Here is a 230,686-nt window from a genome sequence, read left to right as displayed (position 1 = left end):
CTTATCAGCACAAACAGTAGTATCCAGATATAGCTATCAATTTTCTGATAAAGACATAGTACCTAGTCGAGTCAAACGTAAACCCATCGATCGTCAAGCCTTTGAAGAAATTGCTACTTTAGCAAAAAAACATAGAGTTAGTATCAACCAAGTAATGCAGGCCGCAATTTATGTGTGTTTATTGAACAGTTATGACGCCAAAGAGCTTGTAGTGGGTCAAGTGTTTCACAACCGTAGAACCCCTATAGCAAAAAAAACTGTTGGTATGTTCACCAAATCATTGCCTGCACGATACAACTTTGGTACATCACTAACTTTTGCTCAGTTACTGCAAAATATTAAAGAAGTGAACTTAGCCGATAGACCGCACACGGAAATCCCTCTCGATCAGATAGCTCAGGACATTGATATCTATGGTCAGGGGCGGACAGTGATGTTTGACCTACTTTTTAATCATATTCTAATGAGTTTTGACAACCATCCACAGGGTACTAAAACTCTTACAAACTACATTACACTTGGTTATGATCATAATCCATTGAATATATCTTTAATTGAGTTTGGAAAGCAGCAGGATCTTGAAGTCTCGGTTGAACATAATCTGGAATATTATAACGACGAAGAAGCAATTATGCTGATTGAACGTCTTACAGATCTTGTGCTATCACTACCGAAGCATATTGATACCTTAGTGAAAGATATTGACATCCTCAGCGAGTCTGATAGGAAATTTATTCAACACTATAACGATACTTTTAAAGCATATAAAGATAACCCTTGTATGCATGAACTGTTTATACAGCAAGCTCAGCTCACACCAGAACATATTGCCCTTTATGACGGTCAAGGTAAGTTAAGCTATCAGCAATTATTAGGTGAGATAGTTGGGGCCTCTCATTTACTGCCTAATTTAAGCTCTTCAGAAAGAAAACCAATTGGTATTTATATGCCTAAGGATCGCACGCAGCTGATTTCTGCTATGGCAATTATGTGTAATGGTCACTTTTATATTCCGTTGGAAACCCATTGGCCATCTGATCGGGTTAATAAAGTGATTGAAAAAGCAAGAATAGATACTGTTGTTAGCTTGGAGCAATGGTCTACAAATTTTCCTGATTCTATTAATTGTATTCTTGCTGAGGACTTTATTAAAAAAGAGCCTTCAAGCGTATGGTTAGAACAAGTTGCAACATGCAGTTCAGCGGATGCTCTCGCCTACGTTATTTTTACATCTGGCTCTACTGGTGAACCTAAAGGTGTAGCTATTGCCCATAAAGGTGCGGTAAATACAGTTCGAGATATTAATCAGCGTTTTAGTGTGTCAACTGATGACAGGATACTTGCGGTATCTGATTTAAGCTTTGATCTTAATGTTTATGACTTCTTCGGTATTTTAGCGACTGGCGGTGCGGTCGTCTTCCCGACTGCTAGTAAAGAGCGTGAGCCTGGTCACTGGGCTGAATTGATTGAGAAACATAATGTTTCCATATGGAATACGGTTCCGGCTTCGGCTGAGTTATTGGTAAGTTATTTCGAACTAAATAACAAAGTATCTAATGCTCCCATCAGACATATGATGCTAAGTGGTGATTGGCTACCCCCCAAATTACCTCATAGGCTTGAGCAATGTTTTCAGGCTTCGGGCCGGTCAACTAAAGTACATAGCTTTGGTGGCGCCACCGAGGCATCAATTTGGTCTATCACTTATCCTATTGAGCATGACTGCTCAAACTGGAAGAGCGTTCCTTATGGTAGGCCAATGCTAAATCAATCGTTTTATGTGCTTAACAAAAATCAAAAATTACTTCCTGTTGGCTATGAAGGTGAATTGTACATAGGTGGTATAGGAGTTGCGGAATGTTATTTCAACGATATCGATAAAACTAATCACAGCTATATTCAGCATCCACAGCTAAATCAGCGCTTGTACCGAACTGGTGATCTTGGCCGACTTATGACAAATGGAAATATTGAATTTATCGGCCGAGTTGATCACCAAGTAAAAATCAACGGTTTTAGGATCGAGCTAGGTGAAATTGAAAGTTACTTAAATAGTTTGTTAGAAATCAAAGACGCAATATGCCAGGTTATGGAAAACCAGCAAGGTACGAAAGTTATTAATGCGTACATTGTCGCCATCAACAGTGATGCCGAACTTTCCATTATTGAATCCCTTTGCCGAGCTCATCTGCAGAAAAAAGTTCCGCGTTATATGCTGCCAGTAAATTATTTTCTGTTAGAAAATATTCCACTTACTTCAAATGGCAAAGTGGATCGCAAAGCCTTACCCACCAAGGAGAATGACCTGGAAGAGCTACAACAGGCTTCCACTGAGATTGAAATATTTTTAGCAGACATCTGGTGCCAGGAGATTGGCATTGAAAGTTTAGGCACTCAACAAAGTCTTTATGAGTTGGGGGGGGCGTCACTTAATGCTATTAGAATTATTATGCAAATTAACAATATTTATCCTCAACTTGAGCTGCAATTGAGAGATATGATGCAGTATTACACAGTTGCATCGCTAGCCACATTTATAGAACAAAAACTAATGTACGAAACGACAGGCAAGCAAGAAAGTGTAGAAGAGTTGGAGTGGTAACAATGAAAGCAGCTGTATTTTTAAAGCATTTGAATGATAAAGGTATTAAGCTTTTTCTCAGTAAAGATGGAAAGTTAAAGAGTCAGGCGGCAGCAGGAGCTATCAATGAGCAGATAGCTTCTGAGATTCGTGAAAAGAAAAATGACATAGTGAATTTTCTATCCGCTGAACAAGCCATTCCTCATATATCAGCAGAACATTACCAGCTTTCTTTCAGCCAACAACGCTTATGGTTTTTAGACAAATTAGAAGGTCAAACATCTACCTATAATATTTCTATCGCTTATGAACTTGTCGGTGAACTTAAGGTTAAGGCTTTTGAGTCTGCTTTGAATGCTCTACTCAATGCAAATCCTACACTATTAGCTGAGTTTTTTGAGGAAGATGGGCAAGCGTATCAGAAGTTTCAGACAGGAGTTAAATTAGAGTTGCAGTTAGTTGATGTTGAGGACTCCAGTGAGGAGCAGCTTAGTCACTTACTAACAAAAGAAGCTCAAGGTACATTTAAACTAGGAACCACACCGTTAGTTAGAGTGTTGGTGTACCTTAAATCAGAACTTGCTTCAACGGTACAATTGACCTTCCATCATATTGCAGTGGATGGATGGTCAATTGAGTTGTTGTTTGAGCAGTTAGCTGCACTTTACCAGGCTAGACTGAGTGGCTCGCAGCTTGATGTTGTTGCTGAAGAGTCAAATGTTGGATTTAACTATGGGGACTTTTCACGTTGGGAGCAGAGTTATTTTGAGGCTGGAGGATTTGAGGCGTCACTTAAATATTGGACTAATAGGTTGGCTAATATTCCTGTTCTGCACGACTTGCCAGCGGATAAAAATAGGCCAAGAAAACTTGGTACAAGCGGAGATACTCAAATCCATACCATTGATGCTGATGTATGGAAAGCCGTTACTGCTCTGGCTAAATCATGTCAGGTAACGCCTTATGTATTTTTGCTTACTGCTTGGGGGACATTTTTACAGAAGCTTAGTAATCAGCAAGAAATAGTCATTGCCACTCCAGTATTAGGGCGTACGAGAAAAGGTCTAGGTGACCTTGTCGGTATGTTTGTAAACACCCTACCGATACGTATTACAACTGATTTTAGTTTGAACTTTAAAAAGGCGCTAAGTGAAGTAAAGCACTTTGTGATGGAAGACTTTCAGCATGATGAAGTACCGTTTGATTTAATCGTCGAACAGTTGGGTCTATCTCGTAGTTTAAGTTTTTCTCCACTTACTCAAATATTGTTTAGCTATCAAGAAGCTTACCCAAAAGCTTTGACATTAGCAGGGCTGGAGTCGTCATCTAGACTAATTAATACAGGTACTGCAAAGTTCGAGTTGAGTCTTGAAGTCACTCAAACTCAGGAAAGTGCTAACTTTTTATGGGAGTTTAATACAGATCTGTTTTCATCCTCGCAGATCAGTCAATGGTCTGAAGCCTTCTTTTATTACCTTAATCAATTAACTTTACATGTAGATCAGGCAATAGCAGACATTAAGGTGATATCTCCCAGCGAATATGATTATTTAACGCGTCAACTAAATCAGGTTCGAGAAGATTATGTTAACGATAGATGTTTGCACCAAATCTTTGAATATCACGCTCAAAATACACCTGATGCGATAGCCGTTGTATTTGAAGGCCAGAGACTGAGTTATATGGAACTTAATGCGCAAGCCAACCAGCTAGCCCGTTATTTACGCGAGTATAGAAAGGTTAAAACCAATGGCTTGGTTGGTTTATGTCTCGAGCGATCAATTGAAGTCGTTGTTGGTATTTTAGCGATACTGAAAGCTGGGGGAGCATATGTACCGCTAGATCCGGATTATCCCGATGCGCGTTTGCAATATCTTTTGGAAGATGCAGCACTCGACATTGTAATTACTCATAGTGATTTAGTTTCACGTACCCCTATTATTGATTCACAAGCTGTGTGTTTAAATGAGCAAGGGTTAAAACAGCAGTTATCACATCATTCTTCTCAAAACTTATCAGATTTAGACATTAAACCCAGTGATTTGGCTTATGTAATATATACCTCTGGCACCACAGGTAAGCCAAAAGGTGTATTACAAACCCACGAAAATGCGGCGAGATTACTATTTACCGTAGAGATGGATTTTAATTTTAGTGGCTCAGATGTTTGGGTATTGTTCCATTCCATCTCATTTGATTTTAGCGTCTGGGAGCTTTGGGGAGGTTTACTGTATGGAGGCAAGCTTGTTATTCCAAATTATGTCTGTACCAGAGATCCTCAACTTTTTGCAGAACTTTGTCGCAAGCAAAGGGTAACCGTTTTAAATCAAACGCCCAGTGCATTTAGTTCGCTATCAGAATTAATTCTTAAAAAGAACATTGCGTTAAACGATATTAGGATCATTGCGTTTGGCGGTGAGCCTTTATCGGTTGAGAGCCTAATGCCTTGGTGGGATAAATTTGGTGAGCAACATGCCTTGTTTAACTTATACGGCATTACCGAGACTGCGGTTATTTCAACCTACAAACGGTTAAGTAAAACAAATTTAACCCCTATTTCTATTGGTCATAAGTTAAATGACCAAACTATTTACTTATTAGATAAGTATAAAAATCTAGTACCAAAAGGCTCTGTAGGAGAGATTTATGTAGGAGGAGCTGGCCTTGCGAAAGGTTATTTAAATAAAGCTGAGCTCACTCTAGAAAGTTTTATTCCAGACCCCTTTAGTTCTCTAAAGGGAGCTAGATTATATAAATCAGGTGACTTAGCCAGATACTTAGATAATGGCGAGCTTGAATTTATAGGCCGCGCTGATGATCAAGTTAAGGTTCGTGGCTTTAGAATTGAGCTTGGCGAAATTGAGCATCAGTTGTCAGAGTGTGATGAGGTTGATTCTTGTTTAGTGTTAGTCAAAGGTGATTGTGCCGATGAAAAATTTATTGTCGCATATGTGAAACCCACAGTTTATTGTGACAAACAAGAATATAAGCTGGAAACAGTTAAGAAAATAAAGAGCACCATTGGTCTAGCATTACCAGATTATATGCAGCCGTCTTCTATTATTCTGATAAAAGAATGGCCACGTACTACAAATGGCAAAGTGGATAAGCGCGCTTTACCCGAACCACAAGATTTAGTGCTACTGCCCACATCACATCATGAATACCGAGCACCAGAAACCGACAATGAAAACCTGCTAATCAGTGCATGTGCTCAGGTGCTTAAAGTGCAGCCTGAGCAGATCAGCATATTAGCTAATTTCTTTGAACTGGGGGGGCACTCATTATTGGTGGTTAAGCTAGTTTCAATCATACAAAAGCAAGATAAAGAACTGAGCGTTCAATCAGTATTTAGTGCCGCAAATATGATTGAACTGGCCGAAAGTATCAATAACAGTAATGAGTCCCATAGCTACCAGGTTCCAGCTAATGGTATCCCCGAAAATACACAGTTAATTACGCCAGAGATGCTAACGCTATGTAATATGTCGCAAGTCGAAATTGATTATGTTGCAAATCAGTTACCTGGTGGTGTGGTTAGCATTAAAGATATATACCCGCTTACTCCGCTCCAAGAGGGAATGCTGTACCATCATATGCTATCCCCCGAAAACGATACTTATATTGTTACCACTTACTTTAGGTTGGAAAATCATGTTGCGGTGGAAAAGTTAATTGCTGGTTTGAATTTTATTATTCAAAGACATGATGTTCTAAGAACTGCCTTTTTTTGGGAGCAGTTAGAAAATCCAGTACAAGTGGTGCTGAAAAGTGCCGAAATACCTGTGGAATGGATTGAGGTATCTAAAGGGCAAGATGCGTTAGAGATACTGAAGCAAGGTAAACTTTTTTGTATGGATCTGGCGAGGGCGCCATTATTCCATATGGGTGTTGCAAACACCCATATGGAAGAGTTTATCGTCAGATTAAGCTGGCATCATCTAGTTAATGATCATACAAGCCTACATATCATATTAGATGAATTATTGGCATGGTTTAAAACTGATGTAAAAGGGTTATCTACGCCTGTTCCTTATCGAGAAGCTGTAGGGCAAATACAGCATTATCAACAAAATACAGATGTGAACAGTTATTTCACTTCAGTATTAAAGGATATTTCTGAACCTACCGCACCGTTTAATCTGGCTAATATCAGTCAGAAAATTGAAACTGCAGAATTAACCGCTGAACTTTCATCCGAGTTATCGGCGCAAATACGTCAATGGGCGAGCGAAAACCAATGCTCTCCAAGTGCATTTTTTCATACGGTTTGGGCATTAGTTGTAGCTGCCTGCTGCAGTAAAGAGCAAGTGGTATTCGGCACGGTAATGTCTGGCAGGTTACAAGGTGCAAATTGGTCTGAAAAAACCATGGGCTTATTGATAAATACTCTACCTATTAAGGCAAGTGTAAATAATCAAAGTTTACTGTCATTAGTTAAAAATATAAGCACATCAATACAAGAACTTATCGCGTATGAATATACACCGCTAAATCTGGCGCAAAACTGCAGTAATATTGAAGGGGATGCCCCTCTTTTTACTTCTATCATTAACTGTCGCAATGGTTTTGAAAGTCACCCGGCATTAGGTTCTGGGAATGCATTTACATTTTTAGAAGCACAAGAGCGAACCAATTACCCTCTTGGTGTATCGATAGATGATTTCGAAAAAGTCTTTCACTTTACTTTAAATGTGGATAGTAGCGTGAATGCCGAGCGTGTCATGAGTTACGTTGTAACGGCGTCAGAAAGGCTAATGACCGCACTTTTACAATCCCCTCAACAATCAGCTAATAGTTTGTCTGTGATCCCTGATGCTGAATTTCAGCAAATAATTCAGCAATTCAATAATACTAACAGGTCTTACCCTGAAAACACCTCGATTCATGAGTTGTTTGAGCTACAAGTTGAAAAAACACCAGATGAAATAGCCATAGTTTTTGGTGATCAAAAACTGTCTTATAGGGAATTAAATAGAAGGGCGAATCAATTGGCAAATGCAATTCGTAAATTGTATCAAGATATTCACGCAATTTCGTTCACTGTGGATACATTTGTAGCCTTATATATAGAACGAAATGCAGAGTTTGTGATTAGCCTATTGGCAGTGTTAAAAGCCGGCGGTGCGTATCTACCAATTTCACCCAGTGACCCACAAAAACGAGTTCAACATATACTTACGGATACCCAAGCCCCTATTGTATTGAGCCAATCAAACCTTGAAGGGCAATTAAATACTATTGTTGAGATGGTACAAACTCCATGCTTCATATTGCCAGTTGATGATGTTGATGCATTCAAAGGCTTTGATGACGAAAATTTACCTGCTTTTGTGCTTCCCAATGATCTGGCATATGTCATTTACACCTCAGGTACTACAGGGGTGCCTAAAGGTACGTTGGTTGAGCATAAAGGTTTAGTTAATATTATTTTGCATGATATTAAAGCTTTTGGTTTCGAGCATGGTGAACGCATTATGCATGTACTACCTATGCAATTTGATGCAGGGGGAGAATGTTTATTTCACGGTATATGCGCGGGAGCACAGGTTCATTTTACTGATCCTAAGTCTGATTTAACCGCTTTCATGTTGGCTCATGAAATTAATTATTGTGCTATGACCCCCATGTTACTAGGCGCACAAGTTGTTCGAGAAATTCCTTCCCTCAAAATTGTTATGGTGGGAGGGGATAATTGTTCTCAAGACCTCGTCAATACTTGGACTAATCAATGCAGGATGTTTAATCTCTATGGTCCAACAGAATGCTCTGTTGTCAGTACCATGAAGGAGCTAAAACACAATCAAACACCAACAATTGGTGGCCCAGTTTCCAATATTCATGCTTATGTTTTAGATCACCAACTCAAGCCCGTGCCTATGGGGGTAACTGGGGAGTTATACCTAGCAGGGGTGGGACTGGCAAGGGGTTACCACAATAGACCTGAACTAACTAGTAACAAGTTCATTGCTAATCCTATCGCAGGTGTGGGTGGTCGTATGTATCATTCAGGCGACAGAGCTCGGTGGTTGGAAAATGGAGAACTGGCATTTGCTGGTCGCGAAGACCATCAAGTGAAAGTTCGTGGGTTCCGTATCGAAGTTCAAGAGATAGAACATCAAATATCTGCATTAGAAAAAATTTCAGAAGCTTACGTTAAAGTTAAAGGGGGCAATAAACAGCTAGTTGCTTATATAACGCTAGCTACCCCGCAACGTTCTGAACACTCAGAAAATGATTTAGCGACTGAAATTAATGATCATTTGGATGACTATTTACCCAGTCACATGTTGCCATCAAAGTATATTGTGATGGATTCAATGCCATTGACTCCTAATGGTAAGTTAGATGAGAGTGCTTTACCTGAACCAGACTTTGGTCAAATAAATGCTGATTTATTAGTACCATCAACGGAACTTGAATTAGCATTATGTGAGATTTGGCAGCAAGTATTAGGGAGAGATAAGGTTGGATTAACAGATAACTTCTTTAATCTTGGTGGTGATTCTATCTCTTCAATACAGCTGGTTACGCGAGCAAATAACCAAGGAATTGACTTTTCGGTGAAAACCTTATTTGACAACCCAACAGTTGCCGAGCTTGTAAAGGTTGTAAAGGTTAAAACTGCGGATACCAGAGAACAAAAAGTGGTGGCAGGAAGTATTTCGCTTCTACCTATTCAAAGATTCTATTTCAAGCAAAATTCTGAAGGGGCTGAGCACTTTAATCATTCTTTGCTTCTCAATATACCTACTACCTTTGCAGAGCAACACTTAAGAGTAATTCTAGAAGCACTTTATCAACGGCATGATGCCCTAAGGCTCGTGTTTGAACAAAATCATGAAGGGCTATGGCAAGCTCAGCATATCGATATTGATGAAGCATTTTTGCATCAAGCTAGTATCACTCAGGTTAAACCTGAGGAGAAAGATTGGGAAACTTGGGTTGAGGAATTATGCGACTTTTGGCAAAAGAGTTTTGATCTGCAAAAAGGGCCATTATTTAAGGCCATAATGTTGCAAGAAGATAATTCTCAGCAAAGTAAAAAGCGCCTGTTTTTATTATTTCACCATTTAGTCATCGATGGGGTTTCATGGCGAATTTTATTAGATGACTTGCATTTAGCTTATCAGCAACTTATGGACGATTCTCACAAGAAAATCTCTTTGCCAAATAAAACAGATTCTTATCAATCTTTTGCGGCAGCTTTATCGGATTTTGCCGAAAGCGCAGAGTGTCAGGCTGAGTTGAGTTACTGGCAGCAACAATGTCAAGAATTTAAGCTGCCTGAAGAGCATCAGACTAACGAACGGCCAACCATTGCTTCAACAAAACGCATCACATTTAAGATTAGTATTGAGCAAACTGAACAGCTGTTACAGCAATCAAATTTGACCTACCGTACCCACATTAACGAGTTATTGCTATCTGCTATGTACCAGGGGCTTTGCCAGTGGTCAGGCTTAAATGGAGTTAAATTCACTTTTGAAAGTCATGGCAGAGAAGTACCTTTCTGTGATTTAGATATGAGTCAAACCTTAGGTTGGTTTACCAGTTTTTACCCCATTTATTTCACCAAGCAGAAGGGGCAAGATCTTAAACAAGCTATTCTTAATGTTAAAGAAATCATACGAGCAGTTCCTAATAAAGGGCTGGGCTATGGTCTGCTAACCCTTAAGCAAGAAAATGAAAAAAACCTTAAGCATGATTATCAGTCGGTGGCGTTTAACTATTTAGGCGTGTTTGATGCTAATAAACAACTAGCATCCCTAGGAAATAATAGCTTTACTGAAGCAACAGAAGAGGTAGGAGAGCATCAATGTTCTAGCCACCCTCGCTGGCACAAATTAGGCTTAAATGGCTGGGTCAAACAGGGGCAGCTAAGTTTCACTTTGGATTACAGCACTCTTGAATACAGTGACCAAAACATGCAGAGCCTAGTCGTTGAACTAAAAAATAGTTTGCTTGCAGTGATTGATCATTGCCAACACGCAGAGCCCTGTCTAACGCCATCAGATTACCCCTTAGCTAAGGTAAAACCAGTAGAATTTACGCGCTGGCAAGAGCAATTTTCTGAAATGGTAGATTTGTATCCTGCTACTCCGATGCAACAGGGGATGATTTTTGAAACATTAAAAGAACCTAGAGCTTATATGTTGCATCAGGATATTATATTTAGCGCTAATACAGATTTTAATATTATGCATGAAGCTTGGTCTGAGGTAATGGACCACCATTGTATTATGAAAACAAGGTTTGTTGGCATTGAAAGCGCAAATATACATCAGTTAGTGCTGCCAAAGGGGCAGTTTGAATGGCATCAATATGATTGGTCTTCTCTCTCTGGCGAAGACCAAGAGTTGAAGTGGCAAGCTATCATAGATCAAAACTATGACAGGCCGTTTGATTTCACTCTTGACCCTCTGACACGTCTATATTTGGCCAAATTGTCGAGAAACCGTTGGCGCTTGCTCTTTAGTCAGCATCACTGTTTGTCTGATGGCTGGAGCTTGCCAATTATTTTAGGTGAAGTATTTAGCCTTGCAGAGCATAAGTCTGGGTATATCAATTATACATTACCACCGACTGCAGATTATAAACACTACATTGAGTGGTTCTATAGGCAAAGTAAGGAGCAGGGATTGTCATTTTGGCAAAGTGCGCTACAAGATATTAGCAAACCTTGTCTTTTGATGCCTACAGAACAAGAAAAAGTAAACAGACAATACTGCGAAAAAATAGTCACTTTCAACGCTGAACTGAGCCAAAAATTAAATGGTTATTGCAGAGATAACAGCACTACTTTGAATACGGTCATGCAATTGGCTTGGTCGTATCTACTTAGTCAATATACCCAGTCTGACAATGTGGTGTTTGGCAGTATAGTGTCAGGAAGAGACTGTGATGTAGATGGGATTCAATCTATGGTGGGATTATTTATTAATACCGTACCTATGGTTGTTCATATTGATCCTAAACAGTCTATTGCAGACATATTACAGAGCCTACAAAAACAACAATTAGAAACCAGTCAGTATAAGTTTGTCCCTTTGAATGATGCATGTATGCAAGCCAAGAATACGGGTATTAAATCAGGGGAGCAATTATTTGATACCTTATTAGTGACCGAGAATTACCCTACGGAAGGTGTCCTAAATTCATCTAACACCTTAACCCAAACAACCATCGAACAAGCCACAGCTGCCGAGCATATTGATTTCGGCTTATCGATAGCCGTAGTGCCTGCCGATGAATATTGGGTGCGCTTTAGCTACAAAAGTGGTGAATACAATTTAAGCTTTGTTGAGCAAATATCACAACACTTTGTGACAGTAATCAAAAGTATTATTAGCAAGATAAGCACGAGTGAAGGAGTTGGTTCACTGGATATGGCAACTCAAGAGGTCGATAACTCATCTTCATTAGATACCTTAGTTAATGAATTAAATGGGCTCAGTGAGGCTGAATTAGCTGAGTTATTGATGGCAGAAGAAAACGTATAAGAAGTCTAAAAATGAAGAATAATAATCAAGAAATACTAAGCAAGTTGAATCAATTATCGCCTGAACAGCGACTAGCCATACTCAATAAAGTGAAGCGCCAGAAAGCAATGAGTGGGGGAACTGGTAGACCGTTATTGTCATCGGTATCTTCTATTACTGAAATATTCGAAAACATTGCCAAGCTCCATCCTGATAATATCGCTGTAATTATGGATGAGCAACAAATTAGCTATGGCGAGCTAAATAAAAGAGCCAACCGTTTAGCTCATTATTTGAATCAAAAGTTATTGCGGTCAGAAGGTTTGGTCGGGTTAATGTGTGACCGTTCGATAGAGCTAATTGTAGCCATATTGGCGATACTTAAATCAGGAGCTGCCTACGTACCTCTTGATCCTAATAATCCCAGAGATCGCCTTACATATATAATCAAGGATAGTCAGCTTTCATTGGTATTAACTCAGCAAAGCGTGGCTAATTTATTCACCTCAGATTTTGATGAAACTCAGCTTATTAGTGTCGATCACTCTGATATTCGACAGGAGTTAGCCGGAGTCTCGGAGGAGAATTTGCCACCAAGTGCCAATACTGAATCCTTGGCATACATCATTTACACCTCAGGATCCACAGGACTGCCAAAAGGTGTGATGGTTGAACATAATAATGTTATGCGTTTGTTTGATAGCTGCGGTGAACATTATCAATTTAATAGCGAAGATGTTTGGGTGTTATTTCACTCTTATGCCTTTGATTTTTCAGTTTGGGAGATTTTTGGCGCCTTACTGCACGGTGGAACCTTAGTTATTCCTTCGCAAGATATTTGCCGCTCACCAGGGTTAATAGCAAAACTTTTGCTAAAACATGGTGTTACTGTTTTAAATCAAACGCCAACGGCATTTTATAACCTGATGCCCCACTATATTGCTCAGCTTTCAGAAAGCCAGTTGCGATACATTATTTTTGGTGGTGAAGCCTTAGAACCCAGTAAGCTTAAACCTGTATTTAATGGCTTTAAAAATAATTCTGAGGTTCAGGTTCCACAAATTGTAAATATGTACGGTATTACTGAGACCACAGTGCATGCAAGCTATTACAAGGTGACGGCCGAAGATTGTGCTAAAAGCGCCAGTCCTATTGGGCGGTTGTTAAACGATCTTGAAGGGTTTGTTTTTAGTGAAACATTACAACCTATCCCAGATCAAGTGGTAGGGGAGTTATATATCTCAGGAGCGGGTGTCACTCGGGGGTATTTGCATAGAAAAGAACTGACGGCAGAACGTTTTATTAATCATCCCACTATAAATAATCTGCGCTTGTATCGTACCGGAGATTTGGTAAAGCGCATGTTGAATGGTGAGTTCCATTACGTAGGACGGGCTGATCAGCAAGTTAAGATTAGAGGGTTCAGAATTGAATTGGGTGAAATCGAGTCCAGTTTGACGCAAATTCCAGGTATTTCAGCTGCAGTTGTTAATCCTTTTGAAAGCTTAGAAGGCGATAAAAATCTGGCGGCCTATCTAGTTTTGAAACCCGGAGTTGAGCAACTTAATATTGATGAAATTGTTCAGCAATTACATAAGCAATTGCCTCAATATATGATCCCTGTGACATTTCAATATTTGGAGACATTACCGCTCAATCAAAATGGCAAAATTGAACGCAGTGCTTTGTTACCGTCTCAGCAAACACAAGTTGCGAAAAAATCTTATAAAGCGCCAAGCTCCGCTGTGGAGAAAGTGATAGTAGATGCTTGGCAGTCAGCACTTGATATCGAAAAAATCGGTGTGCAAGACCACTTCTTTAATTTAGGTGGAGATTCGATCAAGTCTCTGGCGGTAGTAAGTAAAATACGCGCAGCTGGTTATGGAATTAAAATCGCAGACTTATTTTCATATCCTATACTGGAAGTCTTAGCTGCTAATATCCAACCTCAAGCTAGCCAAAATCTAGTTGAAGTGGTTAAGCCTTTTGCTTTATGCCCTGAAAAAGATAAAGTAAAGCTTCCATCTGGAGTCACTAACGCTTATCCGGTATCTAAACTGCAAGAAGGGATGATATTCCATTATGCCAGTAAAAATAACTCGGATACAGAAAAGGCCACCAGTCTTTATCACAATGTTTCGCGTTTTAGCTTGGATACATTAATCGACATTTCTGCCTTTAAATCGGCTTTATCCCAGCTTATATCACGTCATGATATTTTGCGTACCAGCTTTCATATGCAAGGTTTCAGTATCCCATTACAGTTGGTTCATGAAAGTGCTAAGTTACCACTGGAATACACGGATTTAAGTGCGCTTAGTCTTCAAGCTCAGGAGAAAAGCTTGGATCAAGCTTATAAGCAGGCACTAACCAAGCGATTAGTCGTGGAAAATGCGCCACTCTTTAACGTTCATATTCATAATTTAGCTGACGATAGAGCTGAAATGACTTGGATTGAGCATCATGCCTTGCTTGATGGTTGGAGTGTAGAGATTCTATTTAAAGAATTGTCTGAATTGTATCAGGCAGAGCTCGAACAAAGAGAAGCAAAGCTGCTGAATTCTCCTCAGTATGTAAACTTTATTGCTGCAGAGCAGCAAGCGATTGCTAACCAAGAGAACACCGAATTTTGGAAAAATTACCTTCAGGGTGTTGAATTTGCTAGTATACCAACACCCAATAAGATCTGCAGCAGTGAAAAAAGTAGTTTTATTCATTCATTGGATTTCGACCTTACTGCTAAGTTGGATAGTTTGGCTAAGCAATTAAAGGTATCACTAAAGTCTATTGCGCTTGCCGCTCATTTGCATGTTCTTAAAACCTTTAGCGGTGAACAAGACCTCATTACAGGTTTGAGTCTACATGGACGTCCTGAGTTAGAAGGAAGTAGTCAGAGTTTGGGGCTATTTGTCACCGTGCTGCCTTTTAGATTAAAGGTTAATCAAAGTAGCTGGCAACAACTTATTTTTGCCGCGAGCGAAGGCGAGCGAAGTATTTGGCAACAAAGGCACTTCCCGCTCAGTTGTATTTTGGATGTGACAGAACATTCAGAGTTGTTTAAGTACTCCTTTAACTTCTTAGACTTCACTGCTGTTAGCCAAGACAGCAGCCAACAGTTAAACAAAGTCAAAAGTATAAAGGCCAACACAGCAAATGAGTTTAAGTTATCGGTTAACTTTAATCGTATGAAGGATAAGCGACTGCAGGTTGGATTAACTTGGGACCAGCAAGCTTTCTCATATGAGCAGATTCAGCGCATCGTAAACTATTATGAAACCACATTAAGGACGATGGTTGCCGGACCTGATGCATCAATTTATGCCATAAGTCCACAAGACCAACAAGAATTAATCGCGTTTAATCGCACATCTGTGTTTGATGTGTCTGAGTTGTCCATCTCAAGTGTATTTCACCAACAGGCACAAGCTGCACCTGAAAAAATAGCAGTACGATTTGCTCATCATCAGCTTAGCTACAGAGAATTAAATGAAAAAAGTAATCAGTTTGCTCGATATTTGACCGATCAAGGTGTCGCTGTTGGGCAAAGGGTCGCAATCATTACCTCACGTTCATTGAATATGTTGGTGGCAATGCTTGGTATTATCAAACTAGGAGCGAGCTATGTTCCGATTGATGTGAGATACCCCATCCCTCGGATTAAGCAAATGTTAAAAACCAGCGCAGCTAACTATGTGGTCTATGAAGATGGTGCTGCAAACCAATTGTTACTTGATTCAACAAGTAGTAGTGATATTGATCAGGCGATTAAAGTTAGTGGCTCTTTATCTAAAGAGTATGTTGCTAAAGATACGTCATCTAGCTTACTGAACATTATATTTACCTCGGGTTCTACTGGTGAGCCAAAAGGAGTAGAAGTTTGTCAACGAGGGATACTGCGTCTGTTTAAAAACCAAGCTGTTCGTCAGTTGCTTGGTAAAGATATGGTGATGTTGCACTTGTCTGCATTGGCCTTTGATGCTGCAACCGAGGAAATATGGTTGCCTTTGCTCAGCGGCGGAGAGTTGATCCTATACCCTGAACCACAGATCGATCTAAATCGACTAAATCAGGTAATAAAAACCTATCAAGTTAACACTGCATTTTTAACTGCCGCCTTATTTGAACGCTGGGTCGAGCAATTACCCTATGGAAAAACTGGGCTAAGGTATCTAACTGTTGGTGGAGATGTACTTAATCCAGTATCAGCTAGACGCTTATATCAAAAAGATTCAACGGTTAAATTATGTAATGGTTATGGCCCAACTGAAAATACTGTTTTTAGTACTTTTTACCAAGTACCTCAGACACTAGATAGCCGCTTTGCTATTCCTTTAGGAACTCCTTTAGATAATACCTATGCCTATGTATTGGATGAACACCATCATTTAGCACCTATAGGTTCACCTGGAGAGTTGTTCTTAGGAGGTGATGGATTAGCCAAAGGCTACTTCAATAGTCCTGAGCTGACGAAGCATAAATTTGTAGAGGTTAAACTTCCCCATGAAGGTTGTAGTCGCAGGCTTTATAAAACAGGCGATCAAGTTTATTGGGAGCCTGATGGCACTCTAATTATGCTTGGGCGTATGGATAACCAAATTAAATTGAGGGGCTTTAGAATTGAACCAGCAGAAATAGAACGGGGACTGGAGAGTCATCCAAGTGTTAATCATGCGGCTGTAATAGTGCATGAGCATGACTCAGGTAAAAAATTAGTTGCTTATATTTCTGGCAGTTTGCCGGATGAAATTGGTGAAGTTAATCGCGTAATGAAAAAGTTTCTCAAGGTGCGATTGCCTAATTATTTAGTACCTTTTTTGATTATATCAATTGATGACATTCCGCTCACAGTGAATGGCAAAGTAGATCGAAAGGCATTGAGTGAACTTTCAATTGATCAGGCATTAAGCCAGGTATCCATCGTAGACAAGGTTAAACCTTCAACTGAGACAGAAGAAAAACTATTGTCTATTTGGGTGAAGGAAATTAGCAATCCATCAATTGGTGTTGAGTCTAATTTCTTCGATCTTGGAGGTGACTCACTCAGCGCCACACGCTTAGTTAGTGTGATCAATCAAAAATTTAATATCAGCCTGGCTCTTAATCAAGTCTTTGAAAATCAAACTATTAAGGAATTGGCTGAATACATAGATGCGAATCTCAGAGATGTAACTAAAACTGATTCAATGGAATCTCTCGTTTTTTAAAAATACAAGGATTAGTACCACTAGCCGCTTACAACACAAATAAATAGCGCTAGTGGCACAATATTCAAAGGATAATACAATGATAATAAAAGGGTTAAAGCAACATTGGAAACTGGTGCCATTATTTGTGATCGGCAGCGTAACCAGTGCTATGTGTTCTTTATGGCTTATATCAGCCATACAAAATGAAGTTAGGCTCGCTGGCGATAATACAGACTATCTTCACCGTTTAACGTTGTACATACTTGCTGCTGTTGCCGTTATGGTTGGTGGTTTTATTGCGCAACAAAGTGTCACGATCTTCAGTACTTCTATGGTTAGAGGTTTGCGCAAAACATTATCGTCTAATTTATTGGCAATGCAGTTTAGTGATTTGGAAAAGTTGGGACCGCATAAGTTGCAAGCCACACTTTCTAGTGATGTAAATCGACTTTCAACTGCCATGTTGGTTTTTCCAGCTCTATGTTTTAACAGTTTTATGGTTTTGTTGTGTTTTGGTTATCTCGCTTATCTTTCTTGGCAGTCATTTTTGATTCTAATTGGCGTCATAGGGTTAGGGGTTTTAGTTACCAATCTAATTATGTCCCGTGCTTCTGTGTTTTTTAATCATATTCGTGAAGAAGAAGATGGCTTATATAAGAGCTATAGAGGATTGACCGAGGGAGCGAAAGAGTTGAACTTAAACCCTTCTGGAAAGCGCTATTTTCTTGAAAATGAAATTAATCCTAGTATTGAAAAAATTCGCTCTTTAGAAATTAAAGGGCAGACACTGTTTAACATCAGTAATAACTGGACAAATATAATTATATTCTTTGCGCTGGGAGCGGTGGTGTATTCTTCTGCCATCATGAATCATTTAGCTTTAGATGTAATGGTGGCGTATATGTTTGTGACTATCTATTTGATTGGCCCATTAGGCATGATGATTCGCTATATTGAAGAGTGCATGAAAGGAGCGGTAGCGTATAAGAAAATTCTTTCCTTAGGGCTCGATCTTACTTCTGATGAAACACCTGATTTGAGGGGGAATGGAAAAGAAATATCTTCACAAAATTGGACTCAAATAATTATAAAGGATTGTACTTTTTACTACGACAAAGATGAGAAGGAGGATGAAGCGCAGTTTGTGGTTGGCCCGCTGAACTTAAGTATTAATCGTGGTGAAGTTTTATTTGTTATCGGTGGGAATGGTAGCGGTAAGTCAACATTTGCTAAGTTGATTACTCAGCTATATCGCCCGCAGGAAGGTAGGTTGGAGTTGGTGTCAAACTCTGGTATTGCTAACGGCCATACAGATCTTCGTATTGCCGCGATTTTTGCAGATTTCTTTTTGTTTGATTGGTTTGTGGATCACTATGGGCAACCTGCTGATAAGCAAAAAGTAGATAAGTATTTAAAACGTTTATCTTTGGATCAAAAAGTTACTTACAAAGATGGGCACGTATCCACAACAGAACTATCATCAGGGCAGCGAAAACGCTTAGCGCTCATTCAAGCTTTGATACTAGACCCAGATGTATTTTTATTTGATGAATGGGCTGCTGATCAAGATAACCATTATCGACAATTTTTCTACCGTGAACTATTACCAGAGCTCAAAAAAGCAGGCAAGACAGTGATAGCTATAAGCCATGATAACCAGTTCTTTGATGCTGCTGATCGTATCGTTACCTTTGACCAAGGACATATACAAGAAATTCAAACCAATTCTTCGAATTCGGAAAAACAGTTTATTGAACCATTGATTCCAAGGGAAGCATAATGAGAATCGTTAAATTAAATGCATTAGATCAATCTCCTATTTTTAACGGTCAAACTGCGGTTAATTCCATCCATCGCTCTATTGAAATAGCGAAACAAGTTGAAGAGATGGGCTTTCACCGTTATTGGGTTGCTGAACATCATAATCAACAAGCTTTTTCGAGTGCGTGTCCAGAACTTATGGTGGCTAAAATTGGAGCCGAAACGTCTAAAATTCGTGTAGGTACTGCGGGTATTCTGGTTGGTCACTATTCGCCATTGAAAGTGGCAGAGACGGCACGCATGTTATCTACCTTGTGTGACGGTAGATTTGATCTCGGAATAGGTCGTTCGCCTGGTGCGGTTCATGGTGCGATTCAATCTTTAGGGAGTCATGAATTTAGCCCTGCAATTATTAACGCCAAACAGGACAGTGTTTATGCTTATCTTAGGGACGAGAAAACGGTTCATGCTTTACCTCAAGGGGTAATTCATCCTGAATGTTGGGTGTTAGGTGCAGGTTTAGGTTCAGCAATGTTTGCAGCAGAAAGGGGGCTAAGCTTTGCTTATGCGGCATTTGCAAATCACAGTTTTGCTAAACAATCTATTGATGTTTATAGAGAAAACTTTAAACCATCCACCATATTAGAGCAGCCAGTAGTCAATTTAGCTGTAGCAGCCTATTGTGCCGATTCTGAAGATAAAGCCAAGCGTATGAGCCAAAGCACAATTGCTTGGACTATGTTAGCTGATAAAGCAGGGCACAATGTGCCATTTCCTACTATGGATGAAAGTGAAAAGCTCCTAGCGGTATCAAGTCATGCTGAAAATGAAGCACAAATGAAAGATACCTTGATAGTTGGAAATCAACAACAAGTGCAGGACAAGTTGATTCAGCTAATAGATGATTTGCAATTAGATGAGCTGACATTGCTTACCGTTACCGAGTCTAGTGAAGACTTACTTAGGAATTATCAGTTAATTGCTGAAAGCTTGAGAAATAACTAAGTGAAATTCGCACTTTTAGCATCGATTTTAATATGGACCTAATATGAACTTTCAAGCATTAGTTGATTTTTTTAACAAAAACAAAGTGACACTTGATGTAACTGGTGAACAGTTAAAAGTGCAAGCATCAAAAGGTGTGATTACACTTGAGGTGGCCAAAGCTATAAATGAGCACAAACCTCATTTGATTCAGTATGTTAAATCAGTTATCGGTCAAGGTGGCATAGAAAGAGTCACCCCAGAACAAAAGTCTCAAGGTGTCCCACTTTCATTTGCGCAACAGAGGCTGTGGTTTATCGATAAACTAACTGGCCAGAATGCAAGCTATCATGTTCAAGGTGGTTTTAAGTTGGTGGGGAGTTTAAACATTGAGGCGCTTACTCAAGCATTTAAATCCGTGGTTGAACGCCATGAGAGTCTAAGAACCACCTATATTGAACGAGACGGCGAGCCTTTGCAGGTTGTGAATGAGGCTTGTGACTTTGATATCAATATATTGGAGGGCGAGGGTGGTGAAGCCAATATCTGTCAAGTTTTGCTAGACGAAGCTAATAGGCCCTTCAATCTTCAACAAGATTTAATGTTACGCGTAATGTTGATTAGACAATCTAATACAGAGCACTATTTACTATTTACTATGCATCATATCGCAACTGATGGTTGGTCAGTGGGTGTAATGCTGCAAGAGTTAAATAGTCTATATCAGGCTTATAATAATAATCAAAACAACCCCTTACCAGCGCTTGATTTTCAATATGTAGATTTTGCTAATTGGCAGCGCAAATCCACTGATGAAGAAACGTTAACTAAACAACAAGAGTATTGGCAACATACTTTGGCTGGAGCCCCTGAGGTTCACAGTTTACCGTTAGACTACCCGCGACCACCACATGTATCTCAAGATGGTGCTGTATATCGCCATAGCCTAGATGAAAAGCTTAGTCTAGCCATTAAAGATTTGTGTCAGGCACAACAATGTACCTTGTTTATGGTGTTACAGGGAAGTTATGCGCTGTTGTTGAATCGTTGGAGTAATGAAAAAGATATTGTGATGGGGACTCCTATTGCAAACCGTACTCAAGCAGAGTTTTTCCCGCTTATCGGCTTTTTTGTTAATACTCTTGTACTACGCTCTAAAATTGAAGGGGAACAGAGTTTTATTGAATATATTCAAAAAGTTAAAAGTAACACTCTTGATGCTTATGAAAACCAGAACATACCTTTTGATACGTTAGTTGAGAACCTCAATCCACAGCGCAGTGACAGCTACTCACCTATTTTTCAGTTGATGTTTTCTCTGCAAAATAATCAGGTACCAGAATTTGATTTTGATGGGGTAACCTTTTCTCCTATTACAGGTGATGAACGCATTGCAAAATTTGATATTACTTTAAATATTGAAGATAAAAATGGTCAGCTAGCATGTGATTGGGAATATAACCCCAAACTGTTTAGTCAAGACACTATAAAAGCCCTCGCGAGTGCCTATGAGACCTTATTGGGCCATATAACAACTTCACCAGATAGCCCAGTATTGTCATTGCCTTTGGTATCAATTGAGGAACGTCAGAAGTTACAAAATGAAGCACAATTAAATCGAGTTACAGATATCAGCCCCGAGCTCAGTATTTGCAGTGCCTTTGAGTCTATAGTGGCGACTACTCCAGAGGCCATTGCAATTGAAGCAGAGCAGATATCGTTAACCTATAAGCAACTAAATAGTAAAGCAAATCAGCTTGCCAATTACCTAACTCAGCAAGGAGTAGAACCGGGTAACTTAGTGGGGGTATGCTTAACTCGATGCCCAGATTTAATAGTGTCTATCCTAGCGATTCTTAAGGCGGGTGGAGCTTATTTGCCGTTGGATCCTAACTACCCTAAAGATCGTTTGACTCATATGCTGAATGACTCTGGGGTTAAATTCGTCCTTTCACAACAAATGCTTAAGAACAAATTACCTCTCAATGAAGACATTCATCGATGTATATGTGTGGATGATATTCAGATAATAATGACGCTTCTGATGGAGCCAGACAGCGATCTTGAATTGGCAGGCATTAATGGGCAGAGTATGGCCTATATAAGCTATACATCAGGCTCAACAGGCAAACCTAAAGGCGTTGTGGTTAATCAGTTAGGTGTATTGCGTTTAGTTCTAAATGCTGACTATGTTGAATTGAACAAGGATGCGAAGGTGATGTTACATTCCTCGATTAGCTTTGATGCGACAGCTTTCGAGCTTTGGGGAGCTTTACTAAATGGAGGGAGATCGGTGCTATATCCTTCTGATTATGTTGACCTTCAGGTTATTAATAAATTAATAGCGCAAGGCAAAGTAAATGTTTTTTGGCTAACTGCAGCATTGTTTGAGCAATGGGCGACCACATTAGATGCTTTGTCTGTCTCACATCAACAAGATTGGTCAAAGTTACAAGTTTTGTTTGGGGGAGATGTAGCTTCACAAGTTATGGTCAAAAAGGTGATTGATAGCTTGCCTGGTATTCGCGCAATTAATGGTTATGGCCCAACAGAAAACACCACTTTCACCACCTGTTATTCAGTATTACCTAACTTTAACCCAGAGCAAGCTTTGCCCATAGGGAAGCCTATTAAAGGTACGGAGCTTTGGGTGTTGTCACCCGAGTTACAAATTATGCCAGACGGTGCTATTGGTGAATTGTGCATCGGAGGAGTAGGTTTAGCTGACGGCTATTTAAATGATACTAATGGAATGAATGAGCAAAAGTTTATTCATCACCCATTTTCAGTTGAAGACAATGCTAGGTTATATCGCTCAGGAGACTTGGTTAGAAAACTTGCCGATGGCCAATACATGTTTGTATCTCGCCTCGATAATCAAGTCAAACTCAGAGGATTCCGCATTGAGCTTGGTGAGGTTGAATCGTGTTTATATGCTTATCCAGAAATTGATGAAGTCGTTGTACTTATTCGAGAAGATGTGCCAGGCGATAAGCGTTTAGTTGCCTACGTAAAGGTAAGCCAAGGGAGTGTTAATAAAAAGTTAGAGTCTGCTTTAAAACAATATGTAGGTAAAAAGCTTCCTGATTTTATGCAGCCGGCCGCTTTTGTTTTGGTAGACAATTTTGTGCTTAGCAACAATGGAAAAGTTGATCGTAGTCATTTGCCAGTACCTTCATACATAAGTCAAGAATCAGAGTATGTAGCGCCCCAGACTAAAATTGAGAAAAAATTAGCTCTATTGTGGCAGGACGTATTGCAGTTGGATACAGATGTTAGCGCTATTAGTAACTTTTTTAATTTAGGTGGTCATTCTTTATTGGCGACTAAGTTGTTAGCAATGATCACCCAAGAGTTTGAGATCGAATTACCAGTATCTACTTTGTTTAATAGTAAAACACTACGTCAGTTTGCTTCTGAGATTGATAGTGCTAAGGCTCTTCACGAAAGTAATGGTTGCAACCCTGAGATAATTTTAGGGACGCAGCATACATCGGTTGGCGATCGAGAGGAGTTCGAGTTATGAGTTTGTTATCTTTTTTGGTTGAGACCATAAATTTAGATATTCAGTTATTTCTGCAAGATGGCAAATTAAAAGTAGATGCCGCTAAAGGTGCGTTAACTGAAGAAATTAAATTGAAACTTCAGGAAAGCAAGAGTGACATTATCACCCTGTTTGAGAAATTAAATATCTTCAGCAATAAGGATATTTCTCTCCCATCGTTTGCTCAACAGAGGTTGTGGGTTATTGATCAAATGGTCGGGGAGAGTTTGCAATACCACATCCCAATGACAATGGCTTTTAATGGCGGCTTAAATATTGCTGCCTTAGAGCATGCCTTTAACCAAATAGTGAAGCGTCATGAAAGCTTACGCACTGTATTTGTAAACGATGGAACGAGTGTTTTTCAGGTAGTACGCCGTTATCAGCCATTAAACCTTCCTTTAATTGATATACAAAATGTAGCAGATAAGGAGGCTGAGCTAGATAGGTTGATTTCTGAGGAGATGCAAAATCCTTTTGATTTAAGCCAGGATTTAATGGTGCGATTATTTGTTGTACAAGATCAAAGTGAAAGGTTCGTATTGTTGGGTAGCATGCACCACATTAATATGGATGGCTGGTCAATGAATATCGTCATTCAAGAACTAGAAACCTATTATTCGGCCTATATCAATAATCAAGAAGACTTACTTCCTACTCTTGAGCTGCAATATGCAGATTATGCTCGTTGGCAGCGTAATCATTTAAAAGGTGATGTGTTAGATAGTTATCTGAACTACTGGAAATGTAAGTTAGAGGCGGTGCCAAAACTCCATGCTCTACCTTTAGATCATGTGCGACCACAACAATTATCCAATAAAGGCAAGACCCTAAGACAAAGACTTGAGCTTGATATCAGACATGGTTTAGAGGCATTGGCACAAGCTCATAATGCCACTTTGTTTATGGTACTGCATGCTGCGTTCAGTTATTTTTTATCCAGATACAGTGGTGAGAATGATATTGTTATAGGCACGCCAATAGCTAATCGAGAAAAAGCTCAGCTTGCTTCTATCATTGGTTTTTTTGTGAATACCTTACCACTTCGTTCAACCTTTGTAGGGGAACAGAGTTTTGGCGACTTAATTGAAGCGAGTAAGCAAACTATTTTAGGCGCCTATGCACACCAACAATTACCCTTTGAAAAAATCATCGATGAACTGCAAATAGAGCGCAGCGTAAGCTTTGCACCACTTTGCCAAATTATGCTGTCTTTTCAAGATTGGGGAAGGGGAAACCGCGACGATGCTGAGATTAATTTTCCTGATGTTAAATTAGAACATATAGAGCATCATTCTGAATTTTCTCAATTTGAACTCACCTTAACAGCAATGCCAGTTGAAAGTGGTTTTGTGATGGAGTGGGAATTCTCTACAGATCTCTTTGAAGCTGACACTATATCTAACATGATGGCCAGTTTTGAAACCTTACTTCGGAGTTTAATTGCGGACTCTGCATCCCCTGTAAATAGCTTACCCATGTTGTCACCGTCACAAATGGACTCCTTTATCAAGCAAGTCTTGGGATTGACACAAGAACAGCAAAATGCAGATTTTGACAATGACTTATGTATTCATGAGGCCTTTGAACTTCAGGCGGATAAATACGCAAATAAAACAGCCTTAGTATTTGAACAACAAAGGCTGACCTATGATGAATTAAATCAGCAAGCCAATGTGTTAGCCCACTTTCTCGTTAAGCAAGGAGTTGGACCTGAATCTCTTGTGGGAGTTTACTTAGATCGTTCTCATTTTATGGTGTTGACTATCCTCGGTATTCTGAAATCGGGTGCTGCATATGTACCGTTAGATATCAGTTTCCCTATGGATCGCATTGAAATGCTTTTAGATGAAACACAAATTAACCAAATTGTGACACAAGGCACTCTAGCTCATAGCATTACTGGCTATCAGAATAGCATTAATACTATAAATATTGATGAATTGCTTCAAGCTAATACTGAGCTCTTTAGCAATATCAAACGAGAACAAAATAGTGTATCGGCGGAGAATCTAGCGTACATAGTGTTCACCTCAGGTTCCACTGGAAAGCCTAAAGGGGTGATGGTGGATCACAGGTCGATGATGGTAAGATTGGAGGGGTGGGATAAAGCCTTCTCACTTTATGAAAATCCACCATGTGTTATACAGATGGCAGGTATTACTGTGGATATCTGTTTAGGTGATATTGTTAAGTCTTTATTAACAGGCGGCAAGTTAGTGGTTGCAAGCAAAGAAACCTTGCTGACACCAGAAGAGTTTGTGGCCTTGATGGATAAAGAGCTGATTAACTTTGGTGACTTTGTACCTGCGGTATTAAGAATGATGGTAGAGTATTTGTTAAGCCATTGTAAGACTTTGGAAGCTTTACGCTATATTCTCGTTGGTTCCGAAAGTTGGTATGGCAAAGACTTAATTAATTTGAAAAGAGTTATTTCTAGCGACGCTAAGTGCATGAATATATATGGGCAAACTGAGTCGATAATTGATGTAAGTTATGCTGATGTAACCCATAAAGATATTGAAGCCGATGCTGTAGTTCCCATCGGTAGCGCACTTGCCCACACAGGGTTATATATTCTTAACAACGAAAATCAGTTTCAACCAGCTGGTGTTGCGGGAGAGTTACATATTGGCGGTGAAGGGTTAGCTCGTGGTTATTTGAACCAACCTGAACTCACGGCTGAGAAGTTTATCTGTAATCCATTTACAAAAGGTAGAATGTATAAAACTGGCGATCAGGCACGTTGGTTGAGTGATGGTACACTTGAATTTTTGGGAAGAGTTGATCATCAGGTTAAAATTCGTGGATTTCGTATTGAACTACCCGAAGTGGAAGCAGAAATCAGTAAACTGGCTAATGTTAAACAGGTGTTAGTTGTTGCCAAGGAGGTGAGCCTAGGTGATAAAAGGCTGGTGGCCTATATACAAAAGCTTGATGAATCTAAAGTGACAGATCATGACTTTATCAAGGCAGCTCGAAATGAGTTAAAGACTAAGTTACCTCAATATATGCAGCCCTATGCTTTTGTTGTAATTACTGAATTTCCAATCACTGTAACAGGTAAAGTGGACAGGTATGCGTTACCAGAGGCTGAATATAGTGTTGAGCAAGATTATGTTGCTCCTACTAATGAATTAGAAATGCAGTTGTGCCAAATTTGGCAAGACATACTTAATGCTTTTTCAGTGGGCATTACAGACAATTTTTTTAGCTTAGGTGGTGACTCAATACTTGCAGTGCGCCTGGTGGCTCAAGCGAAACATAAAGGAGTTCCTTTTAGTGTTAAAGACTTACTTACACATCAAACTGTGTCAGAGCTGGCTATAGCTATTTGCAGTAGTGATGTGGAAAGTCAAAGTATTGAAGAGAAGCCAAAGCCATTTGCTTTAGTTGAAGCTATCAGTAAGAGCAAATTACAAGAGTTAGGCTATCAAGATGCTTACCCTCTTTCTTATTTGCAAAGGCAAATGATCGAAGACAGCTGGCTGCATGGTAGCTACCATGACGTGATGTCAGAAGCCATGAGTATACCTTGGGATGAGAAAGCGTTTCGCAATGCCTGGCAGGATATGCTGGATCAATACCCAATTTTAAGGTCTGTGTTCGACTTTTCTAATACGCCTGCTTTACAATGTGTGTTGGCAGATTATCAAGGGCCTATTGAGATTATTAATTGGCAGGGTAAGTCATTTAGCCAGTTAGAGACTGATATGTCTTCTTGGTTTATTGAAGAGACAAAACGGCAATATGACTTCAATATACCATTATGGAGGATGACGGTTCATATTTATGGCAATAACGAGTTTATATTTATTTTTGCTAATCACCACGCCATCTTAGATGGATGGAGCGCAGCCTTGTTGATTCCTGAATTTGTGCAACGCTATCAAGATTATTACCAGAATAAAGCTTCTCAATTAAAACCTGAGTTATTGAGTTTCAGTGCTTATATTGCCGCTGAGATTAATGCAATACAGAGTAAAGAATCTGAAGCTTTCTGGCAGCAACACCTGAAGGGCTCTGAATTGCCATATTGGACAGGAAAAGAAGCGCATGATATTTATCGCATCAGCGATGACTATTCTGATTTAAGTGCTCAGCTAGAAGGTACGGCGAGAACTTTATCAGTTTCACCACGCAGTATCTTGTTAGCGATACATATGTGGGTTTTGGCGCAGGTTAACGGTAGCAATAATATTACTTGCTCGGTAAATCGACATGGTCGGCTAGAGGTTGCTGGTGGAGATACTGCAATTGGCCTTTTTTTGAATCCTTTACCTCTCTCGGTGAATACCGAGCAGCCAAGTTGGCGTAATCTAGTGATAGAAGTTGATCAGCTTCAAATATCGAGTTGGACCCACCGGCATTATCCTGTGGCGTTACTAGAGCAAAAGCTTAATTTAGATTTATCTGCTTGTTTATTCAACTATGTGGACTTTCAGGTTAATCACAGTAAAGAAAACGATGGCTCTGCAGACGGAAATAATACTTCAAGCTACATATGGGAGTGTGTGTTTATTCATAGAAGAGAGCTCGGTGAGTTGTCGCTTAGGTTAAGTTTCGAAGATAGTACATTTAATGAGCATACCCGCAATGATATACTATATTATTACGGGCATGCATTGAAATCAATTGTCTACGACCCACTTCAGAAGGCTGATAACCCTTTTATTGAATCATCTGTGACGGGGTAATTATGTAACCGATATTCATCATGATTTGAATTGGATGGTAATGAAATAAAATAATCGTTACGTGATTCAAACTTATCGTTGCAAGAGCTTACCAACTTATAAAGTAGGGCTTTTACTCAGGGCAAGAATACTAACTTCACCTTGACTTAAGTTTTTGATTTTATAATTTTTTAAAGTCGTATGTTTGTATCTGATACCCAACTATTTAATTATTTAACTATTTTCAATCAATTGATGACCCCAGGGCGGGATCGCACTTTAAATAAAAATATGATCTAAAGTGCGTCCCGCCCTGATGGACATAGGTATTGTCGATACAGAGGGCTGAATAAAGTGTAAGCGTCTAGCAAAATGCACCTGCCTGTCACTCGTCAAAATGATTAAGCTATTTCCGAATTTCAATGAGGAGATAGCCATGAGAAAAACACGCAGCCTTGAACAATGGCGCAGTATTATCGAAGAACAACAAGCCAGCGGTTTAACTATTACTGAGTTTTGCCAACAACATGCCTTATCAAAAACAAGCTTTTATGCGGCACGAAGTAAGCTTACTGCTGCATCTGGTAGTTTTGTTCGCGCAAAAGTCACTAAACACGTTGCTCCCACTGAACAGCAACAGCCGATCATTCTTGCTATCGGTAACGTGAAAGTCAGCTTGCCATCCACAATGCCTGCCACTTATCTGAGTCAACTGTTACGCGAGCTTGCCTAATGAAAATGTTCGTTGAACCTGCACATATTTACCTCTATCGCGATGCCGTGGATTTTCGAAAATCCATTGATGGTCTGGTCGCACTGGTTGAAGGCGAGCTTGAACGTGATGCTTACACTGGTGCATTATTTTTGTTCTGCAATAAAGCGAAAGACAAACTCAAGCTGGTTTACTGCATATTCTCTCCAGCTTTGATCACCCAATGGCATTAACTTTGATCACTTATTCTCATTAAGCTTTGATCACGAAAATCACTCGATAATGATCACTTTTGTGTTCTTAATGATTTTGCCGATCAAAGCTTAATGCCACTCCTCACCGAGTTCACGTTTTATCATTTTTGTAGGTATGTTAAACCGTTATCTAAATCATTTGATGAGGATAACAATAATGTCAACAAGACCTATATCTATGAGTAAATTACATGCTATTTTACGGCTGAAATATTCAGCAAAATTATCCCATCGAGAGATTGCCAGAAGCTTAACTATCTCCCCTGGCACTGTGGCTAATTACGTTAAAAAGGCCAATGAGTTAGGCTTAAACCAATGGCCGTTACCTGAAGATAAACAACACGGTACTTTTCTTAATACAAAAATCAGGGACTTCTCAACCCGTCAAAAAAGATACCCAACACCTGACTGGCTCACCATCAATAAGGATTTGAAGCAGCACAAACATTTGACGTTGCAGTTAGTATTTGATGAATTGCGTGAGAAAGTCGGTGAGCCTTATTACAGTTATAGCCACTTTTGCCGAGCCTATCGGGAATGGGTGGGCAAACAACGATTGTCGATGCGTCAGCATCATAAAGGCGGTGAAAAGCTGTTTGTGGATTATTGTGGCCCCACGCTGACCATCACGTGCCCTACAACACAGGAAACACGACCTGCTCAAGTGTTTGTTGCCGTGCTCGGCGCATCAAATTATACCTATGCTGAGGCAACGTATAGTCAACAACTTGAAGATTGGGTGATGAGTCATGCCCGTTGCTTTGCGTTTTTAGGCGGTGTTCCTGAACTTGTTATTCCCGACAACTTAAAAAGCGCCGTTAGTAAACCCTGTCGCTACGAGCCTGATTTAAACCCCACGTATCATCAATTAGCCGAGTATTTTAATGTCGCGGTCATACCCGCTAGACCTTATAAACCCAAAGATAAATCGAAGGCTGAAGTCGGTGTACAAATTGTTGAGCGTTGGATCATGGCACGTCTACGCAAGCAAACCTTCTACAGCTTAGCGCACCTAAATCGAGAAATAGCAAAACTACTTGATGCTATGAACAATAAGGTCATGAAGCAATATCAACAGTCACGTAAACAGCTATTTGATAGGGTGGATAAAAGCGCATTAAAGCCATTGCCTGAAAAGCCTTATCACTATACACAAATCAAAACGGTGCGAGTGCACATTGATTATCATGTTGAAATAGAAAAACATTACTACAGTGTGCCGTATCAGTGGGTTAAGAAACAATTACGCGCACACATAACCAATCAGCTAGTACAGCTTTATCATGACGATACCTTAATCGCACAACATCCTCGCTCACATCGTTTAGGTGGGCATACAACACAGTCTCATCATATGCCTCTGGCGCATCAAAAACAGCATGAGCAGTCACCGATAAATTTACGCTCATGGGCATTAAGTATTGGGGAGTATACCCACCAAGTTATTGAGTTACAGCTCAGTGGACGGCGTCACCCCGAGCACGCTTATCGCGCCTGTTTAGGGGTGTTAAGTTTAGCTAAAATCTATTCAAAAGAGCGGCTTGAGCAAGCGTGCTATCGCGCAATCATAATGAATACGACCACACTCAAATCAATAAAGCAGATGCTGAAGAAAGGGTTGGATCAACAACCGTTACCCACACAGCAAACAGAGCCAGAAAAGCCAATTAAGCATGGCAACATACGCGGCACACAGTATTACCATTAAGGAAATGAATCATGATAGACACCATTAATCAACAACTTCAGCTACTCAAGCTATCAGGCATAAAACACGCATTAAAACAGCAGCTTGAGCAGCCTAACTTATACCAAGAGCAAAGCTTTATAGAGCGTATCAGTTTATTGCTAACACATGAAATTGACACGCGTGAGCAAAGAAAAATCGACCGGCTCGTGCGACACGCTAAATTCCGCTTACCGGCTCAGTTAAATCAACTGATTTACTCGCCGACACGCAATATAGAAAAAGCACAGATACGTAACTTAAGCCAAAATAGCTGGCTGAACTTACATCAAAATATCTTAATCACCGGGGCAACAGGCTGTGGAAAAACATACCTTGCGTGTGCCTTAGGACATGAGCACTGCCTACAAGGAAAAAGTGTTTACTATATTCGATTAAAAGAACTACTCGAAAGCCTGTTTCTAGCACAAGCAGATGGTAGTTACCGAAAATTACTAGCGAAGCTAATAAAGTATGATCTACTGATCTTAGACGACTGGGGGCTTGAACCACTGAGTGCGCAGCAACGAGGTGACTTACTCGAATTAATCGATGCGCGGTATGGGTATAAATCACACATAATTATAAGCCAGCTCCCGCAGGAAAACTGGCATGAGATGATCGGAGAATCAACCCATGCTGACGCCATTTTAGATAGGCTAATTCATGGTTCGATTAAGTTGAACTTAAAAGGAGAATCGATACGAAAACAGTTAAATAAATTGACTGATGATGATCAGTTAAGCTAATTTAAAAACGGCTCTACAAAATGATAAATCAGGTGATCAAAGCTGATGAGAATCGGTGATCAAAGTCATGAGAATACGCAGTTTACTGGGATAAAACGGGCTTTGCTTTGTGGTACAAGCGGTTAGGTGCGACAAGAAGTCGCTTTGTTTACTGTTGAACTTTGATTCAACCCTTCGTATTGCCGAAGGTTTCCTATTTCGATATGCGTCACTAGCAATGGTGGGGTGTGAAGCTCGAAAGACAATGTAGCCTTAAGTTCAATAGTGATGTTGAACAAACTGCAAGCATCATGCGGTTGGGCCCTAGGAATTAATGGTATGTGTAATTAACTGAACAGTTGTAACTGTCGTCATTGTAAACAAGCTAAAGATGCTGACAAGCTTGAACCAAAAGGTGTGGTGGACAAGTTAACATGCTCTAGTCTCATGTTACGCAATTTAATGTGCCCCCGGCGGATTGACTGACACTAACCCATTATGTGAATAAAGCGGAACTTGGTAAGCCCGTATGCTCCCTCGTTGAGGTAGTTTCTTCGTAAGAATGAATGACGGGCATGCGGGTAAAGGACGATGGAGAAAGCGAATGCCTTGCTGTAATGGCAAAGATAGATGTATTGAACGTGACATCATGCGAAAGCATAGCCCACTTCCATCGAGTGGTTAATCACAAGAAATTTGTAATAAGATTTTAGCTTAGGAATGCAAATGAATTGCTCTTATGAACAATGTGCACCTATAAACGAAGCGCAATGCTGGTCTAACATCGATTGGAAGGCTGCAAAGCGCTACGTAGGATCATTGCAAGCGCGTATTGTGAAAGCAGTAAAGCAAGGGAGAAAAGGGAAAGTTAAAAGCCTGCAATGGTTATTGACTCATTCCTTTTATGCGAAAGCCCTTGCGGTTAAACAAGTAACGGAGAACAAAGGGCGTAAAACGTCTGGTGTTGATGGCGAAACATGGCAAAGTGCTACTAAAAAATGGCGAGCAATCTCATCGCTCAAACGCTCTGGATACAAGGCAAGTCCATTAAGGCGAGTCTTTATTCCAAAGTCGAATGGGCAGAAAAGACCTCTCGGTATCCCCACAATGCTGGATCGTGGGATGCAAGCACTATATTTGCTAGCCGTTGAGCCAGAAGTGGAGACAAACAGTGACGGCAATTCTTTTGGTTTTCGAAAACAAAGGTCTTGTGCTGATGCGATCGAACAATGCTTCAAAGTATTGTGTCGCAAACGTGCGGGAGAATGGGTGCTTGATGCGGACATTAAAGGTTGCTTCGATAATATCAGCCATGAGTGGATGCTAAAGCACTTAAACATCGACAAACCAATCCTTTCACAGTGGCTGAATGCTGGCTTTATGGAGTCTGGTAAGGTATATCCAACACTTGCAGGAACACCGCAAGGAGGAATAATCTCGCCGACGTTAATGAATATGGTATTGAATCAACTGCAAGGAACAATTGAAGAAGCTTCTGGTGTTAAAAGAGGTAAGCACCGTGAAATTCGTTCTAATGTTAAGAGAGTCTCTGTAATCAGATATGCCGATGATTTTGTTGTAACGGCTCATTCTCAAGCGTTTTTGGTAGATACAATATTGCCTTGTATTAATGAATTTATGTCCCAACGTGGTTTGGCATTATCGCCAGAAAAAACGCACGTTAGGCATATATCAGAGGGTTTTGATTTTCTTGGTCAAAATCTCAGAAAGTATAATGGCAAATTATTGGTCAAACCCAGTAGCAAAAGCGTTCTACATCTGATGAATAAGTTGAGACTTACGATCACCAAATATCGCTCTAGTCGACAAGACAGGCTAATCTTTCAGCTTAATCCAATATTAAGAGGTTGGTGCAATTATCACCGACACAGTGTCGCAAAGGAAGTATTTTGCAAGATTGACTCTGATATATGGTTGCTACTCTGGAAATGGGCATGTCGTAGACATCCTAGAAAAGGAAAATACTGGATTAGGGCTAGATACTTCCACTCTATTGGGGCGCGTAATTGGACATTCTGCACCGGTGATAAACAAATAGGCTTATTTCGGTTAGCAGCAATGCCGATTGTGCGACATCCAAAGATCAATTCCGATGCAAACCCTTACGATCCGACACATGAAACTTACTTTGAATCTCGGCTTGATGTGTTAGTAAATTCTCGCAACAAAGAACGTCTGCATAGATTATTATCACGTCAAAATGGTGAGTGTTTGTATTGCAAAGAAAAAATAACGGCTAAAACTGGTTGGAATATTCACCGCCTAGTACCTTTATATTTAGGTGGTGATAATAAAGCGAGTAATACCGTGGTTGTTCATCCTTATTGCCATAACAGCATTCATAGGAGTCAAAATACTGCTGCGCCATCCTACATGGCGTTATAACGACTTGAGCGGTATGCGGGGAAACTCGCACGTACCGTTCTTAGAGGGCTGGGCTCGAGTAATCGGGTCTGGCTACTCGACAAAAGCAAAAGTTCAAATGGCCAAACAAAGCCAGTCTGCAAGAATTTGAGCTCAGTCCAGAGCAACTGGATTGGTTGTTGTCGGGATATGATGTGCTTGGTCATGAAGAGTTGCGGTATCAATCGATGATCTAATCGATCATATTGGCAGTAAATGATCGTTGCCACACAGTCTGTTTTATCTTTGCGTCAAGCAAGAAAACACCGTCAAATTCTGTTAAATTGCGAACATGAAAATTGATGCACACTCACTTCCTGACGACCCAGAACAGCTCAAGCGCATGTTGCTTGAGTTGCAACAGCATATGGATGAAAAGTTGGCTGAAAAAGACGCGCAAATTCACGAATTGCTACAAGCTTATAACGCGAAACTAGCCAAAGAGTACGCCAAGAAATCTGAAAAGATGCCGGGTGCAGGCGAAGTATTCAATGAAGCTGAAGATATTCTCGATGAACATGATAAAGCGCTATTGGCCACATCAGCCTCAGTAAAGAAAGAAAAAGCCAAACCGAAACGCCGCCCACTGCCAGCGCAGTTGCCGCGAATTGAGGTGGTTGTTGACCTCGAAGAGGATGAAAAAATGTGTGATTGCTGTCAAAGCCCCCTTCACAAAATGGGTGAAAGCAGCAGTGAAGCACTCGAGTTTGTGCCAGCGCATATCAAAGTCATCAAAACCATTCGCCCAAAATATACGTGCCGTCACTGTGAGCGTGAAGGCATTGAAAGTGTGGTAAAAACCGCCCTTATGCCCGCAACAGCCATTCCAAAAAGCATCGCAACGCCCAGCTTGCTGAGCCAAATAATCATGTGTAAATACCAGTTTGGCTTACCACTTTATCGCCAAGAAACCATGTTAGGCGATATTGGTATTGAGTTGAGTAGACAAACCATGTCGAGCTGGATGTTGCGCTGCGCAGACCTGTTGTCCCCTCTGTATCAACGCTTAAAAGACGTGTTGCTATCTCAACCGGTTATTCACGGCGATGAAACCCCGTTAAACGTCATTAATGCAGATAAAGCAACCAGCTATATGTGGCTGTATTGTTGCGGCGATGATAAACCAGGTAAAGGCACTAATATTGTCCTCTTTGATTACCATAACAGTCGCGCAGGCCAATGTGCGGTTGATTTCCTTGATGGTTACGAAGGCTACATGCACGTTGACGGCTACAAGGCTTACGAGCAAACGAATGCAACACTGGTTGCGTGCTTAGCCCATATGCGCCGTAAATTCATCGAGGCTAAAGGCAATAATAAAAAAACCGTCAAAGCAGATGTAGCACTAAACCTTATTCGCAAGCTCTACGGTATTGAGCAAGCCATCAAAGATAAATCGCACGATGAAAAATTCAAGATTAGGCAGAGAAAAGCCAAACCAATCGTTGATGAATTGTATCAATGGTTACTCAAGCACAAAGATAAAATCCCTCCCCAAATGGCGCTAGGTAAAGCAATTACCTATGCGATAAATCAGTTTGAGAAATTCAGGCGTTACCTCGATGATGGCAGGCTCAGTATTGATAATAACCGTGCAGAGCGAGCCATAAAACCGTTCGTAATAGGACGAAAAACTGGTTGTTCTCAAATACCTGCAATGGTGCACATGCCAGCGCTATACTTTATAGTCTTATTGATACCGCAAAGGCAAATAACCTTGTGGTGCATGACTATATCTCTACTTGCTTACAGCGCTTTGCTGAGCAGCCAGATAACCTTGAGCCACTGCTACCTTGGAATATTATTAAGCAAAGCTAGGTGTCGTTAGCTATACGCTTACGTTCAATTTAGTAAAAGTAGATAAGTATCGGTGTGCTAATTAGATCACATAATTTGGCAGATTGGTATTATAATTTAGAAAGGCTTCATACAGCTAATAGTGAGTCGTCAGTAGAGGTATGAAAACTCTTTAGGAAAAGTGTCCTGCTGTTGTAGTTGACCAGTTGATTATCAGGTATTGGCTTTTTTATTTAATATGCGCTTTGTTTCATCACTAATATTAGGGGGCTGTTGATCTTTGTAGTACATATATTAATCAGCCCACATTGGTAGCCACATCATCGTAAATGCTAAAGCGAGCATTGAATGATAATTTCGTTCAAGCTTTTCATACCGTGTGGCTATCCCTCTATATTGCTTAATACGGCCAAATGTATTCTCAACCAAGTGCCGATATTTGTACATACACCAGTCAATATCTTCATTACCTACTAAACTGTTGTCCTTACGTGGAATAACGGGTGTAGCGTTATTATCACGAACAAACTCTCTCAGTTTTTCACTGTCGTAGCCTTTGTCTGCGACAACCACATTACTTGTTGGGCAATTGGCGACGAGTGACTCTGCATGGACGATATCATGCGTATTTCCACAGGATAATTCATAATAAACAGGCAATCCTCCGCTATCTACTGCAAGGTGAATTTTCGTAGAATTTCCACCTCGACTCTTCCCAATTGATTCATTGTCAGCGGTTCTTGCACCGCAACTATGTTGGTGAGCCCTGACAATACTGCCATCAATGAAGACCCAATCCATGTCCACATCACGAGATAATGCGCGAAACAATTCATTCAAAATCCCTTTTTTGGACCATAAATTAAACCGTCTGTAGATAGCACTCCAACTGCCAAAATAAGAAGGTAAATCTCGCCATGGAATACCTGTGCGCATCTTATACAGTATGCCTTCGAGCGTTTTTCTATGGTCGGGCTTATTATAAATTCGACCACTTAAGTACATTATTTTTGATAAGACATTCCATGTCCCGTCTGTTAACATTAATCTTGGCATGAGGGTTCGGTGTAAAGTTTTCTGGCGAATTCAATTATACCTTATCTTCATGTTGTTTATTTTTCATACCGCAAAGAACAACACGTCCTAGTGTAGTGAAAGTTAAAGCATTATTGAAGTGAAAGCAGCCCGCTTGGCTATTACTAGCCAAGCGGGTGAATTGTTTATTGGCGAGTGATCACAGGCGAGTTACTGTAAAACCTTGCTCGTTAAATTGTTTTAATAAACCGTGTTGCTCTGGTAAGTGCAGGGCGCCGACGGCGATAAATAGTTTTTCTTTACCGATGCGTGGCGTGAGTTCTTTTACCCAGTTATTGTTACGTTCAATCAGCATTACTTGTTCGCTGATCTCGCCATAGTTGCTGTCGTCAAAACTTTCATTGTAGTACTTAGTTAAGGTGGCCATATCGCCGCTTTTCCAAGCATTCACTAAGGTTATAAAGTAGGTTTCAACATCGGCAAGCTGCTCGAACGTTTCTTCAATCATTTCGTTACTTAACAACGAGAGGTGATTAAACATTTCCATTTGATACTCGAGGGTTTCTAATTCGCCAACGGCTATATTTTTGTCTTTAGCATACGCGAGTACTTGTTTATCAATACCGTTTTGATCTGAAAAGCCCACATTTTGGAATTCCATTTGCAGCATAGTAACCATAACTGCCCATGGGGCTAGGTTATTAAACATCGCGATATCAATCGACTTTTTGCTAAAGTATTGTTGTAGTTTTTTATAGTTTTGCTCGGACAGCTCTGTTTGTAGCGTTTTGCCATTTTTTAGCATCATAAATGGCATAGAGCGGCGCTGCATTTCCATCGGGCTAATCGCACTAATATCAACTTCGACAATCACTTTATCACTGGCAGCAATGGCTTTGGTGACTTTCTCTGGCAGGCCTTTCATGGTGGCATCGCCCACATGCACGGTGCCAAATAAATAGCTGTTAACCCCGTTTTTCTCGATTTTCCAAAGACCCGGTTCGCTATGGCTGGCAAAACTAATACACAGTAAAAGCGATAAAATAAAGTAACTGCTAATACGTTGAGTGAGGTTCATAATTTTCCTTATACGTAAGTGATATAACTATACTAAACCAATTATCTTAATTGGGTAATGTTAAAATTAACGCTAAGCGCGGATCCGATTTATTTTTGCCCTGATGATAAAGTTGAAAACTTAATAATTGCTTAAACCGACCCTGTGTTTTTTCGAGTACAGTAATAAAAAGAATAATTTATCGCGATTTCGTCAAAAATTAATCAAACCGCTATTTGGTTATAACTAGGTATGAAATATCAATTGTTTTGCATATAAGAAAAATTAATCTATTTATGTGCTTATGTTGGATTTTTATGCCCTTAAAGGCAGGTGTTTATATAAATATTGGATTGATTTTAAGGTTGACTTAACCCCCTCATCGCGGTACTAATAGAAAAAGACAGCGGGGGAGTAAATAACCCTCTTGCGAATAAACAAATTTTTGGTATTGATTACATGCTTACAAATGCACTAAACCTAGTCCTAATTAACGTCGTGGTGATTATTATTACCGCGGGGGCTTGTTAGTGCTTTAAAAAAGAGAAGCATTGAAAAAGCCCCCCGCACTTAACAGTTCGGGGGGCTTTTTAGTTTCAGGGTTTAGAATGGGTTATTGAGTTTAGAAATGTCACTGAGGAATGAGGATTTATTAATGACAGGCGCAGAGTTAACAATTGATTTATTAGCCAAACACGGCGTAAATGAAGTTTTTGGTTACCCAGGTGGGGCCATCATGCCAATTTACGATGCGCTGTATGGCGCGCCAGTTAAGCATTACCTCACTCGTCACGAGCAAGGTGCTGGTTTTGCGGCGGTTGGTTTTGCGCGTAGCACAGGCAAATTAGGGGTATGTTTTGCGACTTCAGGGCCTGGTGCGACTAACTTAATCACCGCACTTGCTGATGCGATGATGGACTCAGTACCGTTACTGGCGATCACAGGCCAAGTACCTACCGCAGCAATCGGTTCTGATGCGTTTCAAGAAATCGATGTACTAGGTATGTCATTGTCGTGTACTAAACACAGTTATATGGTTGAGCGTCCTGAAGATTTAGCTGAAATTTTGCAAGAAGCTATGCACTTAGCACAAAGCGGTCGGCCAGGCCCAGTACTGGTAGATATCCCCAAAGACATTCAAATGGCGCAAGTGCCTTTTCACCCTTGGCTTGCTGCTGACGATTACTTACCGGTGTTAGATTTAAATCAAGTCGCTATTGCTAATCAGCTATTAAGTGAAGCGAAACGCCCTGTCGCTTACGTTGGTGGTGGTGTACAAGCGGCGGGTGCGCAAAAACAGTTAATGCAGTTTTTAGATAAAACGCAAATGCCAGCAGTATCAACATTAAAAGCGTTAGGCAGTGTATTACCTGATTACGAATACAATTTAGGCATGCTGGGCATGCACGGCGGTCAAGCTGCGAATTTAGCGGTACAAGAGTGTGATGTACTAGTATGTATAGGTGCGCGCTTTGACGACCGCGTAACCGGTAATTTAAGTAAATTTGCAGCGAAAGCAAAAGTAATTCATTTAGACATCGATGCAGCAGAGGTAGGTAAACGTAAACCGGCTAAAGCTTCGTTGATTGCCGACTTAAAAAGTTCATTACCTCAGCTTGAGTGTTTTGTTACTGAGCAAGCTTGGTTAGCGCACACCAAGGCGATGATGACTGAACATGCATGGCGCTATGACTACCCAGGTGAAAAAGTATATGCGCCATATTTACTAAATCAACTTAGTCAACGTATGCCGCAAAATGGCGTGGTTTGCTGTGATGTGGGCCAACATCAAATGTGGGTAGCACAACATATGAAGTTTAGTCATCCAAGCAACCATTTAAGTAGTGGTGGGGCGGGCACTATGGGCTTTGGTTTACCTGCGGCGATTGGGGCACAAGTAGCGCGACCGAATGATTTTGTGATCACGGTATCGGGTGATGGTTCAATCATGATGAATATTCAAGAATTAGCCACTATTCGTCGTAACAATTTACCGGTAAAAATATTGATTTTGGATAACCAGCGTTTAGGCATGGTTCGCCAATGGCAAGAGTTGTTTTTTGAAGGGCGTTATTCTGAAACTGATTTATCAGATAACCCTGATTTTGTGCAATTAGCTGCTGTGTTTGGTATCCCAGGGCAAATGATTAACCATGCAAACCAAGTTGATGATGCGATCACTGCATTAGTCAACAGTACCGGCCCTTATATAGTGCATGCATGTATAGATGATAAAGAAAACGTATGGCCGTTAGTACCACCAGGTGCAGCCAATGATGAAATGATGACGGAGAGTGGAAAATGAAACACAGCTTAACAGTTGCTTTAAAAAACCAAAGTGTTGCCGTGGAGCGCTTTTTACGCGTGGTTCGTCATCGCGGTTTTGATTTAACCCATTTTCAACTGAATATGGATGATGGTCATTACCATGTATTGATGACAGTCGACAGTGATAAGCCGATTCATTTACTAACCACCCAGCTTGATAAGCTGGTGGACGTTAAACAAGTAACATTACAAAATTTACAACAGCAAGCAATGTAATTTGCTGTGAAAAACTAAATCAACAGGGCTATTGGGGGTTTTCCCTTTAGCGATAAAAATTTAAGAATGAGGATGTCAGCGGTTTATTAATCGTTGCAAAATACTGAGGTAACTATGGCTAAATTAAGAAGTGCAACAACAACTGAAGGTCGAAAGCGCGCAGGTGCTCGTGCATTATGGCGTGCAACAGGAATGACAGACAGTGATTTTGGCAAACCGATTATTGCGGTTGTAAACTCGTTCACCCAATTTGTGCCGGGTCATGTTCATCTTAACCAACTCAGTGAACTTATGGCCGAAACCATCACTCAAGCCGGTGGTGTACCAAAAGAATTTAATACCATCGCCATCGATGATGGCATCGCCATGGGCCACGGCGGTATGTTGTACTCGTTACCCTCGCGCGATTTAATCGCTGACTCGGTAGAATACATGGTCAATGGTCACTGCGCCGATGCGATGATCTGTATTTCTAACTGCGACAAAATTACCCCAGGGATGATGCTGGCGGCACTGCGGTTAGATATTCCAGTCATTTTTGTATCTGGTGGCCCAATGGAAGCGGGTAAAACTAAGCTTGCCAATATCGATATCAAACTCGATTTAGTTGATGCCATGGTCAAAGGCGCTGATGAATCGGTCAGTGATGCTGACTCAGAGCAAGTAGAGCGCTCAGCATGCCCAACCTGTGGTTCATGTTCGGGTATGTTCACCGCCAACTCAATGAACTGTTTATTAGAAGCGATTGGCCTAGCACTACCGGGCAATGGTACAACGCTTGCAACCCATAAAGACCGCAAACAATTGTATGTTGAAGCCGGTGCACGGATTGTTGATTTATGTCGTGAGTATTATCAAAAAGATAATAAAGACGTACTACCACGCGCTATTGCTAATAAAACGGCCTTTATGAATGCCATGGTGGTTGATATTGCCATGGGCGGTTCGTCAAATACGGTATTGCATCTACTTGCCGCTGCGCAAGAAGCCGGTGTGGATTTTGATATGTCGCATATTGATGCGTTGTCTCGTAAAACCCCGTTCTTATGTAAAGTAGCGCCTGCAACCGCGCAATACCATATTGAAGATGTGCATCGTGCGGGTGGCATGATGGCGATTATTCGCGAGCTTGGCAAAGCGGGCTTAGTTGATCTGTCGGTAAACCATGTTGCCGGCATGACCATGGCAGAGCTGGTTAAAAAATGGGATGCCACTGATCCAACTAATGAAGCCGCGCAAAAGTTTTATCGTGCCGGTCCTGCGGGCATTCGTACTACTAAAGCAATGAGCCAAGAATGTCGTTGGGATGAAGGCGATAACGACCGTGAACATGGCTGTATTCGTAGTGTTGAGCATGCGTTTCGTCAAGATGGTGGTTTAGCCGTATTATCGGGTAACCTAGCTGTTGATGGCTGTATTGTGAAAAGTGCTGGTGTGGTTGATGAAATGCTGCATTTTGAAGGCACCGCTGTGGTGTATGAGTCGCAAGATGATTCGGTCGAAGGCATTTTAAATGACGAAGTAAAAGCCGGTGATGTGGTGGTTATTCGCTACGAAGGCCCTAAAGGCGGCCCCGGCATGCAAGAAATGCTTTACCCAACCAGCTACTTAAAATCAAAAGGTCTGGCAGAAAAATGCGCCTTGATCACCGATGGTCGTTTTTCTGGCGGTACATCAGGTTTATCAATTGGCCACGTTTCACCAGAAGCGGCCAGTGGTGGTGCCATTGCTTACGTTGAAAACGGCGATAAAATTATTATCGATATCGCTACCCGCGAAATCACGTTAGCGTTAACAGATGAAGAGCTTGCAGCACGTAAGCAAAAACAGTTAGCCCGCGGCAAGCAAGCGTATAAACCGCTTAACCGTGAGCGTTATGTATCATCTGCGCTAAAAGCGTATGCGCTACTTGCAACCAGTGCCGATAAAGGCGCGGTTCGTGATCTAGCCAAACTGGAGGAGCTTAGCTAATTATGGTTTCTCAAGAGCTCGATTATTTTCGCGCTATTATCCAGGCCAATATGGAACCACTGGCAAAAGTGACTGAGGTTAGCGAAATGGCTGAACTCAGTGCACGCCTTGGTAATCAAGTGTGGTTAAAGCGTGAAGATCAGCAACCCGTTTATTCGTTTAAACTGCGTGGCGCATACAATAAGCTGGCTAAATTACCAAAGGGCTCGGTGGTGATCACCGCGTCAGCTGGTAACCATGCCCAAGGTGTGGCGCTCAGTGCTGCGCATTTAGGTCATCAAGCGACCATTGTTATGCCAGTCACGACCCCTGAAATAAAAGTGAGTGCAGTCCGTGCGTTAGGTGGTGAAGTGGTATTACATGGTCATCACTTTGATGCCGCGAAAGCGCATGCCTTAGAGCTTACCGAACAGCGTAATGGTGTATTTGTGCCGCCATTTGATGATCCAGATGTGATTGTTGGGCAAGGCACGGTGGCGCGTGAGTTAATGCAGCAACTTAGCCAGCTTGATGCGGTGTTTATTCCGGTTGGCGGCGGCGGTTTACTCGCTGGTATGGCGGTGTATATCAAATCATTGCGCCCCGATATTAAAGTCATTGGTGTGGAGGCTGACGAAAGTGCCTGTTTACAAGCTGCGCTTAAAGCTGGCAAACCTGTTGAGCTGGAACGGGTTGGTAGTTTTGCCGATGGTGTGGCGGTAAAAATTATCGGTAAAGAGACTTTTCGCTTAGCGCAAAAATTTTGTGATGAAGTGGTCACCGTAACGGGCGATGAAATTTGCGCTGCGATGCAAGATATTTTTGTCTCAACTCGCGCTATTGCAGAGCCTTCTGGTGCGCTGGCAACGGCGGGGCTGAAAAAATGGTGTCAGCAAACTGGCCAAAAAGGGTTGCATCTAGCGGCTATTTTATCCGGCGCTAATTTAAATTTTGATCGCCTGCGTTATGTTGCCGAGCGTACTGCACTGGGTGAGAAAAACGAAGCGTTATTTGCGGTGACCATTAATGAACAGAAAGGCAGCTTTAAACAGTTTTGTGCTTCATTAGGCGGGCGGGCAATCACTGAATTTAATTACCGCTTTGCAGGACCCGGTGAAGCGCAAATATTTGTCGGCATCGCCTTGCGCCAAGGTCAGCAAGAATTAGATGAACTCAAAGCTGCGTTGACCACTAATGGCTACCAATTTTGTGATTTATCGGATAATGAGCTCGCTAAACTGCACGTGCGCTATATGGTCGGTGGCAAAGCGCCAGAGCAGCTCCATGAGCGGTTATTACGCTTTGAGTTCCCTGAATACCCAGGCGCACTGGCGCGCTTTTTAGATACCTTAGGTAGTAATTGGAATATTACTTTATTTCATTATCGCAACCATGGTGGTTCGATGGGTAATGTATTAGCTGGGTTTGCCATTGAGCCAGATCAGTATGAGGTATTTAACGAGCACTTAAATCGCTTAGGGTATAGCGTACAAGATGAAACGCTGAATCCGTGTTTTACACAATTCTTAACCACGCAAGGGCCTGTAGATAGGGATAAAGCCGCTAATCAATAAGTTAAAAACTTTAAATAGCGCTTTATCTTTATTATGAAGCGCTATTTTTCTTGTTATAAATACCCCTAAAAGCGCCGAGCACTGCACCGTAAGAACTGCTATACTGCGATTTATTTTCTGCCCTTAAGTTGTTATGACACTTGCTGAGCAATTTGCAGCCCTCGACACATTATTATTTTCTACTCGTCACTATTGGCAATGCACCGCATTCGATTTTGATCAGCTACCTTGGCCTGAATTAGAGCAAGTATTAACGGCTTTGAGCGACCAACAAGTTGCTGAGCTCGATAGCGAACAGCATACACTGTATCAATTTTTTAGCCCGTATATTGCGGCAGTCACTGATTTAGCCGCTCTGTGCGAGTTACCTCACGCTACAGCCACTCGAGCCGAGTATCCATTTTGGCTAAGTAATGGTATTAAGGGTCGCAAGTTTACGCAACTGCAAGACTTTGTCTCTGCGCTTGGTGAAGGCTCACGCTTGCCGGTATTAGAATGGTGTGCAGGTAAAGGGCACCTAGGGCGCATGTTGGCATTTAATAGTGCGCCTAGTGTACATAGTATCGAGTTGCAACAACATCTCTGTGAGCAAGGCCAGCAAAGCGCCCAGCAACAAGGGCTAGCTATGCACTTTAGCCAAGCCGATGTGCTTAAAGACGATGTAGCCAAGTATTTTCAACACGCACAACATGCGGTCGCACTGCATGCTTGCGGTGCACTACATCAAACCTTTATGAGTCGTGCGGTAAGCGCGCAAACACAAAAAATTAGCTTATCACCGTGTTGTTATCATTTATTTACTGATAACGACTATCAAGCCATGAGCGATGTTGCGCAGCACAGCAAGTTAAAATTAACCCACCGTGATTTAAAGCTCGCGTTACAGGAAACCGTTACGGCACCAACTCGGGTTGGTAAAGTGCGGAGAACCGAAGTGCAATGGCGATTGGGCTTTGATGCTCTTAGAAAAACACTGACTGGCGAGCAGTGTTATGTCAGCGTGCCTTCTGTGAACAAGGCCATTTTTTCAGATTCATTTAAAGCTTTTTGTGCATGGGCTGCAGATAAAAAGGCCTTGGATTTACCGCAAGATATTGATTATGATTACTTTTTTGCTAAAGGGGAAATGCGCAAAAAAGTAACTGAGCGTATTGAACTGGTCCGTCATGTGTTTAGAAGGGCAATTGAGGTTTGGCTTGTGCTCGATCGTGCTTTATATTTGCAACAACAAGGTTATCAAGTCAATGTGCTGACGTTTTGCGAAAAACAATTAACACCGCGCAATATTTTGATCCAAGCTAATTTTTTAAATACCGTATAAGAGGCGCAATGAGAAAGTTAAAGAATTTATTTGAAAATAATAAACGTTGGGCGGCACGCACAAGCGAGAATGATCCTGAGTTTTTTAAAATTCTATCAATGCAGCAAAATCCTGAATATTTATGGATCGGTTGTTCTGACTCGCGTGTTCCGGCTAACGAAATTGTTGATTTAATGCCAGGTGAGCTATTTGTACACCGCAATGTTGCTAATGTAGTCGTGCATACTGACCACAACTGTTTATCGGTCATGCAATACGCGGTTGAAGTGTTAAAAGTGAAACACATCATGGTCGTTGGTCATTATGGCTGTGGTGGCGTGCAAGCGGTACTTAATGACGCTAAGTTTGGCCTGATTGACAACTGGTTACGCCATGTTGGCGATGTCAAAGAAAAGCATTTAGCTCGCCTCAACGCACTGCCCGAGAAAGATCGCTTAAATAGCCTAGTTGAATTAAACGTGATAGAGCAAGTACGCAATGTTTGCCGTACCAATATTGTGCAAGAAGCTTGGCAACGCAATCAGGAATTGAGTATTCATGGTTGGGTATACGGGTTAGCAAATGGTCACTTACACGATTTAGAATCAGTGGTTACCTGCACAGAAGAAATGACCGACAGCTATAAAACCGCAACAAACCGAGTATTCGAGCGATTAGCTGAAAAAAGTTAGTCGTTTTAGTTAAGGTGAACTTAGGTTCACCTTTGTTGTTTATAAAACCGCAAAATAGTTTTGACTTCATAAACATAAATAAACCTATATTTAGCAATAGTAAAAGCTTAATGACATTTGTTTTCATTTGTATTTGTGTGTATCATCTAGTCAGCTCTGCTAGGTAGCCACTTTTTACAGATACCTAGTAAAAATAGAGTGAGTGCTATTACGCTATTGGTCATGAAAACTCAACAATCCCAACTGCGCAACGCAACGTTCGTGTTATTTCTTTGTCATAATTAGGATATGTTATAAAAAATGAATAAGTCATTTCGATTGCTGCCTCTTGCTGCCGCTGTTTCTTTAGCAACAACTGTTGCACCAGCATTTGCTGAGCAAAATAAAAAAGTGCTAGATGAAAATCTTGAAAAAATTACCGTTACCGGCTCTTATACCGTTAATGAGGTTGTTGATACCGCAACCGGGCTTGGTTTAACACTCAGAGAAACCCCTCAGTCTGTGACCATCATCACTAAGCAACGTATTCAAGATCAAGCCCTTGATACAATTATTGATACCGTCAACAATGCCGTGGGGGTGTCATCACAAGAACTTGATAACGTAAGAAACACCCTGAACTCTCGTGGCTTTGAAATTAGTAATTATCAAATAGATGGTGTGCCTATTTCATGGAGTTTAGCGGCGGATTCAGGCGAGACTATCAGTGACGTAGCAATTTATGAACGGGTTGAACTTGTTCGTGGTGCAACCGGTTTGCTCACTGGTGCAGGTGATCCATCAGCATCAATTAACTTAGTACGAAAGCATGCCGATAGCACTGACTTTACGGGTAATGTCAGTGCGGCGATCGGCAGTTGGAATAACAAAGAATTGACCGCAGATTTAGCGAGCGGCTTAAACGATGCCGGCACTGTACGTGGTCGGGTTGTTGCAAAATACGAAGAAGGTGAGTCGTATGTTGATTTATACGAAAATGAAAGCAAGGTGTTATACGGGGTATTAGAAACCGATTTAACAGAGCAAACATTGCTGCGTATTGGCGGCAATTATCAAAAAAACACACCGACTTCGCCTATTTGGGGATCACTCGCTAGTTTCTATAGTGATGGTACGCAAACTGATTGGGATCGTTCAAAAACTACCGCTGCTGATTGGACGCAATGGGATACTGAAAACACCAATTTATTTGTTAACTTACATCACTCATTCGATAATGGTTGGCAATTTGTTGCCAACTACAACAGCATTAATTATAAACAGCAAACCCGTTTATTGTACTTGTTTGGTACGGTTGATAAACAAACCGGTGAAGGCTTAGGCAGTTCAACCTATAAAAGTGATGGCGAGAGCGATCAAGATAGTTTCGATATCCAGCTAAAAGGTGATTATTCACTGTTTTCTCAGCAACATGAATTTGTACTCGGTGCGTTGTACAGTAAGCAATCTTCACTGGTAAATGCCTATGACGCGCTATCAGCTGCGCCAGCAGTGGGGAACTTTTTTGAATGGGATGGCAGCTTTGCTGAACCAACGTGGTCAGACCAAGCGAGTGTTGCCCAAGACATGGATACCGAGCAAACCGGTTACTATGGTGCCACTCGTTTATCGTTAACAGATAACTTTAAAGTGATTGCTGGTGGCCGTTTAGCGAGCTGGGAGCGAGAAGGCGAAAGTTATGGCACTGTCACAGACTTTGGTGATGATAATGTGTTTATTCCTTACGCTGGGGCTTTATATGATGTTAGCGAGCAGCACCGTGTTTATGCCAGCTACACCGAAATATTTAAGCCACAAAATGCGCAAGACCGTTACGGTGACTTTTTAGATCCCGTCGAAGGTAAAAGCTACGAAGTCGGGTTAAAAAGTACCTTCTTAGATGATATGTTTCATACCACTTTTGCGCTATTTCGTATTGATCAAGACAACTTAGCACAAATTGACCCAGGTTATATTGTTCCAGGCTCTGTTAATAGCGAAGCACAACGCGCCGCGCAAGGCACGGTTAGTGAAGGTTTTGAATTTGAAGTGGTGGGTCAACCCGTTGATGGCTGGAACATTAACGCAGGTTACTCGCAATTTAAAGCTGAAGATGCTCAAGGTGCAAAAGTTAATACTGAACAACCGCGTAAGCAGTTTAAACTATTCACTACTTATCAATTAATTGATCTACTACCCGCATTGACAATTGGTGGCGGTATCAATTGGCAAGATAGTACTTATGGTTTAGGTGTTGATGCAAACATTGAGCAAGCAGCGTACTCATTGGTGAACCTGATGGCACGTTACGAAATTAATAAAAACACCCAAGTGCAACTTAATATTGATAATCTGCTAGATGAAAAATACTACAGTCAGATTGCATTTTTTAACCAGTATAAATACGGCAACCCGCGTAATTATAACCTCAGCATTAACTACACGTTTTAGTTTACTAGCTAATTTAGCAAAAGCAGAAATGTTTCCAGCCATGCAATGACTACTATAAACGTTCTCATTGCATGACTGGAAATTATGAAGCTGCTGATAGTAAATTAAATTACCCGACTTTATTGTTCCCAGCGGCGAAACAGCAAACTGGCATTTACGCCGCCAAACCCAAAGCCATTTGATAAAGCATGCTGGATTGGCATTTTCCGCGCTGTTAAAGCGGCTATATCAAGACCGTCAGCGGCTTCGTCCGGATTGATGAGATTAAGCGTGGCAGGAACGATTTGATCACGTAGCGCTAAAATCGTAAAAATTGCTTCAATTCCGCCTGCAGCGCCAAGTAAATGACCGGTGCTGGACTTGGTTGATGTGATCACAGGTTGTGATTTTGCGCCAAACGTAGCGCGAATCGCAGCGAGCTCTCCTTTATCGCCAACCTGAGTTGAGGTTGCATGGGCATTAATATGTTGCACTTCACTCGCAGTAATCCCGCCCTGTTGCAGCGCCAATTGCATAGCACGCTTTGCACCGTTGCCATCCTCAGGCCCTGCTGTTAGGTGATAGGCATCGGCACTGGTGCCATAACCAACTAGTTCGGCCAATGGTTGTGCACCTCGTGCCAGCGCGTGGTCTAGCGACTCAATAACCAGTAGGCCAGCGCCCTCGGCCATTACAAAACCGTCTCTATCCCGATCAAACGGGCGCGATGCATGCGCAGGGTGTTCGTTAAATGCTGTAGATAAAGCTCGCGCTGCCGCAAAGCTGCCGAGTGTAACGCGATGAATTGCCGCTTCGGTGCCACCGCATACGGCAATGTCTGCTTCGCCGCTGCGGATCAGCCGCGCAGCATCACCGATTGCCTGAGCCCCGGCTGCGCAGGCGGTTATTGGTGCACCAATCGGCCCTTTAAAGCCATGTGCGATAGAGACCTGCCCAGCCGCCATATTGGCGAGAAAGGCTGGCGCAGTAAACGGTGAAAGCCGGCGCGGCCCGCGTGTGTCTGTAGTGCGTACCGCCTCAGCGATGGCACCAAAGCCACCGATGCCGGAGGCGATAATAGTTGCCGTTCGTTGTTGCTGTGCTGCTTCACTTGGGCTCCAGCGCGCTTGAGTAAGCGCCTCTTGCGCAGCAACAAGGGCAAACTCAATAAAACGATCCATTTTTTTGCGCTCTTTGGCGGCGATAAAGTGTTCAGGGTTGTAGCCTGCCTGTGGATCTTCTAGCAAACTGGGAACCTGCCCACCGACAGTAATACCTGTACCGGTTGAAAATTCAGCAGGTAAAGTACGAATGCCGGATTGTCCTGCTAGTAGGCGGGACCAAACCGCCTCAGTGCCACAGCCTAGTGGTCCGACAGTGCCGGTCCCCGTTACTACGATGCGAACAGTGTGTTCTCTATTTATCTTCATATTTCACTCCTAATGCTGATGAATTGGGGGGTCAACAGCGTGTCAGCTATTAAGGCCGAAGGTTTTGCGCAAACTGGCATCAACGGGACCCGCTGGCATAAAACGGCGCAGCTTACTTAACAATGATGCTTCTCCGGCCGGTGTGCGGCGCATCCGCCACTTACCCAGCGCCGCATCAACAATAGTGTTTGCCACAGTCTCAGGAGCAGGCGCTTGGTTGACGCTGTTAACCAGAGCCTCTGATGCCAGACTACGCTCGCCAGCATAGTCGTCGATAACTGCAGCGGTTTGTGGTGCATTGCGGTCGAGGTTAGTCTTGGTGAAAGACGGCTCTACCAAAGTGACACGGATGCCAAATTGGCGCACCTCATGATCCAGGGTTTCCGATAGCCCCTCTACCGCATGTTTGGAAGCGGAATAAAGCCCCATATAAGGTGCCGGCAGAAAACCCAGCACCGAGCTGACATTAATAATTCTGCCCCTGCGCTGTGCACGCATATGCGGTAGTACCGCCTGTACCGTACGCAGAATACTGAATACATTGGTATCGAACAGTGCAGCCGCTTCTGTGGTGCTGGTTTCTTCTACCGCGCCTGTCAGCGTAGTTCCTGCATTATTCACCAGCACGTCGAGGCGTTTGGCTGCGGTAATGACGGCTTGCATGCCGAGCTGCACAGAAGCCTCATCACGCACGTCCATCTCAATCAGTTGTACGCCGGTTAATGGGCTCGCCGTGGCGAGGTTACGTACGGTACCGAATACCCGACATCCTTGTTGAACAAACTTTTCGGCGGTGGCACGGCCGATGCCGGAAGAGACACCGGTAACTAAAACAACAGTTGATTGCGACATTTAGGTTTTTCTCCACATTGGATTAGGGTTAATTGCGACTCAGTGATCATTAGTCGGCCTTATTTTGAACCAGATGGCATACATGGCTGGCAGGAATACCAGCGTTAATATTGTTCCGGCGAAAGTGCCGCCGATTAGGGTGTAAGCGAGTGTGCCCCAGAACACCGATTGGGTTAGCGGGATAAAAGCCAGAATAGCGGCCAGCGCGGTTAAAATTACCGGCCGTGCCCGCTGTACGGTGGCCTCGACCACAGCATGAAAGGGAGTCAACCCTGCCTGTTGATTGTGGTCGATTTGGCCAATCAGGATCAGCGTATTGCGCATCAAGATACCGGACAGGGCAATTAAGCCCACCAATGCATTAATGCCAAATGGCTGCTGGAACAGCAGCAGTATTGGCACCACACCAATCAAGCCCAAAGGACTGGTCAGAAATACCATGATCATTGCCGAGATAGAGCGCACCTGCAAAATGATGATCAGCAAGGTGGTGGCCAGCATTATAGGGAAGATAGGTAGCATGGCGGTCATCGCCTTACCGGATTCTTCAATAGAGCCTGCTTCTGCAATGTGATAACCCTTGGGCAGTTTCTGTATGATCGACTGCAGCTGCGCAGTAATAGCAGTAGATACATCCGGTGGCTGTAAGTCTTCGGCAATGTCGCCGCGCACTGTGATGGTCGGCATCCGATCACGGCGGCGCATTATCGGTTCTTCCATCCGCACCTCAACGTCTCCCACTTGCGACAGAGGAATGCGCTGGCCTGCGACCCCGGTGAGAGTGAAATCGCCAATTTTAGCTGGATCAAGCCGAGTATCACCGGCTGAGCGTGCGACTACTTGGACGGTGCGAATATCTTCACGTACAGTCGTAACTGGGATACCACTTAACAAGAATTGCAGCTGCTGTGCTACTGCGCTGGAGCTGAGGCCGACGGCTTGTAACCTATCCTGATCCAAAGTGAAATGCAGTGTTGGTGTGCGGCTACCCCAGTCGGTATTAACTGTACGCATCATTGGGCTGGCCGTCATGAGCTGCTCCACGTCCGCGGCAATGTTGCGTAATGTATCTGGATCTGGACCAGTCACTCGATAAGCCACTGGAAACGGAGAATAAGGGCCAAATACCAGTTGGGTGACCCGTACTTGAGCCTCAGAGGCGAGCCCATTAGCAATTGCTTGCCGTAGCCGGTGTTTCAGTTCTTCACGTTGATCTTGATTATCAGTGCGTATCACTATTTTCGCAAAGGAGGGATCGGGTAGTTCAGGGCCGACAGCGAAAAAGAACCGGGGCGCCCCCTGGCCAACGTAGGCGGTAACAATTTTGGCTTCTGTTTGCTGTACCAGCCAGGCTTCCACTTTCTCGGTGGCGGCACTGGTTTGAGTAATAGCTGTGCCGTAGGGCATTTGCACCTCAACCAGCACTTCCGGACGGTCGGATATCGGGAAAAATTGCTTCTTAACCACCGCCATGCCCATCACAGACAGCACAAATAAGCTGATCACTGAAGTGGCGACCAGCCATTTGCGCGAGATGACAAGTCCCAGCAGTGTGCGAAAGCGATTATAGTGCGGTGTGTCATAGATTGCTTCATGACCGCCGGCAATTTTTTTGAAGTCGGGCAGCATTTTTACACCCAGATAAGGGGTAAATACCACGGCCACCAACCAGGATGCCATCAGCGCGATACCCACTATCCAAAACATATTGCTGGTGTATTCACCAGCGGTAGAGCGGGCGAAGCCGTTGGGCATAAAACCGACGGCCGTGACCAGGGTACCCGATAACATTGGCGCTGCGGTGTGGCTCCAGGCATAGGCCGAGGCGGCAATACGGCTGTATCCCTCTTCCATTTTTACCACCATCATTTCAATGGCGATGATGGCATCGTCTACCAGTAAACCCAGCGCTAGGATTAACGATCCCAGAGTTATGCGGTCGAAGTTTTTGCCGCTCGCTAACATCACCACAAACACCATCGCGAGAGTAAGTGGCACAGCGGCGGCAACCACTACGCCAACGCGCCAGCCCATGCTAACGAAACACACTAGCATCACGACTAACAAAGCAACAAAGAATTTGACCATAAACTCATCGACCGCTGAACTGATATTGACCGCCTGATCGGTAACCTTGCTCAGGCTCATACCCAGCGGCAGTTCGTTGTTAATTGCCGTCACCTCGCTGTCCAACGCTTTACCCAAATCAAGCCCGTTCCAACCGTCACGCATAATGATGCCCAGCAGCAGGGCCGGCTCGCCGCCGTTACGAACAATAAAGGTTGCTGGGTCTTCGTAGCCGCGCGTGACAGTGGCAATGTCTGACAGTTTTAGGCTGCGGCCTTGTGCCATTACCGGCGTGTCGCGAATATGCTGTAATTCGTCAAAGGCGCCATCTAAACGAATAAACACGTGTGGCCCATCGGTCTCAATGGAGCCCGCGGGTGTTAGGGCATTTTGGTTATTTAGCGCGGCGAATACCTGCTGCGGGCTAACACCCAGCGTAGCTAGGCGTTCATGGGAGAACTCAATATAGATACGCTCAGCCTGTTCACCAACAATATTGACTTTTTTAACGCCGGGTACGTGTAGCAAGCGCTGGCGTAGTGTTTCGGCTTCGCGTACTAGCAAACGCTGCGGTTCACCTTTGGCTTTAAGGGCAAACAGGGCAAAGGTCACATCGGCATATTCGTCGTTGACCATAGGGCCAATCACCCCTGAGGGCAGGTTGCCGGCCTCATCACTGATTTTTTTGCGGGCCTGATAAAATTGCTCCGCTACTTCTGCTGGTGGTGTTGTGTCGAGTAAGGTCAAGGTTGTGAAAGCTAAGCCAGGTCGGGTGTAAGTCTCGGTGCGGTCATACCAGCGTAGTTCCTGCAGCCGTTTTTCGAGCTTTTCAGCCACCTGATCTTGCATCTCTTGCGCTGTGGCTCCAGGCCAAGCAGTGATAATAGTCATGACTTTAATCGTAAAGGCTGGATCTTCGGCTCGGCCTAATTTAGAAAAGGCAATAATGCCTGCGAATGAGATCAGGAAAATTAGAAATAAAGTAATAGAGCGCTCACGTACCGCGATGGCAGAGAGATTAAAACGACTCTCACTCATGACGAGCTCCTTTGACCGCTGCTGCCGCCAGCTGGCTTGCTATGCGGACTTGCTCACCTTCGTGTAGTAAGTGGGCGCCAAGCGCGACGATAAGGTCGCCAGATTCTAGCTGCCCAGCAATGCGTGCGCTGTCGTCAGTCAGATAGTGTATCGTCACTGGTCGCCATGAGACGCTTGCTGGTTTGCCATTAATAGTCCATACGCCGGTACCTTTACCGTTATCAAACAGCGCACTGATTGGCACTTGAAAGCTATTGGCGGGGAAGTTATGGGTATCTGCAAGGCGAATATTGACCGTGGTACCCAGTGGAATATCAGCCGGTGCGTCGTGTAGCACATATCGTGCCTCGAAGGTGCGGGTTAACGGATCTGCAACGTCTGAGAGTTGTCGTAGGGTAGCCGCAATGCGGTGGTCACCATTAGCGTATAGTGTCGCTTGAGCGCCAGAATTTGGTGCTGGTCTCAGGGTTTCTGGTAACTGAATGACGGCTTCGCGAGCGCCTGCATGGGCTAGGCGTACCACAATCTGACCGGCATTAACAACCTGACCGGGCTCAGCCAGAGTTGCCATCACCACGCCATCGGCATCAGCGACTAATTCAGTATAGGCTGTGGCGTTAAGCGCTACTTTAGCCTGAGCTTCGGCGGCACTGAGTTGTGCCTGAGCCGCATCGGACGCAGCTTTAGCCTGATCGTAAGATGAATCGGATATCGCACCGGTGCCACGTAGTTCACGGTAGCGAGCTTCATCTGCCGCTGCTTGTTGTGCTTGCGCCCGTGCGGCAGCAACCGCTTGCTGTTGCGCCAGTGCAGCGAGTGTTAGATCTATAGGATCAATACGCAGCAGTGGCTGACCACGCTTAACGGTTTGTCCAGTATCGACCAGTCGCTCTAGTACTTTGCCGGAGACGCGAAAACCAAGGTCACTTTGCACCCGAGCAGCGATAATGCCACTGAATGTTCGCGACCTAGCAATTGCCTGTGTAACCGTAGTAGTGCGTACTAGTGGCGGTTCAGTACGAGGATCAGCTGGTGAGTTTTCAGCGCAGCCGGTCAACATTAGTGGCAATACGGATAAAACAGTGAGTGCAGTAAGGTAACGCCGAAACATATAAAAATCCCCTTAACGAATAGTTTAGGGGAGCTATTTTTATTCAAGTGACCAAATTAGTCAATAGTCACCGCAGGGTTTTATGGAGAAAGACTACGCAATACCAAATTAGACAAATGAATAGCGGCATCACTGGCATGATCAAAACTATGTTGCAACAGTAGCGGGTTGAGGTAAGGGCGTAGTACTAAATAGATGGCTGTGACCGTTTCATCAAGGGGAGTTTTACGCTCAAAATCTCCGCTTAAACGGCCTTGTTGCAATACTTCTTGTAGCAACTTTTGCATCCGTTTTTCGTAGGCAAGTGCAGCCTGCCAACGTTCAGAGGCTGCACTTGCAGCGATCTCATATAATTTTTGATCGCGAAAGAATAAGCGAATACTGGCTGCCACGCTGGCTTTAAAAATTTGTCGCAGTTTTTCAGGTGCCATGTCAGCGTTATCAACGGCTGCGCGTACCTCGTTTTCTATCTCGCGTAGGCAATTTGCACAAATAGCTTCGCCGATGGCTTGTTTAGAAGGAAAAAATTTATAGATGTAGGCTTTTGAAAAACCAATAGCTTTAGCTAGATCAGAGACTGTGGTTTTAGCATAGCCATACTGGCTGAAATGCTCTGTGGCTGCAAGTAGGATTTGATCTCGTACATCGTGCTCAACAGGCCCTCGGTTTGAGACAGGATAAGTATCTTTGGTGTTCATTGATTTATCTACTCGTACTTATATCGATTGATGGCAGATAGTTTAACTCTTGCATAAAAGATTGACAACGAGTGACCTTTTTATAATGTGGTCACTAAATGTTATTTTATCGCGGAACGAAGCTATGCAATTTAAAAATTTATTTGCCATGTTTAGTGTTGTCAGTATTACCACAGGCTGCGCTGTTGGTCCTGATTATACTAAGCCTGTTGTGCCTATGATGGAAAGCTACTCTGAACAAATCAAAGTAACTGAACATCATGCTATCAGCAGTGTTGATCTTCACAAATGGTGGAAAGAATTTAATGACCCGCAGCTTACGCGATTTATAACCTTAGCATTAGCTAATAACCTTGACCTTGCACAAGCATTTGCTCGCGTTGAACAAGTACGTGCCAGCCTTGGCGCGGCAAATGCTGCGCTATTGCCTTCTGGCAACATCAGTGGCCAAGCGACCAGAGCTTATCAGTCTCTTGACACTCCGTTGGCGCAAGTGCTCAATTCGACGACTAATTTCGATCGTTACGGCAATAGTTACGAAGTCAATCTCAATGCGGGCTGGGAGCTTGACTTGTTTGCTGGGCTGCGCCGTGGGCGGGAAGCCGCTTTGGCTGACTATCAGGCTTCAGAGGCTGGAGTGGCGGCAACACGGTTGGCAGTAGCTGCGCAAACTGCCGATATTTACATTACTATTCGTGGCTTGCAAAGCCGTCTTGATGTTGCGCAGCGACAGGTGCAGACACAGCAGGAACTGCTTGCAATTATTAAGTTGCTGTATAACAAAGGCTTGGCAGCTGAGCTTGAGGTGAGACAAGTTGAAGGTGCGCTGGCCATGGTGCAGGCCTCTGTGCCAGTGCTTGAGACAGGCTTAGATGCAGCAATGAACGCGCTGGATGTGATGCTCGGGGCACCGCCTGGTACATATAGAGCAGAATTAACTGACATGGGTGTAATTCCAATTGCACCCATGCTGGTTGATATGGGCACTCCACGAGATTTACTTAGACGTCGCCCCGATCTGATCATGGCTGAACGACAGCTTGCTGCAGCAAATGCGCGTATTGGTGTAGCGATGGCAGAATATTACCCTAAGCTCTCCCTTAACGGATTGCTGGGTAGTGCAACATCCTTGTCCGGAGGTAACTTATTTAGCCACAGTGCTAATCAGGCTACAGGCTTGCTGGGGCTGCGCTGGCGTTTATTTGATTTTGGTCGTATTGACGCACAAATTGGTCAAGCCAAAGGTCAAGAAGCTGAAACCTTAGCGGCCTATCGGCTAGCCGTACTGCGGGCAAGTGAAGATGTAGAAAACGCTTTATCAATGTTGGTTAATCGAGAGCTGCAAACAAATATACTCACTCAGGGTGTCGATTCGCTTAGCCGCGCACGAAAAGCGTCTTTTAGCGCATACCAGCAAGGCGTGGTCAGTTTAATCGAAGTGTTACAAGCCGACGAAAATCTGCTACGTGCCGAGGATTTATACACCCAGTCGAAAATTAGTTCTGCGCAAGCTGCGGTTGCTACTTTTAAGGCACTTGGAGGTGGTTGGCAACCCGATACGGAGCATAAATGATGGCAGAGACAGCATTAACACAGTCTCATCAGCCAGCGCCGAAAGCAAGCGCAGCAATATTGGCGGGGCCAATAGTTCCTGTCATGCTGCGATTAGCCTTGCCGACGGTTGCAGTATTGGTGATTCAAACCTTAGTTGGCGTGATAGAGACTTACTTTGTCAGCTCACTTGGTGCCAATGTTCTGGCCGGAGTCTCGGTTGTTTTTCCGGTACTGATGCTAATGCAAATGATGGCTAATGGTGGTATCGGCAGTGGGTTGGCAGCAGCCATAGCGCAGGCGTATGGTGCTGGTCGATGGCAAGATATGCAGGCACTGGTTTGGCATGGTGTTGTTATTGCCGTTGTTGCAGGTTTGGCATGTGCCATAGCTATTATTATTGGCGGTTATACGCTGTATCAAATGATGGGTATATCAGGGCCTGCACTGTCTGCGGCTCTGGCTTATTCACATATCGTTTTTGCAAGTTCACCACTTATCTGGTTAGTTGCAATGTTATCGGCTGCACTGCGTGGAGCGGGCGATACTCGCACACCGGCGCAGATAACATTAGTTGGTGCTGTGATTCTTTTGCCGTTGTCACCGGTGCTGATTTTTGGCTGGGGACCTATTCCATCGTTTGGCGTTGCCGGAGCGGGGATGGCAATTGTGGTTTATTACCTCGTGGCGGCGTTATTTTTAGTCATCCACATGCGCTCAGTAAAAAGTGTGATTAAGTTATCAATTACTCCTCTTTGTGCTCGGTCATTCAGAGATATTCTTGGTGTTGGTTTATTAGCCTCTATTGGTACCGTTCAGCTCAATTTAACCGTTGTTATTGTCACGGCTGCGATAGGATGTTTTGGCGCTGATGCCGTTGCAGGCTATGGTATAGCGTCAAGGTTGGAATATATCCAGATCCCACTGCTATTTGGCCTAGGCACGGCAATTATGACTATGGTTGGAGTTAACGTTGGAGCAGGGCAAATGCAACGTGCGCAGCGTATTACATGGTTTGGTGCGGCAATCGCTTTTGCTGTTACTACACTGATTGGCTTTATCGTTGCGGCATTTCCGCATATCTGGCTTAATATTTTTAGTGAAGAACAACAAATAGTTAAGATTGGGACCAACTATCTGCAGCATATTGCACCGTTTTATGGATTCATCGCTGCTGGCATGGCACTTTATTTTGCGGCGATAGGTATGAAACGTGTATTTTGGCCTGTACTAGCAGGAACCGTGCGGATGATTGTCGCAGCTTTCATCGGATGGATAGCCGTTACATATTTTACTGTTAGTATCGAGATGCTGTTTAATATTTTAGTAGCAGGGATCTTGATATATTGCGCTATAACAATAGCAGCAACGTTTGTAATAGGGCGGAAATCTAGCTAATACTTAAGGTTAGTTGAATATTCAGTATATGGAGCTAACCACGCTCCCCAAAATGTTTAATTACTTGCGGATAAATGCCTGATCTTATCTGTAATAGGGCTGTCACTGGTTAACTCAATGCCGTAACTTTACAACATCATTAATCAGCTAACCAAGGCCGCACTGGCTGCCTTGGTTAATGTACTGATGGTAAGCAGTTTATTCGGCTTTATCGTTTGTATCGCTGGTTAGCTGTTGTTCTAGTAAGGCAACTTTAGCTTCTAATTCAACTAGCTTTTCACGGGTGCGGATAAGCACTTGGCTTTGCACATCAAACTCTTCGCGGCTGACAAAGTCCATTTCAGCCAGCTTGTTTTGAATGGCCTGTTTGGTTTTTGCTTCAAACGTATCAGCAAGGTTTTTAACGCCTTGTGGCATATTACTGGAAATCTGTTTGGCTATTTCTTCAAGTTTTGCTGGGTTAATCATGTTCGTCCCTTGGTGTCGCCTAAAAAAACAATCTTACCTTATTAACTAGGCGTATTGTAGTGATTACGTTAAAATTGCCCGTCTTTATGCAATCCCTTTGGTCGATATGAAACTCAATCCTAAACAAGATGAAGCGGTAAAATACATTAGTGGCCCATGCCTAGTATTAGCAGGAGCAGGATCGGGGAAAACACGTGTAATTACTAATAAAATCGCTTATTTGGTACAGAAGTGTGAGTATCAAGCTCGTAATATTGCGGCGGTTACCTTTACCAATAAAGCCGCAAAAGAGATGCGCGAGCGGGTTTTTCAAACTCTGGGGAAAAAAGAATCCAAGGGCTTGTGGGTCTCGACCTTTCATACTTTAGGGCTGGAGATCATTAAAAAAGAACTAACAACGCTGGGTTTTAAACCGGGTTTTTCGTTATTCGATGATCAAGATACCAATCAATTATTGGGCGATCTAACTGAAGATGAGCTAAAAAAAGACAAAGATTTACTCAACCTCTTAAAAATGCAAATAGGCAGCTGGAAGAACGAATTGATCTTACCAGAGCAAGCCATTCGCGAAGCGCGTGAGCCACAAAAAGCGTTATTTGCGCAGTTATATGCGCGTTATCAAACCCAGTTACGTGCTTATAATGCTTTGGATTTTGATGATCTGATTATGATCCCGACTATTTTGTTAACCAGCAATGCAACGTCTCGGGAGCGTTGGCAGCAACGGTTTCGTTATTTGCTGGTGGATGAATATCAAGATACCAATACCAGCCAATATCAGTTGGTTAAGTTACTAGTGGGAGAGCGGGCGCGTTTTACTGTGGTTGGCGATGACGACCAATCAATCTATTCTTGGCGTGGTGCGCGGCCGCAAAACTTAGTGTTGCTGAGTAAGGATTTTCCGGGTCTGCGATTAATTAAGCTGGAACAAAATTACCGTAGCGCTGGGCGAATTCTAAAAGCTGCAAATATTTTGATTGCTAATAACCCCCATGAGTTTGAGAAAAAATTATTCAGTGAGCTTGGTTATGGTGAGCCGATCAAAGTGATTGGCTGTCGTGATGAAGAGCACGAAGCAGAGCGAGTGGTGGCAGAGATCATCTCGCATAAGTTTATGAAGCGCACAAGCTATAAAGACTACGCTATTTTGTATCGTGGTAATCATCAAGCTCGTGGTTTTGAAAAGTCACTGATGAGTAACCGTATTCCTTATAAAATTAGTGGTGGTACCTCGTTTTTTTCGCGCTCTGAAATTAAAGATATCATGGCGTATTTACGCCTGTTAGTGAATCAAGATGACGATAACGCCTTCTTACGTATCGTGAATACACCGCGGCGTGAGATTGGCACCGTGACCCTTGAAAAGTTGGGCACTTTAGCCAATGAAAAACATGCCAGTTTATTTGCCACTTGTTTTGATACTGACTTAGGTTATCGCTTAAAAGGACGTGGTTTAAACTCGCTGGCAGGCTTTGCCCGCTGGGTGCTTGAGCTTTCAGATAATGCGGTACGTGGCGATACCCTTGAAGCGGTAAAAGACTTAGTAAGGCAAATCAATTATGAGGCCTATTTATACGAGTCATCGCCCAGTGCTAAAGCGGCAGAAATGCGTATGAAGAACGTGTCTGAGTTGTATCGCTGGATCACCGATATGCTTACTGGCGACGCTGATAACCCACCGCTAACGCTCGCCGAAGTCGTAAGCAAGCTTACGTTGCGTGACATGCTGGAGCGCAACGAAGAAGAAGATGAAGCTGATGCAGTGCAATTACTGACTTTACATGCCTCTAAAGGCTTGGAATACCCTTACGTGTTTATGGTCGGTATGGAAGAGGGCTTATTACCGCATCAAGTGAGTATTGATGAAGAAAACGTTGATGAAGAACGCCGCTTAGCGTATGTAGGAATTACCCGCGCGCAACAAGAGTTGACTATGACCTATGCGAAAATTCGCCGTCAATTTGGTGAAACCTCGCAAACGGAGCTGAGCCGGTTTGTGCAAGAGCTACCACAAGATGATCTGGCTTTTGAAAATAAAAAAGCGCCAAACACGCAGGCTGAACGAATGGAAAAAGGCCAAGCGAGAGTCGCTAATTTACGCGCCATGTTGAAAAAGCCAGAGTAGTAACGAGCCTACGCTTAGTTTAATAGTTGCTCGACTGTGGGAGCTGCTGGTATTGCAGTGCTGCTATTAATTGCATGTTGCTTACCAATGAATAGCAATAAACCATGGCTGTCGAGCAAGGCTCTATAATTGAGGATTGAAGGGCCTTTTGCTATTACTTTAACTTGCTTTATTTTAGTAATTGCGAGTACGCCTTGCAGTTGTAAATCAAAGCTTTTTTGTTGTAACACCCGTTTACTAAAGGTAGAGCTAAGCAGTAAATAATCGAAATGAAGATCGCACAGTAAATTAAGTTCGCAACGGTCTTTGGCAAAATCATTTAAGCCAATCGAATAACCCAGCTCATTGAGCATTTTTAAATTACTCATTTGCACAGCCGAAGCGTAACGGATCTCTTGTTCATTAAATAATAAACAAATTTGTTTTTTGACGTTGTGGTTTTGCATTGTTTGGCATAACGCTTGAAACTCAATTTTTTCGAGTAATAAGCCAGAGCAAGGAAACAATACCTTAGCCAATTGTGCTGCTTGGATCTGTTGACAGGCTGTAGTTAATAATTGCAATTCAACTTCGAGCTGTTGCGCTTTATCTGCGGCAAATTTCTTTAATATTTCAAAACTGGTGCTACCAAGTACCGGGTGTTCACCAAATGCTTCAAGTAATGACTCTGATTGATGCTGTTCATCGAGTGTGATGATTTCAGAGCAGCGAAAGTGCATTGGTAAAGAATCTAAGTGATGGCTGGTCTCTAATTCATAAGGACTCGTACCGGCACTGAGTAACGGATGATAAAACTCAAAGCGGCTGCGGCCTGCATTTTTGGCATAATACATCGCAGCATCTGCATCACGGATAATTTCATCGGTATGCTTATAGCTTGTTTTAGAGTAGGTGATCCCGACACTGGCACCGCTTTGTACACAAATACCTTTCATGCAAAATGGTTTTTTCATTAGTTCAATTAAGCGCTTAGCCACATCTTCGGCTTGCTGGCGTTCGGTTAAGTGGGTTAATAAAATAACAAACTCATCGCCACCTAAACGAGCAAGTAAATCATGCTCACGAATGCACTGTGAAAACGATTCGCTAACCCCAATTAAAAACTGATCGCCCGCTTGGTGCCCTAGCTGATCGTTAATATCCTTAAACTTATCTAAATCAATAAACAGTACCGCAAACTGCTGCTCAGGGTAGCGTTGATAATGCTGTAAGGTCTTTTCTAACTGAGTTAAAAATAGACTGCGATTAGGTAATCCCGTGAGCGGATCATGATGGGCATCGTGATATAGCTGTTGCTCTATTTTTTTTCGCTCTTCAATTTGCATTTGTAAGTGCATATTGGTTTGACGAATTTCTTTGGTTTTTTCAGCAACTCGATATTCTAACTGCTGGTGACTGTGTTTTAATGCCTGAGCCGCTAAATGAGCCTGTAAAACGGTGGCAATCTGATGTGAAACAAAGGTGATAAGTTCAAAATCGTCTTGATCAAAAACATGTTTATTATTATAGGCTTGGCAGGTTATCAGGCCAATAACACCTTGTGCTGTTTTAAGTGGCGCACCTAACCAACTGGTTGCTGCGTGTAAATCAGCGTATGACTCTGGACGTTCTACTTCGCCAGATTTTCGCAGCTTCTCTGCGCGGGTAGAGTCAATCAGCTGGGTTTGTTCGGTACGTAAAACTAATTCACTATAACCTTTGGCAAAAGGACGCGGTTGAGTATTCTCTCTATATTCATCCACACAGTACGGAAAGTTTAACCAGCCGGTTTCTCGATCGTACAAGGCAATGTATAAATTCTCAGCGTAAGTTATTGACTTTATTATTTCATGTACCTGTAGATAGACTTCATCAATATGCTTCGTTTGCGTCGCTAATTCTGAAATTTTAAACAGAATATGTTGGCGTGCGAGGGTTTTTTTATGTTGCTCTACTTCGAGATTAAGTGCTTCATTACTTTGTGTTAAGGCGCGAGTCCTTATTTTTACTTCAGACTCTAGTAGTTCGCGCTTTTTTACCCGCTCGATAGCCGTCGATAAATACAGCGACATCACTTCTAGGAGTTCAATTTGTTGCTCAGAATAACATTGTTCCTTGTCGTAACTTTGCGCAACTAATACACCAATAATACTTTGCTCTCTGTATACCGGCACACCGACCCAATGCTCCGCAGGTGTACCAAGTACCTTAAATAATCCTTTATCCGCAGCGGCCTGCATCTCTTCACCTTGGAAGTAGGTGGTTTTGCCTTGTTTAAACACATACCCAGTAACGCCTTGGAGAAAGTTATGATCTTGATTAAGGGGCACCGAAATACCATCTTTTTCATCGGCAAAGTAAGATAATTCAAGGGTGTTACTAAATTGATTTAATAGCACCACGTAAAAGCTTTTACTGGGTACATAATCTTGCAAAATATTGTGGATAGCAGGGTAAAGTAGCGTTAATTCGGCAACAGAACTGGCTTGCTCTGATAATTGGATCAGGGCATTTTGTAAGTGGTGTGATTGCTTATACTTTTGGACTAAAGCTTTTAAACGACTATTCTTATGCTCTAGCTTATGTAATAAGGCCGTTATATCTTCCAATGACAGTAACCGATTTTTATTATTGTATATTTATTGGGCTTATATTTTCACTTTTTCGGTTAATCGTCAAGCGGACAATAGTATTAGAAAAGCATAATAATAAATAATGATAAAGGTAGGGGTAAACTTATTATGGTAATAAAAAAGGCTGATTAAAATCAGCCTTTATAAAAACATATTACAGTATTAAGTATTAATTTTTGGTCATGAAATCGATGGCTGCTTGTAGCTCATCATCTGAACAATCCATACATGTGCCTTTTGGTGGCATCGCATTAAAACCGTTAATTGCATGATTTAAAAGAGTATCTGCGCCTTTAGCTAAGCGTGGAGCCCAATCATCAGCTGATTTTGGTGCGCCGAGTGCGCCAGTACCATGACATGCAAAACAGGCAGCTTGGTAAACTTGTTCACCAGTGCGAGGACCCGTCGGCACTTCAGCAACGGCTGCTTTATCGCCTTCAAAGTAAACTGCACCAACCGGTGCGATACGTTTTTTGATCGCATCTTCAGTCATAGAATTATCATATGGCTGTGCGTATGCGGTGGTTGCTAGCAATAATAATGCAGCTGATAGTTTTTTCATTTTGCCTTGCTCACTTCGATTTGAACGTGATCAATCACGATAGATGACGGAATTTAGCACGATTATAACGCTTAGCCACAATTTATAAAACGCTGTGAGCTGTTTTTATTTTGAAAAAACGACATTTTTTGTGTTAGCGCAATAAAATGTCGTTATAAAACTCAGTAATTGTTCGCTAATGGTTTAACACATTTTAATGACAGCTTTGACCAGTTTTTCAATACCGGCATCGGCATCCAAAATTGATTGTGCCAGCATATAAGCCGGTGTGCTAACTAGTTTGTGTTGCTCATCAATAACAACGTCGTTGACCGCACAAGCAATGTGCTGGGCACCTAATTTTTGTAATGCATCGGCAGTATCAGCGTCATTACCTATGGTCGCTTTAACACCATTACCATAGATCAAGGGGATCATTGCAGGTGCTATACACATATAACCTGCTGCTTTGTTGGCATCAGCAAATGCTTTACCGACACGAAGCATGTCAGCGTGTAATTGTGCTTGTGTGCCTTTAACAGCAAAATCGCAGAGGTTTTTCGCGGCGCCAAAGCCACCAGGGACAATTAACCCATCAAAATCATTAACGTCTAATTGAGATAGCGCTTTAATCTCACCTCTTGCAATGCGGGCAGCTTCTACTAGTACGTTACGATTTGGCTGCATTTCCTCGCCAGTGAGATGATTGATGGTATGCAACTGCTCGATGTCAGGAGCAAAACATTGGTAGCTTGCGCCAGCTTTAGCAATATGTAATAAGGTTAATACAGCTTCGTTGATCTCCGCACCGTCATAAACTCCACAACCCGCTAAAATTACAGCTATTTTTTTCATATATTTGACTCTTATTTATGTTTCATAAAATTAGTTTAGCACGGCTTTTTAGTGGCCGTCGTGACCTTTGTAAGATCATTTTATGATCTTACTTTCGTTCATTTAAAGATTATTTTTATTTGATAATTCTCTTGAGGGTAAGTAAAAGCGCGCTATATGCTTTTTTAAAAGATCGCTAAGAGGAAAAAATTATAAAGGATCACTATGATCTTTGATCCATTGTGATAGAATGCTCGTCCGGTTATTTATAAGGGATTAATTAACCGTTATTCGTTGTACCAAAAAAGCAGAATGAAGGGAAGCGTTGAAATGCTTTTCCACATTGCTATAAAAAATAATAAAAAAAGAACCTCGCATTATCTTTTTTAAACAAAACATACACTTAACATTTTTCTAAGTAATTTTAATTTACTTTGGAGGAATAGCTTGTGGCTGTTATCTACATAGTTATCCACAGCTTGCTCTTGTTTGGTCGATTAAACAAAGCTTAATTGGCAGTCGTTTTATCTGTGTCCTTATGGCATGCTTACAATTATTTCGTTTTCTCTCATTTAGGATCCAATTACACCATGGCTCAGATCCCTGAAAATCCACTTATTTTAGTTGATGGCTCTTCCTACTTATTCCGTGCATATCATTCACCACCGCATTTAACTAACTCCAAAGGTGAAGCAACCGGCGCTATTTATGGCGTTGTAAATATGATGAAAAGCCTGATCAAACAATATGATCCAAGTCATATGGTGGTGGTTTTTGATGCTAAAGGTAAAACTTTCCGTAATGATATGTACAGTGAGTACAAGGCTAATCGCCCACCGATGCCAGATGACTTACGTACCCAAATAGCGCCGTTGCATAGTATTATTAAAGCGATGGGCTTTCCGCTTATTAGCATTGAAGGTGTCGAAGCCGATGACGTGATTGGTACTTTTGCACGAATCGCCTCAGAGCAACAGCGCCATGTATTGATTTCAACCGGCGATAAAGATATGGCACAGCTCGTTAATGAGCATGTCACCCTGATCAATACCATGACTGACAGTATTTCTGATCCCGAGACGGTTGTTGAAAAGTTTGGCGTTGGTCCTGAGCTAATTATCGACTACCTAGCCTTAATGGGTGACAAGGTTGATAACATCCCTGGTGTAGATGGCTGCGGTCCTAAAACGGCGGTTAAGTGGTTACAAAAATACGGATCGTTACAAGGTGTGCTTGATCATGCCGATGAGATCAAAGGTAAGATCGGCGAAAAACTTGCCGCAGCCGTTGCGCATTTACCGCTAAGTTATGAACTGGCGACCATTAAATGTGATGTTGAGGTTGAATCAGACCTAGATACTTTCAAACTACAAGAACCTAACCGAGACGAATTAATTGCTTTATACGGTGAATGCGAATTCCGCCGTTGGTTGGCTGAACTACTTGATAACCCGAAAGATACCGATACTCACTTAGCAGTGCCAAGTGAAGCGAATGAATTACCGCAAGTGGCTGATGCTCACTATGAAACAATCCTGACCACAGAGCAATTAGATACTTTAGTCGAGCAATTAAATGCCGCTGAACTATTTGCCTTTGATACAGAAACGACCAGCCTTGATTATATGCAAGCGCAGCTTGTGGGTATGAGCTTTGCTGTAAAAGCGGGTGAAGCCGTGTACTTGCCGATTGCCCATGATTACCCAGGCGCGCCTGAGCAATTAAGCTTAGAGACGGTAATGGCTAAGATTGGGCCAATTTTAGCAGATAAAAGCAAAGCAAAAGTAGGGCAAAACCTTAAATACGATAAGAGCGTATTAGCCAATGCCGGTTTTGAACTTAAAGGGATTAAGTTCGATACTATGCTTGAATCTTATGTGTTCAACAGTGTTGGCACGCGCCATGATATGGATTCGTTAGCACTAAAATACCTAGGTCATAAAAATATCAGCTTTGAAGATATTGCCGGTAAAGGTAAAAAGCAGCTGACGTTTAATCAAATTGAACTGGAAAAAGCCGCGCCGTATGCAGCTGAAGATGCCGATATTACGCTGCGCTTGCATGAAGTGTTATGGCCTAAAATAGCTGCCGATGAAAAACTTAAAGCGGTATTTGAAGAAATAGAATTACCGCTGCTTAGTGTAATTTCAGATATTGAGCGCACTGGTGTAGCAATCGATAGCAAAATGCTTGCCGCGCACAGCCAGCGTTTGGGTGAGCGTTTAATTGAGCTGGAAAAAGAAGCCCATGAGATTGCTGGTGAACCATTTAACTTAAGCTCACCAAAGCAACTACAAGTACTGTTGTTTGAAAAACTCAAACTACCCGTTATTAAAAAAACGCCAAAAGGCGCGCCATCGACTGCGGAAGAAGTGCTGCAAGAGTTAGCTCACGATTATCCACTGCCAAAAGTGATCATCGAGCACCGCGGTTTATCTAAGCTTAAATCGACTTACACCGACAAGCTGCCATTAATGGTGAATGAGCAAACTAACCGTGTGCATACGTCTTACCATCAAGCGGTAACGGCGACAGGGCGTTTAAGTTCGACCGATCCTAATTTACAGAATATTCCCATTCGTTCAGAAGAAGGGCGTCGTATTCGAGAAGCCTTTATCGCTGCCGATGGTTATAAAATTGTCGCTGCCGATTACAGCCAAATTGAGCTCCGTATTATGGCGCATTTATCGCAAGACAAAGGTTTACTCAGTGCGTTTGCCAATGGTCTTGATGTGCACAGTGCAACCGCTGCAGAAGTATTTGGCGTTGCTTTAGAAGATGTCACTACCGATATGCGTCGTAAAGCCAAAGCGGTTAACTTTGGTTTAATTTATGGCATGTCGGCATTTGGTTTAGCGCGTCAACTTGATGTGCCACGTCATGAAGCACAACACTATATTGATAAATACTTTGAGCGCTTCCCTGGGGTGCTTGAGTATATGGAGTCAACTCGAGGCAAAGCGGCTGAAAACGGTTACGTTGAAACCATCTTTGGTCGTCGTCTGCATTTACCTGAGATCAATGCCCGTAATGGCGCTCGTCGTAAAGGGGCGGAGCGTGCCGCGATCAATGCGCCAATGCAAGGCACTGCCGCTGATATCATCAAAAAAGCGATGCTAACGGTCAATAAATGGGTGTATGAACAAGCACCGGGTACCGTTAAGTTACTAATGCAAGTGCACGATGAATTGGTCTTTGAAATTAAAACTGAGTGTGTTGAACAATACACTACAGAAATTTGCCAGTTAATGTCTGATGCTGCGAAATTAGATGTGCCATTAGTGGTTGAAGCTGACAGCGGAGATAATTGGCAACAAGCCCATTAACACTGAGCTTTTTGAATCATGTAAGCGTGGCTGTACTGTGTACAGCCACGTTTTTTTAGCTCTGGGGAAACAGTGCTAAAAACCGTCTTTTTTGATTTTCGGTAAGATGTTGATTGAGTAATTGCGCGATCTTTTGCTCGGCTTGCTGTGGATCATGATGTTGTTTTAGCTGCACAATTTGTTGCTGCAATTGCTCGCTAAGCGTTTGCCACTGTAGGCGTTGCTGTTGTAATGCAATTAACCGTGTTGCTGCGGCATCGCCGAATTCCGCTGCGAGTTGATTGTAATCTTGCTGCTGCAATGCCTCTTTATAGCTGTTGTTTAATTGCTGTAACTGTTGCGTTGCTTGCAATGATTGAGTGATCTCATCGGGTTGCTCAGCGTCAAGGTTAGCTAACAGCTGTTGCTTCAGCTCTTTAGTTAAACTGCTATCGGCATTGATGGCTAATTTGGCTATTGTATAACGTTGCCACTGATTATCATCAGCAAAGAGCAAAGCAATTTCAGCCTCGCTAAAATAGCGCTGCTGAAAAGCAATCATTTCAGCTAATTGTTCACTTAGCGGTACATGAGCGAGTTGTTGTTGCAGCTCTGCTAGCGCGACTTTAAAGCTGAGGTAGCGATTAAATAGCTCACTGTTTTTCCTGCAAGCAGCCAATTTATCGCAATGCTGTTGCGCTTGCAAAGCGGTAAATTCAGCGGACTCTTGGGAGGCTAAAATAACGTGTTCAAAAACGTTATCAATCGCCACCGGGGTATCCACCTGCGGTGGTGGTGTAGCTACTCGCTGCGCTGGGTTGGATAAGTAAATTAACATGCTGCTAGCGACAGCAATCGCTAGCACTAGGCTGAATAACCATTTCATTATTTACAGACCTAAGTTTTTCAAGCGATTGGCATGTTGGCGATAGACAGTCAGCGGATCCGTGGCAAACAAATGATGGAAGCCAATCATCTGGTTTACTTGATCAAGGTGGTTCATCCGATAATTATCTTTTAAAACATAGCCTAAATGACTGCTACAGCGTGACACTAAACCGTCGTCGTCCCCTGGGATCAGCAACGAGGTCAGTGCTAATGCAGCATCTGATGGGTCAAAAGCATTGGTTAAAGTGCGAGTGCCACTCCAAGAGAAATAATACACCCCGTTACTTGCACGCATAGGACCTTGTTGGCATGGTGATGCTGGTAAACCTTCTGGGTATTGCTGATTAAATGCCAGCGCGCCCTCAGTGGTTAAACTCTGCAAAGCACCCATTGCATCTTGTGGTAACTGGCTATTGCCAGAAAGTAAGGCAATGAGTCCACCAAAAGCATCAAAAGCGGCTTTTGCTACCCCCTCAAGCGTTGAACCTGGTGTTAGTCCTTCACGGACGACATCAGCCACTGGACTACCAAAATTCACTCCGCCAACACTGGTTGCAGAAGCAACTAAGTCGGGGCGTAGTGAGGCCACATAGCGAATACTCTGCGCTCCTTGACTGTGGCCAATTAGGTTTACTTTGGCAATGCCTGTGAGTGCAATAATTTGTTCAACTTGTTGCAGTAATTGTTCGCCGCGTTGTTCAGAACTATGCAGCGAGGATACGGCTGTAACGTAAACCTGTGCACCGTCACGACTGAGACTCGTGGGCACCCGATAAAAGTAATCAACCCCTAACACATCGTCAAAGCCCATTAAGCCATGGGCTAATACAATGGGGTATTTGGTTTGGGTGTAGCCGGCCTGCGCGGTATTACAGAAGATAAATAGCAAACTGCATAGGTATAGCATGGTTATTTTTTTCATGATCTGTGCTCTTTTATTGTGTGTGTTGTTGGTAGCTTTTGAGCTGCTTAACCAGTTCAAAAGACGTGGAGTTTTTATTCTAATAAGTTAATAGAACAAATTTTGAGCACACAATCAATGTTAATATTAAGTTAAATTAATCTGTAATTTGTAGATTTCGTTATATGTTTATCAATTCTGCAGGTGAGTACCTGTATTTAGTTTATTTATCATTATTAGTTTGCTAAAGTCCGCGCGTCCTCATCCTGTAGGACATCCTGTTGATGATGCACTCGAAAGGGTGCAACGTATTGATAGCTTCTCCCCAGTTTGCTATACCGACCCAGTATTCATTTACTGGGTTGTTTTTTACCCCTCTTATTTAATTAAACTGCTATTGATTGCACTTCATAGAACAAGTGATACCATTGAATCTCATTTTCATTTTGAAAGGAATGCGTGATGGTTAAGTCAATTGCGATATTGGGTCTTTCGTTATCAAGCTTATTAGTCTCTGGTGTTGCCAGTGCTGATTGGCAGGTTAATAATGATCAAAGTAAAGTAAGTTTTGTGTCTATTAAGTCAAATAGTATTGCTGAAGTGCACCACTTCAAAAATGTGTCAGGTAGTTTAGCTGAAAATGGTTCTTTCTCGGTCGATATTGATCTGAGCTCAGTTGAAACTATGATCCCTATTCGTAATGAACGCATGACTCAGTTGTTATTTGAAACCGCGAAGTTTCCAACAGCAACTATAACAGCAAATTTAAGTAAGCAATTAAAAGTGCTTAAGCCTGGCCAACATGTGTTTGAAGGTGTCAGTGCTGAACTTGATTTTCATGGCACTAAGCAAGAGATTAAACTGGATGTTATGGCCAACCTGTCTTCGCAAGGGGATATTAGCGTTTCGTCAATGAGCCCGATTATCATTAATGGCGCAGACTTTGCCGTCATAGATGGCATTACACAACTGCAAAAGTTAGCCGGTTTGCCATCAATAGCAACGGCAGTGCCTGTTAGTTTCTCATTAACGATGAGCAAGCTTAAATAATGTACTCTTTGAATGAGCTTGCCACAGCACTTGAACAGCCAAGCAAGCCATTTTCACAGTGGCAGCCGCAGCATTGTGGCGAGCTGCCTATTATCATTAACCAGCAAGGTGAGTGGTTATATGGAGGCAGTAAAATTAATCGTATCGCTATGGTTAAGCTGTTTGCCTCAGTTTTGTGTAAAGAGCAGGATACGTTTTATTTAAAAACGCCAATCGAAAAAATAGCCATTACAGTCCACGATGCTCCTTTTATAATCGTTAATTGGCGCTTTGCAATGACAGAGCAAGGGCAAGTGTTATGTTGTGTGGATAATTTACAGCGAACGTGGCTAGTAACGTGCGAGCAGCCTTTAATAGTACAAGGTTATCAGGGTGCTGATGTACCGTATTTACAGTTACCTTATGGCTGTAGTGCGCGGGTCTCTAGAAGTGTGTTTTATCAGTGGGCTGAAATAGCCGATGCTGATCAGCAAGGCTATTTCATTCAATCTGCGGGTCAGCGCTTTTACTTAAACGTGTGATTAAGCATCTGATTCAGGCGTTTGTTCAACATCAGTAGGCGGTATCGCAACTATTGGTCCTAGGAACCATTCATCTAATTTCTTCGCAACTTCAGGTAATCCAGTGCCTTTTAAAGATGAAAATGCATGAACGGTAATATCACCCTCTAAAGTGCTTAATTCGCGACGAACTTGCAAAACTTGTGCTTTACGAGCGCCTTGCTTTAGTTTGTCTGCTTTAGTTAACAATGCCAATACTGGAATTTCACTGCCAATTGCCCAGTTAATTAAATCACGGTCTAGATCTTTAAGAGGATGACGAATATCCATTAGTACAACGATACCCTTTAAACTTTGACGTTTTTGCAGGTATTCGCCTAATGACTTCTGCCACTTCTTTTTCATTTCGATCGGTACCTTAGCAAAACCATAACCAGGTAAATCGATTAGACGCATATCATCAACATCGGCTAATTCAAATGTGTTGATCAGCTGCGTGCGACCAGGGGTTTTACTGGTACGCGCCAGTTTTTGGTCTGTTAAAGCATTAAGAGCACTAGACTTACCGGCGTTGGAGCGGCCTGCAAAGGCAACTTCAATACCCGTATCAGTAGGTAATTTAGTGATATCTGGAGCGCTGGTTACGAACGACGCAGTGTTATATTTGATACGAGATTTGAGCACAGGCTCTCCTAGAAACTTAATTAAGTATTACAGCGAGTAAACTTTACTTAATTAAAGTTCACTTAAGGGGCGCATTTTATACTATTACGACACTATTAAAAAGCTGATTTGGACGAAGATCGCAGCCTAAAATAAACTAAAACGGTAGCTCTAAAGCTTAATCTAGGTCAAAACCCTATAATTTATAAGTTTAATATGAGTAGAAAACGTGCCAGAGAATTTATTATCGTGTAGAATATATAAATCACAACATCCATATTGTAGATGATACAGGGTCGGAAACAGAGAATTCACCATGAAAAAAATAGCACTATCTTTAACTATATTGCTTGGTGCGTTGTCAGCAAGCAACGCAACAGCATTTGATGGCGATGTAAACGCAGGTAAAGAAAAATCAGCAACGTGTGCGGCTTGTCACGGCCCAGACGGTAATGCGCCGGTTAATATCTACCCAAAAATTGCAGGCCAGCACGCAGATTACATTTATAAGCAACTTGTCGATTTGAAATCAGGTATGACTTCAGGTGGCAAAAAAGGTCGTATGGACCCTGTCATGAGCGCAATGGCAATGCCATTAAACGATCAAGACATGAAAGATGTAGCGGCTTACTTTGCATCACTTAACATGTCAGAAGGTGCGACACCTAAAGATGTAGTTGAAGTTGGCGCAATGCTTTATAAAGCTGGTGACGCAGAACGTGGTATCCCAGCATGTGCTGCATGTCATGGTCCACGAGGGAATGGCTCATCATTAGCTATGTTTCCAAAAATCTCTTTTCAACATCCTGAATACATCAAGGCACAACTTGAAAAATTCCGTGATGGCACACGCCACAATGATTTAAATGGCATGATGCAAGATATTGCGAAGAAACTAACGGATAAAGATATCGAAGTACTGTCTAAGTACCTAGGTGGACTACACTAAAGTAGTATAGATTAATTGCATTATTAATACTAAACTCCATATTAGTTACAAAAAGCAGCGTAGGCTGCTTTTTTTGTATTTGTAATTTGTCGATATTGCCATTTCATTTGTGAGACATTGACCATGTCTGGCTGTAAGCTAAATCTTATTTTTATTTTTGTTTTTATCATAACCTACTGTAATTTAATGTTTTCACAATGTTGCAATTTATGTTGTGTAAGAAAAGTTATATAAATTAGTTGTAACAAAATTATTAATGCGTAAATTAACCCCTGTCGCTGCAACAATAAGAACAAAATGGATTAAACTACACGGAAAGTAGTGTGACGTGATTATCGGGGATAAGACATCGGTTGATGTCTGCAAGGGAATATTAAAAAAGAGTCAATGAAGACCGAGAATAATAAAATCTCATGGAAGTTTAAAATAACAACAAAATGGAATGTTACACGGAAGGTAAAAATAATAACAACATGGAACAACAAAAATAATAACAATAATAAAGACTAAAAAGTCGAAGGGAGAAGTGTCCAGTTAAATGGCGCTCAGATTAGCAGGCGGTAGAGATGTTTTCTCTACCGCCTTTTTATTTGTCCTGTTACAATAGTCACTGTATATAAATAGAGTGCGCTAGTAGTCGAGTTACCCAACCTCATTCCGCACAAACCGAATTCTTCTGGCAAGGCCAGCATCGCAACGCCACAGTGCGCGTTGCTCAAAACCTCTTAAGTGAGATGATCAAGATATGAGTAGAACTAAAAAGTCACGTAAAATCCCGTCTAACGGTCCTGTTCGTTTAAGCCAAGATAAGCTTAAAGAAATGCGTGCGTTAAAAGAGCAACGTGTTAAAAAAACCAAAGGTGCTAAACCAGGTTCACGTAATTCGATTGATGCTTTACAGCCAGAGAGCAAAGGCAATCAGCAACACAAAGACAAGCGTGTTGGTAGTAAAAAACCAATCCCTTTAATTGCTGTTGCAGCAGAGCCTGTTATTGAGCTTAAACGTAACTTGAAGCCACAAGTTGAACTGAAAAAAGTAGTTCAGCCTGAGCTTTCACCAGAGCAAGAACTAGAAGCGCTAGAAAATGACGAGCGTCTATTAAAGCTGGTTGAATTGCATGAAAGTGGCCAGTTATTAACAGGTAAAGATGCTAAATACTTCAATAGTCGTATTGCTCGCCATCAAGTGTTATGCGAATTACTGGGTATTGAAGACGAAGACGCCGCTGATGATTTTGATGATGAAGAATTTAGCGAACAAGGTAATAGTGATTTTGATCATTACTTGTCGAACGATTTAGCCAATGAATGGTTAGATGACGAGGACGATAAATAATGAACATGATGATCTTAGCTCTGTGTGTTGGTGCTGTGATCATTGCGGGGCTGGCATTTTATGCCGGCCAGTTACTGTATAAACTCAGTGCGCAAAAAAAGCAGATAGTGAAAGAGCAGGCAAAGCAACAAGCAAAGCTTGCCCAGTCGCGTTTAGAGCGTAATGCCAAACTCGCCGATAGTATTCATTTAATCGCTCGTGCTATGCATCAAGAGCAGTGTGAGTTCTCAGAAGGGAGTTTACGTATCTGGGTGCTAATGTCGCAATACAGCTTTACGGATGACGAAGACCTTCCAGGGCGTTATCCAGGTATATTTGCTATGTATGAAGTAGTAAAAGAAATGCCAACGCATGACGCCCGCAAAAAATATTCGAAAAAAGAAATTTTTCAGCAAGATAGCGTTCGCTGGCGTGCTGAAGAAACTCATGCAAAGCAAATTAAAGCTGACTGTGAGAAAATCATTGAAGAGTTTAAAGCAGCCCCTGGTAGCGAAAACGTGGTGTTTAACTAATTTTACAGTATCTATAAAAAAAAGCAGACCTAGGTCTGCTTTTTTTATGCTTGTGTGTTCAGGTTAAATTACCCGTGAGAATCGAGTCGCGTTAATCTGGTTTTGTAAATGGGCGTCAAAGCACATGCAGATGATGCGAATAAATAAGTTACCCCGTTCGGTCACAGTAATCATGTTTTCATTGATAGTTACCATACCATCCGCTACGAGTGGATCGAGTGCTTTGAGTGCATCAGCAAAGTAGCTGGCAAAGTTGAGCTGGAATTTATCAGCGATAGCGTGGATATCAAGTTGAAAATGGCAAATCAACTGCTTGATAACTTCTGCCCGAATTACATCGTCGTGGCTTAATTGCATGCCCTTACAAATAGCGCTACCTAATTGCTTTTCAATGGCGTGGTAATACGCTTTTAACTGTTTTTGATTTTGTAAAATAGCAGTGCCAATTTGTGAAATTGATGATACCCCCAAACCTAATAAATCACAGTCACCATGAGTGGTGTAACCTTGGAAGTTACGATGTAATTGCCCACTATTTTGTGCAATAGCTAACTCATTACTGGTTTTTGCAAAGTGATCCATACCAATAAACTGATAACCTGCGTGACTCATTTGTTCTAAGGTATTCTTAAACATAGTGAGCTTATCGTGGGCATTGGGTAAATCGGCATCTTTAATTTTTCGCTGAGCGGCAAAGCGATCCGGTAAATGCGCGTAATTAAATACCGATACACGATCAGGGCTAAGGGCAATTAATTGCTCAATAGTCTCTTTAAAGCTCTCGGGAGTTTGTAGTGGCAAGCCATAAATCATATCTGCATTAATTGATTTGAAGCCGAGTTCACGGGCTTCACCAATCAAACTTTTTACAGCCTCCGCACTTTGTGGGCGGTTAACGGCAAGCTGTACTGCATCATTAAAATCTTGAATACCATATGAAACCCGATTAAAACCAAGGTTGCGCAAATGCTTTAACATGCCATCAGCTAATGAGCGTGGGTCAATTTCAATACCGCGTTCAGCCTCTGGAGCAAACTTAAAGTGCTGCTCAAGTAGCGCGATTAAACGGCTCATTTGTGTGCTGCTTAAAAAGGTTGGCGTCCCTCCGCCTAAATGCAATTGCTCTACTTGGTAGCCAGCAAATAGCGGTGCTTGGGCAATGATCTCTTGCTCTAAATAATCAAGATAAAGGTCTGCTTTTGACTGGTGACGAGTGATCACTTTATTACAGCCGCAGTAGTAACAAAGCTGACTGCAAAATGGGATATGGATATATAAAGAGAGACTATTGCTCGACGATGAATTGATTGCGTTAATCAAATCGTGCTGTTGGTAGCCATCATTAAACGACAATGCGGTTGGGTAAGAGGTGTATCTTGGCCCCGAAATATTGTACTTGTTTATTAAACTTTGATCCCATTTTGGTAAATTAATCATCACGCGCGCCTTTAATAAAGTTTGCATAATTATAAAAAAAACAGTGTGGGTGGGTATTGATCTATAACAAAAAAGAGTGCCATCACAGCACTCTTTATACTAGGGGCTTTAAAGTTTAAACTGATTGACGGTTTTATTGAGTGATGCTGCCAAGTCATTGAGTTCACGCGCTTCGTCAGCAAGTTCTAGGGCGTGATCGGCGGTGTTATTCACTAAATTATTAATCGCCGCTAAGCTGTTATTGATATCTTCAGCTACTACAGTTTGCTGCTCGGTTGAAGTGGCAATGTGATGACTTTGATCTTGTACTTTAGTCACTGCATCGGCAATGTTTTGTAGTGCATCCAGCACTTCTTGCGTTTGTGTGACTGAGCTTTGCGCACGCTGTTGCCCTTGCTGCATCATAGTAGAGGCTTGTTGAGCAATTTGTTGCAAGCGGGAGATCATGTTACGAATGTCATCGGTTGATTCTTGAGTGCGGCTTGCTAAGGAGCGAACTTCATCGGCAACAACCGCAAAGCCACGGCCTTGCTCGCCAGCACGGGCGGCTTCTATAGCAGCGTTCAGTGCCAGTAAGTTAGTTTGTTCAGCAATTGAATTGATCACATCAACAACGGCGCCAATATTGCCACTTTCTTGTTCTAAACCAGCGACTACTTTGGATGCTTCGCCGATGTGATCGGCCAATGCGGTCATTACGCTTTGCGCATTTTGCGAGCGTTTTGCACCATCAACAGAGATGTGCTGTACTTCTTCAGCTGCATTGTTGGTGTGTTGCGCGTTCCGAGAAATCTCCATCACTGTGGTGGCCATTTCAGTAACCGCGGCGCTAACGCTATCGACTTGCTGCTTCTCTTGTTGGATTTCATCATTGGTCTTTTGTGAGACTAAATTCAGCTGAGCCGCAGCGTTGGTTAATTGCTTTGCTTGTTTTGCGGTATCTAGCATCATAGCGCGTAGTTTATCGATAAAGGTATTCATATGATGAGCCAGTTGGCCCACTTCATCTTTGCTATCGATAGTAATTTTTTGGGTTAAATCACCATCACCGGAAGCGATGTCTCGCATAATATGGGTTAAGCTGATAATCGGTTGTGAGATCATCTGTGTGGCCCATAAAATCATCGCCATAATAATCAGTAGTATAATAACCACAGAGGTGGTGGTGGTCATTACCGCATCATTTACTGGCTCATCAATCATGCTACGTGGCACTAAAATACCCACATACCAATTTAAGTAAGGATGCTCTAATTGCAGGCGGTTATACACTACAAAATATTCTTGGCCCTGAAAGGTAACACTGGCATCCCCTGCGATGTTGTTTTTCATCTGTAGGTTAAGCTCACTAAATCCTTGGGTATTGCTAAATTGTTTTTCTAGTTGTTCAAGGCCTTCTTTACCATTTACTCCTTCATCAGTGATAGATAGCTTATGCTTAGTACGATTGGATAAGTGTACGACCTTTTGCTTGTCATCCAATAAAAACCCGTAACCCTGGCCGTTAAAGCGAATATCTTCGACCATTTTATTGATTTTATTAAGCTGTAAATCAACACCGCCAAACCCAACCAGCTCATTTTCCTGGTTGTAGACTGGCTGCTGTACCACGGCAGAGGCGTTTCGTGTGGTTAAATCAACGGAAATTGGCCCAACATATAATCGGTTCAGTTTTAACGCATCGATCCACCAACCGCGTTTATACGCATAATATGGTTCATTGTTGTAGTGAGTGGTTCGCTCATTTTCTTTAAAGTATTCACCGGTTTTTGCAGAGGCAAAAAAGGCCGATAAAATATTTTCATCTTGACTACTAATACGCACAAAATCTTGGTTTATTTCATCATAGCCAGGAGCGCCTTGTAGAGTTTGATCACGTTTATCCCAATTATCAAACCAGTTTACTAAATGCGGATTATTGACAAAAGTTGCGACCAGTTTGCCGTATTGAGCAAAGTAACTTTGCATGGATAGTTGTTCACTTTGCAGATAACTGTGCGCTTCGCGTTCGATACTTTGGCGAGACAAAGCGGCAATATGGTTAACAAAGTACGCTGAGGCAATCAGTAATAAGACACTTATCGTGCCGCCGATCAGGAGTAGTATTTTTTTTCTTAGGGATAAATTTTTAAGCATAAGTGCACACATTCTTGTTATTTAGTAGAGTAAGCACTCTTATCTAAGCATATCTTGGTACGCAGTGCTATGGTATGCGATAAGACAAATTAACGATATTTTATAAAATTGTAAGGGTGATGTTACTTAATGGGTACAAATAAAGACCAGTTAGTTGTTCTTGGCGCCGGTTGGCTGGGTCAGCCATTGTGTTTACAGCAGCAAGCAAAAGGGTGGCATGTACAAGGTACGCACCGCAGTAATGTGCACCAACATGCTTTTCAACGTCAGTTAGTATTTGCAGATAATAAGCTAACTCATCAACTTGATTTACATAATGCCTGGTGGGTATGCGCTATACCACCACGTAGTCGCCACGCTGACAGCCACTATTTAGCAACTCTGACACTGGCAATTGAACTTGCCAACTCAATGCAGGCAAAGGGCTTTTTATTATGCTCATCGACGGCTGTGTATGACCAAGATAACGCCACTTATACTGAACAAAGTGCAATACAGGCAACCACAGCAAGGCAACAGCCGCTAATTGCAGCTGAGCAGCATGTACTCGATGCTGGTGGTAAAGTACTTAGATTGGGTGGCTTAATTGGTCCTAACCGCGAACCAGGGCGGTTTGTGGCAGGTAAAGAGTTACGTGGTTCAAGTATGCAAACGGTTAATATGGTGCAGCAGCAAGATGTAATTAATGCGGTGCTTACCGTGCTGGAAAATTGGCAAACAGCTGCGCCAATTTATAATGTGGTTAATCCGGCGCATCCAACCAAAGCAGATTATTATCAGCAGAAGTGCCAGCAATATGGTACGCAAGCGCCCACGTTTAGTAGTCATTCAAGTGCCGAGCGCATCATTGATGGCTCGGCTATTGAAGAGCTAGGCTTTAGCTATCAATTTGATATTTAACCAGTGTTCAGGTTATTTAAAACGAAGGTAATATGCCAGCAGGCAACAAGCTACGTAGTTTGCCTTGCTGTAATAAGGTGTTTGCGGCTTCGATATCAGGGCCAAAATAACGGTCTTTATCGTAGTAGCTGACCTTTTCACGCAAGATAGCTTTAGCTTGCTCAACTTTTGCAGAGGCTGCCAGTGGTTTTCTAAACTCCAGCCCTTGTACCGATGCCAGCCATTCAATGGCCAATACACCTTGCGTGTTATTGGCCATCTCACCGAGACGGCGTGCCGCAAAGGTAGCCATAGAAACATGGTCTTCTTGGTTTGCTGACGTTGGTAGGCTATCAACAGAAGCAGGGTGCGCCAGCGATTTGTTTTCCGATGCCAGTGCCGCCGCCGTTACTTGTGCAATCATAAAGCCCGAATTTACGCCGCCATTTTCAACTAGAAATGGCGGCAGTTTTGATAGGTTTGAATCAATCAGTAAGGCAATACGGCGTTCAGCAAGAGCACCGATTTCGGCAATCGCTAATGCTAAGTTATCGGCTGCCATTGCGACGGGCTCAGCATGAAAATTGCCGCCAGAGATAATATCACCCACATCAGCAAATACTAATGGGTTATCAGTAACGCCATTTGATTCACACAATAACACTTCAGCTGCTTGGCGAATTTGCGTTAAACATGCGCCAAGTACTTGTGGCTGGCAACGTAAGCAGTAAGGGTCTTGTACTTTTTCACAATCAACATGGGCTTCGCTGATCTGCGACTGTTCACTGAGCATATCGCGAAAGATAGCAGCGGTATCAATCTGGCCGCGTTGGCCACGTATATCATGAATACGTGCATCAAATGGTGAACGACTGCCCATTGCCGCTTCAATGCTGATTGAGCCAATCGCACAGCTTTGTGCATACAAATCTTCGGCGCGGAATAACCCTTGTAGTGCAAAAGCCGTTGAAGCTTGGGTGCCGTTAAGCAACGCTAGACCTTCTTTAGCGGCTAAGGTCAGTGGCTCAAGCTTGGCAATTTTTAGCCCTTCTGCGGCGCTAATCAATTTACCTTGATGACGCATTTCACCTTCAGCAAGTAGCGGTAAGCACATATGTGATAGTGGCGCTAAATCACCGGATGCACCAACAGAGCCTTTTTTTGGTACGCAAGGATAAACTTCGGCTTCAAGCAACTGCATAAAAAACTCAATCACTTTTAAGCGAATGCCTGAAAAACCACGGGATAAAGAATTAATTTTTAGCACCATCATTAAACGTACCGTGCTGTCGTCCATGTATTCACCGATACCCGCCGCATGAGAAAGCACAATAGAACGCTGTAATAGCTCAAGTTCATGCTCGGCAATTTTAGTGTTAGCCAGTAAGCCAAAACCGGTGTTGATACCGTATACAGTGCGCTGTTGATCAATCACATCTTGCACGGTTTGTGCGCTTGCTGCGATGTTAATTTCGCTGTCTTTAGCAAGAGTCAGTTTGACCGCGGAAAGATTAATTTTACGCAGTGTTGCCAAGTCGAGCTGGCCGGGTGTGAGAGTATATTCAAACATGGTTATTCCTTATTCAACATAGGTAAGTCGAGACCTTGCTCGTTCGCGCAATTAATTGCAATATCGTAACCTGCATCAGCATGGCGCATTACGCCAGTGGCAGGGTCATTCCATAGCACGCGGCCAACCCGAGCTGCGGCTTCATCTGTACCATCGGCAACAATAACGACCCCTGAGTGTTGGCTAAAGCCCATGCCTACGCCACCACCATGATGCAGCGATACCCAAGTTGCACCTCCTGCGGTATTCAGTAGTGCGTTCAATAATGGCCAATCAGAGACCGCATCTGAACCGTCTTTCATCGCTTCGGTTTCACGGTTAGGGCTGGCTACTGAGCCAGAATCTAAGTGATCGCGGCCAATCACGACGGGTGCTTTTAATTCGCCATTTTTAACCATTTCATTAAACGCCAGTGCTAAACGGGCACGGTCTTTTAAGCCAACCCAACAAATCCGCGCTGGCAAGCCTTGGAATTGAATGCGTTCACGGGCCATATCAAGCCAGTTGTGCAAATGTTTATCATCAGGGATCAGCTCTTTAACTTTAGCATCGGTTTTATAAATATCCTCAGGAGCGCCAGACAGCGCTACCCAACGGAATGGACCAATACCTTCACAAAATAACGGGCGAATATAAGCTGGCACAAAACCTGGGAAATCAAAGGCATTGCTAACACCTTCTTCAAACGCCATTTGCCGAATATTATTGCCGTAGTCGGTGGTAGCGGCGCCTGCTTGTTGCAGCGCTAGCATTGCAGTTACTTGTACAGCCATCGATTGTTTAGCCGCTTTAACCACAGCTTGTGGGTCTTGCTCTCGCATCTTAGCGGCGTGCGCCATGCTCCAATTTTGTGGTAAATAACCATTCAGTGGATCGTGAGCCGAGGTTTGGTCTGTGACAACATCTGGGGTAATTTTGCGTTTAACTAGTTCGCTAAATACATCGGCAGCATTACCAAGTAAACCGACTGACAGCGCTTCACCTTTAGCGCATGCGCTGTTGATAAGCTCTAGTGCATGCTCTAAATCGGTGGCTTTGACGTCTACATAGCGGGTTTTAATACGAAAATCGATACGCGTTTCATCACATTCAACCACTAAGGCACTAAAACCTGCCATGGTTGCAGCAAGTGGTTGCGCGCCACCCATGCCACCTAAACCACCGGTTAGCACCCATTTACCAGCAGCATCACCGTTAAAGTGTTGTTTTGCCATAGCGACAAAGGTTTCGTAGGTACCTTGCACTATGCCTTGCGAGCCAATATAGATCCAAGAGCCCGCAGTCATTTGCCCGTACATCATCAAACCAAGTTTATCGAGCTCATTAAAATGCTCCCAATTAGCCCAGTGCGGTACTAAGTTTGAGTTGGCAATTAATACTCGCGGTGCATTGCTGTGAGTTTTAAATACCCCAACAGGCTTACCCGATTGCACCAGTAGGGTTTCGTCGTCTTCAAGTCTATCTAAGGTTTCGATAATTTTATCAAAACAAGGCCAATCACGCGCTGCACGACCAATGCCACCATATACAACCAGTGCATGCGGGTGCTCTGCAACCTCTGGATCGAGGTTATTCATTAACATGCGCTTAGCCGCTTCGGTGAGCCAGCTTTTAGCGCTGATCTTATCGCCATGTGGCGCGCGGATCACACGTGATTCGTCAAGTCTATTGTTCATGGTATGCTCCTGTTGTATATACAACTAATTTAACTTCAAAAAAATACGCAACTAAGCGCATCATTTTGATCTGAATAATCTTTTTAATGTTGCTTTTTAAATGTTAAATGGCCACCTAAGCGGTATTTACTACCTGGGGACACTAAACGGGCAAAGCTTACAATGCCTGCGGATGACCAAGTTCGGCGGATCACCTGCAAACATGGCTCTTCGTGGTATAAATTCAGCCACTGACACATTTCACTATTTGGCATGATTGCTTCAACAGTGTGGCGCGCTTCGGTCAGCGGTGCCACACTCGATAAATATTCGTGCGGTGTCAAAGTGGTAAAATCTTGCTGTAAGTAACTTTGCGCAAGTGCTGGATTGACAAAACGCTCTTCCACTTGTAGCGGGTGTTCGTTTTCGTTATGCACAAGCACACTACGAAACACAATACTGTCTACTTCAACACCTAACGCAATCGCAATCGGTGCCACGGCGCTGATTGATTCAAGCACTAAAACTGTACAGCTGTAATTGCCATTACGTGCTTTAACTTCATCTGCTATATTTTTAATTTCTAGTAATGATGACTGTGATTTAAAGCTGGCAACAAAAGTGCCTAGACCTTGGCTGCGAGTAAGAATACCCGCTTCGGTTAATTCGCTTAATGCACGGCGTGCAGTCATGCGGCTAACACTAAATTGTTCGGCTAATTCGTTTTCAGATGGCACACGTTGGTTTTCAAGCCAAGCGGATGATCGAATGTTATCAACAATAAATTGCTTTATTTGCGCGAACTTAGGTGTCGTCATGTGCTGATCTACAGTTTTCATTTAATTAAATACTGACTATAAGATGGCACATTTATCTTGTATATACAAGATAGCTTGTTAGACTGATTAAAACATTTTTTAAGGGCTGCTATGACTAACGTAACTGCAAACAACCACTGCAACGAATGGGATTTACTGATCACCGATGCCAATATTGCCACTATGGATAGCAATATTGATGCACCTTATGGGGCAATTGAACATGCTGCACTGGCGATTAAAGATGGCCATATAGCATGGCTTGGCAAGCAAACTGAATTACCCTCGTTTGATGCACTCGCAACGCCGATCATTTCCGCAAAAGGGCAGTGGCTAACGCCAGGCTTAATTGACTGTCATACCCACTTAGTATTTGCAGGATCGCGAGCCGAAGAGTTTGAGCAGCGTTTGCAAGGTGTTAGCTATGAGCAAATAGCGGCGCAGGGCGGCGGTATTGCCAGTACAGTACGAGCCACTCGTGCGGCCGATCATGAAGCCTTATTTGTATTAGCAAAAGATCGTTTAAACGCACTTTATAGTGAAGGCGTGACGACGGTTGAAATTAAATCGGGTTACGGTTTAGATTGCGAAAATGAACTTAAAATCCTCGAGGTAGCGCGATTACTTGGTGAAAATCACCCTGTTGATGTAAAAACCACCTTTTTGGGAGCACATGCGTTACCACCTGAATACCAAGGCCGCAGTGATGAATACATTGAGTTGGTGTGTAATGACATGCTAACGCAAGTGGTTGCGGGTAATTTGGCTGATGCTGTGGATGTATTTTGTGAAAATGTGGGATTTAGTCATGCGCAAACTCGCCGTGTATTTGCAGCGGCCACTAAACATGGTTTGCCTGTGAAATGCCACGCCGAACAATTATCAAATCAACATGGCGCCGAGCTTGTTGCCGAGTTTAAGGGCTTGTCGGCGGATCATATCGAGCATTTAGATGAGCAGGGCGTAAAAGCGATGGCTGCTGCTGGAACCGTCGCGGTGTTATTACCCGGTGCATTTTACTTTTTACGTGAAACTAAACAGCCGCCAATAGCATTATTAAAGCAATATAATGTGCCTATGGCTATCTCCACAGACTTTAACCCAGGTACATCACCCTTGTGTTCTTTGCAATTAATGATGAATATGGGCTGCACCTTATTTAGGTTAACACCAGAAGAAACCTTGGCTGGCGTCACCAAAAACGCAGCTAAAGCCCTTGGTTTAAGTGATCGTGGCGTACTAAAAGTGGGTATGCGCGCCGATATAGCACATTGGCAGATATCCCATCCCGCGCAATTAAGTTACCAGTTAGGCGTAAATAAACTGTTAAATTTGTGGGTTTTGGGTAGACTAAACTAATCTGGTTTAACGTTGTACTGAAAAGATGTTTTTAATTGCGCTATTAACAAACACAGGACTTGAATATACCGCAGGGAGCGCATTACTAAATCACCCACAATTACCTGTTTTTTTAGCCGGTGCGGTTTTAATGGCGATGATCTGCGCGTTATGCGTGGTGCAAAAGCCATTATTACGCCTTAGTTATTTAATCAATAGCGTGCTAGCGCTGGCCATATTAAGCAACGAGCTAAACTTTTTAGAGCTATTATTTGCAGTCAGTATTGGCCTGCATTTATGGTTGGCCTTCTCGCAAAATAAATGGGCTATGCTTACCCTGAGTTGCTGCTCTGCATTAGTATTTACAGTGCTGTTATCCGCTCATTTATTATTGGATTTACCGCTGTATTTAATTGCTCTGGCGAGCATTGTATTGGCGATGTCAGGCTATTTTACTGATGAAGAATTAGCAATTGCTACAGATGATGTGACGCAGCTTAATAATGCCAATTATATGGAACCTGCGCCGTTATTAAACTTACCTAACATTAAATTGCTGCGCCAAGGTTATTACGATTGGCGTAAAGATAACCAACAGCGGGCAGCCTTAGTGGTGTTTCGTTTAGAAGGATTTGCGCAAGTTAACCAGCATATTGGTCGTGATTTTGGTGACTTATTACTCGCACAGTCGGCAAATCGCATTAAACAGCTGCTACTTATTGAAGAAGTTATTAGTTTAGATGGGGAGCAAAAGTTAGCACACTTAGGTGGCCTTAACTTTGCTTTTATCTGCAACTTAGCACAGCAAAAACATTTACATGAACAGTTAATCAATCAAATATTAGGAGCAACTGTAAAACCTTTCAATGTGGCTAATTGCACTATCAAAGTAAGCGCGCGGGCGAGTTTTGTTGACTGTGATGAGCAAGAAAATAGTTTTGATAATTTAGTTTCATTTGCTTTCCTCGCATTAGATAGTCATCCTAAACAGCAAGTGGTGGCCTACCATCAGCAAATGAAAATAGAGCAGCTAGAGCAACAAGCCCGCTTGCACGAATTAGCCAATATAGATTTTTCCAGCGAACTTGAATTGTATTTCCAGCCTATTATTTGCAATCACAATGACAACATTGAGTTTTTAGAGTTATTGTTACGTTGGCAGCATCCACGACAAGGAATTTTATCAGCTAACCGCTTTATAGATGATATACGTGTTGCAGGGCTTGCCTATCCATTGGCGACCTTTGTGATTGAGCGCGCAGCGGAGCTTGCAATGGCACTGCGTATGGAAGGTATCAGTATGCCTTTAAGTATTAATCTATTCGGCTCTGAAATGCTAAATGAAGAGTTTATTGAGTTTATCGACCGCATCTTTGTTGAACATCAGCTGCAAGCTGGAGATTTAATTGTTGAGTGCCCACTTAACCTATTTATGAGTTTAGACGATCAAGGTAAAGCCATGGTGGCGCGCATTAATAGTATAGGTATTAAAGTGTGTGTGGATGGCCTTGGCGATAGCCCAATCTGGTTGGCTAAATTGCCGAATCTAGCCGTTGAATATGTAAAAATAGCCCCTGCATTAACGGCTGATTTTAGTCATCAAAGCCATGTTCGTAGTTTGATCAGCGGTATGGTCGATATGCACAATCAGCAAAATGCCAAAGTGATCTGCGAAGGGGTTGAAACCCGTGAACAGCTAAACTTTGTAAAAAGCTTAAATACTTATGCGGCGCAAGGGTATTACTTTAGTCACCCATTAAGTAGCGTGGGTATGATCTCTTGGCTCAAGCAATGGCAAATTGAGCATCAATAGCTAATAGCTGCTAGGCGTGCTCTCTAGCTTGTAGATAAGCATTCACTAGCGCGGTGATTATTTGCCCTGCATCGCTTATTCCTGCTTGCATACCACTGGGATGTTGATTTGGGGCAGCTTCACATAAATGTAAGTAATGGCTGTTTAGTTGACTGGCAGCCAAATGTACAAAATGTTCGGCGTCACTGACACTAAAACCACAGTTGGTATAGGCACTTACGGGCATTAATGAAATACTATCTAAATCGACTTCGACACCCAAAGGGGCATGAGTTAGGGTTGCAAGTGCTTGCTGACATGCTTGGGTGAGGGTTTTCTCGCGTCTTACTTGCAGTGCTTGGTAACTGTCGTAATTAAATTGCGCAGCCGCTAAAGCATCAATAATCGCTTGGTTATTCTTTAGCTCATGCATACCAATCACATGGTAATGATCAAGGTGTTGCTCATTGTAAGCATAGCGAAAGCCATTACCACTGTGGCGACCTTCACAATCACGAAAGTCAGCATGAGGATCAAAGTTAATTGCATTGATCGCTATTTGTTTGTGTTTACTGAGCGCGCGAATAATTCCTAAGCAATTATTATGACCGCCGCCAATGATGATCGGCTCAAGGCCTGCGGCAAAAATTAAACTCAGCACTTGCTCAACCCGTTGATCAAGCTGGGCGCATAACTCACGCAATTGCGTGAGTTGCTGAGGATTTTGGTTCGATAAATCGCGCGCCGCGAGGGTTAAATCGCTGACCGCAACTTCGCCTAATAACAACACTTTTTCGTTCGCTAAAAATTGGTTATCAGGTTGATTTAAAAAGCGTTTCAGGAATGCTTGCCAACCATCTGCGGCACCACCGTTACCTAAGTTAGCGCGTGGGCCAATATCTTCGCAAATACCCAACAAAACATACTTAATGCCAAATTGTGCGGCATCTTGCATGGCTTGCAGGGGATCAACATGAGTGTCGAGTAGGGCGATAGATTGCCATGCTTTTTTTTCATTGGCGCGACTGCTACACCAAGGTTTTACAGTCGCTTCGTCATAAATATGGAGGTGGTTTGCCACTGATTATTCTTCTATAATTTCCAGTTCAAGCTCTTCTGCTGATAATACAATGCCGGTACTGTCGGCGTAGATAAAATCATCATCAAAAAATGATACACCAGCAAAGTTTACGCCAATGCCGTCTTCGCCAGCACCGGTGCTATCTGCTGCAACGGGAATAGAAGCGATGGCCTGAATACCTAAATCAAGTTCTTCAAGTTCATCAACATGGCGTACTGCACCGTAAACTACAATACCTTGCCAGTTATTTTCAATGGCCAATTCAGCAAGCTCAATATCAATGAGCGCGCGACGTGTTGAGCCACCACCATCGATTAGTAACACGCACTCTTCGCCATCTTGAGAGAGTATGTCGCGGATCAGTTCATTATTTTCAAAACATTTAACGGTTTTAATACGGCCACTAAAGTTGTGACGACCGCCAAAGTTAATGAACATAGGTTCGAGCACATCGACCACATCGGCAAAGTGATCGCATAAATCTGAAGTGCTGTAATCCATTTTTCTATCCTTATCTAAAGATACGTGAGCTGAACTTTAGTATACCTTGCTTAATTGCAATAACAACGACTTAATCGCAGTAAATTGCGCTCTTTTTAAACAATTATTGCGCTAAAACAGCAAAAGCAATATTAGTGTCTTAAAAGCGTCACTCAATTGTTATTTTCACCGCCTAAGCTGAAATTGTGTACAGAGTTTACACAGTAAAGGAGCAAGTGATGAATGAGAACAACATGCTAAAAAAAGTGGCTCAGCTGGATCAAAGTTTATTTTTGATGATGTTTAATGGCAATGCCCCAACATGGTTAAAAAATTCTGCATTAGGTTTCTCTAAAACAGGCAACGGGGGACTTTATGTGTTAATCGCGGTTGGTTTTGGCTGGCTTAGTAACGAACCGGAATTACGGCTAATGGCAATCACCTTATTACTTGGCTTTTTAATCGAGCGGCCGATTTATTATCTCGCAAAAAACAGTTTTGCCAGAATTCGCCCATGCGATTGTTTAATCAAAGGCGCTTACATTGTCCCGAGTGATAAGTTTAGCCTACCGTCTGGGCACAGTGCTGGGGCATTTTTAGTCGCGGTTGTATTAGCTCAGTATTTTCCAGAGCTCATTAGCCTGTGGTTTTTATGGGCTGCGTGTGTTGCGGCATCTCGGGTGTTACTTGGCGTGCATTTTCCAGTTGATGTGGTACTTGGCGCATTAATGGGCAGCAGTTGTGGTTTATTAGCAATCTTAATAGTGGCGACTTTATGAAAATACTGTATGGCATCCAAGGGACTGGCAATGGTCACGTTACTCGTGCGCGGGTGATGGCGAATGCATTCAAGCAAATGGGGGTTGAGGTTGATTATGTGTTTTCCGGACGTGCCCAGCAAAATTACTTCGATATGGATGAGTTTGCAAATTATCGTAGTTTTCGCGGGTTATCTTTCACCACTAAAAATGGCCAAGTAAATAGTTATCACACAGTAAGAAATACTCGGCTATGTAAATTGCTACGGGATATAAAACAGTTAGATGTATCAGGTTATGATTTTGTCTTTAACGACTTTGAACCTATCACCGCATGGGCGGCAAAACGCCAAGGCGTGCCTGTTATAGGTATGAGCCATCAAGCGGCGTTTTTATCGCCTAAAGTCCCTATGTTCGGCCACAGTTTGCTGCGTCGCTCATTTATTAAATACTATGCTCCTGCGGATATTTACTTGGGGGTGCACTGGCAACCTTTTGCGCAAAATATCATTCCGCCATTTATTGCTCACCATCAACACAATAATCCAGTTAATGTTGATAATAAAGTGCTGGTGTACCTTCCTTTTGAAGATCTCAGTAGTGTGATTGATTACTTGCGAGACTTTCCTGAACAAGAGTTTTACTGCTATCACCCGCAAGCAAATAACACTTCAACGGGACACATTCACTTGCGAATGCCAGCCCGTGACGGGTTTTTAAATGACTTAGCAAATGCCGGTGGCGTGATTGCCAATGCGGGGTTTGAGCTTTCTAGTGAGGCATTAAAGCTCGGTAAAAAACTGCTCTTGAAACCATTGTCTGGGCAGTTTGAGCAAGATGCCAATGCACAAACATTACTGGCAATGAAAGCGGCACATGTTATGAACTACTTAAACCCCAATGCGTTGGATGATTGGCTCAATAGTGCTGCCCAAAAACAAATTAATTTTCCGAGCGATCCACAGCCATTAGTTGATTGGCTAGCCGCAAAGCAGTGGCATAACACCAAGGATCTACATCAAAACTTGTGGTCTGCGGTGAGCTAAAGCCAAATTTAACTGAGTTTTTTAGAACATCTCGTAAATAGAGCAATAATGTAAGCTAACTATTCGTTATTTAACTATACTATTTACAGTGAATTATTTAAAAGGCTGTTGTTAATGGGTTTACTCCAAAATTTGACTATTAAACGTCGTTTGCAAGTCAATGCACTCGTTGTTGGTCTCGCGATGGTGGTTATGTTGTGCGTTATTATTTATGAAGCACGCATCATGCTAAAACTAAACGAAACCATTCAGTACGCGGAGGAGCTTGATATACATGAACTCTCTATGCGTAAGTATGAAAAAGACTTTTTGTTTTATAAACAGAAAAATAGTTTAGAGTTGTTTGCACAAGAATATGAGCAACTAAAATATAAAATTAGCATGTTAACTGAGCTCTCACGTGAGCTTGATATCGCTACTGCGCAAGTGGAGCAATTTGCTATTCTTGCTAAGCAGTATAATGATGATTTTCAGCATGTTGTAAAATTACAAAAGAAAATAGGTTTACACCCTAAAGATGCGCTTTATGGTGAATTGCGAGGCGCCGTTCATCAAATGGAAACGATGCTGAATAAGCAAAGTAACTATCAGTTACTTAGCTTAATGTTGCAGCTTAGACGCTCTGAAAAAGATTTTATGCTGCGCTTTGATCTGAAATACTTAGCTAGTTTTGAAGGCGGTGTAGTGCAGTTAGAGCGTCAAATTCGCAACGAAAACTTGGCTTCAAGTGACCAGTCAGAGCTATTACGTTTACTTGCAGTTTATAACAGTAAGTTTAAATCGTTAGTTGATGCGCAAGTTGCATTAGGTCTGGATTTGAATTCTGGTGCGCTTGGTAGAATGAGAGACAGCGTCAAACAAAGTGATGATTTAGTCACTTTAATTACGACAGCAACGAAGCAACAAGTTGAATCTACCGCTGCACAAGCGCAAATGATCGCCATCATCATTTTTATTGTTGCCAGTTTGCTGGTGATGATTTTAGTCTACTTGACGAGTCGTTCGATCATTGTTCCTATTGAACGGGTATACCATACGATTAATGAAATTCGCCGCAATAACGATTTACGCCTTACTATAGAGCACAGCGGTAAAGACGAAGTCACCACCATGACGATTGATTTTAATAGTCTTATAAATGATTTCAAAAAACTGATCTACGAAGTGAATACCGCTTTAACCACGCTAAATATAGCGACCGATCACTTATCGGAAACCACCGCCGCAACCAGCTCCGGTATGCAAGAGCAATTACATGAAGCGGATATGGTAGCAACCGCTGCAACTGAAATGCAGGCGACTATTCAGGATATTTCGCATAATACCGAAGCTGCGGCTAAAAAAGCAGAATCAACTAACCAAAGTGCGCAACAAGGGCGTAAAGAAGTTGAGGCCACGGTTAAACAAATCAATCAATTGTCTGATTCATTAGGCAATGCCTCAACGGTCGTATCACAACTTGAAAAAGACGGTGAAACCATTGGTTCAGTATTAGATGTTATCCGCGGTATTGCCGAGCAAACTAACTTGCTAGCACTTAATGCAGCCATTGAAGCGGCGCGTGCTGGTGAACAGGGTCGCGGCTTCGCAGTGGTCGCCGATGAAGTTCGCTCGCTTGCTCAGCGCACTCAAGAATCAACCAAAGAGATTGAAAGTATTATCTCCATTTTGCAAGGACGAACCCAAGAAGTGGTTAGTATAATGCAACGCTGCCGTACGCAAGGTGGCGAAAGTGCAGCACAAGCAACTAAAGCCGGTGAACTGTTAGGTTCAATTACCGAAGATGTACAAACGATTATGGAAATGAGCACCCACATTGCTGCTGCTATTGAAGAGCAAAGTCAAGTTGCCTCAGAGGTGAATAAAAACGTCGTACGGATTCGCGATATTGCCGAAGACGCCTCAGCCCATTCAGCAACAAATGCGCAAACCAGCGAAGAAGTGTCAGAGCAAGCAAGGGTACTTTATAAAGCGATAGATAAGTTTAAGGTTTAAAAGCAGAAGCTAGGTTCTAGGGTTTAGGCTCTAGGAGTTAGCTGAGCTTTAAGTGCTAAGCCATAAGTTTTAAGCAGCCCTGAGTTGTTTGAAAGTTATGGCTTTTTTGTTTTCACACTTTTTTATTTTTAGGTTAAAGGTTACTCTCAGTTTTATTTCTCGACGATAAACCAGTTAATTGGAGCCTCTTTGCTAAAGTGTAATCAGTGTGCGGCTAAAAAAGATTTCAAAATACATTTTTGGATGTCAAAAATAGACATGGTTGGGTTTATCTTTCTCAGCCTTTGTTTATCTATACCCATTGGGATTTTGGCTTTCTTAGCTGAGGAGTCGCAAAGTTTTGCTCGCTTTATTGCTTTTGCCGTTCTAATTTTTGCCGCAATTAAAAAACACGAAAAAGTGGTTGCACTTTTAATCGTTGAGCTTGTTATTGACTGGGCTCTTGATAAGGCTGGAATGTATGAGTTTAACTTAATGGTTGCAACAGCATTTATCCTCACATTCATAAAAATTGGCAGTAAGGTTTATGGATTCTTTTTTCAATGTGTGAATTATAAGTTTGATTTAGACATCTTTTGTCCAAAGTGTAATAAAACATATAAAAAAGTTAAGCTACCAGAGAGCAAGTAATAGTTAACTTAAAGTAAATAGACAAAGGTGATATTAATCTTTTTACTCTAAAGTGCAGTGCCTTAAATAATTGAAAAGTTATGATTATTTATAGTAGCTAATATCTTACAGTTTCGATAAATAGATTTGCACTTCATCTAACTGGCGGCTATGAGCGGACATTGAAATTGACTAAATATAATATAAAATTTAATGATAGCAATGCCTTAGGTGATTTTTTAAAACTATATCAAGTAGAAGTGAGCGTGGGGCGAGCAGGCGTATGCGCGCACTATAAATTGTTTTAGCACAGTATCAGCCTCTTGCTAACAGCGATTAGTTGAACTATTATTTGTACGTTATTTTGTACTAATTGGAGTTCAATATGAGTCGCATTCATTTCGATCAAGATATTCAACCGTTATCTGAATTTCGTGCCGGTGTCGCATCTTACATCAAACAAATCAATGAGACTCGTCGTCCATTGGTAATCACACAACATGGTAAAGGCGTAGCCGTTGTTCTCGATGTTGCAGAGTATGAAGCAATGCAAGAAAAGATCGAACTACTTGAAGAAATGCGTACCGCAGAAGCTCAATTGGCTTCAGGGCTCGGTGTTGCAAATGAAGATGCGCGCTCACAAGTGCTAGGTCGCATTAAGTAATGAAAGTAGTTTGGTCCCCATTAGCACTTCAAAAACTGGGTGATGCAGCAGAGTTCATTTCTTTAGATAACCGAGCAGCTGCTGAAAAATGGGTGAATGACGTTTTTGATAAAACAGACTTACTTGGCAATATGCCAGAAATGGGACGCTTCGTTCCTGAAATGCCTAACACAAATTACCGTGAAATTATTTTTGGTTACTATCGTATTATCTACAGTTTAAGCCACGAAATTCGAATATTAACCGTTCGTAATTGCCGGCAAATTTTGACTGAAGACGATGTTTAAAACTGTGTTTAACACCTTTAAGCTTTAACTCGGCCAATAGGCAGTAGTGTTGTTTTTGACCGTTTTTATACAGTGACGGTCAACGCTAAATCAATAAACAAATTCGGTTAGTTATATTCCTCTAAAGCGCCGCGCCTCTGAGCCTCTTTGTAAATATTTCAGTTAAAGATCTTTTGCACAAAGAGCAGGGAATGAGAAGTAAATGAGGGAAGATCAACAGACTCATTGAGCTGAATCTATTGGCCACAAAGTCTAACTATTCATCCTGTAGGTCGTTATTTATGACGAGAATCAATTAACTATTGGAATTGACGCGCTAAAGCACGACCTACGCCAACCTCAGGCTTTAGTTACCTAACCTCTAAAGCGCAGCGCCTTTTAACCTCTTTGTGAATAATTCAGTTAAAGATCTTTTGCACAAAGAGAAGAGAATGAGCAGTAAATGAGGGAAACTTAGCGCTTAGTATTTTAGCTGTTTTAATTATTTGTTTACAAAAGTAATTATTGGTGGAATTATCAGAGTATGTAATATACGCCGTTTTGTTTTGATATAAATCACTCAAATGGTGTTCTATAAGCTGTTACTGAAATTGTAAAAATAACGAATCAAAAAATAATCATGGAAGTACATTATGATAAGTAGTAATTCAGGTGTAGAAGGTGGCTCTGGCTATTCGTTTCAGCGTTGCTGTGTTGTTTTTCTATTATTTGAAGGCTATGAAGAATTAAACATAGAGAACTACTTTATTTGCTTAGAGCACCATGAAGATTTTCTATTCGCATTTTTAGATGAAAATCGGCATTTAAAAAAAATTGATACATACCAAGCAAAAAAATCAAGAGATGATTGGAAAACAGATAATGATCTTTGCGAAATAATTGGAAAAATGACAATGGTTGGTAAAGAGCTAATCAATGATCCTCACGACAAATCTAATGATTACCAGCATACGCTAAACTTTCTTACAAATCGGAATATATTGTTAACAAGTAAAAAAGAAAAAGATGTCAAACAAGATAAAATCAAAGTTCAAGTTTCGAATCGACGTAAAAAATACTCTGATTTAACAAACAAAATTAAAGAAAATATTGAACCAAGAATTTGCCAGTCAATACTTGAAAGAACTCAATTAAAGAATGTTCATTTTCACTATATTGATTTTGCTCAAAGTTACCAAAGCTGGCAAAGAGCGCTAAAAGGTTTATCTATAGAGCACTTTGGTCAGGAGGTGAATGACCATGAGGCTGTTATTTCATCATTAATGCGATTATTAGAGGATGCAGAGCAAACATACAATGATGACAATAAAGTGCTTTTGTCTGACCTAACCAAAAGAGTAACGAAAGACAAGATAAATGAAACTTTCAATATGTTCACTGAAAGTAAAAAGTCTTTTGATTTTTGGAGGAAGTATTCGGAACAAATCTCAACTGAGTTGAAATTAAAACTTCCAATACGACGAAGAGCAAAAGAACTGCTGGAAAATTGTTTTGATTATTTTAAAGATATTCAACAAGTTGAGTACCGTAAGATTTACAAGTTTGTTGAAACTAGAACAGATATTGATGAGAAGCACATCAGTGAAGCTGATTGTATTGTGGACTTATATCACAGTTATCAGGAAGAATTCCAACCTAGATTAGAAAACTACATGGTGTCATTCGCTGTAATTGCAGCATATGTAGAGACAAGAGGGATGTATGTCTAAATTAATTTTAAAAAGTTTACTGGTTTATTCTCCCAATGGCGAGAAAGGTTTTCATACTGAATTTAGTGAATCAGTAAATATTATTCACGGGCGAAATACATCTGGGAAAAGTACACTTATTCAATCAGTTATTTATTCCATGGGTATAAATGACTCAAAAGAGAATTTGAATGATATTAACAGTGATGATGTGTTTTTTAGACTTGATTGTGTTCTAGAAAAAGCTGAGGAAACTTGTAAGCTGGTATTTGTACGGTCTGATGATACGTTAGTTTTACAAAAAGGGAGTGAACCTCCTATTAGATTTGATGGTATTAATAGTAACAATTCTTTTGAGTACGGAAGATATAAAGAACTTTTATCAAAATTAATTGGATTTGATTTAGTCCTACAAAAGCAATCTGAGTTAATTGGTGCGCCGTTAGAAGCAGCGCTATTGCCTTATTATATATCTCAATCTGTAGGGTGGGTTTATATACGTGAGTCAATTGGAGATTATAGGTTTTATAAGGATTTCAAATTTGATTATTTAGATTACTATTGTGGTATTGAGAGTGGTCACGAAAGAATCAATAAATATAACCTTGAAAAAGAGAAAAAAGAATTAAGCTTTGAGTTGAAGCAACTTGATTCTTATGAAGCTAAAAATGAAGAGTTGAAAGTATCAAAGTTACTTGATCAGCGATTTAAAGGTGAGGCTGAAAACTACCTAGAAGGCTATCAAAGTTTAAATAAAGACTTGTCAGATAAAGAAGCAGAGCATACGAAATTATGTAATAAAGTCAGTATGCTAAGAGGTAGGCAAAAGGTATTATCTCAAATAATAACCAACATAAAAAATCAAAAGCCAAAAGTTGATCAGTGCCCCACGTGTGACCAAAACCTACCGGGTGATTTGAAAGAGTTTTATAGCTACAGCCAAGACATTAACGATGCTTTAAAGGAAAAGGACAGGGTAAAAGAACACATTAAAAACAACGCTGCGAAGTTGAACTCGGTTGAAAAACTTATAACTTCTTTAAGAATTAAAATAGAGAAGGATTATGAGGTTTTACGACGTTTAAGATCGGATAATATTACATTTGATTCTTGGCTGAATCATAATGCCAACTTAAAAATGTTAAAAAACATTTCTATAAAAAAAGAAGTATGTGAAAAAAGAATTAACGGAATTAATATTGATATAGATAAGCTTGGGAACGGTGTTGATATTGGCTCCTTGAGAAAAATTAAGGAAAGAGAGTTCCTTTCTATATTTAAACGTAAAGTTTCAGCGTTAGGTGTTAAATTACCAAAAGAAGCCAAATATCAGGCTCTGTATTCTTTAAATTCATTCCCGTATCAGGGCGTAGAACTACACCAGTTATTAATGGCTTATAACTTTTCGTTCTACGAAATGGTCATGAAAAATTCTACTATTCATAGCTTTCCATTTCTTCTTGATGCGGTTTTTAAAGAAGATATTGATTCGGAGAGCAGAAGTAATATTTTCAAGTTTCTTTCTCATGAAACTAAATCCAGTGGGCAAGTTGTTTTTTCTGTCGCTGAGTACAAAGGAGATGAAACTTCATCTAACCCCCTTTTTAATGTTGAAGCGATTAAAAACCAATTTTTTCCAAAAGACACAAAATTAATATGCATTGGAGATAGTAAATCAAAAAGGGCATTTCTATCCAATACAGCTTTGATCGATAGTATATTAATTCACGATACAATGAACTTGTTAGAAGTTGTCTGATACTAAGTTCCAATACGCAAGCTAATCGGGTAGCCGGAGGTCTCTAACCTCCAGCCCCGACACCACCCATCATGCGCTTTTTATTAACAGAAAGTGCAATGGGCGGTTCATCCCCCGTAAGGAACAAAGAATAGGGAACAAAGTGCATATTCTCTCCAGCTTTGATCACCCAATGGCATTAACTTTGATCACTTATTCTCATTAAGCTTTGATCACGAAAATCACTCGATAATGATCACTTTTGTGTTCTTAATGATTTTGCCGATCAAAGCTTAATGCCACTCCTCACCGAGTTCACGTTTTATCATTTTTGTAGGTATGTTAAACCGTTATCTAAATCATTTGATGAGGATAACAATAATGTCAACAAGACCTATATCTATGAGTAAATTACATGCTATTTTACGGCTGAAATATTCAGCAAAATTATCCCATCGAGAGATTGCCAGAAGCTTAACTATCTCCCCTGGCACTGTGGCTAATTACGTTAAAAAGGCCAATGAGTTAGGCTTAAACCAATGGCCGTTACCTGAAGATAAACAACACGGTACTTTTCTTAATACAAAAATCAGGGACTTCTCAACCCGTCAAAAAAGATACCCAACACCTGACTGGCTCACCATCAATAAGGATTTGAAGCAGCACAAACATTTGACGTTGCAGTTAGTATTTGATGAATTGCGTGAGAAAGTCGGTGAGCCTTATTACAGTTATAGCCACTTTTGCCGAGCCTATCGGGAATGGGTGGGCAAACAACGATTGTCGATGCGTCAGCATCATAAAGGCGGTGAAAAGCTGTTTGTGGATTATTGTGGCCCCACGCTGACCATCACGTGCCCTACAACACAGGAAACACGACCTGCTCAAGTGTTTGTTGCCGTGCTCGGCGCATCAAATTATACCTATGCTGAGGCAACGTATAGTCAACAACTTGAAGATTGGGTGATGAGTCATGCCCGTTGCTTTGCGTTTTTAGGCGGTGTTCCTGAACTTGTTATTCCCGACAACTTAAAAAGCGCCGTTAGTAAACCCTGTCGCTACGAGCCTGATTTAAACCCCACGTATCATCAATTAGCCGAGTATTTTAATGTCGCGGTCATACCCGCTAGACCTTATAAACCCAAAGATAAATCGAAGGCTGAAGTCGGTGTACAAATTGTTGAGCGTTGGATCATGGCACGTCTACGCAAGCAAACCTTCTACAGCTTAGCGCACCTAAATCGAGAAATAGCAAAACTACTTGATGCTATGAACAATAAGGTCATGAAGCAATATCAACAGTCACGTAAACAGCTATTTGATAGGGTGGATAAAAGCGCATTAAAGCCATTGCCTGAAAAGCCTTATCACTATACACAAATCAAAACGGTGCGAGTGCACATTGATTATCATGTTGAAATAGAAAAACATTACTACAGTGTGCCGTATCAGTGGGTTAAGAAACAATTACGCGCACACATAACCAATCAGCTAGTACAGCTTTATCATGACGATACCTTAATCGCACAACATCCTCGCTCACATCGTTTAGGTGGGCATACAACACAGTCTCATCATATGCCTCTGGCGCATCAAAAACAGCATGAGCAGTCACCGATAAATTTACGCTCATGGGCATTAAGTATTGGGGAGTATACCCACCAAGTTATTGAGTTACAGCTCAGTGGACGGCGTCACCCCGAGCACGCTTATCGCGCCTGTTTAGGGGTGTTAAGTTTAGCTAAAATCTATTCAAAAGAGCGGCTTGAGCAAGCGTGCTATCGCGCAATCATAATGAATACGACCACACTCAAATCAATAAAGCAGATGCTGAAGAAAGGGTTGGATCAACAACCGTTACCCACACAGCAAACAGAGCCAGAAAAGCCAATTAAGCATGGCAACATACGCGGCACACAGTATTACCATTAAGGAAATGAATCATGATAGACACCATTAATCAACAACTTCAGCTACTCAAGCTATCAGGCATAAAACACGCATTAAAACAGCAGCTTGAGCAGCCTAACTTATACCAAGAGCAAAGCTTTATAGAGCGTATCAGTTTATTGCTAACACATGAAATTGACACGCGTGAGCAAAGAAAAATCGACCGGCTCGTGCGACACGCTAAATTCCGCTTACCGGCTCAGTTAAATCAACTGATTTACTCGCCGACACGCAATATAGAAAAAGCACAGATACGTAACTTAAGCCAAAATAGCTGGCTGAACTTACATCAAAATATCTTAATCACCGGGGCAACAGGCTGTGGAAAAACATACCTTGCGTGTGCCTTAGGACATGAGCACTGCCTACAAGGAAAAAGTGTTTACTATATTCGATTAAAAGAACTACTCGAAAGCCTGTTTCTAGCACAAGCAGATGGTAGTTACCGAAAATTACTAGCGAAGCTAATAAAGTATGATCTACTGATCTTAGACGACTGGGGGCTTGAACCACTGAGTGCGCAGCAACGAGGTGACTTACTCGAATTAATCGATGCGCGGTATGGGTATAAATCACACATAATTATAAGCCAGCTCCCGCAGGAAAACTGGCATGAGATGATCGGAGAATCAACCCATGCTGACGCCATTTTAGATAGGCTAATTCATGGTTCGATTAAGTTGAACTTAAAAGGAGAATCGATACGAAAACAGTTAAATAAATTGACTGATGATGATCAGTTAAGCTAATTTAAAAACGGCTCTACAAAATGATAAATCAGGTGATCAAAGCTGATGAGAATCGGTGATCAAAGTCATGAGAATACGCAACAAAGAAGACACCCATCCTAAATTTTGTATTTTCTCTATTTTTTACTAGCTTTAAATTAGTATGAAAAACAAACAGGGTGTTCCATGGCAATGGAACAAAGAAGACACCCATCCTAAATTTTGTATTTTCTCTATTTTTTACTAGCTTTAAATTAGTATGAAAAACAAACAGGGTGTTCCATGGCAATTGCAAGAAAGCGTCAAGTAAGTTTGGTTGATACAAAATACTATCATTGTATTTCTCGGTGTGTACGCCGTGCTTTTTTATGCGGTGAAGACAGTTTTACAGGTCAGTCCTATGAGCACCGCAGGGGCTGGGTAGAAGATAAACTACTCGCCTTGGCTAAGGTATTTTGCATTGATGTGTGTGCGTATGCGGTGATGAGCAATCACACACATTTAGTGTTGTATGTTGATGATAAAAAAGCCAAACGCCTTAATGACAAAGCCATTATTCTACGCTGGCATAAGCTGTGTAAAGGCACGTTATTGACGAAAAAGTATTTGCAAGGTGAAAAATTAAGTAAATCAGAGCTCATCTTTTTTAATCAAACGGTTGAGCAATATCGAGAGCGGTTATCCAGTATTAGCTGGTTTATGCGGTTGTTAAATGAAGATATTGCCCGCAGAGCCAATAAAGAAGATAACTGCACAGGCCGATTCTGGGAAGGTCGCTTTAAATCACAAGCTCTACTAGATGAAGCTGCACTTGCAGCGTGTATGGCGTATGTCGATTTAAACCCAATCCGCGCCAAAATAGCGAACACCCCAGAGAAATCAATCTACACCAGCGTACAAAAACGTATTGAAAGCGCATCAACAGGCAAGCAACCTAAAAAGTTATTACTTTTTGCTGGCATGCCGCGTCAGATAATGCCGAAAGGCCTGCCTTTTGAGCTTAAATCGTATCTTGAACTTATTGAATTAACTGGGCGCTGCGTTAGGGAAGGGAAACGGGTTTATATAGAAAGTAGTCATTTACCATTATTAGAGCGTGTAAATATTTCCCCCGAAAACTGGTTAAAACTGACCACGCAATTTACCCGCGTATTTCATGGTGCAGTGGGTAGGGCGGCAGCACAAGAAAGCTATTGTGAAAATCTGAAGAGAAAACGACGTAGCAACGTTAGCAACAGCGAAAAACTACTGGCCTAGTACTTATACCCAGCTAAAACGTCAAATATTGTCCCAAGGCAAGGGTTTGCATGTCAGTAACTTAGGATTTGTCGAATAAAAGCTTCCCGAGATAATTATAAGTGTAATTTTGAATGAGTTTTAGGCGGTAAATTGATTTGATGTGAACTTATTTGGTGCTATTTTTAGACGACTTTAAAGTGGGTGTCACTTCACTTTTAGTTTTTGGTGCTATTTTTAGACGACTTTAAAGTGGGTGTCACTTCACTTTTAGTTCTTTTGGGATAGCTGCGCATTACGACTAAATGGATTTAAGAAGTAGAGCGAAGCAGGATGCTAGAGTCAAGATATTCATCGGTTAACCTCATCATGTGCAAAAGCATGAATCAATTGACCTTACGCGGACAAACAAAAGTGAATACTGTCACTTAATTATGCAGCAGTAATATTTTGCAAAACGCCAATTAGAATAGCACTAAATCCTCTTTTTATATTTTATGTGAAATCGAAGTAACTGATTGAATCAAAATAGCAACTCGGCTATGGTGGTTAATGCATCAATAAAAATAAATTAAAAACGAGTTATCCTACAGGCTCGTTATATCTGCTATTGCTCCAAAAGCTACAACTATAAGGAAATCGTTTGTGGAAAATAAAGAATCAGGATTTTATGCATATGCCTCATCACCTGCTGAAATTGGACAAACGATTGAGCAAGCTGTAACTAATACAAATGCTGATGTAAATACATGGAAGGCGCTTGATATACCTGGTCATTTTATTTCTGAAAAGGTCTTAGATGGTATAGATTCTTGTGATTTTCTTGTAGCAGATATTTCAGTTCTGAATTTTAACGTGACCTATGAAATTGGTTATGCGATAGGACAGGGGAAGCGTGTTCTTCTTACGAAAAATATGAGCATACAAGAAGGAAGCCCTTCAATAAGGGAGGTGGGAATATTTGATACGCTGGGCTATAAGGGATATCAAAATTCTTTTGAGTTACGTGGTTTTCTTAATTCAGCAGTTCCATCTGACCCACTAAGTTTACCCAGTAAAATTAATATTAAATCACCTGTATATTTACTAGAGGGCATGCATAAGACGGATTGGGCAACTCGTATTGTATCTCGGATTAAGAAAGCGCGTTACTTGTTTAGATCTTTTGACCCTAATGAGCAGCCGAGATTATCTGCAAATGATGCTATTAATCAAGTAGCACAGTCTCATGGAGTAATTGTTCCACTGCTCTCTAGTAAGTCGGTTGGCTGTGATGTACATAATATGAGAGGGGCGTTCATTGCTGGTTTAGCTGATGGTATGTCAAAAGCACTCTGTATTCTTCAGCATGAGGATGATCCAGTACCTCTTGATTACCGTGATTTTGTTTCTATGTCATATCATCCGGATGACATAAATGAGCACATAGCTAATTTCGCTGGTAAGGTGGCTGAAGCATTTCAGCAAGATGTAAGTATTAGTGCTTCAAGTGAAGATACATTTCTTCAATCTCTTGATTTAGGGTCGACTTCAGCAGAAAACGAGATGCGTACCCTAGAAAGTTATTATTTAAAAACTGACCAGTTCCTAAAATCTTTGAGGGGAGAAGCCAATATTGTCGTTGGTAGAAAGGGGTCAGGTAAGTCGGCAATATTTTTGCAGGTAAGAGATAGAGAAAGAAATAAAAAAGGGAATATTGTTTTAGATCTCAAACCTGATGGATATAAACTCATTAAATTTAAGGAATTGATTTTATCTTTTCTTGAAGAGGGCACATTCCAGCACACTATTATGGCCTTTTGGGAATATGTTTTACTTTTAGAAATATGTTACAAAATTTTAGAAAAAGACCGAGAGCAGCATAAGCGAGACCATACCTTATATGAACCATACCGTGCACTAGCTGATTTATATCACGCTGATGGGTATGAGACCGAAGGTGACTTTTCAGAGCGAATGAGTTCGCTGATGGAAAACATATCGACCGAATATAGGTCAAAGTATGGGGACCAGACTAACGTACGATTAAACGCGTCGAATCTAACTGAAATGCTTTATTGCCATGATGTTAGGGATCTATCTAAGCAGGTGATCGAATATATGAGTCAAAAAGAAGTTTGTTGGCTTCTTTTTGATAATATTGATAAAGGCTGGCCAACCTCAGGTCTCGAGCATGAAGATCTATTGATAATTAGAGCATTGGTAGATGCAACCAAAAAGATAGAGCGACAATTTGGAAAATCAAATATTGATGTAAATACAATTCTTTTTCTAAGAAACGATGTTTATGAATTGCTTGTTAAAGAAACCTCCGATAGAGGAAAGGAGGCTAGCGTGCTTCTTGATTGGACTGATTCAGACTTGCTAAGAGAGTTAGTTCGTTTAAGAATAGTGTCCAACAATATTAATGGAGATGACTCATTCAATTCACTTTGGCCAAAAATATGTGTAAGCCACTTTTCAGGTGAGGAAAGCTCTCAATATCTTATTGAAAGATCTTTGATGAGGCCTCGATTTCTATTAAATCTAATTAGCCAGTGTAAAAGTTTTGCTATTAACCTTAATCATGATCGCATCCTCGAAGAGGATATAGAAAAAGGATTAACGGCATATTCTACAGATCTATTAACCGATATCGGCTATGAAATACATGATGTCGAGAATGACGTTGACGATATTCTCTATGCATTCATCGGCAATAAGTCAATTGTAAAGAGGGATGAGATATTCTCAGTATTAGACGAATTCGGTGTTGGCGCTCAATTCTTTGAAAAAATATTTGATCTTTTACTATGGTACGGATTTATTGGATTAAGGATTAATGGTGAGACTAAATATATTTATGACTTCAACTACAGTATGCAGTTGATGGCTGGAATAATTAAGAAGAAGGGAGAGCTTGAATACATGATAAACCCTGCATTTTGGCCAGCACTAATGATTGAAGATACATAACAAGTTGCAGCACTAGGAAAAATTACTCGCTGCGCTCCCTATTTTAGGTGAGCAAGGTGTTACCAATGTTCGCTTATCGCATAAGAACGACTGTCAGGTTAGATTGAATCTCATCTGTTCAGACTCTTTTAGGGCTTATTAAAGCCTAGAACCTAGTTACCTAGCGCCTTCTGATTATCTTCGTTGCGCTCAACCAGAACCAGATAGTTAACTTTAACGCCGAGCTAACTTTCACCTTGAACCTTTTAACTTGCTAACTATACTCTCGCAAACTCGCAAACTCGCAAACTCGCAAACTCGCAAACTCGCAAACTCGCAAACTCGCAAACTCACTAAGGCACAAACTTGATCGGTACGCTGTCTTTATTGGCTTGATGTTCTGCGACGCGTTGTTGGTAGGTTTGCCATAGTTCATCATGTTGAGTTTGTAGGTGGCTGAAGTATGCCCAGCTGAATAAGCCGCTGTTGTGGCCATCATTAAAGTCTAAACGCAGTGCGTAGTGGCCGACGGGTTCAATATGTTTGATACCAACTAACTGTTTATTTAGCACCAACTTCATCGGTTCGTTGCCGTGGCCTTGTACTTCAGCAGACGGTGAATGAACACGTAAAAACTCACAGCTAAAGGTGCAATGGCTGTCATCGTCAAAATAAACATCAAGGGTTTTACTAACTGTATGATGATGTACCTTGATCACTTGCTTCATTGTTATACCTTTGTGTTGAACCTAGAACCTAGAACCTAGAACCTAGAACCTAGAACCTAGAACCTAGAACCTAGAACCTAGAACCTAGGCCCTAGATCCTAGTTTTAAAATTAAAGAATAAAGCGACTTAGGTCTTCATCTTCAACCAGTGCACCTAAATGCTGCTCTACATAGGCGGCGTCAATCACGATACTGCTGCCAGCTTGCTCGGAGGCATCATAGGAAATTTCTTCCATTAGCTTTTCCATCACAGTGTGTAGACGACGGGCACCGATGTTTTCGGTTTTTTCGTTTACTTGCCATGCCGCTTTTGCAATGCGCTCAATGGCGTCGTCGCTAAACTCAACATTTACTTGCTCTGTTTTAAGTAGCGCATGTTGTTGCTCGGTCAATGAGGCGTGTGGCTCGGTTAGAATGCGTTTAAAGTCATCAGCGGTGAGTGCTTCAAGTTCTACACGAATAGGTAGGCGACCTTGTAGCTCTGGGATCATGTCTGATGGTTTTGCCATTTGGAATGCGCCAGAGGCAATAAACAGCATGTGGTCGGTTTTCACCATGCCGTGCTTAGTGCTAACGGTTGAGCCTTCAATAAGTGGCAATAGGTCGCGTTGTACGCCTTCACGACTTACGTCTGGGCCTGATGATTCACCACGCTTACAGATTTTGTCGATCTCGTCGATAAACACGATACCGTTTTGCTCTGCGGCGAAGATCGCTTGCTCTTTTAGTTCTTCAGGGTTAACTAATTTAGCGGCTTCTTCTTCAACTAACAGTTTGAAGGCTTCTTTGATTTTTACTTTACGTTTACTGCGCTTGTCACCGGACATATTTTGGAACATGCTTTGCAGCTGGTTGGTCATTTCTTCCATACCAGGCGGCGCCATGATCTCAACGTTTGGTTGCGCTTGGGCTAAATCAATATCGATTTCTTTGTCATCCAATTGCCCTTCGCGTAATTTCTTACGGAATACTTGGCGTGTAGATGAGCCACCTTCACGTTGGTTTTCACCAGATGAATCTTTTGCTGGTGGCAGTAGCGCGTCTAAAATACGCTCTTCTGCTGCTTCTTCAGCGCGATGTTTAAACTTTTTAGTTTGTTGCTCGCGGGTCATTTTGATTGAAACGTCAACCAAGTCGCGAATGATGGTTTCAACTTCTTTACCAACATAGCCCACTTCAGTGAACTTAGTGGCTTCCACTTTAATAAATGGGGCGTTGGCAAGTTTAGCTAAACGGCGGGCAATTTCAGTTTTACCGACACCGGTCGGGCCGATCATCAAAATGTTTTTCGGCGTTACTTCAGCGCGAAGGTCTTCATTGAGTTGCATGCGGCGCCAACGGTTACGAAGGGCAATGGCCACTGCTTTTTTTGCTTTAGCTTGGCCAATGATATGTTGGTCAAGTTCATGAACGATTTCTCTGGGAGTCATATCAGACATAGCAGTTCCTATTACAATTCTTCGATGGTTTGGAAGTTATTTGTGAATACACAAATGTTGCCTGCAATGGTGAGGCTTTTTTCAACGATTTCTCGCGCGCTAAGATCGGTATTTTCAAGTAAGGCTGTTGCTGCTGATTGCGCAAAGTTACCGCCACTACCGATAGCAATTAGGTCATTTTCAGGTTGCACAACATCGCCGTTACCGGTGATGATCAAGGAGGCGGTGGAGTCCGCAACGGCAAGTAAGGCTTCTAATTTACGCAAGGCGCGATCGCTGCGCCAATCTTTGGCCATCTCAACCGCTGCTTTGGTTAAGTTGCCTTGGTGCATTTCAAGTTTGCTTTCAAAACGTTCGAATAGGGTGAAGGCATCAGCAGTGCCGCCAGCAAAACCGGCGATCACTTTGCCATTATAAAGGCGTCGAACTTTACGGGCATTGCCCTTCATTACGGTGTTACCAAGTGAAACTTGGCCATCGCCACCAATGACGACTTTATCGCCGCGGCGTACACTTACAATAGTGGTCATGTTATTCCTCATCATCGAGCCGCAGGGGCGACTCGTTAAAAACGATTGATGATGAGTTAATATGGGTTAATGGGCTAAAATCAAGTCCAATTCCAAATTCCACAGCCAGTTATTTTGCTGCGCTTGAGTTTATTTTTATCACTTTCGGCTAAACGTTTGGTTTTGTAGGGGCCTAAGCGTACTTTGTACCAGACACCGTTAGTGCCGGTTGTTTCACGAATTTCGGCAATTAATCCGGCAAAAGCAATTTTAGCTTTGAGCGTTTCAGCTTGGCCGTGAGTTCTGAACGAACCGCATTGCATTACATACGGGCCTTTTTGTTCAATTTCTCTTACTTCAACTTGGATTTCATGTTCTTTGATTTCTTTAATAAATTCCGGTGGACGTGGTTTTGCGAGTTGCTCTTTTACTTTTGCAGGCATTGGGTTTGCTTGCTGTTCAACTAATTTAGGATCGGCATTGGTTTTCACATACCATAAACCAAAGCTAAAACCCGCAACTAACAAGATTGCCAAAAGTACTAATAACACCGGAAATGGCTTTTTTGGTGGTGGCTGTTTTTTACGGTTATTTGGTTTTTTATTTATAAAATCGTGTTGTGCCATGGTTATGTGGACTTCTAACCTTAAATCATGTCTATGGGATCTACATCTAAGCTCCATCGCACCTTTTGCGCTAATTTACTGGTACTTAAATAGTCGACCATTTGCGCGAGATATTGGTGTAATAGAGGGCGATCGAGCGCTTGAATATGCAATTGAAAACGGTATTTCCCTGCAATTCGCTCGAGTGGTGCAGGGATCGGACCCAGCAATTGTATACCAGTTAGACTCTGAACTGGAACTAAATCCGTTAAAAAATCGACCACTTGCTTTATGTTGTGACCTTCAGCACGGACAATCGCCATATTAGTAATGGGTGGCAGTTGCGCGTCATCACGCTCTTGCAGCGCAAAACGGGCAAAATCTTGATAACCATTATTGACTAAATCCTGCAATAACGGATGTTCAGGGAAGTGTGTTTGTAATAATACCTGACCTGGCTCGCCACTGCGCCCCGCACGGCCAGCCACCTGAGTTACCAACTGTGCTAAATGCTCGGTGGCGCGAAAATCACAGGAATATAAGCCGCCATCCACGTCGAGTATCAGTACTAGGCTAACATCGGCAAAGTGATGGCCTTTAGCCAGCATTTGCGTGCCAACTAAAATACGCGCACCACCTTGATTAATATCGTCTAAGGCTTTTTCTAAGCTGCCTTTACGGCGCGTTGAATCGCGGTCAATGCGGCTAATTGGGGTGTCAGGAAATTCACTGCTTAAAAACTCTTCTATTTGTTCAGTGCCTTTACCATTTGGAAATATTTGTGTACTGCCGCAATCTGGGCACTGGTGCGGCACCCGTTCTTGCTCGCCGCAATGATGGCAAATCATCTGGCCGATTGCTTTATGGAAAGTCGCACTGGTGCTGCAACGTTTGCATTCACTGAGCCAGCCGCATTCATGGCAAATCAAGGTCGGTGCAAAGCCACGACGATTTAAAAATACCATCACTTGCTTGCCACGCTTTAAATGCTGGCGAATCGTCGCTAGGCTGCCGTGGGCTATTCCCGCTTGATCCGGCTGACCTTTCATATCCAATAATTGAAATTTATTATCGGTGCTGGTTTGTGCGCGTTGCGTGAGGCTTAATAATTGATATTTGTTATTCAGTGCTTTATGTAAAGTCTCAAGAGCAGGTGTGGCTGAGCCTAAAATAAGCGGTATTTTATGCTGAAATGCACGGTAAGCGGCTAAGTCTCTGGCGTGGTAGCGTAGTGTGTCTTGTTGTTTAAAGGAGCTGTCATGCTCTTCATCGACAATGATCATGCCGAGTTTTAAAAACGGCAAAAAGATACTCGAACGGGTGCCGATCACTATGGCACAGCTGGCTTTTTCGCAAAAGCGCCATGTTTGCAGGCGTTCATTATCGGTCAACGCTGAATGCCACAGCATAATCGGCGTATCTGGAAAACGGCGACGAAAGCGGTTGACGGTTTGCGGTGTAAGGCCTATTTCAGGTACCAGTACTAACGCTTGCTCACCACGTTTTAAAACGTCTTCAAGGCACTGTAAATAGACTTCGGTTTTACCGCTACCAGTGACGCCTTCAAGTAAAAAGCTATTAAAGCCTTGCGCTTGATTAATTGTGCTGCAGGCAACCGCTTGTTCTTTATTTAACGTCGGTTTAGTGCTCACCGTGGGTGTTTGTTGCTGCCATTGATTGTCGTGTTCGATGGTTTGGCTGATCAGTGCTTTATTCAGTAGGCTGTCGATGGTTTTTTTACTAAACCCCAGCGCTTTTAATTCTGTTAAAGACGATTTCCCCGATTCGGCCAACTGCTTAAGCAAGTTTAACTGGCTTTTTGCTTTTAATGACGGCAGCTTGGCTCCTTTGTCGGTGAGTGCCACCATATTGATACTGCTTTTATCAGGGCATAACCCTTGGCGTAGTGCGCTAGGCAGGGCAATATGAATAGTTTCGCCTAACGGGTAGCAGTAATAACGAGCAGTAAAGCGCAATAACTCGATATGTTGCGGTGATAAAATAGGTTCATCGTCAATGACTTCAAACATGTCTTTGAGTTTGTCGGCGGGCACGTCGCTGTGTGTTTTTAAAGCCAATACCACAGCAACTTTACGCTGATTGCCAAACGGGACCATGACTCTTGCACCAACCTGAGGTGGTGTTGATAAACCGCTCAGTTGCGCTGGGATACGATAATCAAAGGTGCGCTGCAACGGAACTTTTATAGCAACTTCAACAAAACTCATAACAACCCAAACAGTAACTAGCAAGGAAGTTAATGTACTAAAATTACAGCTAAAAACCTAGCAGCGAATCTCGGCTTTACAGTTTTTGGTTATTTTATTAGCAAAAACGGTATTTAAAGCTTGTAGCAAGCGGGGTTGTTGCATAGAATACGCGTCCTAAATAATTTGTTTTAACGACGTATGGTGCCAGACTTCGGGTTTGGAGAGCGATGCGGCCTTAACTAGAGGTTTCTATGAAAGAAGGTATTCACCCTAAGTACGAAGTAATTTCAGCATCATGTTCATGCGGAAATAAATTCGAAACTAGTTCTACACTGTGTAAAGACATTCACTTAGACGTATGTTCTGCGTGTCACCCGTTTTACACTGGTAAGCAAAAAGTTTTAGACACTGGTGGCCGTGTTGATCGCTTTAACAAGCGTTTCGGTTCACTTAGCAGCAAGTAATTCTTGTTGTTTTGTCGGAAAAAGCACCTTAGGGTGCTTTTTTTTATGCCTGTAATTTATAAAAACGGCGCCCATCTTGCGCTTAATGCCTGCTTATTTAGGGTTACTTCATGCATTCATTATAGTGTGACTATTTCCCATTTTTATACCCAGTATAGCGAGCAAATAACAGACAAATCGTGATTTATTCTCTATATTGATTATCGTATTAAAACGCTAGATTAAATGTTTTTGTCGATAAAGTTAGCCTTTATGCTGCTAAATGTTGCTAACGTCTCACTTATGTGAATATCTGCTTTTGCTTATAGTTTTTGCTTTAAATATTCACTTAACAAGCATTTTTGGTTGGGTTTTTTGATGCTTTATGCTGTTTTTATCGCTTTAAATTGCAGTTTTTTTGCAAAACTTGACGATAAAACGCATAAAATTAACGGATATAGCATATAACAGGATAGACCTGATATTGCTTGAATTTAATTATAATATAGGTATCGTTCCCTATAAGAACTGCTTACTCTCACTTTCAACTTAACTTACTTGCAGGATAAAATCGCGTTATGTCAGATTTTCGTGAACAAGCTTTACATTACCATTCGCATCCCGTTCCAGGAAAAATCAGTGTCGAGCTTACTAAGCCGGCTGAAACAGTCCAAGATCTCGCTTTAGCATATAGCCCCGGTGTTGCAGAACCTGTACGTGAAATCGCTGCTGATCCTGCTAATGCCTATAAATACACAGGTAAAGGTAATATGGTTGCGGTTATTACTAACGGTACCGCAATCTTAGGTTTAGGTAACTTAGGGCCATTGGCGTCTAAACCAGTTATGGAAGGTAAAGCGTTATTATTTAAGCGCTTTGCAGGCCTTGATTCGATTGATATCGAAGTGAAACACAATACCACGGAAGACTTTATCAATACGGTGGCAAACATCGCAGATACGTTTGGTGGTATTAACTTAGAAGATATTAAAGCACCAGAGTGTTTTGAAATCGAAAAAGCATTGATTGAACGTTGTAGTATTCCGGTGTTCCACGATGACCAACATGGTACTGCAATCGTCACGGCAGCAGGCATGATCAACGCACTAGAAGTGCAAGGTAAAGATATTGAAGATGCGATTATCGTGTGCTTAGGTGCGGGCGCCGCTGCGGTTGCATGTATGGAACTGCTGATCAAGTGTGGCGCACTACGCGAACATATTTATATGCTAGATCGTAAAGGGGTGATCCATACTCGCCGTGATGATTTAAACGAATATAAGCAGTTGTTTGCTAACAATACCGATAAGCGTACCTTGCAAGATGTGATTGCTGATGCCGATGTCTTTGTCGGTGTATCTGGGCCAAACTTATTGGCCCCTGAAGATCTTAAATTGATGGCTGATAAACCCGTGGTGTTTGCTTGTTCGAACCCAGATCCAGAAATATCACCTGAGCTTGCTCACGGTGCGCGTAATGATTTAATTATGGCGACGGGTCGTTCTGATTATCCAAACCAAGTAAATAACGTATTGTGTTTCCCATTTATTTTCCGTGGTGCGTTAGATGTACGCGCCAGTAAAATTAATGATGAAATGAAAATTGCCGCAGTTGACGCTATTCGTAGCATTGCCAAAGAGCCAGTACCTGCAGAAGTATTAAAAGCGGCGGGTGTTGATAAGCTTGAATTTGGTGCGCAGTATATTATTCCAAAACCGATGGATCCGCGTTTATTACCGCGTATAGCTAAAGCTGTAGCGCAAGCGGCAATTGACTCTGGTGTTGCACAAATTGATATGCCGGAAAACTACATGGAGTAGCTGCTCAGCTGCAATTTGTAATGGCACAATAATAAAAAACCTCAGTAACGTAAGTCGCTGAGGTTTTTTTGTATACAATTCCTGAAGTATATTTTTTTAATCTTCGTTGAGGATTGGCACTTCTAAGCCCATCTCAAGCATGATTTTCTTCACTTCTTCAGGTACTTTCTCTGGATTATCTTTACGTAAGTCTTCATCGTTTGGCAATGGTTGGCCAGTAAATGCGTGTAAAAATGCTTCACAAAGCAGTTCGCTATTTGTTGCATGGCGAAGATTGTTAATTTGACGGCGAGTACGCTCATCAGTTAAAACTTTTAATACATTTAACGGGATCGAAACGGTGATCTTTTTAACTTGTTCTGATTTTTTCCCGTGTTCTGCGTATGGGTGAATATATTCACCATTCCATTTAGCCATAGGATGTGTCGTTGCCTCAGGTTGTTAATTGTTTGCGCGACCTTTTGCTGCGCAAAGATGCCGAAATTCTATCGTTTTAAATAAGATAGTCAAATACTAGTTATTTAGCCATCTAGCAACTTAAATGTTTTTACTGCCATAGTTGCAGCTAAAACAGCATAAATGCTTTGACTTATTAAATCCGATCCTCTAACCTTTTAGACGTCTAAACATCCATTTAATTGTAGGTGACGTTATGAGTCAAAAGAACAAAGCAACTATTGCAGTGCGTAATGGCATTGATGCAGATAAACAGCATGGCGCCGTTGTGCCTCCCATTCATTTATCGACCACCTACTCATTTGCTGATTTTGATACCAAGCGCCAATATGATTATGGCCGCAGCGGTAACCCAAATCGAGATATCTTAGCCGAAACTCTTGCAAAACTTGAAGGCGGCGCCAAGGGTATAATCACTGCAACCGGTATGGCTGCGGTGCATTTAGCTACTCAGCTGCTAAACAGTGACGATACTTTAGTGATCCCACATGATTGTTATGGCGGCAGTTACCGTTTATTTACTTCGCTTGAAAAGCGCGGGCTATTAAAATTAGTGGTTTTAGATTTAACTAAAGCTGAAAACCATCAAAAAATTCTTGAGATCAAACCAAAACTCATTTGGATTGAAACCCCAAGTAATCCAATTTTACGCTTAACTGATATTAAAGCGATCACCACTATTGCAAAGCAGTGCGGTGCGTTAGTCGGCGCTGATAATACCTTTTTGTCACCTGCGTTACAAAATCCCATTGAATTTGGTGTTGATATTGTGGTGCATTCAACCACTAAATATATTAATGGCCATTCCGATGTAGTGGGTGGGGCTGTGATTGCCGCAACGCAACAGTTAGGTGATGAGCTTGCATGGTGGGCTAATAATATTGGTATTACCGGCGCACCGTTTGATAGCTATTTAACCTTACGTGGCCTACGTACGTTGAATGTCCGCCTGCGTCAGCATCAAGAAAATGCCTTTATTATTGCCCTGTATTTAGAAAACTCGCCTTATGTGAGCCAAGTATATTACCCTGGCCTTGAGTCTCACCCGCAACATGAGTTGGCAAAACAACAACAACGAGGCTTTGGTGGTATGGTAAGCTTTGATATTAAAGGTGATGTTAACGATGCCGCGGCATTTTTAACTAGCCTTGAAGAATTCAGCTTAGCGGAATCATTAGGTGGCGTAGAGAGTTTAATTTGCCACCCAGCAACCATGACGCATGCTGGAATGGAAGCAACCGCGCGTTTAGCGGCCGGAGTAGGTGATACTTTGATCCGTATTTCGGTCGGTATTGAAGACGCAAAAGATTTGCTGGCTGATTTAGATCGCGTATTTAATAAAGTGAAACCGGGCCAAGGCCTGCATGCAGCAACTACAGCAACACCGGTTTCGCAACAACAAGATAAAGAGCAATCAAGCTCATTTAAGCTGACTCCAGCACATACGGCTTTGTGGTAATAGAAAATGGTAAATATAGTTCATAAATTTGGTGGCTCTAGCTTAAGCTCAGCCGAGCGTTATCAGGCCGTTGCCAATATTATTTTAGCGCATACTGAAGCGGGTGACTGTGTGGTAGTTTCTGCCGCCGGTAAAACCACCAATACGTTAGTTAAGCTGTGGCAAAGCTACCAACAAGGTGATCAACAAGCGGTGAGCGATATTTTACTGCAGCTCGATAACCACCAACGTACTTTGATTGAGCAATTGTTAAGCCCTACGGCGCGACACGCAGCATTAAACGTACTTGATCAAGAGTTGGCCTTAATAGCACAACAAGCGCAGCAGCAAAGCTTACAGGAAGCTGCATTACTTGCTCATGGCGAAGTGTGGTCGGCACGCTTGTTAGCAACCTATTTGCAGCAACTAGGTCTTGAAGCGAAAGATGTTGATGCGCGTCAGTTATTTACTTTAAATGATGGGCAGTTATTACATCAAAAAAATCAACAGGCCTGTGCTGAGTTGATCTCGGCACATTGCATTAATGTGGTTACTGGTTTTATTGCCGCCGATTGCCAAGCAAATACGGTAACGCTGGGGCGCAATGGCAGTGATTACAGTGCCACTTTGTTAAGCAGTTATTGCCATGCCAACCAAGTATCTATTTGGACTGATACCCAAGGGGTATTTAGTACTGATCCGCGTAAAGTTAAAAAAGCCATTAAGTACTCAAAGGTATGCCGCGGCCAAGCTAATTTGCTTGCCCGTTTAGGCAACCCGGTATTGCATGCGAAAACCTTATCACCACTGAAAAATACTGATATTAAGCTAGTGGTTCGCAGCAGTTATGATACCGAAGCCAGTGCTACAGAGGTAGTTAAAGAAGGGTACAGTAAAGCTAAGCGTTTTATCACCACCTTAGAAAATATTGATTTATTGCGTATTGATCAGCTGCGTGGCGGTGAAATTGGTGAGTTAAGCCAGCTAATTCAACATAGTCTGCATCACTTTGTACAAAATGGTGATACCTACTTATTAGTGCCAGCTGATGCAACTCATCAAGTGGTAAGTCACTTACAAGGGCGCGCGAATATTATTGAATCTAACTTACATGGCTGCGCTGTTGTCGCACCACGTAATGATGTGGCGCAATTATTTGAGCAAGCAACTCAAGTACTGACTGAGCAAAGCTTAACTCCCCGCTTTAGCCATCAAGATACAGACTATATTTTACTGCTAACCGATCAATCAATTGATAGTGATGTATTGACCATATTGCACGATAAATTGATCAATAAAGGTCAAGAGTTGGCTATTATCGTTGCGGGTTTAGGTAACGTTGGTGAAGTGTTTATTGAGCAACTTAGTCAACAACTGAACCGTTTGCAACAGCATTTTAGCGTTAAACTAGTTGGTTTGTTACGCTCGCGGGCAATGCTGTTTAGCCCAAGTGGCATTGCGCTTGAGCAATGGCAATCACAATGGCAAAACGAAGCGATTGACTATCAACAGGATGATTTATTAACGCGTATCAGTGAACTTGATTACGAGCACAAAGTGGTTATTGATATTACTGCCAGTGAAGCGTTTAGTGAGCTTTACCCGGCGTTTGTGAACTTAGATTGCCATTTGATCAGCGCTAACAAGTACGCGGGTACTGCAAATAATGATTGGTATCAAAGCTTGCGTCGCAATTTAGCCGAACGCAATTTATTATGGCGTTATAACACCAGTGTTGGCGCCGGTTTACCGATTAACTTTGCATTAGCTGATTTACAAAACAGTGGCGACAGTATCACCCATATTGAAGGGGTATTCTCGGGTACTTTATCGTGGTTGTGCAGTAGCTATGACGGCAGTGTGGCGTTTTCAGAGCTGGTACTGCAAGCGCAGAAAATGGGCTATACCGAGCCTGATCCGCGAGAAGATTTATCAGGGCGTGATATGCAGCGCAAGCTACTTATTTTAGCCCGTGAATTAGGATTAACGTTAGAGCTGGACGACATTGCCTTAACGCCATTAATGCCTGCGCAATTGGCGCAAGGTGATTGGCAATCTTTCCTTGATAATAAGCAGTTGCTTGATGACTTTATTGTTGAAAAAGCACAGTCTGCAGCGACAGAAAACAAGGTACTGCGTTATACCGGTGCGCTGACAATTACCGATGGTAAAGTAACAGCTAAAGTTGGGCTCGCGTATGCAACGCAGGGGGATGCACTGGCTAACTTAACTCCTGGCGATAATATTTTTGTCATTAACAGCCAGTGGTATAGTGATAATGCCTTGGTGATCCAAGGTCCTGGCGCGGGTAAAGAAGTGACCGCTGCAGGCGTACATTCTGATTTATATTGGTTAGTACAAAACTTAAAATAAGCTCTGTGTTTGTAAACAAAAAAAGCGCCGATTGGCGCTTTTTTTATGTAAGCGATGTTATATCGCGACATAGTAATATTAAAACAGCTCTTCTTCCGTTTTAGTGTCTTCTTCAAACACGTTTTCTACATGTTGCATTACATACTTAGTCGGCGAGGTGCCTTTTTCAAAGTATTCAAAGCGACTGGTGTAATCGTTCTTTTGACTCAGTAAACCGGTTGCTAAATCAATTCTTACCGACACTAATCCTTCCGGTGGCTCAATTGGCGCTTCAGGTTTACCAGCAAGAGCAACGCGCATAAACTCGACCCAAGCTGGCTGGGCTGTTTTGGCACCAGACTCAGCACCGGATATTTGGTTTTTATCCATGTTGTTGTTATAGGTTGAACGGCCAAGCGGGTTGCCTGGATTATCAAATCCTACCCATACAGAGGTCATTATATCGCGGTTAAAACCACTAAACCAGGTATCTACTGAGTCATTGGTAGTCCCTGTTTTACCAGATAGATCACGGCGTTCTAGGGCCTGTGCACGCCAACCTGTACCACTCCAACCGGTTTTATGCGCCCAACTACCGCCGCCCCACACTGCACTGTGCATTGCATCAGCAATTAAAAACGCATTTTGCTTCGATATAATTCGCGGCGCGCAATGAGTCGCGATAGCTTCCTGACTGTTAGCAAGCTCAGGTGTTAACTCAAACTGTTTAATCGTTAACTGAGGAATAACAGGGTCACAGGCTAACAGTGGCTCTGTTTTAAATAATACATTACCCGCTGAATCTTGAATTTCATTAATGAAATACGGCGTGATCAAGTGACCGCCGTTGGCAAATGCACTCATACCACGAGCAAGCTCTAGTGGCGTAATTGAGGCACTGCCTAATGCTAATGATTCACTACGATTAATATCACTATTTTGAAAGCCAAACTTCAATAAGTGATCAGCGGTACGTTGTAAGCCAACGCCACGCAGTAAGCGTACCGAAATAACGTTTTTAGATTGCGCTAAAGCGCGACGAATACGAATAGGTCCATTGTAAACGGCTGGGCTGTTTTTTGGTCGCCATGCCACGCCTAGGCTCTTGTCCCATTGATTAATTGGCGCATCATTCAAAATAGACGCTAAGGTATAGCCGTTGTTCAGTGCCGCAGAGTAAATAAATGGCTTAATATTAGAGCCAACCTGACGTTTCGCTTGCACAGCACGGTTATATTGGCTTTGCTCAAAACTATAGCCACCGACAATCGCTTTAATACGGCCATCGTTAGGATCTAATGAGACTAATGCGCTAGACGCCTCAGGCAATTGACTAAGCAGATAACTGCCGTCATCGTTTTTCCGTAATAGTATTTGCTCGCCTGGGTTGAGTATGTCGCCTGCGGTTTTTGGTGGAAACCCTTGGCGATAGCGGGTGATATATTTACGTGCCCATTTTAGGTTGTCCCAATCAAGGTTGGCTTGCTCACCATTTTTTAATAATACGGTAGCGCTTTGCTCGCCCACTTCAAGTACAGCAGCGGCTAATAATGGGCCGATTTCTTTTACTGGCTTTAATTTTTCCAGAATTTCACTATGACTCAACGCTGTTTGCGTTGCAAAGTCCCATAATTGCTGCTGTGGACCACGGTAGCCATGGCGCATATCGTATGCATGTAAGTTATTAACGAGCGCGGTTTGTGCTGCTGCTTGTACGTCAGATTCAACACTGGTGAAAACCTTAAAGCCGGTATTATAAGCGCGTTCATAGCCATAGCGGGCGACCATTTCGGCACGTACCATTTCAGAAATATAAGGTGCATACAATTCAATTTCTGCGCCATGGAACTTGGCGGTGATGGGGGCATTGGTGGCTTCGTTATATTCGGCTCTAGAGATATAATTTTCATCTAACATACGACCCAATACCACATTACGACGTGCTTTTGCACGGATTGGGTTTCTGATTGGGTTTAACGCTGATGGCGCTTTAGGTAAGCCTGCAATCATCGCCATTTGTGCTAAATTTAATTCGTTAAGATCTTTACCATAATATACTTGTGCTGCGGCGCCGATACCAAAAGCGCGATTACCTAACTCTATTTTGTTTAGGTACAAAGCAAGTATTTCATCTTTGCTGAGTAAGTTTTCGATATGCAGCGCAATAAAGATTTCTTTAACTTTGCGAATATAGGCTTTTTCTCGTGTTAAGAAGAAGTTACGAGCTAACTGCATTGTTATAGTACTTGCGCCTTGTTTTTTCTCGCCAGTTGAAATTAATACGAGCGCTGAACGCAAAATACCGATAGGATCTATACCTATATGGTCATAAAAACGGTTATCTTCAGTGGCTAATATGGCATTTATGAGCGGTTGCGGTATCTTATCGATGGTCACAGGAATACGGCGTTTTTCGCCGAACTGGTTGATTAATAAACCATCTTTAGAAAATACTTGCATAGGAGTTTGTAGTTGCACGTCTTTTAAAACTTGCACACTGGGGATATCAGATTTAACGTAATAATAAAGGCTTACTAAGGTAATGAGCCCCAAAAATGTGCAAATGATAAAAAATTGTAAAGTTCGTTTTAATAAAATCACTTATATTTTCCCTAAATGGACTCCCAATTAGAATCGGAGACTGCTAGTATATATTGATTAAAAAGTGAATAGTATTTTTTCATATAAAAATTATAACTTGTTTATTCTTAAAACAAAGGCCAAGTTGCGAACATGCTAAGTCAACTATTGAGTAAGTCTTCATCGATGATGGTAGGGATAGATATCGGGTCACACGCTATAAAAGCAGTGTTACTGAATGAAACGGACAGCGGCTACCGGCTTGAGGCGTTAGCAATAGAGCCAATGCCAAAAGGTACTATGGCTGAGCGCAATATTCAAGATATTGAAGCGATTGGTAATATTATTACTAAGTTAAAACGTAAATTACCTAAATCAATTAAATCTGCTGCAGTTGCGGTGTCTGGGCAAACGGTAATCACGAAAGTGATTTTTATGGATGTTACACTCAGTGATGCAGAACTAGAGTCACAAATTGAAATCGAGGCTGACAGCCTTATTCCTTACCCATTAGATGAAGTTAGCCTAGATTTTGAAAAACTAAGTACTAACGAAGCAGACCCTTCAAAAATGAATGTGTTGTTATCTGCTGCGCGTACCGAAAGTGTTGAAGCTCGCGTTGGCGCGTTAGAATCGGCCGGTTTAACCGCAAAAGTAGTCGATGTCGAAAGCTATGCGCTGAGCCGTGCTATGGATGTTTATTATCAACAATTACCCAGTGATGCGTTTAATAAATGTGTGGCTGTGGTCGATATTGGCGCAGTACTGATGCTGGTCAGTGTGGTACTCGGTGGTGAAACTATTTATACCCGAGACCAAGTGTTTGGTGGTGACCAATACACCAACAGTATTGTGGCCTATTATAATAAAAGCTTTGATGAAGCTGAGATTGGTAAAACCACTGGCGATCTACCCCCTAACTATACCTTTGAAGTGTTGGCACCGTTTCAAACCTCATTGTTACAACAAGTACGCCGTGCCGTGCAGATGTTTTTAACCACCAGTGGTAAAGATCAAATTGATTATATTGTACTTACTGGCGGTACTGCGATGATTGATGGCCTAGATAGATTGCTAATTGAAGAGTTAGGTATTCATACCATAGTGGCAGAACCGTTCGCTAATATGGAGATTTCTGCGCACGTTGATCGCAATGTGTTACAGCGCCATCGTACGCAATTTGCAATAGCGACGGGATTGGCATTAAGGAGTTTTTCATCATGCCACATATAAATCTCCTGCCGTGGCGCGAACAACAACGAAAACAGTCGCAAAATAAATTTGCCACTATTTTGTTTTTAGTGGTGCTTGGTAGTTTTATGAGTATGTATTTATTGAGTACTTATTACGGTAATTTGCGAGATGGGCAAAATATTAAAAATAATTACCTTACAACAGAAATTAGCCAATTAGATCGACGCATTAGTGAAATTCGTGAATTAGACAAAAAGAAAGAAAACTTACAACAGCGTATGCGCTTAATTGAAGAGTTGCAAAGTAGTCGTAACTTGGGCACCCAGATTATGGATGAAGTTGCCAAAATAGTACCTACTGGTGTTTACTTAACTAAGTTAGAGCGCCGAGGGAGTGCTATTCATGTTGTTGGCCGTAGCGAATCTAATAATCACCTTTCAAATATGCTGCGTGAAGTACAGAACTCTTATTTGCTCGAAAAACCCATTATGCAAGGTATTGTTGCTGGGGAAAAATCATCACGCTTATTAAGTGATTTTAATATGGAATTTTACGTAAAAGCTTTTGATGAAATTGGCGAGGTTAAATAATGAACCTTGATATCAAAGCGTTAACCGAGATTGAATGGAACGAAATTGAGCTTGAGAATATTGGCGATTGGCCGATTGTAGTTAAAGTTATTTGTTGTACTTTCGTTGCCGCATTAGTGTTGTTTTTTAGCTACAGCTTATTGGTTTCAGATGAAATTGATAGCTACAAGAGTGCGGTTAGTAAGGAAGTTGAGCTACGTAGCACTTATCGAGTGAAGTATGCCCTAGCTAGTAACTTAGAAATTTACCGCCAACAAATGGTTGAAATGGAAGAAAAGTTTTCTTTGCTGTTAAAACGCTTACCAACCTCAAACGAGACACCGGGCTTGCTAGATGATTTATCCTACGTAGGTACTACGAGTGGCTTAACCTTCCTTAAAATTGGCTGGTTACCTGAAGTTGAAAAAGAGTTTTATACTGAATTACCAATTAAAATTGAAGTAATAGGCAGCTATCATGAGTTTGGCGATTTTGTTGGTAAGGTGGCGCAACTGCCGCGTATCGTTAGTTTGCATGACTTTTCAATTAATAGTTCGGATTCAGGCAAACTGACCTTTAGTGTGGTAGCTAAAACTTACCGCTATGAAGGTGGCGTGAAGAAAGTAGGGGCTAAAAAATGAAAAAATTAGCCTTTGTTCTACTCAGCAGTGTGTTGCTAAGTGCATGTAACGATGATACCTCTGAGCAAAAAGAATTTATTGATCAAGTTAAAGCCAGTACTACGCCTAAAGTTGAGGCAATCCCAAAACTGACAAAATTTGAACATTTTGAATACAATGCACAGCAGTTACGTAGCCCTTTTGTTGCGCCGCAACCGGAAATTATTCAAAATAATATGATCCAAGTAAAAAACTGCTTACACCCTGATCCTGAACGTACCCGTGAGGTGTTAGAAAAATATCCGTTGGATAATCTCGCAATGAAAGGCACCTTGGGGTCTGATGGCCAAACTTGGGCATTAATTAAAGCGGCTGATGATACCTTGCACCGAGTAACCGTGGGCAATCATATCGGTTTGTATCATGGCGTTGTTCAACAAGTAAAAAGTGATTATATAGAATTGTTAGAATTAATTCCCGATGGGTCTGGTTGTTGGAAAGAGCGGCTGACAAAGCTTGAAATGTTAGAGGCAAGCTCCAATGGCACTAGTTAAAAATAAAAAAGGTAAAATTAAAATGCAGAAGGGAGTATCTTGGAGTAATCGCATTCAGCAGGCTTTGTTTGTTGTTATTGCCCTTTTTATCACGCAATCAGCAATGGCGACACCGCTATTGTATGACGTTCGTTATAACCCGTTAATGGCTGGAGAAACACAGTTACAGTTAGTATTTGATGAAGAGCTGAGCGAAGAGCCAAAAGTTCAGGTTTTCAATAATCCAGCCCGTATCGAAATGCGTTTCAACGCAGCCGATGTTGAGCAAGGTTTGGCTGACGTGCCAATCAATCAAGCTGGTATTGAAAAAGTGAGCAGTGTCACTACGGATGGTACATTAATCGTTACTGTGCATTTAGAGCGTTTAAAAATTTACCAAACCACAGTTACTAATAATCTTGTTTCATTACATGTATCTGATAACCCACTCACTTCACAAGAGGGTAATAACGCAGCGCAAGTTGTGACGGGTAATTATATTAACTCAATCCAGTCGATTGATTTTCGTCGTGGTGAAAAAGGTGAAGCGCGAGTATTAGTATTTTTACAAGATACCCAAGCAGCTATTGATGTGCATGAAAGCGGTGGGAAAATTATTGCTGAGTTTCATCACACCAATATTTTAGATGACTTATTGTATGAACTCGATGTGCTTGATTTTAGTACGGTAGTGAGCTCAATTGAGACATTTAAAGAAGGCAATATGAGTCGGGTGGTGATCAGCCCCAATGCCGCGTTTAAATTTACCTACCAGCAAATTGAAAACATCCTGACTTTAACGGTTGAAAAAGATGACTCGCAACGCTCTTACTTAGAAGGCGGTAAAGAGTATCAAGGTCGGCCAATGACCTTAAACTTCCAAGATATCTCAGTGCGTGCGGTATTACAGATCATCGCCGGTTATAACGACTTTAACTTAGTAACCAGTGACTCAGTCAATGGTAATATTACTTTGCGCTTAGACGGTGTGCCATGGGATCAAGCCCTTGATGTGGTATTGCGTGTTAAAGGTCTTGATAAACGCATGGATGGTTCTATCTTAATGGTGGCACCTTCTGAAGAACTGGCCGCCCGTGAAGCAAAAGAACTCAAAGCCAAGCAGCAAGTTGAAGACTTAGAGCCGCTTTACAGTGAATACATTCGCTTGAACTACGCAAAAGCGGAAGAGTTTGCCGATCTACTAAAAACAGATACCAATAGCATCATTAGTGCTCGCGGCAGTGTATCCGTTGATAAGCGCACCAATACCTTACTGATCAAAGACACTGCAAAAAGTATTGAAAGTGTGCGTCGTATGGTTGAGACCTTAGATATCGCAGTTAGACAAGTTGTTATTGAGGCACGTATGGTTACTGTACGTGACAACGTAAAAGAAGATTTAGGCGTACGTTGGGGGTTTAGCGATCAACAAGGCACCGATGGTATTTCGGGCACCTTAGAAGGCGCTAACACGATTTCTAACGGCACCATTCCCAGTATTTCTGACCGCCTTAATGTCAACCTGCCTATTACAGGTGCTGCTGGCAGCATTGGTATGCACGTTGCTAAGTTAGCCAATGGCACATTGCTTGATTTAGAACTAACCGCGTTGGAAGAAGAGAACCGCGGTGAGATTATCGCAAGTCCGCGTATTACGACTGCTAACCAGAAAAAAGCGCGCATTGAGCAAGGTACTGAGATCCCGTATGTTGAATCTGCTTCAAGTGGGGCAACCACGGTGAGTTTTAAAAAGGCTGTGTTGAGCCTTGAAGTTACACCACACATTACCCCAGACAATAAAGTGATTTTGGATTTGATCATTACTCAAGATACGCGTGGTGATACAGTGCAAACTGGAACAGGACCTGCAGTTGCAATTGATACCCAAGAAATTCAAACCCAAGTACTGGTTGAGAATGGTCAAACAGTAGTTCTTGGTGGTATATTCCAGCAGCAAATCATTAACTCAGTTAAAAAAGTACCATTATTAGGTGATATTCCTTACCTAGGAGTGCTGTTTAGAAGTACAAGTGAGTTTAATGAAAAGAAAGAATTGCTGATTTTCGTTACTCCGAAAATCCAAATAGAGTAATTTACACTGATTTATTCTTACACAATGGGCAATTATTAACTTTAATTGCTCGTTAATTGGCTTTTTGTTCTAATTGACTTGAAATACCCAATCAATTACTGAGATAATCCCCTCCTTAATTTTGGGGCCAGGTCGTTAGGCGGGGTTTTATTTCAAATTTTAGAGTTCGTTTGTACTAAAAGATATGGCTGAAAAACGTAATATATTTCTAGTTGGCCCTATGGGGGCTGGCAAAAGCACAATTGGTCGTCACATTGCAGACCAATTGCACCTTGAATTCGTCGATTCTGATCAAGAAATCGAACGCCGTACCGGTGCAGATATTGCCTGGGTGTTTGATCTTGAAGGTGAAGAAGGCTTTCGACTTCGTGAAGAATCTGTCATTGGTGACCTAACTGAAATGCAGGGTATTGTACTTGCAACAGGTGGTGGTTCAGTGATGAGCAAAGAAGTACGAAACAAGCTTTCGGCTCGTGGTATCGTTGTATACCTAGAGACGCCGATCGAAAAGCAAGTTGCACGCACGCAGCGCGACAAGCGTCGCCCATTACTGCAAACAGAAGAAGCACCTCGTGATGTATTAGAGCGCTTAGCTGAAGAACGCGAACCGTTGTATAAAGAAGTAGCTGATTTTGTTGTACGCACTGATGAGCAAAGCGCTAAAGTTGTCGCTAATCAAATCATCGAGAAATTAGATTTTTAAATACCAATAAGAAAAGGATACTAGCGATGCTTGAATTAACAGTTAATTTAGACGAGCGAAGTTATCCTATTTATATTGGTCAATCTGCACTTCAACAGACTGACAGGCTGCGTCATCATATTGGTGATTGTCGACCTATCATTATCACTAATGACACCATTGCACCTTTATACCTAAGCGATGCAATGGCGTTGTTAGCTGATTTAAATCCGCTAAGTTTTATTATTCCTGATGGTGAGCAATATAAATCACTGGAATGGTTTGAGAAAATTTCGGCATTTTTACTTGAAAATAATTGCGGCAGAGATACCTGTTTAATCGCCCTTGGTGGTGGTGTGGTAGGTGATCTGACTGGTTTTGTGGCGGCCTGCTATCAACGCGGCGTACCGTTTATTCAAGTACCCACTACCTTATTATCGCAAGTTGATTCATCAGTTGGCGGTAAAACGGCGGTTAACCATCCTTTGGGTAAAAACATGATTGGGGCGTTTTATCAGCCGCAAGCCGTGTTTATCGATACGCAATCACTGCATACACTTGCTGCTCGTGAATTTGCAGCCGGTATGGCTGAAGTCATTAAATATGGCTTAATTTACGATACTGAGTTATTTAGCTTTCTGGAAAATAACACCGCGCAATTGCAAGCCTTGGATGAAGAAACCATCCAGCATGTGATTTTTCGTTGCTGTGAAATTAAAGCACTGATTGTTGCCCAAGATGAAAAAGAAGCAGGTCTGCGTGCGTTACTTAATTTAGGTCATACCTTTGCACACGCGATTGAAGCGCAAATGGGCTATGGTCAATGGTTGCATGGCGAAGCTGTGGCAACTGGTATGGTACTAGCGGCAAAACTTGCGCATACCCGTGGCGATTTAAGCGCACAACAAGTTGCAAGGATCGTTACCTTAATAGCGCAATATAATTTGCCTAGTGAGATCCCTGATGTCATGACAGCTGAACATTTTCTTCATCATATGCGTAAAGATAAAAAGAATAAAAAAGGCACGATCCGCTTTATTCTTCCTACTGCGTTTGGTCAATGCGCGCTGGTTGATGATGTCTCAGATCAACAGGTCCGAGATTTAATAGGGCGCTAATGCAATCGCAAATCTTACCTAGCCGTGCGGCTTTGGTTGATCGGATTGCCCTACAGTTTGAATATGGGCAAAATTTAATTGTCTTACTGGGTCCGTCTGGACTTGGTAAAAGTTATCTTCTTGAAACCTTTATTACCGATAAATACAGTGATTTCAATAAATCGTTTGTGCAGCTAAGTGCGCGCATGACTGATGTACAATTAATGAGTGAGTTACTTGAGCAAAGTTTTCGTTCACCATTAATTGATCAAAACTTAAGCTTGTCAGAAAATTTTTATCAACTCGCTAAACAGCAAAACTGTGGTCCATGCTTGTGGGTGTTAGATGGCGGCCGGCATTTATCTGATGAAATGGTGCAAGAGCTCACAACACTCGCCAAACATAGCCCGACGACTTTATATATTTTACTGGCATCGCAATCAGTAGGGCAGTTTAAAAGCGCTGTAGAAATTCATTTAGAAGCGCTTTCTATGGCTGAAAGTAAGCAGCTTATGCAGTGCTATTTTCCAGACTTACCTTATGATGAAGATCCTGTCTTTCAAGCTTTTTTACAAGAAGCGCATGGTAACCCTAGTTTATTATTAGCCTGGCAGCCGACGCAGCATACTGCAAAAGTAGCCGTGACAGATAAAGTTTCGTGGCGAGTGCAGTTAATTGCGCTGCTGGTGATTATTATGCTGCTGATTATTGGTTTTTTGTATCAAGCAGATATGACCCGTTGGTGGCAAGATTTTTATCAGCAACAACCAAAAACCCCAGTGGCAACGGCAATCGCAGTCGATACTTTAAAGCAACCTGCAACAGCATTGACAACCGATCCCTCAGAAGTCGAAGCTGTAGATGCTCAATTAGCTGAGCAACACGCTCAGTCAGAACATGATAAGCTGCCAACTGAAAATCCTCTTCAGGAGAATAATATCGCGGCAATATTAGATAGTTTGGCGCCAGCAGCAGAGCCGGTGGATGTCACAACGAGTCTAGCTGATGATGTTATTGAACCCGAGGTTAGTACCATTGCTGAGGCTATTCTACCCGTTGATAATAGCTGGTATCTAAAGCAGGGGGATGATCAGCTCGTGATCCAGTTATTAGCGGTGACTCAACAAACAATTGCTGAACAGTATGTGGTTGAACAGGGGTTACAACCACTTGCTAAAGTCTATCAGACACGACGTAATGGTAAATTGTGGACTCTGGTAACCTATGGCAGTTACGATGACTTAAAAAGTGCCCGAGAGGCGTTATCGAACTTATCTGCAACAGTGCGTAAAAATCAGCCGTTTTATAAAAAAATTAGTAAAATAAAACAAGAAATCGCGTTACTAGATCAGTAAACTTACTTTGATTAGTGTAAAATCGCGGCACACCAGTTTGAAGTAAAGAGCCGATGCAGAAAAAGACCAGAGCCTTCCTTAAATGGGCTGGCGGAAAATACAGCTTAGTTGAAGATATTAGCGCACGCTTAAATGAAGCGAGTAAACACGCCGATACCTTAGTTGAACCGTTTGTTGGCGCTGGCTCGGTATTTTTAAATACAGATTTTAAAGATTATATTCTTAATGATATTAATGCTGATCTCATTAACTTGTATAACGAATTAAAAAACTCACCAGATGAATTCATCAGCGATGCTAAAAAGCTGTTTGTTGATTTAAACAACCAGCCTGACGCATATTACGATTACCGCGTACAGTTTAACCAAAGTAATGACATCTACGAGCGAGCGATTTTATTTTTATATATGAATCGCCATGGCTACAATGGCTTATGTCGCTATAACCTAAAAGGCATTTTTAATGTGCCGTTTGGTAAGTATAAGCGCCCATATTTTCCTGAAAATGAAATGTACTTCTTTGCAGAGAAAGCCCAGCAAGCCACATTTACCTGCTTAGGTTATGATGATGTATTTAAATTAGTACCCGATAATGCGGTGATCTATTGTGATCCACCTTATGTGCCTTTGAGCAAAACGGCGTCGTTTACCTCGTATGCTAAAGGGGGATTTAATTTAGATGATCAGGCGAATCTAGCTAATTTAGCTGAACAAGCTGCATTTGAGAGCAACACACCGGTGTTGATCTCAAATCACGACACAGTCTGGACTCGCAAAATATACAGTCAGGCAACCCTGGCTGAAATTCAAGTTAAACGGACGATTAGTCCAAAAGGGGGATCACGTAATAAAGTCAATGAGTTGATGGCTATGTACTTAGCACCCAAGTCACCACGCCATAAATAGCGGCAACAAAAATAATAAATAACATAATCGCAATGATGATAATACTGAGTGGGGAGTGTTGTTTGAAATCAGCGTGACGTTTATTTTCAGACTGCACGCCAAAAAATGCCGCAATAACACTTTGTATGGCGCTGAACAGTTGCTGCATTTGATTAGAACCTAGGGCTAAGTGAACGCGCTTTTTGTGGTTCGTCTGAGCTGGTTAATAATTCAAGTAAATCTAAATAATGAAATTGTGCACTGCGACTATCACCAGTGAGCCATGACATCCAACTTGATTCTTGTTCGACCTTCATGCATTGCGCTGCATTATTAATTGTTAAATGACCTGAGCTACATTGGCAATCGTTAGCCGCGATAAGTGTATCATCACTTTTTGAAAAATAGCTTAGTGTACCGATAGTTATAGCCGCCGCAGTTAAGATCCCGATTTTAAAAGCACGCATTTTACTAAGTCCATAATAGTGTAACTCACTAGAGCATACATAAAAAATGCTCAAATAACAAACTTAATTTTCCCTTAACAAATATAAAAAATTAATAAAATTAAAAGCTTAAAGTAAAAGTAATGTTTAAATTTAGTTGTTTAAAATTCAACCATTGCAAAAATTAAAATAGAGTTAAAGCTTTAATTAGCTGGGGTTCTTGGGGAATAGCTTGATTTAGGTTACATTATGCCAATTAAAGGCCCTGCTATTTTGCGCATTTTTAATATCACTAAGGATTGTTTATGTTAGAAACACTACAAAAGTACCTTATTGCCCCGTCTATTTTATCTGCTGATTTTGCTTGCTTGGGCGAAGATGTCGAGCGTGTTTTAGCTTCTGGTGCAGATGTAGTTCATTTTGATGTAATGGATAATCACTATGTACCAAACTTAACAATCGGGCCTATGGTATGCAAAGCACTGCGTGACTATGGCATTACCGCGCCTATTGATGTGCATTTAATGGTTAAGCCTGTTGATAGTTTAATTCCACAATTTGCCGATGCTGGCGCCTCAATCATTACTTTTCATCCAGAAGCCAGTGAGCATGTTGACCGCACTTTGCAGTTGATCAAAGATCATGGTTGCCAAGCTGGGTTAGTATTTAATCCGGCAACCAGTTTAAGCTACTTAGAGCACGTGATTGATAAACTCGATGTGATTTTACTCATGTCGGTTAATCCTGGCTTTGGTGGCCAGAGTTTTATTCCTCATACTTTAGAAAAACTACGCCAAGCACGAAAAATTATAGCTGAGTCAGGGCGTGCAATCCGCTTAGAAGTTGATGGTGGTATTAAAGTCGATAATATTGCCGCCGCCGCACAAGCAGGGGCCGACATGTTTGTTGCTGGCTCTGCTATTTTTAATCAGCCAGATTATAAAGCCGTGATAGAGCAAATGCGTGCCCAGTTAGAGGGTATAAAGTAATGAAGTACGAAGCTGCTTTATTTGATTTAGATGGTACTTTAGTTGATAGCGTTTATGACTTATATATCGCAATGAATCTGACATTATCTGACTTGGCGTTTCCTATTGTTAGCCAGCGCTTGGTAGAAAGTTGGGTCGGCAATGGCATTGAAACTTTGGTAAAACGAGGTTTAAGTGGTGATATGCAAGTGAGCGAGCATTTAGACGCTGTACTTGCTGATAAAGCAATTACGTTGTTTTACGGGCATTATGAACAACTAGTTGGTGAATACAGTGTCTTGTACCAACATGTGGAAACCGGCCTTGCAGCATTGCGAGGTATGCCTAAAGCCTTGATCACCAATAAAGCGCGATGTTTCACAGAAAAGCTCCTTGATAAACTAGCGCTAACCAGTCACTTTGAGGTAATAGTCTGTGGTGACGATATGGCGAAAAAGCCATCTCCTGAACCGCTGTTGTTTGCTTGTCAGCAATTAAATGTACCAGTAAGCCAAGCAATAATGATCGGTGATTCAAAAAGTGATATTTTAGCAGCGCGTGCTGCAAGTATAGATATGCTTGCATTAACTTATGGTTATAACCAAGGTGAAAACCTGAGTGACCATAATCCGCAGTACCTCTGCGATACATTCTTAGATATAATACCTGTGCTTACCCAAAGGTAAGTGACCCGTAATTTTAGCATTTTTAACTTTAGAAATATAAAGGAACATCATGAGTAAACCAGTAGTGTTAAGTGGCATGCAGCCAACCGGTGGGATGACAATAGGCAACTATGTTGGCGCTATTAACCAGTGGGTAAAGCTACAGGAAGAATATGACAGTCACTTTATGTTAGCTGATTTGCACGCGATTACTTTACGCCAAGATCCAGAGCTCTTAAAAGCCCGTGTATTAGATGGCATCGCTTTGTATGTAGCATGCGGTATTAACCCTGAAAAAGCGGCGTTATTTGTACAATCGCAAGTGCCTGAGCATGCGCAGTTAGGTTGGGTATTAAACTGTTATGCGCAAATGGGTGAGCTGAACCGCATGACCCAATTTAAAGATAAGTCAGCAAAGAACACCAGCAACGTAAATGTTGGTTTGTTTGCTTATCCGGTATTACAAGCGGCGGATATTTTACTTTATCAAGCGGCGCAAGTACCAGTAGGTGATGATCAAAAGCAGCATTTAGAGCTTACTCGTGATATCGCAACGCGTTTTAATAACTTATATGGTGAAGTGTTCACTATTCCAGAACCTTATATTCCTGAGTTTGGCGCGCGAGTTATGAGCCTGCAAGATCCACTGAAAAAAATGTCTAAATCAGATGAAAACCCCAATGGTTTTATCATGATGTTAGACGAACCCAAAAAGATTGAGAAAAAGCTGAAAAAAGCAGTAACCGATTCAGACGAGCAAGCGCGTATTTATTTTGATCGCACTGAAAAACCAGGTGTCTCAAATTTATTAACGCTTATGTCTGTTGCGACTAAACGTTCGATTGAAGAGTTAGTGCCAGAGTACGAAGATAAAATGTATGGCCACCTGAAAAAAGACACCGCTGATGCAGTAGTAAGCATGATTGAGCCAATCCAAGCGCGCTTTAAAGAGATACGTGAAGATCAAGCATTGCTTGATACCATCATGAGAACTGGTGCTGAAAAAGCCAGCGCCCGTGCAGAAGTGACATTAAAGTCAGTTTACAACGCGTTAGGATTTATTCCCCGCCCGTAATTGCGATATAGATAAAAAATACCGCTGAATGATTGTTATCTTCAGCGGTATTTTTTTACTTATAAAACATTAAATTACATTACTCAATGGTAATCAAGGACGTAGCTTTGCAGTAGCCAGTGAGGAGCTGATCAGACAATGTTCGCAGCTTCCTGATAGCGCACGAGCAACCTCTTTTCATGCAATCAATGCCGAGTATTTATATATCAGTGATGGTATTTCGCGCGTGGCCCGTTTTAATCTAACCACCCATGAGTTTGCAGAAGCTTATGTTGATTTTAAATTGTTCGCGTTTAATGTAACCGACAACAGCAAGCTGTTATTCAATCGCCGAGATGTCAAAGACACGTAAATAAAATTAGTCAGTTGGTAGCGGTTTGGGCGTTAGGTAGGACTTAGTATCTTTACAGAATTAGTTGCTTATGACAGTTATGATTGATATATCAATATAATATAAATTTAAAACGAGTAGTTTGACAAGTTTGGTAGAAAACAGGGGAAGTCAGAAAATGATTGAAACTTTAAAGATAAAATTACTTGATGGGATACATGCCGAAAATGAATGGGAATGTGCTTTAGAAATCCCTATTAACTGCAGCTTAGAGGAATTACATGAGGCCATTTTATTTGCAGTCGGTTTTGATAATGATCACATGTATGAGTTTTGTATTGCTAGCTCTTTTTATTCTAGAAATGCGCTGCGTATATCATGCGATGAAGATGAAGTAATTCAAGAAACCGTTGAAACTATATTCTCAAAATTAGCAGGTAAAAAGCTCTTTTATATGTTTGATTACGGCGATAGCTGGTTGTTTCAAATAAATAAAAGTCGTAAAAAACGTTTTACTAACAAGCCAAGCACTGTCTACCCTAGAGTGGCACTCGAAAGCGGTATCAAACCAGAGCAGTATCCTGACTGGGATGAGTAGGGAAATTAAAAATCCCCGCAATTAACAGAACATAAAAAAGCCCGAGTAACAATATTCGGACTTTTTTACCAACTCTTTATTATAATTTTAATAAAACCGCTTAAAGTAGCGCTTTTAAATAGTGACCGGTATGTGAACGCTCACATTCGGCTACTTCATCTGGCGTGCCTGCAATGAGGATCTCACCGCCGCCAGCGCCACCTTCAGGACCTAAATCAATGATCCAATCGGCTGTTTTTATTACATCAAGATTATGCTCAATAACTACGATAGTATTGCCATGATCGCGTAGGCGATGCAGCACCACTAATAATTGCTCAATATCGGCAAAGTGCAAGCCTGTGGTTGGCTCATCCAAAATGTACAAGGTTTTGCCTGTGTCACGTTTTGATAGCTCACGGGCGAGTTTAACCCGTTGCGCTTCACCACCAGAGAGCGTAGTCGCTGCTTGACCTAAGCGAATATACGACAAGCCGACATCCATTAAGGTTTTTAGTTTGCGTGCAATGGCGGGTATTTTATCAAAATAGTCGTGCGCATCTTCCACTGTCATCTCAAGCACTTGGTGAATGTTTTTACCTTTGTACTGTACTTCGAGCGTTTCGCGGTTATAACGTTGTCCTTTACAGACATCACACGGCACGTATACATCCGGTAAAAAGTGCATTTCGACTTTAATTACGCCATCGCCTTGGCAGGCTTCACAGCGACCACCTTTAACGTTAAAGCTAAAGCGACCCACTTTATAACCACGCGAACGTGATTCTTGCGTACCCGCAAACAACTCACGGATACCAGTAAAAATACCGGTATATGTGGCTGGGTTTGAGCGTGGCGTACGGCCAATGGGGCTTTGGTCAATGTCGATAACTTTATCAAAATGCTCAAGGCCACTAATTGATTTGTATGGTGCAGCTTCGGCGGTGGTTGCGCCGTTTAGTTCGGTATGCGCGAGTTTGAATAAAGTGTCGTTGATAAGCGTTGATTTACCAGAGCCTGATACACCAGTAATACAGGTCATTAAACCAAAAGGTATTTTTAAATCGACATTTTTCAAGTTATTACCGCTAGCGCCAAACAGCTCTAACCACTTGTCGTTGATTTTATGACGCTCTTTAGGAACTTCAATTTTGCGTTTACCCGACAAAAACTGCCCTGTGACAGACTCTGCACTGGCCAAAATATCATCACGGGTACCTTGAGCTATTACATAGCCGCCATGTACACCAGCGCCGGGGCCAATATCAATAATGTGATCGGCGGCGCGGATCGCATCTTCATCATGCTCAACTACAATCACGGTATTACCGAGATCACGTAAGTGGATAAGGGTTTTTAATAAGCGGTCGTTATCGCGTTGATGTAAACCAATCGATGGTTCATCAAGCACATACATTACGCCAACAAGGCCAGCACCAATTTGGCTGGCTAGGCGGATCCGCTGCGCTTCACCACCAGATAAAGTATCGGCACTGCGCTCTAAAGAGAGATAATTTAGGCCGACATTGATCAAAAATGATAAACGATCGCGAATTTCTTTTAAGATTTTTTCAGCTATTTGGCCTTTTTGACCGGTTAAGCTTAGTTGCTCAAAAAAGCTCATCGCTTCACCAATACTCATACTGGTGATAGCGGGTAAGTTAGTTTGGCCGATAAATACACTGCGCGCTTCTTGGCGTAGGCGCGAACCTTTACAACTTGGACACGCTTGGCTGGTTTGGTATTTAGCCAGCTCTTCGCGCACTGAATTTGATTCGGTCTCACGATAGCGGCGGTTCATATTATTGAGTACGCCTTCAAACTCATGGTTACGAGTTATTAAGTCCCCTCGATCGTTGCGGTAGTTAAAAGCAATTTTTGTCTCGCCAGAACCTTCTAAAATGATTTTTTTAGCGTCTTTAGACAGTTCCTGAAAGGGCATTTCTAAATCAAATTTATAGTGCTCAGCAACCGCTTGCAGCATCTGAAAATAGTAAAAACTGCGTTTATCCCAGCCTTTGATTGCCCCACCAGATAAACTTAACTCAGGGTTTTGAATCACTCTATTTGGGTCGAAATATTGACGAACCCCTAAACCATCACAACTTTGACATGCGCCCGCTGGGTTATTAAACGAGAACAACCGAGGTTCGAGTTCGCTCATCGCATAGCCACAAGTTGGGCAAGCAAAGTTAGCAGAGAGCAGTAACTCTTCGGCGCTTGAATCATCCATCGAGGCAATCGTTGCTACACCAGCAGACAGCTCTAGCGCGGTTTCAAACGACTCAGCTAAGCGTTGTTGTAAACCATCTTTAACTTTAAAGCGGTCAACTACGACTTCAATAGTGTGTTTTTTATGTAGTTCTAAAGTCGGTGGATCAGAGAGGTCGCATACTTCGCCGTCAATACGGGCGCGAATATAACCTTGACTGGCAAGTTGCTCTAACAACTTAACGTGCTCACCTTTGCGTTCTTTTACCACAGGAGCCAGTAACATCAATTTACTGCCTTCAGGGAACGCTAAAACAGTGTCTACCATTTGGCTCACGGTTTGTGCCGCGAGTGGTAAATCGTGAGTAGGGCAACGCGGTTCACCAACACGGGCAAACATTAAGCGTAAGTAATCATAAATTTCGGTAATGGTACCAACGGTGGAGCGAGGATTATGTGACGTTGATTTTTGTTCAATTGAAATTGCTGGCGACAGCCCTTCAATATGATCAACATCCGGTTTTTCCATTAAAGATAAAAATTGTCTGGCATAGGCCGATAAAGATTCTACATACCGACGCTGCCCTTCTGCATATAAGGTATCAAATGCTAAAGACGATTTACCTGAACCAGATAGCCCGGTGATAACAATTAATTTATCACGGGGAATGGTTAGGCTGATGTCTTTTAAATTGTGCGTGCGGGCGCCTCGGACTTCAATGTTTTCCATGCTATCTCGTTTCATTACCAAATTGATTTACTGAGTATCTCATAATACGTGCGAAGATTAATCCTTGATCAATGAAAAATCATCAGTTTGAAACGATTATTTCTTGTTAAGCTTGTGCTAGAATCCCTGCTCGAATTTTAATAGACAGCAAGAACACGCGAATCATGACAGCATCTTCACTTAATTCACGAGAAAAACGCGCCGCAGTATCGCTCGCGAGTGTGTTTGCATTTCGTATGCTTGGCTTATTTATGTTAATGCCAGTGCTGGCTATTTATGGACAAGATTTAGCTGGGTTTTCACCGTTATGGATTGGTATTGCTATTGGTGCTTATGGTTTAACACAAGCGCTGTTACAAATACCTATGGGTTGGTTATCAGATAAAATAGGCCGCAAAAAAGTTATTGTTGGTGGTTTATGTTTGTTTGCTGTGGGCTCTGTTATTGCAGCCACTGCTGATTCCTTGCAAATGGTCACTGTAGGGCGTGCATTACAGGGAATGGGGGCGATTGCCAGTTCATTACTTGCTTTTGCCTCTGATCTAAGTCGTGACGAACAACGACCAAAAGTGATGGCCGTAATCGGCATGAGTATTGGGATGAGCTTTGCTGTCGCCATGTTGCTTGGGCCTATGGTCGCCGCGGCTTGGGGCATTGCGGGTATATTTTGGTTGACGGCGGCATTGGCTATCCTTGGTATTTTTATCGTGCTATTTTTAGTGCCAAAAGCCGTTAATAAGGCGCCCAAAGGCGATACGCTAGCCAGCTTTACTGATATTAAAAAGCTTATTAAACACCCACAATTAGCACGTTTAGATGTGGGCATTATGTTGCTCCATTTAACCCTAACCACTATTTTTGTTGCGCTACCTGGGCAATTGATTGCTAATGGTCTGGTCGCATCAGCACATTGGCAAATATATATTCCGGTGTTGATCTTTGGCTTTTTGTTAATGGCACCTATGATGATCATCGCCATTCGTAAAGAAAAAGAAAAGCAGGCCTTTATCGCTTCAGTTGCGTTATTGACTATGAGTATGACGGCAATGGCGTTATGGGTTGATAATATTATAGGCATGGCGTTATGTATGTTGGCCTATTTTGTCGCGTTTAACTTTTTAGAAGCGACCATGCCGGCATTGGTATCGCGCTTTTCACCTGCCAATCAAAAAGGCTCGGCGATGGGAGTATTTTCGTCTGGGCAATTTTTTGGTGCTTTTTTAGGTGGTATTTTAGGAGGTTACGTTGCGCAATCAGCAACGCCGCAAGCAGTGTTTGCCGCAGCCGCAGTTGTTGGGTTAATATGGCTTATCCTTGCGTGGAATATGCAAGTCCCGCCAAGAAGTAAAATGATAAGCTTAATGACAGAATTAAGTAATGAGCAGCAAGCGCAAACCCTTGCGTCTCGTTTAGTTGCTTTACCAGGTGTAATAGAAGCAACGGTAGTATGCGATGAAAATCGTAGCTATTTAAAGATTGATGATAAAGAATTTGACCTAGACCAAGCCCGCAAAGCGGCTGGTTTAATATAACGTTTATAGGAGAAAGGTCCATGGCACGCGGTGTGAACAAAGTAATCTTGGTTGGTAATTTAGGTCAAGATCCAGAAGTACGTTATATGCCTAACGGCAATGGTGTAGCGAATATTACCTTGGCTACGTCAGATAGCTATAAAGACAAAAACACCGGTCAAATGGTTGATAAAACAGAATGGCACCGTGTGGTGTTTTTTGGCAAGTTAGCTGAAATTGTAGGTGAATATTGCCGTAAAGGGTCACAAATTTACGTTGAAGGCAAACTTCAAACCCGTAAATGGACTGACCAACAAGGCCAAGAGAAATACACCACTGAGATCGTGGTAGACGGCTTTACTGGCCAAATGCAAATGCTAGGTGCCCGTGGTGGTGATCAGCAAGGTGGCGGTTATCAAGGTGGCCAACAGCAAAGCCAAGGCGGTCAATCTCAAGCTGGTTACGGCCAGCAACAGAGCGCTCCACAGCAAAGCGCACCACAACAAGGTGGTTACACTCAACAGCAAAGTGCACCACAGCAAAGCGGTGGTTATGCGCCAGCGCCACAACAAGCACCAGCTGCTCGTCAGCAACCTGCTGCAGCACCACAGCAAAGTAATCAATACCAAAGTGGCGGCTATGCTCCACAAGGTGGCGGGCAACCACAAGGTGGTTTTGCACCTAAGCCACAAAATGCTCCACAAGGCGGCGCATCAAACCCGATGGAACCACCAATCGACTTTGATGACGATATCCCGTTCTAAATTATCAGTAATTATTTTCAAGGGTCTGTTTTTACAGGCCCTTTTTTTATCTTTGTTGGTAAAAAATGCATGCCAACAAATTTAACTTGCCACGCACTTGCTCCGGTTACATTTTTTATTTGAAATTTGCAAATTCATAGGTCTTTAAAAAAACGCCAGTTTTGGCTTTTTTGCTCGATTTATCGAATCTAAAATTATCTTTAATCATGCTGTAGCCTTGTGTTTATAGGGATCTTGAACAACACTTGAGCTATTAGTACAAACAGCGTAACAGCCATGGTGACTCAATTTAAAAATGCACAAGTACGGATGCTAAGTATTTATGTGATTGCTTTTATGCTTTTACTGACGGTATTTAATCTCTTATTAGGCGAGATATTGCATCAAAAAGTACACATCGAAGGCAGTCAATTAGCAAAGCAAGTATATAACTTAAAACTGGAGCAAATCGCAGATAGAGACATCATTGCAGCACTTGCTGGCGAGCATGGTTTTATGCTTGAGCCAGAGAGTATGCCGTTTCATTTTTCTGCTTTTATGGCCCAAGAGAGTGATATCTATAAATATAAAACGGTTAGTTTAAAGCTTTACCATTTGCCTTTTTGGGTTATAGAAAGCCCGCTATTTATTTTATTGAATTTAGTGATGATTGGCGCTATTACATGGGGCTATCGCTGGTGGCGGGTGCTTTTCAAACGACGCGATACGGTTGCTGAAATCAGCGATTTTAAAGCATCGCACACTCAATTGCCCGTTAACTTACCCCTTCATAATATTACGATTGGTGACAGCAATGCTGTTGCGACTAAGCACCAACAGGTAGCTAGAGAAGATGCTGTGATCACGGGCATGTACGGCATTCAAAATAATCACAACCATCTATTTGCTCTACTTTATTGGGCACAGCCATTTCCAGCTAATGTGGACTTAGAAAGTCATTTTAAAGTTATTATAGTCAAAGGCTTTAAAGAGTTATCTCGGGTATCTGTGAAGTTACTATCTTCAGGTGGCTTGGCAATTACTTTAGAGAATATACCGCAGGCCGATGTTGATACTTACGCCAAGCGGTTACATCAAACGATTTACCAAGCATCTTTGCTTTATCGCGGTGATCTATCCCGTAAAGAAATTAAAATAGGGGTATGTAATTACCGTGATGGTGCTGACCAAACGATAGTTTATCAGTTAACAAAATCAGCATTAACACTCGCAAAGCAAAGTGCTTGGCAGCATATTCACCGTGTGCCATTTAACTACACACGGTCAACAGTGCTGGCAAATAGTTCTGAGAACCTAACTGATTACATTGGCAAAAAGAAGTTTATGTTATTTTTTCAACCGCTGTTTGAATTTGCCAGTGGTGATATATTACAGCATGAAGCTTTGATCAGAGTACGTCATAAATCACTAGGCATGCTGTCGGCTAGACAATTTATCCCGCAATTGAAAAGTGATGACGCAATTACCTTGTTGGATAAAACAGTATTGGAGCAAGTTATTAAGTTATTAAAAAGTGAGCCAAGTTCTTTGACGGTTAGTATTAACTTACATGCCTTTAACTGGTTTGATGATGATTACTGGCATTGGTTTGGCGAGAAAATGAAAACCCTAAAAGGCGCTGATAAACTACAGTTTGAAATATCTGAAGTGGATTTTTATCAACACCAACAGCTTTTGAAATTTGCTTTTAGTACGATTAAATCAGTGGGTAGCTCAGTATTAATTGATAATGTTGCATCGCACGATAAAATCGCTTTATTGGCGTCTTATAAAGGGATCAAAGGACTAAAATTAAGCTACGATTTAATTCACAACATTGATAAAAATGTAACGCAGCAAAAAATGGTGCGCCAAATTGTCGTGAGTGCTGAGCGAATAAACTTACCTGTATACGGTGTTGGTGTGGAAACGCAACAAGAGCTCAATATGCTTAAAAAGCAGGGCGTCATTGGTGCGCAAGGGTTTTACTTTACAGAGCCTTTGCAAGAGTTTACTAATGTAATGGTAAATTAACCTATTAACTGACGGTAACGCAGTCCATTTAATCCTTGCAGGCCGCCGGTATGAATAGCAATGATCTGGCTGCCTTCAGGAAAATAACCCTGAGCTATTAGCTGCCATAAAGCGTACATCATTTTTCCTGAGTAAATTGGTTCGAACGGTAGTTGATGTTGAGTTTGCATCATTTGGCAAAACTGCCAAAGTTCAGGGCTAAACTTGCCATAACCACCACCATGAAACTGGGTGAGTAATTGCCAGTTTTGCTGCTGCATAGCAATTGCACTAAGAGATTTGATTTCATCCACTAGATAATCAGCTTGCTTTAATACCGCAACCCCTAAAACCTGAGTGGTGTTATCGCAACCTTCAATCAATCCAGCTAGCGTGCCCCCGCTACCGGTTGGGCAGATAACATAATCAGCGTTAGGTAATGACTGCGCAAGCTCTTTACAGCCTAGCAGAGCGGCTTTGTTTGTCCCGCCTTCTGGCAGTATGTAGGCGTTAGGAAAACGTGTTTGCAATTGCGCTAAATAATCAGGGTTGTGTCGCTCACGATACTCTAAACGGGTAACTGGGTGCAGCTGCATAGCGCATTGTTTGGCAAACTTTAAGGTCGGGTTTTGCTGATCAAGTTCAGGGCCACGGATAATGCCATGGGTTTTCAAGTTGAACTGCTTTCCTGCGGCTGCACAGGCATGAATATGATTTGAAAAAGCACCGCCAAAAGTAACTAATTCTGTTTTACCCTCTGTTTTCATTGCAGTTAAGTTATATTTTAATTTTCGCCATTTATTGCCGTTTATTAACGGATGTAGAAGATCGTCACGTTTTATCGATAAAGATATTCTTTGTTCACTCAGCATCGAACAAGTGATTTTTTGCAGTGGAGACTCAGGGATTAAATTCACAGTTGCAACTTAAAATAAATGGGCCATAAGTTTAACAAATTAGCTATGAACAAGAAAAGGGGCTATTTTCATACTATGTGATGGTAATTTACTGGCATGAAGTACGGTAATAGTTGTAAACTCAGATAATTTTTGAACAAAGCTTGTGTTTTGCCTTGCAAGTACATAGCATAAGAGTTTAATTATAAAAAATAAATAATGACCAAATAATTGCCGCTTTTTGGGAATGGAATATATGCGAATTGCTCCTTTGTCTCTATTAATATCAGCTAGTTTGTTTGCATCGAGTGTATTTGCACAAGATACAGCCACAGTAACTGGAATTGAATCTGAGATCAGTATTAAACAAGCTGAATACGATAACGCTACACAGATACTTGAAAAACACTTAAAAGAAGAAAGTCAGTTACAGAGTCAACTAGATTTATTACGAACTCGTTCGACTGAGCTAGACAAAGAAAAAAATCAAGCACTTGATGCCATGAATGAAATGTATCGTCGTTTAATTGACGATCCCAGTATTGATATTAGTGCAGCACAAGCGCGCTATCAGCAGGCTGTGGTTGATCACAAACAAAATAAAGATGATATCGCGATGCAGTTGGCGGCAATTGCATCCCACCGCAAAGACATTGAACAAATTCGCGTAGCAAAACATACCCAGCTAAATACACTCGAAAGCTTAAAAGAACAATTAACAACAGCCCGAGTTGAACGCTTACGTAATGAATTTACCCGTGAAGGCACATTAGAAGTTAACCATACTATCAACTGTAAACGTACAGAAACGTTAGCAGCGTGTGAGCAACGTGGTCAGCAAATGGGTTTGCAAAAAGCGACCAAGCGTTTTGTAGACCAAATTTTTGCTAATTTAACGGAAGAGCGCCTAGTTGAACCTAAGCGTAATATGGCGGGTGCACAGGTACAGGTTTTAAGTAGCCATGTGGTCAATAGTGCGTTTAGTGGCCAAGGTAACTACAACGTAAACTTAAGTGTCACTATGCGTGGCGATGTAAATAGTAGTCGTTTGTGTAGCTTATTAACTGTTGATAACCGCTACTGTTCAGAGTACGGCACGCCGCTTAGCACTGGGTATCAAAGCAGTTACGATACGACTTTCACCGATAGTCAGTTAACATTCAGTGATAGTAAGGATAATACCAACGTTTCGGTGTCGCGTATGAGTGAACAACCGATACACGATTATTCAGTTAAACCTATGCCAACGGTGAAGCCGCAGCTAGATGCAAATAAAATGATTGAACTTACGCTGCGTTCAAATGTTTATGACGATGAAGTGTTTATTGATGGTGTAAGTTTTGGTTCAACTCGTTTAGCAACGTCTTTACCAAGTGGTATTCATGATGTTGAAGTGCGTAAGCAAGGGTATCAACCTTATCGCGTGCGTGTTGACTTGCGAAAGCCGCAGACCATTCATGCTAAGTTGGTAAAAAAGCCTGAGTCGATTGCTGCACCGACATACACTAGCGAGCAACGTAATACGGTACCAGTAACCAGCTCTGCGCTAGGTGGTAACGCCGCTGCTGCAATGGTTGTAATTCCAGCTGGTAAGTTTGAAATGGGTGATATCAACGGTAATGGTCTTGCTAATGAACGCCCAGTTGTTGAAAAAACCATTGCAAGCTCGTTTGCTATGCAAAATAAAGAGGTGACGGTAGGCGCTTATCAGCAATTTGTTTCTAATACCAATTATAAAACAGAAGCTGAACGTAATCGTGGCTGTGCTTATTACTTAAATGGCGAACCAGTTTGGGAAGTTAATTTAAATTGGCGCAATCCAGGTTTTGAGCAAAACAGTGATTTTCCTGCTGTGTGTTTAACTTACAACGATGCAAAAGCATATGCTGATTGGTTGTCTGGTCAAACAGGTCAACAATATCGGTTACCCAATGAGGTTGAGTGGGAGTACGCAGCACGCGCTGGTACCAAAACTGAATACCCATGGGGTAACGAAATAGGTAAAAATTTAGCCAATTGTGGTTGGTGTGGTAGTGAATGGTCAAACAAAAGTGCAGCGCCAACTGGCTCGTTTGCACCTAATGCGTTTGGTCTTTACGACACGGTAGGAAATGTATGGGAATGGACTCATAAGTCGGCTGAACAAGCGGATGTGACTGTTCGCGGTGGGGCGTGGAATTTTGCGCCTAGTTTAGCTCGCGCCTCAACTCGTTTGATTTTGGCGCCGGACTTTCGTGCAAATTATATCGGTTTTCGTCTAGTACGCGAACGATAAAAAATAATTTAAAAAGGAAGCAATGCTTCCTTTTTTACCCAATTAACAAAGGTAGCTACGCTTTTTATTGCCGAACTGATTCAGCATGTTAAAGTGCATAAGCTAACATAAGAACGTTTTTCAAAGGTCATCCAGCCTCATGTTTAAAAAGCTCCGTGGTATTTTTTCAAACGATCTATCGATCGACTTGGGTACAGCCAACACCCTAATTTATGTCAAAGATGAAGGCATTGTCCTTAATGAACCATCTGTAGTTGCGATCCGTCAAGAACGCGCTGGTGGTCCAAAAAGTGTTGCCTCTGTAGGTACTGAAGCTAAGCAAATGCTTGGCCGAACGCCTGGTAATATTAAAGCAATTCGCCCGATGAAAGACGGTGTAATTGCTGACTTCTATGTAACTGAAAAAATGTTACAACACTTTATCAAGCAAGTGCATAACAATAACTTTATGCGCCCAAGCCCACGTGTGCTTATTTGTGTGCCGTGTGGTGCAACGCAAGTAGAAAAACGTGCCATTCGCGAATCAGCAATGGGAGCGGGTGCTCGCGAAGTGTATTTAATTGAAGAGCCAATGGCTGCTGCTATTGGAGCTGGCTTACCAGTATCAGAAGCAACCGGATCTATGGTTGTTGATATTGGTGGTGGTACTACTGAAGTTGCGATTATTTCACTTAACGGTGTGGTGTATTCATCATCAGTGCGTATTGGTGGTGATAAATTTGATGAAGCAATCATCAACTATGTGCGCCGTAACTTTGGTAGCTTAATCGGTGAAGCAACTGCTGAAAACATTAAGCATCAAATTGGTTCGGCGTTTAAAACGGATGAGCCGATTGAAATTGAAGTACGTGGCCGTAACCTTGCTGAAGGTGTGCCGCGTTCATTCACGCTTAACTCGCATGAAATCCTAGAAGCCCTACAAGAGCCATTAATGGGTATTGTCAGCGCAGTGATGGTTGCCCTTGAGCAATCACCACCAGAGCTGGCGTCAGATATTTCTGCTAAAGGTATGGTGTTAACGGGTGGCGGTGCTTTGCTTAAAGATTTAGACCGTTTATTAATGGAAGAGACTGGCATTCCTGTTGTGGTTGCTGACGATCCATTAACCTGTGTAGCACGTGGCGGCGGTAAAGCATTAGAAATGATAGATATGCACGGTGGTGACGTATTTAGTTACGACTAATGAAATTAATGTTTGGGCGTGCCATTTCTTTACAACTGCGGCTTTTTGTCGCAGTGGTATTGAGTGTTATGTTGATCGTCGGCGATCGTTATACCCAAGGTGGTACCACAGTACGCACGAGTTTAAATACTTTAGTGAGCCCGTTACTGTATTTAGCCAACTTACCTTATGAAGTATTTAGCCTTGGCGCTAAAAGCTTGCACACGCGCGATCAATTACTTACTGAAAACGAAGCACTAAAGAAAAAGCAATTACTGCAAAGTGAACAACTCCAGCAATATCAATTCTTAAGCAAAGAAAACCAAAAGCTACGAGCTTTATTGGGATCCTCTGCTAAACATTCTAATCGTAAAATAATCGCGCAAGTACTCTCTGTACACTCAAATCCGTATAGTCACCAAGTGGTGATCAATCGTGGCACCATTGATGGTATTAGTGAAGGGCAAGCGGTGATTGATGAAATGGGTGTCGTTGGGCAGCTTACCAAAGTTGGTTCAACAACCTCTCGTGTATTACTGATGACCGACACAACCCATGCCACGCCAGTGCGTATTCTGCGTAATGATGTGCGTACAGTGGTTGAAGGCATTGGCAAAATTAATTCAGTTAAACTCTCCCATGTACCGCACAGTTTAGATGTACGAATTGGCGATGTGTTGGTAACTTCGGGACTTGGTGGTACGTTTCCTGAAGGTTATCCGGTGGCTGTAGTGACTGAAATTAATCGCGATGAAGGCCAGCCATTTGCACAAGTTTACGCAGAGCCAATAGCTCAGTTAGATCGGATCCGTTTATTAGTGGTGTTATGGCGCAATCAGCAGGAAACTATCAGCAATGAATAGCCGTTATTTTTTATTGATTGCCGTGAGCATCTTTTTTGCTTTGATCATGGCATTGATGCCATTACCATTTTCGTTTGAACCATTTCGTCCAGACTGGGTGTTATTGGTGTTAATGTACTGGTCGTTAGCAGTGCCGCATAGATTAAATATTGGTACGGCTTGGGTGGTTGGCTTATTGATAGATTTAGCCACTGGTTCGCCACTTGGGGTCAATTCACTCACTTATTCAATTTGTATTTTTGTGACCGCCAGTAATTTCCAGAAAATTCGTAATTTTTCAATTTGGCAGCAAGCGATACTGGTAGGCTTATTTTTAACCTTGTATCATTTAATGCAATTTTGGTTGAACCATTTTTTAATGGATGTGTATTTTAACCCGCAGTATTTATGGCCTGTCGTCACTGGCATGTTAAGTTGGCCTTGGATTTTCTTATTGCTACGTAAATATCGCCGTCATTTCAGGATCAGATAATGCAAACCGCCATTTATTTAGCGTCAGCTTCCCCTCGGCGCAAAGAGTTGCTAACTCAGCTTGGTGTCGCATTCTCACAATTTAGTGTTGATGCTGATGAAAGCCCGCTAGCAGACGAAACCCCGCTCGAACTTGTTGAACGTTTAGCACGTTTAAAGGCCCAAACAGGTGTTGCGATGGGATACACAGATCGCCCCGTACTTGGCAGTGATACTGTGGTGGTTATTGATAACCAATCCCTTGGTAAACCTCGTGATAAAGCCGACTTTATGGCAACCCTAAAGCGTCTATCAGGGCGCAGCCATGAAGTGCTAACGGCAATCGCTTTTGCTACTGAACAACAGGTAATGAGTTGTGTTGTAACCACTAAAGTGAGCTTTAAAACACTCTCAGAACAAGAATTAGAAGCCTACTGGCAAAGTGGTGAGCCACAAGATAAAGCCGGAGGCTATGGCATTCAAGGATTAGGCGGGCGCTTTGTTACTCATATTTCGGGTAGCTATTTTGCGGTTGTCGGCTTACCTTTATATGAGTGCGAAAAATTATTAAGCGAATTCTTAAGTAGGTAACATGAGTATAGAATTACTGATCAACGTCACCCCAAGTGAAAGCCGTGTTGCCCTGATTGAAAACGGTGTATTGCAAGAAATTCAACTAGAACGCATTGGTAACCTCGGTATTGTTGGTAATATTTACTTAGGTAAAATAAGCCGCGTGTTGCCGGGTATGCAAGCCGCGTTTGTGGATATAGGTTTAGATAAAGCCGCTTTTTTACATGCCTCGGATATTGTTAACAGCGCTTCTATTGTTGAAGGGGTTGATGAGCAGCCAATCAAAAAAGTACAAGACATTCGCGAACTCGTTCGCCAAGGCCAGTACATTATGGTGCAAGTGGTTAAAGACCCATTAGGTACTAAGGGCGCACGTTTAACCACAGATATTACCATTCCTTCGCGCTATTTAGTGTTTATGCCCGATGCCACCCATGTTGGTGTGAGCCAGCGTATTGAAACCGAAGAAGAACGTGCTCGCTTAAAAAGCATTGTTGGTGAATATGGCGACGAAGACGGCAGCTTTATCGTTCGTACTGCCGCAGAAGGCGCCAGTGAGGCCGAACTACGTCACGATGCTGAGTTTTTAAAAAAGCTCTGGAAAAAAATCGTCACTAAACGCAAAAAAACCAGCAAAGAAAGCATTCTGCATGAAGATTTAACGCTGGCGTTTCGAACCTTACGTGATTACGTTGGTGAAGATATGGAACGTATTCGGGTTGATTCAAAGCTTACCTATGAAGAGCTGAAAAGCTTTACCGCAGAGTTTGTGCCTATTCTTTCCGAGGCGTTAGAATACTACCCAGGTGAGCGTCCTATTTTTGATTTGTTTGATGTTGAAAACGAAATCCAAAAAGCGCTGCACCGCAAAGTGACCTTAAAATCAGGTGGCTATTTGATTATCGATCAAACCGAGGCGATGACCACGGTTGATGTAAATACGGGGGCATTTGTAGGCCATCGTAATCTCGAAGAAACCATTTTTAATACCAATGTTGAAGCGACCTCGGCGATTGCCCGTCAACTTAGGTTACGTAATTTAGGCGGTATTATCATAATCGACTTTATTGATATGGTAAGCGAAGAACATAAGCGCCGGGTATTACATTCATTGGAATCGGCATTAGCTAAAGACCGCGTTAAATCAAATATTAATGGTTTATCAGCACTGGGTTTAGTGGAAATGACCCGTAAACGTACTCGTGAAAGTCTAGAGCATATTTTGTGTGATGTGTGTCCGGCTTGCTCTGGGCGTGGCTCGCAAAAAACAGTGGAAACGGTATGTTACGAAATACTGCGCGAAATTGTCCGCGTAAACCGCGCTTACGCTGCAGATAAGTTTATGGTTTACGCTGCCCCTGCGGTCAGTGAGGCTTTACTAAATGACGAATATCATAACCTTGCAGAGCTTGAGCTCTTTATTGGCAAGCAAGTAAGTATCCAAACCGAAAGTCTCTACAGCCAAGAGCAGTTTGACGTGGTTATGATGTAATGAAAGCCAAGACGGTCTGTTTTTTTTGTATCCGTAAGTTATGGCAAGTGTGTGCCATAACCCTGGTATTGCTGGCCGTTGTTGTTTCTGTTCTTAAATATACGCTACCTTACGCCAATGATTACAAAGGTGATCTTGAAGGTTACCTGTTCGATAAGTTCGCTGTTAATTTATCAATTGGTGCTATTTCTGCTAGTTGGCATGGTAAAGGCCCTGCCATTGTATTGGAAGAGATAAGCTTTGAAGATAATAAAACCTCACCTATTGCACTTACGATTGCCAAAGCCAGCCTCGAATTAAATATTTGGGAAACCATTAAAACGTGGCAATTAAAATCAAGTTATTTTGTGATCAACGGCTTTCATGCCAATGTTGATATGCCGAGCATGTTGGATTCACAAAGCGGTGACGTATCGTTTGAGCAAAAAGAGCTGATCGAAGGATTGTTTCTTGGTGAAACAGGGCATTTTGCGGTTGAAAATAGCAGCCTTAATTTTATGTTGGGTGATGGTAAAGAGCGCCGTTTAATTCTTGAAAATATTGTTTGGCAAAACCAACCAGGGCAACACCTAGGCAGTGGCTCGCTCGCTTTACCGGGTATTTCAGTGGGCAGTTTCGATGCGCGCTTGGCGTTAACAGGTTCAACACTTGAGACCATGCTGGGTGATATTTATGTGCAAGCTAGTAATGTTGATGTCTCGAAATGGTTAGCGCAATACATAAATACCGATAAAGAGCAGTTTAATTCAGATATCAATTTAGAATCATGGTTAAGCATTGAAAATGGCTTGATCAAAGATGTCACGGTTAAATGGTTGCCGAGTTTTATTCATTGGCAGCAAGATACCGAAAGTCACCAATTTAGTTTAAGTGAAGGGGGCTTTGAGCTTTACCCTTGGCAACAAGGTTGGCGCTTAAAAAGTTCGGGGCTGGCGATCGCAAATGATCAACAACAGTGGCCTGATTTTCAATTTGAAGCACAGTTAGATCACAACCAGCAGCAGTTTTGGTTACAGCAGCTGGACTTTGAGTTAGTGACAAAGTTGGCGCAACTCAGTGATTTTTCAGCATTAGAGCCGCTATTAACTCGACAGCCCAGTGGCCAAGTTAAGCGTGCATATTTGCAATTTAGCTCAGCGCAGCAATGGCAGTTATGGTTTGAAGCACAGCAGTTAGGTTGGCTTGCTGAGCAAGGTGTGCCGGCAGTACAAGGGTTATTGGTCGATGGACTGCTTAACCAAGACCGTGGCCGTATCAACCTGTTTGGTGAAAATAGTGAACTACTGACAGGTGACACCTTTAGTCATCCTATTAAATATAATCAGCTTAATATGCAAATTGATTTAGCCAATAGCGAACAAGGTTGGCAGCTCAGCAGTGATAATATTTGGCTTGATAATGAAGAAGTCACCGTTGCAGCTGAAATGAAACTAACCTTAGGCGAACAGCCGCGGCTAGATTTATACGCAGAAGCATTTGCAGCCGATGCCAGTATTGCCAGCCATTACTTTCCACGCCCAGTGATGACGGAAAACTTAGTTGATTACTTAACTGGAGCAATTAAAGGTGGCGAACTCAGCCAGGCACAAGTGTTGTTTTCAGGGCCATTAACGGGTTTTCCGTTTGCTGATAACTCAGGGCAATTTGAAGTGTTAGCGCAGGTCGATAACGCGCACTACCAGTTTGCCCCAGATTGGCCGGCAGTGACCAATGCTAGCGCCAAATTACATTTTGAAAATCAGCGTATGGACATTTATTCTCAGCAGGGGCAATTAGTTAATTTAGCCGTTGCTGATGCCGTGCATGTCAGTATTGCAGATCTAATGAACGCAGATCTACTCAGTGTAAAAATTAATAAACGTGCTGATGCGCAAAAGTTACTACCGTTTTTTCAAGCAACACCGATTGCAGAACCACTAGCAAATGTATTTGCGGTGATCCAAGGTAAAGGCACTGCCAGCGCTGATATTGAGCTACTTGTTGATTTAAACGAGTTAGATGTAACAGCTAAAGGCACCGTTAATTTAAAAAACCTGCCAGTGTATTTAGCGCAGCCAGGGCTACAGCTTGAGGGCGTAACTGGCAAGCTACATTTTAATGATGATCAGATCACCTTAAAAAATGCGCAAGCCAGCTGGTTAGGAATGCCGCTGAAAGTTAATTTTAATGGTAAAAACATTGACCAAAATTACCGTGCTGACATTGATATAAAAGCACAGTTAAATGCTGATAGCTTAATTTCGCATGGCCAAGGTTTATTAAAAGGTTACTTACATGGTGAAAGTGAAGTTGCCATCAATGTTGCGCTCAACTTTTTAACCGATGGCTTTAACTATCGCGCCAATGTGAGTTCACAACTTGAGGGGCTCAGCAGTGAATTACCGGCACCCTATAGTAAAAGCGTCGATCAGCTCTGGCCGTTAACGGCTGTTGTTCAAGGTGATGAAATTTCTAATTTGATTACTGTGAATATCAATAACAACGCATATTTTAATGGCATTTTAGCGAACAGCAGCGGCGCTTTAAGCAATGCGCATATCATCTTAGGTAAGCAAGATTTAGGGCTAAACCAGCAAGACTTAAGTGTTGCTATTAATTTACAACAAACAGATTTATTACCTTGGCTTGATTTGATCCAGCAGATCATCACGATTAGCCAAGCAGAGTCAGACCAACCTGGTGTGTTGCCACCATTAAAAGAAATTGTCGGTCAAGTACAGCAATTAACCATAGCCGATATTGCCTTTAATGATTTTGAAATGCGTTTAGCGCCTATTGGCAGTGATTTGAGCCTGCGTCTTAATGCTAAAGAGCTGCGTTCACAAGTCCTTATACCACTTGATAAATCAAGTCGGCCAATTCATATCGCCAGTGATTATTTACGTGTTAATTTTATGCCAACTACGGGTGAACCGTTGCCAGCAGACACGCCTCAAGATTACACTTGGTTAAGTGACTTACCGGCCATTGAGTTTGAATGTGTTGATTGTAAAGTGGCAAGTTATCAACTCGATAAAGTCAGTGCATCACTCTATGGTGATGGTCATAAACTCACAGTGTCAGAGCTTGTGGTTGATAAAGGTGAGCATATTTTACGCGCCAAAGGTCAGTGGCAAGATAGCATCAGCCAGTTTAGCGGTAATATGCAAAGTGATGATATCGGCGAACTATTTGATGAATTTGATATTACCACTACAGTTAAAGATTCAACTGCTGACATTAAATTTAACCTCGCGTGGCAAGATGCGCCTTACTTATTTGATGTAGCCAGTTTGTCGGGTGATTTAGATTGGCGCTTAGGCGAAGGACACTTAGCTGAGGTAAGCGATGGTGGTGCGCGGGTATTTTCGTTACTTAGCCTTGATTCATTAGTGCGCAAGTTAAAGCTCGACTTTAGAGATGTGTTTTCAAAGGGATTTTTCTATAACAGCCTACAAGGTACTATGCAGTTAGAGCAAGGCATTGCCTATACCCAAGATACGAAAATGGATGGCGTCCCTGCAGATTTAACTATTAAAGGCCACACCAATCTCAATACCATGGAAATAGATTATGATTTAGCGGTTGCGCCACAAGTGACATCGAGTATTCCGGTGATCGTAGCGTGGATGGTTAATCCGGTAACTGGGCTGGCTGCATTGGCGATAGATAAAGTGATTCACTCAGCGCGGGTTATTTCAGAAATTAATTTTAAAGTAACTGGCAGTATGAATGACCCAGTGGTGAAAGAAATCGATCGTAAGAGCCGTGAAGTGACACTGCCACAAGCGGCACAAAATCAACCTCAAGCGTCTAGATCAAATGAGCTAACACTCAAAGATGCCGCCGTTACAGCCACGCAATAAGGAGCAAGCAAGCTATGATAGTCGCACTACAAATGTGCTCCGGACTGTGTGCTGATGCTAACATTGAGCAACTTAACCTGCAGTTACAACAACTCCCTGCAACTCGGCCATTACTGGTGTGTTTACCTGAGAGTTTTTTAGTCTTTAGTAAAAGTGGCCAACAAACACTCGCGATTGCTAAGCAAAGTGACGTTTATATACAGCAATTAAGTGACTTATGTCGTCAGTATGATATTTGGCTTGCGGCAGGCACTGTGCCGATTGCCACTGCACATGACAAATACTTTGCTGCCTCTTTGCTTGTTAATAACCAAGGCGATGTGGTTGCCCAATACAACAAGATGCATTTATTTGATGTAGATGTGGCGGACGGTACAGGGGCATATCGCGAGTCTAACTTTACCCAAGCGGGCAATGATATCGTGGTAGTGGATTCGCCGTTTGGTAAAATAGGCTTAACAGTATGTTATGATCTGCGCTTTAGTGGCTTATTTAGTGCCTTGCAACGTGCTGGGGCTGAAATTATCTTAGTGCCTAGCGCTTTTACCACCGTAACCGGCGCCGCTCATTGGCAGCCGTTACTAACAGCGCGGGCAATAGAAACACAAAGTTATGTGATTGCCGCTGCGCAAGTAGGGCAACACGAAAATGGCCGCGCAACATATGGCCACAGTATTATTATTTCTCCTTGGGGCGATGTCCTCAGTGAGCTTGCAAATGGCATAGGGTTTATTGGCTGTCAGCCAGATTTAAACCGCTTGCACGCCATTCGTCGAGATATGCCAGTGCAATCTCACCAACGATTTAGAGAGCATTTATTATGAATTCGGTTGAACAGCATTTATTACACGACAGTCAGCTAAATCGAGAAGAACTCGAAAAAACGCTTGGTTTTATTCATCAGCATAACGTTGATTACGCAGATCTGTATTTTCAATCAAGCCACCATGAATCCTGGGTGCTTGAAGACGGTTTAGTGAAAGAAGGCTCATACAACGTTGAACGTGGCGTAGGTGTACGTGCCGTGAGCGGTGAAAAAACCGGTTTTTCGTACTCTGATGCGATTAACCTCGAAGCCCTAAATAAAGCCGCCACCGCCGCGCGTAGTATTGCCGAAGCAGGCGAAAGCAAAGCTATTCAGGTATTTAGTGATGTGGCAGCAAAGCAGCAGTTTGCACCGCTACAACCAATTCAAAGTATGACAGATACCGACAAAGTAAATTTGTTACGTGAGCTTGAAAACTATATTCGCGAACTTGCACCCGATGCAGAGCAAGTGATCAGCTCTATGTCAGCAGTCTATGAAGAAGTATTAATTGCCGCCAGTGATGGCACCTTCGCTACCGATATTCGCCCATTGATCCGTTTAAACTGCTCTGTGTTATTAGAGAAAAACGGCCGTCGTGAACGCGGTGGTGCAGGCGGCGGTGCGCGTTTAGATTATGGTTATTTTAAAGAGTTAGTTGATGGTAAGCCGCGTTGGATGGAATACGCCGAAGAAGCGGTACGCCAAGCTAAAGTAAATTTAGAAGCCATTGATGCTCCAGCGGGCACTATGGAAGTGGTATTGGGTAATGGTTGGCCAGGGGTATTGCTGCATGAAGCGGTAGGCCATGGTTTAGAAGGTGACTTTAACCGTAAAGGTGCCTCTGCGTTCAGCGGTAAAGTAGGGCAAAAGGTGGCTTCTGAGCTGTGTACTGTGGTTGATGATGGCACTATTGCTGACCGTCGTGGTTCACTTAACGTAGATGATGAAGGCACGCCTGCAGCTTACAACGTACTTATCGAAAACGGTATTTTAAAAGGCTATATGCAAGATAAAATGAACGCGCGTTTGATGGGGGTTAACCCAACCGGTAACGCGCGCCGCGAATCGTACGCGCACTTACCTATGCCACGGATGACCAACACCTATATGTTAGGCGGCGAGCACAGCCAAGCAGATATTATCAGCACGGTTAAAAAAGGCATTTTCGCGCCTAATTTTGGTGGCGGCCAAGTAGATATCACCTCAGGTAAATTTGTATTTAGTGCCTCTGAAGCCTACTTAATTGAAAATGGTAAAATCACCCAACCAATCAAGGGCGCCACCTTAATTGGTAATGGCCCTGAAGTAATGCAGCAAATTTCGATGGTGGGTAACGACCTTGCACTGGATAAAGGTGTGGGCGTATGCGGTAAAGACGGTCAAAGTGTACCAGTAGGCGTGGGCCAACCAAGCTTGAAGATAGACAACCTCACTGTAGGTGGTACGGCTTAATAGAGCTCTGCGTTAACGTAGAGGCTCGGGAAACGAGGTTCGAGCAACGAACCTCGGGGCCTATTTTCGGCGCTAAAGCGCTCTCCTACCATAAATTAAGCAGCGCATATATTCTCTACCAAGAAAGTGAGCAGCAATCTATCGCAGTAACATCCAACAGCCAGCGCCAATCATAAACAAATTCTCAGTCAATGAAATAAAGCCCAATGGCACATTACTGTCCCCCCCTACGCAGGCACACTTGAGTTCACGTTTATCGATATATACCGCTTTAAACACCGAAATAGCGCCTATCGTGCCGATAAATAGCGAGATTGGCGCAACAATATAAGCCGTTAAGTTTGCTATCATACCCACAGCCACAAACGCCTCTAAAAATGGATAAACATAGGCATAGGGCACTACTTTCATCGCCAATAGATCGTAAGTAATAAACGAGTTTGAAAAACTGTATAAATCTTGCAGTTTTTGAATTGCTAACACTGCCATCGAGAGTGCAACAAACAGCATTAAATTTTGCATCGAAAATAAACCGCTGTTGTTGGCATAACTAAACCCACAGCTTAGTAGTATAGTTACAGCAACAATAGCCAGCACTGGTGTGTAGCTCGTACCATGTTGACCTGCTTTGGGCAGCTCAAAATAGCCACGCAAATCATCGTAACCGCCAATACGTTGCTCATCAATAAAGGTTTGTGGCGTGGTGGTAACATCATGCTTGGCTTTAAATGCATCGGTTTCTTGGCGTGAACTAAGGTGGCGATCATCCACAGTAAAGCCGTTTCGCTGTAATAGATCTTTTGACTTTAAACCAAACGGGCAAATATGCTCATCGGTTACCATGCGATATAAAATTGCTGACTTAGCCACACTACCTCCTGACACTTTATGAGTAAATATTAGCCGAGCCGAGTAATTGTTACCTGAATAAACCAAATTTACTCACTTAAAGCTCGCTTTGAAAGGTTAGCTACAAGCTTTATGCCAGCTCTAAAAAGGCGTTAGATAAACGCTTTATGAGTTGGCATAAAGTCTATTGATGAGTGTGTATGTTGGGGCTGCTAAGTGTCTAAACCAGCTGCTCTTCTGGTCATAAGAGTGAGTGCGCTCCAATCTTTTCTACCGAGGCCATTGGCATTAGCAGCGATTAAATGATCTTTTGCGGTCGCAATGGCACCTGCTTTTACCCCAACCGATGAAAATGCAGATTCAAAAATAAGGGCATCTTTTAATCCAGCAGTTAAATCAAAGCCCGCATTGTCGAAATCTTGCATGGCAATTTTTGCTGCGTAATCAGTTATGGCGGGGTTTCCGGCAAAGAATAAATCGGCAATCATTAATACTCGGTCTTGTTCTAAGCCCATTTTTTCAGCAAAGCTAAATATTTCACCTAACATAGCAAGTTGTGTCATTGCCATGTAGTTAGTACATATTTTTAATGCGCTTGCATGGCTTGGGGCATTACCGGTGATAACTTGTTTAACAGTGTAAGATGCGACCACTGATGTAATAATATCAATGGCGTTTAAATCGCCCGCTAAAAAACTAATTAATTTACCTGCGGCAGCAGCATCGGGTCTACCTACAACAGGAGCGGCAATATAATGGCAATTAAGCTGTTGATGCATGGCTTGTAATTGCTCTGAGGTTGCTGGTTGGATTGTGGTGAGTCCTACATGGACCTTATTATCAGTTAAGTTGGCTAATATTCCTGTATCGCCAGTGCACATATCGAGCACTGATTGATCATCCATTAAGCTAGTAAAAATAATATCTGAGTTAGCAACGAGTTCTTGGATACTCCTCACTGCATTCGCACCATTGTTAGCAAATACGCGCGTTTTTTCATGACTGCGATTGTAAACTGTGAGCTCATAGCCTGCCTTTTGAATGTTTGCGCAAATGCCAGAGCCCATTTTTCCTAGCCCGATAAAGCCAATTCTTAAATTTTCTTGTTTCATGATAAACCTTTAATGTCGGTATGTTTGATTGAAAATTTACATTGGTTAAAAGTTCAGCGCATTAACATAAGTTAAGAAGCAATATTTTTTTTTGCTCTAATTCGGCTTAATGAAACGGGGGTAATTCCTAAAAATGTTGCAATATAATGATGGGGAACACGCGTGAATATTTCTGGCTGTTGCTGTAACAGCTCTTCATAACGACGTTGTGGGCTATTTTTTATTCGTGAAATAAACAGTTGTTGATAGTGGTAAAGTCGTTTGGTGATATGTAGATTAATTTTTTCATTTAAAATCGGATTTTTTTCAAGTGCTAAATATAACGCTTTTTTACTGATCAGTTGTAAGGTTACTGGAGTGATGGTTTCAATGTTATAGAGGCTAGGTAAATTGTTTTTTAGGCTTTCAAAAGAGCTGACCACATCACCTTCAAAAAAGAACTGAAAGCTAATATCGTTACCATCGTCATTAAACCAAGATCTAAGCGCGCCGTCTTTAATAATAAACACTTTGTCACTTTGCTCGCCTTCACGTAATAAAATGGTTTTTCTTTTATAGTGAGTGAGTTTGGTAACGATGGATAATTGCTCAATATAAAGCCGTAAATCTTCCATAAACTTTCCTTAAAATAGCAACTCGTTGTCGTTACCGTTGCGATGAACTAAAAAGCATACTAACGAGTGTAATTAAGCCATACAACAATGCCAACAGTAAGAGCAATAAACTGCTATTGATAGCCCACTTTAGAATTTTATATATGTTTCTATGTTCAGCGCGTAATTTAACGGTTATTGTTTTCAGTGGTGCTAAAGCAGCAAACAAAGCGCTAAAAATACCACGTTCGTCTTCTGTGGTATTTGGTACAACCGTTCCTTTGATCAGCACTCGGTAAAAAACGTTACAGCAACGGCCTAAGATATTAAGAGGGCGATCTACATCGCACATTAATATTAATCTTGGTTTAGAAGTATTATTTTGTACAAAATGTGGATAAGTTTCGTCGAATACAAAATCTTTGCCGTCATGCCAGTGGCATTGTTGAGTGTCTACATCAATAAAACAATGAGTTGAATTGGGTGTCGCAAGCCCCAAGTGATACCTAAATGAGCTGGCCATTGGATCGGCATGAATGGTTAAATTAGAGTGTTCAGGTAACACTGAGAACATCGCACCTCTTACTTCAGGAACTTGTTTTAATAGTGCCATTGTTTGTGGGCACAATCTGAGTGCTGAATGATGATTTGTGCCATACCAGCTTAAGTAAAACTTGCTCCAACCGCGTTTATAAAATGTGCGAAACCCTACATCATAATAACCTACTGCTCCAGGCGTTTTAATTGCGTCTAAAACACCAGATTGATGCAGGTTTAGTGCTTCGTCACGGATGATTTGCCAGTTATCTCTGAGTACGGCAATATTTTTTAAGTAGTCAGCACTCAGTACAGGTTGGCGAGCAAAAGAGCGGGTTGTCATATATAAAATACAATTTAATGGCGCGAAAATAGGCCAGCTTTTACGTAAGTATTGTGACAGTGAGGTATAGCGCGTTTTTCCGCGTAATTTATATACGTATACTATTGAAATAAAGCTATAAATTGAGATCGCAATGAGAATTAAATAACTCGTATTCATTGTAATAAGTTCCTTATTTACTTAAAAGCAGAGCAGCAATAGCTGTTTGCAAAGCATAATTCTCAGTGTTTAGGGTATGATTCTGAGAATTATTCAGGGCAGATCTATTGGTTAATTGTTTGTTTGCGTTGCAAGAGTGACTGGCAATAACTAACAAAGTCATCCACATAGCTATAAACAACGGGGATCACAATTAAGCTGAGTATGGTTGAGGTTATTAAACCGCCGATCACAACAATTGCCATGGGGGAGCGAAAGCTTGGATCGCCGCCCCATCCTAGAGCGATAGGCATCATGCCGGCTCCCATTGCAATGGTCGTCATAATTATTGGGCGAACACGTTTTCTGCATGCATCTAGGATCGCGTCCCAACGATTTAGCGGGTACTCATTACGAGCGATAATGATGTAGTCAATCAACAGAATAGAGTTTTTAGTCGCAATCCCCATGAGCATGATTAAACCAATCATGGCAGGCAGTGATAATGTTGATTGGGTGATAAAGAGTGCTAAAAATGCGCCAGGTACAGATAAAATGAGTGCCGTTAAAATGGTTACTGGTTGTACAAAATCTTTGAGTAACAGCACTAACACCATATAAATACACAACACGCCGGTGAGCATAGCAATGGCGAAACCAGTTACTAATTCAGCCATCATTTCAGCGTCACCTAACGCAGCCTGTGAAATGTTTGCGGGCATATTGTTGATGCTAGACAGTGCTAATACTGCTGCTTCAACATCACCTAAAGGGCGGCCATTTAGCTCAATAGCAAAATTAATATTACGCATTCGGTCAAAGCGAGTAATTTCAGAGGGGCCACTGCTAAGGCTGAGCGTTGCTACATTTTCGAGTTGAACGGTTGAGTGTGCCGCTGGAATGGGTAAGCGCTTAAGTAGCTCAATATCTTGTAGCGACTGCTCATTAAGGCGCACAACAATAGCAATTTGTCGTTCACCTAGATTTAGCTTTGCCAGTTCTTGATCATAATCGCCAACAGTCGCAATTCTTAGTGTATCGGCAATAGTGGCAGAGGTTACACCTAACTCGGCTGCTTTAGAAAAGTTGGGTCTGATAACCAACTCTGGGCGCATTAAGCTGGCGCTTGAGGTAATCGCACCGAGTCCTGGAATTGTTCGCAGCTCACGTTCGACTTGTCGCGCGTACTTGTATAGTAGTTCGCTATCATCACTTGCTAATACTAACGAATAACTCTCACTAGAATTACCCATACCAACATTTACTCGAGCACCAGGCAGAGCCTGTAAACTGTGACGAAGTTGTTGCTCTATTTGTTGTTTGTGAATACCTGGGCGCTGATCGCGATGAGTCAGCGATAATGTTAACACTGCGGTTCTTACACTGCTTACCGAAGCAATACCAGCGTCACCAGAATCACCTGAACTACCACTGCCAATGGCGGTATAAACCTGTTTTACATAATGGTTGCTTGTTAGTATTTGACGCGCTTGTTCGGCAATTGCCATGGTGTCGGTTAACTTGCTGCCAGGCTGTAATGAAATGGTCACTTGGGTTTGCTGATCGTCATCGGCTGGCATAAATGCACCAGGTAACGACATGGCCAATAAAATTCCGCTGCTAAAAAACAGCAAAGTGAATAGAATAGCTTTGACTCTATGCTTTAAACAGGTTTCAACCATGGTTAAATAAAACGTTAACCAACTCGGTTCGGCTTTAGCTTTTTTGTTAGGACTATGAAGTAAATAAGCCGCCATCATAGGAGTAAGCATTCTGGCGACGATTAATGAAAATAAAACGGCAATTGCCGCCGTCCAACCAAACTGCACAAAAAACTTACCTATTACGCCATCCATAAAGGCGGTAGGTAAAAACACAGCAATCAGTGTAAAGGTGGTTGCAATAACGGCCAGACCAATTTCGTCAGCGGCTTCCATTGCTGCTTGAAAAGGGGTTTTTCCCATTAATAAATGACGTTCAATATTTTCTATTTCGACAATTGCGTCATCAACCAGCACACCAATAACCAGCGACAAAGAAAGTAACGTCACCATATTTAATGAAAAGCCCATTAAATGAATCACAGCAAAAGTAGGAATAATTGATAAAGGCAGCGCGACTGCAGAAATAACAGTTGCACGCCAATCGCGTAAGAAAAAGAACACCACAATAATAGCCAGTAGTGCGCCTTCGTATAAAAGCCCCATCGAACCGTCGTAGTTTTCTACAACAGGATCGACAAGGTTAAAGGTTTCGGTTATTGTTAAATCGCTATGAATGTCCTTAATACTTTGCAAGGCATTGCGTACACCTTTGGCAACTTCGATTTCACCAAAACCAATGGCACGTGTTATTTCAAAACCAACCACCGGTTGACCATTCAAAAACGCCGCGGAGCGCTGCTCTGCCGTTGCATCGGTGATGGTGGCAAGTTGATTTAAGCGAATGTAACGACCATCGCTTAAAGGGATATTCATCGCGGCAATTTGTGCAGCGGATTGCACGGTTGCAATTGTACGAACCGATTGCTCTACTTTACCTAATTCAACACGACCACCAGATGCTTCTTGTTGTATTTGCCTTAACTGTCGCGATATATCAGCGGCAGTAATGTTTAAGGCTAATAATTGTCTAGGATCTAAATCAATGCGGATCTGCCTTTCAACTCCACCAACTCTGGCAACGGCTCCTACACCACGTACCGATAACAGTTTTTTAGTGATCTGATTATCAACAAACCAAGATAAAGATTCATTATCCATTTTTGGTGATGCTAATGTGTAAGTTAAGATGGGGCTGCCCGATAACTCAACCTTTTGAATCACGGGATCGCGCAACTCACTGGGTAGATCAGCACGAATACGTGACACCGCATCACGCACATCATCAAGTGCCTCTTGAATAGAGCGTTCGAGGCTAAATTCAACCACAATGTTTACTTCACCATTGGTTAAATTACTATAAATGTGCTTTATGCCTTGAATTGTTGAAAGTGAATCTTCAATTTTGCGCGCCACATCGTTTTCAAGTTGTGCAGGAGAGGCGCCAGGTAAAGACGCATTTACAGTGATTGTTGGTAATTCGATATCAGGGAAGTTTTGAATTTTCATCGCTCGAAAACCCATTAGGCCAGCCAACGTTAACATAATAAAAAGTAACACAGTTGGAGTGGGAGTACGGATTGCCCAAGCAGATACATTAATGCTCATACTGATCCCTCGTTATCATTTGAAGCGGGTTTAGGGATCACGCGAACTAAGTCACCATCAGCGATAAAACTGCCGCCGGTAATAACAACTTCATCTGCGTGGTTTAGTCCGCTAACTATTTCAACCTGCTCCTTACTACGTTTACCTAAATGAACTTTTGTGCGACGAACGCGAGAGTCTTGGTCAACGCGCATTACATAGCTAAAACCATCAATTAGCTGAACTGCACTTAGCGGTAAAGTGGCGACTTGGCTCTGGGAAATAGTGAAATGGCCTTGGACAAACATGCCAGCACGAAATGCACTGCTTTGATTAATATCAACGTACACTAAGCCATTTCGAGTTTGGGTATCGACTATCGGTGATATTTTGCGAATTTTACCTGCTAGCTCCTTTTGCTCAGTACTATAAAGTGTCGCGACTTGACCTGGTTTTAATTTTTCTAGATCGCTGGCAAAAACTTCAGCGCGCCACTCTATGCGACCTCCTCTAAGCAATCGAAATAGCTCATCGCCAACCCCTAAAACTGCGCCAACGGTTGCACTTCGCGAAGAAATAATACCATCGTCAGGTGCTACGACCTGTGCTTTGGAAATGTGTAATTTAATTAGCTCTTGGCTTGCGATTGCTGCATTTAAACGTGCTCTTGCTATTTTTTCAGCAGAAATATATTGCTGAATACTTTGCTTAGATAAGGCCTTTTCAGTATCTAAACTAATTGCTCGCAGCCTATCAGCTTCAGCCTCTTCTAACGCCGCTTGAGCTTCTTGGCTTACAGCTTTACTCTTAGCTAACTCGGCGTGTAGAGTATGAGCTGCAAAAGATGCAATCAGTTGACCTTTTTTTACTTCATCGCCTACATTAACATGCACTTTTTCGAGCTTTAGCCCGTTAACCTCAGTGCCAATAATAGCTTCTTGCCAAGCCATAATATTGCCGTTAGCAAACACTTTCTCTGCTAACGTTGTGAGCTGCATTGTGGTGGTTGATACCGAAAGAATAGGAGTTTCTTCGAACACAGGTTGTGGCTCTGTGCCATTTACTTGGTTAATAGTAATTGCGATAGCGGTCACTCCAATAATTAAGCCTATTGTTAAAGCCACTATCTTGCGAGATGTTCTCATTTATATATTCCTACAATTTAATGTTTGAGCACGACTGAGTAAGCACATAACCGTTTAGTTACTGGTGTTGCTATGTGCTGCTTGAGTGGCAATATTTAGCAGTTGCGCGCTATAAGGCTGAATATGACTTATTAATTTATGTTGTATCAGGCTGCGTAATAGTGAGTCGTTAATAAGTAAGACTGCTTGCCAATCAACCGGCGTGATAGGTGCAGGCTGGCACTTTGTAAGTACTGGAACGCATCCAGATAAAGCCATCACAAAAGTAATAGTTACATGATAATTAATGGCTTTTTTTGTTTTTCGGTTTGTTAATATTTTAGAAAAAATATTGCTAAAACCTTTGTTAGAAAAGTCTAGGAACATTGGTTTTCTCTGTGGCTATTTTTTCTAAGTATTATTCTTGATTACTTGCTGAAAACTTACAGACACAAAAGTTATTACGGTAAGTTTTGTGTAAGTAATCGCACTTCATATTGCAGTGGTTATTTTTAACTAAGGAAAAAATATGAAGTGCTTTGATAAACCTTTCTCTGTTATCACCGATCGTGCTAAACGTTGTGTTGCCAGCTCGCTAATCTTGATGGGGATGGCTGTTACTCATGCGGTGCATGCCGATGACAGTGACAATACAGAATCAAGTTGGGGATTAGGTGTTGCTGTGATGAGTAGCCAAAAAGCCTATACTGATATCGATAGTGATGTACAAGCAATTCCATTTGTAATGTACGAGAATGAATATTTTCAACTAATGGGCCCAACCTTTGAGTTCAAATTACCCAGTATTAACCTAAGCAAAGAGCAAAAAATTAATTTTGGTATTATCGGAAGCTATGATTTTTCTGGTTATAAAGCTAAAGACTCGCCTTTTCTTACTGGTATGCAAGAACGAAAAGGGGGATTATGGGCAGGTGCTAAAGTGCAATGGCAGAATCCTTGGGCTGATGTAACGTTTGAGTCGTTAGCAGAAGTATCTGGCGATAGTGAAGGTAGCCGCTTTAGTTTTAAAATAGATCGACGTTGGCAAATAACAGAAGATTTATCGATTACGCCAAGGCTTGCTGTGAATTGGTTCGATGAAGAATACGTTAGTTATTATTATGGGGTTCAGCAAACGGAAGTTAATGCTCAGCGAGCTTTCTACGCTGGTGATTCGGCTGTCAATATAGAGCTAGGAATTAGAAGTAATTACATGATAAACAAAAATAACTTTATTATCTTTGATTTAGAGGCAACATCACTCGCAACAGAAATTAAGGATAGTCCTATAGTAGATAGCTCAACCGAAACACGGGCTTTACTTGGCTACATATATTATTTCTGATGAATAGAATTTTATTACTTGAAGATCATGAGCGCTTAGCGAAATTAATTTCGCAAGGGTTAGCGTCGGCAGGTATTGTTGCGGATACTTTTGATCATATTGAACATGCGTTTATGGCTATTCAGCAAGTGCCTTATCAGGCACTTGTGATAGATAGGGGGATCCCCGATGGAGATGGACTCACACTACTTAAGCGTTTAAGAGATATTGGCAATACAACACCTTGTTTAATATTAACCGCTCGTAATGCCTTACATGATCGCATTGAAGGATTAGATGCTGGTGCCGATGACTACCTAAGCAAACCTTTTGCGATGGATGAAATGGTGGCTCGGGTTAAGGCATTACTGCGACGCGCAACTGATTCTAAGCCTTTAGAACCTAGTTGCGGAGACATTTTATTACGTCCTGCGTCTGGCCTATTGTGCTGTGGTGATCGCCATGAAGTTTTAGCCCAAGCCGAAATGCAAATTATGTTACTGCTGGTACGTAAATACCCTGACGTTGTTAGGCACGGCGCATTAGAAGCCGCTGGATGGGGGTTAAGTGAAGCGGTTACGCCTAATGCACTTGATGTTGTATTGCATCGGCTAAGACGAAAACTGACCGATGTTGGTTCGAGCCAAAAAATTAGAAACATAAGAGGGGTTGGGTATGCGCTCAGTAATGGCAAAGTGCCTTAAAAGCATTAGCTTAAAAATTATTTTGGCTTATGTTGTCGGTGTTGCTTTTAGTATTGCGCTCATTTTAGCCGTTATTAATATTGCCTTATTATCAAAACGAACATTTTTTGTTGAGTCTGATGTTGCTGATTACACGCAGCTTTTATCCGAAGGTCTGATTTTTAATGATGATGGTGTGCCGATTGCTATGTCAGATCATGAAGATCATCGTCCATGGTTATTTGATAGCCTAAAGCATGAAGTGGGGTATCGGGTTTTAGATTTTGATGGGCGCGTGGTGTTATCGTCTGCAACACCGTCATTTGCTTGGCCTAATGATCCTCAAACGCGTTTAAATTTAAAGAATTTTGAGTTTAAACAAGATGATGTAATTATGAATGGCGCCACAAAAATAATTGAATATAAAGGGCAAAAGTGGATTATTCAAAGCGCCATTAGCCAACGCTTTATGATTTTTTCGTATGAGATTTTTGCTCTAAGATCGATGCGTATTGGGGGGATCACATTTGCATTAGTGTTGTTAGTCGTCTTTGCTATTAGCGCAAAAATGGCATTGCATTATACTTTACGACCGCTCAAAGAGGTGTCTGAGTCTGCAGCATCAATATCAACAAAGTCTCTTAATGCACGTTTAGGTAAAGAATACGTACCAACAGAAATCGAGCCTTTAGTGGATAGTTTTAATCAGGTACTAGAGCGGCTTGAGCATGGCTATAGGTTACAACAAGAGTTTCTTGCTACTGCTGCCCATGAATTAAAAACCCCCCTTGCATTAATTAAAGCGCAACTTGAGTTAATGCAAAAAACAGAAGAAACAACCTGGTTAGTACATGACGTTGATTATATGTCGCGTCAAGTGCAGCAGCTATTATTGTTAGCAGAAACGAGTGAAGTGCAAAACTATGCTTTTAAAACAATTGAGATAGCAGATGTACTAAACCAAGTCGTTGCTTACTTAGCTAGAGCTGCTGAATCTGCAAACGTAAAAATAGTGATGGTACAACAGCAATTAGGGCTAACTATTTTTGCTGATCAAGGAGCCATATTCACCTTATTTAAAAACTTACTCGAAAATGCAATTCAACATGCCCCGCAATACTCAGATGTAGAGTTAACTATCAGCGCCGATGCAATTAGCGTACGTGATTGGGGAGGAGGAATTGAAACGAGTCAACTGGCGCATATTTTTACGCGTTTTTGGCGCGGTAAACACCGCCAAGATATTGGTGCTGGCTTAGGGTTAACCATATGCCAAGAAATTGTAGTTGCTCACGGTTGGCAACTAACCGCACATAACAAAGAGCCTGGCCTCGAGTTTATTGTAAAATTTAACTCATAACATTTTAAATGGTATAGCCCGATATAAACGCAGTAAATTAACAATTCTGAATTGATATTATTATGATAGACCATGCACATTTCATGTTGTTATGTTGGCAACGATATTAGGGCGCCGATATTTAATTGGGAAACGTAATCATAAAGACAATATTGTTGCTAAATATATTTAATAAAAAACCTTACTTATTAAATCAATGGTTTTCTGGTGTAAGCTGCAAGTGTAATTTGTAATAAAAAGCCGAGTAATAATATTACTCGGCTTAAATGAAAATACAGTTATTAAACATGAGGTTAGGCTAGCTATGAAGCGCTTTTTTCAGCTTCAACGTACCAAAGAGCCATAAAATACTCGGTTAGCTTATGCTCTATTGCTAGTGCTTGATCGGTTGGGCAGAATAACGTGAAGCTTGCTTTAAACTCACCAAGCTCAGTGGTGCTAAAGTGTATTTCAGGTGCAGGGCCAGAAATCTTTGCGTCTAACTTTCCTCCATTTTATATAACCTTTATGTTCTGGTGACTTTTTAGTCACATTCGCTTTGCTAGACTCCTTGCATTCACTACAGCGCTAAGTTGATTTTTTTGTAAGGAGAGTAAGATGAGCAGGCAATTGAAAGAAGTCGTGCGGTTAACAATTAGAGGGATAGCAATATGAACAGGCACTTGAGACAGCTATCGTGGTTGACCTTGTGGGTATTGCTAATTGGTTTGCCATTATTTAGCCATGCTGCTGAGGCGCCAGGGGCGCTGACCTTTATAGTAAAAGATCACGCAACTGACAGGCCTTTGGCAAATGTGCAGATCACTATCAAGAAACGAGAAACCTCATCTACGCAAACTTTAGCAACCGATCAACAAGGTCGCGCTGTTGTTGCACAGCTTGACCCCGGTCTTTACTCGGTCAACGTCACTAAAAACGGATTCACTTCATTGTATGAACCAAGTGTACGTGTCGTTACGCGCAAAAATATCAAGCTAGCATTTGAACTTAGAGAGCAAACAATTGAAGTTGTGGAAGTACGAGCGCAGCAAGCTGATGTATTTTCTTCAGGCTCTAGCACCTACCTCGATAGGGAAGCGTTGCGAAGCGCTGTAGGCGGTGGTGCAGATCCGCTGCTCTCATTAGACGGATTGCCAGGTCTTGCATCCGACAGTGAATTTGCAAGCTTTAGTGTTCGCGGTCGTGGGCCAAGAGATAATTTGCTATTCGTTGATGACTTTCCTTTTGATAAAGCGATTCACTTTGATGCGACACTAGGTGAAGAGCAAGATGTTGGCGGTGGTGGTCGTTTCTCGATTTTTGCACCAAACGTTATCAGCGGCGCTGAATTCTCCCCAGGTGGCTGGGGCCCGGCTTATGGCGGCCGTGCAGCATCGCTACTGCAACTCGATGTTGCCGATGGTAATCCAAGCCCGTCAGCAAGTTTCCGCTATGATCTTGCCGGTTATGAAGTAGGTTACGATGGGCCTATGGGTATTACTGATGATGCAACTATGCTTTTTTCTGCAAGACGATTGGACTTTGGCGCTTTGTTTGAAACCATTGAAGAGCTAGATATTGGTGAACCAGTGTTAAGGGACGTGATACTAAAATCAGTCATCCCCATCAATCAAGATAACACCGTTGAAATTCTGCTAATGGATACTCACGAAGATTATACTCGCGGTGTTAAACACGTTGCCGAGTCGCCCAATTTCGAAGACACTGCGCTGCAAGACTCTGAGCAAGACAGTGATTTATATGGTCTAACTTGGCGAACTTTGCTTGGTGAAACAGCAGTTTGGACCAATAAGTTTTACTATCGCAACAGTGACAAAGTGAGCTCAGAGGGGGAAGCTTATCCTGATCTTGTACCAGCAGGCACAGCTGCGTCTGATTATCCGGTGCGGGAGGATATTATTACCATCACTGAAGGTGAAACAGAGCTTGGCTGGCGAAGCGATTTTGAGACAGTAAACCAATGGGGATTGTTCAGTGCTGGTGTGCGAGTGACGCAAATTGAGCTGGACTACAGCACCGTTTTAGATGGTGATTGGAATCGCTATGTCTACGATGAGGATGATTTTAGGCCAGATCCTGAGCAATACTTTATTGTACTGACGCCTGAGAGCATCGACTCCACAATGAACCAGCAAGAAACCAGTTATGTTGGCTACGTAGATCAAATTTTTGAATTTGGTGATTGGGATTTTGGTACTGGACTGCGCCTCGAACGGGACGGTTTTGCTGACGAAAGTTTTGCATCACCAAGATTTAACGTTAACTGGCAGCCGAGCAAAACAGTGAGATATTTTGCAACAGCAGGACTCTTTCATCAGTCGCCACGCTATCTAGAGCTTGCAGCGAACGACTCAAATGATCTTAAGACCGAAAAAATCACCCACGCTAGTGTTGGTTTCAAATACTTTCCGAGCAGCAATTGGTCACTGTTGACCGAAGCTTATTATCAAATCCTCGACGATTTAGTGGTTGATCTTGATCGAGCCAGCGGAACTTATGCAAATATTGGTGATGGCACCTCGTATGGTGTTGATTTTGTCCTTAATGGTGCAATCTATGAAGGCCTTTACGCGAGTGCAACCTATTCTTACAATGATGCAGTCATTGATCGTAAAGATGGTCGCGGTGACGTGGCCGCAGAATTTAGTCGCGAGCATGTCGCTACCCTAGGTTTGACTTGGGAGATCAGCGATCGCTGGAAAGTCGCAGGACGCTATAAATATCTTTCCGGTAGACCAGACGACGAATTTATAATTCATTCCGATGTATTGGGGTCAGGACAACCTTTACGTTACTCAAAAGAGATCACTGAGCGTAATGTTGGTCGCAAAAGTGGTTCTGGTTCGTTGAACCTTCGTGTTGACTATCGGCGTGCGTTTGGCCCCATAGATGTAACTGCTTTTCTCGATGTTATCAACGTAACGGCAGCGTCATCAAGTGACGACACTGAGTTTGACTACCGCCGAGGCATTGAGGTCGTAGACGATAGCGAAGCAGAGCCACTCATAGGTTTGCGATTAGATTATGCCTGGTAAGGGAGCATAGAAGATGGTTAACTCGCACAGTGCAACGCCGATCAGAGCTTTGATTGTCGAAGATAACCGCGACATTTGTGAAAACATTGCCGCCTATCTTGAAAGGCACAGTTATATACTGGATTTTGCCTATGATGGTATCAGTGCGATGCATTTAGCGTTGACCAATCCATTTGATGTGATTGTACTCGATTTGATGCTGCCAGGAATGGATGGCATAAGTTTTTGCCAAAAGTTGCGAGCGGACGCCAAACTAGAAATCCCAGTACTTATGCTAACGGCCAGAGATACGCTGGACGATAAACTTAAGGGGTTTGCGGCGGGAGCCGATGATTATTTGGTTAAGCCATTCGCATTACAAGAGCTCCATGCACGGCTGCAAGCGTTGTACAAACGCAGTCATGGCAAAACCGATAACCTGTTAATTGTGGGCGAACTGACTCTAAATAAATCCACTTTACAAGTTCATCGCGCGGGGCGACGTGTCGAACTCAACCCAACAGGTATGAAACTACTGCAACGATTAATGGAACAGGCGCCCTCTGTAGTGGCTCGCGATACGCTTGAAACTTTGTTGTGGGCTGACGAACGTCCCGATGGTGATGCGCTTCGCTCGCATATGTATAAGTTACGCCAGGCTATCGATAGGCCGTTTGACAGCCCGCTGCTTCATACTGTGCATCGGATCGGCTATCGAATTGCAGAGGATACGCAATAATGTATCGACACAGTTTACGCAAACGGGTCGCCATTGCATTTGCATTATGTGTTGCTGTACTTAGCATTGTATGGGGTTTTGCTTTCTTCGCTGCAGTCAGGTTAAGTGAAGACCGTGTGCTAACACAACAGCTACAGGTTGCAGCTGATAACTATCCAGCTGCGACGACAAACCTGCGTGGTTATGACAAGCTTGATAATTTACCCCAATCACTCAAACAATGGGCGCAAACAAATCCTGAACTAGGGTTGTATGAGTTCGATAGCGAAGAATTACATGTTGCAGTGATAGCTGTCGAAAATCAACAGTCACCTGCCTTTGTGGTTTTTGATGTTGCTGGCATCGAGGCTTCGTCGTCAGAGGATTGGTGGTTACTGCTTATTATTAGCAGTGTTGTAGGTACGCTAGGAATACTGGGATTCGGACTGGGAATAGTAGTGATGCGGCGGGCTGTTGCCCCTGTAACACAACTAGCTGAAGTCGTCGCCGATATCGACCCAGAACAACTATCAAGCGAGGACCATAAGCGCATAGATTCCAGCCGCTTCAGCGAAGATGAAGTTGGTATGCTCGCCAGAACCATAGAGCTGACGCTTGAACGTATCAGCGCATTTATAGCCAGAGAGCGATACTTTACCGATTCAGCTAGCCATGAGTTACGCACGCCGATAACGGTGATAACAGGCGCACTTGAGCTGCTAGAGCACAGCAATTTATCAGTAGCCGATGAAAAGGCGCTAGACAGAATAAGGCGCGCAACACTAGACATGAAAACCACCATTGACATGTTCTTGTGGCTTGCTCGCGAGTCAGATAACGGATTGTATGACGAGCAGTTTTTAGTGATGCCGTTAGTGAGTCAAGCGATAGAGCAGCAGCGCCACTTGCTCAGAGGGAAATTGGTTGATGTTGAAATCGAGCAACTCACAAACCCCATAGTTCATGGACATCCACAGGCTTTTGCTATCGCGCTCAACAATCTAGTACGTAATGCGTTCGAGCACACGCTCGCTGGTCAGGGAGCAATTATAATTCGTATTAAAGAGCGTGAACTGTTAGTTACTAATCAGGCGCACAACAACATTGAAAGGCGTTGCATATCAACAGAGACGTCATCGTCTCACGGCTATGGATTAGGTTTAGGTATTGTGAAACGGCTGTGCGAGCGCAATGGTTGGTCGTTTTCACTGCTCGCTGATGAAAAATCTGTAGTGGCTCGTCTCTCATGGTGACGAGCCACTGCTATGCTCTAATGGTTCGAGTATAAATAAATGAAGGTGGATTTAAAGTACGTTTTTTAATTCACTTTTTTCAGCTTCAGCGTACCAAAGTGCCATAAAATACTCGGTTAGCTTGTGCTCTATTGCTAGTGCTTGATCGGTTGGGCAGAATAACGTGAAGCTTGCTTTAAATTCACCAAGCTCAGTGGTGCTAAAGTGTATTTCAGGTGCAGGGCCAGAAATTTTAGCGTCTAACTTTCGCTCGATAATTGCGTTATATCGACTTGCTACATCATGAAAGTCTTCACAATAATGCTTTGCTTTATCGAGTAGCGTGGCGTAAATGGGATACGGGTTAAAGCTTTCTTTACGCACAATCGCAAAATGGTGGGTGGTAAACCGTTTCACAAAGTTTAAGTTTTTAATTGGGCTGGTGATCAGCTTATTATTTGGTATGTATATGGTTTTTCTAGAAAATTGATAAGAGTGCATATCAATTTCATGCATGGTGGTTTTGATCCAATCTGTTTCAGCAATTTCACCGTAATACTCACCAACTTGAACCCAATCGCCAACTCTAAATGGCCGTGTTGTCACCAAGTAGAAAAAGCCAATCACACATTGAATAAACTCTCTGGTGGCAAACACAATTGCTACCGCAAAAGCCGCGACAGACAGCGCAAAATTTTGAATTTCAGTAGACCAAACAAACAACAGCAACAAAACCACCATTAAGTTGATAAAGTGCTTAATGTTGTGGGAAATGTACCTTATATCTCGTTGCTTTTTTTCGGCGCGATGTCGCGCTAATTTATCAACTAGCACCTTTAGGCAAAACGCAATAACGAAAATTGCCAATGAAATTAAAACCGGGTGTAGCAGTATATCTTTACTCATAACTTCCTAATGGGGAATGCGTTAATCAAAATAGCTCGTAGCCATACTAACTAAATTTTGCTGATTCCACCACGGTAGAACAGTAATAAAAACGATTGCACAGACAGAAGAGTGGATAGAGTGCAACCCATCAGCAGTTAAAAGCCTTAGCAGCGTTAACTGCAAGGCTTATGTTGGATAACGGCGCTGATATTCGTCATGTACAGGAGATGTTAGGCCATGCGGATATTACCAGCATACAAGCCTATCCCTTTGTGTCGCGTTCTAAGTTGAAGAGGTGTATAGCAATACCCTGAGCGAAAAACGTATTCTGCAATAGACTTAAAAGGCAACGCAGTTTGTTGCCATATTTACTCGATAGAATTCCCAAACCTGTATTGTTGGTTAGTCTGTTTGATGGCAATTTATTACTTAATAATGTAAAATAATACTTAACACAGGAGGCTTTATGGCTACCACAATTTCTAAGACTAGCAATCAGCGCAAGACTAAGTTTACACCCAATATGGATAACTTTAAGGTCAGTTTAAGCTACGAAGGTCTGTCACTGAAAAAAAGCAGTGAAGGTAAAACCATTGCTGAACTAAAACGCAAATATGCGAGATAAATACGGGGTAGCGCACGATAAATATTGCTACCCAAATTCTGATGTTTTAATAAACCTTCTAGGTATCCGAGACTCAGATACATTAGACGAAGCAGAAGCTGAGTTTACTGCTGAGCGCTATAGAACCTACGAACCTTCCCAACAAACACTTTGTGATTTTTCATTCGAACATTTAAAGCACCTTCATCACCACTTATTTCAAGATTTATATGCATGGGCTGGTGAAACGCGTGACGTTGATATTTCCAAAGGCGATACGCGCTTTTGTACTTGGACGCGAATAGAACCTGAAGCTCAAAAGTTATTTCGAACCATTCCGGCCTTAGCAGATTATCAGGATAATGATGAGCTGATTGAAAAGGTGGCAGACTTATTTTGTGAGCTTAATTTGCTTCACCCATTTCGTGAAGGCAATGGCAGAGTGCTGCGTTTCTTTTTCGAAGAAATGCTATACACCCTTGGCTATGATGTAACGTGGCCCAAAATTTCTCAGCAAGACTGGATTGATGCAAACATTGCTGGTGTGCATTTGAACCTTGATTTACTCAAAGTGATTTTTAGCCAAGCTATCTCAGAGCTTTGAGAATGTGCTAAAAGTACTATCCCTAAACGCGGGCAATAAATATTAGCGCTTCGCCCTTTATTTCTGTTTCCATTCTAGACTTAATTAAGTGTCTGCAAATTAAATAAAAACCTTGTAGCGAAACTACAAGGTTTTTAAATTCTTACAGCTTACAGCTGCATTTATCGCATCGTAACAAATTCCTCAGAACCCGTTGGGTGTATGGCGACTACTGAGTCAAAGTCGGCTTTGGTAGCGCCCATTTTCATGGCTACGGCAAAACCTTGGATCATTTCATCAACAGCAAAACCTAAGCCGTGTAAGCCGACAACTTTCTCGTCAGGGCCTGCGCACACTAGCATCATGTTACAAGGTTGGCGGTGCTGGGTTACCGCAGTGTACATAGCAGCAAACGTTGATTTATACACTTTTACGTTCTCGTTGCCGTACTGCGAAATAGCTTCTTGCTCAGTTAAACCAATAGTGCCTATTGGTGGATGGCTAAATACTACCGTTGGCACTAAGCTGTAATCCATTTTTAAATCGTCAGGCAGCTCTTTATTGAACAAACGCTCTGATAAAGTACGGCCTGCTTTTACTGCAACTGGGGTAAGCTCAATTCCGCCTTCGATGATATCGCCAACCGCATAAACATTTTTAGCCGTGGTATTTTGGTATTCATCAACCTTTACATAACCGCCTTCGTTAACTTCAACACCCGCTGCCGCTAGGTTAATTTTATCGGTGGTTGGGGTGCGGCCAATCGCCCAAATAACTTGATCAACATTTTGGCTATAACCATTTTCAAAGTGAATAGTTAAGCTGCCATCGCTTTCTTTCACCACTTCTTTTGGCGAGCATTCGGTATGCAGCGTTGGTCCTTCTTTGGCCATAATCTCAACAAGAGTGTCGATGATGTATGGATCAAAGGTGCGCAGTGGTTTGCTTTTACGGACAAATAAATGGGTTTCTGTGCCAAGGCTATGCAGTACACCGGCAATTTCTACCGCGATATAACCGGCACCAACAACGGCAACACGTTTTGGTTGCTCGTTTAGCTCAAAAAAGCCATTTGAATCGATGCCGTGCTCAGCACCTGGGATATTTGGAATGCTAGGGCGACCGCCTACGGCAATTAAAATATGATCGGCGGTGTAGTGCTTGCCGTCTACTTCAACCGTTTTATTATCAACAAATTTAGCAAAGCCTTTAATGACTGTTACGCCATTTTTAGCAAGGCCATTGTCATAGCCTTTATGAATGCGGCCTATATAGGCTTCACGGCTTTCTACTAGTTTACTCCAGTTGAATTCTTTTACTTCAACATTAAAACCGTAATCAGGAGCGTATAAGTTAATTGCTTCAGCAACTTGAGCGCCATGCCACATTACTTTTTTTGGCACACAACCTACATTCACACAGGTACCGCCCATGTGCTTTGCTTCAATTAGTGCCACTTTTGCGCCACGCATAGCTGCACGGTTAGCTGAACCTATTCCGCCGCTGCCGCCGCCAATTGCAATGTAGTCAAAATGCTGAGCCATAGTTATTCCTCAAAGATGAATGGTCATATTAGTGCGATGATAGCATAAGCAAGACCCGTTAAAAGCCCCTTGTATTTCAAGAATTCGCCCCAACTTCAAAATCATAATTGCACAGACTTGAGAGCTAACATGAGTGATACCCAAAACAACCCTTTAATAGGTTTAGAAGGCTTACCGCCATTTTCTAAAATTAAGCCAGAGCATGTTGTGCCAGCGCTAAAAGCGGGCATTAGTGAATGCCGCGCTAAAATTGATGAAGTGTTGGCTAAAAAATCGTTTACTTGGTCAGATTTAGTGTTGCCACTTGAAGAAGTTGACGACAAGCTTTCACGTATGTTTTCTCCGGTATCGCACATGAACTCTGTGGTGAACTCTGATGAACTACGCGAAGCGTACGAGCAATGTTTACCGCTTATTTCTGAGTACTCAACCTTTGTTGGTCAACACCAAGGTTTGTATGAAGCTTATAACGCTCTGCATAACAGCGACGAATTTAAAACGTTAAGCACCGCACAACAAAAAACCATAACCAATGCACTGCGTGACTTTGAGCTTTCAGGTATTGCTTTGGCGCCAGAGCAGCAAAAGCGCTACGGCGAGATCAGCGCAAGGTTGTCAGAACTTGCGGCTAAATTTGGTAATAATGTCATGGATGCCACATTGGCTTGGCAAAAGCATATTACCGATGAAAGTGAGCTTGCGGGTTTACCTGAGTCGGCGTTAGCACTAGCGGCAGATACCGCAAAAAGCAAAGAATTAGACGGCTGGGTATTCACGTTAGATTTCCCATCGTATTTACCAATTATGACCTATGCAGATAACCGCGAGCTACGTGAACAAACTTACACGGCATTTGTAACCCGCGCGTCTGATCAAGGGCCTAACGCGGGTGAATTTGATAACTCAGCGATTATGAGCGAAGAACTCGCGCTGCGTCATGAAATTGCGCAACTGTTAGGTTTTGCCAGTTACGCTGAAAAGTCACTCGCTACTAAAATGGCTGAAACGCCAGAGCAGGTATTCTCATTTTTAGAAGATTTAGCCGCTAAATCAAAGCCACAAGCTGAACAAGAGCTCGCTGAGCTACAAGCGTATGCCAAGGAAAAACACGGTATCGAGCAGCTCGCTGCGTGGGATTATGGTTATTACGGTGAAAAGCTTAAGCAAGAGAAATACGCAATATCAGACGAAGTACTGCGCCCGTATTTCCCAGCCGATAAAGTACTAAGCGGCTTGTTTGAAACAGTAAATCGTTTATTTGCTATTAGTGTTAAAGAGTTAAAAGACATTGATAGTTACCATAAAGATGTACGCTTTTTTGAAATTTACGACAGCAGCAATACCCTGCGTGGCCGTTTTTATCTTGATTTATACGCGCGTGATCACAAGCGTGGTGGCGCGTGGATGGATGACTGCATGGGCCGTAAAGTACGTGCCAATGGCGCGTTACAAACACCGGTAGCGTATCTAGTATGTAACTTTAATAAAGCGGTAGGCGATAAGCCTGCACTGTTTACTCATAATGAAGTCACCACTTTATTCCATGAGTTTGGCCATGGTATTCACCATATGCTAACCCAAGTTGATGCCGCGCCAGTTGCGGGTATTAATGGTGTTGCATGGGATGCCGTTGAGCTGCCAAGTCAGTTTTTAGAAAACTGGTGTTATGAAGAAGAAGCGCTTAACTTTATTTCAGGCCACTATGAAACGGGTGAGCCGTTACCTAAAGAGCTATTGGATAAGCTACTAGCGGCTAAAAACTATAACTCAGGTATGCAAATGCTGCGTCAAATCGAGTTTTCGTTATTTGATTTTAGAATTCATAACGATTATCAAGCGGGTGAAGAATGCCAAATTCAAGCGCGCTTAGATGCAGTGCGTAGTCATACCTCAGTGGTTAAAGCGCCTGAGTTTAACCGTTTTCAGCATAGCTTTAGCCATATTTTTGCTGGTGGTTATAGCGCGGGTTATTACTCGTATAAATGGGCCGAAGTGCTTTCGGCTGATGCGTTTGCTAAATTTGAAGAAGAAGGCATTTTTAACCCACAAACTGGGCAAGCCTTTATGCAGCACATTTTAGAAAAAGGCGGCAGTGAAGAGCCTATGGCGTTGTTTAAAAACTTCCGTGGTCGTGAGCCAAGCGTCGATGCATTATTACGTCACAGTGGTATTGCAGCCTAAAGGGCAAGTTGGTTTTATTGTTTTAAAAGCGCCGGTTGGCGCTTTTTTAGTTTTAAGCTAATAAATTATCGCAAAATCAGGGCTCCGTACTATGCTTTTTAAGTAATTAATAAAAAGGAATGAGGTATGACAAAACTGGTACTGGCGATTGATGACGATAAATATGTGCATCACGTTATTGAGCAATCATTAGCGGGTTTTTGTCAGTTAATTCACGCCAAAAATGGTGATGAAGGGCTAAGACAAGCGCTAAAGTATAACCCTGATATTATTTTACTGGATGTCGAAATGCCCGGTAAAAGTGGTTACCAAGTATGTACAGAGTTAAAAAATAATGAGCAAACCAAAGACACCCCAGTGATGTTTTTATCGGGCAAGAGTGAGTTACCAGAGCGCGTTAGAGGCTATAACGCCGGTGCCGCCGATTACATTGTAAAACCTTTTAATGCACAAGAGTTGATGGCACGTATTCGGGTGTTATATCAGTATCGTCAGCATTCTATCAAGCTTAAAAAAGATGTTGAGCAGGCGCAGAACACTGCTGAAATAGCCATGACAGATTCGGGCGATATGGGCAGGATCATGCGCTATGTAGGGCAAACTTATCATGCTCATGATGTGCAATCATTATCAGCCTATTTTTTTGAATTCTTTCGGCCATTAAATCTCAATGTGGCGGTGGCTTTTTGGTGTCAAGAGAGTGAGTTTTTTTGTAGCGATGACGGTGGCGTTTGTCCGCTCGAGCAAGAGCTGTTAGAAAAGCACCGTTACTCAAATCGGTTTGTTGATTTTAGTAGCCGCACTATTATTAATTATCCCAAGCTGTCTATTTTAATTAAAAACATGCCGCTTGATGATGTGGCATTGTATGGTCGTTATAAAGATTTGTTCCCGCATATTTTGGAAGTCACTAATGCCAAAATCCAAGATATGGAAGTAAACGAAAAAGCTCTTGCGCAAGCGCACACGGTTGGCAATGCCTTTAATGAGCTTGCTTCGCAACTATTTGTCAGTAGCGAGGCCCGTGAAGATGCAGTGGCAATATTGGCAACTCAGTTATCTGAGCTGCGCGTACAGATGCAGCAAAATCCCGCGTTTGCCGATAACCAAGCGTTGCTATTACAAGTAGCGCAATTAGAGCAAACGCAATTACAGTTAGGGGCGTTGAATGATGATTTAGCTTTCATTAAACATCAGCTCAATCATATTATTGATTCGCGCAGTGAATTGCTCGACAGTTTGAGTAAAATTGCTACCCCTGAACACACTCAAGACGTTACTTCACAAACGGATATTGAGCTATTTTAGTGCTATGGCGCTTAGCAGTTGATATACTTCGCGGGCTATTTACGGTCGGAGTTTATTTTGGTTATACAGTGTCCTTTTAAAGAAGTACGTCCTTATCTTAATGAGATTGAGCAGCGCTTTGGGCTGGCCGAGTGGGCGGCAAACACCGCAGGGTTTTCATTACATTATGATGATCAAGGCTTAAGCCTGCGCAAAACGGATGAACCAAAACTGGGCGCGATTAACGTTGATTTTGTTACCGGTGCGGTAGCTCACCGTCGTAAATTTGGTGGCGGTAAAGGGCAGTCTATTGCCAAAGCGGTAGGCTTAAATAAAGGCGCAACGCCGGTTGTGCTCGATGCCACAGCGGGTTTAGGGCGTGATGGATTTGTATTGGCGTCTCTGGGTTGTAAAGTGATTTTGCATGAACGCCACCCGGTTGTTGCGGCATTGCTCTATGATGGCTTGCAACGCGCTTATAATGACGCTGAAATTGGCCCGTGGATGCAGCAAAACATGAGCCTAGTGTTTGGCTCAAGCCATACCTTACTCGCGCAATGTGACAGTATGCCTGATGTTGTTTACCTTGATCCGATGTTTCCGCACCGTGAAAAATCAGCGCTAGTAAAAAAGGAAATGCGGGTATTCCAAGACTTAGTGGGAGCAGATAATGACGCTGATGGTTTACTTGAATTCGCCTATCCACTTGCCAGTAAACGGGTGGTTGTTAAGCGTCCAGATTACGCGCCATTTTTAAATAACCAAACGCCAAGCATGCAAATTAAAACCAAAAAGAACCGCTTTGATGTATATGTTAAAGCGGCGATGGTGTGAGGCTTTATTCGTATTTTTAAATTTTGTTCCCGTAAAGTTATAAGTGTTTCATGGCAGTTTTCATTAAATTGTCATAAATAGTTAATAGTGTACGCGCAGTTATTTAGAGGAATTGAATTTCATGCGCGTGTCATCATTTACTCGGCTACTGGCTATTTTGTTGGCATTAGCCAGCCTGCTGTTAGGCGGAACTCTGTACTGGGCAAGTCAAACATTAGTTAAACTTGAACAACAAGACCAATCTTATAATCAATTAAAAAACAAAATACTCGTCGATTTAAAAGGCTTGCTTGAAGACTATTTAGCACAAGGCGATAGTCAGTATTTAGGACAAGCGGCTGAACTTATTAGCCAGGTAAAAAACACCCAGTTGGCTAGTTTACCAAGTGACTTAAAACAGCAATTAGATACGCAATTAACCCAGCTTGATACCGATATAAAAGGTAAATATCGCGCTTTGGGTAAACTCTCAGGTAATGAAACCGCATTGCTTGATAATGCGCTTAGGCAAATGGCGGGCTCAGCGTCTTCCTTAATTGATTATGCCAACAAAGCAGGGCAGCAAAATACTAACGCGCAGGATTATTACCTGCTTGCCAGTGACTACTACCGCGAAGTGACGAATTTGTCGTTGTTTACTTATCAGTTAATGCTTAGTTTTGATCAAGATACACAAACCAACTTACAACAAAGTATTGCTAACTTAAACCGTTTAGCGCAGCAGATTGACGACCTTGAAAACTTAGGTTTGATGAGTGAAGTTGATGAAGATAGCTTGTTTATGGATGAAGAAGCCGAAGACTTAGCGGAGGAAATTAAAGCGGAACTAAGCAGCTGGCCGAACCGTTACCCGCGTGATTTAGCGAACACCATTGAGCAAGCTCAGCAGCGCCAAACAGGTATACAGGCTCTGCGCAAACAGATCAATACACTCTCTGGCACGGTGATTAATGCCGAGCAGCAACTTAAAATTCAACAAGGTACGTTAAAGCAGCAAGTGCTGGTGGTGTTTTGTATTGCCATTGGCATGTTGGTGGTATTAGCTGTTGGGGTTTATTTTGTACAGCGTAATCAAGTACTAACACCACTTCGTCAATTGCGAGATGGTTTTGCATTTTTAATTGAAAGTAATGAGCTAAAAAATATTGTGAGTAAAAACCCGAAAACTGAAGTGGGTGAAATAGCGACTTACTTTAATCAACTTATTGAGCGCCAACGCCTAGAGGCTAATGAGCGTGCGCAAATGCTAGAAGTGATTAATGACTTTATGCAAGAGATGAGCGAACACTTACAAACAATAAGCGAGCAAACTGATGCTAGTCATCATCAAGTAGAGCAAAACCAACAATTACTGACTGATATTCAACACATAGGTGAACAAGTTAATGACATTAACGGCAAAGTAGCAGATAACGCGAAACATACCTTTTCAGCAATGGAGCAAAGCTTAGGCTTTGCTCAGAATATGCTAAGTGCCAGCTCGAATACGCAGCAACGAGTAGACCAAGGTTTACACAGCTTGCAAGAACTCCTCAGTGGTGTACAAGATGTAGGGCAAGTTATTGAGATGATCCGCAATATTGCAGAGCAAACAAACTTACTGGCACTTAATGCCGCGATTGAATCGGCCCGTGCAGGTGAGCATGGCCGTGGTTTTGCGGTGGTTGCTGATGAGGTGCGTAAACTTGCTCGGCAAACTCAAGGCTCCTTGAGTGATATTAACAATCAACTTAACTTATTAAGTGAAAACTCCAGCATGGTGTCAACGCAAATATCAGCGCTTGCAGATGATGCCCAACTGCAAACAAATAATGCGCAAGATCTTAAGCGTAACTCTGAAGGTGTCGCTGATAATGCCCAAGACGCTAATAAAGTAGCGTTTGAGGCCATGGAGTTAGCAAAACAACAAAATGCATTATTAGATAACTTTAGCCAGTCAATGCAGAGCATGAAAGGTCAAGTGAGTGAATCCAGTCTACTAGTGGCTGATATCCACCAACGTTTACAGCAGCAAATGCACACTATTCGTAGTAGCTTAGGATTGTAACTTTGCTTGAGCATAATGACTTGCAACTAGCTGTTAGGTCTAGTCGCGCTTTTATGCTATTTTTAAGTCGTTTATAGCTCATTACTTTAAAAGGAAATACCATGATTTCTCAAGGCCAAGTATTACCAGCAATTAGTCTTACGCAATTAACCGATGACGGTATGCAAACACTGACCAATGACGATTTATTCGCCGCTAAAAAAGTGGTGTTATTTGCCGTTCCAGGTGCCTTTACACCAACCTGTTCTAATGCCCATTTACCTGAATTTATTACGCTTGCAGATCAAATAAAGGCCAAAGGTGTAGACGCTATTTACTGTGTATCAGTGAATGATGCATTTGTGATGAAAGCATGGGGTGAAGCACACAATGCAGAGCATATTCAAATGCTTGCAGATGGTGATGCGAGCTTTACAAGAGCGCTTGGGTTAGATAAAGACACCGCTGGTTTTGGTGGTGTTCGTTCAACCCGTTATGCCATGATTGTTGAAGACCAAACTGTAACGGGTTTGTTTGTTGAACAAGACAAAGAGTTTGTTGTAAGCCGCGCAGAAGCGATATTAGAAAAGCTGTAATAAAAAAGCCGAGCAAAGCTCGGCTAAAAATCACCAGGGGAAACTGGTTGACCAAAGCGCGCGAGTGACAGTAATACTGACACTCGCGTTTTTAGTTCTTAAGGTTGGTATTGCGCATCAAGCGTTAAACCAGCAAAGGTTTGATAAGCATTCACGCTCATGTGCCAAGTACCCGCTTGTGGGTTGCTGAACGTACATGTTTCAGCGTTACCATTTTTGTATGGACGACAATCGTAGCTAGAGCTGGTTGGTTGACTAGCAAATTTAACGAATAAGTCCGCATCACCAGAACCACCAGAAGTCGTTACGGTAAAGCTTGCCATACCCGCAGGCACATCCAAGGTGTAATGTTTCCATTGACCCGCACTGGCTGAAATATCAGACACAGTACCACCACCTGCTTGTGGCTCACCTGTACCACCAGCAGTTGTTAAATTACCTACTAAACTCACATTTGCGTAAGCTGAGTAACCGCTCAGCATGACATGATATGTACCTGCTGTTGGGTTATCGATAGAGCATTCTTCGTTATTGCCATTTTTATATGGACGGCAATCATAGGTTGATGTTGTTGGTGCGCTGCCTGCACGTACATACATATCAGCATCGCCACTGCCGCCACTCATAGTAAACGTAACATTAGAAGCGCCGCTTGGTACGGTCATAGTATAGAAAGTAGTACTACTTGCGCCGCCGCTTAGGCCTGTTAGCGCTTGGCCATCAAGTAATTCATTGCCTGTTGGTGGTGGCGGTGTTGTACCACTTGCTGCGGCAACCGCTGCTGCTGCGTCAACAATACCTGTACCACAGTTATTACATGATGCTGGGAATGAACGTGTAGTTGATTTTAAAATGCTCTCAATTTCATCAGGCGTTGCATTTGGCTTAGCCTGTTTGATCAGTGCAGCAACACCAGCAACGTGCGGCGCAGCCATTGATGTACCTTGTGAGTAGTGGTAGCTATCACTTGAAGGGCTTGATGAACCCGAGTTATGCGTTGACAACACACCTTCAGAATCATTGGCAAAACTTTGTGCACCGCCTGGTGCTGCAACATCAATTGACGTACCATAATTTGAGTAATAAGCACGACCACCATTACGGCCAACCGAAGCCACATTCACTACGCCATTACAGTTACCTGGGTTGTAGTTGTTGGCATTGTCGTTATCATTACCAGCAGCAATAACGATAACAGTGCCGTTATTGCGAGCTTGGTTAATCGCGTTTTGTGTGGTTGAGCTACAAGAGCCGCTGCCACCTAAACTCATATTAATTACATCAGCAGGATTCGCATTAGCAGGTACGCCAGAAACCGAACCGCCAGATGCCCAAATAATCCCATCAGCAATATCTGATGTTAAACCACCACATTTACCCAGCACACGTACTGGCACTACTTTGGCGTCATAAGCAACACCGGCAACACCTTCGCCATTATTTGTTACTGCAGCCACAGTACCTGCCACGTGCGTACCATGCCAGCTAGAGCCCTGTGCGCTATGTTGATAACCACATTCGTTAGCACTGATCGCATCACCTGGATCGCGAGCATCGCTATCGCGTGCGCCACCATCATTAGCAACAAAGGTATCGGAGATCATGTCGTAACCAGGTAATAAATTAGCATTTAAATCAATATGCGGGCGGTAACCAGTATCAAGTACGGCAACCGTTACACCGCTACCTGTGGCAGTATCCCACGCTGTAGGTAGGTTTAATCCGCCAGCTTGTTCATAATAATGCCATTGATCGTCATAACGCGGATCATTAGGCGTTGCAAATGGTTTTAACATTTGATCTATTTCAATGTATTCCACGTTGCCAGAGGCAATCACTTCTTGCATATATTGTTGCGCTTCATCTGCGCTAAGTTTTTTATTTGCACGCATTACATGGTGGTCGCTCAATGCCATAGCACGAACATACTGCGCTTTAACGTTACCTTTTTTACTAGTAAAGTTTTTAATAAAGCCTTGGGCTTTTTTGTTCATCATTAGTGGGCTAGTTTCAGCAGCCGAAAGTGTACTCATTTCATCAGCGTTATTTTTATATTTGATGATAAAACGCGTACCAAGAGGATCTTGCCCCTGTAGTTTTGCTGTGGTTTCTGCCATTGATGGCATCATTGCTTGGCTTGGATTTGCCATACTAGTAGTTGCAGCAAATAACGTGCTTAATGTTAGCGCTACGGCACATTTTTTAAATGTTGTTGTTGTCATAATGATCCCTAGATTGTTATGTATTCTCCACGATGGATTATCGTGAAGGGGAACAAAAGTAAATGATCTGTTAAAATAGTTAAAGTAACGTTTTATTATTAATGTCTCTATTTTAGTTATATCGGGATGTTTATATGGCTAAATACGCTTTTATGGTTTTTATTATGCGACTTTGTTAGTTATAAAGTATTAATTAATTTATAGGGTGGTGGAAAGTGCATTTATTTTTTCACACTTTATTGTTAATAATTAAATAGTGAAATACCGCTCAGTTTGTACTTTTAAATTTGCTACAATTGCAAAAATTTCCTGATGAGACAATCAAATGACCCAAGTAGATGTAATAGTGATCGGTGCCGGAGCCGCAGGTTTAATGTGTGCTGCGCAAGCAGGTTACCGTGGCCGCAGTGTTACAGTACTTGATATGGGTAAAAAACCAGGTCGTAAAATTCTCATTAGCGGTGGTGGGCGTTGTAACTTCACCAATGAAAATGCCAGCTCTGATAATTATTTATGTGGTAACCCGCACTTTGTAAAATCGTGCTTAAGCCGCTATACCCAACATGATTTTATTGAGCTGGTGGACAGACACGGTTTGGCGTACCACCATAAAACCCTTGGCCAATTATTTTGCGATAACAGCGCGCAAGATATTGTTGATATTTTGCTAACTGAGTGCGAGTGGGCTGGAGTTAATGTTGCGCTGCGTAGCGAAGTGCTTAACGTTGAAAAAACCGAGAGCGGCTATCAGGTGAGCACAGAGCAAGAAACGTATCAGTGTGAATCTTTGGTTGTTGCTGCGGGTGGTTTAACCATGCCAAAACTAGGCGCAACACCAATTGGCTATAAAATTGCCGAACAATTTGGCTTAAAAGTATTGCCGACCATGGCAGCACTTGTGCCATTTACCTTGCATCAACATGATAAAGACCGTTTTGCAGGGTTATCGGGTATCAGCATTCCTTGTATTGTCAGCAGTGAAGACGGCACCAGCTTTAAAGAAAATATCTTGTTTACCCATCGTGGTTTATCAGGCCCCGCTATTTTACAAATCAGTTCATTTTGGCGAGCAGGGCAAGCGGTTACTATAAACTTGTTACCAGAGCTTGATTTAACAGAGCAACTAGCAACATGGCGAGAAACCCAAGCACAAAAATCATTAAAAAATAGCCTAGCGACTATTTTACCAAAACGCTTTATTGAAATACTGCACGAAAGTAAAGCCATCCCTGATTGCAATGTAAACCAGCTCACTCATAGTCAAATTGACGAGCTCGCTAATTACATTCATAACTGGCAAATTAAACCCAACGGCACCGAAGGTTACCGCACAGCTGAAGTGACTTTAGGCGGTGTAGACACCGACGAACTCAGCTCAAAAACCTTTGAAGCGAAAAAAGCCCAAGGCCTGTACTTTATTGGTGAAGTCACTGATGTAACCGGTTGGTTAGGCGGCTATAACTTCCAATATGCGTGGAGCTGCGGCTTCGCGGCAGGACAGTATTGTTAAGCTAAAACTTAGAAATATATCGAAAATAAAGCAAACATAGCATAAGTTTGTGTTTGCTTTATGTTCAAAAACTGATTAATATGCGCTCGTTCAATTGTTCAGCACTTACCCTAAGTGTTGGATTCATCAACTAACTGTGAAGGAGAAAATACGATGACAATGACATCAACATCCTTTGCAGGTCTTATCCGATAAGAAACTTGTTACTTAAATACGCTGTTATATATTAAGTACATTTAGGTAAACATTGCGTTTAAATGCGTTCCTTTCGTTTGATTTCAAAATAGATCCAGACCTGCCAATTCGTATTTCGTTTTAATCCTATTTTTCTAACAAAGAAAAAGGAATTGGTATTATGGGCAAATCCGTCCAAAAAATAACTGATAAAGTTAGCCTTATTGCGTCTGCTGATACGTGGATTGAAGGGCTGGCAATACAGCAACTGATCAAAACATCAGAGCTAAATGGTATGCAACGTGTTGCGGGCATGCCTGATTTACACCCAGGTAGAGGGTATCCTATCGGGGCTGCATTTTTCACTACCAACAAAATTTACCCTGCTTTAGTGGGTAACGATATTGGCTGCGGTATGGCGCTGTGGCAAACCACAGCCAAAGTAGCAAAAGTAAATTTGGATAAGCTAGCCAAAAAATTTACAGATATTGAGCTGCCACTCGATGAAAGTTGGTTCTCAATTATAGAAAGTAGCAAAGCGGCAAAAAATATTACTATCAAGGGTTATGATAGTGCCTTGGGCACCATTGGTGGCGGTAATCATTTTGCTGAGTTTCAAGCTATTGATGAGATATACAATCAAAGTGCCTTAGATGAGTTAGGGCTAAGTAAAAAGCATCTTCAATTATTGGTTCATTCAGGCTCGCGGGGGTTAGGGCAATCAATATTGGTTGAACATATAGCGGGTCATAATCACGATGGCTTATGTGAAGGTGATGCTGATTTTAAAGATTACATGAGCAAGCATGATGAAGCTGTGCGCTTTGCAGAGCTTAATCGTGAGTTGATCGCTAAGCGGTTTTTAGAGGCTATACGAGCAAATGGTGAGTGTAGCTTAGATATTAACCATAATTTAGTATCGGCTAAAAATATTAATGGTTGCGATGGCTGGTTACACAGAAAAGGTGCAACACCGAGTGATAAAGGTTATGTAGTGATCCCAGGCTCTCGTGGTGATTACAGTTATCTTGTAAAACCAGTATTTACAGCGTTGAGTGATAATGACCTAGCATTGCAGGAAAGTATCAATACTAGTTTATTTTCACTTGCGCACGGCGCGGGGCGTAAATGGCAGCGGGGTGAATGTCATGGCCGATTAGGCCATAAATATAAGCGCGAAGATTTATACCGTACAGCGTTAGGTAGCAGAGTTATTTGTGGTAATAAAGAATTGCTATACGACGAAGCACCCCAAGCGTATAAAAAATGTGAAACGGTTATAAGTGACATGGTTGATGCAGGGTTAATAGAGGTGGTAGCTAAGTTACGACCCGTTTTAACCTTCAAAACAAATGGAGGTTGTTGATCATGATATTACTGCAATTATCAGCAGGGCAAGGACCTATTGAGTGCTGTAAAGCTGTAAGTTTAGCGTTAAAAATGATTAAAAAACAATGCCTAGCACAAGGTATAAAACTTGAGATTATTGAGGTTGTTAGCGCAATCGAACGAGACTGTTTAAAGTCGGTTTTATTGCAACTTGATTCAACAGTCGATAGCGCGGCTAAGCAATTAGCTCAGTCATGGCAAGGTGCGATGTTGTGGGTATGTCAAAGCCAGTATCGGCCTAAGCATAAACGTAAAAACTGGTTTTTTAGTGGGCAACTGTACGACATTGATGAAAGCAAGCTTGAGCAAGGCGTAACTTTTCAAACATGTCGCGCGTCTGGCGCTGGCGGCCAACATGTTAATACCACTGATTCAGCAGTCAGAGCCACCCACACAGCAACGGGTATTTCGGTACGTGTTGAGAGTGAGCGCAGTCAGCATGCCAATAAGCGTTTAGCAAGAGTGCTGTTGTTTCAAAAACTAGAGCAACTAGCATTAGATAAAATGACTCAGCAAGAAACAGCACGTTGGCAACAGCACTGGGAAGTTGAGCGTGGTAATCCTGTAAAAACATTCACTGGTGAAAAGTTTACTTTAAAGCATGACTGCTCAGCTAATAAAGGAGTACATAATTAATGAAGGAATATAAAGTGGAAAATGTACTTTTCATTTGTAGTCGCAATAAGTGGCGAAGCCCAACGGCTGAGCAAGTATGGAAAAACCACCCAGAGCTCGCTGTTAGCTCAGCAGGCACCAGCCCTAATGCAAAGAGAACAGTGAATGCCAAAATGATGCAATGGGCTGATGTCATATTTGTTATGGAGCAAAAACACAAAAATAGACTTAAAGCGCAATTTGGACATTTATCAACGTATAAAGATATTCAAGTATTAGATATTGCTGATGAATATCAATATATGGATAACGAGTTAGTAAGTATTATAAAACAAAGCGTTGGCAGCTATTTAGGGCTAACTTTAGCGTAGCGTTTTTTATCTTGTTTGTGAATCGGTACGAACAAGATAAAACATTCGCGACTAAAGTCGTTCCTACGTGATATAAGTACTCGTGTGAATGGCTTTAGTCACCAACAAAAGCTCTTTGCGACTACTATTTAAGCAGTTAGCTTGTTGATTGTTAAAATAAAGGTTTTTGCTAGTGACAAGCCAGTAAAAACTTTTTATACTGCAACCCGCTTTAACCGCTTAGGTGGTTAAACGCTTCAAAAATTAGCCCTTGTTTAAAATAGACGCTAATACAAAATGGCCCCTTAGCTCAGTTGGTTAGAGCACACGACTCATAATCGTTAGGTCCCCAGTTCAAGTCTGGGAGGGGCCACCACTTTTCAAAGCTTCCCAAGTAAAGACCTACTAACAGAAATTACTCTGTGCTACCTCTGTGCTACTCTAAGTATAAGAGTTTTACTTTGATTTACCATCCTTTAGGTATGTATAATGCTCAATTAGGTTTATTAATCCTCTGTATCTATTTTTAGTTAGTGTCCATACTTAGCTCTAAAGATAGTAACTCAAGATCAAAAAAATTAATTAAGGCTTAGCTATTATGAAACGGCTTTTGGAATCAGATATAAAATCCTTAACCATCAAAGAACTAATAAAACGTAAGCTTTTAAATAAAGACTCTCTGATCATGAGTGAATTAGTAGTTGGCAATTTTTTAAGAAGAGTTGATTTAGCATTTACGTATCAAAACCGCTTGATAGCAATAGAGATAAAAAGCGAAGCAGATTCGCTCTATCGGCTCTCTGGTCAGTTGGATACGTACCTTCAATACTTTGATAAGGTTATAGTTGTAGCTGATTCAAAGTTTATCCCCAAGCTTATATCTGAATCGCCAGCTAATATAGGCCTTTGGGAGTTAGAAGAAAACACAATCAAAGTAAGGCGTAAAGGTCGCTTTCAACAAAACGTTTCAAAAGAAAATTTATTAGATTTTCTTGATGTTGTAGACTTGCTAAAGCTTACATCAAACTTGAATTTCAAAGTTGATAGAAATAGAGCTGATCTGGAACAAGCTGCAAAAAAACTTTCAAAAGCTGTAATCAAGAGTGCGGCTTTGAAAGCTCTTCAAAGGAAGTTTAGGGAACCAACAAGTCGTTTCTTAACACAAACATGTTCTGATGAAATTAAGGCAGAAGACTTAAAGTTATTAAGCAGATTTCAAGATCAAAAAAGTTTTGCAGAAGAAAGTAGAAAGCGAAACTTTGATTTCTGGAACAATCTAGATAACTACCTAGTTAGCTTGAAAAGCTTCGCTGAAAGTGTATAACTAAAGTTATTAGTCAACCCAGTCATCATCAGTATCTTGAATTTCAGTAATGTTGTCATAATAAAGCTGGGTGTGTAGATGCTTATTTATTCTCACTGCGGTTGCCTTTTGAGCTGAGTCTATTCCGTAGTCATCTCCCTTTGCTGTTAATTCAATTAGGTAGTTTGAATATAAAGCTAGGGATTCTTCCCAGTAATCTTGCAACATGATATCTGCAGCAATTTGTGTATAAAGTTGTTTTTTTTGCTTTTTCTTTGTATTTTTCTCTTCTTCTGAATTTGCATTATTCAGATTTGATGGCAGCTCTCGTCTAATAAAATGCCACTCATTGCGGCATGCATAATCAATTCTAGGTGGAGGTGTACCTGCGCCTCCCGATTGTTTTTCAGCTCTTGCACTCCCTCTATCCGAATAAATAAGCTCAGGCAGTTGTAGTCTGACTCGATCAAATAAGGCTCTCTCATGGATGGAGTTACAGCCTTTATAGTACCCACCAAATGAATCAGGAAATGAAGTAGATGATAATGATAGCTTCGCGTTAGGTAGTAGGTTGTTAATTGTTAATAGTAGGTCTGTAATTGTGCCGTGAGTATCAACAGCGTCTCGTGTTATTTGTTCTAGGTCTAATATTATAAGTATATTTTCTGTGCCGATGAGGTACGGTGTTATCCTTTCTAGTACAGCTAATTGAATGTCAACTTGTTTGAGTCTTAAAACAACTCCTCTATTTAAACTAACGAGATTATTAAGTTGTTGTTGGAACTCTGATAAGTCTTGCAGCTGTAAACATGGAATTAAATATTTTTCTTTCTGAATAAACTCATACCAGTTTCTATACCCACTTCTAGAGTCCATTAAAGCCAAAATTTCTTGATGCACTTCTCTAAGTTTCGATTGGTCTCTGGTTTTTAGGTCTGCGTGATCTATATCCGCAATCCAAAAATCTTCTTTGCCAAGAGAGCTCCTAACACGCTCCAAAGAACTACTAAGTTTATTTGCAGTAGCCCAAGATTTAATAGGAAATAATGGCAAGATGAGTTGCTTGTCTTTAGCTGGTAGCTCTTTTAAAGCCGTTGTTTCAGCTGGACTAATTGATAAAATTGGGCAGTACTTATAATCAAACTCGTTAGTAAACATCTTAAAATCCTTTTTTTCCTAATCGAATTTCCATAGCGGGTATAGAAAGTTTCGATAAATTAGCCAAGTACTCAACACGCTCTTCAAAGCGAAGGTTACTCGATAGTGACTCTGAATCAATTAATGAAAACGGCATTACTATATCAGCTGCTAGTCTATTTGCCTCAGCTTCTAATGAGTTAGATAAAGATGATCGGAAGAGCATTGTATCAACGATTCCATCTCCAATTTTGTCACGATGTAGCAAAAAGTGAGCTATCTCATGGGCAAGTGTAAATCTTTGCCTTTCTTCAGAGTCATGCCTATTTATTTTTACAATGACTTCTCCATTAGTCTCTTTAATCTCACCTGAAATACCAGAAGTTAAACCCCACCATAACAATGAAGGCTTAACTAGAAACGTTAATTGTTTTCTTGCTCTTCCCTCTCTAATACCATTTCGCTTAAATATCTGATCTAATATAGGCCATATAAAATCACCGATTAAATAACGTTGAACTCACACATAGTACACCCTGATTTCAGGTAGTAAGTGCGACACTCATGGGATCGCGTAGAAGAGGAAGCCAACAGCTGAAGGTGGTACGCTGATCAACTGGATGCAAAAAGGGATTGAACTGCTGCGCCCCATCTACCTGGCCAAGTGGCGGTATATCCTGCAAAGTAAGGTGCTGGCGATGGACGAGGTACCAATGAAGGTTGGCCTGAAAAAAAGCGCCGGCCGACAACCCGGGCACATGAAACAAACCTACTTCTGGCCGATCTATGGCGAGCAGGATGAGGTGGCTTTTACTTGATCGCCCGGTCGCGGCATGCAGCATACGAAAAGCCCAATTGGCGGATTTTAACGGCACCTTGCAAACCGATGGCTATGCCGCCTACAGCAAAGCGGTCAGCCAACTGAACCAGCAGGAGCAGCAGATCACCCACGCCAGTTGCTGGGCGCACACCCGACGCGCCTTCGAAAAGGCCCTGAAGATGGTGCCGGAAGCGGCACAACAGGCACTGGGTCAGGTAGCCGTGCTGTACCAACACGAAAAGCATATCCGCGATGAACAGCTCGATTTGTCACAGAGCCGGAATACCGCCTCAAGCACAGTGAGCCAGTGGTGAACGACTGCTTTCGCTGGCTATACCAGCAACGGCAGCGCATTGATCTGCTGCCGTCCAATCCGCTGAGTAAGGCGCTGCTCTATGCCCACGAGCGCGAAACACAGCTACATGTGTTTCTGGCCAATCCAGGGGGGCCGGTCGAAACCAATCACCTGGAGCGGGCGCAGCGGGTGATTCCCATGGGGCGCAATAATTTTTTGTTCTGTTGGACAGAAATCGGCGCAGAACAACTGGGGATCCTGCAAAGCCTGATGGTCACCTGCCGCCTTCAGGGCGTGAACCCCTACTATTATCTGGTGGATGTTCTGCAACGGATCAGCCTGCCTCCGGCCAGAGACGTCCTTGACCTCACCCCCAGGGTCTTGAAAGACAAGTTCAAGGATAATTTTTTAACCAGCAACTTGGCTCAAATGGGGTGAGCCGGGTTTACATCAATCGATTAGGTTAACGTTAACGTTACAAAATTAATGTTTTACTAAAATGTTTTTTTGTGTTTCTATAATGGATATTTCGATTTTTATTTAGATTGCCTAACAAATCGAAATTTTTGGACATAATATAATAAGAGGGAGAATTGTTATGAGTATTAACTGGTTAAGTCAGAATCACTATGAAAAAGCAATGGAATTATCAAAAGAAAGTGGGAAACCAATACTTATCTATTTTCACAGTGAAACATGTCTAGGTTGCCAAAATATAAAAAGTAACATTCTGGTAGAACAAGCCACTTTAAAGAAAGTTGAGAGTAGAACGATTCCTGTTTGGGTTGAAGTTGAGTCGGATAAGCCTGATCCGATGATTTCAAGATTAGTTGGTAGTCATATTTTTATTATGTCGCCGACAGTACAGCTTATTGACCATAATGGGGATATTTACCACAAATTCTTGGGAGCTCCATTGCACACGAGATTGTCACTTGGCTACACTAAGGTACATCATGATATTTTTGGTGATTTAGATCAGCACAAGTTCAATCAACAACTAGAAATTGGCTTGGCAAAATGGGATATGTTCCGTAAAGATTATGGTAAGGCTGTTGAGCAATTCGATAATATTATGGATGCAAATAACGAGCAAAGTTTAGCTTACCGAGAAGCAGCTTATTGGCAGCCAATTGCGTCTAATGAAGGGGGGTATCCTGAAGATGAAACGCAAGTGTCTGTAAATGGCTTATCCCCTTTGGCGAAAGAAGTTAAGTTATTCTGTGATACGCTGAAAGACGTTCCAGATTCAGATTTGATGATTGACTGGAAAGGCGACGCGGTTAAAGGTTGGGAGCACTATACTGATTGTTTGCGTGAGTTTGTCTTTGGGGTTTATCAATGTTTAATCGATTTCAGCATTGAAGTTAAAGGTAATCGTGCTCGCGATGGTCAACAACTTACCGCCGTGCAAGAAGTATTACGTGAATGGCAAGTTGCATTTCGTGCTTTACAAGGTGTGATGGCTGGTCTTAAAGGCGCGGATGTAGATGCACAGCATCTTGATGAAAATTATTCATTAGGTAAGCAAAGAACGATTAGAAATAATTATGTTCATTGTGTTATGGCGGAGTTTTGGGCTCATGCAACGTCAATTCGCAATACTTTACATGGTATCCGTAATGGTGAGGAAAGTTCTTTAAAGAACAAAAAACCTATTCTTGATACTGTTGAGAAGTATGGTCTTCCACCAGAGAACTTTGGTGATATCAATGCACTAATTGATATTTCAGAGTCAACTCATAAGCAACTAATGGAAGAGTTTTCTAACATCACTGATGAGGAACTTGATAGTGGTTATGCTTGGTGGGAAAACAATGAAATTACAATACGATTCCGCTTAAATCGTATGGGATGGCATATTTATGACCATATTGCCGTTATTGAAACCATCTGTGAGCGTATCGGTAGAGTTCGCAGTGAATGTGAGCGTCTAGTGGCATTGTTATACACTGCTCTTGGTAAAGCTGAGTCAGAATTAGTTGGTTTAAATGATGAGCAACAACAGTTATTGTCGACAAAAATTGTTGAAGTGATGAAAGACCGTCGTATGAAATTAGAGAAAATCTATAAGTAAGCAACGTAAATGGGGCATGGTCACTATTTAGATCGACTAGATTTTGATAGTGCGCCATGGTTTTTGAATTTACAGGAACTTAAATGAAGTTCGTTCCATGTAAGAAGTCAGGCATTCGAAAATTAAGCTAGTTGATATAAGTATTCTCATAGGGAATACCCAATCGCCGAAAGGACTCTCATATATTCCTCATTGAGATGATGCGCATTATTTAAGTAAATAGGTTTCGATGTGCATCGTGTAAGTTGGCTACATGAGATTTTTTATCCACTTTTCTGGTTTTGGTTAGCATTAGTTTGACGGTTTTTTAATCGAGTGAAATCGATTCTGACTTTAAGCATGTTAATTTTAGTTTACTTAATAGGCTTGAAAATGAAAATCTTATTTTTATTGGTTGCACTTTATTGTTCAACGATTGCACCCACTGCATCTGCTAGTGTTTACGATACCCTGTTAAGCGTTGATGAAAAAAAACGCGCTGAATCTATGTATCAACAATATTGCTCGCTTTGCCATGGTAAAAACCGTGAAGGTCATGCAGCAGATCATGCGCCATCGTTGCGCTCTAAAAGTCTTATGTCTACAGCCCCTACAGCTTATTTATCTATTGCTGTTGAATTTGGTCGGCCAGGTACAGCTATGTCTGCTTATCTTGATGAAATGGGTGGGCCGTTAAATATTGACGATATCACTATGTTGGTTAAATGGTTAAAAGCTGAAAGTGGTCACAAAGATGTGAAATTTTCAAAGGATATTGTTAATGGCGATGCTATAGCAGGTAAGACAGTTTATCAAGCTCAGTGTGCTTCTTGTCATGGTGATAAGGGAGAGGGGCATGTTGGCCCAGCTTTAAGTAATAATACGTTTTTATCTTATGCAACGGATGACTTTATTAAATACGCTATTGTCAACGGTCGCGATGGTACGCCGATGCCTGCTTTTAAGCAGCTTATTTCTGAACAAAGCATTAATGATTTAGTTGCTTATATTAGAAGTAATGTCTATGGCGATATACCAGTGAAAACTAAGCTTAGACCAATTCCTTCCGAAGAGGATTATATTTTAAATCCTAATAATCCTGCACCAGAGTTTAAAATAAAAGATGGGCGATACATATCAATTCATCAATTAAAACAAGCATTGGAAGATAAAAAACGCTTTGTTCTTTTGGATACTCGAACAAAGTCAGAGTGGTATAGCCTTCACATTCCCGGTTCCATTCCAATCCCTTATTACAGTGATGACAGTGAGGTGACCAAAGGGTTACCTAAAGATGGCACGTGGATTGTCGCTTATTGCGCTTGTCCAAGAGCGGCTTCTGAAACGGTGGTTGATGCGCTACGTGAAAATGGTTTTGTTAATACGTTAATTATATATGAAGGCTTTTTTGCTTGGATAGATGCGGAGTATCCTGTTAACTCCGGCAGAATTACTTCTGAGCCAGTTGAACTGAATAGAAATGGTGTTGTAGCTGTTGATAAGCAAGTCGAAAAAGGAGACTGACTATGCGATGCTGTCATTATTTAGCCGTTGTTTTTATATTTTTTCTTAGTGTTACAACTTTGCAAGTCAAGACCGAAGAGCTTGGTGCTGCGCAAGTTTATATTGAAGATGCGCGAGTGGTTGGGCGTTTAGTTTATGTAAAACGTAAATTGTTGTTGGCTAATGTTGAGGGCATTATTTCTGAGATTTTTGTCAGTGCAGGCCAGAAGATCTCTGAAAAACATGAAATGATTCGGGTAGCGAGTATTGATCCTGTGTTTAGTGATCAGACTGAATTTAATCATGAGCCTAATATTCATATCGGAGAATTTTTTGTTCGTAAAGGTGACAAAGTGCATCGCAATAGCCCGTTGTTGAGCATGGTTAGAAAAAAAGACTTGATAGCGACGGCTAATTTAGTGCCCCATAAAATAAAACATTTTAAGCTTGGCGACAAAGTATCGGTAAGAATTGACCCTGGTGAATCGTCTCAACAAATTTATGGTGAGGTTATCGCTATACATGAAGTGACTGTTTCTAGTCTTGCCCGGGTTAAAATTGATGTGAGATTAGACTCAGATTCGTGTCTACAAAATGTTGATTGTGCTTCTTTACTTGTCGCTAACAGTGTTGTTTTGATCTCTAAGTTGTCAAGTTCAAAACAAGAGAAAAGTAATGAATCTGGCAATACGTAACCCATTATTCTCTTTGACTTTAACCTTGCTTTTATTAGTGGTGGGCATGGTCGTTCTACCTCGGCTAGATGTTGCTTTGTATCCTGATGCAGATAGTCCGATGGCGCGTTCGACTTTATTCTATGAAGCCGATATAGAGGATTTTATCGATAATAAAGGGCTTAAGTTCGAGAAAGCTATACGAGGCTTAGATGGGGTTGAGTATGTTGAAGCTAAGTACATGAATGGTAAAGTTTATTATCATGTGTATTTTAGATTACGTGTAGATGTGTCTTTAGCGAAACGTAATTTACATGCCTTAGTATTGTCTTTTGCCGCACAATTACCTGAGTATTTGCCTGAGCCTGTGACAGATGTTATTAATGCAGGAACGGAAAACTATGTCATATTAAAGCCTCACGATATGTCAGTAACACAACTCAGTCATCGTATTGAACATGAACTCATACCGATGATTGACAATATCAATGGGGTAGCACGTACTAGTATTTCTGAACCAGTGGAAGAATCGATCATTATTCAGATCAATCCATTTAAAGTTTTGGATTTGGGCTTTAGTGTCCGTCAAATTGCCGAGAAACTAGAAACTTATAGATTTAATGCCCAGTTAGGCGCTTTTACACAAACTGAATATGGCAGAGTTGTGGTTAGTAGTGCACATCGGCCACAATCCTTGTCTGACATCGAAAATATTGTCATTGGTAAATATTATGATAGCCCTATTTATCTTCATGAAGTCGCATCGATAACTAAGCATATAAAACGTAGTCAACGGGTTTTTATGCACGAGGGTGAGGAAGTTCTTGCGCTAGGAATGTGGCCTGATGTGTCTGCCAATCTTTACCAAGTGTCTAAATCATTTCAACAAACTGTCTTTAAACAAATGGATGGTATTGCTGAAGTCATTATATTGAATGATCCCAGAGAGTTTATTGAAAAAGCGGTGAAAAATATTTTGTACTCAGTGCTTTCTGGTATTATAAGTGCTGGCGTTATTGTATTGTTTTTTTACCGTCGATTAACCCCTTTTGTTCAAATTAGTTTATCTATGCCCCTAGCTATTGGTATTGCATTCATTTTTATGTATCCACTGGGAATAGGCATTAATATTTTATCAATCGGTGCAATTGGTTTAACGATTGGCATGGTGGTAGATAGTGCGATTTTGGTTATCGATGCGATATTGAAACAAGCGAAAATTACCGCAGATGTTAATCAGCGGGTTGCGATTGCACTGAAACGAATTGGTCCAACCCTTGTTGCTTCCAATGTGACTTCAATCGCTATATATCTCCCTTTGCTTTTCAGTGTACCTCAGGTCTATGGTTTATTATTTGATATTGCGATGGTGGCCATTATTTTGCTCATTGTATCTATGTTGGTGTCGCTATTTTTTATTCCTGCATTATATATAAAGTTCACTTCGCCAAAGGCTTTAGATACTCAAAAGGTACAAAAAGAATTTACTACCATGGAAAACGGTTTGATGAGTAGTTTCATTGCTAAAACGTTTGAAAAAAAGTGGTTTTCATTTCTTATTATCTTTAGTGCTCTATCTGTGTCGGGTGGAGGGATTTATCTGTTGTTTCCTAAACTTGAAAAAGAGGTTATTGCACAACCAAAAGCTGAAATTATCGATATTTATATTGGATTTTCTGTTGATGGTCTGGCCTTTTCAGAGAAGGCTAATTATCTGTCTGAACTCAATGATACTGCGAAATCCTTATTAGGTAGCGATCTGAAGTCAATTTATTGGGATATTCGAAAAAGTGAAGCTTACATTTCAATAAAATTAAATTCTTATAAAACTTTTGAAAGGAATTTTAAAGCGTTAACCAAACACATTAAGTCTAATGATGATTACACTATTATGATCGATCCATGGATCACTTCTTCACTTAAAATTTCCGCAAAAGATCATGTTAATTTATTGATGTCGGGTAGGGAAGAAGCAAGGGCTTTGGCCACTAAAGTATATCAATTTTCCCAAGAACACCCCTGGGTTAAAGGGGTTAAAATGACACCTAATAACCTCAAAAATAACAATATTGACATAAAATTTCGTGAGCTTTTTGCTAGCAGCAATGTCAGTGTTATTAATTTGGATTTATCTTATGAATTATTGAGCGAACTTCAATATTCAGTGGAACCTGTTGAGGTTTTTGATATACGCCAAGATAACCGTGCAATCAAGGTCAAGTTGGTATCAGGGGAGATAGAAAAGAATCTGAATGAATTGCAATACATGCCTATGTTGATTGAGAATGAGACTTTTCTAGCAGATGAAATATATACCATTGAGAGTAAGCAAAGATGGCGAGACTATTTTGCTTATAATGGGAGAGAGTTCTCACAATTAAAAGTTGAATTAAAACCCAAATATGCTAATCGCCATCATATCGATATGATGGAACGTTCGTTATCTCAGTTTATTAATGATACCGATAGTCATACGTCTTATCTTTTTATAGATGAATTTAAGAAAAGAGAATCTTCTATCAATTCTTTGGTGTTTTCATTACTGTTTAGTGTAGCTTTAGTTGTCGTTGTTTTAATTGGTCATTTTGGACGCTGGAAGCCTGTATTGATATGCCTTAGCGCTATCATGTTTAGTATTTTTGGTGCCATGTTAATGCTTTTATTACTGCAATATCCTTTGTCACTCAATGGGATGTTGGGGTTGATGATTCTAAGCGGTTTAAGTGTTAATAATATCATTATCATGTTGGAAATTTTCAACCACCAGAGCAAGTTTTGCCATAGCTTTCCAAGCCTTGTTTTGCATACGTTAAAACAGCGCCTACAGGCTTTATTAGTCACGAATTTAACTACTATTATCGGTATGCTACCGATAGCCATTGGATTTGGTCCTGCGAAAGATATAGTTAAACCATTGGGTATCACTGTGTGTTACGGCCTGATTATATCAACACTCTTAATCTTGATAACCATACCCGCATTTTTAAGATTCTTACAACCAGCAACTTCGACAGTTTCATCTCAAATGAAAGATGATTCTTTAGTTGTGTGAGTACAGGGCAAACTACTCTACCAACATTATGACAAGGAAAGAAGCATAAAGTGTTAAAGCAATCTCTTGTAGAACATCGGAATTTTGAATATCAATTACTGGCAAAAGTCTTGTGTGAATTAGAACAAGCAAAGCAAACAATTATATTGCCTTCTGGCACAAGCGCTATTTTTGCCACCATTTTTACATTCGCGAAACCTGGTACACATTTATTGATATGCGATAATGTTTATGGACCTACGCGCACGATTTGTGAGCGTTTGTCTCAACAGGCCCTATGTGACTTAAGTTATTTTTCTCCTAATGATGTTGCAGATATTCAATCTCATATTAAAGAAAATACCAAGCTTATCGTATGTGAAACCGCGGGTTCATGGACTTATGAGTTGATTAACTTACCTTTACTAAAAGCTAGCTTAGCTGGTCGCTCGATCCCTATTGCTATTGATAATAGTTGGGCAAGTCCACAAGCCTACAAACCGCTGTGTTTAGGGGCAGATATTGTTATCGAATCAATCAGTAAATATATTGGTGGTCAAGATGGGTTAATATTAGGTGCAATTGCTTGTAATGAAGAACAAATAGAAAGTTTACAACAAACCGTTCGATTGCTTGGATTTGATGAAGGCGTAACTCGCAATAGTTGTGATGCGGCGCTCAGGGGAGTGGATACTCTCGATATTCGGTTAGATAAAATTCAACGCAGCAGCGCCGAAATACTACATCATCTTAATGATCACTCACAGGTCAAGCATCTTTACCATCCTTTGTATGCTAATTCTCAATGCCAAGAGATTTTAAGTCGAGATTTTAAGGGGCATACAGGTGTGTTTTCACTTGAGCTTTTTGGTGGTGAGGCCGCTGCAGAGCGTTTAAAAACCTTAAGGCTATTTGAGCTTACTACTGGCTGGGGAGGAAGTCAGAGTAAAGCACAATGGATGCCGACAGTTGCGACGAAAATTGTTCGAACAATTCAGAAGCTACCAGATGAATGGAATGTATTTCGGTTTAGTATCGGACTGGAAAATACAGAAGCATTGATTGAAGACTTAACTCAATGGTTATCAAATAGGGAGTTGTAATATGAATATAAATATTCTAGAGACTAGTGATCTTGATAATATTAGCAATGACACTCAAGTAGGCGATTGTTCTAATGCTGCTATGTCAGATTATCTTAACTTTCGCACAGGAGATTTTTGGCGGAAGCTTGTGCCATATGAAAATGTCACTGCAAGTGAATTTAATGATCATCGTTGGCAGGTGAAGAATTCGATTTCTAGCCAAAGAAGAGTCATTGAGTTTTTGAAAAAAGTCGCATCAGAAGATTTTATTGAAGAGGTTGAGAAGGCGTTAAATAAAGTACCGATGAGAGTGAGAATTACGCCGTATATGTTAAGTTTGATTGATTGGGATTCGCCAGTCAATGATCCTATTCGTTTACAGTTTTTACCTTTATCTTCAGAGATTTGTGAAGACCATCCAATGTTGACTTTAGATTCTTTAAATGAGCAAGCGGATTCTCCAATTGAACATTTGGTGCATCGATATCCTGATAAAGTATTGTTTCTTCCTCAATCTAGTTGTCCTGTATATTGTCGCTATTGTACGCGAAGTTATGCTGTTGGCGGTAGCACTGATACTGTAGAGAAAAAGTCCGGTAGATTGTCGGCATTTGATGAAGAAGCGATTTTTGCTTATTTAAGTGAGCATACAGAAATTGAAGATGTCGTAGTCAGTGGGGGTGATCTTTATAATTTAACTGGTACGGAAATGCGCCATTTAGGTATTCGATTATTACGCTTACCTAATATAAAAAGGATCAGACTTGCAACAAAAGGTCTGGCGATAAGTCCGATGAGAATTCTTAATCACGATGATTGGACACAAGCTTTAATTGAGATCTCTGCTGAAGGCAGACGCTTGCATAAACAAGTTGCATTACATACACATTTTAATCATTGCCAAGAGATCACTGATATTACTCGTCAGGCAATGCAGGTATTGTATGCCAATCATGTTACGGTTCGGAATCAAGCGGTTATGCTCCGTGGTGTCAACGATAGCTATAAAGCTCAGAGTGAGTTAATTAAATTACTTTCTGCACTGAATATTCAACCTTATTATGTTTATCAGCATGACATGGTTCAAGGTTTAGAGTTCTTACGAACGCCGCTTTGGAGAATGTTAGAAATTGAAGAGAAGGTAAGAGGTATTACCGCTGGTTTTAACATTCCGACTTTTGTTGTTGATTTGCCAAATGGAGGCGGTAAACGAGATGTTTGGTCATTCCGTTATTATGATCAAGAAACTGGACTGAGTGTCTATCGTGCACCTAGCGTTAAAGAAAATACATACTTTTTCTATGCCGATCCTTTGCATAGCTTGAGCTATGAAAATGCTGTCAAATGGGATGAAAAAGGTGCGGTTGAAAAATTCAAAAAACAAGCACTTGATAGTGCGCAAAGAAATAGTTTTAAGTCGAGGTAAGAAATGAAAGATAAGGCATATATACTGATGTCAGCCATGCCTACACCTAATGGGCATATACACCTAGGGCATATTGGCGCTCAATTTTTACCAATGGATGTATTAAAAAGACATTATCATCGCAAGGGGTTAAAAGCGGTAACTGTGAATGGCTTTGATGTATTTGATAACTCAGTACTATTTTCCGCTCAGCAGGAAAATCGTGATGCTGTTGAAACTGTTGATGAATATGTTAATGCAATTAAAGGAGATCTTGAATATTTAGATATTTTCCAAGATTGTATTATCAATTATTTAGATGACGATCATAAGCAAGGGTTTACTGATGTTGTTAATGAAGTCGATGGCTTGCTAGCAGAATATAAGGTTGATGTGACTGCGCAATTTCCTTTTACCGTTGAACAAAATATTCCTGTCAGTGGCAAATGGTTAAATGGTATATGTGGTTATTGTGGCAGTAAAGTCAGTAGTTTTAGTTGCGATGCTTGTTCAAGGGTACTTGATGCTGTTCACATAAAATCGCCTTATTGTCTAACTGGTGAAGCAATGAAATGGCATCAAGTACCGAAAGAGGACTTGACTATTTCATGGGCCTCACTCACTAAATATTATGCCAAGTTAAGTATTCCTGAAACGTTGTCTTATTTAACAGAAGCAAATCAAGCCGAAGAAACATTTACTATCCCATGGACAACTTATGATCGTTGGGGGATTAGTTGTGGTGATAATAGCAAAGTTTTTATGCATAGTAATTTTACTTTTATCGAGCAAATCTATTTAGGTGAAAAGATAAAGCAACAGCTTGGTTTGGCATTGAATCCATTTGATGCTGACTCTGATACTGTCAACATATTTGCTTATGGTAAAGATAATGCCGGTTTATTGTTACGAAACATACCTGCTTTAGCTTTGGCAACAAACAAATATAGGAGCTTCGATCATCATCATATTAGTCACTTTTTTACTTTAGAAGGTGAAAAAATCTCAACTAGTCGTAAACATGCTATTTGGGTTAATGATTTGAAACAAGATGAGCGCTTTTGTGTTGATGCTGTTAGGGGGTATATCTGTAAAAAGTACAATTTATATCAAAATACTGATATATCAATGTTGGAACTTCACCAATATCAGCAAGATTTTAATCAATTACATTACCAAACGGTTGAGCAGCAACTGGCAAGGATATCATCATTAGAGGGGATATTTGACGAACAGTTGTTTAACCAGTTATTAGAAAAACAGGAACTCGCATTAAATTATCAGCAACTGGATTTAACTACTGTTATTGAATGTATTGAACAATGGTGTCATTACGCACAGTCTGATGCGACATCGATCAACGGGGTTAAATGGCTGAAAGGTTATCTAATATTGGCCGCGCCTGTTTTTACTCAATTAGCTAGCAAAATTGACTACTGTATTAATGAGTATTCGGCTCCATTATCAGTCAACTGAATATTTAAAATAAAGCTTTAAGGCGTGTTGATCCTTCGAGTATGAATATTGAATGGCAAGGCGACTTGGTATAATTACTTTCGCCAAAAACTAACCACCACCAAGCCATCATGCCTAGAACCATGTTAACAGATGCCTTATGGCAGAAGCTATGCCAATTAATGCGCCAGACGGGTCGTATTTATAACAAACCCGAGCATCGAATCAGACCTCGAAGGCATTCTTTATTGAATGAGGACGGGTTGTCCCTGACGCGATTTACCCTCCGCATTTGGGTAATAGAGCACGGTATTTCGGCGCTTTCATCTCTGCTCTAAGAAAGGCGTTTTACAACAGATATTCAGTGAGTTAGCTTCATAGTACAGAATGGTTGTTTTTGGAAGGTAGTATCGTTCGTGCTCATCAACATGCAACAGGCGCAAGTACGAACGAGAGTGAATCTATAGGTAAAAGTCGAGGCGTCAATTCGACAAAAATCCATTTAGCCGTTGATAGTGGCGGTTTACCCGTTCATTTTGAACTAACAGGAGGCCAAGTTCATGATATATGCCATGCCGAAAGCCTTGTATGGAAGTCACCAGATGCGGATTGTGTAGTGGCTGACAAAGGATATGACAGTGAGAATTTACGGAGTTCTATTCGCGCCGCCCCGAAATTCCGAGACGAAAAAATGCCCGAAAAGGCAATCAAGGCATGAATTGGAGCCTGTATAAATACCGCCACTTAGTTGAAAATGCTTTTTGCGCGAATTGAAAATTTTAGAGCAATAGCAATATGTTACGATATGCTGGAAAGGAATTATGCCAGCATATTAGACTGGTATTTTCGATGATGTGGCTATGTAAACAGCCCCTAATAAAGTGTATAGGGAGCATGTTGATGATGGCGATATACTCTTTTTTATCAATTAATCATCATATAAGTATCTAAGGAAGCGTAATAGATGAATAGAATTTTAGGCATTTTCTCACTTGTTTACGCCGCAGATGGTTTTACCCTTGTGTTGTTACCATTGCTGGCATTACAGATATCAGATTCTGCACTTTTTGTCTCAGTTGTTCATTTTTGTCGCACAAGCCCATGGTTATTGCTTTCTTTACCTGTTGGTAAATTTATCGATATGCGTGGGGCTATATTTGCTTTCAAACTAGGTCAATATTTGCGAGTTAGCGTGTTAACTTTTTCGGTGGTTTATCTTAGTTTTTCTACTGATAATTACACCGCTCAAATGTTGCTATTAGTCGCAGCTTTTTTTGTTGGCGTTGGCGAGGTTGTATCTGATAATGCTTCTCAAGCGATGCTTCCACAGCTGTTTGAACCAGAGCAAATGTTGGCGGTTAATTCGAAAGTTCATTCTTTGGAAACATTGCTTTCATATTTTGTTGCACCGCCAGTAGCTGCTTTTTTGTTTGCTGATTCATTAATCAATGGTTTGTACATTTGTATAATAAGTTACGCTTTTGCTTTGGTTATATTTGTATGGGCAACAAAGGCGCAAAGTGCTAGTGAAAAGGTATCTACTGCAAAAGATGCGCAACAGAGTATCTGGGCCGGTTGGAGAATATTAAGACGTTCAAAAGTACTAAATGCCTTAATGACTACTACCTGTATAAGTAATTTTGTTTTAGCTGGTCTTACGGCGATATTACCTTTTTATATTATTCATGAATTAGGTGAAGATGAATCGCTATACGGTATGGCGTTGAGTGTTTACGCTGTTGGGTTTGTCATCAGTGCAAATTCCGCCAATAGAATAACTCAAGGTTTTAATCAATATAAAATCTTGCAATGGATTATTGCGTTATTTCCGTTACCGTTTTTGATAGTGATATTATTTCCTCATCTTTTTACTTTGTATATCTCATTGTTTATTTTGGGTTTACTGATTGGCGTTTGGGGATGTATTACAGTTACTTATCGACAAACTTATACGCCGCCTTTTTTATTGGGGCGAGTGAATGCCAGTTTTAGAATGTTATCATGGGGAGCGATGCCGCTAGGTGCACTACTTGCCGGTTTACTATCAGACAGATTTAATGTCGAATGGTTTTTGATGATCGCATTAGTTATGACTTTGCCAATGTGGTATTTCATTCGTTTTTTAAATATTCATCATATTACACGTGACCAAAGGTTTTTAACTAAATGTAGTAATGTCGGAATTTTATAAACCACAGATTGGCATCAACAGTTGCAACTAATTATTTCAGGGAGTTAGTAATGAACATACTAATATTAAACGAGCTTAATCTTGATTATGCTCCTTATCACGATTGGTTTAAGGGGCAGTTTGATGCGCTTTATCTACTATCCACAACCAATACGATTGACTGTATCCATAAAGCGGATGAGGATATTCTTCAATATTATGAAAAAGTAAAGTTTTTTGAAGATTATTCGGAAAATGGAGAAGTCGATTATGTCGCGATGCAGTGGTTAGAAAAGTACAAAATAGACAAGATCATTGCACTGGGTGAGTTTGATTTGATTCGAGCGGCAAAATTGCGAGAACACTATGGTATAGCTGGTCAAAATGTTCAAAGTGCATTGGCTTATCGCGATAAAGTCGTTATGAAACAATACATTGAAAATACCGATGTTGCTTTGCCCAATTATCATGAGGTAGATTACGGCACTGACTTATTAATTGGGATAAACGCTATTGGTTTGCCCTGTATATTAAAAACCCGCTCCGGTGGCGGAAGTATGGGCATTAGCGTGTTAAAAGCTCATAATGATGTACGCAAGGCTCTACGAGAACGCTTTAAAACTCAAGAAAGAGCGAATCTAATCTTAGAGGCTTTTGTTGAGTGTAACGTATACCATGTTGATGGAGTTGTTGAAAATGGTGAAATTCGCTCAATATGGCCATCTATGTACGTTAATAGTTGCCTTTCATACCAACAAGGTAAAGCGGTATGTAGTTATACCTTATCAGTTTCAAATCCATTAGTTGATATTTTAAAGTTAGCGACAAAAAAAGTGATAGAAGCTTTACCATCACCGGAAAATTTTGCTTTTCACGCTGAGTTTTTTGTTAATGATGCACAAGAAGTAACATTTTGTGAAATTGCAAGTCGGGTAGCTGGTGGAGGTATAAATGAGAGCTACACTCATGCACTAGGTGTTAACTTGGAAAAGTGTTTTGCGCTAGGTCAGCTAGGGGCTTTATTAGTTGAAGATTTTGGCTGGCAATCACCTAGGCATGGATTGTATGGTAGCTTATTGATACCACAAAATAGTGGTGTTCTTACTCGTGCTCCTAAATATTGCCCATTAGATTATGTTGTAGAGTTTGAACTAAGTGCTAAGGTAGGACAGGTTTTAGGTGCTGCACAATCGAGCGCTTCTCGTCTTGCGAGATTTGCATTTAAAGGAGCTGATGAGGAAGATATTTTAGCCAACATGCTGCGTATTTTGCCGTGGTTCAATGAACAAACTCAGTGGTTAACTAAAGTAGAGTAATTAGATATGAATAAGAAGCATTTTTGTATAGTTGGTGAAGGTCGTCCTGTACATAAAAAATTGAAGGATATGGGGGCATTACTAACATTGTTCATAAAGAATGATTGTTTACATCATGGGGACTCTGCTTTATATGATAGTATTCATAGCTTTGCTAAGACTGATGAACATACAAAATGGGCAGACGTAGCAGGCGTTATTCATCAACATCAGCCATTTGATAAAATTCTGTGTGTTGATGAGGAGTCTTTCGAGCAATATAAGGCTATTACTCAACATCTAGAGATTGAGGTTGAAAATATTACTGTAATGGAAAACGTGACTTATAAAGAGAAAGCTCGGCAGTTACTTCATGATAGTAATATTGACGATTCTCGTTTTTTTTATATCGATGATAAAGCAAAGATTAATCCTGGCATTGCCTATGTTGGCTTTCCATTAATTGTTAAACCCGTCAATGGTCAAGCGAGTGAAGGGGTTAAAATGTTTACTGAACAACAGCAAGCAAAAGCGATTGAATACATAGAAAAAGGTTTAAACCAAGGATCTATTTTGATTGAGCAATTCTGGGTTGGTTCTGAGTATAGTATTGAAACTTTGTCTGAAAATGGAGAACACTTTATACTAGGTATCACTAAAGCCTATGAAGATGATGTTACTTTTGTTGAAACTGGTCATTGTTTTCCTGCTCACGATTTAACTGACCGTGAGGTTGAACAGGTAAAACATTTTGTTTCTCGTTCATTAACTGCTTTGGGTATCAAAAATGGCGCGGGTCATACTGAAGTGATTCTCAGCAAAGGAGCGCCTAGATTTGTGGAAACCCACACCAGATGTGGTGGTGATCAAATTGTTGATTTAGTGAAGGCTGTCACAGGGCTTGATATGTTTACATTATGGTGTGAACAATTACTTGGCAATTCTATTGCCGATAAGAAATTATCACCATCTAGTTACGGTGCTTACGCAGCTATTCAATTTTTATATTCTGATAAACCTGGTCGCTTAAATACAATCCAAAAGGGTTTAGTTAAACCTAATGAAGGCAGATTTAAATTAAAAGTGGAAGCGCTTAAAGCTGAAGGTGAAGAGTTAAAAACCATAGAGAAAGTTGGTGACAGACTTGCCAGTGCGATTGCAATAGATAGCGATGGGGAGGCTGCATTGCAACAAGCCAGAGAAGCTTTAGATAAGTTTGAATATAGCATTTCGACACTTTAATCCGCATAGAGATTAAATCACTTTATCTATTTCCGGTAGCACATATTCTTCACTCGCTCATTTTGTAGTGGTCAACTAATTTTGGCCACAGTTTTAGAATCTTGATATCTAACCTCAGATTCATTTGACGCTAAACCTGCATTATAATGATGTGGCCTAACATTGTTATAATATCCGTTGATATAATCACTCGCACTATATTTAGCATCTTTAAAGTTTTCATAGTAAGCGTCTAGCAAAGTGCACCTGCCAGTAACTCGTCAAACCGATTAAGCTATTTCTGAATTTCAATTAGGAGATAGCCATGAGAAAAATGCGTAGCCTTGAGCAGTGGCGCAACATTATCGAAGAACAACAAGCCAGCGATTTAACTATTACTGAGTTTTGCCAGCAACATGCCTTATCAAAAACAAGCTTTTATGCGGCACGAAGTAAGCTTACTGCTGCATCTGGTAGTTTTGTTCGCGCAAAAGTCACTAAACACGTTGCTCCCACTGAACAGCAACAGCCGATCATTCTTGCTATCGGTAACGTGCAAGTCAGCTTGCCATCCACAATGCCTGCCACTTATCTGAGTCAACTGGTACGCGAGCTTGCCTAATGAAAATGTTCGTTGAACCTGCACATATTTACCTCTATCGCGATGCCGTGGATTTTCGAAAATCCATTGATGGTCTGGTCGCACTGGTTGAAGGCGAGCTTGAACGTGATGCTTACACTGGTGCATTATTTTTGTTCTGCAATAAAGCGAAAGACAAACTCAAGCTGGTTTACTGGGATAAAACGGGCTTTGCTTTGTGGTACAAGCGGTTAGGTGCGACAAGAAGTCGCTTTGTTTACTGTTGAACTTTGATTCAACCCTTCGTATTGCCGAAGGTTTCCTATTTCGATATGCGTCACTAGCAATGGTGGGGTGTGAAGCTCGAAAGACAATGTAGCCTTAAGTTCAATAGTGATGTTGAACAAACTGCAAGCATCATGCGGTTGGGCCCTAGGAATTAATGGTATGTGTAATTAACTGAACAGTTGTAACTGTCGTCATTGTAAACAAGCTAAAGATGCTGACAAGCTTGAACCAAAAGGTGTGGTGGACAAGTTAACATGCTCTAGTCTCATGTTACGCAATTTAATGTGCCCCCGGCGGATTGACTGACACTAACCCATTATGTGAATAAAGCGGAACTTGGTAAGCCCGTATGCTCCCTCGTTGAGGTAGTTTCTTCGTAAGAATGAATGACGGGCATGCGGGTAAAGGACGATGGAGAAAGCGAATGCCTTGCTGTAATGGCAAAGATAGATGTATTGAACGTGACATCATGCGAAAGCATAGCCCACTTCCATCGAGTGGTTAATCACAAGAAATTTGTAATAAGATTTTAGCTTAGGAATGCAAATGAATTGCTCTTATGAACAATGTGCACCTATAAACGAAGCGCAATGCTGGTCTAACATCGATTGGAAGGCTGCAAAGCGCTACGTAGGATCATTGCAAGCGCGTATTGTGAAAGCAGTAAAGCAAGGGAGAAAAGGGAAAGTTAAAAGCCTGCAATGGTTATTGACTCATTCCTTTTATGCGAAAGCCCTTGCGGTTAAACAAGTAACGGAGAACAAAGGGCGTAAGGTAATCCACCCATTTTTAATGGAGGCTAGCTGTAGAATTTTCGTTGTTTAACTTTTCCAGTTTTTGTATTGGTGTTATGCCACCTATGCCCATGTTAGGGCGTTCATTATTGTAAGTCCATAACCAATCGGTAGCTCTGTCTTGTAACTCACTAATGTCACTGTAAATATAATGACTTAGCCAGTCATAACGAACTGTTCGATTAAAGCGCTCTATATACGCATTTTGCTGTGGATTACCAGGTTGAATAAATCGTAATTCGATCTCATTATTCAATGCCCATTGAGCGAGTTTATGGCTAATATATTCTGGGCCATTATCACACCTGATGGCTTTAGGTTTACCGCGCCACTCTATAATTTGATTTAACGAGCGGAGCACACGCTCAGCAGGCAGTGATAAATCAGCATCAATAGTCAGTCCTTCGCGATTAAAGTCATCTATTACATTAAATAAACGACACGCTCTGCCATCCGCTAGTTGGTCATGCATAAAATCCATTGACCAGCATTCATTAATGGTTTCTGGTACAGCCAATGGCTCAGGTTTGTCTCTCTTTAAGCGTTTCCTAGGCTTTATTCGCAAGTTTAACTCAAGCTCACGGTAAATGCGGTAAACTCGTTTGTGATTCCATTTATATCGTTTTACATTGCGAAAATATAAAAAGCATAGCCCAAAGCCCCAATTGCGCTTTGATTCAGTCAAATCGAGTAACAGCTCTGCTATTTTTAAGTTTTCATTTTTTAATGTCGACGTATAGCGATAACACGTTTCACTGATCATGAAAGTGCGACAGGCTAAGGCAATACTCATTTTATTTGTACTAACGACTTCATGTGCCAATATCTTGCGCTCAGAAGCCTTCACCACTTTTTTGCCATAGCCTCTTGAATGACCTCGGATTTAAGTCGCTCTTCAGCATACATTTTCTTCAAACGACGGTTTTCATCTTCAAGTTCTTTCATTCTCGTCATTAAAGAGGCATCCATACCGCCGTATTTTGCGCGCCATTTATAAAAGGTTGAGTTACCCATACCATGTTCACGGCATAGCTCAGGGATCGGGACACCACTTTCGGCTTGCTTCAAAATAGCGAGGATCTGACTGTCTGTAAAATGTGCTTTTTTCATAATTTTCTCCTGTGTTTACAATAAGAGAAAATTCTACGTTTGACACCCATTATTTTTCGGGGGGATTACCGTAAAACGTCTGGTGTTGATGGCGAAACATGGCAAAGTGCTACTAAAAAATGGCGAGCAATCTCATCGCTCAAACGCTCTGGATACAAGGCAAGTCCATTAAGGCGAGTCTTTATTCCAAAGTCGAATGGGCAGAAAAGACCTCTCGGTATCCCCACAATGCTGGATCGTGGGATGCAAGCACTATATTTGCTAGCCGTTGAGCCAGAAGTGGAGACAAACAGTGACGGCAATTCTTTTGGTTTTCGAAAACAAAGGTCTTGTGCTGATGCGATCGAACAATGCTTCAAAGTATTGTGTCGCAAACGTGCGGGAGAATGGGTGCTTGATGCGGACATTAAAGGTTGCTTCGATAATATCAGCCATGAGTGGATGCTAAAGCACTTAAACATCGACAAACCAATCCTTTCACAGTGGCTGAATGCTGGCTTTATGGAGTCTGGTAAGGTATATCCAACACTTGCAGGAACACCGCAAGGAGGAATAATCTCGCCGACGTTAATGAATATGGTATTGAATCAACTGCAAGGAACAATTGAAGAAGCTTCTGGTGTTAAAAGAGGTAAGCACCGTGAAATTCGTTCTAATGTTAAGAGAGTCTCTGTAATCAGATATGCCGATGATTTTGTTGTAACGGCTCATTCTCAAGCGTTTTTGGTAGATACAATATTGCCTTGTATTAATGAATTTATGTCCCAACGTGGTTTGGCATTATCGCCAGAAAAAACGCACGTTAGGCATATATCAGAGGGTTTTGATTTTCTTGGTCAAAATCTCAGAAAGTATAATGGCAAATTATTGGTCAAACCCAGTAGCAAAAGCGTTCTACATCTGATGAATAAGTTGAGACTTACGATCACCAAATATCGCTCTAGTCGACAAGACAGGCTAATCTTTCAGCTTAATCCAATATTAAGAGGTTGGTGCAATTATCACCGACACAGTGTCGCAAAGGAAGTATTTTGCAAGATTGACTCTGATATATGGTTGCTACTCTGGAAATGGGCATGTCGTAGACATCCTAGAAAAGGAAAATACTGGATTAGGGCTAGATACTTCCACTCTATTGGGGCGCGTAATTGGACATTCTGCACCGGTGATAAACAAATAGGCTTATTTCGGTTAGCAGCAATGCCGATTGTGCGACATCCAAAGATCAATTCCGATGCAAACCCTTACGATCCGACACATGAAACTTACTTTGAATCTCGGCTTGATGTGTTAGTAAATTCTCGCAACAAAGAACGTCTGCATAGATTATTATCACGTCAAAATGGTGAGTGTTTGTATTGCAAAGAAAAAATAACGGCTAAAACTGGTTGGAATATTCACCGCCTAGTACCTTTATATTTAGGTGGTGATAATAAAGCGAGTAATACCGTGGTTGTTCATCCTTATTGCCATAACAGCATTCATAGGAGTCAAAATACTGCTGCGCCATCCTACATGGCGTTATAACGACTTGAGCGGTATGCGGGGAAACTCGCACGTACCGTTCTTAGAGGGCTGGGCTCGAGTAATCGGGTCTGGCTACTCGACAAAAGCAAAAGTTCAAATGGCCAAACAAAGCCAGTCTGCAAGAATTTGAGCTCAGTCCAGAGCAACTGGATTGGTTGTTGTCGGGATATGATGTGCTTGGTCATGAAGAGTTGCGGTATCAATCGATGATCTAATCGATCATATTGGCAGTAAATGATCGTTGCCACACCGTCTGTTTTATCTTTGCGTCAAGCAAGAAAACACCGTCAAATTCTGTTAAATTGCGAACATGAAAATTGATGCACACTCACTTCCTGACGACCCAGAACAACTCAAGCGCATGTTGCTTGAGTTGCAACAGCATATGGATGAAAAGTTAGCTGAAAAAGACGCGCAAATTCACGAATTGCTACAAGCTTATAACGCGAAACTAGCCAAAGAGTACGCCAAGAAATCTGAAAAAATGCCGGGTGCAGGCGAAGTATTCAATGAAGCAGAAGACATTCTTGATGAACATGATAAAGCGCTATTGGTGACATCGCCCTTAATAAAGAAAGAAAAAGCCAAACCGAAACGCCGCCCACTGCCGGCTCAGTTACCCCGAGTTGAGGTCGTTGTTGACCTCGAAGAGGATGAAAAAATGTGTGATTGCTGTCAAAGCCCACTACATAAAATGGGTGAAAGCAGCAGTGAAGCACTGGAATTTGTGCCAGCGCATATCAAAGTAATCAAAACCATTCGCCCAAAATATACGTGTCGCCACTGTGAGCGAGAAGGGATTGAAAGTGTGGTAAAAACCGCAAAGATGCCTGCAATCCCTATTCCAAAAAGCATCGCAACGCCCAGCTTGCTGAGCCAAATAATCATGTGTAAATACCTGTTTGGTTTACCGCTTTATCGCCAAGAAACGTTATTTGCTGATATCGGTATTGAGTTGAGCCGGCAAACCATGTCGAGTTGGATGTTACGCTGCGCAGACCTGTTATCCCCCTTGTATCAACACTTAAAAGAGGTGTTGTTATCTCAAGCCGTTATTCATGGTGATGAAACCCCGCTCAACATTATTAACGCAGGTAAAGCGACTAGCTATATGTGGCTGTATTGTTGCGGCGATGATAAAACAGGTAAAGGCACTAATATTGTCCTGTTTGATTACCATAACAGTCGCGCAGGCCAATGTGCGGTTGATTTCCTTGATGGTTACGAAGGCTACATGCACGTTGACGGCTACAAGGCATACGAGCAAACGAAAGCAACACTGGTTGCATGTCTAGCCCATATGCGCCGTAAATTCATCGAGGCTAAAGGCAATAATAAAAAAACCGTCAAAGCAGATGTAGCACTAAACCTTATTCGCAAGCTCTACGGTATTGAGCAAGCCATCAAAGATAAAACGGCCGATGAAAAATTCAAGATTAGGCAGCAAAAAGCCAAACCAATCGTTGATGAATTGTATCAATGGTTACTCAAGCATAAAGATAAAATCCCACCAAAAATGGCGTTAGGTGAAGCAATTACCTATGCGATAAATCAGTTTGAGAAATTCAGGCGTTACCTAGAGGATGGTAGGCTCAGCATTGATAACAACCGCGCAGAGCGAGCAATAAAACCGTTCGTAATAGGGCGAAAAAACTGGTTGTTCTCAAATACCTGCAATGGTGCACATGCCAGCGCCATACTCTATAGTCTTGTTGAAACTGCAAAGGCAAATGACCTTGTGGTGCATGACTATATTTCTACTTGCTTACAGCGCCTTGCTGAGCAGCCAGATAACCTTGAGCCACTGCTACCTTGGAATATTAAGCAAAGCTAGGTGTCGTTAGCTATACGCTTACGAATGAAACATCAGTCTTGTCGGTTTTCCTCTACTTTCGTAAGCTAACTCAAGCGCTTTTAGCGTTAAGTTAGAATCCGGCGACAATAACATTGCCCAACCAACGACTTCACGTGCAAATAAATCAACAACGACCGCTAAATAAGCCCAACGATTGCCTGTCCAGATATACGTCACATCACCGCACCACACAGTATTCGGTTCAACAACATCAAACTGCCTATCTAGCAAATTTGGGATTTTAAGATGCTCATTACCACCACGTTTATATTGATCTTGAGGCACTTGGCAGCTCTCTAGTTTTAATTTAACCATCAGCTTAGCGGCGCGATAACGGCTTAATTCAAAACCGTTGTTCGTTGCAATTGCTGCGATTGTCCGTGCCCCAGCTGAACCGCCACTTATTGCATGTATAGCTTTTACTTCAGCTTCTAACCTTATTTGCTCTGGTGTCGGCGTTGTAACCCGTATGGCCCAATATTTATAGCTGCTGCGATGCACATTAAATACGCTACACAACACGCTAACTGGGTAACGCTCTCGTTGATTTAATTTCTCAATTAACGAGAATTGTTTAGGGAGTCGGACATCAAGAGAGCGGTAGCCTTTTTTAATATATCCTTTTCTAATTCAATGCGTTGGATTTGCTTTTTAAGTTCACGAATTTCAATCTGCTCGGGCGTCATTGGTGAAGCCAATGGTGACTGGCCAGTACGTTCTTGCTTTAATTGAGCAACCGATTTACTGACGGTTGATTTACCAACACCCATAGCCTTAGCTGCATCTTTTTGTGTGTAGCCTTGGTTGACTACAAGCTGAGCTGTTTCTAATTTGATTGCCGCAGAATATGTTACGCGTTTTAATTTCGTCATTTTTTCATCCAAATTTGTATGCTTATTAGCATAACATTTCTTTCTTAATAGGTGGCCAAATTAACTATGCCACTACAAACGTCTTGTGCCTTGGCATTATCAAATTATGACAAACTTTGATACTCGTTGCTTCAATGAAGCAAATATCACTATCCGTTGATTTTAGGGTTTTAAAATAACTTGAAAGGGGAGTAACCGCACGAGGCATAAGTTCTAAAAATCTTGTATAGCTGAGTTGTATTGGAAAGTCTTTTTTTATGAAAGCAAGCGAGGCGCGAACTCAACTCTGAAGTGCGACACTCTCTCCAAAATTAAGGCCTGCGTCATTTCTTTGAATACCACAGCTGGCTGCTTAAAACCCAAACACTTTCTTGGCCGATAATTTATCCGCGACATCGCGAACTCAGCATCTGCATCACTTACTTCTCTAAAATCGGTGCCTTTCTTTATATATTGCCGTAGCAGAGCATTTGCATTTTCGTTTGCCCCACGCACCCAAGAACAATAGGGGTGTGCAAAGTAAAACCCTGTTTCCAAAGCCGCCGAAATGAGCTCATGAGCAGCAACTCTCTTCCATTGTCTGCTGTGATTGTGTACACGTGATTTTTATACGGCACAAGCAGCTCTATGGTTGCCTGCGCAATATCTTCTGATGATTTTGATGCGGCTTTTCTAACAAGGTAAAACGTGTTTTTCGCTCTAAAACGGTGACCAATGCACCCTTTCCTTGTTTCCCCAGTACCGTGTCAATTTCCCAGTCTCCAAGGCGTGTTCGGCTCTCAACAACTTCTGGCCGTTCATTAATCGAAGTCGCATTCAAAATCGCTGGGCCCTTGTCCTTTTTTCTTCGCCTATATCGCTTATGTCCTTGACGCAGATGTTGATATAGCTTGCCACCATTACGTTTATCCAGTGCAATATAGAGATAAATCCACTCGTGACTGACAGGCTGTTCCACGCTCGTCAAACGGCTGAAACTTGCTCCTGGCTCCAATCTGCTTGCTGCAATATTCGGATAAAGCCGATACCCTTTTGAGGGATACGGTGTTTCTATGCTGCTTTATGCTTCTCCGTAGCCATTACGTGCGCAGAATCAGGGCAATAGGATCCTTTCACTTTATGCCTTCTTAACTCTCGATAAACGGTGGAGTGATGGCATTTTACTTTTTTGGCGATCTCAGTAGCAGAGAACCCCTCTTCCAATAATATGGAAATCTGGTATCTTCTGCCCTCGGTCAACTGCTGATATCTCATGGTAGTACTGCTTGTTTCTTTGGTGAGAAGAGCGTACCACTTTCAGCTGTTGGCTTCCTCTTCTACGCGATCTCATGAGTGTCGCACTTATTATCTGAAATCAGGCTTTTACATAAACGGAAATATAGTAATGAAATTTCATATCAGTCGAATTAACACAGAATATGGGACAATGCGATTAACGGGTAATATTTTTAACGCAAAAACTGACAAAGAAACGATAGAACTGATTCAACTAGACATTATGGGAACAGATGGTTGGGTTGGACTTGATATAAACGCAGAAACCACAATTGAGCTAGTAAATAAAATAATGCAACAAGTACAAAATCATCTAAATTTATAAAGTTTAGAATAATTAACCTACTTATAATAAATATCAGCCTCACGCTCAGGACAAGAGCATGAAGCTAAACCAGTTCCAAACTTTTGGATAAGGTCAGCTCTTGCTATTTGACCAAAGAATTCAAGGCTAAAGTCAATAAAAGCAAGGCGTTCGCGTTGTGCATGGTTCAGATTTTCTGAGCTGCATACTTTAATAAAACCAAGTTTTAAACAAAGTACATTAGCTTAAACGGTGAAAAGGAGCAATCAAGTTGATGTAATCATTTTGATTGCATTGGAGTTGATGGTGTAGGCTATTAAATAATTGATAAAACAGAACTAGGAAAAGAGATGGAGCCTGAATATAGCTCAGATAGCCTCAATCTTTAATCAATGGTTATAGACATATTGTAGTCGTAGACATCGAGCACACATGCACAGACGACGGCTCAACCCCCCCCGAAGCGCGTGAAACAATAGAAATCGGTGCGGCTCTTATTGATACGACCTCATTACAGGTAGTCGATGAATTTAGTCGCTTGGTTCGGCCCGCTACACACCCTAAATTAAGCCAATTCTGCACAGAGTTAACAGGGATCACACAAACTGAGTTATATGTTGCAGATCCATGTCCAAATGTGTTCGCTAATTTTATCAACTGGTTACCCAGACGATTCTGATTATGTACTAGCTACATGGGGCTCTTACGACTTAGTACAGTTAAACATCGATTGTGCATTGCATGGGATGCCAGCATTTTCCCCGTCAGCCACCTTGAATTTAAAGGTGGCATTTAAAGAAGCTCGCAATTTAAAGAAAAAAGTGGGACTAAGGAAGGCCTTGGAAACTTCAAATATTTCATACGAGGGGGGCCATCATCGAGCTCTAGATGGTGCAAAAAATACTGCGAAGCTTTTACCATTGATTTTTAATGATAAAAAACAGCCAACAATGCACGAAATCATCATAAAATTTGAAATTAATGATGATTCATTAACGATGGATGAAATAGATAATAGCCTGTTTGAGGTGGGATTTGATGACGCGATTATTAGTCATTCAGGCGGCGGAAGAATAGCAATCGAATTAAGCCGAGATGCGACTAGCAACGCTGATTTGGTAGAATCAGTTGTTGCCGAGATAATGAATGCTATCCCGAGTACAAAAGTTATCCGGGCTTCTTGTGACAGTTGGCAAACAAGCCAAAAGCAACATCCAAACCCTCTCAAGAACAACGATCTGGATAACCCTGGAGTCGATGTTACGACTTCTCGAATTCGCAGCCAAAAAAACTCAGATCCATTACTGAAATTGAAAACACTGTACCACTACAATATTCCAGATGAAAAAGAGATGCTGCATCCGGCTCGATATTTCGAGGCTCTGTACTTACATAACCTGATGTAATGGTCTCCTCCCCATACGGCATCTATGTGCCATGATTAAGTGGTTACAATAATCAAAGGGAGAAGACCAAAATGAAGATTACAACAATTGGTTTAGACATTGCAAAAAGATTTTTCCATGTTGTGTGCTGCAATGAACAAGGGCGCATAGTTAAAAAAGAAAATGTTAAAGCGTGCGCAAGTGTTATCTTTTTTCCAACAACACACTACATGTTTAGTTGCTTTAGAAGCCTGCTCAGCTTCTCATTTTTGGGCTCGAGAAATCAGAAAATGTGGTCATGAAATAAAGCTTATTCCACCTCAGCATGTAAAAGCCTTCTTAGTTGGCAATAAAAATGATTATAACGATGCTTTAGCAATTAGCGTTGCCTCAAAACAACATCATATTAAGAGTGTCTGTATAAAAATCAGTTGAGCAACAAGATAACCAAGCACAGCACAAAGCGAGAGAATTAGCGGTCAGACAAAGAACGGCACTATGCAATCAAATCCGAGGCTTAACTGCTGAATACGGAATTATTTTAAATCAGGGTGTAAACACAATACGCAAAAGTATCCCTCTAATTTTAGAAGATGAAAATACCGGATTATCAGGCGCATTTAAAGCGGTACTAAAGCAGTTAGAAACACAATTGAGTAATTTAGACAGCTGTATTGAAACTTACAGTACATTAATAGTTGAAACAGCAAAAAATAATGATATTTGCCAACGGATCCAAACAATACCTGGATTTGGTCCTATGGTATCAAGCGCCTATTTCAATGAAGTTGGAAATGGCAGTAACTATAAAAGAGGCCGCGATGTTTCAGCGTCTTTAGGTATCGTTCCGCGTCAGCACAGTAGTGGTGGAAAAGATACTTTACTTGGGATAAGTAAGCGAGGAAATAGCTACTTAAGGTGCCTGTTGATCCAAGGAGCAAAAGCGGTTGTCTCAAGAGCAAAAACGAAGAATGATAAATTAAGTCAATGGATAAACCGACTAGTTCAAACTCGAGGGCATAATCGAGCATGTGTAGCTTATGCCAACAAGATGGCGAGAATGGCTTGGGCTATTAGCGCCTCAGGTGAGAGTTACTCACCCGTATAAATACTCTTCAAAGAATTGCGTAAGTGACTACAACGATGACATAACAGGTCAAACCTGCATATTGAAAACCTGTAGAGTTCAGTGGTAGTAAATACCGATAACCTGATCAGGACAATATGCGCGGATTACATCAAGGTCAGAAGTAATAATCTTCACTAAAAGACCGTATATATGACAGCAAACTTGTCCCTGCTATCGTTGAATGACACCTTGCAATACTGGAGGAGACCATATATGAGATCTGGTTAAGCCAACATTAGATTATTACTCTCTAAAACTTCAAGTTCTTGCGATGTTAAATCTAATGACGGCTTTTCCTCTTTTAGGCAATAGGCAATTAATCCACCAAGTAAATTTAGCATAAAGCCATGCATACTGCGGTGTCTAGAGTGTTCAATGTAAGAAATTTTTTTCAATTGATCATTCACCGTTTCGATTATAAATCGTTTTTTCAATAAAGCCCTGTCCCACAATGAAATAAATTTTTTCTTCATATTCTTTCGAACCGTCGTGATTAACTCGACACCTTTTTCTAGTAACTCACCAGAGAGCGCTTTGCTGATATAACCTTTGTCGCCATAGAGTTTTCCGAAGATAGAGTCCGCCATATCAGAAACGGGCTCTCGATCATCCACATTGCCCGTTGTGAGCTTTAGCGCCACAATCTCACCTAAATGATTAATTATTAAGTGTAGTTTGAATCCATATGACCAACCCATAGTGCCTTTTCCATGATGAGCAACGTCTTCAAACACTTTATTTCTTCTAGCTCTGATGATGTGACACACTTCTATTTTAGTGGAGTCAACAAATTGTATGCCTGTGGGCTTGCCAAGTTTTGATGTGAGGTAACTGCACATCGGAACCACCACACTAGGCATAAGCGCGAGAAACCTTGTGTAACTCAGCAACTCTGGAAAATAGGCTTTAAGTTGACGGCAAACATAGTGAAGGTAGTAGTTTTTGAAATCTCTGTAATGTGACTGGTGAAAATGGATGATAATAGTCATCACCTCTGACGGAGATAAGCGGCATGCTCTTCGACGTTTAATTTCACCATTTTCGAGCAATATACGCTGCCAGCTTGGGAAAAATAACTTTGAAAAATCATCGACATCACAGTACGTTTCAACTAACTAGTTCATGCTCGTTCCTTTTTGTTCTAATCACTCTTGGTCGAATGATCGGATCATGGAACGAGCATTTAGTTCCTTTAAATTAGTAATTTCTTATCCGAAGCTCAGGTTACATAAATTCCGAGCCCAAGGACTTGGAAATGATGAACTCAGCAAGAAGTTAGGCTTGTCTATCGAGCAATTCAGTGATTTTCTTAAAGGGAAAATAGGCGTAATAGTTTCTTTAGCTGAACGACTTGAAGTGGCAAGCGGAATGCCGCGTGAATTCTGGTTACGCGCACAAAGTAAATTTGATAATTCACGCAGATAAAACTGTTGGAGATCAGAACCAAGGCTTCATTCTTATATCACCTAAACTTATAGAGCAAACTTCTATTGTCTATATACACAAGATGTTATAGAGAAGCCTAGCAATTGATAAAAGACCTTCTTAACAAAGTGGGCTTTCAAATAATCTCTATAAGGGATAGTTATTTGAAATGAAGACACATGGGGAAGGTATTATAGGCACCATTCCTTAATAACACTTGCTAACTCATCTTCGATACAATACAGATACGCAGTTGGCATTTCTAAAATATCAGCAAGTGCTTTCACTGTTTTAAAATCTGGAGCATGTACACCTTTTTCGTACTGGTTCATTCTTGCTGATGCTGCAAACTGATCTATTCCAGCCAAAATTCCCAACTGCTTTTGTGATAGCCCTTTGGCTTTTCTTGCCTCTTTTAAGCGTTTTGGAAATGGTGATTCGTCATTAGTTTTCATTATTTATTGTTCTTAGCTTGAAAACTAAGAGTTTCTTAGCTTTAATTGAATCTAGATACTAAGGAATCCTTAGCTTTTGCTTTCGTGGGTAATTTGAATTTGGAGAGGAATGAATATGCTTGAAACATTTGTGTGTGTATTAGTTGGGGCTGTCTACTTGCTGGCAGGTATATTTACAAGCGATGAGCAGTCGTCTAAAGAAAGCGAGCAACTAGAACAATTGAATGATGGTATGGGCAATATTATCGCTGATGGTGAATTTATGTCGCGTGAAGAAGCTGAAGATGCTCAGTCACGTGGTGAACTTTACGACACTTATTATTAATAATGTTAGGCATGCCTAACTTTAAAGAACAGGATAGTGAGCAAAATTAGGCATGCCTAATTTCAGGAGTAATATAATGCGACTTTTAGATCTATACAAAATAATTGAGCTAAGGCCATTCATCCCAGTAGTCGCTGAGTTTCAAAGCCGCTTAGCTGGTATCGAAGCTGAATGTGAACCATTAGGGCTTTTTTTTGAAAAAGAAGTGCAATCAGAGCAGGAAATTTTTTTTGCTTTGATTTCTCAGAAAGCGCTGGCTTTCGATGTAACAAATGAAATGGGTGAGGTTTGGGATATTAGATTAGAGCCTTTCGGTCATTTTAAGTCTCGAAGCAAAAAAATAACTTTTCCCTTTATCGGCTGTAATGAGCAGAAGCAACAAAATATTAGTGAGTGGATTATTGCTTTGTGTAATTGTGAAGGATCTTTTCTATACTCAAGTACAAAGCATTAGCAGAGATTGCAGTTATGACATTATACGAATGGCTTCAAGTATGGGTTTTAATGGTGTTAGCGATTCGCGCTACTCGGCGCTACGACAAGTTGAAAAATGATCTTTTCACAGTAATTAAAGAAGGCAGGATTTAAACATGGCTCCTGTACTCGCTGGCTGCGCTTTGATTTTAAGTCTTGTGATCTTCTTCGCTGTTTTGTTTCACCTCAAATGTAAGTAATATTGTATAGAACCTCTCTAAAAGCCTACTCAAAAAGATTATCAAGCAAATTTTTCTGTAGGTATTTTTACTAGCCAATCCTCACTTTAAAAAATAATACATATAAAAATCATAAGGTTATTTTTTCAGGTTGCTAAGTTATGTTGTTTTGTCCCTAAAACATCAACCCCCCCCCCGAAAGTTCACCTAGCTTTTCGGAGCAACTTTCTGAACACTTCATTACCATTGTCCCTCAACTAATTAATAATGTGTTGAGCTAATAATTGAGCTCAATGCTTACGCTTTGAGGTCAATTATAATGGAAAAAATATTTTATCGTTCAGAAGAAGTAGCCGACTTACTTTTTATCAGTAAACAAGCTCTTTTTAATCAAATCTCTAAGAACAAACAAGGCTGTGGAAATTACCCATTACCACCGCATATTAAAATTGGCGCTCGATTACTTTTCCCTGTTGAAGACTTTCACAACTGGTTAGCTTCTCAATCAAGAAACAAGTAACGCAAGCTATGGCGTATTTCGAATGCAAAATGAAGTATATGACTTTAAGGTCAGATATTTTCTCTATGTTTTGGCCTATATATGCTTTGGATGGAAAGTCAAAAGATTGTGTTGAGTTCGAGTATAGAGGTGTTTCTTTAGCTATAACCCCGAGTAAATTCGGGCGGGCAACAGTCAAAGATAAAGAAGTGATCATCTATTGCTTAAGCCATTTAATGGCCGCGCAAAATATGAAAATTGAGATTAATCGAAAAGTATTGCTTTGTCGTTACGACTTTTTAAAAACAACAAATAGAGGTACTTCGGGAAAAGAATATACAATCCTTGATAACGCTTTGAAACGTTTAAAGGGTACAAGGTTTACTACTGATGCCACTATATCTGATATTAAGATTCCTGAAAATACATCCATGATTGAGGAATTTAGAAAAGTCCAAATAAACGAAAGTGTTTATTGAGAAATAACCTTATCAGAGTGGTTATTTGCGGTGGTTCAGAATAGAAAAGTGCTTAAACTAGACGATGGCTACTTTAACCTAAACCTGTTTGAGCGTCGGCTTTATGAAGTATGCAAAAAGTGCTGTGGACGAAAGCCAAGTTATGAATTTCCCATAGATAATATGAAAAAAAGAATAGGGGTTAAGCTCACAAAATCTCAATTTAAGAGGCGTTTAAATTATTGCAGGAAGTTACTAGGGCTAGGAGTTCTTTATGATAATAAAGATGTGCTAATTTTTAATCTAACTACAGGAGGACGTGATTTATTTGTGGCAAAGGCTAAGGAATTAGGTAAAGAGTTAAAAGAAGGTAATTAAGACAGTTCAACCAAACATACTTACCAAATAGCTATTTTATTTCAGCATTTGTATTCAAAGATAGTTGAGTTCTTATTAATTTAGTTGTGGACACATCTTCAGTGTAAGATATTTTTACACACCTGCTTTGGGGTGGATAAAATGCTTTTGAATCTTCCTTTAGGTTTGATTCAAAAATGATATTTGGTTGAATTTTTTCTAAATACGCCTGTGATGACTTCCATTTAATAAATGCGTGATCGCAATGTTTAGATATATTTCTTAGTCTTATATGTGCTGTTTGTATTGGGCGAAAAGCTCCTTTTTGTTGTTTAACTCTTAAATCTGAGTCAACTCCAACGTAAAGAATATCACATTGTTTTTTACATTCACGTAAAAAGTTTTCATGTCCATTGTGTAACAAATCAAATACACCTGAGGTGTAACCAACGATCATATTGTTTTTTTAGTAAGTTGTTTAATTAATGCAAAGCTGTCATCAGCACGGTATACCCCAATATAAACCTTGAGATTCTCATCAGTCCTGTCCAAGATAGCCTTAATTGTGTCTACAGTTGCATCGATTGCGCGTTGTCGATCTACTCGTCCACTCCCCAAGCCAAATACAGGGATGAATATTGATTTATAATTTTTTTCAATAGTATGTGTAATACTATACTGAACAATATTTCTTGTCGCGGAGTCATCCATATTTGCAGGCATCCCTCCATTTTTTTCAATTGCGACTGCATGAACGATACTTTTTATTCCAGCTTTCTTAGCGTTAAATGGCGGAGATATAATACATTGCCCTTTGTTGAAAGGGCCCAGCCCATTATCTTTTTTCCAGTCATTGATAAAATCATTTAAATAATCTTTTTCCAGTTCATGTTTATCATTGAAAGATGCGGCCATCTTTCTAATTCGTCCGGAAACTGATGTGCCACTTATTCCCCCCAGATCTAAGTTGGTATTTTCAGAGGTTACTACTACATCAATATCTGAGATATTCTCAATAGAGCCTAGATAGCAATAAACTTTTGAGTTGTTTATTTTAAAGCTACCTGATTTGGTAACTTCTTCAATTAATGGTGGTGTTTTTTGTCTTTGGAGGTGATGGCTGTAGAATCCAATAACTAGACCCGAAAAGAGAAATACATAAAATGAAAATGGAGGCCAAAAGTTTGATGTTTGATTTTGATCAGCAGCATAATCAAATAACTTTGAAAGCACCCACTCAAGAAAAGGTGTTGGTAAGATTGCAACAGATACAGCCCCAGCTAAAAGTAGAATAGTCATTTTTGCTAATATATTCTGTTTAAGCCTGTTCAAAAGGGCATGTATTAATATTAACTTTATAGTTTTGAAGAAATTGGGCATGGAAAATAAAAAAATCAATAAAATCAGTCTTTTTCATGGTACTACCTTAGACAGAGGAAAGTCTATAGCTAAGAATGGCTTTGTGATTTCCAAAGGTGAGGAGGATTGGTTAGGAAGTGGCGTATACTTTTTTTTAGATGGGGTTACATCTGGACTTAAGTGCGCGCAAGAGTGGGCCCAAAATACTCACAATAAACAAAGTTACTGTGTCCTTAAAGTGACAATTGAAATTCCGAGCGCTTTAATTTTTGACTTAACTTCACTTAAAGGCTTGAGTGAATATAACTGCATGAGAGATTCTGTTATTGATGAAAACTATCAACTTCTGGCTGCTAGAAGAGATTTAACGATAAAAAAACGTAAAGACATCAGATTGGATGATAAACTAATAACTTCGAAAGTGATGGAAAAAGTGAATAAGAAGCTATTAATTCATAATGTATATATTAAAAATATGAAACAAAGAAGATTGATCTTAGAGTCTAGTTATCCAAATTCTACAGCTGTCTGTTTAAGCGATTTAAGCCTAATTACAGAGGTTAAAATTGTAAAGCAGTGGACAAGAGAAGTTGTTGAATATTAATTTTTATTTCTAAGCTTTGGTAAGCACGTACTTTTGATTATGGATAGACACGTACTTTTGATACGGGGTATCGTACTTTTAATCCTTAAACTATCGTACCTTTGATAATTAACTATCGTACTTTTAATACTATTTTATCGTACCTTTAGTTACCAAAATTGGTTCTAAGTTTTTGGTCTAAAATGATTTTTATGCACTAATCTTTAAACGTAATTAAATAAATAAAAGAAACCGATTTTTCACATTTTTTTAGCGAGTTTTAGCTAGTGGGCAATTAGCTGTAATTAGATAGTCTTCACTAAATGCCCTCAGTGAATGTACTGTAATTAACTTAATAAAGTGCTCATCAGCTCAACTTTTTGTTCCTTAGTTAAGCTTGCTAACAGACTTTTCATTTCACTCATTTTATTTTCTGGCTCTTGTTCAATCAAACCAGCATATTTGGAAATTGTTTCGGTTACCTTTTCTGCTGGCTCTTTAAGTTCCTCAGCAGTTAAAATTAAATAGCCAGCTGTTACGTCACTTTTATCTGTAATATGGTTTAGAAGGCGTTTCAGGAGGTATCCTGATACTCCGCTACTCTCAGCCATTGATGTAAATGTGCGACGCAAATCATGCGAAGTGATTTTTACTCCTGCAATTTGGCATACATGTTTCAACGTTTTTTTAGGATCAGTGAGGTAGCCCTTTTTACTGTTTGTCCCAAATACATAGTCAGATACCTTATATTCTTTTCGTCGATTAAATATCTCAGCTAATCGATCTGTAATAGGGAACTCAACGTCCAAGCCATTTTTTGTATCTTCTAAAATAAATATCCTATCTTCAAGGTGTACTTGTGACCATGGAAGTTGCAGTAGCTCAGACCTTCTCAAGCCTGAAAAGGTTAAAAACTCCAGATAATCACAAAAACCGACACGACTATTTTGACGATATTTAGCAGCTTCATTTCTTACTTCATATAATGCATCTACAAAAGGTTTTAGCTGTGAACGGCGCAGCCGTCTTGTTTTACGCTTTACATTATTCCAGCTTCGTTTTTCAGAAAGTGCATCTACAGGGTTTTCTGGAAATAGTGAACGACCTTCTGAAGACTTGTATTCGGCTTTAGCAAAGTTAAATAAAGCACGCAGTAGGCGCATGGTATAATTTGCCTGAGCAGGGCTTCTAGAGGTTATTTCTCGTTGGCGTTTTAAAATCATTGTTTGATTAATATCGGCTAGGCGCTTGTTATGCCAGTCTGGTAAATAGCAGTTTATTTTTTGTTGATAACCTCTTTCAGTTATAGGCTTAAGAACTCTAGATTCGATGTATGAGTCAAAAGCTTCTTTCAAGGTAATAGAAGCTGCTCTAAATTGGCGCTTAAGGTCGTTTGGGTTTATACCTTCAGCAATATCTGCCATTACCTTTCTAGCCATTCGCCTTGCATCATCAAGTGCAATTGATGGAAAGTAACCAAGGGTGACATTAATAGGGGTGTCTCTTCCTGGTATCTTTTTATAAACTCTAAATGACTTCTTACCTGCTACGCTCACATCTAAAATGAGTCCTGACAATAGATTGTCATAATAGCGAGTGCGTTTACCGTTTGATTCTATCTTTTCAAGCGACAATTCTGTGAAGCGAAATTTTGTGTCTAACATATGGTGCTACCTCTGTGCTACTTTGAACGTAAAATTTAACGTTCTGAAATACATAATGATTTATGCATCAGAGGTAGGGTTTATTCAATAACCCTATGATATAGCTATGAAAATTAGTAAATAGTTATATCAAAAAGTAACTCGTAGTAAGTCCTTGTTTTGCAACTCATAATCGTTAGGTCCCCAGTTCAAGTCTGGGAGGGGCCACCATTTTTACAAGCTTCCCAAGTAAACACCTACTAACAGAAATTACCCTGTGCTACTTTTTGAAATAGCAAAAGATGACTAACGATTACTAGTTTCTAATCGGCAAAATAATTCAAACGTGGGAAGTAATAAAAAAGTGATGTACCTTTTTATTTTTATTGAATGAGGGAATGTTATGTCAAATAAAATTAAGATCGCTCGATGAAAAAATTATTAATTTTATTACTACCAAGCACATGTTTTGCACAGTTTTCAGACTTATCGTTATGTGAAAACAAACAAACTATGTTAGGAATAGATTTTTATACAAATTGTGTGGGTGTCGCTGATGCCTCTGTACATAAATTAAAGTCTGAGATAACCGCTAAACAGCTTTATGACTATATAACTCTTGGTATCAAAGACGTTAGCGTTTTAGAACAGCACCTTTCAGATGATATGCTAGGCAGAGTACATGCATTAATATCGATTGATCCAAACCCAGTTTATTATACTACTGTCGGTAATAATATTTTAGTCAAGACCAAAGAAGGGCTTAATATTTTTGAAAAGCATGATGGTTATTGGTTACAAAAATTAGTTTCTGACAAACAAAGTAACTAAATCAGTCGTTAGATTTGCTGTGGTGCTTTGTATTTTAGTAATGAGTGTCACAGCTAGTGACACTACTTTAATCGTTTTATTATGCCTCGTTGTTCTATTAAAAACAGCTTTAAGCACTATGGTTAAATAATAAACCTGAGCTGGTGTTGCCTGCTGACGAAAATAAACTTCCCATTAAAGTTGATACGTTCTTTTTTACGCTGAGTTGGATTGAGACGAGTTCTTTGTCTAACTGTTTTTGTAATTCGGTTTTTTGTGTTTGCTGATCTGTTTTTGAAAGACTACTGTCAGCTTCAAGCGCGCGTATTTTTTCTTGTAGTTCTTTAATGTTCTTAATCATTTGTTGCTGAGTACTTTGAACTGTCTCATCGTTGTCAGTATTATTTTCAGTAACCTCTTCGTCAGTATTTTTTACTGGAGTAGTCGGGGCTAACTCTTCTTTGCTATTTGTTTGCTGTGTGCCCGATTGTGTTTGCTTTAAATAGTTTGGATCTGCGAGTAATGATGAGGGAATTGTTGTTAAATTCATTGTGTCTCCCGTGCGACTAAAAATTGACATAGTTGAGTTGTCAAAATTAATGCATTAATTGTTCCATGTTTGGGGATTTCATTACATTAGAAAATGGGGCGCTCTACATCACATATCAAAGCGCAATATAGGTTGGCTTTTTTTAGATGAGATGCTGGTAGTGTGGCTCTGCGCGGTTACGCTAGCAATAAAGTAGCTTAAAAAATACTAGAATACCTAGTTGCTACACAGAACACTACTGCTTATAGTCCAATGGAAAACGCTTTTGGAAAATGTCGGATTCAAAAGCGAGTGGTTGTGCTGACATAAATGAGCTGTGTCAGGATCATGGTTTGCCACTATAAAGCTCAGCAGTGCAATTAACTCTAACGTATATTTAAAAACGGCTGTTACCATTTACTGTGTAGGCAATGATGACATAAGGTTGGCTTTCGCTTTTAACTCTACTACCATAACAAAATATACTAAAACGGGCTGTACTCATGAATGAAAAACTAACCGAGTGTGAAAAGGTGTCTTGTAACAACTGCAAGGATGAAGAGAGCCTAGGCTTTGATTTTACAATGGCATTTCAACCAATTATAAATTGCAAAACGAACTCTATTTTTGGTTATGAGGCGCTTGTGCGTGGTTTAAATAATGAATCTGCCTATTCAGTTATCGCAAAAGTGAACGAGTCTAACCGTTATACTTTTGATCAGCTTTGCCGAATTAAAGCGATTGCATTGGCCGCTAAGCTAGGGGTAGATTCGATGTTAAGCATTAATTTTTTACCTAATGCTATTTATAAGCCGGAACGCTGTATTCGTACTACATTAGAAGCTGCTAAAAAATATAATTTTCCTACTCAACGTATTATGTTTGAGTTTACCGAAGTTGAGAAAATTACAGACAGCGCTCACATAAAGCGAGTGGTTGAGTATTACCAGTCGTTAGGTTTTACAACGGCCACGGATGACTTTGGTTCAGGTTATTCAGGGCTCAATTTATTAGCTGATTTTCAAACGGATATTATTAAGCTAGATATGGAGCTGATCCGTAATATCGACTCAGACAAAATACGTCAATCAATAATCACCCACAGCTTAAATATGTTCCGAGAATTAAATATCACTCCGTTAGCTGAAGGGATAGAGACTTTTCAGGAATATACTTGGCTAAAAGCAGCGGGTATTGAGTTAATGCAAGGCTACTTATTTGCTAAACCAGGCTTTGAGAGTTTACCAACGGTTGATTTTAATGACTATTGATTACTCTTTGGCAACGCTAGCGATAACAATGCGGCTAGCGCAATAAAACAGCTTGAGATCCATAAGCAGGCTTCAAGCCCATATTGCTGATATACCCAACCTGAAAGCACCGTACCTAATAGTCTGCCCATGGCATTGGCCATATAGTAAAAGCCCACATCAAGTGATACGCCATCACTATCAGCAAGGCTAACAATTAAATAGCTATGTAATGATGAATTAATAGCAAACACCGCACCAAAAATCAGTAAACCGACAATAATCGATGTTTGTATATAAAAATCATAATGCAGTGCTAAAGCTATTAATGCAGGTATAACGGTTAAGTAGCTGGCCCACAAAAATGCACTATGGCCATTGGGTACTCTCCCTGATTTTTTCCCTGTAAAGGCAGGCGCAAAAGACTGTACTATGCCATAACCTATCACCCAGCTTGCCATAAAGCCGCCAACCCACCAGTGATCCCAACCGAATGTAGCGGCTAAAAAGACTGGTAATGCGACAACAAACCACACATCTCTGGCGCCGAATAAAAATAGTCGTGCAGCAGAGAGTACATTAATGGCTTTACTCTTGGAGAATAGCTCACTAAATTTGGCTTTATTTTTGGCTTTGCCTAAGTCTTCTTTTAACGCGAATAGGCTAAATAGCCATACCGCTGTAAGCATGCAAATCATGGTGAGGATCGCGCCATGAAATTCAAGCAAGGTTAGCAATACGCCACCTAAAAAGAAACCAACTCCTTTTAATGCATTTTTAGAGCCTGTTAAAATTGCCACCCATTTATAAAGTTGGCCTTGAGCATCTTTTGGCACAAGTAACTTAATCGCGCTTTTCGCACTCATTTTATTAAGATCTTTGGCGATCCCAGATAGTGCCTGCGCGGCCATTACATAGACTACGGTAAGCACATCGGCAGGTACCATGAGCATTGCCAAAGATACTATCTGCAAGGCTAAGCCAATGTTCATGGTTTTATTGAGGCCGAATCGAGCACCCAGCCAGCCACCGACCAGATTGGTGATCACACCAAAAATCTCATAAAACAAAAACAGCATAGCAATATTGAGCGGGCTGTAACCTAGTTGGTGGAAATACAACACCACAAGCATGCGCAGCGCACCGTCAGTAAGCGTAAACGCCCAATAATTACCGGTAATTATTAAGTATTGTTTTATTTGTGGGGGCAGGGCTGTTAGTCGATCCACGTTGATTATTCCTTGTCTGCTAAACCAACTTTACGTACCAGCTCTGCTGTGCGATTGGCATAGCCCCATTCATTGTCGTACCACACATAGAGTTTTACTTGCGTGTCGTTGATCACCATAGTCGATAGTGCATCAATAACGCTTGAGCGAGGATCGGTTTTATAATCAATAGATACCAGTGGGCGTTCTTCGTAACCCATAATGTCTTTAAGCTCATTTTCGGCGGCATTTTTGAGTAATGTGTTTACTTCATCTACCGTTGTGCCACGTTCAAGTTCAAACACACAATCTGTGATTGATGCATTAGTGAGTGGTACACGTATAGCATGGCCGTTTAACTTGCCTTTTAATTCAGGGAAAATATGCGTGATTGCAGTCGCTGAGCCTGTGGTGGTTGGGATCAAACTTGTGCCACACGAACGTGCGCGGCGCAAATCTTTATGTGGTGCATCAATAATTGTTTGGGTGTTGGTGATGTCATGAATAGTGGTAATTGAACCATGTTTAATACCAATTTTTTCATGGATAACTTTTACCACGGGTGCTAAACAGTTAGTTGTGCAAGATGCTGCGGTTACGATTGGGTAAATGTCTTTGTTATACAAGTGGTCGTTGACACCCATTACCACATTTAAAATACCTTCTTCTTTTACCGGCGCAGTGACAACAACACGTTTTACACCTTGCTCAAGATAGGCTTGCAGCAGTGCTTTAGTTTTGATTTTTCCTGAGGCTTCAATCACCACATCACAGTTTGACCAATCAGTCTGTTCTGTTTTGGTGTTTTGTGTAAAGCCAATTGTTTTGCCATTAATAATAATTGCATCATCGCTATGGCTTGCTTGGTGATGCCATTTACCGTGCACGGAATCAAATGTCATTAGGTGAGCGAATGTTTCAGCATTACCGCCTGGGTCGTTAATGTGAACAATCTCTATATCATGCCAATCAAATGCTGCACGCATTGATAATCGACCCATTCGGCCAAAGCCGTTAATACCTACTTTAATTGTCATGGTTTATTCCTTAATACTGATTATAACTGTGAGTTAAAATAATTGAGTTGCTGAGGATTTTTTAACGCGTTCGGTCTGATAGTTTGGACTTGCTTAATGATCTCGTCACTTGGCATACCACTGGCTAATAAAATAAGCGCTATCACTAAGCCCGTTCTACCTGAGCCACCTTTACAATGTACTGCGATGGTGGCTTGGTTTTTTACCGCATTAATAATGGTGCTTTTATATTTTTGCCACTGTGCAGCAAATTCTTGCGCTGGGGCTGCATCATCTATAATAGGTAGCTGTAACCAAGTAATATTATGTTGCTCGCATAAGGTAGGCAGCTGTTCTGCATTGTTCTTGGCAAGCTCATCATCATGCATCAAAGTAAGTAGCATATTAGTGCCAGCTTGCTTTAGTGTGATCACCGATTCTTCCAGCGATGCCGCTTTGCTGCCAGGGCAAGGTGTAAAAATCAGTTTTGCGCCATTATCTAAAGTTAATGTGTCATACGGGTGAAGCTGCATTTGTTATTCCTTTTATTTAAACCAATGTTGGGTGCGATTTATAATGGCAACTAGCGATAACATTACCGGTACTTCTACTAATACACCAACAACGGTGGCCAGTGCTGCGCCAGAATGTAAGCCAAATAACGAAATAGCTACTGCTACCGCAAGTTCAAAAAAGTTTGAAGTACCAATTAAACAAGAAGGAGCTGCTATTTTTTGAGGGAGCTTCATCCAAATGGCCGCAGCGTATGCAATAACAAAAATACCGTAGGTTTGAATGATCAACGGAATAGCAATTAACACGATTGTTTGTGGTTCTGCGAGAATCGTATTTGCCTGAAAACCAAAGAGTAAAACTACTGTTGCGATCAAGCCAACCATAGACCAAGGTTTTAATTTAGCTAAAAATTGATTGAGTGCTTGCTCGTTTTTGCCTTGATTTAACGCTTTGCGGGTGAACACCCCTGCGGTTAATGGCAGTAATACATACAAGACAACAGAAATTAATAAGGTCTGCCACGGTACTTGTATATCACTCACGCCTAATAACAACGCAGATATAGGCGCAAATGCAAAAATCATAATGACATCATTAACCGATACCTGAATCAGTGTGTAGTTAGCATCGCCCTTTGTCAGTTGTGACCAAACAAACACCATAGCAGTGCAGGGCGCAACACCAAGTAAAATCATCCCGGCTATATATTCTTGTGCTGATTGTGGGTCTACCAAATCTGCAAATATAAAGTTAAAGAATAACCAACCAAGCGCCGCCATAGTAAATGGTTTGATTAACCAATTTATCACTAGTGTTAGCACTAGGCCTTTAGGGTTTTTACCTACATCTTTAATTGATGAAAAATCGATTTGCGCCATCATCGGAAAGATCATCACCCAAATAAAAACAGCGACTGCAATATTTACATGGGCTATTTCAAAATCAGCAATCATCTGAAAAACATCAGGCTGCCATTGGCCAAGCAAAACACCAGTAATAATGGCTAAGCCAACCCACAGTGATAAGTAGCGCTCAAAAACTCCCATTGATGTTTTCCTCTAATTACAAAAACTAGTTTTATCTGGGCGGTTGTGCATATTAGCTAAGCGCTCAATATGTGTGGTGATGAGATCAATATTGTTTTCGGTTGTTTGGGCAATGACTGTTTTAATCCAAAGTGGTAACTGTGGATTAATACGGTAAAACACCCACTGGCCGTTTTTTCTATCAGTAATAATGCCTGCTTTTTTGAGCACG

The 230,686-nt window shown here is 41.4% G+C and carries 173 protein-coding genes, 1 tRNA gene and 11 pseudogenes (2 of these 185 running past the window's edge); 124 read left to right on the top strand and 61 right to left on the bottom strand.

Going from position 1 to position 230,686, the window contains the following annotated elements; all coding sequences use genetic code 11:
* The 13 genes and pseudogenes from ACMVDV_RS11775 to tnpC (ACMVDV_RS11715) all read left to right on the top strand — a co-directional run.
* Window positions 1-2,602 carry the 3' portion of an amino acid adenylation domain-containing protein gene (locus ACMVDV_RS11775; RefSeq protein WP_416158246.1) on the top strand. Its footprint begins 638 nt before the window's first position, so the window shows 2,602 of its 3,240 coding nt (coding positions 639-3,240); its start codon lies beyond the left edge, outside the window; it ends in the stop codon at window positions 2,600-2,602.
* A gap of 2 nt (window positions 2,603-2,604) precedes the next feature.
* Window positions 2,605-12,084: an amino acid adenylation domain-containing protein gene (locus tag ACMVDV_RS11770; protein ID WP_416158245.1), complete on the top strand. Its 9,480-nt coding sequence runs from the start codon at window positions 2,605-2,607 to the stop codon at window positions 12,082-12,084.
* A gap of 11 nt (window positions 12,085-12,095) precedes the next feature.
* Window positions 12,096-17,267 (top strand): amino acid adenylation domain-containing protein, encoded by a 5,172-nt coding sequence (locus ACMVDV_RS11765; protein WP_416158244.1) that lies wholly within the window; start codon window positions 12,096-12,098, stop codon window positions 17,265-17,267.
* Between the two features lie 79 nt (window positions 17,268-17,346).
* Window positions 17,347-19,029, top strand: coding sequence for a cyclic peptide export ABC transporter (locus tag ACMVDV_RS11760; protein WP_416158243.1), 1,683 nt, complete (start codon window positions 17,347-17,349; stop codon window positions 19,027-19,029).
* Window positions 19,029-20,015, top strand: a complete 987-nt coding sequence (locus tag ACMVDV_RS11755) for an MsnO8 family LLM class oxidoreductase (protein WP_416158242.1) — start codon at window positions 19,029-19,031, stop codon at window positions 20,013-20,015. The genes ACMVDV_RS11760 and ACMVDV_RS11755 overlap by 1 nt, the downstream gene beginning before the upstream one ends.
* Before the next feature lie 43 nt (window positions 20,016-20,058).
* A complete protein-coding gene (locus ACMVDV_RS11750) occupies window positions 20,059-23,520 on the top strand; it encodes an amino acid adenylation domain-containing protein (protein WP_416158241.1) in 3,462 nt (1,153 codons plus the stop codon).
* Complete coding sequence (locus ACMVDV_RS11745; protein WP_416158240.1) at window positions 23,517-28,235, top strand: amino acid adenylation domain-containing protein; 4,719 nt, start codon at window positions 23,517-23,519, stop codon at window positions 28,233-28,235. Before ACMVDV_RS11750 ends, ACMVDV_RS11745 begins: the two co-directional genes overlap by 4 nt.
* 415 nt (window positions 28,236-28,650) lie before the next feature.
* Entirely contained in the window at window positions 28,651-28,947 is a 297-nt protein-coding gene (tnpA, locus tag ACMVDV_RS11740) for an IS66 family insertion sequence element accessory protein TnpA (protein ID WP_416158239.1), read from the top strand.
* The gene (tnpB, locus tag ACMVDV_RS11735; RefSeq protein ID WP_416158238.1) at window positions 28,947-29,159 is read left to right on the top strand and encodes an IS66 family insertion sequence element accessory protein TnpB; all 213 of its coding nucleotides are present in this window, start codon (window positions 28,947-28,949) and stop codon (window positions 29,157-29,159) included. The genes tnpA (ACMVDV_RS11740) and tnpB (ACMVDV_RS11735) overlap by 1 nt, the downstream gene beginning before the upstream one ends.
* A 178-nt stretch (window positions 29,160-29,337) precedes the next feature.
* Window positions 29,338-30,888, top strand: a complete 1,551-nt coding sequence (istA, locus tag ACMVDV_RS11730) for an IS21 family transposase (RefSeq protein WP_416157195.1) — start codon at window positions 29,338-29,340, stop codon at window positions 30,886-30,888.
* 11 nt (window positions 30,889-30,899) lie between these two features.
* On the top strand, window positions 30,900-31,655 hold the full coding sequence (istB, locus tag ACMVDV_RS11725; RefSeq protein ID WP_416157196.1) for an IS21-like element helper ATPase IstB: 756 nt from the start codon (window positions 30,900-30,902) through the stop codon (window positions 31,653-31,655).
* A gap of 705 nt (window positions 31,656-32,360) precedes the next feature.
* A complete protein-coding gene (gene ltrA / locus ACMVDV_RS11720; RefSeq protein WP_248475026.1) occupies window positions 32,361-34,040 on the top strand; it encodes a group II intron reverse transcriptase/maturase in 1,680 nt (559 codons plus the stop codon).
* A gap of 310 nt (window positions 34,041-34,350) precedes the next feature.
* Window positions 34,351-35,876: pseudogene (gene tnpC, locus ACMVDV_RS11715) on the top strand (IS66 family transposase).
* Window positions 35,877-36,149: 273 nt separating this feature from the next.
* On the opposite strand, the gene ACMVDV_RS11710 reads toward tnpC (ACMVDV_RS11715), so the two are convergent.
* On the bottom strand, window positions 36,150-36,911 hold the full coding sequence (locus ACMVDV_RS11710) for an IS5 family transposase (protein ID WP_416158237.1): 762 nt from the start codon (window positions 36,909-36,911) through the stop codon (window positions 36,150-36,152).
* Between the two features lie 178 nt (window positions 36,912-37,089).
* A complete protein-coding gene (locus ACMVDV_RS11705; protein ID WP_416158236.1) occupies window positions 37,090-37,968 on the bottom strand; it encodes a TraB/GumN family protein in 879 nt (292 codons plus the stop codon).
* A gap of 634 nt (window positions 37,969-38,602) precedes the next feature.
* Between ACMVDV_RS11705 and ilvG the strand changes: the two genes are divergently transcribed.
* From ilvG to ACMVDV_RS11670, 7 genes are all read left to right on the top strand, one after another.
* Entirely contained in the window at window positions 38,603-40,252 is a 1,650-nt protein-coding gene (gene ilvG, locus ACMVDV_RS11700; protein WP_416158235.1) for an acetolactate synthase 2 catalytic subunit, read from the top strand.
* On the top strand, window positions 40,249-40,491 hold the full coding sequence (ilvM, locus tag ACMVDV_RS11695; RefSeq protein WP_416158234.1) for an acetolactate synthase 2 small subunit: 243 nt from the start codon (window positions 40,249-40,251) through the stop codon (window positions 40,489-40,491). The genes ilvG and ilvM overlap by 4 nt, the downstream gene beginning before the upstream one ends.
* Before the next feature lie 114 nt (window positions 40,492-40,605).
* A complete protein-coding gene (ilvD, locus tag ACMVDV_RS11690; protein WP_416158233.1) occupies window positions 40,606-42,462 on the top strand; it encodes a dihydroxy-acid dehydratase in 1,857 nt (618 codons plus the stop codon).
* 2 nt (window positions 42,463-42,464) lie between these two features.
* A complete protein-coding gene (ilvA, locus tag ACMVDV_RS11685) occupies window positions 42,465-44,015 on the top strand; it encodes a threonine ammonia-lyase, biosynthetic (protein ID WP_416158232.1) in 1,551 nt (516 codons plus the stop codon).
* Window positions 44,016-44,148: 133 nt separating this feature from the next.
* Window positions 44,149-45,336: a methyltransferase gene (locus ACMVDV_RS11680; RefSeq protein ID WP_416158231.1), complete on the top strand. Its 1,188-nt coding sequence runs from the start codon at window positions 44,149-44,151 to the stop codon at window positions 45,334-45,336.
* Between the two features lie 8 nt (window positions 45,337-45,344).
* A complete protein-coding gene (can, locus tag ACMVDV_RS11675; protein WP_304182059.1) occupies window positions 45,345-46,007 on the top strand; it encodes a carbonate dehydratase in 663 nt (220 codons plus the stop codon).
* 300 nt (window positions 46,008-46,307) lie between these two features.
* On the top strand, window positions 46,308-48,437 hold the full coding sequence (locus ACMVDV_RS11670; RefSeq protein ID WP_416158230.1) for a TonB-dependent siderophore receptor: 2,130 nt from the start codon (window positions 46,308-46,310) through the stop codon (window positions 48,435-48,437).
* A 119-nt stretch (window positions 48,438-48,556) separates the two neighbouring features.
* On the opposite strand, the gene fabF is transcribed toward ACMVDV_RS11670, so the two are convergent.
* From fabF to ACMVDV_RS11645, 5 genes are all read right to left on the bottom strand, one after another.
* Window positions 48,557-49,846: a beta-ketoacyl-ACP synthase II gene (gene fabF / locus ACMVDV_RS11665; RefSeq protein ID WP_416158229.1), complete on the bottom strand. Its 1,290-nt coding sequence runs from the start codon at window positions 49,844-49,846 to the stop codon at window positions 48,557-48,559.
* Between the two features lie 42 nt (window positions 49,847-49,888).
* Complete coding sequence (locus tag ACMVDV_RS11660; RefSeq protein ID WP_416158228.1) at window positions 49,889-50,698, bottom strand: oxidoreductase; 810 nt, start codon at window positions 50,696-50,698, stop codon at window positions 49,889-49,891.
* A 39-nt stretch (window positions 50,699-50,737) separates the two neighbouring features.
* Window positions 50,738-53,803 (bottom strand): efflux RND transporter permease subunit, encoded by a 3,066-nt coding sequence (locus tag ACMVDV_RS11655; protein WP_416158227.1) that lies wholly within the window; start codon window positions 53,801-53,803, stop codon window positions 50,738-50,740.
* Window positions 53,796-54,914 (bottom strand): efflux RND transporter periplasmic adaptor subunit, encoded by a 1,119-nt coding sequence (locus tag ACMVDV_RS11650; RefSeq protein ID WP_416158226.1) that lies wholly within the window; start codon window positions 54,912-54,914, stop codon window positions 53,796-53,798. The genes ACMVDV_RS11655 and ACMVDV_RS11650 overlap by 8 nt, the downstream gene beginning before the upstream one ends.
* An 80-nt stretch (window positions 54,915-54,994) precedes the next feature.
* Window positions 54,995-55,612 carry a TetR/AcrR family transcriptional regulator gene (locus tag ACMVDV_RS11645; protein WP_416158225.1) on the bottom strand — a complete coding sequence of 206 codons (618 nt, stop codon included), beginning with the start codon at window positions 55,610-55,612 and terminating at the stop codon, window positions 54,995-54,997.
* A 124-nt stretch (window positions 55,613-55,736) separates the two neighbouring features.
* On the opposite strand from ACMVDV_RS11645, the gene ACMVDV_RS11640 reads away from it, so the two are divergent.
* Both ACMVDV_RS11640 and ACMVDV_RS11635 read left to right on the top strand, forming a co-directional pair.
* The gene (locus ACMVDV_RS11640) at window positions 55,737-57,185 is read left to right on the top strand and encodes an efflux transporter outer membrane subunit (RefSeq protein ID WP_416158224.1); all 1,449 of its coding nucleotides are present in this window, start codon (window positions 55,737-55,739) and stop codon (window positions 57,183-57,185) included.
* Window positions 57,182-58,561, top strand: a complete 1,380-nt coding sequence (locus ACMVDV_RS11635) for an MATE family efflux transporter (RefSeq protein ID WP_416158223.1) — start codon at window positions 57,182-57,184, stop codon at window positions 58,559-58,561. Before ACMVDV_RS11640 ends, ACMVDV_RS11635 begins: the two co-directional genes overlap by 4 nt.
* 198 nt (window positions 58,562-58,759) lie before the next feature.
* On the opposite strand, the gene ubiK is transcribed toward ACMVDV_RS11635, so the two are convergent.
* A complete protein-coding gene (gene ubiK / locus ACMVDV_RS11630; RefSeq protein WP_416158222.1) occupies window positions 58,760-59,029 on the bottom strand; it encodes a ubiquinone biosynthesis accessory factor UbiK in 270 nt (89 codons plus the stop codon).
* A gap of 106 nt (window positions 59,030-59,135) precedes the next feature.
* Between ubiK and rep the strand changes: the two genes are divergently transcribed.
* Window positions 59,136-61,154 carry a DNA helicase Rep gene (rep, locus tag ACMVDV_RS11625; protein WP_416158221.1) on the top strand — a complete coding sequence of 673 codons (2,019 nt, stop codon included), beginning with the start codon at window positions 59,136-59,138 and terminating at the stop codon, window positions 61,152-61,154.
* A 14-nt stretch (window positions 61,155-61,168) separates the two neighbouring features.
* Here the strand turns inward: rep and ACMVDV_RS11620 are convergent, their stop codons facing one another.
* From ACMVDV_RS11620 to elbB, 3 genes are all read right to left on the bottom strand, one after another.
* Window positions 61,169-63,742 (bottom strand): diguanylate cyclase domain-containing protein, encoded by a 2,574-nt coding sequence (locus ACMVDV_RS11620; RefSeq protein WP_416158220.1) that lies wholly within the window; start codon window positions 63,740-63,742, stop codon window positions 61,169-61,171.
* 193 nt (window positions 63,743-63,935) lie between these two features.
* A complete protein-coding gene (locus ACMVDV_RS11615) occupies window positions 63,936-64,328 on the bottom strand; it encodes a c-type cytochrome (protein WP_304182049.1) in 393 nt (130 codons plus the stop codon).
* A gap of 183 nt (window positions 64,329-64,511) precedes the next feature.
* Entirely contained in the window at window positions 64,512-65,162 is a 651-nt protein-coding gene (gene elbB / locus ACMVDV_RS11610; protein ID WP_416158219.1) for an isoprenoid biosynthesis glyoxalase ElbB, read from the bottom strand.
* A gap of 569 nt (window positions 65,163-65,731) precedes the next feature.
* On the opposite strand from elbB, the gene polA reads away from it, so the two are divergent.
* On the top strand, window positions 65,732-68,467 hold the full coding sequence (polA, locus tag ACMVDV_RS11605; protein WP_304182046.1) for a DNA polymerase I: 2,736 nt from the start codon (window positions 65,732-65,734) through the stop codon (window positions 68,465-68,467).
* Window positions 68,468-68,522: 55 nt separating this feature from the next.
* Here the strand turns inward: polA and ACMVDV_RS11600 are convergent, their stop codons facing one another.
* On the bottom strand, window positions 68,523-69,332 hold the full coding sequence (locus ACMVDV_RS11600; protein WP_416158218.1) for a lipase secretion chaperone: 810 nt from the start codon (window positions 69,330-69,332) through the stop codon (window positions 68,523-68,525).
* 3 nt (window positions 69,333-69,335) lie between these two features.
* Window positions 69,336-70,256, bottom strand: a complete 921-nt coding sequence (locus ACMVDV_RS11595) for a lipase family alpha/beta hydrolase (RefSeq protein ID WP_416158217.1) — start codon at window positions 70,254-70,256, stop codon at window positions 69,336-69,338.
* Window positions 70,257-70,697: 441 nt separating this feature from the next.
* On the opposite strand from ACMVDV_RS11595, the gene ACMVDV_RS11590 reads away from it, so the two are divergent.
* Together ACMVDV_RS11590 and ACMVDV_RS11585 are read left to right on the top strand one after the other, a co-directional pair.
* The gene (locus ACMVDV_RS11590; protein WP_304182041.1) at window positions 70,698-71,285 is read left to right on the top strand and encodes a YceI family protein; all 588 of its coding nucleotides are present in this window, start codon (window positions 70,698-70,700) and stop codon (window positions 71,283-71,285) included.
* On the top strand, window positions 71,285-71,806 hold the full coding sequence (locus tag ACMVDV_RS11585) for a DUF1285 domain-containing protein (protein WP_304182040.1): 522 nt from the start codon (window positions 71,285-71,287) through the stop codon (window positions 71,804-71,806). Before ACMVDV_RS11590 ends, ACMVDV_RS11585 begins: the two co-directional genes overlap by 1 nt.
* Here the strand turns inward: ACMVDV_RS11585 and yihA are convergent, their stop codons facing one another.
* On the bottom strand, window positions 71,807-72,469 hold the full coding sequence (gene yihA / locus ACMVDV_RS11580) for a ribosome biogenesis GTP-binding protein YihA/YsxC (RefSeq protein ID WP_304182039.1): 663 nt from the start codon (window positions 72,467-72,469) through the stop codon (window positions 71,807-71,809). It lies immediately after the preceding gene.
* A 295-nt stretch (window positions 72,470-72,764) separates the two neighbouring features.
* On the opposite strand from yihA, the gene ACMVDV_RS11575 reads away from it, so the two are divergent.
* The 3 genes from ACMVDV_RS11575 to ACMVDV_RS11565 all read left to right on the top strand — a co-directional run bounded on the left by ACMVDV_RS11575 (window position 72,765) and on the right by ACMVDV_RS11565 (window position 75,245).
* A complete protein-coding gene (locus ACMVDV_RS11575) occupies window positions 72,765-73,397 on the top strand; it encodes a c-type cytochrome (RefSeq protein ID WP_304182038.1) in 633 nt (210 codons plus the stop codon).
* A 745-nt stretch (window positions 73,398-74,142) separates the two neighbouring features.
* Complete coding sequence (yihI, locus tag ACMVDV_RS11570) at window positions 74,143-74,733, top strand: Der GTPase-activating protein YihI (protein WP_416158216.1); 591 nt, start codon at window positions 74,143-74,145, stop codon at window positions 74,731-74,733.
* A complete protein-coding gene (locus tag ACMVDV_RS11565; RefSeq protein ID WP_416158215.1) occupies window positions 74,733-75,245 on the top strand; it encodes a DUF2489 domain-containing protein in 513 nt (170 codons plus the stop codon). Before yihI ends, ACMVDV_RS11565 begins: the two co-directional genes overlap by 1 nt.
* Before the next feature lie 63 nt (window positions 75,246-75,308).
* Here the strand turns inward: ACMVDV_RS11565 and hemN are convergent, their stop codons facing one another.
* Both hemN and ACMVDV_RS11555 read right to left on the bottom strand, forming a co-directional pair.
* A complete protein-coding gene (gene hemN / locus ACMVDV_RS11560; RefSeq protein ID WP_416158214.1) occupies window positions 75,309-76,682 on the bottom strand; it encodes an oxygen-independent coproporphyrinogen III oxidase in 1,374 nt (457 codons plus the stop codon).
* A 108-nt stretch (window positions 76,683-76,790) separates the two neighbouring features.
* Entirely contained in the window at window positions 76,791-78,818 is a 2,028-nt protein-coding gene (locus tag ACMVDV_RS11555; RefSeq protein WP_416158213.1) for a methyl-accepting chemotaxis protein, read from the bottom strand.
* A gap of 129 nt (window positions 78,819-78,947) precedes the next feature.
* Here ACMVDV_RS11555 and ACMVDV_RS11550 point away from each other — a divergent pair, with 129 nt between their 5' ends.
* Window positions 78,948-79,718: an NADP-binding protein gene (locus ACMVDV_RS11550; RefSeq protein ID WP_416158212.1), complete on the top strand. Its 771-nt coding sequence runs from the start codon at window positions 78,948-78,950 to the stop codon at window positions 79,716-79,718.
* Window positions 79,719-79,734: 16 nt separating this feature from the next.
* Here the strand turns inward: ACMVDV_RS11550 and hutH are convergent, their stop codons facing one another.
* The 3 genes from hutH to hutC all read right to left on the bottom strand — a co-directional run bounded on the left by hutH (window position 79,735) and on the right by hutC (window position 83,740).
* Window positions 79,735-81,267, bottom strand: coding sequence for a histidine ammonia-lyase (gene hutH, locus ACMVDV_RS11545; protein ID WP_416158211.1), 1,533 nt, complete (start codon window positions 81,265-81,267; stop codon window positions 79,735-79,737).
* A gap of 2 nt (window positions 81,268-81,269) precedes the next feature.
* Window positions 81,270-82,943, bottom strand: a complete 1,674-nt coding sequence (gene hutU / locus ACMVDV_RS11540; RefSeq protein ID WP_416158210.1) for a urocanate hydratase — start codon at window positions 82,941-82,943, stop codon at window positions 81,270-81,272.
* 83 nt (window positions 82,944-83,026) lie between these two features.
* Window positions 83,027-83,740 (bottom strand): histidine utilization repressor, encoded by a 714-nt coding sequence (gene hutC / locus ACMVDV_RS11535; protein ID WP_304181782.1) that lies wholly within the window; start codon window positions 83,738-83,740, stop codon window positions 83,027-83,029.
* A gap of 111 nt (window positions 83,741-83,851) precedes the next feature.
* Here hutC and hutI point away from each other — a divergent pair, with 111 nt between their 5' ends.
* Together hutI and ACMVDV_RS11525 are read left to right on the top strand one after the other, a co-directional pair.
* Window positions 83,852-85,099 (top strand): imidazolonepropionase, encoded by a 1,248-nt coding sequence (hutI, locus tag ACMVDV_RS11530; protein ID WP_416158209.1) that lies wholly within the window; start codon window positions 83,852-83,854, stop codon window positions 85,097-85,099.
* Between the two features lie 130 nt (window positions 85,100-85,229).
* On the top strand, window positions 85,230-86,891 hold the full coding sequence (locus tag ACMVDV_RS11525; protein WP_416159092.1) for an EAL domain-containing protein: 1,662 nt from the start codon (window positions 85,230-85,232) through the stop codon (window positions 86,889-86,891).
* 10 nt (window positions 86,892-86,901) lie between these two features.
* Here ACMVDV_RS11525 and ACMVDV_RS11520 read toward each other — a convergent pair whose 3' ends face one another.
* Both ACMVDV_RS11520 and rraA read right to left on the bottom strand, forming a co-directional pair.
* On the bottom strand, window positions 86,902-87,951 hold the full coding sequence (locus ACMVDV_RS11520; protein WP_416158208.1) for a formimidoylglutamase: 1,050 nt from the start codon (window positions 87,949-87,951) through the stop codon (window positions 86,902-86,904).
* Between the two features lie 3 nt (window positions 87,952-87,954).
* Entirely contained in the window at window positions 87,955-88,452 is a 498-nt protein-coding gene (gene rraA, locus ACMVDV_RS11515; RefSeq protein ID WP_304181765.1) for a ribonuclease E activity regulator RraA, read from the bottom strand.
* Window positions 88,453-88,670: 218 nt separating this feature from the next.
* Here rraA and ACMVDV_RS11510 point away from each other — a divergent pair, with 218 nt between their 5' ends.
* From ACMVDV_RS11510 to ACMVDV_RS11455, 12 genes are all read left to right on the top strand, one after another.
* Window positions 88,671-89,210 (top strand): phosphatase PAP2 family protein, encoded by a 540-nt coding sequence (locus ACMVDV_RS11510; protein WP_416158207.1) that lies wholly within the window; start codon window positions 88,671-88,673, stop codon window positions 89,208-89,210.
* Complete coding sequence (locus tag ACMVDV_RS11505) at window positions 89,207-90,235, top strand: MJ1255/VC2487 family glycosyltransferase (RefSeq protein WP_416158206.1); 1,029 nt, start codon at window positions 89,207-89,209, stop codon at window positions 90,233-90,235. Before ACMVDV_RS11510 ends, ACMVDV_RS11505 begins: the two co-directional genes overlap by 4 nt.
* A gap of 114 nt (window positions 90,236-90,349) precedes the next feature.
* Window positions 90,350-92,230, top strand: coding sequence for a methyl-accepting chemotaxis protein (locus ACMVDV_RS11500; protein WP_416158205.1), 1,881 nt, complete (start codon window positions 90,350-90,352; stop codon window positions 92,228-92,230).
* Window positions 92,231-92,419: 189 nt separating this feature from the next.
* Entirely contained in the window at window positions 92,420-92,860 is a 441-nt protein-coding gene (locus ACMVDV_RS11495; RefSeq protein ID WP_416158204.1) for a hypothetical protein, read from the top strand.
* A 364-nt stretch (window positions 92,861-93,224) separates the two neighbouring features.
* Window positions 93,225-93,503: a type II toxin-antitoxin system Phd/YefM family antitoxin gene (locus ACMVDV_RS11490; protein ID WP_304182334.1), complete on the top strand. Its 279-nt coding sequence runs from the start codon at window positions 93,225-93,227 to the stop codon at window positions 93,501-93,503.
* On the top strand, window positions 93,503-93,790 hold the full coding sequence (locus ACMVDV_RS11485; RefSeq protein ID WP_416158203.1) for a type II toxin-antitoxin system RelE/ParE family toxin: 288 nt from the start codon (window positions 93,503-93,505) through the stop codon (window positions 93,788-93,790). Before ACMVDV_RS11490 ends, ACMVDV_RS11485 begins: the two co-directional genes overlap by 1 nt.
* A gap of 632 nt (window positions 93,791-94,422) precedes the next feature.
* Window positions 94,423-95,499 carry a hypothetical protein gene (locus tag ACMVDV_RS11480; RefSeq protein WP_416158202.1) on the top strand — a complete coding sequence of 359 codons (1,077 nt, stop codon included), beginning with the start codon at window positions 94,423-94,425 and terminating at the stop codon, window positions 95,497-95,499.
* Entirely contained in the window at window positions 95,492-97,237 is a 1,746-nt protein-coding gene (locus ACMVDV_RS11475; RefSeq protein WP_416158201.1) for an AAA family ATPase, read from the top strand. Before ACMVDV_RS11480 ends, ACMVDV_RS11475 begins: the two co-directional genes overlap by 8 nt.
* 360 nt (window positions 97,238-97,597) lie before the next feature.
* Window positions 97,598-99,148 (top strand): IS21 family transposase, encoded by a 1,551-nt coding sequence (gene istA / locus ACMVDV_RS11470; RefSeq protein ID WP_416157195.1) that lies wholly within the window; start codon window positions 97,598-97,600, stop codon window positions 99,146-99,148.
* An 11-nt stretch (window positions 99,149-99,159) separates the two neighbouring features.
* Window positions 99,160-99,915 carry an IS21-like element helper ATPase IstB gene (gene istB, locus ACMVDV_RS11465; RefSeq protein WP_416157196.1) on the top strand — a complete coding sequence of 252 codons (756 nt, stop codon included), beginning with the start codon at window positions 99,160-99,162 and terminating at the stop codon, window positions 99,913-99,915.
* 261 nt (window positions 99,916-100,176) lie between these two features.
* On the top strand, window positions 100,177-101,151 hold the full coding sequence (locus ACMVDV_RS11460; protein WP_416158200.1) for a transposase: 975 nt from the start codon (window positions 100,177-100,179) through the stop codon (window positions 101,149-101,151).
* 624 nt (window positions 101,152-101,775) lie between these two features.
* Complete coding sequence (locus ACMVDV_RS11455; protein WP_416158199.1) at window positions 101,776-104,085, top strand: P-loop ATPase, Sll1717 family; 2,310 nt, start codon at window positions 101,776-101,778, stop codon at window positions 104,083-104,085.
* Window positions 104,086-104,417: 332 nt separating this feature from the next.
* Here ACMVDV_RS11455 and ACMVDV_RS11450 read toward each other — a convergent pair whose 3' ends face one another.
* From ACMVDV_RS11450 to priA, 5 genes are all read right to left on the bottom strand, one after another.
* Window positions 104,418-104,792: a gamma-butyrobetaine hydroxylase-like domain-containing protein gene (locus ACMVDV_RS11450; RefSeq protein ID WP_416158198.1), complete on the bottom strand. Its 375-nt coding sequence runs from the start codon at window positions 104,790-104,792 to the stop codon at window positions 104,418-104,420.
* Between the two features lie 110 nt (window positions 104,793-104,902).
* Complete coding sequence (gene hslU / locus ACMVDV_RS11445) at window positions 104,903-106,231, bottom strand: HslU--HslV peptidase ATPase subunit (RefSeq protein WP_416158197.1); 1,329 nt, start codon at window positions 106,229-106,231, stop codon at window positions 104,903-104,905.
* 11 nt (window positions 106,232-106,242) lie between these two features.
* Window positions 106,243-106,761: an ATP-dependent protease subunit HslV gene (gene hslV / locus ACMVDV_RS11440; RefSeq protein WP_145238496.1), complete on the bottom strand. Its 519-nt coding sequence runs from the start codon at window positions 106,759-106,761 to the stop codon at window positions 106,243-106,245.
* A gap of 80 nt (window positions 106,762-106,841) precedes the next feature.
* Window positions 106,842-107,366, bottom strand: coding sequence for an SPOR domain-containing protein (locus tag ACMVDV_RS11435; protein ID WP_304182338.1), 525 nt, complete (start codon window positions 107,364-107,366; stop codon window positions 106,842-106,844).
* Between the two features lie 20 nt (window positions 107,367-107,386).
* Window positions 107,387-109,573, bottom strand: a complete 2,187-nt coding sequence (gene priA / locus ACMVDV_RS11430; RefSeq protein ID WP_416158196.1) for a primosomal protein N' — start codon at window positions 109,571-109,573, stop codon at window positions 107,387-107,389.
* Window positions 109,574-109,806: 233 nt separating this feature from the next.
* On the opposite strand from priA, the gene rpmE reads away from it, so the two are divergent.
* Both rpmE and ACMVDV_RS11420 read left to right on the top strand, forming a co-directional pair.
* Window positions 109,807-110,019, top strand: a complete 213-nt coding sequence (gene rpmE, locus ACMVDV_RS11425; RefSeq protein WP_084448215.1) for a 50S ribosomal protein L31 — start codon at window positions 109,807-109,809, stop codon at window positions 110,017-110,019.
* A 557-nt stretch (window positions 110,020-110,576) separates the two neighbouring features.
* Complete coding sequence (locus tag ACMVDV_RS11420) at window positions 110,577-111,818, top strand: malic enzyme-like NAD(P)-binding protein (RefSeq protein WP_304182341.1); 1,242 nt, start codon at window positions 110,577-110,579, stop codon at window positions 111,816-111,818.
* A gap of 96 nt (window positions 111,819-111,914) precedes the next feature.
* Here the strand turns inward: ACMVDV_RS11420 and metJ are convergent, their stop codons facing one another.
* On the bottom strand, window positions 111,915-112,235 hold the full coding sequence (metJ, locus tag ACMVDV_RS11415; RefSeq protein ID WP_304182342.1) for a met regulon transcriptional regulator MetJ: 321 nt from the start codon (window positions 112,233-112,235) through the stop codon (window positions 111,915-111,917).
* A 235-nt stretch (window positions 112,236-112,470) separates the two neighbouring features.
* On the opposite strand from metJ, the gene metB reads away from it, so the two are divergent.
* Together metB and metL are read left to right on the top strand one after the other, a co-directional pair.
* Complete coding sequence (gene metB, locus ACMVDV_RS11410; RefSeq protein WP_416158195.1) at window positions 112,471-113,733, top strand: cystathionine gamma-synthase; 1,263 nt, start codon at window positions 112,471-112,473, stop codon at window positions 113,731-113,733.
* 6 nt (window positions 113,734-113,739) lie between these two features.
* The gene (metL, locus tag ACMVDV_RS11405; protein WP_416158194.1) at window positions 113,740-116,085 is read left to right on the top strand and encodes a bifunctional aspartate kinase/homoserine dehydrogenase II; all 2,346 of its coding nucleotides are present in this window, start codon (window positions 113,740-113,742) and stop codon (window positions 116,083-116,085) included.
* Window positions 116,086-116,163: 78 nt separating this feature from the next.
* On the opposite strand, the gene ACMVDV_RS11400 is transcribed toward metL, so the two are convergent.
* Window positions 116,164-118,665, bottom strand: coding sequence for a penicillin-binding protein 1A (locus tag ACMVDV_RS11400; RefSeq protein WP_416158193.1), 2,502 nt, complete (start codon window positions 118,663-118,665; stop codon window positions 116,164-116,166).
* Window positions 118,666-118,797: 132 nt separating this feature from the next.
* Here ACMVDV_RS11400 and ACMVDV_RS11395 point away from each other — a divergent pair, with 132 nt between their 5' ends.
* The 9 genes from ACMVDV_RS11395 (at window position 118,798) to ACMVDV_RS11355 (ending at window position 127,691) form a co-directional block, all read left to right on the top strand.
* Window positions 118,798-119,877: a pilus assembly protein PilM gene (locus ACMVDV_RS11395; protein ID WP_416158192.1), complete on the top strand. Its 1,080-nt coding sequence runs from the start codon at window positions 118,798-118,800 to the stop codon at window positions 119,875-119,877.
* Window positions 119,865-120,428: a PilN domain-containing protein gene (locus ACMVDV_RS11390; protein ID WP_304182843.1), complete on the top strand. Its 564-nt coding sequence runs from the start codon at window positions 119,865-119,867 to the stop codon at window positions 120,426-120,428. The genes ACMVDV_RS11395 and ACMVDV_RS11390 overlap by 13 nt, the downstream gene beginning before the upstream one ends.
* Window positions 120,428-121,048: a type 4a pilus biogenesis protein PilO gene (locus tag ACMVDV_RS11385; RefSeq protein WP_304182842.1), complete on the top strand. Its 621-nt coding sequence runs from the start codon at window positions 120,428-120,430 to the stop codon at window positions 121,046-121,048. The genes ACMVDV_RS11390 and ACMVDV_RS11385 overlap by 1 nt, the downstream gene beginning before the upstream one ends.
* Complete coding sequence (locus ACMVDV_RS11380) at window positions 121,045-121,581, top strand: pilus assembly protein PilP (RefSeq protein WP_304182841.1); 537 nt, start codon at window positions 121,045-121,047, stop codon at window positions 121,579-121,581. Before ACMVDV_RS11385 ends, ACMVDV_RS11380 begins: the two co-directional genes overlap by 4 nt.
* Window positions 121,568-123,652 (top strand): type IV pilus secretin PilQ, encoded by a 2,085-nt coding sequence (locus tag ACMVDV_RS11375; RefSeq protein ID WP_416158191.1) that lies wholly within the window; start codon window positions 121,568-121,570, stop codon window positions 123,650-123,652. The genes ACMVDV_RS11380 and ACMVDV_RS11375 overlap by 14 nt, the downstream gene beginning before the upstream one ends.
* A 184-nt stretch (window positions 123,653-123,836) precedes the next feature.
* On the top strand, window positions 123,837-124,355 hold the full coding sequence (gene aroK / locus ACMVDV_RS11370; RefSeq protein WP_008466255.1) for a shikimate kinase AroK: 519 nt from the start codon (window positions 123,837-123,839) through the stop codon (window positions 124,353-124,355).
* Window positions 124,356-124,381: 26 nt separating this feature from the next.
* Entirely contained in the window at window positions 124,382-125,452 is a 1,071-nt protein-coding gene (gene aroB / locus ACMVDV_RS11365) for a 3-dehydroquinate synthase (protein ID WP_304182832.1), read from the top strand.
* The gene (locus tag ACMVDV_RS11360) at window positions 125,452-126,786 is read left to right on the top strand and encodes an AAA family ATPase (protein WP_416158190.1); all 1,335 of its coding nucleotides are present in this window, start codon (window positions 125,452-125,454) and stop codon (window positions 126,784-126,786) included. Before aroB ends, ACMVDV_RS11360 begins: the two co-directional genes overlap by 1 nt.
* Window positions 126,787-126,839: 53 nt before the next feature.
* Complete coding sequence (locus ACMVDV_RS11355) at window positions 126,840-127,691, top strand: Dam family site-specific DNA-(adenine-N6)-methyltransferase (protein ID WP_304182830.1); 852 nt, start codon at window positions 126,840-126,842, stop codon at window positions 127,689-127,691.
* Here ACMVDV_RS11355 and ACMVDV_RS11350 read toward each other — a convergent pair.
* Both ACMVDV_RS11350 and ACMVDV_RS11345 read right to left on the bottom strand, forming a co-directional pair.
* Complete coding sequence (locus ACMVDV_RS11350) at window positions 127,654-127,839, bottom strand: DUF2970 domain-containing protein (protein WP_304182829.1); 186 nt, start codon at window positions 127,837-127,839, stop codon at window positions 127,654-127,656. The genes ACMVDV_RS11355 and ACMVDV_RS11350 overlap by 38 nt on opposite strands.
* Before the next feature lie 4 nt (window positions 127,840-127,843).
* Window positions 127,844-128,137 (bottom strand): hypothetical protein, encoded by a 294-nt coding sequence (locus ACMVDV_RS11345; RefSeq protein ID WP_304182828.1) that lies wholly within the window; start codon window positions 128,135-128,137, stop codon window positions 127,844-127,846.
* Between the two features lie 284 nt (window positions 128,138-128,421).
* On the opposite strand from ACMVDV_RS11345, the gene rpe reads away from it, so the two are divergent.
* From rpe to ACMVDV_RS11320, 5 genes are all read left to right on the top strand, one after another.
* A complete protein-coding gene (rpe, locus tag ACMVDV_RS11340) occupies window positions 128,422-129,105 on the top strand; it encodes a ribulose-phosphate 3-epimerase (protein WP_416158189.1) in 684 nt (227 codons plus the stop codon).
* Window positions 129,105-129,770, top strand: coding sequence for an HAD-IA family hydrolase (locus ACMVDV_RS11335; protein ID WP_304182826.1), 666 nt, complete (start codon window positions 129,105-129,107; stop codon window positions 129,768-129,770). Before rpe ends, ACMVDV_RS11335 begins: the two co-directional genes overlap by 1 nt.
* A 49-nt stretch (window positions 129,771-129,819) precedes the next feature.
* The gene (trpS, locus tag ACMVDV_RS11330; RefSeq protein WP_304182824.1) at window positions 129,820-130,824 is read left to right on the top strand and encodes a tryptophan--tRNA ligase; all 1,005 of its coding nucleotides are present in this window, start codon (window positions 129,820-129,822) and stop codon (window positions 130,822-130,824) included.
* 226 nt (window positions 130,825-131,050) lie between these two features.
* Window positions 131,051-131,176 (top strand): hypothetical protein, encoded by a 126-nt coding sequence (locus ACMVDV_RS11325; RefSeq protein WP_416158188.1) that lies wholly within the window; start codon window positions 131,051-131,053, stop codon window positions 131,174-131,176.
* Window positions 131,177-131,333: 157 nt separating this feature from the next.
* On the top strand, window positions 131,334-131,753 hold the full coding sequence (locus tag ACMVDV_RS11320; RefSeq protein ID WP_416158187.1) for an IS1096 element passenger TnpR family protein: 420 nt from the start codon (window positions 131,334-131,336) through the stop codon (window positions 131,751-131,753).
* 100 nt (window positions 131,754-131,853) lie between these two features.
* Here the strand turns inward: ACMVDV_RS11320 and uvrA are convergent, their stop codons facing one another.
* On the bottom strand, window positions 131,854-134,673 hold the full coding sequence (uvrA, locus tag ACMVDV_RS11315; RefSeq protein WP_416158186.1) for an excinuclease ABC subunit UvrA: 2,820 nt from the start codon (window positions 134,671-134,673) through the stop codon (window positions 131,854-131,856).
* 164 nt (window positions 134,674-134,837) lie between these two features.
* Here uvrA and ACMVDV_RS11310 point away from each other — a divergent pair, with 164 nt between their 5' ends.
* The 3 genes from ACMVDV_RS11310 to ACMVDV_RS11300 all read left to right on the top strand — a co-directional run bounded on the left by ACMVDV_RS11310 (window position 134,838) and on the right by ACMVDV_RS11300 (window position 138,961).
* A complete protein-coding gene (locus ACMVDV_RS11310; protein WP_416158185.1) occupies window positions 134,838-136,205 on the top strand; it encodes an MFS transporter in 1,368 nt (455 codons plus the stop codon).
* Window positions 136,206-136,225: 20 nt separating this feature from the next.
* Entirely contained in the window at window positions 136,226-136,948 is a 723-nt protein-coding gene (ssb, locus tag ACMVDV_RS11305; RefSeq protein WP_416158184.1) for a single-stranded DNA-binding protein, read from the top strand.
* Window positions 136,949-137,224: 276 nt separating this feature from the next.
* Window positions 137,225-138,961 (top strand): EAL domain-containing protein, encoded by a 1,737-nt coding sequence (locus ACMVDV_RS11300; RefSeq protein WP_416158183.1) that lies wholly within the window; start codon window positions 137,225-137,227, stop codon window positions 138,959-138,961.
* Here the strand turns inward: ACMVDV_RS11300 and ACMVDV_RS11295 are convergent.
* Window positions 138,958-139,812, bottom strand: coding sequence for a 1-aminocyclopropane-1-carboxylate deaminase/D-cysteine desulfhydrase (locus ACMVDV_RS11295; RefSeq protein WP_416159091.1), 855 nt, complete (start codon window positions 139,810-139,812; stop codon window positions 138,958-138,960). The genes ACMVDV_RS11300 and ACMVDV_RS11295 overlap by 4 nt on opposite strands.
* Window positions 139,813-140,092: 280 nt before the next feature.
* Here ACMVDV_RS11295 and ACMVDV_RS11290 point away from each other — a divergent pair, with 280 nt between their 5' ends.
* The 9 genes from ACMVDV_RS11290 (at window position 140,093) to tldD (ending at window position 152,756) form a co-directional block, all read left to right on the top strand.
* Window positions 140,093-142,111 (top strand): SUMF1/EgtB/PvdO family nonheme iron enzyme, encoded by a 2,019-nt coding sequence (locus ACMVDV_RS11290; RefSeq protein WP_416158182.1) that lies wholly within the window; start codon window positions 140,093-140,095, stop codon window positions 142,109-142,111.
* Window positions 142,112-142,250: 139 nt separating this feature from the next.
* Window positions 142,251-143,294 (top strand): rod shape-determining protein, encoded by a 1,044-nt coding sequence (locus ACMVDV_RS11285; protein WP_016709506.1) that lies wholly within the window; start codon window positions 142,251-142,253, stop codon window positions 143,292-143,294.
* Window positions 143,294-144,136 carry a rod shape-determining protein MreC gene (gene mreC / locus ACMVDV_RS11280; RefSeq protein WP_304178962.1) on the top strand — a complete coding sequence of 281 codons (843 nt, stop codon included), beginning with the start codon at window positions 143,294-143,296 and terminating at the stop codon, window positions 144,134-144,136. Before ACMVDV_RS11285 ends, mreC begins: the two co-directional genes overlap by 1 nt.
* Window positions 144,129-144,608, top strand: a complete 480-nt coding sequence (gene mreD / locus ACMVDV_RS11275; protein WP_192540890.1) for a rod shape-determining protein MreD — start codon at window positions 144,129-144,131, stop codon at window positions 144,606-144,608. Before mreC ends, mreD begins: the two co-directional genes overlap by 8 nt.
* Window positions 144,608-145,177 carry a Maf family protein gene (locus tag ACMVDV_RS11270; RefSeq protein WP_416158181.1) on the top strand — a complete coding sequence of 190 codons (570 nt, stop codon included), beginning with the start codon at window positions 144,608-144,610 and terminating at the stop codon, window positions 145,175-145,177. Before mreD ends, ACMVDV_RS11270 begins: the two co-directional genes overlap by 1 nt.
* A 1-nt stretch (window position 145,178) precedes the next feature.
* Window positions 145,179-146,651, top strand: a complete 1,473-nt coding sequence (gene rng, locus ACMVDV_RS11265) for a ribonuclease G (protein WP_304178957.1) — start codon at window positions 145,179-145,181, stop codon at window positions 146,649-146,651.
* Window positions 146,651-150,496: a YhdP family protein gene (locus ACMVDV_RS11260; protein ID WP_416158180.1), complete on the top strand. Its 3,846-nt coding sequence runs from the start codon at window positions 146,651-146,653 to the stop codon at window positions 150,494-150,496. The genes rng and ACMVDV_RS11260 overlap by 1 nt, the downstream gene beginning before the upstream one ends.
* A gap of 14 nt (window positions 150,497-150,510) precedes the next feature.
* A complete protein-coding gene (locus ACMVDV_RS11255) occupies window positions 150,511-151,320 on the top strand; it encodes a carbon-nitrogen hydrolase family protein (RefSeq protein ID WP_416158179.1) in 810 nt (269 codons plus the stop codon).
* Entirely contained in the window at window positions 151,317-152,756 is a 1,440-nt protein-coding gene (gene tldD, locus ACMVDV_RS11250; protein ID WP_416158178.1) for a metalloprotease TldD, read from the top strand. Before ACMVDV_RS11255 ends, tldD begins: the two co-directional genes overlap by 4 nt.
* 138 nt (window positions 152,757-152,894) lie before the next feature.
* Here tldD and ACMVDV_RS11245 read toward each other — a convergent pair whose 3' ends face one another.
* The 6 genes from ACMVDV_RS11245 to ACMVDV_RS11220 form a co-directional block, all read right to left on the bottom strand.
* Entirely contained in the window at window positions 152,895-153,626 is a 732-nt protein-coding gene (locus ACMVDV_RS11245; RefSeq protein WP_416158177.1) for a MauE/DoxX family redox-associated membrane protein, read from the bottom strand.
* A gap of 191 nt (window positions 153,627-153,817) precedes the next feature.
* Entirely contained in the window at window positions 153,818-154,717 is a 900-nt protein-coding gene (locus tag ACMVDV_RS11240; protein ID WP_416158176.1) for an NAD(P)-dependent oxidoreductase, read from the bottom strand.
* A gap of 71 nt (window positions 154,718-154,788) precedes the next feature.
* Window positions 154,789-155,331 carry a Crp/Fnr family transcriptional regulator gene (locus tag ACMVDV_RS11235; RefSeq protein ID WP_416158175.1) on the bottom strand — a complete coding sequence of 181 codons (543 nt, stop codon included), beginning with the start codon at window positions 155,329-155,331 and terminating at the stop codon, window positions 154,789-154,791.
* A 31-nt stretch (window positions 155,332-155,362) separates the two neighbouring features.
* Window positions 155,363-156,349: an aspartyl/asparaginyl beta-hydroxylase domain-containing protein gene (locus ACMVDV_RS11230; RefSeq protein WP_416158174.1), complete on the bottom strand. Its 987-nt coding sequence runs from the start codon at window positions 156,347-156,349 to the stop codon at window positions 155,363-155,365.
* 104 nt (window positions 156,350-156,453) lie between these two features.
* A complete protein-coding gene (locus ACMVDV_RS11225) occupies window positions 156,454-159,537 on the bottom strand; it encodes an efflux RND transporter permease subunit (RefSeq protein ID WP_416158173.1) in 3,084 nt (1,027 codons plus the stop codon).
* Window positions 159,534-160,661 carry an efflux RND transporter periplasmic adaptor subunit gene (locus tag ACMVDV_RS11220; RefSeq protein WP_416158172.1) on the bottom strand — a complete coding sequence of 376 codons (1,128 nt, stop codon included), beginning with the start codon at window positions 160,659-160,661 and terminating at the stop codon, window positions 159,534-159,536. Before ACMVDV_RS11220 ends, ACMVDV_RS11225 begins: the two co-directional genes overlap by 4 nt.
* Window positions 160,662-161,169: 508 nt before the next feature.
* Here ACMVDV_RS11220 and ACMVDV_RS11215 point away from each other — a divergent pair.
* The 3 genes from ACMVDV_RS11215 to ACMVDV_RS11205 are packed head-to-tail and all read left to right on the top strand — an operon-like array spanning window position 161,170 to window position 164,007.
* A complete protein-coding gene (locus ACMVDV_RS11215) occupies window positions 161,170-161,985 on the top strand; it encodes a MipA/OmpV family protein (protein WP_416158171.1) in 816 nt (271 codons plus the stop codon).
* The gene (locus ACMVDV_RS11210) at window positions 161,985-162,668 is read left to right on the top strand and encodes a response regulator transcription factor (protein WP_416158170.1); all 684 of its coding nucleotides are present in this window, start codon (window positions 161,985-161,987) and stop codon (window positions 162,666-162,668) included. The genes ACMVDV_RS11215 and ACMVDV_RS11210 overlap by 1 nt, the downstream gene beginning before the upstream one ends.
* A complete protein-coding gene (locus ACMVDV_RS11205; protein WP_416158169.1) occupies window positions 162,640-164,007 on the top strand; it encodes an ATP-binding protein in 1,368 nt (455 codons plus the stop codon). The genes ACMVDV_RS11210 and ACMVDV_RS11205 overlap by 29 nt, the downstream gene beginning before the upstream one ends.
* A 302-nt stretch (window positions 164,008-164,309) precedes the next feature.
* Here the strand turns inward: ACMVDV_RS11205 and ACMVDV_RS11200 are convergent.
* Window positions 164,310-164,492, bottom strand: a pseudogene (locus tag ACMVDV_RS11200) (mechanosensitive ion channel family protein); the annotation flags it as partial.
* 165 nt (window positions 164,493-164,657) lie between these two features.
* On the opposite strand from ACMVDV_RS11200, the gene ACMVDV_RS11195 reads away from it, so the two are divergent.
* From ACMVDV_RS11195 to ACMVDV_RS11185, 3 genes are read left to right on the top strand one after another with little or no spacing between them, the layout of a single operon-like run.
* Window positions 164,658-167,042 carry a TonB-dependent receptor gene (locus ACMVDV_RS11195; RefSeq protein WP_416158168.1) on the top strand — a complete coding sequence of 795 codons (2,385 nt, stop codon included), beginning with the start codon at window positions 164,658-164,660 and terminating at the stop codon, window positions 167,040-167,042.
* A 40-nt stretch (window positions 167,043-167,082) separates the two neighbouring features.
* Window positions 167,083-167,760 carry a response regulator transcription factor gene (locus ACMVDV_RS11190; RefSeq protein ID WP_416159090.1) on the top strand — a complete coding sequence of 226 codons (678 nt, stop codon included), beginning with the start codon at window positions 167,083-167,085 and terminating at the stop codon, window positions 167,758-167,760.
* Complete coding sequence (locus ACMVDV_RS11185; protein WP_304178949.1) at window positions 167,760-168,992, top strand: sensor histidine kinase; 1,233 nt, start codon at window positions 167,760-167,762, stop codon at window positions 168,990-168,992. Before ACMVDV_RS11190 ends, ACMVDV_RS11185 begins: the two co-directional genes overlap by 1 nt.
* 51 nt (window positions 168,993-169,043) lie before the next feature.
* Here the strand turns inward: ACMVDV_RS11185 and ACMVDV_RS11180 are convergent, their stop codons facing one another.
* The gene (locus ACMVDV_RS11180; RefSeq protein ID WP_304178947.1) at window positions 169,044-169,877 is read right to left on the bottom strand and encodes a mechanosensitive ion channel domain-containing protein; all 834 of its coding nucleotides are present in this window, start codon (window positions 169,875-169,877) and stop codon (window positions 169,044-169,046) included.
* Window positions 169,878-170,325: 448 nt separating this feature from the next.
* Here ACMVDV_RS11180 and ACMVDV_RS11175 point away from each other — a divergent pair, with 448 nt between their 5' ends.
* Window positions 170,326-170,484, top strand: coding sequence for a hypothetical protein (locus ACMVDV_RS11175; RefSeq protein WP_192540883.1), 159 nt, complete (start codon window positions 170,326-170,328; stop codon window positions 170,482-170,484).
* A complete protein-coding gene (locus ACMVDV_RS11170; protein ID WP_192540882.1) occupies window positions 170,474-171,067 on the top strand; it encodes a Fic/DOC family protein in 594 nt (197 codons plus the stop codon). The genes ACMVDV_RS11175 and ACMVDV_RS11170 overlap by 11 nt, the downstream gene beginning before the upstream one ends.
* A gap of 161 nt (window positions 171,068-171,228) precedes the next feature.
* Here the strand turns inward: ACMVDV_RS11170 and gorA are convergent, their stop codons facing one another.
* The gene (gene gorA / locus ACMVDV_RS11165) at window positions 171,229-172,590 is read right to left on the bottom strand and encodes a glutathione-disulfide reductase (protein ID WP_416158167.1); all 1,362 of its coding nucleotides are present in this window, start codon (window positions 172,588-172,590) and stop codon (window positions 171,229-171,231) included.
* A 129-nt stretch (window positions 172,591-172,719) separates the two neighbouring features.
* On the opposite strand from gorA, the gene prlC reads away from it, so the two are divergent.
* From prlC to ACMVDV_RS11140, 5 genes are all read left to right on the top strand, one after another.
* On the top strand, window positions 172,720-174,771 hold the full coding sequence (prlC, locus tag ACMVDV_RS11160; protein ID WP_416158166.1) for an oligopeptidase A: 2,052 nt from the start codon (window positions 172,720-172,722) through the stop codon (window positions 174,769-174,771).
* Between the two features lie 126 nt (window positions 174,772-174,897).
* On the top strand, window positions 174,898-176,079 hold the full coding sequence (locus tag ACMVDV_RS11155; protein WP_416158165.1) for a response regulator: 1,182 nt from the start codon (window positions 174,898-174,900) through the stop codon (window positions 176,077-176,079).
* A 57-nt stretch (window positions 176,080-176,136) separates the two neighbouring features.
* Entirely contained in the window at window positions 176,137-176,892 is a 756-nt protein-coding gene (locus ACMVDV_RS11150) for a class I SAM-dependent methyltransferase (RefSeq protein WP_416158164.1), read from the top strand.
* A gap of 121 nt (window positions 176,893-177,013) precedes the next feature.
* Window positions 177,014-178,939 carry a methyl-accepting chemotaxis protein gene (locus ACMVDV_RS11145; protein ID WP_416158163.1) on the top strand — a complete coding sequence of 642 codons (1,926 nt, stop codon included), beginning with the start codon at window positions 177,014-177,016 and terminating at the stop codon, window positions 178,937-178,939.
* 101 nt (window positions 178,940-179,040) lie between these two features.
* A complete protein-coding gene (locus ACMVDV_RS11140; protein WP_416158162.1) occupies window positions 179,041-179,514 on the top strand; it encodes a peroxiredoxin in 474 nt (157 codons plus the stop codon).
* Window positions 179,515-179,612: 98 nt separating this feature from the next.
* Here the strand turns inward: ACMVDV_RS11140 and ACMVDV_RS11135 are convergent, their stop codons facing one another.
* The gene (locus ACMVDV_RS11135) at window positions 179,613-181,739 is read right to left on the bottom strand and encodes a S8 family peptidase (protein ID WP_416159089.1); all 2,127 of its coding nucleotides are present in this window, start codon (window positions 181,737-181,739) and stop codon (window positions 179,613-179,615) included.
* Between the two features lie 322 nt (window positions 181,740-182,061).
* Between ACMVDV_RS11135 and ACMVDV_RS11130 the strand changes: the two genes are divergently transcribed.
* From ACMVDV_RS11130 to ACMVDV_RS11105, 6 genes are all read left to right on the top strand, one after another.
* Window positions 182,062-183,246 carry an NAD(P)/FAD-dependent oxidoreductase gene (locus ACMVDV_RS11130; RefSeq protein WP_416158161.1) on the top strand — a complete coding sequence of 395 codons (1,185 nt, stop codon included), beginning with the start codon at window positions 182,062-182,064 and terminating at the stop codon, window positions 183,244-183,246.
* Window positions 183,247-183,601: 355 nt separating this feature from the next.
* The gene (locus tag ACMVDV_RS11125) at window positions 183,602-184,786 is read left to right on the top strand and encodes an RNA ligase RtcB family protein (protein WP_416158160.1); all 1,185 of its coding nucleotides are present in this window, start codon (window positions 183,602-183,604) and stop codon (window positions 184,784-184,786) included.
* Between the two features lie 2 nt (window positions 184,787-184,788).
* Window positions 184,789-185,445, top strand: a complete 657-nt coding sequence (prfH, locus tag ACMVDV_RS11120; RefSeq protein ID WP_416158159.1) for a peptide chain release factor H — start codon at window positions 184,789-184,791, stop codon at window positions 185,443-185,445.
* Window positions 185,445-185,795, top strand: coding sequence for a low molecular weight protein tyrosine phosphatase family protein (locus tag ACMVDV_RS11115; protein WP_416158158.1), 351 nt, complete (start codon window positions 185,445-185,447; stop codon window positions 185,793-185,795). The genes prfH and ACMVDV_RS11115 overlap by 1 nt, the downstream gene beginning before the upstream one ends.
* Window positions 185,796-186,073: 278 nt before the next feature.
* A tRNA-Ile gene (locus ACMVDV_RS11110) sits at window positions 186,074-186,150 on the top strand.
* Between the two features lie 222 nt (window positions 186,151-186,372).
* Entirely contained in the window at window positions 186,373-187,098 is a 726-nt protein-coding gene (locus ACMVDV_RS11105) for a sce7726 family protein (protein WP_416158157.1), read from the top strand.
* A 9-nt stretch (window positions 187,099-187,107) separates the two neighbouring features.
* Here the strand turns inward: ACMVDV_RS11105 and ACMVDV_RS11100 are convergent, their stop codons facing one another.
* Together ACMVDV_RS11100 and ACMVDV_RS11095 are read right to left on the bottom strand one after the other, a co-directional pair.
* Window positions 187,108-188,235 carry a beta family protein gene (locus ACMVDV_RS11100; RefSeq protein WP_416158156.1) on the bottom strand — a complete coding sequence of 376 codons (1,128 nt, stop codon included), beginning with the start codon at window positions 188,233-188,235 and terminating at the stop codon, window positions 187,108-187,110.
* Between the two features lies 1 nt (window position 188,236).
* The gene (locus ACMVDV_RS11095) at window positions 188,237-188,617 is read right to left on the bottom strand and encodes an ImmA/IrrE family metallo-endopeptidase (RefSeq protein WP_416158155.1); all 381 of its coding nucleotides are present in this window, start codon (window positions 188,615-188,617) and stop codon (window positions 188,237-188,239) included.
* Between the two features lie 217 nt (window positions 188,618-188,834).
* Between ACMVDV_RS11095 and ACMVDV_RS11090 the strand changes: the two genes are divergently transcribed.
* The 14 genes and pseudogenes from ACMVDV_RS11090 to ACMVDV_RS11025 all read left to right on the top strand — a co-directional run bounded on the left by ACMVDV_RS11090 (window position 188,835) and on the right by ACMVDV_RS11025 (window position 205,245).
* Window positions 188,835-189,032, top strand: a complete 198-nt coding sequence (locus ACMVDV_RS11090) for an IS66 family transposase (protein WP_416158154.1) — start codon at window positions 188,835-188,837, stop codon at window positions 189,030-189,032.
* A complete protein-coding gene (locus ACMVDV_RS11085) occupies window positions 189,013-189,348 on the top strand; it encodes an IS66 family transposase (RefSeq protein WP_416158153.1) in 336 nt (111 codons plus the stop codon). Before ACMVDV_RS11090 ends, ACMVDV_RS11085 begins: the two co-directional genes overlap by 20 nt.
* Window positions 189,345-189,767 (top strand): IS66 family transposase, encoded by a 423-nt coding sequence (locus ACMVDV_RS11080; RefSeq protein ID WP_416158152.1) that lies wholly within the window; start codon window positions 189,345-189,347, stop codon window positions 189,765-189,767. The genes ACMVDV_RS11085 and ACMVDV_RS11080 overlap by 4 nt, the downstream gene beginning before the upstream one ends.
* Window positions 189,768-189,927: 160 nt before the next feature.
* The gene (locus ACMVDV_RS11075; RefSeq protein ID WP_416158151.1) at window positions 189,928-191,406 is read left to right on the top strand and encodes a thioredoxin family protein; all 1,479 of its coding nucleotides are present in this window, start codon (window positions 189,928-189,930) and stop codon (window positions 191,404-191,406) included.
* Window positions 191,407-191,778: 372 nt separating this feature from the next.
* Window positions 191,779-192,909 carry a c-type cytochrome gene (locus tag ACMVDV_RS11070; protein ID WP_416158150.1) on the top strand — a complete coding sequence of 377 codons (1,131 nt, stop codon included), beginning with the start codon at window positions 191,779-191,781 and terminating at the stop codon, window positions 192,907-192,909.
* A gap of 2 nt (window positions 192,910-192,911) precedes the next feature.
* Window positions 192,912-193,583 carry a hypothetical protein gene (locus tag ACMVDV_RS11065; RefSeq protein WP_416158149.1) on the top strand — a complete coding sequence of 224 codons (672 nt, stop codon included), beginning with the start codon at window positions 192,912-192,914 and terminating at the stop codon, window positions 193,581-193,583.
* The gene (locus ACMVDV_RS11060; protein ID WP_416158148.1) at window positions 193,564-196,614 is read left to right on the top strand and encodes an efflux RND transporter permease subunit; all 3,051 of its coding nucleotides are present in this window, start codon (window positions 193,564-193,566) and stop codon (window positions 196,612-196,614) included. The genes ACMVDV_RS11065 and ACMVDV_RS11060 overlap by 20 nt, the downstream gene beginning before the upstream one ends.
* A 50-nt stretch (window positions 196,615-196,664) precedes the next feature.
* Window positions 196,665-197,696: a trans-sulfuration enzyme family protein gene (locus ACMVDV_RS11055; protein WP_416158147.1), complete on the top strand. Its 1,032-nt coding sequence runs from the start codon at window positions 196,665-196,667 to the stop codon at window positions 197,694-197,696.
* 1 nt (window position 197,697) lies between these two features.
* On the top strand, window positions 197,698-199,104 hold the full coding sequence (locus tag ACMVDV_RS11050; protein ID WP_416158146.1) for a KamA family radical SAM protein: 1,407 nt from the start codon (window positions 197,698-197,700) through the stop codon (window positions 199,102-199,104).
* Window positions 199,105-199,107: 3 nt separating this feature from the next.
* Window positions 199,108-200,559 carry a class I tRNA ligase family protein gene (locus ACMVDV_RS11045; RefSeq protein ID WP_416158145.1) on the top strand — a complete coding sequence of 484 codons (1,452 nt, stop codon included), beginning with the start codon at window positions 199,108-199,110 and terminating at the stop codon, window positions 200,557-200,559.
* Between the two features lie 110 nt (window positions 200,560-200,669).
* Window positions 200,670-201,391 (top strand): annotated as a pseudogene (locus ACMVDV_RS11040) (IS5 family transposase).
* A 111-nt stretch (window positions 201,392-201,502) separates the two neighbouring features.
* Entirely contained in the window at window positions 201,503-202,729 is a 1,227-nt protein-coding gene (locus ACMVDV_RS11035) for an MFS transporter (protein WP_416158144.1), read from the top strand.
* A 50-nt stretch (window positions 202,730-202,779) separates the two neighbouring features.
* Window positions 202,780-204,024, top strand: a complete 1,245-nt coding sequence (locus ACMVDV_RS11030) for an ATP-grasp domain-containing protein (protein ID WP_416158143.1) — start codon at window positions 202,780-202,782, stop codon at window positions 204,022-204,024.
* 6 nt (window positions 204,025-204,030) lie between these two features.
* Window positions 204,031-205,245: an ATP-grasp domain-containing protein gene (locus ACMVDV_RS11025; protein WP_416158142.1), complete on the top strand. Its 1,215-nt coding sequence runs from the start codon at window positions 204,031-204,033 to the stop codon at window positions 205,243-205,245.
* Between the two features lie 71 nt (window positions 205,246-205,316).
* Here the strand turns inward: ACMVDV_RS11025 and ACMVDV_RS11020 are convergent.
* Window positions 205,317-205,469, bottom strand: a pseudogene (locus ACMVDV_RS11020) (IS3 family transposase); the annotation flags it as partial.
* Between the two features lie 80 nt (window positions 205,470-205,549).
* Between ACMVDV_RS11020 and tnpA (ACMVDV_RS11015) the strand changes: the two are divergent.
* The 3 genes and pseudogenes from tnpA (ACMVDV_RS11015) to ACMVDV_RS11005 form a co-directional block, all read left to right on the top strand.
* Window positions 205,550-205,846: an IS66 family insertion sequence element accessory protein TnpA gene (gene tnpA / locus ACMVDV_RS11015; RefSeq protein ID WP_416158141.1), complete on the top strand. Its 297-nt coding sequence runs from the start codon at window positions 205,550-205,552 to the stop codon at window positions 205,844-205,846.
* Window positions 205,846-206,091, top strand: coding sequence for an IS66 family insertion sequence element accessory protein TnpB (tnpB, locus tag ACMVDV_RS11010; protein ID WP_416158140.1), 246 nt, complete (start codon window positions 205,846-205,848; stop codon window positions 206,089-206,091). The genes tnpA (ACMVDV_RS11015) and tnpB (ACMVDV_RS11010) overlap by 1 nt, the downstream gene beginning before the upstream one ends.
* A 547-nt stretch (window positions 206,092-206,638) precedes the next feature.
* Window positions 206,639-206,866 (top strand): annotated as a pseudogene (locus ACMVDV_RS11005) (reverse transcriptase N-terminal domain-containing protein); the annotation flags it as partial.
* 15 nt (window positions 206,867-206,881) lie between these two features.
* Here the strand turns inward: ACMVDV_RS11005 and ACMVDV_RS11000 are convergent.
* Window positions 206,882-207,996, bottom strand: a protein-coding gene (locus ACMVDV_RS11000; protein ID WP_416156808.1) for an IS3 family transposase whose coding sequence is annotated in 2 segments (ribosomal slippage) — window positions 206,882-207,744 and window positions 207,744-207,996 — 1,116 coding nt in all. Because the reading frame shifts where the segments join, the coding sequence is not laid out codon by codon here.
* Between the two features lie 39 nt (window positions 207,997-208,035).
* Here ACMVDV_RS11000 and ltrA (ACMVDV_RS10995) point away from each other — a divergent pair.
* Both ltrA (ACMVDV_RS10995) and tnpC (ACMVDV_RS10990) read left to right on the top strand, forming a co-directional pair.
* Window positions 208,036-209,523 (top strand): group II intron reverse transcriptase/maturase, encoded by a 1,488-nt coding sequence (ltrA, locus tag ACMVDV_RS10995; protein WP_416158139.1) that lies wholly within the window; start codon window positions 208,036-208,038, stop codon window positions 209,521-209,523.
* Between the two features lie 310 nt (window positions 209,524-209,833).
* Window positions 209,834-211,357 carry an IS66 family transposase gene (tnpC, locus tag ACMVDV_RS10990; RefSeq protein ID WP_416158138.1) on the top strand — a complete coding sequence of 508 codons (1,524 nt, stop codon included), beginning with the start codon at window positions 209,834-209,836 and terminating at the stop codon, window positions 211,355-211,357.
* A gap of 21 nt (window positions 211,358-211,378) precedes the next feature.
* On the opposite strand, the pseudogene ACMVDV_RS10985 reads toward tnpC (ACMVDV_RS10990), so the two are convergent.
* The 3 pseudogenes from ACMVDV_RS10985 to ACMVDV_RS10975 form a co-directional block, all read right to left on the bottom strand.
* A pseudogene (locus tag ACMVDV_RS10985) lies at window positions 211,379-212,250 on the bottom strand (IS3 family transposase); the annotation flags it as partial.
* A gap of 79 nt (window positions 212,251-212,329) precedes the next feature.
* A pseudogene (locus tag ACMVDV_RS10980) lies at window positions 212,330-212,512 on the bottom strand (IS982 family transposase); the annotation flags it as partial.
* Window positions 212,506-213,504 (bottom strand): annotated as a pseudogene (locus tag ACMVDV_RS10975) (IS30 family transposase). The pseudogenes ACMVDV_RS10980 and ACMVDV_RS10975, both read right to left, overlap by 7 nt.
* A 130-nt stretch (window positions 213,505-213,634) precedes the next feature.
* On the opposite strand from ACMVDV_RS10975, the gene ACMVDV_RS10970 reads away from it, so the two are divergent.
* Entirely contained in the window at window positions 213,635-213,850 is a 216-nt protein-coding gene (locus ACMVDV_RS10970; RefSeq protein ID WP_416158137.1) for a hypothetical protein, read from the top strand.
* Between the two features lie 53 nt (window positions 213,851-213,903).
* Here ACMVDV_RS10970 and ACMVDV_RS10965 read toward each other — a convergent pair.
* A pseudogene (locus ACMVDV_RS10965) lies at window positions 213,904-214,044 on the bottom strand (WYL domain-containing protein); the annotation flags it as partial.
* Between the two features lie 173 nt (window positions 214,045-214,217).
* Here ACMVDV_RS10965 and ACMVDV_RS10960 point away from each other — a divergent pair.
* From ACMVDV_RS10960 to ACMVDV_RS10950, 3 genes and pseudogenes are all read left to right on the top strand, one after another.
* On the top strand, window positions 214,218-214,508 hold the full coding sequence (locus ACMVDV_RS10960) for a 3'-5' exonuclease (protein WP_416159088.1): 291 nt from the start codon (window positions 214,218-214,220) through the stop codon (window positions 214,506-214,508).
* Entirely contained in the window at window positions 214,444-215,235 is a 792-nt protein-coding gene (locus ACMVDV_RS10955; RefSeq protein ID WP_416158136.1) for a hypothetical protein, read from the top strand. The genes ACMVDV_RS10960 and ACMVDV_RS10955 overlap by 65 nt, the downstream gene beginning before the upstream one ends.
* 71 nt (window positions 215,236-215,306) lie before the next feature.
* Window positions 215,307-216,322, top strand: a pseudogene (locus ACMVDV_RS10950) (IS110 family transposase).
* Between the two features lie 245 nt (window positions 216,323-216,567).
* On the opposite strand, the gene ACMVDV_RS10945 reads toward ACMVDV_RS10950, so the two are convergent.
* Window positions 216,568-217,395, bottom strand: coding sequence for an IS982 family transposase (locus ACMVDV_RS10945; RefSeq protein WP_416159087.1), 828 nt, complete (start codon window positions 217,393-217,395; stop codon window positions 216,568-216,570).
* A 118-nt stretch (window positions 217,396-217,513) separates the two neighbouring features.
* On the opposite strand from ACMVDV_RS10945, the gene ACMVDV_RS10940 reads away from it, so the two are divergent.
* On the top strand, window positions 217,514-217,768 hold the full coding sequence (locus ACMVDV_RS10940; protein ID WP_416158135.1) for a helix-turn-helix transcriptional regulator: 255 nt from the start codon (window positions 217,514-217,516) through the stop codon (window positions 217,766-217,768).
* Between the two features lie 191 nt (window positions 217,769-217,959).
* On the opposite strand, the gene ACMVDV_RS10935 is transcribed toward ACMVDV_RS10940, so the two are convergent.
* On the bottom strand, window positions 217,960-218,223 hold the full coding sequence (locus ACMVDV_RS10935; protein ID WP_416158134.1) for a helix-turn-helix domain-containing protein: 264 nt from the start codon (window positions 218,221-218,223) through the stop codon (window positions 217,960-217,962).
* A gap of 115 nt (window positions 218,224-218,338) precedes the next feature.
* On the opposite strand from ACMVDV_RS10935, the gene ACMVDV_RS10930 reads away from it, so the two are divergent.
* The 4 genes and pseudogenes from ACMVDV_RS10930 (at window position 218,339) to ACMVDV_RS10915 (ending at window position 220,536) form a co-directional block, all read left to right on the top strand.
* The gene (locus ACMVDV_RS10930; RefSeq protein WP_182758706.1) at window positions 218,339-218,548 is read left to right on the top strand and encodes a hypothetical protein; all 210 of its coding nucleotides are present in this window, start codon (window positions 218,339-218,341) and stop codon (window positions 218,546-218,548) included.
* 76 nt (window positions 218,549-218,624) lie between these two features.
* Window positions 218,625-219,002, top strand: a complete 378-nt coding sequence (locus tag ACMVDV_RS10925) for a hypothetical protein (RefSeq protein WP_416158133.1) — start codon at window positions 218,625-218,627, stop codon at window positions 219,000-219,002.
* Between the two features lie 518 nt (window positions 219,003-219,520).
* Complete coding sequence (locus tag ACMVDV_RS10920) at window positions 219,521-219,721, top strand: helix-turn-helix transcriptional regulator (RefSeq protein ID WP_416158132.1); 201 nt, start codon at window positions 219,521-219,523, stop codon at window positions 219,719-219,721.
* 8 nt (window positions 219,722-219,729) lie between these two features.
* Window positions 219,730-220,536 (top strand): annotated as a pseudogene (locus tag ACMVDV_RS10915) (replication initiator protein A).
* Window positions 220,537-220,567: 31 nt separating this feature from the next.
* Here ACMVDV_RS10915 and ACMVDV_RS10910 read toward each other — a convergent pair.
* The gene (locus ACMVDV_RS10910; protein ID WP_416158131.1) at window positions 220,568-220,972 is read right to left on the bottom strand and encodes an adenylyltransferase/cytidyltransferase family protein; all 405 of its coding nucleotides are present in this window, start codon (window positions 220,970-220,972) and stop codon (window positions 220,568-220,570) included.
* Window positions 220,969-221,814 carry a hypothetical protein gene (locus ACMVDV_RS10905; protein ID WP_416158130.1) on the bottom strand — a complete coding sequence of 282 codons (846 nt, stop codon included), beginning with the start codon at window positions 221,812-221,814 and terminating at the stop codon, window positions 220,969-220,971. Before ACMVDV_RS10905 ends, ACMVDV_RS10910 begins: the two co-directional genes overlap by 4 nt.
* 79 nt (window positions 221,815-221,893) lie before the next feature.
* Between ACMVDV_RS10905 and ACMVDV_RS10900 the strand changes: the two genes are divergently transcribed.
* Window positions 221,894-222,478 carry a hypothetical protein gene (locus tag ACMVDV_RS10900; RefSeq protein WP_416158129.1) on the top strand — a complete coding sequence of 195 codons (585 nt, stop codon included), beginning with the start codon at window positions 221,894-221,896 and terminating at the stop codon, window positions 222,476-222,478.
* A gap of 326 nt (window positions 222,479-222,804) precedes the next feature.
* On the opposite strand, the gene ACMVDV_RS10895 is transcribed toward ACMVDV_RS10900, so the two are convergent.
* On the bottom strand, window positions 222,805-224,121 hold the full coding sequence (locus ACMVDV_RS10895; protein WP_416158128.1) for a tyrosine-type recombinase/integrase: 1,317 nt from the start codon (window positions 224,119-224,121) through the stop codon (window positions 222,805-222,807).
* A 408-nt stretch (window positions 224,122-224,529) separates the two neighbouring features.
* Here ACMVDV_RS10895 and ACMVDV_RS10890 point away from each other — a divergent pair, with 408 nt between their 5' ends.
* A complete protein-coding gene (locus tag ACMVDV_RS10890) occupies window positions 224,530-224,931 on the top strand; it encodes a hypothetical protein (protein ID WP_416158127.1) in 402 nt (133 codons plus the stop codon).
* Window positions 224,932-225,040: 109 nt separating this feature from the next.
* Here ACMVDV_RS10890 and ACMVDV_RS10885 read toward each other — a convergent pair whose 3' ends face one another.
* Window positions 225,041-225,460, bottom strand: coding sequence for a hypothetical protein (locus tag ACMVDV_RS10885; protein WP_304185911.1), 420 nt, complete (start codon window positions 225,458-225,460; stop codon window positions 225,041-225,043).
* A 482-nt stretch (window positions 225,461-225,942) separates the two neighbouring features.
* Here ACMVDV_RS10885 and ACMVDV_RS10880 point away from each other — a divergent pair, with 482 nt between their 5' ends.
* Entirely contained in the window at window positions 225,943-226,710 is a 768-nt protein-coding gene (locus tag ACMVDV_RS10880; RefSeq protein WP_416158126.1) for an EAL domain-containing protein, read from the top strand.
* Here the strand turns inward: ACMVDV_RS10880 and arsJ are convergent.
* The 5 genes in view from arsJ to ACMVDV_RS10855 are tightly spaced (at most 20 nt apart) and all read right to left on the bottom strand, a layout consistent with a single transcriptional unit that may run on beyond the window.
* Entirely contained in the window at window positions 226,704-227,918 is a 1,215-nt protein-coding gene (gene arsJ / locus ACMVDV_RS10875; RefSeq protein WP_416158125.1) for an organoarsenical effux MFS transporter ArsJ, read from the bottom strand. The genes ACMVDV_RS10880 and arsJ overlap by 7 nt on opposite strands.
* A gap of 5 nt (window positions 227,919-227,923) precedes the next feature.
* Window positions 227,924-228,934: an ArsJ-associated glyceraldehyde-3-phosphate dehydrogenase gene (locus ACMVDV_RS10870; protein ID WP_304185907.1), complete on the bottom strand. Its 1,011-nt coding sequence runs from the start codon at window positions 228,932-228,934 to the stop codon at window positions 227,924-227,926.
* 20 nt (window positions 228,935-228,954) lie between these two features.
* Window positions 228,955-229,446 carry a dual specificity protein phosphatase family protein gene (locus tag ACMVDV_RS10865; RefSeq protein ID WP_416158124.1) on the bottom strand — a complete coding sequence of 164 codons (492 nt, stop codon included), beginning with the start codon at window positions 229,444-229,446 and terminating at the stop codon, window positions 228,955-228,957.
* A 12-nt stretch (window positions 229,447-229,458) separates the two neighbouring features.
* A complete protein-coding gene (gene arsB, locus ACMVDV_RS10860) occupies window positions 229,459-230,475 on the bottom strand; it encodes an ACR3 family arsenite efflux transporter (protein ID WP_416158123.1) in 1,017 nt (338 codons plus the stop codon).
* A 12-nt stretch (window positions 230,476-230,487) separates the two neighbouring features.
* Window positions 230,488-230,686, bottom strand: the 3' portion of a protein-coding gene (locus ACMVDV_RS10855; protein ID WP_416158122.1) for a metalloregulator ArsR/SmtB family transcription factor. 623 nt of this gene lie beyond the right edge of the window; only the last 199 of its 822 coding nucleotides appear in the window; the start codon falls outside the window, past its right edge; its stop codon occupies window positions 230,488-230,490.

Origin of the sequence: Pseudoalteromonas sp. ASV78 (assembly GCF_047806705.1) — a bacterium.
Classification (GTDB): Bacteria; Pseudomonadota; Gammaproteobacteria; order Enterobacterales; family Alteromonadaceae; genus Pseudoalteromonas; species Pseudoalteromonas prydzensis_A.
Note: the sequence above shows the minus strand (reverse complement) of the source record. Positions and strands in the feature narration are given on the sequence as shown.

What these genes read in the sequence shown, in the direction of transcription:
- tnpA (WP_416158141.1), top strand. Translation starts at nt 205,550, where the DNA reads ATGAGAAAAATGCGTAGCCTTGAGCAGTGGCGCAACATTATCGAAGAA.
- uvrA (WP_416158186.1), bottom strand. Translation starts at nt 134,673, where the DNA reads ATGGAAAACATTGAAGTCCGAGGCGCCCGCACGCACAATTTAAAAGAC.
- istB (WP_416157196.1), top strand. Translation starts at nt 99,160, where the DNA reads ATGATAGACACCATTAATCAACAACTTCAGCTACTCAAGCTATCAGGC.
- ACMVDV_RS11235 (WP_416158175.1), bottom strand. Translation starts at nt 155,331, where the DNA reads ATGGAAGATTTACGGCTTTATATTGAGCAATTATCCATCGTTACCAAA.
- hutI (WP_416158209.1), top strand. Translation starts at nt 83,852, where the DNA reads ATGACTAACGTAACTGCAAACAACCACTGCAACGAATGGGATTTACTG.
- tnpB (WP_416158238.1), top strand. Translation starts at nt 28,947, where the DNA reads ATGAAAATGTTCGTTGAACCTGCACATATTTACCTCTATCGCGATGCC.
- ACMVDV_RS10900 (WP_416158129.1), top strand. Translation starts at nt 221,894, where the DNA reads ATGGAAAATAAAAAAATCAATAAAATCAGTCTTTTTCATGGTACTACC.
- ACMVDV_RS11395 (WP_416158192.1), top strand. Translation starts at nt 118,798, where the DNA reads ATGCTAAGTCAACTATTGAGTAAGTCTTCATCGATGATGGTAGGGATA.
- hutH (WP_416158211.1), bottom strand. Translation starts at nt 81,267, where the DNA reads ATGTTTGAATATACTCTCACACCCGGCCAGCTCGACTTGGCAACACTG.
- ACMVDV_RS11710 (WP_416158237.1), bottom strand. Translation starts at nt 36,911, where the DNA reads ATGCCAAGATTAATGTTAACAGACGGGACATGGAATGTCTTATCAAAA.
- ACMVDV_RS11565 (WP_416158215.1), top strand. Translation starts at nt 74,733, where the DNA reads ATGAACATGATGATCTTAGCTCTGTGTGTTGGTGCTGTGATCATTGCG.
- ACMVDV_RS11460 (WP_416158200.1), top strand. Translation starts at nt 100,177, where the DNA reads ATGGCAATTGCAAGAAAGCGTCAAGTAAGTTTGGTTGATACAAAATAC.
- ACMVDV_RS11345 (WP_304182828.1), bottom strand. Translation starts at nt 128,137, where the DNA reads ATGCGTGCTTTTAAAATCGGGATCTTAACTGCGGCGGCTATAACTATC.
- mreC (WP_304178962.1), top strand. Translation starts at nt 143,294, where the DNA reads ATGAAATTAATGTTTGGGCGTGCCATTTCTTTACAACTGCGGCTTTTT.
- ACMVDV_RS11070 (WP_416158150.1), top strand. Translation starts at nt 191,779, where the DNA reads ATGAAAATCTTATTTTTATTGGTTGCACTTTATTGTTCAACGATTGCA.
- hutC (WP_304181782.1), bottom strand. Translation starts at nt 83,740, where the DNA reads ATGACGACACCTAAGTTCGCGCAAATAAAGCAATTTATTGTTGATAAC.
- ilvM (WP_416158234.1), top strand. Translation starts at nt 40,249, where the DNA reads ATGAAACACAGCTTAACAGTTGCTTTAAAAAACCAAAGTGTTGCCGTG.
- ACMVDV_RS11140 (WP_416158162.1), top strand. Translation starts at nt 179,041, where the DNA reads ATGATTTCTCAAGGCCAAGTATTACCAGCAATTAGTCTTACGCAATTA.
- aroB (WP_304182832.1), top strand. Translation starts at nt 124,382, where the DNA reads ATGCTTGAATTAACAGTTAATTTAGACGAGCGAAGTTATCCTATTTAT.
- rpmE (WP_084448215.1), top strand. Translation starts at nt 109,807, where the DNA reads ATGAAAGAAGGTATTCACCCTAAGTACGAAGTAATTTCAGCATCATGT.
- ACMVDV_RS11585 (WP_304182040.1), top strand. Translation starts at nt 71,285, where the DNA reads ATGTACTCTTTGAATGAGCTTGCCACAGCACTTGAACAGCCAAGCAAG.
- ACMVDV_RS11655 (WP_416158227.1), bottom strand. Translation starts at nt 53,803, where the DNA reads ATGAGTGAGAGTCGTTTTAATCTCTCTGCCATCGCGGTACGTGAGCGC.
- ACMVDV_RS11240 (WP_416158176.1), bottom strand. Translation starts at nt 154,717, where the DNA reads ATGAAACAAGAAAATTTAAGAATTGGCTTTATCGGGCTAGGAAAAATG.
- yihI (WP_416158216.1), top strand. Translation starts at nt 74,143, where the DNA reads ATGAGTAGAACTAAAAAGTCACGTAAAATCCCGTCTAACGGTCCTGTT.
- hslU (WP_416158197.1), bottom strand. Translation starts at nt 106,231, where the DNA reads ATGTCTGATATGACTCCCAGAGAAATCGTTCATGAACTTGACCAACAT.
- ACMVDV_RS11210 (WP_416158170.1), top strand. Translation starts at nt 161,985, where the DNA reads ATGAATAGAATTTTATTACTTGAAGATCATGAGCGCTTAGCGAAATTA.
- rep (WP_416158221.1), top strand. Translation starts at nt 59,136, where the DNA reads ATGAAACTCAATCCTAAACAAGATGAAGCGGTAAAATACATTAGTGGC.
- rng (WP_304178957.1), top strand. Translation starts at nt 145,179, where the DNA reads ATGAGTATAGAATTACTGATCAACGTCACCCCAAGTGAAAGCCGTGTT.
- elbB (WP_416158219.1), bottom strand. Translation starts at nt 65,162, where the DNA reads ATGAAAAAAATAGCTGTAATTTTAGCGGGTTGTGGAGTTTATGACGGT.
- ACMVDV_RS11180 (WP_304178947.1), bottom strand. Translation starts at nt 169,877, where the DNA reads ATGAGTAAAGATATACTGCTACACCCGGTTTTAATTTCATTGGCAATT.
- ltrA (WP_248475026.1), top strand. Translation starts at nt 32,361, where the DNA reads ATGAATTGCTCTTATGAACAATGTGCACCTATAAACGAAGCGCAATGC.
- ACMVDV_RS11030 (WP_416158143.1), top strand. Translation starts at nt 202,780, where the DNA reads ATGAACATACTAATATTAAACGAGCTTAATCTTGATTATGCTCCTTAT.
- ACMVDV_RS11355 (WP_304182830.1), top strand. Translation starts at nt 126,840, where the DNA reads ATGCAGAAAAAGACCAGAGCCTTCCTTAAATGGGCTGGCGGAAAATAC.
- can (WP_304182059.1), top strand. Translation starts at nt 45,345, where the DNA reads ATGAGAAAGTTAAAGAATTTATTTGAAAATAATAAACGTTGGGCGGCA.
- ubiK (WP_416158222.1), bottom strand. Translation starts at nt 59,029, where the DNA reads ATGATTAACCCAGCAAAACTTGAAGAAATAGCCAAACAGATTTCCAGT.
- tldD (WP_416158178.1), top strand. Translation starts at nt 151,317, where the DNA reads ATGAATTCGGTTGAACAGCATTTATTACACGACAGTCAGCTAAATCGA.
- ACMVDV_RS11615 (WP_304182049.1), bottom strand. Translation starts at nt 64,328, where the DNA reads ATGAAAAAACTATCAGCTGCATTATTATTGCTAGCAACCACCGCATAC.
- ACMVDV_RS11295 (WP_416159091.1), bottom strand. Translation starts at nt 139,812, where the DNA reads ATGCTGAGTGAACAAAGAATATCTTTATCGATAAAACGTGACGATCTT.
- priA (WP_416158196.1), bottom strand. Translation starts at nt 109,573, where the DNA reads ATGAGTTTTGTTGAAGTTGCTATAAAAGTTCCGTTGCAGCGCACCTTT.
- ACMVDV_RS11755 (WP_416158242.1), top strand. Translation starts at nt 19,029, where the DNA reads ATGAGAATCGTTAAATTAAATGCATTAGATCAATCTCCTATTTTTAAC.
- ACMVDV_RS11760 (WP_416158243.1), top strand. Translation starts at nt 17,347, where the DNA reads ATGATAATAAAAGGGTTAAAGCAACATTGGAAACTGGTGCCATTATTT.
- ACMVDV_RS11770 (WP_416158245.1), top strand. Translation starts at nt 2,605, where the DNA reads ATGAAAGCAGCTGTATTTTTAAAGCATTTGAATGATAAAGGTATTAAG.
- ACMVDV_RS11195 (WP_416158168.1), top strand. Translation starts at nt 164,658, where the DNA reads ATGAACAGGCACTTGAGACAGCTATCGTGGTTGACCTTGTGGGTATTG.
- ACMVDV_RS11300 (WP_416158183.1), top strand. Translation starts at nt 137,225, where the DNA reads ATGGTGACTCAATTTAAAAATGCACAAGTACGGATGCTAAGTATTTAT.
- ACMVDV_RS11320 (WP_416158187.1), top strand. Translation starts at nt 131,334, where the DNA reads ATGATTGAAACTTTAAAGATAAAATTACTTGATGGGATACATGCCGAA.
- tnpC (WP_416158138.1), top strand. Translation starts at nt 209,834, where the DNA reads ATGAAAATTGATGCACACTCACTTCCTGACGACCCAGAACAACTCAAG.
- ACMVDV_RS10930 (WP_182758706.1), top strand. Translation starts at nt 218,339, where the DNA reads ATGCTTGAAACATTTGTGTGTGTATTAGTTGGGGCTGTCTACTTGCTG.
- ACMVDV_RS11750 (WP_416158241.1), top strand. Translation starts at nt 20,059, where the DNA reads ATGAACTTTCAAGCATTAGTTGATTTTTTTAACAAAAACAAAGTGACA.
- ACMVDV_RS11100 (WP_416158156.1), bottom strand. Translation starts at nt 188,235, where the DNA reads ATGTTTACTAACGAGTTTGATTATAAGTACTGCCCAATTTTATCAATT.
- gorA (WP_416158167.1), bottom strand. Translation starts at nt 172,590, where the DNA reads ATGGCTCAGCATTTTGACTACATTGCAATTGGCGGCGGCAGCGGCGGA.
- mreD (WP_192540890.1), top strand. Translation starts at nt 144,129, where the DNA reads ATGAATAGCCGTTATTTTTTATTGATTGCCGTGAGCATCTTTTTTGCT.
- ilvG (WP_416158235.1), top strand. Translation starts at nt 38,603, where the DNA reads ATGACAGGCGCAGAGTTAACAATTGATTTATTAGCCAAACACGGCGTA.
- ACMVDV_RS11375 (WP_416158191.1), top strand. Translation starts at nt 121,568, where the DNA reads ATGGCACTAGTTAAAAATAAAAAAGGTAAAATTAAAATGCAGAAGGGA.
- ACMVDV_RS11420 (WP_304182341.1), top strand. Translation starts at nt 110,577, where the DNA reads ATGTCAGATTTTCGTGAACAAGCTTTACATTACCATTCGCATCCCGTT.
- ACMVDV_RS10890 (WP_416158127.1), top strand. Translation starts at nt 224,530, where the DNA reads ATGAAAAAATTATTAATTTTATTACTACCAAGCACATGTTTTGCACAG.
- metJ (WP_304182342.1), bottom strand. Translation starts at nt 112,235, where the DNA reads ATGGCTAAATGGAATGGTGAATATATTCACCCATACGCAGAACACGGG.
- ilvD (WP_416158233.1), top strand. Translation starts at nt 40,606, where the DNA reads ATGGCTAAATTAAGAAGTGCAACAACAACTGAAGGTCGAAAGCGCGCA.
- ACMVDV_RS11510 (WP_416158207.1), top strand. Translation starts at nt 88,671, where the DNA reads ATGAATGAGAACAACATGCTAAAAAAAGTGGCTCAGCTGGATCAAAGT.
- ACMVDV_RS11085 (WP_416158153.1), top strand. Translation starts at nt 189,013, where the DNA reads ATGAGGTGGCTTTTACTTGATCGCCCGGTCGCGGCATGCAGCATACGA.
- istB (WP_416157196.1), top strand. Translation starts at nt 30,900, where the DNA reads ATGATAGACACCATTAATCAACAACTTCAGCTACTCAAGCTATCAGGC.
- ssb (WP_416158184.1), top strand. Translation starts at nt 136,226, where the DNA reads ATGGCACGCGGTGTGAACAAAGTAATCTTGGTTGGTAATTTAGGTCAA.
- ACMVDV_RS11050 (WP_416158146.1), top strand. Translation starts at nt 197,698, where the DNA reads ATGAATATAAATATTCTAGAGACTAGTGATCTTGATAATATTAGCAAT.
- ACMVDV_RS11225 (WP_416158173.1), bottom strand. Translation starts at nt 159,537, where the DNA reads ATGAGCATTAATGTATCTGCTTGGGCAATCCGTACTCCCACTCCAACT.
- arsB (WP_416158123.1), bottom strand. Translation starts at nt 230,475, where the DNA reads ATGGGAGTTTTTGAGCGCTACTTATCACTGTGGGTTGGCTTAGCCATT.
- ACMVDV_RS11635 (WP_416158223.1), top strand. Translation starts at nt 57,182, where the DNA reads ATGATGGCAGAGACAGCATTAACACAGTCTCATCAGCCAGCGCCGAAA.
- ACMVDV_RS10970 (WP_416158137.1), top strand. Translation starts at nt 213,635, where the DNA reads ATGAAATTTCATATCAGTCGAATTAACACAGAATATGGGACAATGCGA.
- ACMVDV_RS11670 (WP_416158230.1), top strand. Translation starts at nt 46,308, where the DNA reads ATGAATAAGTCATTTCGATTGCTGCCTCTTGCTGCCGCTGTTTCTTTA.
- ACMVDV_RS11220 (WP_416158172.1), bottom strand. Translation starts at nt 160,661, where the DNA reads ATGAGAACATCTCGCAAGATAGTGGCTTTAACAATAGGCTTAATTATT.
- aroK (WP_008466255.1), top strand. Translation starts at nt 123,837, where the DNA reads ATGGCTGAAAAACGTAATATATTTCTAGTTGGCCCTATGGGGGCTGGC.
- ACMVDV_RS11090 (WP_416158154.1), top strand. Translation starts at nt 188,835, where the DNA reads ATGCAAAAAGGGATTGAACTGCTGCGCCCCATCTACCTGGCCAAGTGG.
- hutU (WP_416158210.1), bottom strand. Translation starts at nt 82,943, where the DNA reads ATGAACAATAGACTTGACGAATCACGTGTGATCCGCGCGCCACATGGC.
- ACMVDV_RS11480 (WP_416158202.1), top strand. Translation starts at nt 94,423, where the DNA reads ATGATAAGTAGTAATTCAGGTGTAGAAGGTGGCTCTGGCTATTCGTTT.
- ACMVDV_RS11765 (WP_416158244.1), top strand. Translation starts at nt 12,096, where the DNA reads ATGAAGAATAATAATCAAGAAATACTAAGCAAGTTGAATCAATTATCG.
- istA (WP_416157195.1), top strand. Translation starts at nt 97,598, where the DNA reads ATGTCAACAAGACCTATATCTATGAGTAAATTACATGCTATTTTACGG.
- ACMVDV_RS11125 (WP_416158160.1), top strand. Translation starts at nt 183,602, where the DNA reads ATGGGCAAATCCGTCCAAAAAATAACTGATAAAGTTAGCCTTATTGCG.
- ACMVDV_RS11550 (WP_416158212.1), top strand. Translation starts at nt 78,948, where the DNA reads ATGGGTACAAATAAAGACCAGTTAGTTGTTCTTGGCGCCGGTTGGCTG.
- ACMVDV_RS11595 (WP_416158217.1), bottom strand. Translation starts at nt 70,256, where the DNA reads ATGAAAAAAATAACCATGCTATACCTATGCAGTTTGCTATTTATCTTC.
- prfH (WP_416158159.1), top strand. Translation starts at nt 184,789, where the DNA reads ATGATATTACTGCAATTATCAGCAGGGCAAGGACCTATTGAGTGCTGT.
- ACMVDV_RS11185 (WP_304178949.1), top strand. Translation starts at nt 167,760, where the DNA reads ATGTATCGACACAGTTTACGCAAACGGGTCGCCATTGCATTTGCATTA.
- ACMVDV_RS10870 (WP_304185907.1), bottom strand. Translation starts at nt 228,934, where the DNA reads ATGACAATTAAAGTAGGTATTAACGGCTTTGGCCGAATGGGTCGATTA.
- ACMVDV_RS10905 (WP_416158130.1), bottom strand. Translation starts at nt 221,814, where the DNA reads ATGACTATTCTACTTTTAGCTGGGGCTGTATCTGTTGCAATCTTACCA.
- ACMVDV_RS11075 (WP_416158151.1), top strand. Translation starts at nt 189,928, where the DNA reads ATGAGTATTAACTGGTTAAGTCAGAATCACTATGAAAAAGCAATGGAA.
- hslV (WP_145238496.1), bottom strand. Translation starts at nt 106,761, where the DNA reads ATGACCACTATTGTAAGTGTACGCCGCGGCGATAAAGTCGTCATTGGT.
- ACMVDV_RS11490 (WP_304182334.1), top strand. Translation starts at nt 93,225, where the DNA reads ATGAGTCGCATTCATTTCGATCAAGATATTCAACCGTTATCTGAATTT.
- ACMVDV_RS10920 (WP_416158132.1), top strand. Translation starts at nt 219,521, where the DNA reads ATGGAAAAAATATTTTATCGTTCAGAAGAAGTAGCCGACTTACTTTTT.
- ACMVDV_RS10885 (WP_304185911.1), bottom strand. Translation starts at nt 225,460, where the DNA reads ATGAATTTAACAACAATTCCCTCATCATTACTCGCAGATCCAAACTAT.
- ACMVDV_RS11115 (WP_416158158.1), top strand. Translation starts at nt 185,445, where the DNA reads ATGAAGGAATATAAAGTGGAAAATGTACTTTTCATTTGTAGTCGCAAT.
- ACMVDV_RS11435 (WP_304182338.1), bottom strand. Translation starts at nt 107,366, where the DNA reads ATGGCACAACACGATTTTATAAATAAAAAACCAAATAACCGTAAAAAA.
- ACMVDV_RS11600 (WP_416158218.1), bottom strand. Translation starts at nt 69,332, where the DNA reads ATGAAATGGTTATTCAGCCTAGTGCTAGCGATTGCTGTCGCTAGCAGC.
- ACMVDV_RS11485 (WP_416158203.1), top strand. Translation starts at nt 93,503, where the DNA reads ATGAAAGTAGTTTGGTCCCCATTAGCACTTCAAAAACTGGGTGATGCA.
- ACMVDV_RS10865 (WP_416158124.1), bottom strand. Translation starts at nt 229,446, where the DNA reads ATGCAGCTTCACCCGTATGACACATTAACTTTAGATAATGGCGCAAAA.
- ACMVDV_RS11590 (WP_304182041.1), top strand. Translation starts at nt 70,698, where the DNA reads ATGGTTAAGTCAATTGCGATATTGGGTCTTTCGTTATCAAGCTTATTA.
- ACMVDV_RS11255 (WP_416158179.1), top strand. Translation starts at nt 150,511, where the DNA reads ATGATAGTCGCACTACAAATGTGCTCCGGACTGTGTGCTGATGCTAAC.
- ACMVDV_RS11290 (WP_416158182.1), top strand. Translation starts at nt 140,093, where the DNA reads ATGCGAATTGCTCCTTTGTCTCTATTAATATCAGCTAGTTTGTTTGCA.
- ACMVDV_RS10880 (WP_416158126.1), top strand. Translation starts at nt 225,943, where the DNA reads ATGAATGAAAAACTAACCGAGTGTGAAAAGGTGTCTTGTAACAACTGC.
- rraA (WP_304181765.1), bottom strand. Translation starts at nt 88,452, where the DNA reads ATGGATTACAGCACTTCAGATTTATGCGATCACTTTGCCGATGTGGTC.
- ACMVDV_RS11060 (WP_416158148.1), top strand. Translation starts at nt 193,564, where the DNA reads ATGAATCTGGCAATACGTAACCCATTATTCTCTTTGACTTTAACCTTG.
- trpS (WP_304182824.1), top strand. Translation starts at nt 129,820, where the DNA reads ATGAGTAAACCAGTAGTGTTAAGTGGCATGCAGCCAACCGGTGGGATG.
- ACMVDV_RS11555 (WP_416158213.1), bottom strand. Translation starts at nt 78,818, where the DNA reads ATGCTTAAAAATTTATCCCTAAGAAAAAAAATACTACTCCTGATCGGC.
- ACMVDV_RS11175 (WP_192540883.1), top strand. Translation starts at nt 170,326, where the DNA reads ATGGCTACCACAATTTCTAAGACTAGCAATCAGCGCAAGACTAAGTTT.
- ACMVDV_RS11645 (WP_416158225.1), bottom strand. Translation starts at nt 55,612, where the DNA reads ATGAACACCAAAGATACTTATCCTGTCTCAAACCGAGGGCCTGTTGAG.
- metL (WP_416158194.1), top strand. Translation starts at nt 113,740, where the DNA reads ATGGTAAATATAGTTCATAAATTTGGTGGCTCTAGCTTAAGCTCAGCC.
- ACMVDV_RS11270 (WP_416158181.1), top strand. Translation starts at nt 144,608, where the DNA reads ATGCAAACCGCCATTTATTTAGCGTCAGCTTCCCCTCGGCGCAAAGAG.
- istA (WP_416157195.1), top strand. Translation starts at nt 29,338, where the DNA reads ATGTCAACAAGACCTATATCTATGAGTAAATTACATGCTATTTTACGG.
- ACMVDV_RS11025 (WP_416158142.1), top strand. Translation starts at nt 204,031, where the DNA reads ATGAATAAGAAGCATTTTTGTATAGTTGGTGAAGGTCGTCCTGTACAT.
- metB (WP_416158195.1), top strand. Translation starts at nt 112,471, where the DNA reads ATGAGTCAAAAGAACAAAGCAACTATTGCAGTGCGTAATGGCATTGAT.
- ACMVDV_RS11390 (WP_304182843.1), top strand. Translation starts at nt 119,865, where the DNA reads ATGCCACATATAAATCTCCTGCCGTGGCGCGAACAACAACGAAAACAG.
- ACMVDV_RS11310 (WP_416158185.1), top strand. Translation starts at nt 134,838, where the DNA reads ATGACAGCATCTTCACTTAATTCACGAGAAAAACGCGCCGCAGTATCG.
- ACMVDV_RS11360 (WP_416158190.1), top strand. Translation starts at nt 125,452, where the DNA reads ATGCAATCGCAAATCTTACCTAGCCGTGCGGCTTTGGTTGATCGGATT.
- ACMVDV_RS10910 (WP_416158131.1), bottom strand. Translation starts at nt 220,972, where the DNA reads ATGATCGTTGGTTACACCTCAGGTGTATTTGATTTGTTACACAATGGA.
- ACMVDV_RS11385 (WP_304182842.1), top strand. Translation starts at nt 120,428, where the DNA reads ATGAACCTTGATATCAAAGCGTTAACCGAGATTGAATGGAACGAAATT.
- tnpB (WP_416158140.1), top strand. Translation starts at nt 205,846, where the DNA reads ATGAAAATGTTCGTTGAACCTGCACATATTTACCTCTATCGCGATGCC.
- ACMVDV_RS11170 (WP_192540882.1), top strand. Translation starts at nt 170,474, where the DNA reads ATGCGAGATAAATACGGGGTAGCGCACGATAAATATTGCTACCCAAAT.
- fabF (WP_416158229.1), bottom strand. Translation starts at nt 49,846, where the DNA reads ATGAAGATAAATAGAGAACACACTGTTCGCATCGTAGTAACGGGGACC.
- ACMVDV_RS11230 (WP_416158174.1), bottom strand. Translation starts at nt 156,349, where the DNA reads ATGAATACGAGTTATTTAATTCTCATTGCGATCTCAATTTATAGCTTT.
- ACMVDV_RS11215 (WP_416158171.1), top strand. Translation starts at nt 161,170, where the DNA reads ATGAAGTGCTTTGATAAACCTTTCTCTGTTATCACCGATCGTGCTAAA.
- ACMVDV_RS11650 (WP_416158226.1), bottom strand. Translation starts at nt 54,914, where the DNA reads ATGTTTCGGCGTTACCTTACTGCACTCACTGTTTTATCCGTATTGCCA.
- ACMVDV_RS11105 (WP_416158157.1), top strand. Translation starts at nt 186,373, where the DNA reads ATGAAACGGCTTTTGGAATCAGATATAAAATCCTTAACCATCAAAGAA.
- hemN (WP_416158214.1), bottom strand. Translation starts at nt 76,682, where the DNA reads ATGATTAATTTACCAAAATGGGATCAAAGTTTAATAAACAAGTACAAT.
- ACMVDV_RS10895 (WP_416158128.1), bottom strand. Translation starts at nt 224,121, where the DNA reads ATGTTAGACACAAAATTTCGCTTCACAGAATTGTCGCTTGAAAAGATA.
- ACMVDV_RS11380 (WP_304182841.1), top strand. Translation starts at nt 121,045, where the DNA reads ATGAAAAAATTAGCCTTTGTTCTACTCAGCAGTGTGTTGCTAAGTGCA.
- ACMVDV_RS11155 (WP_416158165.1), top strand. Translation starts at nt 174,898, where the DNA reads ATGACAAAACTGGTACTGGCGATTGATGACGATAAATATGTGCATCAC.
- ACMVDV_RS11680 (WP_416158231.1), top strand. Translation starts at nt 44,149, where the DNA reads ATGACACTTGCTGAGCAATTTGCAGCCCTCGACACATTATTATTTTCT.
- ACMVDV_RS11475 (WP_416158201.1), top strand. Translation starts at nt 95,492, where the DNA reads ATGTCTAAATTAATTTTAAAAAGTTTACTGGTTTATTCTCCCAATGGC.
- ACMVDV_RS10940 (WP_416158135.1), top strand. Translation starts at nt 217,514, where the DNA reads ATGGAACGAGCATTTAGTTCCTTTAAATTAGTAATTTCTTATCCGAAG.
- ACMVDV_RS11045 (WP_416158145.1), top strand. Translation starts at nt 199,108, where the DNA reads ATGAAAGATAAGGCATATATACTGATGTCAGCCATGCCTACACCTAAT.
- ACMVDV_RS11660 (WP_416158228.1), bottom strand. Translation starts at nt 50,698, where the DNA reads ATGTCGCAATCAACTGTTGTTTTAGTTACCGGTGTCTCTTCCGGCATC.
- ACMVDV_RS11640 (WP_416158224.1), top strand. Translation starts at nt 55,737, where the DNA reads ATGCAATTTAAAAATTTATTTGCCATGTTTAGTGTTGTCAGTATTACC.
- tnpA (WP_416158239.1), top strand. Translation starts at nt 28,651, where the DNA reads ATGAGAAAAACACGCAGCCTTGAACAATGGCGCAGTATTATCGAAGAA.
- ACMVDV_RS11065 (WP_416158149.1), top strand. Translation starts at nt 192,912, where the DNA reads ATGCGATGCTGTCATTATTTAGCCGTTGTTTTTATATTTTTTCTTAGT.
- ACMVDV_RS11130 (WP_416158161.1), top strand. Translation starts at nt 182,062, where the DNA reads ATGACCCAAGTAGATGTAATAGTGATCGGTGCCGGAGCCGCAGGTTTA.
- ACMVDV_RS11035 (WP_416158144.1), top strand. Translation starts at nt 201,503, where the DNA reads ATGAATAGAATTTTAGGCATTTTCTCACTTGTTTACGCCGCAGATGGT.
- ACMVDV_RS10925 (WP_416158133.1), top strand. Translation starts at nt 218,625, where the DNA reads ATGCGACTTTTAGATCTATACAAAATAATTGAGCTAAGGCCATTCATC.
- ACMVDV_RS11145 (WP_416158163.1), top strand. Translation starts at nt 177,014, where the DNA reads ATGCGCGTGTCATCATTTACTCGGCTACTGGCTATTTTGTTGGCATTA.
- ACMVDV_RS11705 (WP_416158236.1), bottom strand. Translation starts at nt 37,968, where the DNA reads ATGAACCTCACTCAACGTATTAGCAGTTACTTTATTTTATCGCTTTTA.
- ACMVDV_RS10935 (WP_416158134.1), bottom strand. Translation starts at nt 218,223, where the DNA reads ATGAAAACTAATGACGAATCACCATTTCCAAAACGCTTAAAAGAGGCA.
- ACMVDV_RS11575 (WP_304182038.1), top strand. Translation starts at nt 72,765, where the DNA reads ATGAAAAAAATAGCACTATCTTTAACTATATTGCTTGGTGCGTTGTCA.
- ACMVDV_RS10955 (WP_416158136.1), top strand. Translation starts at nt 214,444, where the DNA reads ATGTTGCAGATCCATGTCCAAATGTGTTCGCTAATTTTATCAACTGGT.
- ACMVDV_RS11205 (WP_416158169.1), top strand. Translation starts at nt 162,640, where the DNA reads ATGCGCTCAGTAATGGCAAAGTGCCTTAAAAGCATTAGCTTAAAAATT.
- ACMVDV_RS11745 (WP_416158240.1), top strand. Translation starts at nt 23,517, where the DNA reads ATGAGTTTGTTATCTTTTTTGGTTGAGACCATAAATTTAGATATTCAG.
- rpe (WP_416158189.1), top strand. Translation starts at nt 128,422, where the DNA reads ATGTTAGAAACACTACAAAAGTACCTTATTGCCCCGTCTATTTTATCT.
- ACMVDV_RS11335 (WP_304182826.1), top strand. Translation starts at nt 129,105, where the DNA reads ATGAAGTACGAAGCTGCTTTATTTGATTTAGATGGTACTTTAGTTGAT.
- ACMVDV_RS11350 (WP_304182829.1), bottom strand. Translation starts at nt 127,839, where the DNA reads ATGCAGCAACTGTTCAGCGCCATACAAAGTGTTATTGCGGCATTTTTT.
- ACMVDV_RS11260 (WP_416158180.1), top strand. Translation starts at nt 146,651, where the DNA reads ATGAAAGCCAAGACGGTCTGTTTTTTTTGTATCCGTAAGTTATGGCAA.
- ilvA (WP_416158232.1), top strand. Translation starts at nt 42,465, where the DNA reads ATGGTTTCTCAAGAGCTCGATTATTTTCGCGCTATTATCCAGGCCAAT.
- ACMVDV_RS11450 (WP_416158198.1), bottom strand. Translation starts at nt 104,792, where the DNA reads ATGAAGCAAGTGATCAAGGTACATCATCATACAGTTAGTAAAACCCTT.
- ACMVDV_RS11525 (WP_416159092.1), top strand. Translation starts at nt 85,230, where the DNA reads ATGGCGATGATCTGCGCGTTATGCGTGGTGCAAAAGCCATTATTACGC.
- ACMVDV_RS11505 (WP_416158206.1), top strand. Translation starts at nt 89,207, where the DNA reads ATGAAAATACTGTATGGCATCCAAGGGACTGGCAATGGTCACGTTACT.
- polA (WP_304182046.1), top strand. Translation starts at nt 65,732, where the DNA reads ATGGCTCAGATCCCTGAAAATCCACTTATTTTAGTTGATGGCTCTTCC.
- ACMVDV_RS11285 (WP_016709506.1), top strand. Translation starts at nt 142,251, where the DNA reads ATGTTTAAAAAGCTCCGTGGTATTTTTTCAAACGATCTATCGATCGAC.
- ACMVDV_RS11500 (WP_416158205.1), top strand. Translation starts at nt 90,350, where the DNA reads ATGGGTTTACTCCAAAATTTGACTATTAAACGTCGTTTGCAAGTCAAT.
- prlC (WP_416158166.1), top strand. Translation starts at nt 172,720, where the DNA reads ATGAGTGATACCCAAAACAACCCTTTAATAGGTTTAGAAGGCTTACCG.